The sequence below is a fragment of the Kribbella sp. NPDC048837 genome (genome assembly GCF_055586945.1).
Map to the genome: position 1 here is coordinate 1,418,688 of NZ_JBVJHF010000001.1, position 230,686 is coordinate 1,649,373.

At 66.8% G+C, this 230,686-nt stretch carries 197 protein-coding genes and 5 pseudogenes (2 of these 202 only partly in view); 97 read left to right on the forward strand and 105 right to left on the reverse strand.

Going from position 1 to position 230,686, the window contains the following annotated elements; all coding sequences use genetic code 11:
- Window positions 1-841 carry the 5' portion of a class II fructose-bisphosphate aldolase gene (locus ACZ6O0_RS06540; RefSeq protein ID WP_465763797.1) on the reverse strand. It extends 17 nt beyond the left edge of the window, so 841 of the gene's 858 nt are visible here — the first part of the coding sequence; it begins with the start codon at window positions 839-841; the stop codon falls past the left edge of the window.
- Window positions 842-950: 109 nt separating this feature from the next.
- Between ACZ6O0_RS06540 and ACZ6O0_RS06545 the strand changes: the two genes are divergently transcribed.
- The 3 genes from ACZ6O0_RS06545 to ACZ6O0_RS06555 are packed head-to-tail and all read left to right on the forward strand — an operon-like array spanning window position 951 to window position 2,845.
- A complete protein-coding gene (locus ACZ6O0_RS06545; protein WP_465763798.1) occupies window positions 951-1,658 on the forward strand; it encodes a GAF and ANTAR domain-containing protein in 708 nt (235 codons plus the stop codon).
- A gap of 10 nt (window positions 1,659-1,668) precedes the next feature.
- Window positions 1,669-2,055, forward strand: coding sequence for an AfsR/SARP family transcriptional regulator (locus tag ACZ6O0_RS06550; RefSeq protein WP_465763799.1), 387 nt, complete (start codon window positions 1,669-1,671; stop codon window positions 2,053-2,055).
- The gene (locus ACZ6O0_RS06555) at window positions 1,952-2,845 is read left to right on the forward strand and encodes a BTAD domain-containing putative transcriptional regulator (RefSeq protein WP_465763800.1); all 894 of its coding nucleotides are present in this window, start codon (window positions 1,952-1,954) and stop codon (window positions 2,843-2,845) included. Before ACZ6O0_RS06550 ends, ACZ6O0_RS06555 begins: the two co-directional genes overlap by 104 nt.
- Before the next feature lie 812 nt (window positions 2,846-3,657).
- On the opposite strand, the gene ACZ6O0_RS06560 is transcribed toward ACZ6O0_RS06555, so the two are convergent.
- The 6 genes from ACZ6O0_RS06560 to ACZ6O0_RS06585 all read right to left on the reverse strand — a co-directional run bounded on the left by ACZ6O0_RS06560 (window position 3,658) and on the right by ACZ6O0_RS06585 (window position 11,041).
- On the reverse strand, window positions 3,658-5,775 hold the full coding sequence (locus ACZ6O0_RS06560) for a GH92 family glycosyl hydrolase (protein WP_465763801.1): 2,118 nt from the start codon (window positions 5,773-5,775) through the stop codon (window positions 3,658-3,660).
- Window positions 5,776-5,952: 177 nt separating this feature from the next.
- The gene (locus ACZ6O0_RS06565; RefSeq protein WP_465763802.1) at window positions 5,953-7,143 is read right to left on the reverse strand and encodes an MDR family MFS transporter; all 1,191 of its coding nucleotides are present in this window, start codon (window positions 7,141-7,143) and stop codon (window positions 5,953-5,955) included.
- 49 nt (window positions 7,144-7,192) lie between these two features.
- The gene (locus tag ACZ6O0_RS06570; protein ID WP_465763803.1) at window positions 7,193-7,630 is read right to left on the reverse strand and encodes a hypothetical protein; all 438 of its coding nucleotides are present in this window, start codon (window positions 7,628-7,630) and stop codon (window positions 7,193-7,195) included.
- A gap of 12 nt (window positions 7,631-7,642) precedes the next feature.
- Window positions 7,643-8,956, reverse strand: a complete 1,314-nt coding sequence (locus ACZ6O0_RS06575) for an amidase (protein ID WP_465763804.1) — start codon at window positions 8,954-8,956, stop codon at window positions 7,643-7,645.
- Window positions 8,953-10,125 (reverse strand): hypothetical protein, encoded by a 1,173-nt coding sequence (locus ACZ6O0_RS06580; protein ID WP_465763805.1) that lies wholly within the window; start codon window positions 10,123-10,125, stop codon window positions 8,953-8,955. Before ACZ6O0_RS06580 ends, ACZ6O0_RS06575 begins: the two co-directional genes overlap by 4 nt.
- A 4-nt stretch (window positions 10,126-10,129) precedes the next feature.
- Window positions 10,130-11,041 carry a nitrilase family protein gene (locus ACZ6O0_RS06585; protein WP_465763806.1) on the reverse strand — a complete coding sequence of 304 codons (912 nt, stop codon included), beginning with the start codon at window positions 11,039-11,041 and terminating at the stop codon, window positions 10,130-10,132.
- Between the two features lie 190 nt (window positions 11,042-11,231).
- On the opposite strand from ACZ6O0_RS06585, the gene ACZ6O0_RS06590 reads away from it, so the two are divergent.
- Together ACZ6O0_RS06590 and ACZ6O0_RS06595 are read left to right on the forward strand one after the other, a co-directional pair.
- Window positions 11,232-11,645, forward strand: a complete 414-nt coding sequence (locus tag ACZ6O0_RS06590) for a winged helix-turn-helix transcriptional regulator (protein WP_465763807.1) — start codon at window positions 11,232-11,234, stop codon at window positions 11,643-11,645.
- A gap of 143 nt (window positions 11,646-11,788) precedes the next feature.
- A complete protein-coding gene (locus ACZ6O0_RS06595; RefSeq protein WP_465763808.1) occupies window positions 11,789-13,090 on the forward strand; it encodes an ABC transporter ATP-binding protein in 1,302 nt (433 codons plus the stop codon).
- Here ACZ6O0_RS06595 and ACZ6O0_RS06600 read toward each other — a convergent pair.
- The 3 genes from ACZ6O0_RS06600 to ACZ6O0_RS06610 are packed head-to-tail and all read right to left on the reverse strand — an operon-like array spanning window position 13,080 to window position 15,692.
- Window positions 13,080-13,943: a metal ABC transporter permease gene (locus ACZ6O0_RS06600; RefSeq protein ID WP_465763809.1), complete on the reverse strand. Its 864-nt coding sequence runs from the start codon at window positions 13,941-13,943 to the stop codon at window positions 13,080-13,082. The two genes, ACZ6O0_RS06595 and ACZ6O0_RS06600, sit on opposite strands and share 11 nt — an antisense overlap.
- A complete protein-coding gene (locus tag ACZ6O0_RS06605) occupies window positions 13,940-14,767 on the reverse strand; it encodes a metal ABC transporter ATP-binding protein (protein ID WP_465763810.1) in 828 nt (275 codons plus the stop codon). The genes ACZ6O0_RS06600 and ACZ6O0_RS06605 overlap by 4 nt, the downstream gene beginning before the upstream one ends.
- Window positions 14,768-14,771: 4 nt before the next feature.
- Window positions 14,772-15,692 carry a metal ABC transporter solute-binding protein, Zn/Mn family gene (locus ACZ6O0_RS06610; RefSeq protein WP_465763811.1) on the reverse strand — a complete coding sequence of 307 codons (921 nt, stop codon included), beginning with the start codon at window positions 15,690-15,692 and terminating at the stop codon, window positions 14,772-14,774.
- Window positions 15,693-15,788: 96 nt separating this feature from the next.
- Here ACZ6O0_RS06610 and ACZ6O0_RS06615 point away from each other — a divergent pair, with 96 nt between their 5' ends.
- The 6 genes from ACZ6O0_RS06615 (at window position 15,789) to ACZ6O0_RS06640 (ending at window position 22,619) form a co-directional block, all read left to right on the forward strand.
- Window positions 15,789-16,709 carry a zinc-binding dehydrogenase gene (locus tag ACZ6O0_RS06615; RefSeq protein ID WP_465763812.1) on the forward strand — a complete coding sequence of 307 codons (921 nt, stop codon included), beginning with the start codon at window positions 15,789-15,791 and terminating at the stop codon, window positions 16,707-16,709.
- A gap of 154 nt (window positions 16,710-16,863) precedes the next feature.
- Entirely contained in the window at window positions 16,864-17,847 is a 984-nt protein-coding gene (locus tag ACZ6O0_RS06620; protein WP_465764070.1) for a LacI family DNA-binding transcriptional regulator, read from the forward strand.
- Window positions 17,848-17,888: 41 nt separating this feature from the next.
- The gene (araB, locus tag ACZ6O0_RS06625; protein ID WP_465763813.1) at window positions 17,889-19,574 is read left to right on the forward strand and encodes a ribulokinase; all 1,686 of its coding nucleotides are present in this window, start codon (window positions 17,889-17,891) and stop codon (window positions 19,572-19,574) included.
- Window positions 19,571-20,233, forward strand: a complete 663-nt coding sequence (locus ACZ6O0_RS06630) for an L-ribulose-5-phosphate 4-epimerase (protein ID WP_465763814.1) — start codon at window positions 19,571-19,573, stop codon at window positions 20,231-20,233. The genes araB and ACZ6O0_RS06630 overlap by 4 nt, the downstream gene beginning before the upstream one ends.
- A gap of 14 nt (window positions 20,234-20,247) precedes the next feature.
- Window positions 20,248-21,756, forward strand: coding sequence for an L-arabinose isomerase (gene araA, locus ACZ6O0_RS06635; RefSeq protein WP_465763815.1), 1,509 nt, complete (start codon window positions 20,248-20,250; stop codon window positions 21,754-21,756).
- 80 nt (window positions 21,757-21,836) lie between these two features.
- Window positions 21,837-22,619: a FadR/GntR family transcriptional regulator gene (locus tag ACZ6O0_RS06640; RefSeq protein ID WP_465763816.1), complete on the forward strand. Its 783-nt coding sequence runs from the start codon at window positions 21,837-21,839 to the stop codon at window positions 22,617-22,619.
- On the opposite strand, the gene ACZ6O0_RS06645 is transcribed toward ACZ6O0_RS06640, so the two are convergent.
- From ACZ6O0_RS06645 to ACZ6O0_RS06680, 8 genes are all read right to left on the reverse strand, one after another.
- A complete protein-coding gene (locus ACZ6O0_RS06645) occupies window positions 22,604-23,440 on the reverse strand; it encodes an amidohydrolase family protein (protein WP_465763817.1) in 837 nt (278 codons plus the stop codon). The two genes, ACZ6O0_RS06640 and ACZ6O0_RS06645, sit on opposite strands and share 16 nt — an antisense overlap.
- On the reverse strand, window positions 23,437-23,775 hold the full coding sequence (locus ACZ6O0_RS06650) for an L-rhamnose mutarotase (protein ID WP_465763818.1): 339 nt from the start codon (window positions 23,773-23,775) through the stop codon (window positions 23,437-23,439). Before ACZ6O0_RS06650 ends, ACZ6O0_RS06645 begins: the two co-directional genes overlap by 4 nt.
- Window positions 23,772-24,953, reverse strand: a complete 1,182-nt coding sequence (locus ACZ6O0_RS06655) for a mandelate racemase/muconate lactonizing enzyme family protein (protein WP_465763819.1) — start codon at window positions 24,951-24,953, stop codon at window positions 23,772-23,774. The genes ACZ6O0_RS06650 and ACZ6O0_RS06655 overlap by 4 nt, the downstream gene beginning before the upstream one ends.
- Window positions 24,954-24,981: 28 nt before the next feature.
- A complete protein-coding gene (locus ACZ6O0_RS06660; protein ID WP_465763820.1) occupies window positions 24,982-25,884 on the reverse strand; it encodes a carbohydrate ABC transporter permease in 903 nt (300 codons plus the stop codon).
- Window positions 25,885-25,886: 2 nt separating this feature from the next.
- Window positions 25,887-26,828, reverse strand: coding sequence for a carbohydrate ABC transporter permease (locus ACZ6O0_RS06665; protein ID WP_465763821.1), 942 nt, complete (start codon window positions 26,826-26,828; stop codon window positions 25,887-25,889).
- Window position 26,829: 1 nt separating this feature from the next.
- Window positions 26,830-28,203 (reverse strand): ABC transporter substrate-binding protein, encoded by a 1,374-nt coding sequence (locus ACZ6O0_RS06670; RefSeq protein WP_465763822.1) that lies wholly within the window; start codon window positions 28,201-28,203, stop codon window positions 26,830-26,832.
- Window positions 28,204-28,319: 116 nt separating this feature from the next.
- A complete protein-coding gene (locus tag ACZ6O0_RS06675; protein WP_465763823.1) occupies window positions 28,320-29,081 on the reverse strand; it encodes an SDR family oxidoreductase in 762 nt (253 codons plus the stop codon).
- On the reverse strand, window positions 29,078-30,097 hold the full coding sequence (locus ACZ6O0_RS06680; RefSeq protein WP_465764071.1) for a zinc-dependent alcohol dehydrogenase: 1,020 nt from the start codon (window positions 30,095-30,097) through the stop codon (window positions 29,078-29,080). The genes ACZ6O0_RS06675 and ACZ6O0_RS06680 overlap by 4 nt, the downstream gene beginning before the upstream one ends.
- 118 nt (window positions 30,098-30,215) lie before the next feature.
- On the opposite strand from ACZ6O0_RS06680, the gene ACZ6O0_RS06685 reads away from it, so the two are divergent.
- The 10 genes from ACZ6O0_RS06685 to ACZ6O0_RS06730 all read left to right on the forward strand — a co-directional run bounded on the left by ACZ6O0_RS06685 (window position 30,216) and on the right by ACZ6O0_RS06730 (window position 43,521).
- Complete coding sequence (locus tag ACZ6O0_RS06685; RefSeq protein ID WP_465763824.1) at window positions 30,216-31,235, forward strand: aldo/keto reductase; 1,020 nt, start codon at window positions 30,216-30,218, stop codon at window positions 31,233-31,235.
- A 127-nt stretch (window positions 31,236-31,362) separates the two neighbouring features.
- Window positions 31,363-33,981, forward strand: coding sequence for a right-handed parallel beta-helix repeat-containing protein (locus ACZ6O0_RS06690; RefSeq protein WP_465763825.1), 2,619 nt, complete (start codon window positions 31,363-31,365; stop codon window positions 33,979-33,981).
- A gap of 178 nt (window positions 33,982-34,159) precedes the next feature.
- Window positions 34,160-35,086 carry a TauD/TfdA dioxygenase family protein gene (locus tag ACZ6O0_RS06695; RefSeq protein ID WP_465763826.1) on the forward strand — a complete coding sequence of 309 codons (927 nt, stop codon included), beginning with the start codon at window positions 34,160-34,162 and terminating at the stop codon, window positions 35,084-35,086.
- A gap of 23 nt (window positions 35,087-35,109) precedes the next feature.
- The gene (locus ACZ6O0_RS06700) at window positions 35,110-36,210 is read left to right on the forward strand and encodes a hypothetical protein (protein WP_465763827.1); all 1,101 of its coding nucleotides are present in this window, start codon (window positions 35,110-35,112) and stop codon (window positions 36,208-36,210) included.
- Window positions 36,207-37,490: a cytochrome P450 gene (locus ACZ6O0_RS06705; RefSeq protein ID WP_465763828.1), complete on the forward strand. Its 1,284-nt coding sequence runs from the start codon at window positions 36,207-36,209 to the stop codon at window positions 37,488-37,490. The genes ACZ6O0_RS06700 and ACZ6O0_RS06705 overlap by 4 nt, the downstream gene beginning before the upstream one ends.
- Before the next feature lie 51 nt (window positions 37,491-37,541).
- Complete coding sequence (locus ACZ6O0_RS06710) at window positions 37,542-38,921, forward strand: cytochrome P450 (RefSeq protein ID WP_465763829.1); 1,380 nt, start codon at window positions 37,542-37,544, stop codon at window positions 38,919-38,921.
- A 4-nt stretch (window positions 38,922-38,925) separates the two neighbouring features.
- Entirely contained in the window at window positions 38,926-40,002 is a 1,077-nt protein-coding gene (locus ACZ6O0_RS06715; protein WP_465763830.1) for a hypothetical protein, read from the forward strand.
- Window positions 39,999-41,366, forward strand: a complete 1,368-nt coding sequence (locus ACZ6O0_RS06720) for a cytochrome P450 (protein ID WP_465763831.1) — start codon at window positions 39,999-40,001, stop codon at window positions 41,364-41,366. Before ACZ6O0_RS06715 ends, ACZ6O0_RS06720 begins: the two co-directional genes overlap by 4 nt.
- Entirely contained in the window at window positions 41,363-42,439 is a 1,077-nt protein-coding gene (locus ACZ6O0_RS06725; protein WP_465763832.1) for a TIGR03857 family LLM class F420-dependent oxidoreductase, read from the forward strand. The genes ACZ6O0_RS06720 and ACZ6O0_RS06725 overlap by 4 nt, the downstream gene beginning before the upstream one ends.
- Window positions 42,439-43,521, forward strand: coding sequence for a polyprenyl synthetase family protein (locus tag ACZ6O0_RS06730; protein ID WP_465763833.1), 1,083 nt, complete (start codon window positions 42,439-42,441; stop codon window positions 43,519-43,521). Before ACZ6O0_RS06725 ends, ACZ6O0_RS06730 begins: the two co-directional genes overlap by 1 nt.
- 6 nt (window positions 43,522-43,527) lie before the next feature.
- Here the strand turns inward: ACZ6O0_RS06730 and ACZ6O0_RS06735 are convergent, their stop codons facing one another.
- The 6 genes from ACZ6O0_RS06735 to ACZ6O0_RS06760 form a co-directional block, all read right to left on the reverse strand.
- Window positions 43,528-44,475 carry a glycoside hydrolase family 43 protein gene (locus tag ACZ6O0_RS06735; RefSeq protein ID WP_465763834.1) on the reverse strand — a complete coding sequence of 316 codons (948 nt, stop codon included), beginning with the start codon at window positions 44,473-44,475 and terminating at the stop codon, window positions 43,528-43,530.
- A gap of 10 nt (window positions 44,476-44,485) precedes the next feature.
- A complete protein-coding gene (locus ACZ6O0_RS06740; protein WP_465763835.1) occupies window positions 44,486-45,913 on the reverse strand; it encodes an alpha-L-fucosidase in 1,428 nt (475 codons plus the stop codon).
- Window positions 45,914-45,980: 67 nt separating this feature from the next.
- Window positions 45,981-47,669, reverse strand: coding sequence for a type 2 periplasmic-binding domain-containing protein (locus ACZ6O0_RS06745; RefSeq protein ID WP_465763836.1), 1,689 nt, complete (start codon window positions 47,667-47,669; stop codon window positions 45,981-45,983).
- Between the two features lie 33 nt (window positions 47,670-47,702).
- Complete coding sequence (locus ACZ6O0_RS06750) at window positions 47,703-48,653, reverse strand: carbohydrate ABC transporter permease (RefSeq protein ID WP_465763837.1); 951 nt, start codon at window positions 48,651-48,653, stop codon at window positions 47,703-47,705.
- Window positions 48,650-49,636, reverse strand: coding sequence for an ABC transporter permease (locus tag ACZ6O0_RS06755; RefSeq protein ID WP_465763838.1), 987 nt, complete (start codon window positions 49,634-49,636; stop codon window positions 48,650-48,652). Before ACZ6O0_RS06755 ends, ACZ6O0_RS06750 begins: the two co-directional genes overlap by 4 nt.
- Before the next feature lie 25 nt (window positions 49,637-49,661).
- A complete protein-coding gene (locus tag ACZ6O0_RS06760; RefSeq protein WP_465763839.1) occupies window positions 49,662-52,037 on the reverse strand; it encodes a glycoside hydrolase family 95 protein in 2,376 nt (791 codons plus the stop codon).
- Between the two features lie 143 nt (window positions 52,038-52,180).
- Here ACZ6O0_RS06760 and ACZ6O0_RS06765 point away from each other — a divergent pair, with 143 nt between their 5' ends.
- Genes ACZ6O0_RS06765 through recD form a run of 6 tightly spaced genes read left to right on the forward strand, consistent with a single transcriptional unit; the run spans window position 52,181 to window position 64,743 of the window.
- Window positions 52,181-53,500 carry an L-fuconate dehydratase gene (locus ACZ6O0_RS06765; RefSeq protein ID WP_465763840.1) on the forward strand — a complete coding sequence of 440 codons (1,320 nt, stop codon included), beginning with the start codon at window positions 52,181-52,183 and terminating at the stop codon, window positions 53,498-53,500.
- Window positions 53,497-54,246 (forward strand): FadR/GntR family transcriptional regulator, encoded by a 750-nt coding sequence (locus ACZ6O0_RS06770; protein ID WP_465763841.1) that lies wholly within the window; start codon window positions 53,497-53,499, stop codon window positions 54,244-54,246. Before ACZ6O0_RS06765 ends, ACZ6O0_RS06770 begins: the two co-directional genes overlap by 4 nt.
- 9 nt (window positions 54,247-54,255) lie before the next feature.
- The gene (locus ACZ6O0_RS06775) at window positions 54,256-56,304 is read left to right on the forward strand and encodes a glycoside hydrolase family 36 protein (protein ID WP_465763842.1); all 2,049 of its coding nucleotides are present in this window, start codon (window positions 54,256-54,258) and stop codon (window positions 56,302-56,304) included.
- A gap of 59 nt (window positions 56,305-56,363) precedes the next feature.
- Window positions 56,364-59,678 carry an exodeoxyribonuclease V subunit gamma gene (gene recC / locus ACZ6O0_RS06780; RefSeq protein WP_465763843.1) on the forward strand — a complete coding sequence of 1,105 codons (3,315 nt, stop codon included), beginning with the start codon at window positions 56,364-56,366 and terminating at the stop codon, window positions 59,676-59,678.
- Complete coding sequence (locus ACZ6O0_RS06785) at window positions 59,678-62,965, forward strand: UvrD-helicase domain-containing protein (protein ID WP_465763844.1); 3,288 nt, start codon at window positions 59,678-59,680, stop codon at window positions 62,963-62,965. Before recC ends, ACZ6O0_RS06785 begins: the two co-directional genes overlap by 1 nt.
- The gene (gene recD / locus ACZ6O0_RS06790; RefSeq protein WP_465763845.1) at window positions 62,962-64,743 is read left to right on the forward strand and encodes an exodeoxyribonuclease V subunit alpha; all 1,782 of its coding nucleotides are present in this window, start codon (window positions 62,962-62,964) and stop codon (window positions 64,741-64,743) included. Before ACZ6O0_RS06785 ends, recD begins: the two co-directional genes overlap by 4 nt.
- A gap of 61 nt (window positions 64,744-64,804) precedes the next feature.
- Here recD and ACZ6O0_RS06795 read toward each other — a convergent pair whose 3' ends face one another.
- Window positions 64,805-65,479: a CBS domain-containing protein gene (locus ACZ6O0_RS06795; protein ID WP_465763846.1), complete on the reverse strand. Its 675-nt coding sequence runs from the start codon at window positions 65,477-65,479 to the stop codon at window positions 64,805-64,807.
- A gap of 76 nt (window positions 65,480-65,555) precedes the next feature.
- Between ACZ6O0_RS06795 and ACZ6O0_RS06800 the strand changes: the two genes are divergently transcribed.
- Entirely contained in the window at window positions 65,556-65,933 is a 378-nt protein-coding gene (locus tag ACZ6O0_RS06800) for an ArsR/SmtB family transcription factor (protein WP_465763847.1), read from the forward strand.
- Window positions 65,934-65,960: 27 nt separating this feature from the next.
- On the forward strand, window positions 65,961-66,236 hold the full coding sequence (locus ACZ6O0_RS06805; RefSeq protein ID WP_465763848.1) for a DUF167 domain-containing protein: 276 nt from the start codon (window positions 65,961-65,963) through the stop codon (window positions 66,234-66,236).
- A 123-nt stretch (window positions 66,237-66,359) separates the two neighbouring features.
- Here the strand turns inward: ACZ6O0_RS06805 and ACZ6O0_RS06810 are convergent, their stop codons facing one another.
- From ACZ6O0_RS06810 to ACZ6O0_RS06840, 7 genes are read right to left on the reverse strand one after another with little or no spacing between them, the layout of a single operon-like run.
- Window positions 66,360-67,868, reverse strand: coding sequence for a hydrogenase large subunit (locus ACZ6O0_RS06810; RefSeq protein ID WP_465763849.1), 1,509 nt, complete (start codon window positions 67,866-67,868; stop codon window positions 66,360-66,362).
- A complete protein-coding gene (locus tag ACZ6O0_RS06815) occupies window positions 67,865-69,358 on the reverse strand; it encodes a proton-conducting transporter transmembrane domain-containing protein (RefSeq protein WP_465763850.1) in 1,494 nt (497 codons plus the stop codon). The genes ACZ6O0_RS06810 and ACZ6O0_RS06815 overlap by 4 nt, the downstream gene beginning before the upstream one ends.
- A 31-nt stretch (window positions 69,359-69,389) precedes the next feature.
- Window positions 69,390-70,034 carry a hypothetical protein gene (locus ACZ6O0_RS06820; protein ID WP_465764072.1) on the reverse strand — a complete coding sequence of 215 codons (645 nt, stop codon included), beginning with the start codon at window positions 70,032-70,034 and terminating at the stop codon, window positions 69,390-69,392.
- A 5-nt stretch (window positions 70,035-70,039) separates the two neighbouring features.
- Entirely contained in the window at window positions 70,040-70,978 is a 939-nt protein-coding gene (locus ACZ6O0_RS06825; RefSeq protein WP_465763851.1) for a respiratory chain complex I subunit 1 family protein, read from the reverse strand.
- Window positions 70,975-72,990 (reverse strand): proton-conducting transporter transmembrane domain-containing protein, encoded by a 2,016-nt coding sequence (locus tag ACZ6O0_RS06830; RefSeq protein ID WP_465763852.1) that lies wholly within the window; start codon window positions 72,988-72,990, stop codon window positions 70,975-70,977. Before ACZ6O0_RS06830 ends, ACZ6O0_RS06825 begins: the two co-directional genes overlap by 4 nt.
- Window positions 72,987-73,460, reverse strand: a complete 474-nt coding sequence (locus ACZ6O0_RS06835) for an NADH-quinone oxidoreductase subunit B family protein (protein WP_465763853.1) — start codon at window positions 73,458-73,460, stop codon at window positions 72,987-72,989. Before ACZ6O0_RS06835 ends, ACZ6O0_RS06830 begins: the two co-directional genes overlap by 4 nt.
- Window positions 73,457-73,825, reverse strand: a complete 369-nt coding sequence (locus ACZ6O0_RS06840; protein WP_465763854.1) for an ArsR/SmtB family transcription factor — start codon at window positions 73,823-73,825, stop codon at window positions 73,457-73,459. Before ACZ6O0_RS06840 ends, ACZ6O0_RS06835 begins: the two co-directional genes overlap by 4 nt.
- 113 nt (window positions 73,826-73,938) lie before the next feature.
- Between ACZ6O0_RS06840 and ACZ6O0_RS06845 the strand changes: the two genes are divergently transcribed.
- The 3 genes from ACZ6O0_RS06845 (at window position 73,939) to ACZ6O0_RS06855 (ending at window position 74,905) form a co-directional block, all read left to right on the forward strand.
- The gene (locus ACZ6O0_RS06845) at window positions 73,939-74,124 is read left to right on the forward strand and encodes a hypothetical protein (protein WP_465763855.1); all 186 of its coding nucleotides are present in this window, start codon (window positions 73,939-73,941) and stop codon (window positions 74,122-74,124) included.
- A gap of 23 nt (window positions 74,125-74,147) precedes the next feature.
- Window positions 74,148-74,336, forward strand: coding sequence for a hypothetical protein (locus tag ACZ6O0_RS06850; RefSeq protein ID WP_465763856.1), 189 nt, complete (start codon window positions 74,148-74,150; stop codon window positions 74,334-74,336).
- A 200-nt stretch (window positions 74,337-74,536) separates the two neighbouring features.
- Window positions 74,537-74,905 carry an ArsR/SmtB family transcription factor gene (locus ACZ6O0_RS06855; protein WP_465763857.1) on the forward strand — a complete coding sequence of 123 codons (369 nt, stop codon included), beginning with the start codon at window positions 74,537-74,539 and terminating at the stop codon, window positions 74,903-74,905.
- A 63-nt stretch (window positions 74,906-74,968) separates the two neighbouring features.
- Here ACZ6O0_RS06855 and ACZ6O0_RS06860 read toward each other — a convergent pair whose 3' ends face one another.
- Both ACZ6O0_RS06860 and ACZ6O0_RS06865 read right to left on the reverse strand, forming a co-directional pair.
- A complete protein-coding gene (locus ACZ6O0_RS06860) occupies window positions 74,969-75,505 on the reverse strand; it encodes a hypothetical protein (protein ID WP_465763858.1) in 537 nt (178 codons plus the stop codon).
- A gap of 70 nt (window positions 75,506-75,575) precedes the next feature.
- Window positions 75,576-76,574: a hypothetical protein gene (locus ACZ6O0_RS06865; protein WP_465763859.1), complete on the reverse strand. Its 999-nt coding sequence runs from the start codon at window positions 76,572-76,574 to the stop codon at window positions 75,576-75,578.
- A 298-nt stretch (window positions 76,575-76,872) separates the two neighbouring features.
- Between ACZ6O0_RS06865 and ACZ6O0_RS06870 the strand changes: the two genes are divergently transcribed.
- Window positions 76,873-77,907: an FUSC family protein gene (locus tag ACZ6O0_RS06870; RefSeq protein ID WP_465763860.1), complete on the forward strand. Its 1,035-nt coding sequence runs from the start codon at window positions 76,873-76,875 to the stop codon at window positions 77,905-77,907.
- Between the two features lie 631 nt (window positions 77,908-78,538).
- On the opposite strand, the gene ACZ6O0_RS06875 is transcribed toward ACZ6O0_RS06870, so the two are convergent.
- The gene (locus ACZ6O0_RS06875; protein WP_465763861.1) at window positions 78,539-79,030 is read right to left on the reverse strand and encodes an Hsp20/alpha crystallin family protein; all 492 of its coding nucleotides are present in this window, start codon (window positions 79,028-79,030) and stop codon (window positions 78,539-78,541) included.
- A 959-nt stretch (window positions 79,031-79,989) separates the two neighbouring features.
- Window positions 79,990-80,385, reverse strand: coding sequence for a hypothetical protein (locus ACZ6O0_RS06880; RefSeq protein ID WP_465763862.1), 396 nt, complete (start codon window positions 80,383-80,385; stop codon window positions 79,990-79,992).
- Between the two features lie 296 nt (window positions 80,386-80,681).
- Here ACZ6O0_RS06880 and ACZ6O0_RS06885 point away from each other — a divergent pair, with 296 nt between their 5' ends.
- The 3 genes from ACZ6O0_RS06885 (at window position 80,682) to ACZ6O0_RS06895 (ending at window position 82,761) form a co-directional block, all read left to right on the forward strand.
- Entirely contained in the window at window positions 80,682-80,912 is a 231-nt protein-coding gene (locus tag ACZ6O0_RS06885) for a hypothetical protein (RefSeq protein WP_465763863.1), read from the forward strand.
- Between the two features lie 901 nt (window positions 80,913-81,813).
- Window positions 81,814-82,293, forward strand: coding sequence for a hypothetical protein (locus ACZ6O0_RS06890; protein ID WP_465763864.1), 480 nt, complete (start codon window positions 81,814-81,816; stop codon window positions 82,291-82,293).
- Window positions 82,294-82,341: 48 nt separating this feature from the next.
- Window positions 82,342-82,761 (forward strand): hypothetical protein, encoded by a 420-nt coding sequence (locus tag ACZ6O0_RS06895; RefSeq protein ID WP_465763865.1) that lies wholly within the window; start codon window positions 82,342-82,344, stop codon window positions 82,759-82,761.
- 2 nt (window positions 82,762-82,763) lie between these two features.
- On the opposite strand, the gene ACZ6O0_RS06900 is transcribed toward ACZ6O0_RS06895, so the two are convergent.
- Complete coding sequence (locus ACZ6O0_RS06900; protein ID WP_465763866.1) at window positions 82,764-83,165, reverse strand: hypothetical protein; 402 nt, start codon at window positions 83,163-83,165, stop codon at window positions 82,764-82,766.
- A gap of 627 nt (window positions 83,166-83,792) precedes the next feature.
- Window positions 83,793-86,102, reverse strand: coding sequence for a PQQ-dependent sugar dehydrogenase (locus ACZ6O0_RS06905; RefSeq protein ID WP_465763867.1), 2,310 nt, complete (start codon window positions 86,100-86,102; stop codon window positions 83,793-83,795).
- Between the two features lie 872 nt (window positions 86,103-86,974).
- Between ACZ6O0_RS06905 and ACZ6O0_RS06910 the strand changes: the two genes are divergently transcribed.
- Window positions 86,975-87,754: a class I SAM-dependent methyltransferase gene (locus ACZ6O0_RS06910; RefSeq protein ID WP_465763868.1), complete on the forward strand. Its 780-nt coding sequence runs from the start codon at window positions 86,975-86,977 to the stop codon at window positions 87,752-87,754.
- Between the two features lie 126 nt (window positions 87,755-87,880).
- Here the strand turns inward: ACZ6O0_RS06910 and ACZ6O0_RS06915 are convergent.
- The 3 genes and pseudogenes from ACZ6O0_RS06915 to ACZ6O0_RS06925 form a co-directional block, all read right to left on the reverse strand.
- Window positions 87,881-88,057 (reverse strand): annotated as a pseudogene (locus ACZ6O0_RS06915) (hypothetical protein); the annotation flags it as partial.
- 159 nt (window positions 88,058-88,216) lie between these two features.
- A complete protein-coding gene (locus ACZ6O0_RS06920; RefSeq protein ID WP_465763869.1) occupies window positions 88,217-88,477 on the reverse strand; it encodes a hypothetical protein in 261 nt (86 codons plus the stop codon).
- 76 nt (window positions 88,478-88,553) lie between these two features.
- A complete protein-coding gene (locus ACZ6O0_RS06925) occupies window positions 88,554-88,859 on the reverse strand; it encodes an ATP-dependent DNA ligase (protein WP_465763870.1) in 306 nt (101 codons plus the stop codon).
- Window positions 88,860-89,250: 391 nt separating this feature from the next.
- Between ACZ6O0_RS06925 and ACZ6O0_RS06930 the strand changes: the two genes are divergently transcribed.
- A complete protein-coding gene (locus ACZ6O0_RS06930; protein ID WP_465763871.1) occupies window positions 89,251-89,688 on the forward strand; it encodes a YybH family protein in 438 nt (145 codons plus the stop codon).
- Window positions 89,689-90,344: 656 nt separating this feature from the next.
- Here the strand turns inward: ACZ6O0_RS06930 and ACZ6O0_RS06935 are convergent.
- Window positions 90,345-90,785 (reverse strand): cupin domain-containing protein, encoded by a 441-nt coding sequence (locus ACZ6O0_RS06935; protein WP_465763872.1) that lies wholly within the window; start codon window positions 90,783-90,785, stop codon window positions 90,345-90,347.
- A gap of 128 nt (window positions 90,786-90,913) precedes the next feature.
- On the opposite strand from ACZ6O0_RS06935, the gene ACZ6O0_RS06940 reads away from it, so the two are divergent.
- Window positions 90,914-91,573: a winged helix-turn-helix transcriptional regulator gene (locus ACZ6O0_RS06940; protein WP_465763873.1), complete on the forward strand. Its 660-nt coding sequence runs from the start codon at window positions 90,914-90,916 to the stop codon at window positions 91,571-91,573.
- Between the two features lie 4 nt (window positions 91,574-91,577).
- Here ACZ6O0_RS06940 and ACZ6O0_RS06945 read toward each other — a convergent pair whose 3' ends face one another.
- Window positions 91,578-91,718, reverse strand: coding sequence for a hypothetical protein (locus tag ACZ6O0_RS06945; protein ID WP_465763874.1), 141 nt, complete (start codon window positions 91,716-91,718; stop codon window positions 91,578-91,580).
- A gap of 181 nt (window positions 91,719-91,899) precedes the next feature.
- Here ACZ6O0_RS06945 and ACZ6O0_RS06950 point away from each other — a divergent pair, with 181 nt between their 5' ends.
- The 4 genes from ACZ6O0_RS06950 to ACZ6O0_RS06965 all read left to right on the forward strand — a co-directional run bounded on the left by ACZ6O0_RS06950 (window position 91,900) and on the right by ACZ6O0_RS06965 (window position 95,103).
- Window positions 91,900-92,700, forward strand: coding sequence for a DUF427 domain-containing protein (locus tag ACZ6O0_RS06950; protein WP_465763875.1), 801 nt, complete (start codon window positions 91,900-91,902; stop codon window positions 92,698-92,700).
- A gap of 1,005 nt (window positions 92,701-93,705) precedes the next feature.
- Window positions 93,706-94,050, forward strand: coding sequence for a hypothetical protein (locus ACZ6O0_RS06955; RefSeq protein WP_465763876.1), 345 nt, complete (start codon window positions 93,706-93,708; stop codon window positions 94,048-94,050).
- Window positions 94,047-94,286, forward strand: coding sequence for a hypothetical protein (locus ACZ6O0_RS06960; protein WP_465763877.1), 240 nt, complete (start codon window positions 94,047-94,049; stop codon window positions 94,284-94,286). Before ACZ6O0_RS06955 ends, ACZ6O0_RS06960 begins: the two co-directional genes overlap by 4 nt.
- Before the next feature lie 244 nt (window positions 94,287-94,530).
- The gene (locus ACZ6O0_RS06965) at window positions 94,531-95,103 is read left to right on the forward strand and encodes a tyrosine-type recombinase/integrase (RefSeq protein ID WP_465763878.1); all 573 of its coding nucleotides are present in this window, start codon (window positions 94,531-94,533) and stop codon (window positions 95,101-95,103) included.
- Between the two features lie 618 nt (window positions 95,104-95,721).
- Here the strand turns inward: ACZ6O0_RS06965 and ACZ6O0_RS06970 are convergent.
- Window positions 95,722-97,161, reverse strand: a complete 1,440-nt coding sequence (locus ACZ6O0_RS06970) for a glycoside hydrolase (protein WP_465763879.1) — start codon at window positions 97,159-97,161, stop codon at window positions 95,722-95,724.
- Complete coding sequence (locus tag ACZ6O0_RS06975; RefSeq protein WP_465763880.1) at window positions 97,158-98,237, reverse strand: LacI family DNA-binding transcriptional regulator; 1,080 nt, start codon at window positions 98,235-98,237, stop codon at window positions 97,158-97,160. The genes ACZ6O0_RS06970 and ACZ6O0_RS06975 overlap by 4 nt, the downstream gene beginning before the upstream one ends.
- Before the next feature lie 164 nt (window positions 98,238-98,401).
- Between ACZ6O0_RS06975 and ACZ6O0_RS06980 the strand changes: the two genes are divergently transcribed.
- The 5 genes from ACZ6O0_RS06980 to ACZ6O0_RS07000 all read left to right on the forward strand — a co-directional run bounded on the left by ACZ6O0_RS06980 (window position 98,402) and on the right by ACZ6O0_RS07000 (window position 103,678).
- Window positions 98,402-99,808, forward strand: a complete 1,407-nt coding sequence (locus tag ACZ6O0_RS06980) for an ABC transporter substrate-binding protein (RefSeq protein WP_465763881.1) — start codon at window positions 98,402-98,404, stop codon at window positions 99,806-99,808.
- Window positions 99,808-100,740 (forward strand): carbohydrate ABC transporter permease, encoded by a 933-nt coding sequence (locus ACZ6O0_RS06985; protein ID WP_465763882.1) that lies wholly within the window; start codon window positions 99,808-99,810, stop codon window positions 100,738-100,740. The genes ACZ6O0_RS06980 and ACZ6O0_RS06985 overlap by 1 nt, the downstream gene beginning before the upstream one ends.
- On the forward strand, window positions 100,737-101,582 hold the full coding sequence (locus ACZ6O0_RS06990) for a carbohydrate ABC transporter permease (RefSeq protein ID WP_465763883.1): 846 nt from the start codon (window positions 100,737-100,739) through the stop codon (window positions 101,580-101,582). The genes ACZ6O0_RS06985 and ACZ6O0_RS06990 overlap by 4 nt, the downstream gene beginning before the upstream one ends.
- Window positions 101,579-102,922: a glycoside hydrolase family 32 protein gene (locus ACZ6O0_RS06995; RefSeq protein ID WP_465763884.1), complete on the forward strand. Its 1,344-nt coding sequence runs from the start codon at window positions 101,579-101,581 to the stop codon at window positions 102,920-102,922. Before ACZ6O0_RS06990 ends, ACZ6O0_RS06995 begins: the two co-directional genes overlap by 4 nt.
- 285 nt (window positions 102,923-103,207) lie before the next feature.
- The gene (locus ACZ6O0_RS07000) at window positions 103,208-103,678 is read left to right on the forward strand and encodes a hypothetical protein (protein WP_465763885.1); all 471 of its coding nucleotides are present in this window, start codon (window positions 103,208-103,210) and stop codon (window positions 103,676-103,678) included.
- A 376-nt stretch (window positions 103,679-104,054) separates the two neighbouring features.
- Here the strand turns inward: ACZ6O0_RS07000 and ACZ6O0_RS07005 are convergent, their stop codons facing one another.
- Window positions 104,055-104,309, reverse strand: coding sequence for a hypothetical protein (locus ACZ6O0_RS07005; protein ID WP_465764073.1), 255 nt, complete (start codon window positions 104,307-104,309; stop codon window positions 104,055-104,057).
- 541 nt (window positions 104,310-104,850) lie between these two features.
- On the opposite strand from ACZ6O0_RS07005, the gene ACZ6O0_RS07010 reads away from it, so the two are divergent.
- Both ACZ6O0_RS07010 and ACZ6O0_RS07015 read left to right on the forward strand, forming a co-directional pair.
- Window positions 104,851-105,243, forward strand: a complete 393-nt coding sequence (locus tag ACZ6O0_RS07010; protein ID WP_465763886.1) for a phage integrase central domain-containing protein — start codon at window positions 104,851-104,853, stop codon at window positions 105,241-105,243.
- 349 nt (window positions 105,244-105,592) lie between these two features.
- Complete coding sequence (locus tag ACZ6O0_RS07015; RefSeq protein WP_465764074.1) at window positions 105,593-105,985, forward strand: helix-turn-helix domain-containing protein; 393 nt, start codon at window positions 105,593-105,595, stop codon at window positions 105,983-105,985.
- A 944-nt stretch (window positions 105,986-106,929) separates the two neighbouring features.
- Here ACZ6O0_RS07015 and ACZ6O0_RS07020 read toward each other — a convergent pair.
- Genes ACZ6O0_RS07020 through ACZ6O0_RS07035 form a run of 4 tightly spaced genes read right to left on the reverse strand, consistent with a single transcriptional unit; the run spans window position 106,930 to window position 108,408 of the window.
- Window positions 106,930-107,196 carry a hypothetical protein gene (locus ACZ6O0_RS07020; RefSeq protein ID WP_465763887.1) on the reverse strand — a complete coding sequence of 89 codons (267 nt, stop codon included), beginning with the start codon at window positions 107,194-107,196 and terminating at the stop codon, window positions 106,930-106,932.
- Complete coding sequence (locus tag ACZ6O0_RS07025) at window positions 107,177-107,377, reverse strand: hypothetical protein (RefSeq protein WP_465763888.1); 201 nt, start codon at window positions 107,375-107,377, stop codon at window positions 107,177-107,179. Before ACZ6O0_RS07025 ends, ACZ6O0_RS07020 begins: the two co-directional genes overlap by 20 nt.
- Window positions 107,374-107,553 carry a hypothetical protein gene (locus ACZ6O0_RS07030; RefSeq protein ID WP_465763889.1) on the reverse strand — a complete coding sequence of 60 codons (180 nt, stop codon included), beginning with the start codon at window positions 107,551-107,553 and terminating at the stop codon, window positions 107,374-107,376. Before ACZ6O0_RS07030 ends, ACZ6O0_RS07025 begins: the two co-directional genes overlap by 4 nt.
- A gap of 18 nt (window positions 107,554-107,571) precedes the next feature.
- A complete protein-coding gene (locus ACZ6O0_RS07035) occupies window positions 107,572-108,408 on the reverse strand; it encodes a hypothetical protein (RefSeq protein WP_465763890.1) in 837 nt (278 codons plus the stop codon).
- Window positions 108,409-109,122: 714 nt separating this feature from the next.
- Between ACZ6O0_RS07035 and ACZ6O0_RS07040 the strand changes: the two genes are divergently transcribed.
- Window positions 109,123-109,479 (forward strand): hypothetical protein, encoded by a 357-nt coding sequence (locus tag ACZ6O0_RS07040; RefSeq protein WP_465763891.1) that lies wholly within the window; start codon window positions 109,123-109,125, stop codon window positions 109,477-109,479.
- Between the two features lie 772 nt (window positions 109,480-110,251).
- On the opposite strand, the gene ACZ6O0_RS07045 is transcribed toward ACZ6O0_RS07040, so the two are convergent.
- Window positions 110,252-110,563 carry a GlsB/YeaQ/YmgE family stress response membrane protein gene (locus tag ACZ6O0_RS07045; protein ID WP_465763892.1) on the reverse strand — a complete coding sequence of 104 codons (312 nt, stop codon included), beginning with the start codon at window positions 110,561-110,563 and terminating at the stop codon, window positions 110,252-110,254.
- Window positions 110,564-110,807: 244 nt separating this feature from the next.
- Window positions 110,808-111,572 carry a hypothetical protein gene (locus ACZ6O0_RS07050; protein WP_465764075.1) on the reverse strand — a complete coding sequence of 255 codons (765 nt, stop codon included), beginning with the start codon at window positions 111,570-111,572 and terminating at the stop codon, window positions 110,808-110,810.
- A 528-nt stretch (window positions 111,573-112,100) separates the two neighbouring features.
- Between ACZ6O0_RS07050 and ACZ6O0_RS07055 the strand changes: the two genes are divergently transcribed.
- Window positions 112,101-114,194, forward strand: a complete 2,094-nt coding sequence (locus tag ACZ6O0_RS07055; RefSeq protein WP_465763893.1) for a catalase — start codon at window positions 112,101-112,103, stop codon at window positions 114,192-114,194.
- Window positions 114,195-114,431: 237 nt separating this feature from the next.
- Here the strand turns inward: ACZ6O0_RS07055 and ACZ6O0_RS07060 are convergent, their stop codons facing one another.
- On the reverse strand, window positions 114,432-114,689 hold the full coding sequence (locus ACZ6O0_RS07060; RefSeq protein ID WP_465763894.1) for a hypothetical protein: 258 nt from the start codon (window positions 114,687-114,689) through the stop codon (window positions 114,432-114,434).
- A 257-nt stretch (window positions 114,690-114,946) separates the two neighbouring features.
- Between ACZ6O0_RS07060 and ACZ6O0_RS07065 the strand changes: the two genes are divergently transcribed.
- Entirely contained in the window at window positions 114,947-115,123 is a 177-nt protein-coding gene (locus tag ACZ6O0_RS07065) for a TPR end-of-group domain-containing protein (RefSeq protein ID WP_465763895.1), read from the forward strand.
- A 12-nt stretch (window positions 115,124-115,135) separates the two neighbouring features.
- Here ACZ6O0_RS07065 and ACZ6O0_RS07070 read toward each other — a convergent pair.
- The 5 genes and pseudogenes from ACZ6O0_RS07070 to ACZ6O0_RS07090 form a co-directional block, all read right to left on the reverse strand.
- A pseudogene (locus tag ACZ6O0_RS07070) lies at window positions 115,136-115,213 on the reverse strand (peptidase C56); the annotation flags it as partial.
- Window positions 115,194-115,355 carry a DJ-1/PfpI family protein gene (locus ACZ6O0_RS07075; RefSeq protein WP_465763896.1) on the reverse strand — a complete coding sequence of 54 codons (162 nt, stop codon included), beginning with the start codon at window positions 115,353-115,355 and terminating at the stop codon, window positions 115,194-115,196. The gene ACZ6O0_RS07075 and the pseudogene ACZ6O0_RS07070, both read right to left, overlap by 20 nt.
- On the reverse strand, window positions 115,328-115,813 hold the full coding sequence (locus ACZ6O0_RS07080) for an SDR family NAD(P)-dependent oxidoreductase (RefSeq protein WP_465763897.1): 486 nt from the start codon (window positions 115,811-115,813) through the stop codon (window positions 115,328-115,330). The genes ACZ6O0_RS07075 and ACZ6O0_RS07080 overlap by 28 nt, the downstream gene beginning before the upstream one ends.
- Window positions 115,783-116,295, reverse strand: coding sequence for an SDR family NAD(P)-dependent oxidoreductase (locus tag ACZ6O0_RS07085; RefSeq protein WP_465763898.1), 513 nt, complete (start codon window positions 116,293-116,295; stop codon window positions 115,783-115,785). Before ACZ6O0_RS07085 ends, ACZ6O0_RS07080 begins: the two co-directional genes overlap by 31 nt.
- Window positions 116,292-117,485, reverse strand: a complete 1,194-nt coding sequence (locus ACZ6O0_RS07090) for an alcohol dehydrogenase catalytic domain-containing protein (protein ID WP_465763899.1) — start codon at window positions 117,483-117,485, stop codon at window positions 116,292-116,294. The genes ACZ6O0_RS07085 and ACZ6O0_RS07090 overlap by 4 nt, the downstream gene beginning before the upstream one ends.
- A gap of 47 nt (window positions 117,486-117,532) precedes the next feature.
- On the opposite strand from ACZ6O0_RS07090, the gene ACZ6O0_RS07095 reads away from it, so the two are divergent.
- Window positions 117,533-117,979, forward strand: coding sequence for an SRPBCC family protein (locus tag ACZ6O0_RS07095; RefSeq protein ID WP_465763900.1), 447 nt, complete (start codon window positions 117,533-117,535; stop codon window positions 117,977-117,979).
- Window positions 117,980-118,003: 24 nt separating this feature from the next.
- On the opposite strand, the gene ACZ6O0_RS07100 is transcribed toward ACZ6O0_RS07095, so the two are convergent.
- On the reverse strand, window positions 118,004-118,294 hold the full coding sequence (locus ACZ6O0_RS07100) for a hypothetical protein (RefSeq protein ID WP_465764076.1): 291 nt from the start codon (window positions 118,292-118,294) through the stop codon (window positions 118,004-118,006).
- 13 nt (window positions 118,295-118,307) lie between these two features.
- Window positions 118,308-118,775: a hypothetical protein gene (locus ACZ6O0_RS07105; RefSeq protein ID WP_465763901.1), complete on the reverse strand. Its 468-nt coding sequence runs from the start codon at window positions 118,773-118,775 to the stop codon at window positions 118,308-118,310.
- Between the two features lie 940 nt (window positions 118,776-119,715).
- Between ACZ6O0_RS07105 and ACZ6O0_RS07110 the strand changes: the two genes are divergently transcribed.
- Complete coding sequence (locus ACZ6O0_RS07110; protein WP_465763902.1) at window positions 119,716-121,029, forward strand: tyrosine-type recombinase/integrase; 1,314 nt, start codon at window positions 119,716-119,718, stop codon at window positions 121,027-121,029.
- Window positions 121,030-121,068: 39 nt separating this feature from the next.
- Here the strand turns inward: ACZ6O0_RS07110 and ACZ6O0_RS07115 are convergent, their stop codons facing one another.
- Complete coding sequence (locus ACZ6O0_RS07115; protein WP_465763903.1) at window positions 121,069-122,277, reverse strand: acyl-CoA dehydrogenase family protein; 1,209 nt, start codon at window positions 122,275-122,277, stop codon at window positions 121,069-121,071.
- On the reverse strand, window positions 122,277-123,596 hold the full coding sequence (locus ACZ6O0_RS07120) for an acyl-CoA dehydrogenase family protein (RefSeq protein ID WP_465763904.1): 1,320 nt from the start codon (window positions 123,594-123,596) through the stop codon (window positions 122,277-122,279). The genes ACZ6O0_RS07115 and ACZ6O0_RS07120 overlap by 1 nt, the downstream gene beginning before the upstream one ends.
- A gap of 108 nt (window positions 123,597-123,704) precedes the next feature.
- On the opposite strand from ACZ6O0_RS07120, the gene ACZ6O0_RS07125 reads away from it, so the two are divergent.
- The 4 genes from ACZ6O0_RS07125 (at window position 123,705) to ACZ6O0_RS07140 (ending at window position 127,848) form a co-directional block, all read left to right on the forward strand.
- Window positions 123,705-124,700: a LacI family DNA-binding transcriptional regulator gene (locus ACZ6O0_RS07125; protein WP_465764077.1), complete on the forward strand. Its 996-nt coding sequence runs from the start codon at window positions 123,705-123,707 to the stop codon at window positions 124,698-124,700.
- A gap of 65 nt (window positions 124,701-124,765) precedes the next feature.
- The gene (locus ACZ6O0_RS07130; RefSeq protein WP_465763905.1) at window positions 124,766-125,773 is read left to right on the forward strand and encodes an alcohol dehydrogenase catalytic domain-containing protein; all 1,008 of its coding nucleotides are present in this window, start codon (window positions 124,766-124,768) and stop codon (window positions 125,771-125,773) included.
- Window positions 125,770-126,753, forward strand: coding sequence for a Gfo/Idh/MocA family protein (locus tag ACZ6O0_RS07135; protein WP_465763906.1), 984 nt, complete (start codon window positions 125,770-125,772; stop codon window positions 126,751-126,753). The genes ACZ6O0_RS07130 and ACZ6O0_RS07135 overlap by 4 nt, the downstream gene beginning before the upstream one ends.
- An 18-nt stretch (window positions 126,754-126,771) precedes the next feature.
- Window positions 126,772-127,848 (forward strand): class I SAM-dependent methyltransferase, encoded by a 1,077-nt coding sequence (locus ACZ6O0_RS07140; protein WP_465763907.1) that lies wholly within the window; start codon window positions 126,772-126,774, stop codon window positions 127,846-127,848.
- On the opposite strand, the gene ACZ6O0_RS07145 is transcribed toward ACZ6O0_RS07140, so the two are convergent.
- The 19 genes from ACZ6O0_RS07145 to ACZ6O0_RS07235 all read right to left on the reverse strand — a co-directional run bounded on the left by ACZ6O0_RS07145 (window position 127,830) and on the right by ACZ6O0_RS07235 (window position 146,891).
- On the reverse strand, window positions 127,830-129,080 hold the full coding sequence (locus ACZ6O0_RS07145) for an RNA polymerase sigma factor (RefSeq protein ID WP_465763908.1): 1,251 nt from the start codon (window positions 129,078-129,080) through the stop codon (window positions 127,830-127,832). The genes ACZ6O0_RS07140 and ACZ6O0_RS07145 overlap by 19 nt on opposite strands.
- 12 nt (window positions 129,081-129,092) lie before the next feature.
- Window positions 129,093-129,500: a TIGR03668 family PPOX class F420-dependent oxidoreductase gene (locus tag ACZ6O0_RS07150; protein WP_465763909.1), complete on the reverse strand. Its 408-nt coding sequence runs from the start codon at window positions 129,498-129,500 to the stop codon at window positions 129,093-129,095.
- Window positions 129,497-131,089, reverse strand: a complete 1,593-nt coding sequence (locus tag ACZ6O0_RS07155; protein WP_465763910.1) for a phytoene desaturase family protein — start codon at window positions 131,087-131,089, stop codon at window positions 129,497-129,499. Before ACZ6O0_RS07155 ends, ACZ6O0_RS07150 begins: the two co-directional genes overlap by 4 nt.
- A gap of 2 nt (window positions 131,090-131,091) precedes the next feature.
- Complete coding sequence (locus ACZ6O0_RS07160) at window positions 131,092-131,916, reverse strand: HpcH/HpaI aldolase/citrate lyase family protein (RefSeq protein ID WP_465763911.1); 825 nt, start codon at window positions 131,914-131,916, stop codon at window positions 131,092-131,094.
- 23 nt (window positions 131,917-131,939) lie between these two features.
- Complete coding sequence (locus ACZ6O0_RS07165) at window positions 131,940-133,127, reverse strand: CaiB/BaiF CoA transferase family protein (RefSeq protein WP_465763912.1); 1,188 nt, start codon at window positions 133,125-133,127, stop codon at window positions 131,940-131,942.
- Entirely contained in the window at window positions 133,124-135,112 is a 1,989-nt protein-coding gene (locus ACZ6O0_RS07170) for an SUMF1/EgtB/PvdO family nonheme iron enzyme (protein WP_465763913.1), read from the reverse strand. The genes ACZ6O0_RS07165 and ACZ6O0_RS07170 overlap by 4 nt, the downstream gene beginning before the upstream one ends.
- Window positions 135,109-135,999 (reverse strand): ribokinase, encoded by an 891-nt coding sequence (locus ACZ6O0_RS07175; RefSeq protein ID WP_465763914.1) that lies wholly within the window; start codon window positions 135,997-135,999, stop codon window positions 135,109-135,111. The genes ACZ6O0_RS07170 and ACZ6O0_RS07175 overlap by 4 nt, the downstream gene beginning before the upstream one ends.
- Complete coding sequence (locus tag ACZ6O0_RS07180; protein ID WP_465763915.1) at window positions 135,989-137,287, reverse strand: ADP-ribosylglycohydrolase family protein; 1,299 nt, start codon at window positions 137,285-137,287, stop codon at window positions 135,989-135,991. The genes ACZ6O0_RS07175 and ACZ6O0_RS07180 overlap by 11 nt, the downstream gene beginning before the upstream one ends.
- A 54-nt stretch (window positions 137,288-137,341) precedes the next feature.
- Entirely contained in the window at window positions 137,342-138,478 is a 1,137-nt protein-coding gene (locus ACZ6O0_RS07185; protein WP_465763916.1) for an ADP-ribosylglycohydrolase family protein, read from the reverse strand.
- Window positions 138,475-139,758 carry an ABC transporter substrate-binding protein gene (locus ACZ6O0_RS07190; protein WP_465763917.1) on the reverse strand — a complete coding sequence of 428 codons (1,284 nt, stop codon included), beginning with the start codon at window positions 139,756-139,758 and terminating at the stop codon, window positions 138,475-138,477. The genes ACZ6O0_RS07185 and ACZ6O0_RS07190 overlap by 4 nt, the downstream gene beginning before the upstream one ends.
- A gap of 9 nt (window positions 139,759-139,767) precedes the next feature.
- On the reverse strand, window positions 139,768-140,601 hold the full coding sequence (locus ACZ6O0_RS07195) for a carbohydrate ABC transporter permease (protein WP_465763918.1): 834 nt from the start codon (window positions 140,599-140,601) through the stop codon (window positions 139,768-139,770).
- On the reverse strand, window positions 140,598-141,521 hold the full coding sequence (locus tag ACZ6O0_RS07200; protein ID WP_465763919.1) for a carbohydrate ABC transporter permease: 924 nt from the start codon (window positions 141,519-141,521) through the stop codon (window positions 140,598-140,600). The genes ACZ6O0_RS07195 and ACZ6O0_RS07200 overlap by 4 nt, the downstream gene beginning before the upstream one ends.
- A complete protein-coding gene (locus ACZ6O0_RS07205; RefSeq protein ID WP_465763920.1) occupies window positions 141,518-142,507 on the reverse strand; it encodes a LacI family DNA-binding transcriptional regulator in 990 nt (329 codons plus the stop codon). The genes ACZ6O0_RS07200 and ACZ6O0_RS07205 overlap by 4 nt, the downstream gene beginning before the upstream one ends.
- A gap of 105 nt (window positions 142,508-142,612) precedes the next feature.
- Complete coding sequence (locus tag ACZ6O0_RS07210; protein WP_465763921.1) at window positions 142,613-143,521, reverse strand: zinc metalloprotease; 909 nt, start codon at window positions 143,519-143,521, stop codon at window positions 142,613-142,615.
- A 70-nt stretch (window positions 143,522-143,591) separates the two neighbouring features.
- On the reverse strand, window positions 143,592-144,542 hold the full coding sequence (locus ACZ6O0_RS07215; protein WP_465763922.1) for a potassium channel family protein: 951 nt from the start codon (window positions 144,540-144,542) through the stop codon (window positions 143,592-143,594).
- Window positions 144,514-145,629, reverse strand: coding sequence for a GNAT family N-acetyltransferase (locus ACZ6O0_RS07220; RefSeq protein ID WP_465763923.1), 1,116 nt, complete (start codon window positions 145,627-145,629; stop codon window positions 144,514-144,516). Before ACZ6O0_RS07220 ends, ACZ6O0_RS07215 begins: the two co-directional genes overlap by 29 nt.
- A gap of 89 nt (window positions 145,630-145,718) precedes the next feature.
- On the reverse strand, window positions 145,719-146,117 hold the full coding sequence (locus ACZ6O0_RS07225) for a hypothetical protein (protein WP_465763924.1): 399 nt from the start codon (window positions 146,115-146,117) through the stop codon (window positions 145,719-145,721).
- A gap of 241 nt (window positions 146,118-146,358) precedes the next feature.
- Window positions 146,359-146,514, reverse strand: a complete 156-nt coding sequence (locus ACZ6O0_RS07230; RefSeq protein ID WP_465763925.1) for a hypothetical protein — start codon at window positions 146,512-146,514, stop codon at window positions 146,359-146,361.
- Between the two features lie 80 nt (window positions 146,515-146,594).
- Window positions 146,595-146,891 carry a DinB family protein gene (locus tag ACZ6O0_RS07235; protein WP_465763926.1) on the reverse strand — a complete coding sequence of 99 codons (297 nt, stop codon included), beginning with the start codon at window positions 146,889-146,891 and terminating at the stop codon, window positions 146,595-146,597.
- A gap of 628 nt (window positions 146,892-147,519) precedes the next feature.
- Here ACZ6O0_RS07235 and ACZ6O0_RS07240 point away from each other — a divergent pair.
- The 5 genes from ACZ6O0_RS07240 to ACZ6O0_RS07260 all read left to right on the forward strand — a co-directional run bounded on the left by ACZ6O0_RS07240 (window position 147,520) and on the right by ACZ6O0_RS07260 (window position 152,670).
- Window positions 147,520-147,801, forward strand: a complete 282-nt coding sequence (locus tag ACZ6O0_RS07240) for an ATP-binding protein (RefSeq protein WP_465764078.1) — start codon at window positions 147,520-147,522, stop codon at window positions 147,799-147,801.
- A gap of 9 nt (window positions 147,802-147,810) precedes the next feature.
- Window positions 147,811-150,483 carry a helix-turn-helix transcriptional regulator gene (locus ACZ6O0_RS07245; protein ID WP_465763927.1) on the forward strand — a complete coding sequence of 891 codons (2,673 nt, stop codon included), beginning with the start codon at window positions 147,811-147,813 and terminating at the stop codon, window positions 150,481-150,483.
- Between the two features lie 296 nt (window positions 150,484-150,779).
- The gene (locus ACZ6O0_RS07250; protein ID WP_465763928.1) at window positions 150,780-151,829 is read left to right on the forward strand and encodes an LGFP repeat-containing protein; all 1,050 of its coding nucleotides are present in this window, start codon (window positions 150,780-150,782) and stop codon (window positions 151,827-151,829) included.
- Between the two features lie 17 nt (window positions 151,830-151,846).
- The gene (locus ACZ6O0_RS07255) at window positions 151,847-152,263 is read left to right on the forward strand and encodes a hypothetical protein (RefSeq protein WP_465763929.1); all 417 of its coding nucleotides are present in this window, start codon (window positions 151,847-151,849) and stop codon (window positions 152,261-152,263) included.
- A 23-nt stretch (window positions 152,264-152,286) separates the two neighbouring features.
- Window positions 152,287-152,670 (forward strand): hypothetical protein, encoded by a 384-nt coding sequence (locus ACZ6O0_RS07260; protein WP_465763930.1) that lies wholly within the window; start codon window positions 152,287-152,289, stop codon window positions 152,668-152,670.
- A 458-nt stretch (window positions 152,671-153,128) separates the two neighbouring features.
- On the opposite strand, the gene ACZ6O0_RS07265 is transcribed toward ACZ6O0_RS07260, so the two are convergent.
- The 3 genes from ACZ6O0_RS07265 to ACZ6O0_RS07275 form a co-directional block, all read right to left on the reverse strand.
- Window positions 153,129-153,287, reverse strand: coding sequence for a hypothetical protein (locus ACZ6O0_RS07265; RefSeq protein ID WP_465763931.1), 159 nt, complete (start codon window positions 153,285-153,287; stop codon window positions 153,129-153,131).
- Window positions 153,288-153,512: 225 nt separating this feature from the next.
- A complete protein-coding gene (locus ACZ6O0_RS07270) occupies window positions 153,513-155,291 on the reverse strand; it encodes a hypothetical protein (RefSeq protein WP_465763932.1) in 1,779 nt (592 codons plus the stop codon).
- 275 nt (window positions 155,292-155,566) lie between these two features.
- A complete protein-coding gene (locus ACZ6O0_RS07275) occupies window positions 155,567-156,448 on the reverse strand; it encodes a hypothetical protein (protein WP_465763933.1) in 882 nt (293 codons plus the stop codon).
- Window positions 156,449-156,812: 364 nt separating this feature from the next.
- Here ACZ6O0_RS07275 and ACZ6O0_RS07280 point away from each other — a divergent pair, with 364 nt between their 5' ends.
- Both ACZ6O0_RS07280 and ACZ6O0_RS07285 read left to right on the forward strand, forming a co-directional pair.
- The gene (locus ACZ6O0_RS07280) at window positions 156,813-157,319 is read left to right on the forward strand and encodes a hypothetical protein (RefSeq protein ID WP_465763934.1); all 507 of its coding nucleotides are present in this window, start codon (window positions 156,813-156,815) and stop codon (window positions 157,317-157,319) included.
- A gap of 2 nt (window positions 157,320-157,321) precedes the next feature.
- Entirely contained in the window at window positions 157,322-157,678 is a 357-nt protein-coding gene (locus ACZ6O0_RS07285) for a hypothetical protein (RefSeq protein ID WP_465763935.1), read from the forward strand.
- 251 nt (window positions 157,679-157,929) lie between these two features.
- Here the strand turns inward: ACZ6O0_RS07285 and ACZ6O0_RS07290 are convergent, their stop codons facing one another.
- Window positions 157,930-158,925, reverse strand: coding sequence for a hypothetical protein (locus ACZ6O0_RS07290; protein WP_465763936.1), 996 nt, complete (start codon window positions 158,923-158,925; stop codon window positions 157,930-157,932).
- Between the two features lie 823 nt (window positions 158,926-159,748).
- On the opposite strand from ACZ6O0_RS07290, the gene ACZ6O0_RS07295 reads away from it, so the two are divergent.
- Window positions 159,749-160,711: a hypothetical protein gene (locus tag ACZ6O0_RS07295; protein ID WP_465763937.1), complete on the forward strand. Its 963-nt coding sequence runs from the start codon at window positions 159,749-159,751 to the stop codon at window positions 160,709-160,711.
- A gap of 43 nt (window positions 160,712-160,754) precedes the next feature.
- Window positions 160,755-161,597 carry a hypothetical protein gene (locus tag ACZ6O0_RS07300; protein ID WP_465763938.1) on the forward strand — a complete coding sequence of 281 codons (843 nt, stop codon included), beginning with the start codon at window positions 160,755-160,757 and terminating at the stop codon, window positions 161,595-161,597.
- A gap of 129 nt (window positions 161,598-161,726) precedes the next feature.
- Here the strand turns inward: ACZ6O0_RS07300 and ACZ6O0_RS07305 are convergent.
- Together ACZ6O0_RS07305 and ACZ6O0_RS07310 are read right to left on the reverse strand one after the other, a co-directional pair.
- Window positions 161,727-161,843, reverse strand: a pseudogene (locus tag ACZ6O0_RS07305) (hypothetical protein); the annotation flags it as partial.
- A 205-nt stretch (window positions 161,844-162,048) separates the two neighbouring features.
- On the reverse strand, window positions 162,049-162,207 hold the full coding sequence (locus ACZ6O0_RS07310) for an AAA family ATPase (protein WP_465763939.1): 159 nt from the start codon (window positions 162,205-162,207) through the stop codon (window positions 162,049-162,051).
- A gap of 635 nt (window positions 162,208-162,842) precedes the next feature.
- Here ACZ6O0_RS07310 and ACZ6O0_RS07315 point away from each other — a divergent pair.
- The 6 genes from ACZ6O0_RS07315 to ACZ6O0_RS07340 all read left to right on the forward strand — a co-directional run bounded on the left by ACZ6O0_RS07315 (window position 162,843) and on the right by ACZ6O0_RS07340 (window position 174,030).
- Window positions 162,843-164,948, forward strand: a complete 2,106-nt coding sequence (locus ACZ6O0_RS07315) for a tellurite resistance TerB family protein (protein ID WP_465764079.1) — start codon at window positions 162,843-162,845, stop codon at window positions 164,946-164,948.
- Window positions 164,945-166,309, forward strand: a complete 1,365-nt coding sequence (locus tag ACZ6O0_RS07320; protein ID WP_465763940.1) for an ATP-binding protein — start codon at window positions 164,945-164,947, stop codon at window positions 166,307-166,309. The genes ACZ6O0_RS07315 and ACZ6O0_RS07320 overlap by 4 nt, the downstream gene beginning before the upstream one ends.
- On the forward strand, window positions 166,306-169,266 hold the full coding sequence (locus tag ACZ6O0_RS07325; RefSeq protein ID WP_465763941.1) for a DEAD/DEAH box helicase: 2,961 nt from the start codon (window positions 166,306-166,308) through the stop codon (window positions 169,264-169,266). Before ACZ6O0_RS07320 ends, ACZ6O0_RS07325 begins: the two co-directional genes overlap by 4 nt.
- Before the next feature lie 364 nt (window positions 169,267-169,630).
- Window positions 169,631-172,993, forward strand: coding sequence for a CHAT domain-containing protein (locus ACZ6O0_RS07330; protein WP_465763942.1), 3,363 nt, complete (start codon window positions 169,631-169,633; stop codon window positions 172,991-172,993).
- Between the two features lie 64 nt (window positions 172,994-173,057).
- Complete coding sequence (locus ACZ6O0_RS07335) at window positions 173,058-173,387, forward strand: hypothetical protein (RefSeq protein WP_465763943.1); 330 nt, start codon at window positions 173,058-173,060, stop codon at window positions 173,385-173,387.
- A 1-nt stretch (window position 173,388) separates the two neighbouring features.
- Entirely contained in the window at window positions 173,389-174,030 is a 642-nt protein-coding gene (locus tag ACZ6O0_RS07340; protein ID WP_465763944.1) for a hypothetical protein, read from the forward strand.
- 2 nt (window positions 174,031-174,032) lie between these two features.
- On the opposite strand, the gene ACZ6O0_RS07345 is transcribed toward ACZ6O0_RS07340, so the two are convergent.
- The 4 genes from ACZ6O0_RS07345 to ACZ6O0_RS07360 form a co-directional block, all read right to left on the reverse strand.
- Window positions 174,033-177,875 (reverse strand): CHAT domain-containing protein, encoded by a 3,843-nt coding sequence (locus tag ACZ6O0_RS07345; protein ID WP_465764080.1) that lies wholly within the window; start codon window positions 177,873-177,875, stop codon window positions 174,033-174,035.
- Window positions 177,876-179,239: 1,364 nt separating this feature from the next.
- Window positions 179,240-181,195: a hypothetical protein gene (locus ACZ6O0_RS07350; protein ID WP_465763945.1), complete on the reverse strand. Its 1,956-nt coding sequence runs from the start codon at window positions 181,193-181,195 to the stop codon at window positions 179,240-179,242.
- Between the two features lie 287 nt (window positions 181,196-181,482).
- A complete protein-coding gene (locus ACZ6O0_RS07355; RefSeq protein ID WP_465763946.1) occupies window positions 181,483-182,253 on the reverse strand; it encodes a winged helix-turn-helix transcriptional regulator in 771 nt (256 codons plus the stop codon).
- 245 nt (window positions 182,254-182,498) lie between these two features.
- Complete coding sequence (locus ACZ6O0_RS07360; RefSeq protein ID WP_465763947.1) at window positions 182,499-183,893, reverse strand: CBM96 family carbohydrate-binding protein; 1,395 nt, start codon at window positions 183,891-183,893, stop codon at window positions 182,499-182,501.
- Window positions 183,894-184,350: 457 nt separating this feature from the next.
- Between ACZ6O0_RS07360 and ACZ6O0_RS07365 the strand changes: the two are divergent.
- The 3 genes and pseudogenes from ACZ6O0_RS07365 to ACZ6O0_RS07375 form a co-directional block, all read left to right on the forward strand.
- A pseudogene (locus ACZ6O0_RS07365) lies at window positions 184,351-184,608 on the forward strand (MFS transporter); the annotation flags it as partial.
- 92 nt (window positions 184,609-184,700) lie between these two features.
- The gene (locus tag ACZ6O0_RS07370; RefSeq protein WP_465763948.1) at window positions 184,701-185,483 is read left to right on the forward strand and encodes an MFS transporter; all 783 of its coding nucleotides are present in this window, start codon (window positions 184,701-184,703) and stop codon (window positions 185,481-185,483) included.
- Window positions 185,480-186,472, forward strand: coding sequence for a TolB family protein (locus ACZ6O0_RS07375; RefSeq protein WP_465763949.1), 993 nt, complete (start codon window positions 185,480-185,482; stop codon window positions 186,470-186,472). Before ACZ6O0_RS07370 ends, ACZ6O0_RS07375 begins: the two co-directional genes overlap by 4 nt.
- Before the next feature lie 373 nt (window positions 186,473-186,845).
- On the opposite strand, the gene ACZ6O0_RS07380 is transcribed toward ACZ6O0_RS07375, so the two are convergent.
- From ACZ6O0_RS07380 to ACZ6O0_RS07390, 3 genes are all read right to left on the reverse strand, one after another.
- Complete coding sequence (locus tag ACZ6O0_RS07380) at window positions 186,846-187,700, reverse strand: hypothetical protein (protein WP_465764081.1); 855 nt, start codon at window positions 187,698-187,700, stop codon at window positions 186,846-186,848.
- Window positions 187,701-187,865: 165 nt separating this feature from the next.
- Complete coding sequence (locus ACZ6O0_RS07385; RefSeq protein ID WP_465763950.1) at window positions 187,866-188,336, reverse strand: PPC domain-containing DNA-binding protein; 471 nt, start codon at window positions 188,334-188,336, stop codon at window positions 187,866-187,868.
- A 10-nt stretch (window positions 188,337-188,346) separates the two neighbouring features.
- Complete coding sequence (locus ACZ6O0_RS07390) at window positions 188,347-189,762, reverse strand: hypothetical protein (protein WP_465763951.1); 1,416 nt, start codon at window positions 189,760-189,762, stop codon at window positions 188,347-188,349.
- Between the two features lie 144 nt (window positions 189,763-189,906).
- Here ACZ6O0_RS07390 and ACZ6O0_RS07395 point away from each other — a divergent pair, with 144 nt between their 5' ends.
- Both ACZ6O0_RS07395 and ACZ6O0_RS07400 read left to right on the forward strand, forming a co-directional pair.
- On the forward strand, window positions 189,907-190,650 hold the full coding sequence (locus ACZ6O0_RS07395; RefSeq protein ID WP_465763952.1) for a helix-turn-helix domain-containing protein: 744 nt from the start codon (window positions 189,907-189,909) through the stop codon (window positions 190,648-190,650).
- Window positions 190,650-191,126, forward strand: coding sequence for an NUDIX hydrolase (locus tag ACZ6O0_RS07400; protein ID WP_465763953.1), 477 nt, complete (start codon window positions 190,650-190,652; stop codon window positions 191,124-191,126). The genes ACZ6O0_RS07395 and ACZ6O0_RS07400 overlap by 1 nt, the downstream gene beginning before the upstream one ends.
- Here the strand turns inward: ACZ6O0_RS07400 and ACZ6O0_RS07405 are convergent.
- Window positions 191,123-191,665: an HD domain-containing protein gene (locus ACZ6O0_RS07405; protein WP_465763954.1), complete on the reverse strand. Its 543-nt coding sequence runs from the start codon at window positions 191,663-191,665 to the stop codon at window positions 191,123-191,125. The genes ACZ6O0_RS07400 and ACZ6O0_RS07405 overlap by 4 nt on opposite strands.
- An 86-nt stretch (window positions 191,666-191,751) precedes the next feature.
- On the reverse strand, window positions 191,752-192,486 hold the full coding sequence (locus ACZ6O0_RS07410; protein ID WP_465763955.1) for a helix-turn-helix domain-containing protein: 735 nt from the start codon (window positions 192,484-192,486) through the stop codon (window positions 191,752-191,754).
- Between the two features lie 166 nt (window positions 192,487-192,652).
- On the opposite strand from ACZ6O0_RS07410, the gene ACZ6O0_RS07415 reads away from it, so the two are divergent.
- Window positions 192,653-192,838 carry a hypothetical protein gene (locus ACZ6O0_RS07415; protein ID WP_465763956.1) on the forward strand — a complete coding sequence of 62 codons (186 nt, stop codon included), beginning with the start codon at window positions 192,653-192,655 and terminating at the stop codon, window positions 192,836-192,838.
- A 124-nt stretch (window positions 192,839-192,962) separates the two neighbouring features.
- Window positions 192,963-193,298: a hypothetical protein gene (locus ACZ6O0_RS07420; protein WP_465763957.1), complete on the forward strand. Its 336-nt coding sequence runs from the start codon at window positions 192,963-192,965 to the stop codon at window positions 193,296-193,298.
- A gap of 688 nt (window positions 193,299-193,986) precedes the next feature.
- Here ACZ6O0_RS07420 and ACZ6O0_RS07425 read toward each other — a convergent pair.
- A complete protein-coding gene (locus ACZ6O0_RS07425; RefSeq protein WP_465763958.1) occupies window positions 193,987-195,039 on the reverse strand; it encodes an aldo/keto reductase in 1,053 nt (350 codons plus the stop codon).
- A gap of 342 nt (window positions 195,040-195,381) precedes the next feature.
- On the opposite strand from ACZ6O0_RS07425, the gene ACZ6O0_RS07430 reads away from it, so the two are divergent.
- The 9 genes from ACZ6O0_RS07430 (at window position 195,382) to ACZ6O0_RS07470 (ending at window position 207,640) form a co-directional block, all read left to right on the forward strand.
- Complete coding sequence (locus ACZ6O0_RS07430) at window positions 195,382-197,436, forward strand: hydantoinase/oxoprolinase family protein (protein ID WP_465763959.1); 2,055 nt, start codon at window positions 195,382-195,384, stop codon at window positions 197,434-197,436.
- Entirely contained in the window at window positions 197,433-199,097 is a 1,665-nt protein-coding gene (locus ACZ6O0_RS07435; RefSeq protein WP_465763960.1) for a hydantoinase B/oxoprolinase family protein, read from the forward strand. Before ACZ6O0_RS07430 ends, ACZ6O0_RS07435 begins: the two co-directional genes overlap by 4 nt.
- Window positions 199,098-199,114: 17 nt before the next feature.
- Complete coding sequence (gene solA / locus ACZ6O0_RS07440; RefSeq protein WP_465763961.1) at window positions 199,115-200,239, forward strand: N-methyl-L-tryptophan oxidase; 1,125 nt, start codon at window positions 199,115-199,117, stop codon at window positions 200,237-200,239.
- Between the two features lie 103 nt (window positions 200,240-200,342).
- Window positions 200,343-201,935, forward strand: coding sequence for an ABC transporter substrate-binding protein (locus ACZ6O0_RS07445; RefSeq protein ID WP_465763962.1), 1,593 nt, complete (start codon window positions 200,343-200,345; stop codon window positions 201,933-201,935).
- 18 nt (window positions 201,936-201,953) lie between these two features.
- Window positions 201,954-202,907: an ABC transporter permease gene (locus ACZ6O0_RS07450; RefSeq protein ID WP_465763963.1), complete on the forward strand. Its 954-nt coding sequence runs from the start codon at window positions 201,954-201,956 to the stop codon at window positions 202,905-202,907.
- 3 nt (window positions 202,908-202,910) lie between these two features.
- Complete coding sequence (locus tag ACZ6O0_RS07455; protein ID WP_465763964.1) at window positions 202,911-203,762, forward strand: ABC transporter permease; 852 nt, start codon at window positions 202,911-202,913, stop codon at window positions 203,760-203,762.
- On the forward strand, window positions 203,755-205,488 hold the full coding sequence (locus ACZ6O0_RS07460; protein WP_465763965.1) for an ABC transporter ATP-binding protein: 1,734 nt from the start codon (window positions 203,755-203,757) through the stop codon (window positions 205,486-205,488). Before ACZ6O0_RS07455 ends, ACZ6O0_RS07460 begins: the two co-directional genes overlap by 8 nt.
- Window positions 205,489-205,497: 9 nt before the next feature.
- A complete protein-coding gene (locus ACZ6O0_RS07465; RefSeq protein ID WP_465763966.1) occupies window positions 205,498-206,388 on the forward strand; it encodes a LysR family transcriptional regulator in 891 nt (296 codons plus the stop codon).
- A gap of 511 nt (window positions 206,389-206,899) precedes the next feature.
- Window positions 206,900-207,640 (forward strand): SDR family NAD(P)-dependent oxidoreductase, encoded by a 741-nt coding sequence (locus ACZ6O0_RS07470; protein ID WP_465763967.1) that lies wholly within the window; start codon window positions 206,900-206,902, stop codon window positions 207,638-207,640.
- Between the two features lie 329 nt (window positions 207,641-207,969).
- Here ACZ6O0_RS07470 and ACZ6O0_RS07475 read toward each other — a convergent pair whose 3' ends face one another.
- The 5 genes from ACZ6O0_RS07475 to ACZ6O0_RS07495 all read right to left on the reverse strand — a co-directional run bounded on the left by ACZ6O0_RS07475 (window position 207,970) and on the right by ACZ6O0_RS07495 (window position 212,194).
- Window positions 207,970-208,338, reverse strand: a complete 369-nt coding sequence (locus ACZ6O0_RS07475) for a PH domain-containing protein (RefSeq protein WP_465763968.1) — start codon at window positions 208,336-208,338, stop codon at window positions 207,970-207,972.
- Window positions 208,339-208,956: 618 nt separating this feature from the next.
- A complete protein-coding gene (locus ACZ6O0_RS07480; RefSeq protein WP_465763969.1) occupies window positions 208,957-209,124 on the reverse strand; it encodes a helix-turn-helix transcriptional regulator in 168 nt (55 codons plus the stop codon).
- A gap of 425 nt (window positions 209,125-209,549) precedes the next feature.
- Window positions 209,550-210,482: a M78 family metallopeptidase domain-containing protein gene (locus ACZ6O0_RS07485; protein ID WP_465763970.1), complete on the reverse strand. Its 933-nt coding sequence runs from the start codon at window positions 210,480-210,482 to the stop codon at window positions 209,550-209,552.
- A gap of 31 nt (window positions 210,483-210,513) precedes the next feature.
- Window positions 210,514-211,773, reverse strand: coding sequence for a hypothetical protein (locus ACZ6O0_RS07490; RefSeq protein ID WP_465763971.1), 1,260 nt, complete (start codon window positions 211,771-211,773; stop codon window positions 210,514-210,516).
- A gap of 73 nt (window positions 211,774-211,846) precedes the next feature.
- On the reverse strand, window positions 211,847-212,194 hold the full coding sequence (locus ACZ6O0_RS07495) for a hypothetical protein (RefSeq protein ID WP_465763972.1): 348 nt from the start codon (window positions 212,192-212,194) through the stop codon (window positions 211,847-211,849).
- A 637-nt stretch (window positions 212,195-212,831) separates the two neighbouring features.
- Between ACZ6O0_RS07495 and ACZ6O0_RS07500 the strand changes: the two genes are divergently transcribed.
- Complete coding sequence (locus tag ACZ6O0_RS07500; protein ID WP_465764082.1) at window positions 212,832-213,056, forward strand: acyl-CoA-like ligand-binding transcription factor; 225 nt, start codon at window positions 212,832-212,834, stop codon at window positions 213,054-213,056.
- 459 nt (window positions 213,057-213,515) lie between these two features.
- Here the strand turns inward: ACZ6O0_RS07500 and ACZ6O0_RS07505 are convergent, their stop codons facing one another.
- The 3 genes from ACZ6O0_RS07505 to ACZ6O0_RS07515 form a co-directional block, all read right to left on the reverse strand.
- A complete protein-coding gene (locus tag ACZ6O0_RS07505; protein WP_465763973.1) occupies window positions 213,516-217,754 on the reverse strand; it encodes a DUF7779 domain-containing protein in 4,239 nt (1,412 codons plus the stop codon).
- Window positions 217,751-219,175: a hypothetical protein gene (locus ACZ6O0_RS07510; RefSeq protein ID WP_465763974.1), complete on the reverse strand. Its 1,425-nt coding sequence runs from the start codon at window positions 219,173-219,175 to the stop codon at window positions 217,751-217,753. Before ACZ6O0_RS07510 ends, ACZ6O0_RS07505 begins: the two co-directional genes overlap by 4 nt.
- 1,118 nt (window positions 219,176-220,293) lie before the next feature.
- Window positions 220,294-220,638 (reverse strand): hypothetical protein, encoded by a 345-nt coding sequence (locus ACZ6O0_RS07515; protein ID WP_465763975.1) that lies wholly within the window; start codon window positions 220,636-220,638, stop codon window positions 220,294-220,296.
- Window positions 220,639-220,947: 309 nt separating this feature from the next.
- On the opposite strand from ACZ6O0_RS07515, the pseudogene ACZ6O0_RS07520 reads away from it, so the two are divergent.
- The 6 genes and pseudogenes from ACZ6O0_RS07520 to ACZ6O0_RS07545 all read left to right on the forward strand — a co-directional run.
- A pseudogene (locus tag ACZ6O0_RS07520) lies at window positions 220,948-221,449 on the forward strand (hypothetical protein).
- A 713-nt stretch (window positions 221,450-222,162) separates the two neighbouring features.
- On the forward strand, window positions 222,163-222,390 hold the full coding sequence (locus ACZ6O0_RS07525) for a hypothetical protein (protein WP_465763976.1): 228 nt from the start codon (window positions 222,163-222,165) through the stop codon (window positions 222,388-222,390).
- Window positions 222,391-222,535: 145 nt separating this feature from the next.
- Window positions 222,536-223,654, forward strand: a complete 1,119-nt coding sequence (locus tag ACZ6O0_RS07530) for a DUF4238 domain-containing protein (protein WP_465763977.1) — start codon at window positions 222,536-222,538, stop codon at window positions 223,652-223,654.
- 303 nt (window positions 223,655-223,957) lie between these two features.
- On the forward strand, window positions 223,958-227,596 hold the full coding sequence (gene mobF / locus ACZ6O0_RS07535) for a MobF family relaxase (RefSeq protein ID WP_465763978.1): 3,639 nt from the start codon (window positions 223,958-223,960) through the stop codon (window positions 227,594-227,596).
- Between the two features lie 513 nt (window positions 227,597-228,109).
- Window positions 228,110-229,561, forward strand: coding sequence for an adenylate/guanylate cyclase domain-containing protein (locus ACZ6O0_RS07540; protein WP_465763979.1), 1,452 nt, complete (start codon window positions 228,110-228,112; stop codon window positions 229,559-229,561).
- On the forward strand, window positions 229,516-230,686 hold the 5' portion of the coding sequence (locus tag ACZ6O0_RS07545) for a hypothetical protein (protein ID WP_465763980.1). The gene runs 80 nt beyond the window's last position; the window shows 1,171 of its 1,251 coding nt (coding positions 1-1,171); the start codon lies at window positions 229,516-229,518; the stop codon falls past the right edge of the window. Before ACZ6O0_RS07540 ends, ACZ6O0_RS07545 begins: the two co-directional genes overlap by 46 nt.

Sequence of the window (230,686 nt, forward strand, 5' to 3'; positions counted from 1 at the left end):
TGCCGAAGATCTCGATGTGCTCGGCGGCCATCGTCTTCACGGCCGCGTGGATGTGCCGGAACAACGTCGGCGGATCCCACTTGTCGGTCGCCCGCGCCTGTTCGAGGTGCTCGAGCGACGACGTCATGTAGGCGACCTTGAGCGCGGTGGAGATGTTGACCTTCGCGCAGCCCCGGCCGATCAGGTCCTGGAACTGTTCACGGGTCAGCCCCGAGCCGCCGTGCAACGCCATCGGGATGCCGGTCGCCGTCACCAGGTCGGTGATCCGCTGTGAGTCCAGTTCGGGTGTCGAGTGGTAGATGCCGTGGGCGTTCCCGATCGCCGGCGCGAAGACATCCACACCGGTCGTCTCGACGAAGCGCGTCGCGACCTCGAGCGACTGCCGCTCCGCCTCGGTGTCCGAGCCCACCCCGTCCTCGACACCGGTGATGCCTTCGATCTCGCCCTCGACGTGAGCGCCGTACGTCCTGGCCTCGGCGACCACCTCGACGGTCTGGCGCTGGTTCTCCTCGACCGGCAGCGCGGAGGCGTCGAACAGCACCGAGTTCCAGCCCGCCTCGAGGCACGAGCTGATCACCGCGCGGTCGGGACAGTGGTCGAGGTGCAGGCTGACCGGCACCGGGACCGGGGCGACGGTCGCGTCGAACATCGCCTTGAGGACGTCGCGGCCGACCGACTTGACCGTCTTGACGGACGTCTGGACGATCAGCGGTGACCGCAGTTCCACGGCCGCGTCGACGACCGCCCGCAGGCTGAGCTCGTCGACCACGTTGATCGCGGGAACGGCGTACCCCTTGGCCAGCGCCTCGTCGACAAGCTCCTTCAACGGTGCGACAGGCATGATCTCCCCTCTCCGCGGCCACGTCACCGCTCCCCCCACCCTGCGCCCCGGAACGCTGCACGAATGCTGCATCACCTCCGCACGATCGTGGTGGGGGCATCATGGAGCTATGGACGACGGTGAGCAGGAGGGCTCGGGCGGCCGGATGGCCGAGACGTTCGCGCAGTTGGCGATGGACATGCACGAGGCCGACGGCGTGGAGGAGACCGTGGAGTCGGTCGTCCAGTTCGCCCTGCAGGCGTTGAACTGCACCTTCGCCGGAGTCGCCCTGCGTACCCGCGGCGGGCCGCCGGAGATCCCGGCCGTGACGGACCCCGTGGTCGCCGAGATCTACGAGTTCCAGCTCAGTGGCCAGGAGGGACCGCTGATCGCGACGATGCGTGACCGGGCCACGGTGCTGGTCCGCGACACCACGACCGACGGTCGCTGGCCGGGCTGGGCGGCGAAGGTCAGCGCCCTCGGAGTACGCAGCGTGCTCGACGTGCCGCTGGCGCTCGGCGAGTCGTCACCGACTGTCGGCGTACTCGGTCTGTACAGCCCCAAGCCGGACGCGTTCGACGCCGACGACGAGGCGATCGCCCACATCCTGGCCCGGCACGCCACGGTCGCGCTCGCGACCGCCCGGCACGAGCGGACGATGGCGGCCGCGGTCGACGCCCGCAAACTCGTCGGCCAGGCGATGGGCATCCTGATGGAGCGGTACGGCGTCGACGCCGACCGGGCCTTCAACATCCTGAAGCGGTACTCCCAGGACACCAACACCAAGCTCCGCGACGTCGCGCAGGAACTGATTGACACCCGCAAGCTCCCTGGCTGAAGGTCTCCTGATGGGGGAGATTCGGTTTCGGGTCCTCGGGCCGGTGCTGGTCGAGCGCGACGGCGTGCCGATCGCCCTGCCGGTCAAGCAGCGCGCGCTGCTCGCCGTACTGCTGCTCCGGGCCGGTGAACTGGTCAGCGTGCGCGAGCTCGGCGCCGGCATCTGGGCCCACGATCCCCCGGTCCATCTGCGGGCGGCCGTCCAGACCCTGGTGTCCCGGCTGCGGACCGCCCTCGGCGCCGACGGCCGGCGGCTGCGCAGCGTGCCGGGCGGCTATTCGATTGATCCGGGCGTTGCACCTCGGCGGTCGGCAGGCCGATGCGCTGACCGCGTTCCGCACTGTCGATCGGCTACTGGCGGACGAACTGGGGATCCGGCCGGGTGTCGAGCTGCGTGAGGTGCACCAGGCGATCCTGCTCGACGGTGGTGAGGTCGAGGAGGAGTGGATCGTTCACGACCAGCTGCCGCTGGAGTCCGAGTTCGCCGGGCGGTCCTCGGTTCTCGACGAGCTGGAGACGCGACTGTCCGGCCGGCGTGATCGGATGCCGTTCGTCGTGCTGTCCGGCGTACCTGGTGGCGGGACGACCGCGCTGGCGTTGCGGCTGGCACGGCGGGCGGAGGCGTCGTACCCGGACGGACGCTGGTTCGTGCGGTTGGGCGAAGCCACCCGGCCGCGCGATCCGGGTGAAGTGCTGGCGGAGATGCTGGTGGCGACGGGGCTGCGGGAGGCTCAGCTGCCGGCCGGTACGGATGCGCGGGCCGCGCTGCTGCGATCGCGGCTCTCGCGGCGCCAGGTCCTGGTGGTGCTCGATGACGCGGCCAGTGCGGAGCAGGTCCGCCCGCTGCTGCCCGGGACTCCATGCAATGCGGTGATCGTGACGAGCCGTCGCCAGCTCACCGGCTTGTCGGCACTCAACGGCGCCGAGGGCGTTGTAGTCGACGTACTCGGTACTGACGACGCGACGGAGCTGCTCCAGCGGCTGACGGCCCTCGATGGGGAACAGTGTGATCGGTTGGCGCGGCTGTGTGGCCGGTTGCCGCTGGCGCTGCGGATTGCGGCGGCCAACCTCGTCGTCCAGGCTGACTTCCTTGACCGGCTCGAACAGGGTGATCGCCTGAAGGGACTAGCGGTACCGGGCGATCCCGAGGCGATGGTGCTACATGCCTTCGAACGCTCGTACGACTGACTGGACGCGACGGCGGCGCGGGTGTTCGGGCTGGCCGGACACGTGCCGGGCGACTTCAGCGCGGAGGTTGTGGGGGATGCCGCTGGGCTGTCGGCGGACCAGGCGCGGTCGGCGGTGGGCCGGCTGGCCGAGGCGAGTCTGGTTCAGGAGCCGCATCCGGATCGGTATCTCCTGCATGACCTCCTCCGGTTGTACGCGGTCCGGACGTCAGAGGATGTGGAGGGTGGGCGGCTGGCGCTGTTTACGGCGTACTTCGATCGTCTGGACGCGGCGATCGGGGTGATCGCGCCGACCGCGACGCTGCTCCCCCGGTCTGCGGCGAGCGCTTGGTCGCCTGATCGCGCTGCTGCCGAGGCGTGGATCGATGCCGAATACCCAACGCTGGTGGCGATCGCGGCCGAGCACGGGTCGGCGGAGCTCGCGTGGTTGATCGCCGACCGGCTGACGCCGTACTTCCACAATCGCGACCATCTCGGTCACTGGCGTACCGCGGCGGAGGCCGGACTGGCCGCCGCTGAGTCGGCTGAGGAGCAGCGCGCGATCGGCGCCATGCAACGGTCTCTGGGCTCGCTCCCACCTCCGCCGAGGCGAGCTCACCACTGCCCTAACCTCAGCCCGAGCCGCCGTAGCTCGCACCGCACCCCTGGAACGCCCTATCCTCCGCGGCCGAGCCCTAGTCACCCTGGCCCTCACCTACCAAGCCAGTGGCCTCCCCGCCGAAGCCAAAGCAGCAGCGCAGGAAGCAGTAACCCTCCAATCCCACGCCAACGCCCAGCACTACCTCACCGAAGCCCAACAAACCCTGGCCCTACTCAACAAGCCGTCGCAGGCCGCACTTTCGAGCCCCACTCGGTCGGCTCGGGCGCCATCGTGAGGACCAGCTCGCCGCCCGCGATCACCTCGTCGTGCGTGATCCAGGCACGATCGATCGGCCGCCCGTTCAGTCTCGCGCCCTGCACGTAGATCCCGTCGCCCTCCCGCGCGATCGCGAAGGCGGTGCCACGCGAGGTCCGGAACGTCGTCCGGTCGAAGATGGGGCTGCCCAGGATGTACACCTTGTCCACCGGCGACACCGGGTAGAGGCCGGCCGCGGCGAACACGTACCAGGCCGACATCTGACCGCAGTCCTCGTTGCCGCCCAGCCCGGCGGGTCCCGTGCCGTACCCGTGGTCGCAGACATAGCGGGACCACTTCTGCGTCAGCCACGGCGCACCGGCGTACGTGAACATGAAGGCCATCTGGTGCACAGGCTCGTTGGAGTGGTTGTAGAAGTCGTTCCACCTCATCAGGTCGGCCGGCGGCGTGTTCTCGAACATCGCGTTCAGCCGCTCGACGAACGGCGCGTCACCACCGGCCAGCTCGATCAGCCCGGCCACGTCGTGCGGCACGAACCAGCCCTGCTGCTCCGGGTTGCTCTCGGTGCACCCTTCGTCCGGACCCATCCACGAACCGTCGGCGTTGCGGCCGCGGAACCAGCCGATCTCGTGGTTGAACAGGTTGCGGTAGTTCTGCGCGCTCGCGGTCAGTCGGCGTACGTCGTCATCGTGGCCGAGCACCTCGGCGAACCTGGCCAGTGCGTGGTCGCTGTACGAGTTCTCCAGAGTCGTCGAGAGGCTGATATCGACGCAGTACCCGAGCCTCAGCCAGTTCTCCAGGTCGTTGCGGTTCGACCGGTCGGCCGGCCCCAGCGCGACGTCACGGCAGAACCGGTACGCCGTCCCGACGTCGAATCCCCCGATCCCTTTCACGACCGCCTCGGCGATGATGTTGATCGCCGGATCACCGACCATCGTGTCGGTGTCGACGCCGAGCAGCTCCCAGCGGGCCAGGCCCTTCACCCGGCCCGAGGCGGTCAGGTCGAGCAGGGTGTTGATCTGATCGGCGACCACCTTCTCGTCGATGATCGTCAGCAACGGCATCTGCGCGCGGAAGACATCCCAGCCGCTGAAGACCGTCCTGCGCTCGTACGGCGCGTCGTCATCGGCGTCACCGGCCCGGCGCGGCTCGACCATCGTGTGGTACATCGCGGTCCGGAAGATCTGCCGCTGCTCAGCCGTCCCGCCTTCGATCTCGACCTTGTCCAGGACGCCGGCCCAGGCCGCGCTCGCGTCGGCGGCGACCTGGTCGAAGTCCCAGCCCGGTAGGTCGTGTGCGAGGTTGCGGCGCGCGCCGTCGACGCTGGTGTAGGAGATGCCCGCCTTCAGCTGGACCGGGCCGGTGACCTCGAACTCGAGCGCGAAGCCGGCGTCGGGGCCGGACGTCGTACGGGCTGGATCGTGCCGGATGTCGTCGCCTTCCCAGGTCGTGAAGGTCGCGATCGGCTGCTCGAGCTGGAGGGAGAAGAAGACCGTGTACTCCGGTCCGTTGCCGCAGATCCAGCCACCGCCAGTGCGGTCGCACCGCATCCAGCCCTCGACCGTGTGCTCGTCGACCAGAGTGACCGACTGCTCGACCGAATGCGATCCGTCGAAGCCGACCCGGCGGGCCAGGTCGACCTTGATCCGCGCGGAGCCCGGTTCGGCGTACGTGAACCTGATCAGGCCGGCCCGGGTGGTGGCGGTCAACTCCGTGCGTACGTCGTACCGCTCGAGGTCGACGGAGTAGTAGCCGGCCTTGACGACCTGGTTGCGGTACCGGCTGTTCGCCGCGACCCGGCCGGTGACGAGCGGCCCGGTCTGCGGCATCACCTGGAGGTTGCCCAGGTCGCCGTAACACCCGATCCCACCGAGGTGCGTGAAGCTGAACCCCTCGATGGTGTCCATGTCCGCGGAATACCCACTGCCGTGGTCACCCCCGCTGATCGTGTCCGGACTGAGCTGCACCAACCCGAACGGCAGCACCGGCCCCGGAAACGTCTTGCCACACGCGGTATCCGGACTGGTGGTCAGCGCACCGATCAAGGGATCGACGTCGTCGACGGCTCGGCCCATCAAGGTCTACCTCCGTCAGTTCCGAGATTCTTTTCGCCGTGAAGTATATCCGGCCCGCGCAGTCTCGGGCGGTCCGACGGCCGTGACCAGCGGCGCCACCAACGAGGACATCACCCTCGCTGGGACGGCTTCTGGTACCCCGACCACGACGGCGTGAACTTCACCATCCAGGAAAGTTCATCGACCACCTGTAGGGCGGCGGGGTAGGCAGAGGTGCGCGGCCAGCAGGCCGGCTGCTCCGATCAGGGGCCAGAGAACCCAGGGGCCGATCGCGTACGCGGCGCCGCCGATGAGCGGGCCGGCGCCCGTACCGATCGTGTACGCCGCGCCGTACAGCCCCTGGTAGCGGCCGGCCATCCGCGGAGGGGTGAGACTTCCGAGGTAGGCCATGGCGACGGAGCTGGACATCATCTCGCCGAGCGTCCAGATCAGCACCGTCGCCGACAACAACACCATGCCGTTCATGAATCCGGTCAGCGCGAGGCCGGCACCGATGAGTAGGTTGCCGATAGCAAGTACGTACTCCGGACGGTAGCGCGAGACCACGCCAGTGGTCGGCAACTCCAGCACCAGCACCACCAGACCGTTGAGCCCGATGAGGAAACCGAAGTCGCGCGCGCTCAGCCCCACATCGCTGACGTGCAAGGGCAGGCCGACGGTGGACTGGATGTACACGAACTCGCCGACCACGGTCATCACCAGGAATCGCACCAGGGCGCGGTCGGCGAGCGCCTGCCGGTACCCCACCGCGCGGTCCGCCTGCCCGTCCGCATCGTCGTGGTCGGACCGCACCCGGGGCGCGTCCCGCAGCAACACCGCCACGACCACGCCGAACAGCAGGCACGCGGCGGCGTTGCCCAGGAACAGCTCCACGTAGGAGGTGCTGGCCAGCACACCACCGATGACACCGCCCAGGGCAGCGCCGATGTTCATCGCGAACCGGAACACCGCGAACGCGGCCAGCCGCTCCTGGTTGGTCGCCACGGAGTCGAGCAGCACCGCGGCCGCCGCCGGCCGGTAGATCTGCGACGTCACGCCGATCAGTCCGACCACGGCGACGATGACCGGGAGCGATCCGACGAACGGCACGATCGCCGTCAGCCCGGCGGTGGGTACGGAGGACAGCACGATCGTCCACCGCCGGCCGATCTTGTCGGCGAGATAGCCACCGACGGCGTTGCCGAGCACGTTCCCCAGACCGGACACACCCAGCACGAACCCCGCGGCCCCCGCGGAATACCCGCGCTCAGTCAGGTACAGAACGATGAACACAGGCAGGAAGTTTCCCACCCGGTTGACCAGAATGCCGAGGCTGACAACCCACACCCGGCCGGGCAGGCTCCGCAGAGCGTCACGAAATCGCGGCACGTGGACGAACCTGCACCTCTGAGGTACGCCCGGACATCGGAAGTCTTCCCTATCCCTCCTCAGCAGGAGGTCCTAGGGAACTCCGGCGCCGGCCTGGTCTCTCGTCGCCTTGCCAGTCTGCGTTGAAGCCGTTGAGGTGGGGGTGGTACATCTCGTTGCCGGTGTGCTGGGTGAACTCGACCTTCATCCAGAGTTCGTCCAGGTCGAGCATCTCGACGCAGAGGTCGATCAGGCTCTGGGCGAGTCGGGCTCGGGTCTCGTCGGGGCGGCCCTGGCGGATGTCGCACATGATGAGGGCCGACGGCGTGGGCGGTCCGGATTCGTGGCACCGCCAGACGCCGCCTTCGCCGAGGTCGTGCACGGACACCGTGAGCAGGTCCATGGCCACCTGCATCGTTGCTCCGTAGATGGCGCCGACGCGGTGGGCCAGGGTCTGTTTGGTGGCTGGGTCGATGGTGATCGGCAGGTCGATCTGGATGGACGGCACGGGCTCTCCGCTTCAGTGTGACGTTGGATTCTGCAGTGCTCGAGCAGCTGCGAACATCGTGTGCTCGTTGCCCGGGGCCACCACCAGCTGGATCGCCACCGGCAGGCCTTCGACGTGTCCGGCGGGCAAGCTGATCGCCGGCATCCCGGTCAGGTTCCACGGGCTGGTGAGAGACAGCAGGGCCGAACGCACCTCGAGCTCGTTGCCGGCGACATGGATGCTGCGGGCCCCTATCTGTGGAGCAACGATCGGCACCGCCGGAAGCGCGAGTACGTCGAACTCCTTCAGCAGCCCGTCGACGATGGCCCGCAGGGTGTCGCGGGCCTGTTCGGCCTGGGCGTAGAGCCCGGGGGTGACCCGAGCTCCGGCTTGGAGTCGTGCGAGGACCTCGGCGTCGATGAGCTCGCGGTCCTGGTCCAAGTGATGCTCGTGCACCCGGAAGGCCTCGCGGCTCTGCAGTGTCGTGAACGCTTCGAACCAGGTCTGGTCGCCGTGACCTCGCGGGAAGCGCGGCACGTCCTCGACGGCGAGCTCGGAGCGGTCGAGGAGATCCCGGACCACCTCTTCGACACGTGGGTCCGTCACCGCGATGTCACCCGGCGAGATCCAGCCGACCGCAAACCCGCCGGCGCCGTACGCCGACTGTCCGCCGAGCGCCTCGTATCCGAGCCGCACGTCCTCGACCGTTGTCCCGAACAGACCGACATGGTCGAGGCTCGGCGCCAGCGGATACACGCCCTTCGTCGAGATCACGTCGTACGCCGGCTTGAGACCGACAACCCCGCACAACGCCGCCGGTACCCGGACCGAGCCGGCGGTGTCCGTGCCGACCGCCAGCGGCACCATTCCCGCGGCGACGGCCACGGCGCTCCCACCGCTGCTGCCCCCGGACATCCTGCTGGTATCCGTCGGGTTGCGTGAGGCACCGTGGACGGAGCGGTCGCCGGTCGCGCCGTACGCGAACTCATGCAGCGTGGTCTTCCCGACGATGACGGCACCGCAGTCCCGCAACTGCTTGACGACGTCGGCATCCTCGGTCGCCGTGGCGCCGAAGGATGTCGCGGATCCACAGCTCGTCGGCAGACCTTCCATGTCGACGAGGTCCTTGACCGCGACGGGGACGCCGTGGAGCGGGCCGCGATCGACACCGGCCGCACGCTCTTCGTCCGCGAGGCGCGCCGACCGGTAGGCGCCTTCCGCATCGATCAGCGCGAAGGCGTTCACCGTCGGGTTGAGCTCGTGGATCCGGCGTAGCGCTTCGGAGACCAGGTCCGTGGCCGAGGTCTCGCCGCTGCGCAGTTCTCGCGCCAGCTGAGTGATGGTCATGAGGCGACTCCGGGGACGAGGCCGAGCGCAGGCACGATGACCGCCGTACAGACGCTCATCGAGGCCACGTTGCCGATGAAGGGATGGAACGACGCCGGGAGGCGGCGCGAGATCGCGGCTGCTGTGGGCGGCGCGATGAGCGCGCCGACCAACGCTCCGGCAAGCACGGCCTGGACTGTCCCGCCGAAGGCCAGCACGGTGGCCGGGGCCACCGAGACGACCGGCACGAAGGTGGGATAGAAGCCATGGGCGTGCCAACACCTGCGCCAGATGAGTACGCCGGCCAACGCGGTCGCGGCCTGGGACGCAAGGACAGCCAGGAACAGGCCCGTGCCGTAGACCAGTGTCGAAGGACTGATCGCATAGGCGACCAAGGCCCCGAGGATCATCGCGGCACTCGCCCATTCGTTGCCGAAGAACTGCGCCTCGGTGAAGTCGGCCAGCGCACGGCGTGGGACCCACAGCCAGGAGCCGGCGCCTGGCTCGGAGTCACCTGCCTTCGCCGTCCGCCAGGCGCCCGGCGCGGGCATCCACGGCAGGAACCGGACGATGGAGAACGCCAGGAGGGCGCCGACCCACATCCCGGTCGTTGCGCCGACGACCAGCGGAAGGTCCAACGGCTTGCAGACGTACGCCACCGCGGCGATCGAGACCGGCGGCGCCAGCAGCGCGCCGGTGATGGCAGCCGTCAGGGCGACCCTCCGTCCGGGACCGTAGAGCACGACCATGGCCGGCGCCACCGAGACTAGCGGCACGAACAGGGGCTGCCAGACGCCGGGCTCGAGCGTCCATCCCCACACGATCGCGCTCAGGAGCAGGCTCAGGAGAGCGCTCCCCGCCGCCCACGGCCAGAGGCCCGAGCCGCAGGCCTGCACGAAACCGCGGACCTTCCAGGACTGGCGATCCGCCAGATGGGCGAACGCGCCACCCAGGAGCAGGCACGCGCCGGCGGAGGCGACGGCGTAGTACTGCGGTTCGCTGATGGAGCTGATCAACCAGAGCGCCAGGCCCCGAGGGTCGGCGTAGTCGCCGTCCCACTGCGATTCGTTGCCTGTAGCAAACGCCCCGGCCACGAGTACCACTAGGAGCGTGCCGCCCAGACCACTGGCGACGTACCCGATCCGGAACCGCCGGCGCGTGCCGCCCAGGCGGCCGACCGTCGTCGTCATCACGTCACCGCGGCAGCGGCGCGGCGCCGCGGTAGCCGAGCATCTGGTCGTACAGATCGGTCCGGCGATCGCGGTGCAGGTCGTTGAGCTGGTTCCAGATCGGGGCGGTCCTGGCGGCGACGAGGTCGAGGTCCGCGTAGATGATCGTGTCCTCGTCCGGTCCGGCGATCCGGTCCACCGGCCAGCCGTTCGTCCCGGCGATCAGCGAGTTGCCCATGAAGCCCGCGCCACGTTCCTGACCGATCCGGTCCGCGGTGGCGATGAAGACGTTGTTCGCGTGAGCGGCCGTGATGGTGAGATGCGCGGCCATGCACACACCGCTGGCGTCGTACAGGGGTGGTGGTGTCCACACCCAGCCGGTGGGGATGCAGATGATGTCCGCACCCAGCTGAGTGACGATCCGGGCGGTCTCGGGGAACCAGATGTCCCAGCAGACCAGCAGACCGATCCGGCCGATCCGCGTGTCGAACACCTGGAAGCCTTCGTCGCCCGGGGTGAACCAGAGCTTCTCGGTGTTCCACAGGTGCGTCTTGCGGTACCGGCCGATGTAGCCGTCCGGGCCGACGAGTACGGCGGTGTCGTAGAGCTTCCCGTTCGCCTGCTCGACGACGTTCCCGACGATGTACACGTTCCGCTCGGCGGCGATCCGCGTGAACATGTCCAGGCTGCGGCCTCCGGGGACAGGCTCGGAGTGCGCGTACGCCTCCTCGCGCGTCTCGAAGACGTAGCCCGTGGTCGCGAGCTCGGGCAGGACGATCAGGCCCGCGCCGTGGTCCGCGGCGGCGGTCAACCGCTCCTCCACGGCGGTGGCGTTGGCCTTCAGGTTCTCCACGCCGACGTGCGGCTCGAACTGCACCACCGCCACCCGGACCGGGCTCACCCTGGTGTCCACACCGGCCTCCGACTGCTCCGTCATGGTCTCTCCTCCGCTCAGCCAGTGGTTTCAATTTGAAACCGATGCCGGGAAGGTAGCAGTGGCTGGTTTATACTTGCAACCAGTTGCGAAGAAAAACTTCTCGGCCGGGTCGATCGACGGGCTCGGCCGGGTCGATCGACGAGGGAGCGAGATGGCGCGACGCGTGAGCCATGAGGGAGCCGAGTGTCCGGTGGCCAGGGCGGTCGACGTCGTCGGCGACCGCTGGTCACTCCTGCTCGTGCGCGACGCCTTCGACGGGATTACCCGGTTCAGCGACTTCCAGCGCAGCCTGGGCCTGGCCAGGAACATCCTCGCCTCGCGGCTGAAGGATCTCGTCGGCGCCGGCATCCTGGAGGTCGTGCCCGCCGCCGACGGCAGCGCCTACCACGAATACGCGCTCACCGAGAAGGGTCGCGAACTCTTCGGCCTCATCGTCGCCCTCCGGCAATGGGGCGAGGACCACCTGTTCGAGGCCGGCGAGCCACACTCCGTCCTCCTCGACACCGCCCACGAGCGCCCACTCCGACGACTCCAGGTCATCGACGCCGACGGCCGCGCACTGACATCGTCGGACACCTTCGTGCGCAAGGTCTCCACTCCCTAGACCGGGCGCCCACACCTGCAGGAGTGAATCTCCCTCACCGTTTGCCTGAGGCAACCGCTGTCCGACCTCGATCCCGGCCGTACCTCTGGACAACCACATCCCGGCGCTGTGTACTCACCCCTGTCTGCCTGAGGGAGGTGGTCATGACAGGCATCAGGCTGGACGCTGTGTCCAAGGTGTACGACGGCCAGTACCTTGCGGTCGACGACGTTTCGCTCGAGGTCGCCGCCGGCGAATTCATGGTGCTGCTCGGACCATCGGGTTGCGGAAAGACCACCCTGCTCAGGATGATCGCCGGTCTGGAACAGCTCACCGCGGGAGAATTGTGGTTCGGGCGGACCAGGACCACAGGTCTTGCGCCCCGGGACCGCGGTGTCGCGCTCGTCTTCCAGAACGGCGCGCTGTATCCGAACCGCACGGCCCGCGAGAACATCAGGTTCCCGCTGGAGGTCGCCGGCGAGGACGCCACCGAGGCGAACGCGAAGGTCCGCGGGCTGGCGAAGATCCTCGGCATCGACGCGACGCTCGACCGGTTACCGAGAACGCTCTCCGGCGGTCAGCGGCAACGGGTCGCGATCGGCCGCGCGCTGGTCCGGCAGCCCCGGATCTTCTTGATGGACGAACCGTTGTCCAACCTCGACGCGACCATGCGGACCGAGTTGCGGCAGGAGATCGGGGCGATGGCCCGGGATCTCAACGTCACCACGGTGTACGTCACCCACGATCAGGTCGAGGCGCTCACGCTGGCGGACCGGATCGCCATCATGCGCGACGGCCGGATCGAGGATGTCGGCACGCCCGCCCAGGTCTACAACGATCCCGCCACCGCCTTCGTCGCCGGTTTCCTGGGCAGCCCGCGCATCAACCTGATGTCGGCGACCGTCCGGGTCACCGACCACCATCGGGTGTGCCTCGACTTCGGCACCCAAAGCATCTCCCTGCCGCCGATCGACCGCCGGTCGTTGATCCTGAGCCGCCACGACGGCCTCCGGGTGATCGTCGGCGCCCGCTCGGACGCGTTCACCCCGGCCGCCGGCGGCGACGCCAACCAGCTGTCGGGAACGGTGCGAGCGCTCGAGTTCCATGGCCACCAGTGGATCGCGTTCGTCCACTGCGACCTCGAACTGATCAATCCGGACGTGGTCGGCGCCGTCCCCGCACCGACGGCTTCCGGCACCACACCTACTCGGCATGCGGCACCCCACTCCCCCACGCTCGCGACGTCAGCCCTGGCAACGATCGCGAGGGCCGTCTTCCGTCGCCGGTCCTCGCAACCCCCGGTCGAGGAAGTCTCCGCGCCCGCACATCGCCGATCCGACCTGGTCATCGAGGTCGCCGCCGAGGACGGGCTGCACGCCGGAACGCCCGTACGCCTCTCCGTCGATACCTCTCGCCTCCACATCTTCGACGAAACCGGCCGCCGCATCGACCGCATCACCCGCTGACGAACCTCCAAAGACGACCCGCACTGGATGCTTGGGTGATCCGGCAGATCAGGTAGATGGCGAACGAGATGCTGGTGATGTACGGGCTGATCGGGACCGAACTCCCGGCTGCGAGCAGGACGCCGCCGACCGACGCGGTGAGCGCGAAGACCATGCTCAGCAGCGGCACCTTGACCGGCGACGCGGAGACTCGGAGCGCCGCCGCGGCAGGTGTGACCAGGAGCGACAGCACGAGGAGCGCACCGACGATCTGCACCGACACCGCGACCGCGAGACCGAGCAGAACCATGAAGACGACCGAGAGCAGGCCTACTGGGACACCGCGAGCAGCGGCCACGTCCGCATCTGTGCTGGCGAACAGCAGTGGTCTCCAGATGACCACGAGACCGATGCCGACCAGCGCGGAGATGATGATCAGCGACTTGATCTGCGGATCGTCGATCGCCACGATCTGACCTGTCAGCAGCCCGAACTTGTTGGCCGCCCGACCGTGGTACAGGGCAAGGCACAGGATCCCGAGGCCGAGACCGAACGGCATCACCACCGCGGTCACCGAGTTGCGGTCCCGGGCTCTGGACCCGAGCGCCCCGATCAGCAAGGCAGCGGTCAAGGAGCCAATCAGCGAGCCGGTGACCACATTGGCGCCGAGCAGCAGGCTGGCCGCGGCTCCGGCGAAGGACAGTTCGCTGACGCCGTGCACCGCGAAGGCCATGTCCCGCGCCATCACGAACACGCCGATCAGTCCGCCCATGATCCCGAGCACCACGCAGGCGATCACCGAGTTCTTCAACAGTGGTAGGAGTTCCGCGTAGTCGGAGAAGTTGAAGATCTCCGACCAGAGTGGCCCGGTCATCGCAACACCTGCTCCCCGGGGACGATCGTGGCCGCATCTCCGGGGTGGTGGTACGGGTCGTGATCAGGTACGCCGGCCACCAGGATCCGCCCGTTGTGCCGGATCACCTCGACGGGTGCGTCGTACAGGTCACTCAGCACCTGGCTGGTCAGCACCTCGTCCGGCGTTCCGATCCGGAAGCGGTTGTTCGCGATGTAGAGCACCCGACCGACCTTGTCCAGGATCGGATTGATGTCGTGAGTGACGAAAAGTACGCCGAGGTCGAGGCGCCGGCGGGCCTGGTCGACCAGGTCGCTGACCAGGCGCTGGTGCGGAAGGTCCAGCGAGAGCAGTGGTTCGTCGCAGAGCAGCAGCCGTGGCTCGGCCGCCAGCGCCTGCGCGATCCGCAGCCGCTGCTGTTCCCCACCGGACAGCGAGGACAGCGCGGCACCGGCGTACGCTTCTGCTCCTACCGACGACAACAACTCGTCGACCCGCCGACGACGCCGGTACGACGGCAGCGGGATTCCCCACCGGTGTCCGTCGACGCCCAGCGCCACCAGATCGCGGCCGCGCAAGGGCAGCCCGTCCTCGGCCAGGCGCTGCTGAGGGATGTAGCCGATCCGCCGGTCGCCACGACGCACCGGTGCGCCGAGAAACTCCGCTGTCCCGGATCGCAGCCGCAACTGGCCAAGCACGACCTTCAGCAGGCTCGACTTGCCGGACCCGTTGGCGCCCAGGACGGCGATCAGCTCACCGCTCCGGACCTCGAGATCGAGGTCCTGCCACAGTGTGCGGGATCCGAAGCCGAGAGCAGCCCGGTCCAGGGTCAGCAAAGAACTCATCGGGCTACTGGCCCAAGGCTGCGCCGAGCGCGTCGAGGTTGCCCGACATCCAACCGACGTAGTCCTTGCCGGCCGGGAGTGTCTCGGTCACGGGCACCACCGCGATGCCGTTCTGCTGAGCAGCTCTCAGCACCTGCTCGGTCTCCGGACCCGTGGTCTGCTCGTTGTACGCGAGCAGCTTGACCTCTCGCTTGCTGTACAGCTGCAGGGTCTCGCTCAGGACCTTGGCCGGTACGTCGCTGTCTTCCTCGATGGCCTCGCTGAACTCACCCGGTGTCTTGTTCTGCAGGCCGATCGCGTCGAGCAGGTAGAGCGGCACGGGCTCGGTGATCGCCACCGGCCGGCCGTCATACTTCTGCTTGAGCGTGGCTTCCCGCTGCTCGAGTCCGTCGACCTTCTGTTTGAGGGCGTCGGCATTCTGCTGGAAGGTCGGCGCATCGTTCGGGTCGGTCTTCGCGTAGGCCTGCTGGATCTGATCGATGACCTTCTCGACGGTCGGGAAGTCGTACCAGACGTGTTCGTTGAGCTCCGCGCCCGCTTCGGCCTTCTTGCCGGAGATGGTGACCGCGTTGAGCACGGTGGCCGAGGGGTTCTTGGCGCTCTTCAGCATCCGGTCGATGAAGTCGTCGTACCCGCCGCCGTTCTCGATGACGACGGTGGCCTCGGCGAGTGACAGCTGGTTGCGGGTGCTCGCCTCGTACTGGTGCGGGTCGGCGTCCGGGCTGCTGATGATCGAGGTCACCTGCGCCTTGTCGCCACCGACGCTGGTCGCCAGGTCGCCCCAGACGTTGGTCGAGGCAACGACTTTGATGCGGGCTCCCGCGGCCGACGGCGAGGTTGTCGAGGCGGCACCCGACGAGCATGCCGCCAGTCCCACGGTGACGGCGGCGACGGCAGCGGGCAGGGCGAAGAGTGTGCGGTTCACGAGCTGACCAATCTGACGGTGCGAGCGGAGCAGGAAACGATAACCGTTATCATTATCATACGCTCGAGATCCGGCCCCGGCGGTTAGAGTCGAGAGGTGCTTGCCTTGACCACCACCGCGGCTTCTCCGCACGTCGCGCTGACCACCGTGGCGGACCCGATCCCGTCGAGTGACGAGGCGCTGGTCCGTGTCCGGGCGTTCTCGCTCAATCGCGGGGAAGTTCTGGATCTTCCGGGACTGCCTGAAGGGTCGGTCCCGGGTTGGGATGTCGCGGGGATCGTCGAGCGGCCGGCCGCGAAGGGGGACGGCCCGCCTCAGGGGACACGCGTGGTCGGTCTGGTGAGGGCCGGGGCGTGGGCGCAGTTGGTGTGTGTCCCGACCAGCATGCTGTCGCAGGTGCCCGACAATGTCAGTGACGTACAGGCCGCAACACTGCCCACGGCCGGCGTGACGGCATTGCGGAGCTTGGAGCTCGGCGGGCTGGTGCTCGCGAAGCGGGTTCTCATCACCGGCGCGACAGGCGGTGTGGGGCGGATCGCCGTACAGCTGGCTCGCGCGGCCGGCGCACAGGTGACTGCTCTGGTGCGCAACGCAACGACTTCTGCTCCCCTACTTCAAGAACTGGGCGCTCGTGAGGTCGTCGAGCGGCTGGAGGGAGACTTCGACCTGGTCATCGACTGCGTCGGCGGCGCTGTTTTCGGACAGGCCGCGGAGCACCTCGCACCGCGCGGCATTCTGGTCAATCTCGCCACCGAGAGCGCGGAGCAGAAGGTGTCCTTCCGCGCAGGCCGCTTCGACCGGTCCCCCGGCGCGAGGATCTACACGTTGAACCAGTGGGACGAAACCGCCGCCCAGGGCGGCGCCGCCAGGGACCTCGCTCGCCTCTGCACCCTGGTCGCCGACGGCCACCTCGACGGCCAACCCGAATACGAAAGCTCCTGGCGCACTCCCGAGACCGCCATCGACGCCCTCCTGAACCGAAAGCTCGGCGGCAAGGCAGTCCTACACGTCGACTGAGCCCGTCGGGGCGGGATTGTGAACGCTAACATCCTCTTGTGTCAAGGGATTCCGGGATCTGGAGGGCTGACTTGATCCTGGGATTGTTAGCGTTCACAGTGGAGGGGTCCGAAGGGAGGGTTTGGTGAGCACGAGCACGTCGAGGCCGCCGGTCATGTCTGATGTGGCCCGGGTGGCAGGTGTTTCGCACCAGACCGTCTCGCGTGTGCTGAACGACCTTCCGAACGTGCGTGCCAGCACGAAGGAGCGAGTGCTCCAAGCCATCGAGGAGCTCGGTTACCGTCGCAACCTGGCTGCGCGCGCACTCGTGACCCGGCACACCCGCGTCCTGGGTGTGGTCAGCTTCGACACGACGCTCTACGGGCCGGCGAGCACGGTGCACGGCATCGAGCACGCGGCCCGCGACGCCGGCTATTTCATGAGCATCGTCAGCTTGAAGGAGATCACCCGGGACTCTGTCCGCGAGGCGATCGACTACCTTGCCACGCAGGGCGTCGACGGGATCGTGGTCGTGGCTCCGCAGCGGCAGGCGGCCCAGGCCCTGGCCAACGTCCCCGAGGACCTGCCCGCGGTGGCGGTGGAGGGTGGCCGGGCGCGACGGATGCCGATCGTCTGCGTCGATCAGGTCGGCGGCGCTCGCCTGGCCGTCCAGCACCTGCTCGATCTCGGCCACGAGACGGTGTGGCATATCGCCGGCCCGTCCGACTGGCTCGAGGCCGAGGGCCGGATCAAAGGCTGGCAGCAGGCGCTCGACCGCGCTGGGCGGGACGTGCCTGACGTTCTGGCCGGTGACTGGAGTCCTCGATCCGGCTACGAGGCGGGGCTCCGGTTGCCGACCGGCGTCACCGCGGTCTTCGTCGCCAACGACCAGATGGCGCTCGGGCTGTTGCGGGCGCTGACCGAGCGCGGCCTGAGCGTGCCGGGCGATGTCAGCGTGGTCGGGTTCGACGACATACCGGAAGCCGAGTTCTTCAGTCCACCTCTGACCACCGTGCGGCAGGACTTCATCCAGGTCGGCCGGCACAGTATCGAACTACTCCTCGACCAACTCGACAGTGAGCCACCGGCCCGCCAGCCACGCGTGGTGATCCCGGCCGAGCTGATCGCCCGGGCGAGCACGACCGCACCACGCCCCTGACCCCGTCCCATCGACCGCGAGACCGCCGTACGGAGAAGATTGTGAGCGCTAACATTTCTGACCGACTCGACCAGCAGTACGTCGTCGGCGTCGACTTCGGCACGTTGTCGGGACGCGCCGTGGTGGTCCGTGTCTCCGATGGAAAGGAGCTCGGCAGTGCGGTGCACGACTACGCCCACGGCGTGATCGAGACACACCTGCCCGGCGGCGACGTCGCCCTCAGTCCCAGCTGGGCGCTGCAGTCACCCGAGGATTGGCGCGAAGTCCTTCGGCGCGCTGTTCCGGCCGCGATCGAGGAGTCCGGAGTCGATCCGGCCGAGGTGGTGGGCATCGGCACCGACTTCACCGCCTGCACGGTCCTGCCCACCAGCGCCGACGGTACGCCGTTGTGCGAGCTCAGCGACCTCGCCGAGCGGCCACACAGCTGGCCGAAGCTGTGGAAACACCATGCGGCCCAACCGCAGGCGGACCGCATCAACGAGGTCGCACGCCGGCGCGGCGAATCCTGGCTCGGCCGGTACGGCGGCAAGATCTCGTCGGAATGGGAGTTCGCGAAGGCCCTCCAGATGCTGGACGAGGACCCCGAGGTCTACGCCCGTACCGAGCGCTGGATCGAAGCCGCGGACTGGATCATCTGGCAACTGACCGGTACGGAGACCCGCAACGTCTGCACCGCCGGATACAAGGGCATCCACACCGATGACGGATATCCGTCCCCCGACTACCTGGCGGCGCTCGACCCGGCCTTCGTCGACTTCACCGACAAGCTGGCCAAGGACCTGCTCCCACTGGGTGCGCTCGCCGGCCGGCTGACGCCGGAGGCCGCCGAGTGGACCGGGCTGCCGGCCGGCATTGCCGTTGCCGCAGGCAACGTGGACGCGCATGTCACCGCGGCCGCCGCCGATGCCACCCGGCCGGGGCAGCTGGTGGCGATCATGGGAACGTCGACGTGCCACATCATGTCCTCGGACGGGCTCGCCGAGGTCCCCGGCATGTGCGGCGTCGTGAACGGCGGCATCATCGACGGCCTGTGGGGCTACGAGGCCGGCCAGTCCGCGGTCGGCGACATCTTCGGCTGGTTCGTCGACACGTGCGTACCACCGAGCTACATCGCGGAGGCGGAACGCCGGCGGCTGTCCGTCCACGCCTACCTCGAGGACCTCGCCGCGGCCCAGCCGGTCGGCGCCCACGGGCTCGTCGCGCTCGACTGGCACAACGGCAACCGCTCGATCCTGGTCGACCACGACCTGTCCGCGGTCGTGATCGGCCAGACCCTGGCGACGCGGCCGGAGGAGACGTACCGCGCCCTCATCGAAGCCACCGCCTTCGGCACCCGCCGGATCGTCGAGGCGTTCGTGGACGCCGGGGTCGCGGTCGAGGAGTTCATCGTCGCGGGCGGACTGCTGAAGAACCGCCTGCTGATGCAGATCTACGCCGACGTGCTTCGCCGGCCGATCTCCGTCGTCGACTCCGACCAGGGTCCGGCCCTCGGCTCCGCGATCCACGCCGCGGTCGCGGCCGGCGCCTATCCCGACGTACCCGCGGCCGCCGCCGAGATGGGGCGCCGTACCAGCTCCGCCTACCGGCCCGACTCCGGCCGGGCCGATGTCTACGACCGGCTGTACGCCGAGTACCGCGAACTCCACGACCACTTCGCCGGCGAGGCGTACGGCGGTACCGGCGTACTGCATCGCCTGCACGCACTCAGGAACGAGATGATCCGATGAACCGACAAGCTGTCGACGACCTGCGCCGCGAGGTGGCCGACCTTCATGCCGAGCTCGTCACCTACGGCCTGGTCGCCTGGACCGCGGGCAACATCTCCGGCCGGGTCCCTGGTGAGGACCTCTTCGTCATCAAGCCGAGCGGCATCTCGTACGACGACCTGACCGCGGAGTCGATCGTGGTGTGCGACCTCGACGGCAACCTCGTCGAGGGAGAGCTGTCGCCGTCCAGCGACACCGCCGCCCACGCCTACGTCTACCGCGCGATGCCGGAGATCGGTGGCGTCGTCCACACGCACTCGCCGTACGCCACCGCGTGGGCCGCCCGGGGCGAGCCGATCCCCTGCGTGCTGACCGCGATGGCGGACGAGTTCGGCGGTGAGATCCCGATCGGGCCGTTCGCCCTGATCGGGGACGACTCGATCGGCAAGGGAATCGTCAGCACGCTGGCCGAGCACCGCTCCCCCGCGGTGCTGATGCGCAACCACGGCGTCTTCACCATCGGCAAGGACGCACGAGCCGCCGTCAAGGCCGCTGTCATGTGTGAGGACGTCGCACGCACCGTGCACCTCGCCCGGAGCGGTGGACAGCTCGAGCACATCGCGCCCGGCGACATCGACCACCTCTACAACCGCTACCAGACCGTCTACGGCCAGCGCTGACTCCGGGAGAAACCATGCAGACAACTCGTCGTCCCGAGATCTGGTTCCTCACCGGAAGCCAGGGGCTCTACGGACTCCAGACCCTCAACCAGGTCGCCACCCAGTCCCAGCACATCGTCGCCGCCCTCGACGGTGCCGCCGACATCTCCCCCGAGGTGGTCTGGTACCCGGTCGTGACCGACGCCGATGCCATCAAGTTCCTGTGCCAGAAGGCGAACGCCGCCGACCACTGCGTCGGCATCATCGCCTGGATGCACACCTTCTCCCCCGCCAAGATGTGGATCGCCGGCCTGGACGCACTGCAGAAGCCACTCCTGCACTTCCACACCCAGGCCAACGCGGCGCTGCCCTGGTCCGACATCGACATGGACTTCATGAACCTGAACCAGGCCGCCCACGGCGACCGCGAGTTCGGGTACATCCAGACCAGGCTCGGCGTCCCGCGCACCACGGTCGCCGGTCATGTCAGCGATCCGTCGGTGACAGCCAGGATCGGCACCTGGGCACGCACCGCGACCGGCCTCGCGGCGCTGCGCTCGATGAAGCTCGCCCGCTTCGGCGACAACATGCGCGACGTGGCCGTGACCGAAGGCGACAAGGTCGAAGCACAACGCCGTTTCGGGGTCTCGGTCAACACCTACGCGGTCAACGACCTCGTCACCGCCGTCGACGCCGTACCGGATGCGGACATCGACAGCCTCGTGAAGGAGTACGACGACACGTACCGCCTCGCGTCCGAGCTGCGCACCGGCGGCGACCGCCACGAGTCGCTGCGCTACGCGGCCCGTCAGGAGGCCGGCCTGCGATCCTTCCTGGAGGCAGGAGGTTTTACCGCCTTCACCACCAACTTCGAGGATCTCGGTGGCCTTCGGCAACTTCCCGGTCTCGCGGTCCAGCGCCTGATGGCCGACGGCTACGGCTTCGGCGGTGAAGGGGACTGGAAGACGTCCGTCCTGCTACGCACCCTGAAGGTGATCGCCGGCGACCGGGCGGGCGGCACCTCCTTCATGGAGGACTACACCTACCATCTCGTCCCCGGTGAAGAACGCATCCTCGGGGCGCACATGCTCGAGGTCTGTCCCTCCATCGCCGCCGCCACGCCCGCTGTCGAGATCCATCCGCTCGGCATCGGCGATCGCGAGGACCCGGTCCGGATGGTCTTCGACGCCGCCCCCGGCCCAGCGGTCGTGGTCGGCCTGGCCGACCTCGGCGACCGGTTCCGGCTCGTCGCCAACGAGGTCGACGTCGTACCGCCGGATCACCCGCTCCCCAACCTGCCGGTCGCCCGCGCGGTCTGGAAGCCCCGCCCCAGCCTCCGCACCTCCGCGGAAGCCTGGCTCACCGCCGGCGCTCCCCACCACACCGTGCTCTCCGCGGCCGTGACCACGGAGGAACTCGACGACCTCGCCACTATGCTCCGGACCGAGCTCCTCACCATCGACAACACGACCGAGATCCGCCAGTTCCGCAAGGAGATCCGCTGGAACCAGGCCTACCACCGCCTGGCCCTCGGCCTCGCCTGAAGCGGGCAGCGCGCCCGGCCCGCCGACAGGATCGGTTCGGCGTGCCGGGGCGCGGGCCGGGTGTCGGTAAGATCATACGTATGGCGAAAGACTCGATTCGCGCGGTGCAGTTGATCCCGCGACGTCTGCCCGCGGGTCGGCTCGGGGTCTCGGTCGTTGCCGAGCTCGTCGATCTCATCGTGACGGGCCGGTTGCAGGAGGGCGATCTGCTGCCTCCGGAAGGGCCGCTGAGCGAGCACTTCGGCGTGAGCCGGACGGTGTTGCGTGAGTCGGTCAAGCGACTCGAGGAGAAGGGCCTGGTGACCGTCTCGCAGGGCCGGGGTACTCAGGTGCGGGCGCCGGGGTACTGGAACATGCTCGACCCGGTGGTGCTGTCGGCCCTGATCGACAACGACGAGAGTCTCGGCGTCCTCGACGAGCTGACGATCGTGCGCGCGAGCCTGGAGTCGGCGATGGCGGGGGCCGTGGCCGGATCTCACAGCACGGAGGAGCTCCGACGGCTGGAGAACGCGTTGACGGCCATGCGGGAGAGCGAATCGGAGACGGACTCGTTCCGGCAGGCGGATGTGATCTTCCATTACGCGGTCATGGAGATCTCCGGCAACCGACTGGCGGAGAACATCGCCAAGCAGGTCTACAAGCGAGCCGTGGACTCCAGCCGCTATCAGGGCATCAACCCGCCCGACGCGGTGGCGCTCACCCTCAAGGAGCACGAGGCGATCGTCAAGGCCATCGCGCGGAACGACGTCGCCGCCGCCGAGAAGTCGATGCATGATCACATCTGCGGGTCGTGGGAGCGTCGCCGGCTGGCCGACCACGCTCCCCGACCGCGCAGCCGGAGGCGGGGTCAGAAGAGGCCGTAGATCTCGGCGGCGTTGCCACCGAGCATCCGCCGGCGTTCTGCCTCGGACAACTCCGTCAAAAGGCTGTCCACAGCGGACTTCCAGGCCGCCGCTCCACCGCCGAGTTCGGCCAGCGGCCAGTCGGAACCGTACAGGAGGCGATCGGGCCCGAACGCCTCGAGTGCGATCGTCACACGGTCGGCGAGATCCTCCGCCCGCCAGGATCCCGGAGCCAGGCCGGAAACGAGGCCCGAGACCTTCGCGACGACATTCGGACGGCGAGCCAGTTCTCGCAGCCCCGCTGCCCATTCCCTCGTGTCCGCTCCGGGGACCGGCGGACCGCCCAGGTGGTCGAGCAGGAACCGCAGCCCTTCGTGACGACCGCTCACGAGTGCCGCCTGAGGGAGCTGCCACTCGCGGACGACGAGGTCGAAGCAAAGACCCTCACGATCGAGTGCGGCGAGGCCGGGGGCAACGTCCTCCCGCAGCATCCACTCGGGATCCGGATCGATGTGCACCAGATGCCGCACCCCCACGAGGCGAACGGTCGCGTTCCGGCGGATCCGGTCCAGCTGCGGACCGACCTCCGCGGTGAGGTCGACCCACCCGACCAGGCCCGCGACCACGGACCGATCCAGTTGAGCAAGCCGGACGCTCTCCTCCACGCTGTTGCTCGACTGGACGACGACCGCACGCTCGAGTCCGGTCGAGGTGAGCATGGCACTCAGGTCGTCCGGGCCGAAGTCGCGGGCGATCGGCGCCATGGTCTGCGGATCGATCCAGTCCTGCGGGTCCAGCGCTCGATCCCACAGGTGCACATGAGCGTCGATGCCGGCGGTCATCCGAGGTGCCACACTTCGTCGATGGGTTGCCACAACGCGCCGGGAGTGCGTTCCTCGGCGATCCTCAGCTGGCACGGATCGGTGTGCGTCCACCACTCCTGCGAAATCGGGTCGTCCGCGATCCGTCGCATGTCGGCGTCGTGATCGTCGCCGACGTACTCGTAGTACGCGAACAGGATCTCGCCGAAGACGAAGATGCTGTAGTTGCGAACGTTGCACTCGACAAGCTTCTGCTCGACGCCCGGCCAGACCACGCGATGCAGCGACAGGTACTCCTCGCGCTTCTCGGGACGCACACCGACGACGAAAGCCCGGCGCTCCGGCTCGCGCGTCACGAGACCGGCCTCAACGGTACGGCGGGAACGTCGATCACGTCCGGCTCGGCCACCAGCCGCAGCGCCGCGCGCTCAGGCCGGATGTGCGGTCCCGTGGATGCGGGAGCGGCCGCCGCGGAGCTGCCCCGTGACAGCTGCGACTCGTCCACCAGGATGCCGATGCCCGGGCGGTCGCCCAGGATGATCCCGCCGTCGTCGAACTCCTGGTCGACATCCAGACCGACGGGGAAATGCAGATCCTGGACCTCGTAGGTCAGGAGGTTCGGTACGGCGGCAGCCGCGTGCGCGATCGGGTTCGCGTTGTACGCGACCGGGCTCACCGGCAGGTCGTGTCCATGCGCCAGCATCGCCACCCGGAGGAAGTGGGTGATCCCCCACACGTTGCCCACCTGGACGACGTCGAGGGCCCTGGCGTCGAGCAGCGGGCGATACTGCTCGAGCCCGGTCAGGTTCTCGCCGCTGGCGATGGCCGCCCGAACCTTCCCGCGCAACGCGGCCATTCCGGCCGCATCCCACCTGCGCAACGGCTCCTCCACCCAGGTGAGGTCCAGGCGCTCCTCGATAGCCGCCACGTACCGGGCGGCCTGGGCGAGGTTCCACGACTCGTTGGCGTCGAACATGAGCGCGGGCCGGCGGGAATTGCGGCTGAGCACGTCACGGACGATCTCCAGCCGGGGTAGGTCGCGGTCCAGGTCGCGGCCGCCCTTGAGCTTGCCGGCCTTGAACCCGCGGTCCGCGAACCGGCCGTAGAGTCCGGCGAGCTCCTCATCGGTCAGGCCGTACTCGAGGCCGGACGCGTAGCCGGGGACGAAGCGTTCGCGCGCCCCGAGAGTCCGCCAGAGCGGCTCCTCGGCCGCCTTGGCCTTGATGTCCCACAGGGCCATGTCGACGGCCCCGATCGTCCCGAACAGGGGACCGGAATGACCGGCCTTGAACACCCAGTCGAGCATCCGGTCGTACAAGGCCACCACCGAGCGCGGGTCCTCACCGTCGATCGCGGGGAAGACGCGCCCGATGTCGGCATGGGCGCCGAGGCCGACTCCTTCCAGGCCACTGTCCGTCTCGATGATGAGAACGGGGACCGGTGTGGTGTCGCCGCTCTGTACGCCGTTGACGTCACCGGTGACTCTCCCCCAGTCGTGAACGGTGCTCAGACTGCGGTATCCAGTGATCTTCATAGATAGTTCTCCTCGAGAGCGGGGGCGGTCATTCCTTGGTTCCTCCCGCGGTCATACCCGCGACGAGGAACCGCTGGGAGAAGAGGAAGACGATCAGCACCGGCAGGATCGACACGATCGTCGCCAACGCCAGCGTGGGCAGCTGGACGGAGTTGGATCCTGCTGAGCTGGGGTTGAACGCGGGGGTCGCGGCCAGGAGTGAGGTGAGGCCGACCTGGATGGGGTAGCCGTCGCTGGAGGGCAGCATCACGAACGGGAGGAAGAAGTTGTTCCAGTTCTGCACGAAGCTGAAGAACGCGACCAGCGCGACGATCGGCGCACCCAGCGGAAGGGCGATCCGGGTGAAGACCTGGACCTCGGTGCAGCCGTCGATGCGGGCGGCCGAGAGCAGGTCACGCGGGATGCTCGTCGAGAAGTAGATGTAGGTGAGGTAGACGCCGAAGGGAAAGAACGACATCGGCAGGATCACCGACAACGGGGTCCCGATCAAGCCGACGCTGTTCAGCTCCAGGAAGATCGGCAGCACCAGTGCCGTGCTGGGGATGAGCATGACGACCAGGGTCAGCACCAGCAGTGCTCGGCGCAGCTTGAACTCGCTGAGCGCGAGTGCATACCCCGCGGGGATGCTCACGAGCAGGGTGATCACCAGGGCGCCGACCGCATAGACGGCGGAGTTGGCGATCCAGGACGTGACCGCGCCGTCCTGGAAGTCGAACAGCTGACTCCAGTTGGCGGCGAAGTCGTGCCATGACCCCACGGAGAACGGGTTCGAGACGGTCAGCGCCTTGGCGGACTTGGTGACCGAGAGCAGCAGCCAGACGATCGGAATCGCGAAGAACAGGACGAACAGGGTCACCACGACACCCGCGATGGTTCGTCCGCTCCATCCTCGGAGATTCACGCGGCGGCGTTCGACGGAGAGTGCCGGCATACTCATTCCTTCTCGAAGAGGCCGCCGCGGGTCACGAACACCCAGGACAGCAGGAGCGCGACGACCAGCAGGATGAGGGAGATGGCGGCCGCGCCGTTGAAGTCGTTCTGCTGGAACGCGTACTGGTAGGCGAGCTGATTCAGCGAATAGTCGTTCGGGACCACCGCGTTGCTGGCCTGGCTGAGCAGTTGCGGTTCGACGAACAGCTGGGTGCCGGCCGCGAGGGACATCACTCCCATGTAGGCGATCCACTTGCGCAGCAGCGGAAGCTGGATCCGGAGCGCGATCTGTACGGCGCTCGCGCCGTCGACCTGGGCCGCCTCGATGATCTCGGTGCTGATGTTGTTCAGGGCGCCGTACATGATCACGATCCACCCGCCGGCTCCGGTCCAGAACGCGATGATCGCGAAGATGGCCGGCAGGTTCCCGGGCTGGATGACCGCAACGAAACTGTCGAACCCGAGCGCTCGGAGCAGACCACTGACCGGGCTCGCGGTGGGATCGAGGACGAACAGCCAGAGCAGGACACTGGATGCGCCGGCGAGAGCGCCGGGGAGGTAGTAGACGAACCGCAGCGCCGTGCTCGCCCAGCGAACACGGACGGCGTGGACGAGCAACGCCAGACTCACGACGAACACGACGAGCCCGATGAGCCAGATGACGAGATAGAGGGTCACATGGAGCACGGCCGGCCAGAACCGGAAGTCGCCGACGACCTTCGTGAAGTTGCCGAGGCCGGCGAACCCGCCGTCGGCGTTCGTGAACGCCAGCACGACGGCGTACAGCGAGGGAACGACCCCGAAGGCCAGCGCGAGCAGCGCGTAGAGCGAGACGAAGGCATAGCCGATCCGCGTGCGACCGGGTGCCCGGCCGTCGGGGCGGGCCGGCCGCCGGCGCTCGGAGGCGCCGGCGGTCAGCTGCTCGCTCGGTGGAGCGATGGTCATGTCAGTTCACCGAGTATCCGTTGACCTTGGCCTGGTTCTCGATCGCCTGCTGCCAGGTCGGCAGCAGTTCGACGATCGACTTGCCACCGGTGATGGCCGTGGTCATCGTCTTCGCCCAGATCGCTTCCTGGCTGAAGATGCCGTAACCCCAGCCGTCCCACACCTGCGAGGCGGCGGTGACCACCGGCTGCATCGAGGTCGCGAAGTACTTGCTGGACTCCTGCTTCGCGACCCACTTCTCGGCGGCCGGCGCGTAAGCGGGGTACCCCGGCGCGACATTCACCTGGTAGTCGTCGGCGGTGGTGACGAACTGGACGAACTTCTCGGCGGCCGCGAGGTTCTTGGAATGGCTGGAGATGAACCAGGTCCCGCCGCCGACGTTGCCGGTGACAGCCTTGTCGTCGCCCTTCCACGGCAGCGGCGCGGCGATGCCGAGCTGGCCGGCGGGCACGTTCAGGGACTGGGGGTTGTTGAAGATCGCCCCGGCGTACCAGGCCGGCCCGGGCATCATCAGCACCTTGCCCGAGTACTTCTTCACGAACTCCGGGGTGAAGACGCTCACGACGGGGACGGTTCCGTTCCCGCGGAGCGTGTCGAGCATCGACGCCGCTCGCTTGCACTCGGCCGTGTCGGTGTTCACCGTGACGGCCTTGGGACCCGTGACGTCATTGGCCTGGCACTTGCTGGCCCAGAGGAAGACCTCCGGCGTCCACGCGTCACCAGCGGTACCGATGATGTAGCCGGGATGCTGCTTCGCCACCTTCTCCCCGAGGGCCTGGTACTCCTCCCAGGTGGTCGGGACGGCGTAGCCGAACTGATCCATCAGCGTCTTGTTGTACCAGAGCACAGCCTGCGCGAGGTCGTTGCGCAGGCAGTACACCTGGCCGTCCACCGTGCAGGGGTTGAGCGATCCTTCGGTGAACTTCGCGAGCGTGTCACCAGGAACCAGACCTTTGTCCAGCACGGCCGCGAATGCCTGCTTGCCACCGCTCTTCTGACTGGCCCACGCCGCGTCGTTGTTCTGGCTGGAGAACACGACGTCGGGCCAGCCGCTGCCGGCCCGGTCGAAGAGCTGCATCTTCGTGCGGAACGAGTTGGATCCGTTCGCCGAGCCGTCATAGGAGACGACCTGGATCTTGGTGTCCGGATTCGCCTTCTGGAACGCCTTCGCGGCGGCCTGACGGTCGGCGTCCACCCAGACCGTGATCGTCGAGGAGGTTTCCTGCTTGGCTTGGGGAAAGCCGTACGACCCGCTCGCCGAGCTGGTACCGCTGCTGCATCCGGCGAGGGCCAGGAGTGCGGTGGCGGCGCAGACCCCGGCGACGGTCAACGCCGACCTGCGGCGCGAACGAACCGCCGTGTGGATTCCGACCATGAGATGTCCTTGTCTTGTGACTCCGGTGACGACTCGGAGTGGATCGTGGCCCGACTATAGGGCATACGTATGACGTTTTACCATTGCTGCCGACGGGAGAACAGAGGTGCGATGCGTCAGCGGCCGAGCCACCCGCCGTCGACCGGAAGGATCGTCCCGGAGACGTAGCGGGCGGCATCCGATGCCAGGAAGACGGCGGCGCCCGCGATGTCGGCCGCCGTACCCCAGCGCCCCGCCGGTATCCGCTCGAGGATGGCGCGGGAGCGATCGGGATCTTCCTGCAGCGCTCGGGTGTTGTCGGTCGCGATGTAGCCGGGAGCGATGCCGTTCACCGTGACGCCGCGTCCCGCCCATTCGTTGGACAGCGCGCGGACCAGCCCGGCCGCACCGGACTTGGCGGCCGCGTAGCCCGGCACGTTGATACCGCCCTGGAACGACAGCAGAGAGGCCGTGAAGACGATGCGGCCATGCTCTGCCTGCAGCATCCGCCGCCCGAGAATCTGACTGAGCACGAAGGCGCTGGTGAGATCGACCTCCAGCACCTCGTCGAACCAGTCGAGGGGGTGTTCGGCAGCGGGAGCACGGCGGATGGTTCCGGCGTTGTTGACCAGGATGTCCACCTGCCGATCGCCCGCGGCGAGCCCTTCGGCGAACTCGATCACCTCGGTGCGGTCGGCGAAGTCCACGCGGTGCCCGGAGAAGTCGCGGCCGAGTTGGCGTACGCAGTCTCCGATCGCCGACGATGCGGGGTCGAGAGTGGCCGACACCCCGACGATGTCGGCGCCGGCGGCAGCCAGGGCCTCGGCGACAGCGAAACCGATCCCACGCTTCGCACCCGTCACCACCGCGAGGCGCCCGGTCAGATCGAACGGATTCATGACGCGTTCAGCTCGACGAGCAGCTTCATCGCCTGTCCTGCTTCGAGGACGCCGAACGCCGACTGAACCTCGGTCAGCGGGACGATCCCGGTCACGAGCTCCGCCACCGGTATGGTGCCTTCGGCAACGAGTTCGGCCGCGCGCTCGAAGTCCTGTCGCTGATAGACCCGCGCACCGAGGATCCTCAGCTCCCGCCAGAACACCCGATGAAGGTCCACCGGGCGCGGTTGTGGATGGATGGCCACCACGACGAGCGTCCCGCGGACCTTGACCAGATCAGTGGCGCCCTGGACCGCGGCGGCAGCGCCCGAGACCTCGAACACGACGTCCGCGCCCGCGCCACCTGTCCACTCCTCCACCCAGGCGGTCTGATCGACGGACGAGGGATCCAGCGTCGCGAGTCCGAGCCCGGCGGCGGTCGCCCTGCGGGCAGGGTCGATCTCCGCGATCACGACCTCAGCGCCGAAGGCAGCCGCGACGGTCGCGATCAACACACCGATGGGTCCCGCGCCGATGACGACAGCCTTGTCGCCCTCCCCGAGCTCCGACCGGCGTACGTCGTGAACTGCGACCGCTACCGGTTCCACGAGCGCGGCGTCGCGCAGCGACACCCCGGACGGCAGTCTCACCAGAGTCGACGCCGGGACGTTCCAGTACTGCTGGAGAGCCCCGGGGCTGTCGATGCCGATGAAGTCCAGGTGCTGGCAGATGTGCTCGTTCCCGGCACGGCAAGCGGGACACGTGCCGTCCCACACGAGCGGCATGACCGTCACCGCGTCACCGACCGACCAGCCCTCGACACCGGGGCCCAGGTCGACGATCGTGCCCGACATCTCGTGCCCGATGGTCGCCGGCTTGCTGACGCGGCCGTCCATGTCACCGTGGAACACGTGGAGGTCGGTGCCACAGATACCCACATAGGCCACGGCGATGCGGACCTCGCCCGGGCGGAGATCGGCCGGTTCGCGCTCCTCGACCGCCATCGTCCGGTCGCCCACATAGTTCACCGCCAACATCGCTCTCACTTCCTTCTCGTTCGGCACCGCGGCCGAGACGGCCGGCGGGCTTGCGCAGCCTAACGCAGAACGCGCTCAAACGTAATACGTATGTTCAAAAGCGATACACTCCGCGACCATGCACAACGACCACTTTCCCGGCGCGTTCGCGCAGCCGCTGCCGACCCGGCGCCTGCGCACCGGCCACCACCTCACCGAGCTGGGCCTGGGCGCTTCCCAGTTCGGCAACCTGTTCACGGAAACGACCGACGAGCGATCGACGCGGGCTGTCGAGTCCGCGCTCGAGGAGGGGATCCGCTACTTCGACACCGCACCGCACTACGGCCTGGGTCTGTCCGAGCTCCGGCTCGGACAAGCCCTGGCCGGCACCGCCACTGACGTCCTCGTCTCCTCGAAGGTGGGGCGCCTCCTGGTGGAGAGCCCGGAGACGGCCGATCGGCTCGACGACGACGGGTTCGTCGTCCCCGCGACGAAGCGGCGGGTCTGGGACTTCAGTCGTGACGGGATCCTCCGTTCCGTGGAACAGTCGCTCGCGCGACTCGGTACGGACCGGCTCGACATCGCCTACCTGCACGATCCGGACGACCACTGGGAGCCGGCTTCGTCCAGCGGAATCGCTGCCCTGGTGGAGTTGCGGGATCAGGGCGTTGTCGGCGCGATCGGCGCCGGTATGAACCAGTCGGCGATGCTGGCCGAGTTCGTCCGGCGGACGGACGTCGATGTCGTCATGATCGCCGGGCGGCTCACGCTCGTGGATCAGTCAGCTCTTGGCGACCTGTTGCCCCTTGCCCGTGAGCGCGGCGTCGGCGTGGTTGCGGCAGCGGTCTACAACTCCGGTCTGCTGAGTACAGCGACGGTGGACAGCTCCGCGCACTACGACTACGGGCAGGCGCCGCGAGCCGTCGTCGAGCTGGCCACCCGGGTCGCCCAGGTCTGCGAACGGCACGGCGTGAGCCTTCCCGCGGCCGCCGTCCAGTACCCCTTGCGTCATCCCGCGGTCGTGTCGGTGGTCACCGGAATGCGGACCGAGCAGCACGTGCGGAGTACGGCGAACCGGTACCGGGAGGACATCCCGGAGGCGCTGTGGGAGGAGCTGCACTCGAGCGGTCTCGCACCAGATCCCGCCCGGACGAGCTAGGCACATCCACGGCGAACGACCTCTTGTCGCAAACATCATACGTATGCTAACTCTGTTCCGGGGTATCGACGCCCCCAAGAACAGGAAGCGATCGAACATGACATTGAGGTCTGAATCGCGACGCTCGATGACCACACCCGGACGCCGCCGAACGGCCGTCCTCGCACTGCTCGGCGCCGGCGCCGTCATCGCAGCGGCGCTCAGCCCGGTGAGTGCGCAGGCCGCGCCCGCGACGGTGTATTACGCAGCGCCGGACGGCAAGGACTCGGCCCACTGCAGCCAGGCGAAGCCGTGCTCGCTGGAGCGGGCGCAGAAGGTGATCCGCCCGGCGGTGAAGTACGGCGACGTGACCATTCAACTTGCCGATGGCAACTATCGCCTCGACGCGCCGCTCCGGTTCGGAGCCGAGGACGGCGGCGGCGACCACACCATCCACTGGACTGCCGCGCCCGGCGCCCACCCCGTCATCACGGGAGCGTCGCAGGTCACCGGCTGGACCAAGTCCGACGCCGGCCCCGGGATCTGGGTGGCGGACACCCCGAGCGGCCTCGACACCCGTCAGCTGTACGTGAACGGCGTGATCGCTCCGCGCGCGTCCATCCGGCTCGCCAACGCCGACGTCACCCCCACGGCGACGGGTCTCACCATCAAGAACCCCGCCCTGAGCTACCTCGCCACGCTTCCCGACCAGGGCCGGATCGAGTTCGAGTCACTGGGCGACTTCACCAACCGGTACTCGCCGGTGCAGAGCATCAGCCCGACCGAGATCACGATGGCGCAGCCGGCCTGGGACAACAACACCTGGGGCTGGGACACGGTCCAGAGGTCGTTCCTGGCCGGGCCGTCGTGGTACCTCGACAACTCGCTGAGCTTCCTCACCCAGGTCGGTCAGTGGTACATCGACCCGGCGGGCGGAAAGCTCTACTACAAGCCGGCCGACGGCGTGGACCCGAACCAGCTGGACGTCGAACTGCCTCGCCTGCAGTCTCTGATCAGCATCGGCGGGACCTACGACCAGCCGGTCACCGGACTCGCCTTCGAGGGCATCCAGTTCTCCGGTACGTCGTGGCTCGGCCCGTCCGTCGACGGGTACGCCGACCAGCAGAACGGCCTGTTCATCAAGGGCGCCTACGACTACCGCCCGGCCGATGCGTTCACGAGTTGCTCGCGCGGCTGTGAGATGTTCGAGCGGGCGCGCACCTCGTGGTACCAGGAGCCGGCCGCGGTGCAGGTGTCGGCCGCCGGCCGTGTCTCCTTCACCGGGAACACGTTCACCAACCTCGGCCAGTCGGCCCTGGGGATCGGGAACGACGCCAACGCGACCGTGACCGGAGTCGGGCTCGGAGCGAGCGACATCGATGTCGTCGGCAACCAGTTCACCGAGAACAGCGGCCACGGCGTCGCGGTCGGCGGCGTACTGCCGGACGCACACCACCCCAGCGACCCGCGGATGACCAACCAGGACATCCTGATCGAGAACAACACGATCAACCGGGTCGGCGTGGACTACAAGGACAACAGCGGCATCCTCAGCACCTACGTCACCAGGGCCCAGATCCTCCACAACGAGGTCTCCAACGTCCCCTACGACGGCATCGACACCGGCTACGGCTGGGGCATCAACGACGCCGGAGGGTCGAACGACTACGTCGACCGCGGCTACTACAACTGGAACACGCTGTACTCGACACCGACCACGCTCAAGGACAACCGCGTCGAGGGCAACCTCGTGCACAACACGAAGGCACGCTTCGCCGACGGCGGATCGGTCTACAACCTGTCGGCGAGCCCCGGCACGGTGGTCAGCGACAACTACCTGTTCAACATCTCGGGCGTCGGCCTGTACCTCGACGAGGGCTCGCGGTCGATGACCTACGAGAACAACGTGGTCCAGGGCGGTTCGTTCGTCTTCACCAACGCCTCCAGCCTCCGGAACAACACCAGCGACAACGTCATCCAGAACAACTGGTACAACTCCGGTGGTGCCTCCACACCCAACGCCGCCGCACACAACAACAAGCTGATCAACAACGTGAAGATCAGCGGTGCCAACTGGCCCGCGGGCGCGCGTGACGTGATCTGCGCCGCGGGCGTCGCTCCGGAGTACCGGACGTCGCTCAACGCGAACCAGTTCGGCTTCACCGGCTGCTCGAGCGACGCGCCCGTCGCACCTGGGTCGGCCACCGCCGGGACGTCCGCTGTCAGCTCGTACTTCGGCCAGAGCGGCGGAGCCTTCGGGATCGCAGCGGCCGGCGCGGACGTCTGGGGCGCCGGCGGTCAGCACGACGACCAGTTCGGTTCGATCTACCGGGCCGGCTCGCTGGCGTCGCAGTCGAGCGTTTCCGCCCGGGTCGTCTCGGTCAACGACGCCAACGTCTGGGCGAAGTCAGGAGTCATGGTCCGCAACGACATGACGAAGGCGGGAGCCTCCGCCGGCTATGCCGTCGTCGCGGTCACCGCTCGCAACGGTGTCGTGTTCGAGTGGGACTCCAACGGCGACGGCTACCTGGACACCGACGCCCGCGCGAGCACCGACAACTACCGTCCGGTGTGGGTGAAGCTCGCCCGATCCGGTACGTCGTTCAGCGCGTCGTACTCCTACGACGGTCAGAACTGGGTCCCGATCGGCGTGCCGGTGACCCTGGCCTCGGCCACGGCACAGCAGGACGCGGGAATCTTCTCCACCTCGCACGACGTCACCCAGTCGGCCATCAACCAGTTCGACTCCGTGCGGTTCGCCGGCTAGCCCACGCGACCCGCAACCCACTGGCGGCCGCAGGCCTTCCACCTCCGGGTGGGAGGCCTGCGGCCGCGTTCTGCTTCCTGCCATGCCGGATTCCGACAGCCGTTGAGGCTTCAGCTCCCGGTCCGGCCTGGCGCAGGGTGATGTCTCGACGACGAATCGCCGGACGAGGGAGGCGCGCATGCCGATCACCACCACACCACTGTCGCCGCACATCGGCCTGGAAGTTCACGGCCTGGACCTGGACCGGGATGTCGACGAGGGAGCCCGGCAGGCGCTGCTCGACGCCTGGACTCGCGGCGGCGTCCTGCTGTTCCGCGGCTGCCGCTCAGCCGAGGCACACCTGCGGCTGAGCCGCGCCTTCGGCACGCTTGAATCCTCGGCGACGCCCGACCTCAACATCGACAACAGTCCCTACCTGATGGAACTGAAGTACGACCCCGAGAACCGCACCGGGCCTGCCACCATGCTGCGCGTCAACGGTGCCGAGCGCGCCGGCTGGCTGGGCTGGCACTGGGACCAGTCCTTCGTGCCGGCGATCGTGCGCGGCGCGGTGCTCCGCATGATCGAGCCGGCGGCGGTGGCCGGCGAAACCGGCTTCATCGACGGCATCGCCGCCTGGGAACGCCTGCCGGCGCAGTTGCGGGAGCGCATCGCCGACCTCGAAGTGGTTTACCGGTTCACGCCGGAGATGGAGAAGAACCCCTTCGGCTTCCCGTCCGACCTGGTGAACCTGAAGACCGATCCGGAGAGCATGGCCGCTCTCCGCAAGTACAACTTCCCGCCGGTGGTGCACCCGCTGGTCATCACGCACCCGGAGACCGGCCGCAAGGTGCTCAAGCTGTCGCCGCTGCACGCCAAGAGCGTGCTCGGCATGGACGCGGCGCAAAGCGATGCCCTGCTGCACCAGTTGGCGGACCACCTCGTGGACGAGCGCTACGCCTACTTCCACAAGTGGAGCGAGGACGACGTCCTCGTCTGGGACAACTGGCGCGTGATCCACAGCGCCGCCGGCGTGCCCTTGGACGTGCGCCGCCGCGCGCAGCGCACCACCCTGGTCGGCGATTACGGCCACGGCCGCTACCTCGACCCCGCGCTGAACCACTGACCGCGCCGTACTGAAGGAGAACCATGAAGAGATCTTTCGCCCGGCCCCGGTACAGGGTCGCCGTCTGGGGCCCGGGGCGCCTGGGCACCGAAGTGATCCGGGCGCTGGCCGGACTGGAGTCCGTCGATCTGGTGTCGGTGCTTGCCCACAGCAAGGACAAGGCCGGTCGCGACGCCGGCGAACTGGCCGGCATCGGGGCTCTGGGCGTCCCGGTCACCACGGACCGCGCGGAGATGCTTGCGGCCCGGCCCGATCTGGTGGTGCACGCCAACATGGATCTGGGTGGCTGGCAGGCCGACGACGATCTTCTGCAGCTGCTCGACGCCGGGGTCAACGTGATCACGGCGCACGCCTATGGCGGACTTCATCTGCGTGCGGGCGATGCGTTCGAACGCTTCCAGAAGGCCGCGACAGCAAGCGGTGCCACGTTCTACTGCACCGGCGTCAATCCCGCTTTCGAGCTCGAACAGCTCGTACAGACACTCAGCGGTGGCTGCTCGCACCTCGAGAGCATCCTCGTGCGCAGTGTCATGGCGATCGACGAAGCAGGCGCCCTGGCCCTGGAGATGATGGGCTACGGGAAGCCGTTGGACACGAAGCTGAGTGAGCACTTGCGTCTGTGGGTCGGGCAATACCTCGAGCCGTCGATGCGGGTCACCGCGGAACTGCTCGGCCGTCCGCTCGACCGGATCGAGTTCAGCAGTGACAACGGCCCCGCCGCACGCACCGTGGAACTGGCGGCGATGACCGTCGAAGAGGGGACCTGCGCCAAGATCGCGCTGCGGTACGACGGCTACAGCGGGGACGAGGTGTTCATCTCCTTCGAGGGGCTCTACTACGTGGGGCCCGAACAGCGCCCTTCCGACGCGGTCGCCGCCGAATACGTGGTCGTGGAGATCGAAGGGCGGCCCTCGATGCGGGTCACGATGGAGTGGAAGGCGTCGCTGCGGGAAGGGCTGGAGCGTTATCCAGGCAGTCCGGAGACCCCGATCGTCTATACCGCGGCGGCAGCGCCGATCGTGCAGGCCATTCCCTTGGTGATGGCCGCTCCCGCCGGAGTCATGAGGACTCCTCAGTCCCCCACTCACTACGACGCGGGCTTCCTTCGACGGAGCGGCACATGACAAGCCGGGACTGGCGGACCGTACTGGACTCCTCGAGCGTGTTCGCGACGCTGTCCGACCCGGAGGTGCTGGCCGATCCGCTGCCGCTGACCACCTGGCTGCGGGAGAGCGCCCCTGTGTACCGGAGCAAGGACGGCGGGTACCTGGTCAGCCGCTATGCGGACGTCTCCCTGCTCTTCCGGGCGCCGCCGGCGGACATCCGCGTGCAGGCGCTCGGCATCAGCTCCGGGGCTCTGGAGGAGCACGCCAGCGTCCGCCGGCTCGCGGACACCATCGGCCTGCGGAACCCGCCTGAGCACACCCGCCTGCACCGGATCTACCTGCGGTACTTCACCCCCGCGCGGGTGGCCGCGCTGCGGGAGCGGACCCGGGGAATCGTCGCGGGCAACGTCCTGGACCTCGAGGAGCGACTCGCCGGCGAGGAGCAGGCGGACCTTCAGGAGCACCTGGCGAAGGCCCTACCGACGCACATGATGAGCCTGCTGCTGGATCTGTCCCTGGCGGACGTCTCCTGGCTGAACTCCTGTGTCTGGCGCATCGAGCAGGCCTTCGACCCGACGGTCACCAAGGAGCTCCTCGGCGAGGCGGACCGCAGCAGCGAGGAGCTGGACTCCTTCGTGGTGGACCTGGTGGCCCGGCGGCGCGGCGGCGGAGGCAGCGACCTGATCACGGCGCTGGCCGACGTGAGCGACGACGACGGCCCGCTCTCGCAGAACGACCTGATCGCGATGGTCTTCACCCTCCTCGCGGGAGGCGTGACCACGATGGCTTCCGTCATCGCCCTGGCGTTGTGGCGCACGCTGGTGCGCCGCGAGCACCTCGACCGGCTCGCCGGGTCCCCGGGCGCCGTCGCGGCGTACGTCGAGGAGGTGCTGCGGTTCGAGTCGCCCGCCATGTACAGCCCGATCCCGCGGATCGCCGTACGCGACGTCGAGATGGCAGGCGAGATCATCCCCGCGGGTGCACGGATCCACGGCCTGATCATCGGCGCCAACCACGACCCCCGGGCGTTCGAGAACCCCGGCGAGTTCGACCCGTCACGCTTCGATCCGGCGTCCCGCGGGCGTGCCGCCCCCGCGCTGGCCTACGGCTCGGGCATCCACCGCTGCGTCGGGGCACACCTGGCCTCGATGGAGATCGAGGTGGTGCTCAGCGAGCTCCACGAGCGGCTGCCGGACCTGCGGGTGGCCGGACCGGTCACCTGGGGACGCACGTCGTTCATCCGCAGTGTCAAAGGACTGCCCGTCCGACGGGGAGTCCCGGCTCGAGCGGGCGCGTAGCGGCAGCAGTTGGTCCACCCCCGTTCCTGGCCCCCGAAGGGAGACAACCTCGTGTCCACGACAGTCCCGCGGCGCATCCCGAGAACCATGCGCTCGCGCGTTCCGCTGATCGGCAGTGCCGTCAACATCCGCCGGGATCCGCTGGGATTCGTGCAGCGGATCCGCAGGTACGGCGAGGTGGCGACGTTCCGGTTGGGACCGCGCGATGTGTACGTGGTCAACCACCCCGAGCTGATCCGGCAGATGCTGGTGACCGACGCCGGCAAGTTCCACAAGGGAGTGATGTTCGAGAAGGCCCGGGTGCTGGCCCGCAACGGACTGTTCACCTCCGAGGGCGAGTTCCACGCCCGGCAGCGCCGGCTCATCCAACCGGCCGTCCGCGCCTCCGAGATCGCCGGCTACACGCGGACCATGCGGGACCAGGTCGAGACGCTGGTGACCTCGTGGGCCGACGGAGACGTGGTCCGGCTGGACCAGGTCACCTTCCCGATGGCGCTCAACATCGTCGCCCGGGTCCTGTTCTCGACCGATCTGGACGCTCGGACCGCTGCCGAGGTCCAGGAGACCCTGCCCGTGCTGCTGCGGGGACTGGGTCAGCGCGCCCTTGCACCGTTCGACTTTCTGGACCGGCTGCCCACGCCGACGAACCGGGCGTTCGGCCGGGCGTTGCCGCGGTTCCAGTCGGTGGTCTACCGGATGATCCGCCGGCACCGCGACACCCTCGGTCAGCGCCCCGACCTGTTGACCTCGCTGCTGCAGGCTGTCGACGCCGACACCGGTGCGGCCATGACGGACGAGCAGGTGTACGACGAGGTGACGAGCATGATCATCGCCGGCAGCGAGACGACGGCCGCCGCGATGTGCTGGGCCGCCTACCTGCTGGCCACCCATCCGGAGGTGCAGAACGCCGTGCAGGAGGAGGTCGACGAGGTCCTCCAAGGCCGCCCGGTGGAGTACGAGGATCTGGGCAAGCTCGACTGCACGCGCCGCGTCATCAACGAGACGCTGCGCCTGTACCCGACCACGTGGATGCTGATGCGCCGTCCCCTGGAGGACGTCGACCTCGGCGGTTACCGGATCCCGGCCGGCGCGATGGTGCTGTTCTCCATCTTCGCCCTGCACCGCGACCCGGCTCTCTTCCCGGATCCGGAGCGATTCGACCCGGACCGCTGGCTGCCCGGCCGGGTCAAGTCGATCCCCGCCCACTCCTACATGCCGTTCGGCGCCGGCCCCCGCGGGTGCATCGGGGGCCCGTTCTCGCACACCGAGGCGGCCGTCTTCCTCGCCTCCCTCGCCCAGCGACACACGCTGGCACCGGTGTCGGCGGAGCCGCCCCGGATCGTCACCACGCTCATCCCGATGCCGGGGCCTATCCCACTGACCGTGCGGGCTCGCACCCAGGCACCGGTCCTGACCCCGCCGAAGGGATGACGCCATGACGACGCTCGCCATCACCGCTGCCGTCGAACGGGCGCTGGAGTACCTGGCGGGACAGCACGATCTGTCCTACCCCGACGCGGCTCACGTCATGGGCTCCTACTCGACGGCGCAGTTCACCAAGCTCCACCAGCAGCACCGGACCCAGCCGAGGGCGGGCGGGGACGCAGCGAAGTTCGCCGGGTTCCGCTGCGTGGGATCCATCTATCACGTGGCGACCATCACCGAGGCGCTGCTGGACGCGACCGAGGCCGGCTACCCGGAATGCCGGGCGCTCGCCGAGGAGAACGCCGCCTGGCTGCTCTCCCAGCGCGACGGCATCTCCTGGCGGTACTTCCCCGGCTTCGAGCCCCTGCCGCACGACGCCGACAGCCTGGCCCAGGTCCTGCGCGTCCTCATCCGCACGGGCCACGCCGACAACGACGCCGTACGCGACGCCGCGGCCTTCGCCGCGCGCAACGCCTGGGACGACGGCGTCGTCAACACCTGGCTGCTCGACGCGCCGGCCGCCGAACGTGACGCGGCCAACCGGGTGTGGGGCCGGGGCAAGGACGACACCGGCCGCGACGCCGAGGTGGTGGCGAACCTCGCCCACGCCACTGTCTTGTACGGTCGGGAGATCGGGCCGCTGCCGCTGAGCCCGCTCGTCGGCCCGGCGACGCGCTGGCTGGCCGGACGGCAGCAGCCGATGGGCTTCTGGCGGGCCTCCTGGTACGTCGGCACCTGCTACAGCACCTACGTCGTGGTACGGCACCTCGCCGCGGTCGGCGGCCACGAGGAGGAGATCGCCCGGGCCGCGCGCTTTCTGGCCCAGGCACCGGCACCTGACCCCCTGAACCGGGCCTTGGCCGTCCTCGCCCTCATCTCCGCCGGCACCACTGTGGCCGCGGATGACGGCCGCCTGCTGATCGACAGCCAGTTCCCCGACGGTTCCTGGGAAGCGGTGCCCTGGCTCGACAACCACGCCCGGGTGTGGGGCAGTCGCGCGGTCACCACCGCGCTGTGCTTGAAGGCCTTGCTCGCCCTGCAGCACCGTGGCTCCGTCGCGGCGGGTACCGAGGATCTCCTGCGATGAGCCACGCCATCCAGAAGCAACTGTCCAGCCCGGGAGCGCTGCCGCTCATCGGTCATGCCCTGCCGCTCCTGCGCGACCCGTTCACGTTCCTCACCACGCTGCCCGCGTACGGCGACCTGGTGCAGATCCGCCTCGGCCCCTTCTCCGCGGTCGTGGTCTGCGATCCGGACCTGACCAGGCAGGTCACGCTGGACGACCGGACCTTCGACAAGGGCGGTCCGCTGGTCGATCGCGCCCGGGAGATGGTCGGCGACGGCCTGATCGTGTGCCCGCGCGACCAGCACCGCCGGCTCCGGCGCCTGACCCAACCGGCCTTCCACCGCTCCAAGATTCCCGGTTTCGCCGACACCACCGCCGCCCACGTGGCAACGGCTGCTGAGCGCTGGCGCGACGGCGAAGTCCTCGACGTCCCGGCGCAGGTCCTCGCGATCCTGCTGGACTCGGTCGTGGAGATGCTGTTCTCCGACACGCTGCCCCGGGCGATCGTGCGCGAGCTCATCGAGGACTTCAAGGTCATGGTGCGCGGCATGTTCCGGCGTACGGTCCTGCCTCCGGGGCTCACCCGCCTGCCCACCGCGGGCAACCGGCGCTACGAACGGCACATCGCCAGGCTGCACCGGACGGTGCTCGGCATCATCGCGCAACGCAGAGCCGGAGCCGACCACAACGACCTGCTGTCGGTCATCCTGAGCACCCGCGACGTCGAGCCACCGGGTCGGGGATCCTGCACCGGGCTGACCGACCGCGAGGCGCTGGACCAGGTCGTCTCCTTCCTCTTCGCCGGCTCGGAGACGACCGCGGCCACCCTGACCTGGGCGCTCCACCTGATCGCCGAACACCCCGAGGTCGAGCGGCAGATCCACGCGGAGGTCGACGCCGTACTCGCCGGTGGTCCCGCAGACTTCTCTCACCTGCCGGACCTGCGACTGACCCGCAGGGCCGTCGACGAGACCGTCCGCCTCTACCCGTCCGCCTGGTTCATGACCCGCCACGCGACCACCGACACGACGCTGGGCGGCCATCCGATCCCGGCCGGGACGACCGTCGCGATCAGCCCGTACCTCATCCACCACCGCGCCGACCTCTACCCCGACCCCGACGCCTTCGACCCCGACCGGTGGCTCGACGCCGATCCGACCGACCGCAAGAGCACGGCGTACATCCCGTTCTCGGCGGGTCCCCGCATGTGCATCGGCGACGCCCTCGGTCCTGCGCAGGTCACGCTGGCCGTCGCCACCATCGCTGCCCGCTGGCGCTTGAGTTCTCTTCCCGGACTGCGGGTACGTCCCGATGTCGCTGCCACGCTCCGGCCCCGCAAACTCCTCATGACCGCCACCCGGCGCAAGCCTCCGAGGACGGGGTGAACGCCACGGAGGCGTCGTCCCCGCCCGCGAACCTGCCGCTGGGGGCGTACGTCCTGTCGGGCAACGTGCCCGACGCGCGGGCGGGCATCTCCCAGGCGCAGGCCGGCGAGGCACTCGGGCTCGGCAGTCTGTGGATCTCCGAGAAGTTCGGCACGAAGGATCTCGGCGCTCTCGCGGGCGCCCTGGCCGCCTCCACCACGCGGCCCCGGATCGCCTCCGGGGCCATCCCCTTCCAGACCCGGCACCCCGTGCAGATCGCCTCTCTCGCGGCAACGGTGCAGTCGCTGACCGCGGGCCGCTTCGTGCTCGGGCTCGGCCGCGGCGGCAGTTGGCTGTCAGGGCTCGGCGTACCGCCCACCGCCACGGAGGCGATGGTCGTCGACACGGTGACCATCCTGCGCCGGCTGTGGGACGGCGAAGAGGTCAGCTACCACGGTCCCGCCGGGAACTTCCCGAGCCTCCAGCTCCGGGAACTGCCCGCCACTCCTCCCCCGCCCGTCGTCCTGGCCGGATTCGGTGAGCAGTCCCTGCGGCTCGCCGGCCAGCACTTGGACGGCGTGCTCCTGCCCGCGTTCATCACCCCGCGGGCGGTCGAACGGGCTGTCGCCACCGTCCGCCGGGCCGCGACGGACCACGGCCGCGCCCCGGACGCCGTACGCGTCCACGCCACCGTCCTCACCGCCGCCGACCCGCCGGCCGCGGCCAGGGACGTCATCGCGGGCCGGATGGCCACCTACCTGCAGGCTCCCGTCGGCGGCGAACGGATCGTCCGCATCAACGGCTGGAGCCTGGACGCGGTTCGACGGCTGCGCGACCACCCGCACATCGCCCGGCTCGGCGACGCCTACGCCGACGCCGTCGTGGACCCCGTCGACCTCGCCGAGGCCGCCAGGCTGATCCCGGAATCCTGGCTCGACGAGTCCACCGCGATCGGGAGCCCCGGTGCCTGCGCCGCCCGGCTGCGGGACTACCTCGACGCCGGCGCCGACGAGCTGGTCCTGCACGGCACCACACCCGACCGGCTCGCCCCCGTCATCCATGCCTTCGCCGGTCATGCCCGAGGAGCCTGCTGATGTTCAACACGTTTCCCGACACCGGCACACCCGACGCATCCACCATCCGGCTGAACGTGGACGCGGTGCTCGCCGGATTCCTCGACGCCAAACAGAAGGACGCGCCAGGCCCCGAACTGGCAGGCCTGATCGCGACCTTGCGTCGCTTCCTGGTGGGTGGCAAGCGGTTGCGTCCGCTGCTGTGCGTGGCCGGGTGGTACGCCGGCGGCGGCCGGGGCGACGCGACAGGAGTGATCCGCGCCGCCGCCGGCCTGGAGCTGTTCCAGGCGTTCGCCCTCGTTCACGACGACGTGATGGACGCGAGCGACCTGCGCCGAGGACGGCCGTCCGCCCACCGCGAGCTCGCCGCCACGTACGCGGTCGGCGGTGGTGTGCGCGCCCGGGCCGAGGCGCATGGTGTGGGGGCGGCCATCCTGCTCGGCGACCTCGCCCTGGTGTGGTCCGACGAGCTCCTGCACACCGCCGACAACCGAGTGGACCGCGTGATGCGGGTCCTGGAGCTCGTGGACGCCATGCGGAGTGAGGTGGTCTACGGACAGTACCTGGACCTGCTGTCGGCGGGTCGGCTGTCCGGTGACATCGAGGCCGCGTTGCGGGTCGTGCGGTACAAGACCGCGAAGTACACCGTGGAACGGCCGCTGCACATCGGCGCGGCACTCGCCGAAGCCGGGCCAGCGGTCCTGGAGGCATGTACCGCGTTCGCCCTGCCCCTGGGAGAGGCGTTTCAGCTGCGCGATGACCTGCTCGGCGTCTACGGGGACTGCGCCGAGACGGGCAAGCCGGTCACAGACGACATCCGTGAGGGCAAGACCACCGTGCTGATGGCGCTCGCCGTACGCCGGGCCTGCGAAGCCGACCTGAAGCTGCTGAGGACCACGATGGGCAACGCCGATGTGACGGCGGAGGACGTCCGCCGCCTCCGGCTGGTCCTGGACGCGACAGGTGCCCGGCGAAGCGTGGAGGAGATGATCCGGCACCGACGGGAGCAGGCTCTCGTCGTCCTGGACAACGCCCCGTTCCCTCCCGGCGCCGTCCGGACGCTGCGCGAACTCGCCCACAAGGCCACGGTGAGACGCGCCTGACCCGTCTCAGGACCAAGTGGTGCGGAGGCGCTCGTATTCTTCGGTGGCCAGTGGCAGCACGACGCCGTGGCAAGGGTCTTTCGGCAGACGGAAGTCCAGTGCGGGCACCCACCAGCCGCCGGCGAGGTCGGTCGTCTCGAAGGGGACGTACCGGCGTTCCGTAGTGAACTCGTCGATCCACAGGTACCACTTGTTCTCGGTGTTCGACTTGTACACCAGCGGTCCCTCGCCCTGGGTGATCGCGCCCAGGCCGATGCCTTCGGCCAGCGGCGTCCACTCCGTGCCCGTCAGCGAGGTCGATGTCTCGGAGAACACCGTCTTGCCGTACGGCGCCTCGCCACCGCGGCTGCGTTCGTCTTTCAGGAAGCGGTAGTAGACGCCCTCGTGATCGATCACGGTGGCATCGATCGTCTGCCATCCCCGGTCGATCCATACCCGCGGCTCGGAGAACTCGCGGAAGTCGCGGGTGGTGGCGTACATGATCCGGTTGTAGCTCTCGCCCTCGTGCTCGGCGTTGTCGTAGAGCGTCGAGGACCAGTGGACGACGTAGGCCTCCTGCTCGGGGTCCCAGACCGCCTCCGGAGCCCAGGTGTTGCCGGCCTCGGGCGGTGCGACCTCGACGAGGCGGCCCTCTCCCCAGTTCACCAGATCGGCCGACTCCCAGACCATGATCGAGCGGCTGCCCCGGCGCTGGTGACGATCCCAATCGAGACTCACGTAGAGGCGCAGATCGGTTGCGACCAGGTAGAACCGGGCGCCATCGGGGGACCGGACGATGTGCGGGTCTCGTACGCCGCCTTCGCCCTGAGTGGAGTACAGGACTGGCTTGCCGCCGTTGAGGTCGTCGAAGTGCAGCGGGTCGTTGCCGTCGCTCAAGGCGAAGTAGATCTGCTCACCGTCGACCGATTCACGCTTGAAATGCACGTAGAGGTAGCCCGCGTAGGTGCGCGTCATCTCCACTCTCTCAGCCTGCTTGGACGTCGACGGCGAGGCAGTTCGCGACATCGAGCGGAGCCGTCTCGGGCAGCCGGACGACGAGGATGCCGTGGGCGTGCTCGAAGGGCACGGGGCCGTGGCCGAGCAGACGTACGCCGGTCACCGATTCGCCGGCCAGGCTGCGAATCACCGCGCGCCCGTCGTCCGGCCAGGCCAGCTGGAAGGCGTACACGGTGTTCTCCCGACGGGTGAACCGGTAGTCGGAACTCGTCCAGCTCACGCGGTCCTCGGTGAAACCGTCGATGATCACGCTCGAAGGCCCCTCACCGAACACCGTGAAGGGCCGGGTGCCGTAGATGCCCTCGCCGCAGACCTTCATCCACGCGCCGAGCTCGTCGAGCAGCTGCGTACATTCGTGGTCCAGGGTGCCGTCCGGCAGTTGGGGCACGTTGAGGAGGAGGTTCCCGTTCTTCGACACGATGTCGACGAGCAGCTCCACCACGTGGCCGGCGGTCTTGTAGACGTCGCGAACGTTGTAGAACCAGTCGCCGACGGAGGTATCCGTCTGCCAGGCCCGCGGTTGGATCCCGGGCGTCTGACTGCGTTCGATGTCCATCACGCCGACCGCGCTGATCGACGGCCGGCGGTCCTTCTGCTGGTAGACCGCCCGGTTCGTGCCATGGATCCGCGCGCTGGTGTTGTACAGGTGGGACACCGCACGGAGACCAGGCGTGTAGTCGGCCTCTCCGAAGGGCAGCGGCCCGTCGGAGTACAGGACGTCCGGCTGGAACCGATCGATCATCTCGGTCACGGCCTCGAGCCAGTGACGGTGCCACTCGGGATCGTCGCGGTACCACGGGTCCGGCACCTCGACGTCCTGCTGGTAGTGGCTGTTGTCGAGATAGAGGTCCCGGTTGGCCGGATCGGTTCCGTCGTACGGCACACCGGCGAACGGTCCGCGGCGGTCACTGCCCTTGTTGACCGCCATCCACCCGAGCGCGGCACCGAGGTGCTCGGTGATGCCGAACGGAAGCCCATGGTCGTCCGCGGCAGCCTTCCAGAGCGCGAGGATGTCTTTGCCCGGCCCCACCTTCATCGAGTTCCAGCGGTGGATGGCCGACTCGTAGTTGAAGAAGTTGTCATGGTGCACGGCCTGCGCCACGAAGTACCGGGCACCGGCCGCCGCGAAACGCTCCATCAGCGCGTCGGGGTCGAACTTCTCGGCCTTCCACAGCTGCACGAGATCCTTGTAGCCGAACTCCGACGGGTGCCCGTACGTCCTCAGGTGGTAGCGGTACTGATCGCTGCCCTCGCGATACATGTTGCGTGCGTACCAGTCGCCGTACCGCGGCACCGACTGCGCTCCCCAGTGCGACCAGATCCCGAGTTTCGCGTCCCGGAACCAGTCAGGGCATTCGAACGTGGTCAGGGACTCGAAGGTTGCGTCGAACGGCACCGGTCGCTCCTCGTCGGTGATGGGACGGACCGGCCGGGGTGAACACCCGGCCGGTCCAGGGGCAGATCTACTTGTTGGGCATCTTGTCGTAGGCGGTTTGCTGGATCTCGAGGTAGCGCTTGAGTCCGAGGCCGTCGAGACCCTTCAGGTAGGCGTCCCAGTCGGTGTCGATGTTCTTCGAACCGGTGACGAACTGGAGCGCGTTCTGCTGCACGTAGCTGTCGATGTTGGTCTGCAGCGTCGCGACCTCGTTGGCCTGGGCCGGGTCGATCCACACCTTCCAGTACGGGTAGATCTTGGACTTGTCCTCGTGGCCGGCGTACAGCTTGGTCGCCTCGAAGAGCCGTCGCTCGTAGCCCGCCTGGGAGTAGAGGTCGGTGCTGATCGCCTCGGAGTTGCGGAACCTGGCCGTGTTGTTGTACTGCGCGAGCGCGCCCCAGCCCGAGTTCGGCGGCTTGCTCCCGACCTTCTGCGGGATCTGCTTGAAGATCGGCGTCAGCGACTTGTCCAGCGCGACATCGCCGCTGGCCGGCTTGGTCCAGGTCTTGCCCTCGGTGCCGAACTGGCCGTTGATCTGGCCCTCGTCGGTGAAGATGTAGTCGAGCAGCTTGATCGCCTGGATCTGCTCCTCCTGCGTCGCCTTGCTGGTCAGGACGAACGTCGCGCCGGGCGCGCTCGGGAAGTTGTAGCCGGTGAAGTTCGCGCCGTCCGGCCCGGTCAGCGGCGGTACGGCGTCGTACTGCTTGTCCCGTCCGTCCGGCGAACCGGTCGTGACGAAGATGCCCGGGTGCAGCACGGTCGCGGCGCCGAGGACGACCGATCCGGCGTGGTTGCCCTGCTGCTGCAGGGCGTCCGGGTTCTGGGTGAAGGCGCCCTTGTCGATCAGGCCTTCCTTGTAGAGCGAGTTCAGGTACTTCAGGCCGGCCTTCCAGCCGTCCTTGTTCGCCTGCATGTCGACCTTGCCGTCGTTCAGGACCAGCGTCGAGTTGTTGTTCCCGCTGGTGCCCTGCGGGTCGTAGATGAAGGCGTTCATGAAGTACGGAATCAGCACGTCCCGCACGTCCGCACTGAGCGGGATCTCATCGGCCTTGCCGTTGCCGTTCGGGTCCTGGGTCTTGAACGCCTCCAGGACCTTGCGCATGTCCTCGGTGGTCTTCGGCTGCTCCAGGCCGAGCTTCTTCAGCCAGGCCGAGTTCATCCACAGCTTGTCCTGGTACGTGCAGTGGAAGCAGTCGACCCACTGGGGGATCCCGTAGATCTTGCCGTCCGGCGCGGTCGCCATCGCCTTCCACTCCGGCGTCGCGTCCAGCGCCTTCTTGATGTTCGGCGCGTACTGGTCGATCAACTGGTTCAGCGGGACGACGACGCCCTGGTTCGAGAGCTTCAGCAGGTCGGTCTGGGTGAACTGGTCGACCCACGGGATCAGCAGGTACAGGTCCGGATAGTCACCACTGGCCAGCGAGATCTGCCGCTTCTCCTTGGCCGGGCCGCCGTCGAAGGTGGTGTTCTGCCACTTGATGGTGAGGTTGAACTTGTCCTTCACCACCTTGGTGAAGTCGTTCGAGGCCAGGTTCCAGTCGGCCGACTGCGGCGCGAACACATCGAGGGTGACCGCGGGATTCCCGGTGATCGTGGGCAACGGCTTGCCCTGCTGATCGTCCGATCCGCCGCCGCTGGAACAGGCGGCGAGCGCAAGTGCGAGGAGACTCAGGCCGGCGATCGCGGCACGCCTCCGCTTGGTGAACTGTACAGACATAGGTCCCTCACAGGGTCGAGGTGATGCGGAGGATCAGCCCTTGACGGCGCCGATCATGATTCCCTTGGTGAAGTAGCGCGCGACGAACGGATAGATGAGCAGTACCGGGACGCTCGCGACCACGATCAGCGAGTACTTGAGCAGATCGGCCAGCTGCTGGCGCTGGATGACCACGGATGCGTCGACCGCCCCACCGCCGGTCGTGTTCAGAATGAGGATGTTGCGCAGGACCAGCTGGAGCGGGAACAGGTCCGGGTTCTTCAGGTAGATCAGCGCGTCGAAGTACGAGTTCCACTGCATGATCGCGTACATCAGCGCGACCACCGCGATCATCGGCTTGGCCAGCGGGATCACCACCGACCACAGGAACCGCAGGTCACCGCAGCCGTCCAGCTGCGCGGCCTCGACCAGTTCCTCGGGGATCGCGGTCCGGAAGTAGGTCCGGGCGATGATGACCTGCCAGACCCCGATCGCCTGCGGGATGATCAGCGCCCACCGGGTGTCCAGCAGGCCGGCCGACTGCACCACCAGGTACGTCGGGATCAGCCCGCCGGTGAACAGCATCGTGAACAGGATCAACGTCATCACGACGTTCCGGCCGACCAAGGTCCGCCGCGACATCGGGTAGGCGATCGCGATCGTCATGGTGACGCTGACGACCGTGCCGACGACCGTGTAGAACAACGAGTTCAGATACCCCTGGACGATCTGCGGGTTCTGGAACACCGCCTCGTACCCGCGCAGCGTGAACTCCACCGGCCAGAACAGCACCCGGCCGGACGACACCGCCTCGGCACTGCTGAACGAGCTGGCCACGATGTACAGCAGCGGCAGCAGCACGACGAGCAGGAAGACCGCCAGCAGCAGGTAGACACAGATCAAGAAGATCCGGTCGGTACGCGGTTCGTGGATCCGGCGGGCCCGGGCGGCCCGTCGCTCGATCCGCTTGCTCGGCGCCGGCTTCACTTCGGTCTGGACGCTCATGACCACAATCCGTTCCCGGTGATCCGCTTGGCGATCGTGTTGACCATCAGCAGCAGCACGAGGTTGATGACCGAGTTGAACAGGCCGATCGCGGTCGCCCCGCTGAAGTCGGCGTTCAGCAGACCGGTCTTGTAGACGTAGGTGGCGATGATCTCGGACTCACTCAGGTTGAGCGGGTTCTGGAACAGGAACGCCTTCTCGAACCCGATCGCCATGATGTTGCCGACCGCAAGCACCAGGATGATCACGGCCGTCGGCATGATGCCGGGCAGGTCCACGTGCCGGATCCGCTGCAGCCGGCTGGCCCCGTCGATCCGGGCCGACTCGTGCAACGCCGGGTCGATCCCGGACAATGCGGCCAGGTAGATCACCGCGGAGTACCCGGTGGTCTGCCAGACATCGGACCAGACGTAGATGTGCCGGAAGTAGTCCGGGTTCCCGAGGAAGTCCACCGCCGGTACGCCGAAGAAGCCCAGCCCCTCGTTCACGATGCCGAGCCGCGGCGACAGCACCAGGATCGTCATCGAGACGACGACCACGGTGGAGATGAAGTACGGCGCGTACGTGATCAGCTGGACGCTTCGCTTGAACAGCCCGTTGCGGATCTCGTTGAGCGCCAGCGCGAGAATGATCGCGATCGGGAAGCTGGCCGCGACCGTGTAGACCGAGAGGATGAAGGTGTTCTTCACCAGGGTCCAGAACACCGGGTTGTGGAAGAACAGCTCGAAGTTCTGCCAGCCGACCCACGGGCTTCCCCAGATGCCCTTGGTCACGTTGAAACTCTTGAACGCCAGCACCGCGTTCGACATCGGGATGTACTTGAACACCGCGAACCAGATCAGCGGCACGACCATCAGCAAGTACAGCGTCCAGTGCCGTCGCAGGCTGCGGCGCAGTCCCTTGATCCCGGGTCGCTCCCGCTGCCCTCGCCTGGGCCGGGTCGTCTCACCGGCCGGTGGCCGGATGGTTGTCAGGGTTGCCATGAAGCCTCCTCGTCCGGGCCGGCGATCAGATCGAGCTCACGCGGAGACCGATTCCGGCGGTCAACCTGACCGGTACTCGGTCGTCGCCGTGGCGCACGACCCGCTCCTGATCCCGATCGGCGGTCAGGACTGATTCGACGCCGGCTGGCGTCCAGGCGATGTCGACGGTGACCCCGCCACGGGCCCTCAGGCCCGTCACCCGGCCGCTCGGCCATTCGGCCGGCAGGGCGGGCAGCAATTCGATCTCGCCGGTGTGACTGTGTAGCAACATCTCCGCGATTCCCGCCGTCGCGCCGAAGTTGCCGTCGATCTGGAAGGGAGGATGTGCACAGAACAGGTTCGGGTAGACGCCCGCGCCGCTGCCAGGTCGTCCCTTCGCGGTGTCGTCCGCGGGCTTCAGGAACGCTTGGACCAGACGGTGCGCCGCCACCGCGTCACGAAGACGTGCGCGCAGGTTGATCTTCCACGCCAGCGACCAGCCCGTGGCCTCGTCGCCCCGCAGGTCCAGCGTCCGTGCCGCCGCGGCCGCGAGGACCGGGGTGCCGTCCGGCGTGATCGCATCGCCCGGGTGCAGACCGACCAGGTGCGACATGTGCCGGTGGTGAGGGTCTTCCTCGACCAGGTCCGCCGCCCACTCCTGCAGCTGTCCGCGCGCACCGACCGGTGGCTCGGGCAGTCGCTTGCGGGCAGTGGACAGCTCACCGACCAAGGGGTCGACGACATCGAGGAGCTCGGCGGCCTGTTCGACCCGCTGGAAGAGATCCGAGACAAGGGCGAGGTCCATGGTCGCCGACCAGGTCACCGATGCGGGCTGTCCGTCGTCGGCGATGTAGTCGTTCTCCGGTGACGTCGACGGCGCCGTACCAAGGGTGCCGTCCGGCAGCTCCACCAGCCAGTCCAGGCAGAACTCCGCTGCCCCGCGCACTACGGGCCATGACTCGCCGAGGAACTCCAGATCGCCGGTGAACTCGTAGTGGTCCCACAGATGGCGGGCCAGCCAGGCACCTGCCATCGGCCAGTTCGACCACCGCGGATCACCCTCGACCGGGAACGACCAGCACCACGCGTCGGCGTTGTGGTGCGCGGTCCATCCACCACAGCCGTACCGGTCCCTGGCCGTCGTACGCCCGGCCTGGGCGAGCTGACCGATGTAGCGAAGCAGCGGTTCGTGACACTCGGACAGGTTGGTCGTCTCCGCGGGCCAGTAGTTCATCTCGGTGTTGATGTTCACCGTGTAGTTGCTGCTCCACGGCGGCCGCAGGATGTCGTTCCAGATCCCCTGCAGGTTGGTCGGCAGGCCACCCGATCGCGAACCCGCGATCATCAGGTAGCGGCCGTAGTTGAACAGCAGCGCCGCCAGCGCGGGATCCTCGGCATCGCCGGCTCGCGCGACCCGCAGGTCGGTCGGCAGGTCGGCCTGCCCCGCCGGACCGGCGAGCTCGAGCGACGAGCGACGGAACAGCCGCTGGTGATCGTCGCGATGATCGGCCACAAGCCGGCCGTACTCGCGATCGCGCGCCGCGAGCACCGTCGCATCCGCGGCCGCCCAGCACTCCGCTGCCGATCGCGTCGGCGAGGTCGACGGCCCGTCGTACCCGGTGCCGGTGGAGAGGATCAGCGTGACTTCGGTGGCGTCCTCGACCGTGAGCTCGGTTTCCCCGGCCCGGATCTCCCCGTCGCTCGCGGCACGGAGCGCAATGGCCGCTTCCATGCCGCGATCCGCGCCATCGGAGTACCGGACCGGCTCGGGCACGTCACGATGCGGAGGAGCGACATCGGCCGGGGCCTGCAGCAACAATCCGAGCCCGTCCTCGACCGCGTGCGCTCGCGAGTGCAGCTGCGATGTCAACCGGCAGGTCAGCGCCAGTACGGGCTCGGATGCGGTCATCCGTACGACCAGAACGTTGTCCGGCGCACTGACGAAAGCCTCCTGCCGCACCACAACTCCGCCGATCTCGAACTCCGCCGTTGCCGTCGCGGCGTCGAGATCGAGCTCCCGCCGGTACTGCGCGACATCGCCGGCGGCAGGCGTCGTGCCATCGACACGAACCTCCAGGAGGAGGTCACCCAATGGCAGGTAGGCCTGGCAGTAGCCGGAGTGAAAACCGCCGGCCAACTCGTGCGCCCGGCGGATGTCGCCCGTCCTGAGCGCGTCGCGCACAGCCTGCACCGCCCCGGCGCCGGTCGCACCGAGCGGAGTCGACAACAGGCGCGCGGTCTCCGGACCGCCCGACCACAGCGTCTCGTCGTTCAGTCCGATCCGGTCCCTGCCGACACCCCCGAAACACATCGCGCCGATCCGGCCGTTGCCGAGCGGCAACGCCTCCAGCCACGCGCCGGCGGGCCGGTCGTAGTACAAGCGCTGCACACCGGACCGGTCCGAGCTCACCAGGTTGCCCATACTGCAGTCCTCCGTCGCTAAGACGAGGTATTAATCCTATGAATTGTCGGGATCGTAGCGCCGGTGCGCCGATTGGTCCATACTGAACGCCATCGAACTCGAAGAAAGATCCCATCTCTCTGGAACGGATGTGAGGGGCCGCCATGCCACGCATCACCTCGGTAGAGGTTGTCGACGTCCGCTTCCCGACCTCGCTGACCCTCGACGGTTCGGACGCGATGAACAAGGACGGCGACTACTCAGCGGCATACGTCGTCCTGCACACCGATGCTCCGGACTTGTCCGGACACGGCTTCACCTTCACCATCGGACGGGGTAACGACCTGTGCGTGGCGGCGGCCGGTCAACGCGCGCAGCCGCTGGTCGGTCGTGACGTCGACGAACTCTGCGGCGATCTCGGCGGCATCTACCGGGAGCTGCAGTCGGACAGCCAGTTGCGCTGGCTCGGCCCGGACAAGGGAGTCATCCATCTCGCGCTGGCCGCGGTGATGAACGCCGTCTGGGACCTGGCCGCGCGGCGGGCCGGCGTACCACTGTGGCGGCTGCTGGCCGAGATGTCGCCCGAACAACTCGTCGACGCCGCCGACCTGCGCTACCTGAGCGACGTCCTGACCGCCGATCAGGCCATCACTCTGCTGGCCGGGCAGGAAGCGGGCCGGAAGCAACGAATCGAGGAGCTTGAGGCATCCGGCTACCCCTGCTACACCACGTCCGCCGGATGGCTCGGATACTCCGACGCCAAACTGCGCCGGCTCTGCGAGGAAGCCGTTGCCTCAGGCTACAAACACGTCAAGCTCAAGGTCGGCGCCGATCTGGACGACGACATCCGGCGCTGCGGCATCGCCCGCGACGTGCTGGGTCCGGACGGCAACCTGATGATCGACGCGAACCAGGTGTGGGACGTCCCGGAAGCGATCGAGTGGGTCAAGGCGCTGGCCGAGTTCGACCCGCTGTGGATCGAGGAACCCACCAGTCCCGACGACATCCTCGGCCACGCCGCGATCCGCAAGGCGGTGGCACCCATCGGCGTGGCCACCGGCGAGCACGGCATGAACCGGGTGCTGTTCAAGCAGATGTTCCAGGCCGGCGCCATCGACTACTGCCAGCTCGACGCCGCCCGCCTCGGCAGCGTCAACGAGGTCCTCGCGGTCTACCTCCTCGCCGCCTGGTTCGACGTACCGGTCTGCCCGCACGCGGGTGGTGTCGGTCTGTGCGAACTGGTCCAGCACCTCGCGATCTTCGACTACATCGCCGTGTCGGGCAGTCTCGAGCGACGTGTCACCGAGTACGTCGACCACCTGCACGAACACTTCGTCGACCCCTGCGTGGTCCGGAACGGCGCGTACGTGCTTCCGGCCGCCCCTGGCTACAGTGCCGAGATGCACAGGGAATCGCTCGAGACCTTCCGGTTCCCCGATGGCAGGTACTGGGCGTCGCGTGCGACCGGGGAGCAGATTCCATGAGTCCGGACACGGCTGCGGCCCGGACGCGCGCCGGTGGCGGATCGCAGACCGACATCGTGGTGGAGAGTATCCGGCAGATGATCGTCGACGGCCACCTCCGGCCGGGCGATCGCCTCCCGATCGAGAAGGATCTCGCCGCGGCGTTCGGTGTCTCCCGGAACCCTCTGCGCGAGGCCGTTCGAGCGCTCTCGATGATGGGGGTTCTCGAGACGCGGCAGGGCGACGGCACGTACGTCACCGCACTCGACTCCTCCATGCTGCTGGCTCCGATGGGGTTCGTGGTGGATTTGCACCACGGCAGCGGAGCGCATCACTTGCATGTGGTGCGGCGAGTTCTGGAGGCCGAGGCCGCCGCGTTGGCGGCCGAGCAGATCGCCGCGGATGCCCTGGCCTCGGCTGCTGAACTGCTGCGCCACAACGAGACCGAACTGACACTCGAACAGCCCAATCACGAGACCGTGATCGAGAACGACATCGCCTTCCACCGCATCGTCGCCGAGGCGGCCGGCAACCCGGTGCTCGCCGCACTGATCGATGCTCTCGGCGGACGCACGATGCGCGACCGGCTGCGTCGATCCATCTCGCAGCCCGGCGCCGACGAGACCGCCCACCGGGAGCACCTCTCGATCCTCGCCGCACTCACCGCCCACGATCCGGATCGCGCCCGGACCCGCATGGCCGCCCACTTGTTCACTGTCGAGGACTACCTCCTCGGACGAAGCACGGTGAGCTCGACCACGAAATGAGAGCTGTGGATGAACCTCCTGCGCTGGAGTACGCCTGACCTCACGCTGACGTTCGCCCTGGACGACGGCCCCGTGCGACTGATCGCCGTCCGGGCGGAGTCGCAACCCCAGGGCGACCTGCCGGATCCGAGCCAGCCTCTGGTCGAGGTCACCGCTGTCGGGCACGGGCTTTCGCCGAGCACGAGCCGGCATGTCGACACGATGCTCGGGCAACGGCTGCGCTACGTCCGGCACGACGAGACCGAGGCGACGCTACGGATCGTTCAGGAGGACCCGGACACCGGTCTCCGCGTCACCAGCGTGTTCGAAGCGCGAGCCGGCGTCCGTGCCTGGTCCGAGGCATCGGTCGTCGGCCCGGCCGCGCTCGAGCTCACGTTCTTGTCGTCGCTGGTCGTCGGGCTCGGCTCCGTCGATGCCGAACTGACGTCCGCCACCACCAGCTGGATGGCGGAAAGTCGATGGTCGACCCAACCACTTCGTCGTGGAGCGCTGGCAGACATCGTCCGCGCACCACACGGTCACGTCGCCAGAAACCGGCATGCGGTGACCAGCAGCGGTTCATGGTCCACCGGTGAGCGCCTGCCGGTCGGCGTCCTGGTCGACCGGCAGGCGCCGTACGCCCTGGGATGGCAGATCGAGCACAACGGCCCCTGGCACTACGAGATCGGTGAGACCCGGCGCGGCGGATACCTGCTCCTGAGCGGCCCGACCGACCAGGAGCACCAATGGACCGTCGAACTCACCGCCGACGAGCCGTTCACGACCGTACCGGTCTCACTGGTCGCCGGGACGGACCGGGACGATGTGTTCGCCGCACTCACCCGGCAACGGCGCGCCATCCGGCACCGGCGCCCGATCGACGACCGGATGCCGGTGATCTTCAACGATTACATGAACACCCTGATGGGCGACCCCACCGCCGAGAAGCTGCTGCCGCTGATCGACGCGGCCGCCGCTGTCGGGGCTGACTACTTCTGCATCGACGCCGGCTGGTACGCCGAAGGCGACTGGTGGAACACCGTCGGAGCCTGGCAGCCGTCGACCACCCGCTTCCCGAACGGGCTCGCCGAGGTGATCGACCGGATCCACTCCCACGGCATGGTGCCCGGGCTCTGGCTCGAGCCCGAGGTGATCGGCGTACGCTCACCAGTCGCCCACGAACTACCCGACGACGCGTTCCTCACCCGGCACGGGGTCCGGGTCGCCGAGTCCGGCCGCTATCTGCTCGACCTGCGCAGCGCCGCCGCCCGGGCGCACCTCGACCAGACCGTCGACCGGCTGGTTCACGAGTTCGGCATCGGGTTCTTCAAGTTCGACAACAACACGATGACGGGTCCCGGCACGGACAAGGACGGTACGTCGCTCGGCCACGGGCTGCTCCAACACCAGCGAGCGCTGCTCAGCTGGCTCGACGACCTTCAGACGCGCCACCCCGACCTCCTGATCGAGAACTGTGCCTCGGGCGCGATGCGGATGGACTACGCGATGCTGTCCCGGCTGCACCTGCAATCGACGTCGGACCAGGAACATCCGTTGCTCTACGCACCGATCACGGCAGCAGCCCCCGCGTCGGTACTGCCCGAACAGGCCGGTCACTGGGCCTACCCGATCAGCGGCAGCACGCGCGAGGAATTCCTCTTCGCCCTCGTCAACGGCGTTCCCGGCCGCCTCTATCTGTCGGGCCATCTGAACCACATGACGCCGGCCGAGTGCGACCTGATCCGGTCCGCTTTGGCCGCGCATCGCGCCATTCTCGACGATCTCGACACCCTCGTCCCCGCCTGGCCGCTGGGTCTCCCGGCCTGGACCGACGACTGGATCGCCCTGTCACTCAACGGCGCCGACGTCTCCTACCTGACCCTCTGGCACCGCGCCCCCGGCCCAGCCACCGTCACCCTCTCCCTCCCCCGGTCGAGGATCGATCCCCACTTCCCCACCGAGGACACCGACTGGACCTACGCCTGGAACGACGACACCCTCACCATCACCGCGAACACCCCCGAACCCTCCGCCCGCGTACTGCGCCTGACGCCCCAACCGCCGGTCAGACACGAGTAAAGGCGGGTTTCCGACTGCCGCGTCCTCCGAGGCAGAGGCCCGCATGGCATGCTGCGTCGGTGGCCCTGTATCTGCACCGTGCCGAGCGCACAGACGTGCTCGCCGACGGACTGGGTGACTTGCTCGCCGTGCCTCTGGCCGATCCGTTCGCCGAGGAGCTGGTGGTGGTGCCCGCCAAGGGTGTCGAGCGATGGCTCTCCCAGCGACTCGCGCACCGTTTGGGCGCCGCCACGGGGCGAGGCGACGGAGTGTGTGCCGGGGTCCGGTTCACGACGCCGCGCTCGCTGGTGTCCGCGGTGCTGGGCCTGACGGACGACGACCCCTGGGCCGCGGACGCGATGGCCTGGCCGCTGCTGGCAGTGCTCGACGATTCTCTCGACGAGGCCTGGTGCGAGCCCGTCGCGCGACACCTCGGCCATTTCGACACCGGCGCCGAGGCCGAGTTGCGCCAGGGACGCCGGTACGCCGTCGCGGCGCGGTTGGCTCGGCTCTTCGCTGCGTACGCCGTACAGCGCCCGGCCCTCCTCGCGGACTGGACCGAAGGCCGCGACACCGACGGCCGCGGCGAGGCGATCGACGACGATCTGACCTGGCAGCCCGAACTCTGGCGTCGGCTGGTCGACCGGATCGACGCACCGCCCCCGAATGCACGCCACGCCGGCACCCTCGCCCAGCTTCGCGATCAGCCGGATTCTCTCGACCTGCCGGCCCGTCTGTCCCTGTTCGGGCACACTCGATTGCCACTCACGGAGATCGAACTCCTGTCCGCCCTGGCTGAGCACCGCGACGTGCACCTGTGGCTCCCCCACCCCAGCGGTGCGCTCTGGGAACGCCTGAACGCGGTTCGTGCGACCGCCCGCGACCGGGCCGTCGACACGAGCCACCACGAGGCCGATCACCCGCTGCTGGCCACTCTCGGGCGGGACAGTCGCGAGCTGCAGCTGGCCCTCGCCGCAGCACCGATCGTCGACCGTCACCTTCCGGCGCCAACGACGCCTGACACGCTGCTCGGCTGGTTGCAGCACGACGTGCGCAGCAACACCGTCGATTCCGCGGGACGCCGGTTCGCCGCCGGCGATCACAGCGTGCGGGTCCATGCCTGCCACGGCGCCGCCCGGCAGGTCGACGTACTGCGCGAGGTTCTGCTCGGGATGCTCCAGGCCGACCCGACCCTGGAACCCCGCGACATTCTCGTCATGTGCCCCGACATCGAGACCTACGCACCGCTGATCAGCGCCCGCTTCGGCCTCGGCGACCTCGACAGCGGGGGCCACCCGGCGCATCGGCTCCGGGTGCAGCTGGCCGACCGGTCCCTGACCCAGACGAATCCGCTGCTCGGGGTCGCCTCCCAGTTGCTCGAGCTCGCCGGTAGCAGAGCCACCGCCAGTCAGGTGCTCGACCTCGCGCAGACCCAGCCGGTACGCCGCCGCTTCCGGTTCACCGACGACGACCTCGACACCGTCACCGGGTGGGTTCGCGAGTCGGGAATCCGGTGGGCGTTCGACCGGAAGCATCGTGACCCGTTCGGCCTGGCCGACTATCCGCAGAACACCTGGAGCTTCGGCCTCGATCGGGTGCTCGCCGGCGTGACGATGTCCGCGGACGCGCACGCCTGGATCGACCGGACGCTGCCGCTCGACGACGTGGGCAGCACCCGCATCGAGCTGGCCGGCCGGTTCGCCGAGTACGTCGATCGGTTGCGGGCGGCGACCGACCGGCTCGACGGCGCACAGCCGCTCGAGGACTGGCTGGACGCGCTTCGGGCCGGGATCGACCAGCTGACCCGCGTCGGTCGCGACGACAGCTGGCAGGTCGGCGAGGTCCATCACGAGCTCGCCGATGTCGCTGCCGCCGCCGGCCACCTCACCGCGACGCCACTGAGATTGCCCGACGTCGGAGCACTGTTGTCGGCGCATCTGGCGGGGCGGCCGACCCGCGCGAACTTCCGGACCGGCACGTTGACCGTCTGCACGATGGTCCCGATGCGCTCCGTGCCGCACCGGGTGGTCTGTCTGCTGGGGCTCGACGACGGCGTGTTCCCGCGGTTCGGTCTCGCCGACGGGGACGACGTACTGGCGAGGTCTCCGGTGACCGGCGAGCGGGACGTTCGGAGCGAGGATCGGCAACTGATGCTCGATGCGATCCTCGCCGCGACCGAGTCGCTGGTGATCACCTACACCGGCGCCAACGAGTACTCCGGTCAGCCGCGACCACCCGCGGTACCGCTGGGCGAGCTCCTCGACGCCCTGGACCGCACCACCGAGTCGGAGGTTCGGCAGGTTGTCGTGGTCAAGCACCCGCTCCAGCCCTTCGATCGCAAGAACCTCGAGGCTGGTCGTCTTGGCACACCGGGACCCTTCACCTTCGACCCGACCGCACTCGCCGCGGCACGGGCCGCGGGCGGATCGAGGCCGTCGCGCCCGGAGTTCCTGGCCGGACCGCTGACGCTGCCCCGAGGCGACGACGTCGCGCTGGCGGACCTGCTCGCGTTCTTCCGCGACCCGGTGAAGGGCTTCTTCCGGGCGCTCGACCTGACCCTGCCGTGGGAGGTCGACGGCATCTCGGACGCGATGCCCGTGGAGATCGACAACCTCGAGAAGTGGTCGGTCGGCGACCGGATGCTCCGCGACATGCTGGCAGGCATCCACCCCGACGTAGCCCTCCAAGCAGAGTGGCGGCGGGGCGTTCTCCCACCGGGACGACTGGGCTGGCGGACCGCGACCGAGATCCGTGACATCGCGCGGAGTCTCGCGATCAGTGCGCATCCTCATCGACAGGCAGGTCCGCAGGCGTTCGATGTGGACGTCGACCTCGGCGGTGGCCGGCGTCTCACCGGGACGGTTCCGGGCGTGTACGCCTACCGACTGGTCTCGGTGAGCTATTCGCGGCTTGATGCCAAACAGTTGTTGACCTCGTGGATTCAGCTGTTGGCGCTGTCGGCCGACGACGAGGACCACAACTGGACGGGTCTGGCCATCGGCCGCCCGAGGAGCGGCAGCACTCCCGCGACCCGGCTGTTCGGGCCGGTCGGGCCCGATGCCCGCGGGCTGCTCGCCGATCTGGTCGCGGTCTACGACGCCGGTCGTCGCGAACCATTGCCACTGCCGCTCAAGACCTCCTTCGCCTGGTGCCAGGCGCGCCGAACCGACGACGACCCGATGCTCGCTGCCCGGCGCCGCTGGCGCCCCGCGAACTACGACGGCGAGAACTCCGACCCCGCCCACGTCCGCGTCTGGGGAGCCAACACCCAGCTCGAGGTTCTCCTCGAGCCGACGCGCCCCGGTGAGGAACAGCCGGGCGAACCAACCCGGCTCGGCGCCTACGCGCACCGGGTCTGGGAACCGATGCTGCGCTTCGAACAAGGGGCGCCGTGATGGAACCCTTCGACCTGCTAGGTCCACTGCCGACGGGCACCACCGTGCTGGAGGCGAGCGCCGGCACCGGCAAGACCTATGCCCTCGCCGGGCTGGTTGCCCGCTTCGTCGCCGAGGGCGCCGCCCGGCTCGACGAGATGCTGCTGATCACCTTCGGCCGCGCGGCCAGCCAGGAACTCCGGGAACGGGTGCGCTCACAACTGCTGGAGGCCGAGCAGGCCTTGGCCGATCCGGACCGTTGGCGCGGCGAGCCGGGTCTGCTCGGTCACCTCGTCACCGCCGACGTCGAAGGACGACACGCCCGCCTCCGTGACGCGCTGGCCAACTTCGATGCCGCCACTATCGCGACGACTCACCAGTTCTGCCAGCTCGTACTGCGTTCCCTCGGCGTCGCCGGAGACACCGACGCCGGCGTCACCTTGGTCGATGACCTGGGAGAGCTCGTCGCCGAGGTCGTGGACGACCTGTACCTCAACCTCTTCGGAGCATCCGCGGAGCAACCGCCGATCACCCGCTCCACAGCGCTGGAGCTCGCTCTCAAGGTCGTCGCCAACCCGCACACCCGACTCGTACCGGAGATGTACGCCGAGTCCTCCCCGGAGGGCGTCCGCGTCGAGTTCGCCAAAGCGGTGCTCGTGGAGATGGAGCGCCGCAAACGCCGCCTCGGCATTCTCGGGTACGACGACCTGCTGACTCGGCTGGCGACCGCGCTGGAGGATCCCCACGCCCCGGCCCGGCGGCGGATGCAGCGCCGCTGGTCCGTGGTGATGGTCGACGAGTTCCAGGACACCGATCCGGTGCAGTGGAAGGTGATCGACGCCGCCTTCAACGGCCACAGCACCTTGGTGCTGATCGGCGATCCCAAGCAGGCCATCTACGCCTTCCGCGGTGGCGACATCGCGACGTACCTCACCGCGGCGGCGACCGCCGGTCAGCGGCGCACCCTCGGCATCAACCGGCGCAGCGACCAACCGCTCGTCGACTGCCTCCAGGTGGTGCTCGGCGGCGCACGCCTCGGCCACGAGGACATCGTCGTCCACGAGGTCGAAGCCCATCACCGCGGCAGCCGGCTCGCCGGAGCACCATCCGATGCGCCTTTCCGGCTCCGGGTCGCGCACCGCGAGCAGTTCGGCTCGGCCAGGCGCAAGAGCATCGCGATGGACGACTTGCGCGACCACATAGCTCGCGACCTCGCGGCCGATATCGGTCAGCTCCTCGCCGCCGGCGCGACATACGACGACCGGCCGCTCCGCGCGGGCGACGTCGCGGTGATCGTCGAGGCACACAAGGACGCGCGAGCCTGCCGCGAAGCACTGGCCGAGGCCGGGATCCCCGCGGTCTACTCCGGAGACCTCGACATCTTCTCGTCCCGGGCCGCCCAGGACTGGCTCTGCCTGCTCGAGGCCTTCGAGCAACCGCACCGATCCGGCCTGGTCCGGGCCGCGGCGACCACGATGTTCTTCGGGGAGACCGCGGCGAGTCTGCACGCCGGCGGCGAGGACCTCACCGACCGGATCGGGCAGACCCTGCGAGCGTGGGCCGACCGCCTGCGCACCCGTGGCGTGGCTGCCGTCTTCGAGGCCGCCCAGGTCAGGGGGATGGCAGAACAGGTCCTTGCCTGGCGCGGCGGCGAACGTGACATGACCGACCTCGCGCACCTGGCTGAACTGCTGCACGAGACCGCGCACCGCGAGGGATTCGGGCTGCCCGCACTGCTCGACTGGCTGCGCGAGGAGTGCACCGGCAAGGGACGCACGACCGAGCGAACCCGCCGGCTCGACAGCGATGCCGCCGCGGTACAGATCATGACGGTGTGGGTGAGCAAGGGCTTGCAGTACCCCGTCGTCTACCTCCCGTTCGGGTTCAACCGGCACATCTTCGACGAGGACGAACTGCTCCTCTTCCATGAGAACGGCGTACGCAGCCTCGACATCGGCGGCAGGAACCGCGCCGGCTACCAGGCCAACGAGAAGCTCTGGCGGACCGAGGTCGCCGGTGACGACATCCGGCTCACCTACGTCGCGCTGACTCGTGCCCAGTCCCAGGTCGTGGCCTGGTGGGCGCCGTCGTGGGACGAGGTCAACGGAGGAATCTCCCGGCTGCTGCGGGGACGCAAGCAGGGCCAGCCAGTCGTGCCCGACAGCCTCGACAGGGCATCGTCGGACGACGACGTACTGATCTGGCTGCGACGCTGGCAGCAGGCCGGCGGCCCGGTCGTCGAGGAGTCGGTGATCGCCGGGCACAGCGAACCGTTCCCCGACGAGTTGCCCCTCGGACTGACGGTCGGACACTTCTCCCGCGAGGTCGACCTCGCCTGGCGTCGTACGTCGTACTCCGGGCTGATCCGTGCGGCCGACGAGCACGACGGCGGCGTGGTCAGCGAACCCGAGGAGAGCCAACTGGAGGACGAGTCTGTGGATCCAGCGCCGGCACCCGCCGCCGTGGCGTCCGATGCGTTGCCCTCACCGATGGACGGGCTCCCCGCCGGCGCCACGTTCGGCTCGCTGGTACATGCCGTGCTCGAGGAAGCGGACCCACACGCCCCTGATCTGCACGCTGAGCTGGCCGGACAGGTCCGCAACCAGCTGCGGTTCTGGCGGGCCGACGTGACGCCGGATGCCCTGGCAACGGCGATGCTGCCGCTGCACGCCACTCCGCTCGGCCCACTCGTTCCCGGCCTGACCCTCGGCGACCTCGGCCGCGCCGACCGGCTCCGCGAGCTCGACTTCGAGATCCCGTTGGCCGGCGGCGATGACGCCGTCGAGACCGACGTTCGGCTGGCCGAGGTGGCTCCGCTGCTGCGTACTCACCTGCCGGCTGACGATCCACTCCGCGCGTACGCCGACCGGCTCGAACAACCTCTGCTCGGCCGGCAGAGCTTGCGCGGCTACCTCTCTGGATCGATCGACGTCGTACTGCGGGTCCCCCACGGCGACGACCACCGGTTCGTCGTGGTCGACTACAAGACCAACCGGCTCGGGGACCCGGAGCAGCCTGCTACCTCCGCCGACTACGGCCGGGATCAGCTGGGTGCCGCGATGCTGCACTCCGACTATCCGTTGCAGGCACTGCTCTACTCGGTCGTGCTGCACCGGTACCTCCGCTGGCGGCTGCCGGCGTACGACCCGGAAGTACATCTGGGTGGAGTGATCTACCTCTATCTGCGCGGCATGTGCGGACCGGAGACACCCGCGGTGAACGGGCACCCGGCAGGCGTGTTCAGCTGGCCGTTGCCGGCGGCGCTCGTACTGGCCTTGTCCGATCTGCTCGATGGGAGGACGCCGTGACCACGACCGTCGACGAGTTCGATTCGGCACTGGCGCTCGCCGCGACCGGGATCCTGCGCGACTTCAACCGGGCCGGCGTGATCCTGGCCGCCGACGTACATGTCGCGTCCCGGCTCACGACCATGCTGAACGAAACCAGCGAACCCGTGGCACTCGCCTGTGCACTGGTTGCGCGCGCCGTGCGGGCGGGATCGATCTGCCTCGACCTCACCGAGGTCCGCAACGAAGTCGGCGACGACGGCGCCGAGCTGGCCTGGCCGGACCTGGACGAGTGGCTCGCGGCGATCGCGGCCAGCCCACTTCTCGCCGCCCCGCACCCACTGCACCTCAAGGGCGCACGCCTGTACTTCGATCGCTACTGGCGAGAAGAGGAGCAGGTCGAGCAGGACCTTCGCCGCCGCGCCGCTCGGCCGGCGCCGGAGATCGCCGACGAAGCTGCCTTGCTGGCAGGGATCGACCGCTTGTTTCCAGGTAGTTCGTACGACGAACAGCGGACCGCGGCACAGACCGCGGCCCGGCAATGGACAACGGTTCTCACCGGAGGCCCGGGTACCGGCAAAACGACTACCGTGGCCGGCCTGCTCGCTCTGCTCGCGGAGCAGGCAGAGATCGCTGGGGACCGGCGTCCGTGGATCGCGCTGACCGCACCGACGGGCAAGGCCGCGGCCCGCCTCGAGGAGGCGGTACGGCGCGAGATGTCCGACCGCCTCTCAGCAGCGGACACCGGACGGCTGGGCGACTTCCACGCCCGAACCCTCCACATGCTGCTCGGCCGGCGCCCCGACTCGTCCAGCCGGTTCCGCCACAACCGCGAGAACCGGCTGCCCCACGACATCATCGTCGTCGACGAGACCTCGATGGTTTCGCTGACGATGATGGCCAGGCTCCTGGAGGCAGTGCGACCCGAGGCCCGACTCGTACTGGTCGGCGATCCCGACCAATTGGCCTCCATCGAGGCCGGCGCGGTCCTCGCCGACCTCGTCGACGGACTGGTCGCCGGCGGGCATATCGAAGCAGCCGAGCTCCGCACCTCCCACCGCTTCGGCACCGAGATCGGCGACCTGGCACTGGCCGTGCGCGACGACCGCCCCGACGACGTCCTCGCCGTGCTGCGCAGCGGCGGCGACCGGGTCCGCTTCGTCGAGGACGACGACCCACGCGAAGCCCTGCGATCCACGGTGCTTCCCGACGTACTCGCCATCCGGACCGCCGCCGAAGCCGGCGACCCCGACGCCGCACTGGCCGCACTCGACCGGCACCGCCTGCTCTGCGCACACCGAGAAGGTCCGTGGGGCGTCGACCACTGGAACCGAACCATCGAGCGATGGATCACCGAAGAAACCGAAGACCCACTCTGGAGCACCTGGTACGTCGGCCGGCCGGTCCTGGTGACCGCCAACGACTACGCACTGGGCATCTACAACGGAGATGTCGGGGTGACGATCCGGCGCCCCGACGGCTCCCTGCGGGTCTGCATCGACAGCTCCCGCGGCCGACTCGATTTCGCACCGACCAGACTCGGCAACATCGAAACCCTGCACGCGATGACCATCCACAAAGCCCAGGGCAGCCAGGCCGCCGAAGTCACCGTGCTCCTGCCCGGCGAAGAGTCCCGACTGCTCACCCGCGAACTCTTCTACACAGCCATCACCCGCGCCCAAGATCGCGTAAGGGTCGTCGGCGCCGAGCCCGCCGTACGCGCGGCCCTGAGCCGCCGCGCGCTACGCGCAACCGGCCTCCGACAGCGACTGACGAGCGCCCGCCGGCCAGCAACCTGACAACGGCCTGACCTGCTCTCTGAAGGTGCTGTCCACTGAGGACACCCGGCGGCCCCGAGGCTCAGAAGCCGGTCACCAGCATGTCGTCGATGTCGTAGGTCAGGTTGCTGTGGACAACTATGACGCCGGCGACTCGCGAGGCCGCGAAGACGGCGTGCTCGACCTGGCTTCGGTACGTCAGCGCTCCCTCGAGCGTGACGGCCCCGGCCTCGACATGAACAACCACGTCAGCAGGCGGACGTGCGGGGCGGGCCCGATCGCTCTCTACTGCCGCCTGGATCTCGGCAGTGAGCTCGTTGTCGGCCCGCCGGTAGACCGCCACGAGGTCGCGCCTGGCCAGCAGGCCGGCGAGGCGTCCGTCCTCCTCGATCACGCACAGCGCCGGAAAGCCGGGGACGACGAGCCGGCGGACTGCCTCGCTCAGACCCGCTGAGCAGGCAATCGTCGGCGCCGGCGAACTCATCAGCTCGGCGGCTGTCGCGGCATGGGCCTTTCGGCGCCGCCGGCGAGTCGCGGTGGCAAGAGTCAGCGGGGCCGGATCGAGGCCACCGTGAAACTCGAGGTTCACCAGTACGTCGTACTCGGTGATCACGCCGAGCGGCACGCCGCCGTGGACCACAGGTACGACGCCCGCGTCGGAGGCGAGCAAGGCACACGCGACCTGCTTGAACGAGAGCTCCTGGGTCACGACAACCGGAGACCGGCTCATGACCGTGGCGACGATGGGCTCCGGCATCACTCCCACCTCGTTTCGGACTTGCTAAGATTAGCAAGTCTGCAACCTCGAGGGAATCAGCGAGAGGAGCCGCCCCGTGCGTAGGCCTCTCTACGAAGTCAAAGCGGAGTTCTTCAGGACGCTCGGTCACCCGGCGCGGATCCGCGTCCTGGAGCTGCTGAGTCAGCGCGACCATTCGGTCGCCGAGATGCTGCCTGACATCGGCATCGAAGCGGCCAATCTCTCTCAGCACCTCGCGGTCCTCCGCCGCGCCGGTCTGGTCACGTCGCGCAAGGACGGTGCGGCCGTCATCTACTCGACGACCACCCCTTACGTGGCAGAGCTGCTCGGCGTCGCGCGACGGATACTGACCGAGCTCATCACCGATCAGATCGAACTGCTCGAAGACCTACGTGAACCCGCGGGGTCAGTCGCAGGAAGCGGGCGCCGGTCGACCTCGCTGCCGTCCCAGTAGGTCCCGGGCACAGGCGAGAATACGGCCATGAGGATTCTGCTGCGGGTCAGACCGGGCGCCTCCCGAACGGCCGTCGGTGGCCGGTACGACGGTGTCGCCGGCCCGGCCCTGGTGGTCGCGGTGACAGCCCGCGCAGTGGACGGCCAGGCGACGAAGGCTGTCCTGGAGGCGGTCGCAGCTGCGTTCGACGTCCGACGTTCGGCAGTGACGCTGATACGCGGCGCAACCAGCCGGGACAAACTGGTCGACATCCAGGGAGCGGAGAGCACCATCCGCCCGAAGCTCGAAGGACTGCTCGACTGAAGCACGTGGCTGCCGCCGCGAGGCAGCACTTGACTGACTCCAGTGGTCAGAAGTAGATCAGGACGACGGAGGCGACCCAGCGCTGGACCGTTTCGATCTTCATCGGCTTCGGCTCTCGTCGTCTCACAGGTCGTTCCCGGCGTAGGAGAGATTGAAGCTCTTGTTGGTGAGGGGAAAGTCGGGAACGATCGTGTCGGCGAGTGCGACCGGGAGAGCCGGCCAGTTGAAGAACGACGGATCGACGATCTTGAGCCGGGACACGGTGTTGTCGGGGCCGAACTCGATCCGGTGAGCGACGGTGCCACGCCAGCCTTCGACCAGACCGACCCCGGAGGTCCGGCCGGCGGTGAGCCAGGTGGGTTTGGCCGTCTCGGTACCGAGAGGTGGCCGGGTGGCCAGCAGTTGGGTGATCAAGGCAACCGAAGTGTGGATCTCGTCGACTCGGGTGAGGAGCCTGGCCAAGACATCACCGGCAGAGTGGGCAGCCGCGGCAACTCCGGCTGTCAGCGGTGTGAACGGATGATCGCGACGGGCGTCCTGGTCGCTACCACTGGCGCGGGCGACGTACCCGAGCGTGCCGATGTCACGGGCCTGGTCATGTGTCAGCACCGCTGTGCCGGTCATCCGGTCCAGTACGACGCTGTTGGCGAGGGCGATGTCGACGACCTGCTGGATGTCGGCGGCAATCGCGCTGAGCACTCCTGGTTCGGGCAGCGCACGGACATGGGTCGCGCCCGGCGTGATCGCGCCGCGGAGAAGGCGGTGACCGCTGACGTGCTTGTTCAGGCGGAGCAGTTGTTCACGGATCCGCTGGGCCTGGGCGTTGGCGATGCCGTAGCCGACGTCGTTGCACAAGGCACCGATATCGGTGACGTGGTTGTAGAGTCGCTCGAGCTCCAGCAGGATCGCGCGCAGTACCTGCGCCTGCGGTGGAACGGGCCAGTCCCGGGCCTCTTCGACCGCGAGGCAGAAGGCCAGGGTGTGCCCGACCGTCGTGTCTCCGGACACTCGCTCGGCCAGCGGCAGAGCGGCTGCGATGACCTTGCCTTCGGCAAGTTTCTCGATGCCCTTGTGGACGAACCACAGTCTGGCCTTGAGTTTCAGGATGGTCTCGCCGACGACCGAGAAGCGGAAGTGTCCGGGCTCGATCAGTCCCGCATGGATCGGTCCGACCGGAATCTCGTACACCCCGGTCCCGCCGACGGTGAGGAACGGGTACGGCTCATCGGTGTCCGCGAAGGTCGGCGGCGGCCCGGCGTCGCGGCGCATCGGGTACCAGTCGTCCGGCCAATGCTGGTGCAGGACCAGCCGCCGCGGTAGCGGATGCCCCGTCACCTCGATGCCGAAGAGGTCGTGCAACTCGCGTTCGAACCTTCCGGCCGGGAAGGACAACGCGGCCAGGCTGGGGATGCAGGGTGCGGATCGGCTCGTGGTCAGGACCAGCTCGACGCGGCGGTCCGGTGCCCCGGCGGCGAAGAGGTAGACCACGCGGAAGGCATCCGGATCGTCGTGCGCGGCAATGAGCGCGAGTCGATAGCCGTCGTCGAGCAGCGCCGCCGCGCGAGCTGCCAGAGTCGCTGCGGTGACGGCCACCTGGCGGCGGTTCGGGTAGGTTCTCGGGTCCGGGCTCATCGGGTCCCCACGATCAGGGCGGCAGTGTCCAGTAGCGGGCCGAGTGGCCAGTCGGCAAGCCCCAGTACGCCGAGTATCACGAGCCCGGCGACCAACGGTGCGGCGGTGGACGGTCGGAGAGCAGCGCTCGGTGTTCCGGTGGATTCGGCGCCGAACAGCATGCCCGCTGCCTTGGCGGTGACGGCTACGAAGACGCCGAGCAGAAGCACCAGTACGGCGGCCGCCACCCAACTCAGGCCCACGCCGATACCAGCTCGGATCAGGCCCACCTCGCTGACGAACAGGCTGAACGGCGGAAACCCGAGCAACGCCGCCAGTCCGACCGCGAACACGCCGGCCAGCACCGGCGTACGGAGGAACAGCCCGCGGACCCGGTCGATCCGGGTGGTGCCCTCGCGGGCGAGGATCTCCCCCGCGCCGCAGAACAACACCGCCTTGCCGAGACCGTGCCCGACGATGTGGAGCAGCGTGGCGGCGATCGCCAACGGCGTACCGATCGCAACGCCGATCGCAGCCAGCGCCATGTGCTCGATACTCGAGTACGCGAGCAGCCGCTTGTAGTCCCGCTGGGCCAGGAGCAGCCCGGTTGCCAGCAGCAGCGAGCCGAGTGCGACGGCCAGCAGGAGGCCGCGGACGAAGCCAGGATCGACGCTCTCGACGGCGATGACCCGATACCGGGCCAAGGCGTAGATCGCGACCGGGAGCAGCACCCCGGACATCAACGCGGAGACCGGGGCGGGTGCCTGGCTGTGTGCGTCGGGCAGCCAGCTGTGCAAGGGGACCAGACCCGCCTTGGTGCCGAAACCCAGCACCAGCAGAGCGAACGCGAGCCGCATGACGCCCGGGTCCAGTTCGCCGGCATGCGCCGTCAGCTCGGTCCAATCGAGAGTCCCATGGCCGGTGATCCCGGCCTGCTTGGCGGCGTAGTTGACCAGCACCGTCCCCAAGTAGGCCAGCGCGATGCCGACCGAGCAGATGATCACGTACTTCCACGTCGCCTCGACCGACTTCCTGGATCGACGATGACCGACCAGGAAGGCGGTGACGATCGTGGTGGCCTCGACCGCGGCCCACAGCAGCCCCAGGTTGTTCGCCAGTACCGCAAGCACCATCGCCGCGAGGAACAAGGGCACGAGTACGCCGTACCGTCGAGCGCCGGTCGCATCGGTGTGCCCCGCACGGAGCTCGTCGTCGACATATCCAAGACCCGACCAGGTTGCGATGACGCCGACGGCGCCGATGACGATCAGCATCAGGCCGGACAGCGCGTCGATCCGCAGCCAATTGCCGGCAGCAACGACGCCGGCGTCGGCGGTCCAGGCCGCCGTACCAGCGCCCACGAGGAGAATCACCGCGGCCGCCGAGATCGTCGCGACGGCGACCGAACGCCGCCATCCCATCAGGACCGCTGCACCGGCCGCGGCCACCGGCGCGACGATCGGCGCGGCAACCAGTAGTGCGGCCGCACCGCCGGTCAGATCGGCGGTCATCGGCTCTCCCGTTCCACGCGTCGTACAGCCATCAGTCGTGCAACTCCCGGAGCTCATCGATGTCGGTCCCACCGAAGGTCAGCCGCAGCCGGGCGGTCAGGACCTGCAGCACCAGTACGACGAGCAGCACGTCGAGCGAGACCGCGAGTTCGACGATGCCGGGTACACCGCCGGTGATCAGGAACGCCGTGGTCGCGATGCCGTTGTCGAGCAGCAGGAATCCGACGATCTGCGACAGCGCGCGCCGTCGGGTGACCAGGACGAAGAACCCGAGGAGCACCATCGCCAGGCCCACCGGCACCGCCTGGGTCTCCGCCGAAGGCGCGAGCCGCACGATCGGGCGAGCGGCGGCATACGCCAGCAGGATCAGTAACGCGGCCGCCACGATCGAGGCGGTGACGTTGATCAACGGCTCGGTCTCGCGCGCCTCGCCGCTGTCCCGCAGCACCCGACGGAGGATCCCCGGCACCACGACCGCCTTCAGGGCCAGGACTCCGAGCCCCACCGCCACCAGTTCGACGCTGTGCAGCCGGACGGCGAGGATCCCTGCCAGTACGCCGAGCAGAATCCCCTGCACGACCAGAAGCCGCACGATCGCCGACAGCTCACGCCGCCACAGCATCAGCACCGACGACAAGAGCAGGCCGCCACAGATCAGATAGAGCCATTGAGTCATCGCGATCACGCCAGGAAGAAGGAGGACGAGACGGCCAGGACACCGAAGAGGAACGAACCTGCCAGCAACTCAGGGACCCGGAACAGCCGCAACTTGGCCATGAACACCTCGCCGGCCGCCAGAGCCACCCCCAGCACCGCGACCTTCACGGCGAAAGCGGCGACACCGATCAGCAACGCCACCGGCGAGTCCGTCGTGGCAACGCCCCACGGCAGGAACACGTTCGCCCACAGGCCCAGCAGCACCGTCAGCCGGAGGGCCGAGGCGAACTCGACCATGGCGAGGTCACGGCCGGAGTACTCGAGCACCATCGCCTCGTGAATCATCGTCAGCTCCAGGTGCGTCGACGGATTGTCGACCGGCAGCCGGCCGGCCTCCGCCACGACGACGACCGCGAATGCGACGGCGGCGAGCAAGGAGGCCGGGGACAGCACGCTCGCCGGGGCCTGCTGTCCGCGTTCCACGATGACGGACAGATTGGTCGATCCGACCCGAGCGGACAACGCGAACCCGGCGAGCAGGATCGTCGGTTCGGCAAGTGCTGCCACCGTGATCTCACGGCTGGCGCCCATCCCACCGAACGCCGTCCCGGTGTCGAGTCCGGCGAGGGCCAGCGCGACCGTACCGAGCAGCAGCAACGCGACCACGGCGAAGAGATCCCCGACGCCGTCCAACGGAGAGACCGTGGTGACGAACGGCGCCACCGTCGCGATCACCAGGGTCGTCGCCACCAGCACCGCCGGCGCGGCGGTGAACACCCAACTCGATCCTGCCGGCGAGATCGGCTCCTTGCGGAACAGCTTGCGCAGATCACGCCACGGCTGCCCGGCACCAGCACCCGCACGACCCTCGAGCCGCGCCCGCACCTGCCGCATCAGGCCGACCAGATATGGCGCCGCGACGATCAGCAGCGCGAGTTGGACGAGCACCCCGACGGTGCTCATGTCGTCAGCCCGACGATCACGAGGACCGCGATCAAGCCGACCAGCCCGAGAGCGAGGTACCTGTGCACGCTCCCGTTCTGCAGCCGGCTCAGGACACCACCCGCCTTGATCCCTCCGGCCACGATCGGTGGGTACAGCGACGCTTCCAGTCGATCGTCGACTCGTTGCCGGTACCGCACGCTTTCGATCAGGTACTGCGACTCGGCATGGTGCGTGACGTCCACGTCGTACTCCGGTCGCAGTACGTCGTCGAAGACCCGGGTCAACGGCTCGGCGAACGACGTCGCCGTGTACTCCATCCGTGGGTCGAGCCGGGTACCACCACAGCCCCACACCAGCGACCGGCGCCGCGGCAGCCCGCGCCGGATCAGCACGGCAACCAGCACTCCCCCGAGCAAGAGGCCGACCAGGATCAGCAGCGGTGACATCGCGCCCTCGACGCCTGTCAGGCGCAGCGTCACGCCGCCTGCCACCGGGTCACCGTCGTGGACCGAAGGCAGCGTCCCGAGAACCTTGGTCAAGGCCGGCCCGATCGACGCCGGGGCGATCGCCAGCGCGGCGCAGGCGACCGCGGCGAGAACCATCGCCGCACGCATGATCGCCGGCGACTCCTGCGCGGCCGCCGCCGGCTCCGACCGTGGCCGAGCCAGGAAACCCACCCCGAACGCCTTCACGAAGGTCGCAACTCCGAGTCCAGCAGTCAGTGCGACCACCCCGACCGCCAGCGGCATCGCGACCGCTACGACGGTGTCGGCACCAGGCAGGCCGTGGATCAACCCCTGCAGCAGCAACCACTCTGAGACGAACCCATTGCCCGGCGGGAGCGCGGCCGCCGCGAGCGCACCGATACCGAACAGTGCGGTCGTTGCCGGCATCCGCGTCACGAGCCCACCAAGTCCGTCCAGGTCTCGTACGCCGGTCGACCGCACGACCGATCCCGCGCCGAGGAAGAGTAGCGTCTTGAACCCGGCATGGTTCAGCGCATGCAGCAGCGCAGCCGCGATCAGCAAGCTGGCCAGCGTGCGATTGCCGTCGGCCGCGAACATCCCGCCCGCGCCGACGCCGATCAGGATCAGGCCCATGTTCTCGGTCGTCGAGTACCCCAGGAGCCGCTTCAGATCCACCGCGACGCTGGCCTGCAGTACGCCGTACACCGCCGACAAGCCACCCAGAGTCAGCACCAGCAGCCACCACCAGCGGGGACCACCGCCGAGGAGGTCGAGACCCACCCGCAGGATGCCGTAGATGCCGAGCGTCACCATCGCCGCCGACATCAACGCCGACACCTGACTCGGCGCCTCCGGATGGGCTCGTGGCAACCAAACGTGCAACGGCACCATGCCGGCCTTCGAGCCGAATCCCACCAGGACCAGCACGAAGATCACCGAGCGGGTCGTCGCCGGCACCTGAGCCGATCGGAGCGCTTCGAACGACTCGCCTCCAGCCTCGACGGCGAAGAGCACGAGGCCAAGCAGGATCCCGACCAGGCCGGCGTGCGTCATCGCGCCGTACCAGACACCTGCGTCACGCACCGCCGGTCGCAACCGATGCTCGGCGAACACCAGCGCCAGCGAGGTGAACGCCATCAGTTCCCACAGCACCAGGAACGTCGTCACGTTCCCAGCCGCGGGCACCAGGATCATCGCCGCCACGAACAGCGGCAACAGGGCCTGAGCCGTCCGCGAGCCGGCACCGGTCTCCCCCGCGTGACCCGTGTAGCCGACGCTGTACAGCCCGGCAATCACAGCGACACCACCGATCAGCGCACAGAACATGCCGGAGAGCGCGTCTACGGAGATCATCACCTCGCTCAGCGGAAGCAACTGCGGCACCGTCGCGGTGTACGTCGTACCGCTGATCGCAAGCACTCCGGTCACAAGACCGAGAGCGCCGGTCGCGGCCGTGGACAGACCCGATATGACGGCCCGCGGACGCGGACCAGCCGCACCGGCGCTCAGCGCTCCCAGCCCGGCGACCATCAGTACGCCGAGCAGCGCCCAACCAATCGTCATCGTCCGGTCAGGTCCCGGAGCGCCTCGATGATCTGCGGCGGCTCCGGTGGGCATCCCCGCACCACGACGTCGACGGGAATCACGTCAGCAACCGCGCCCTCGACCCCGTAGCCACCGGCGAACGCACCGCAGTTGTGAGCACAATCGCCGACCGCGACAACTCGCTTGGGTGCTGGCGTCGCGTCGTACGCCTTCCGCAGTGGCTCGGCCATGTTCCGCGTCACCGGACCGGTGACCACCAGCACGTCCGCGTGCCGCGGCGACGCGACCAACCGGGCGCCGTACCGCTCGGCGTCGTACACCGGACCGAACGCCGAACCGATCTCCACCTCACACCCGTTGCACGACCCGGCATCCACATGCCGCACCTGCACGGATCCACGCAGTACGGCGTCTCCGGCGCCCGGCCGCTCCGGCGCCGGTTCCGCCACCCGGCCGGTCTCGCGGATCTTCCGCAGCAGCGCTCTCACCGCGCACCCCGCCGTACGCGCGATCGACCCGACGCCAGCGCGTCAGCGCGGAGACCGTCCAGCAACTCCGCCTGTTCCGCGAGCACCGAGGTCAGGATCACCCGTGCGACAGCAAGCAGTTCGGCCACGTGCGGGCTGGTCAGTGAGTAGTAGACCTGCACGCCGTCCTTGCGCGTCGTGACGAGACCGGCCCGGCGAAGAACCGCCAGCTGCTGCGACAGGTTGGAGGCCTCGAGGCGGAGCTCGGGCAACAGTTCACCGACCGCCATCTCCCGCTCGCTCAGCAACTCCAGCACCCGGATCCGGGCGGGATGACCGAGCGTCTTGAAGAACTCCGCCTTCAACTGGTGCAGCGGTGTGGTCATGCCTCCGCCCTTCCCGTCGCTACACATCATGCGCAATGCATGCGATCATGAATTGAAGAATTCTGCAACTCTTGTGTACGGTGAGGGCACAGCTCACGGCCGGACGGGAGACCATGGACGCGTTCACCGAAGAACTGCGAGAGCGGATCGTCGCCGCCCGGAAGGAGCTTCGCATCGCCCGGGACACCGGGGATCTCGACGCCGAGCGCGTCTATTCCGGCGAACTGGACAGCCTCCTGCGGCTGGCCCTGGAAAACGGAGTGACCGTCCCAGCCGACCAGTCCGGCGAAGACGCCTGAACGAGTCGACCCCGACCGAGCGGATGACGAAGAGAGCGACCGCCTTGCTCTACGAAGTGACCTATACCTCGCGCGAGCCCGAGGCGCTCACGCGCACCGTGACGGATGCCGCGGGAGTCAGCGAACTCGTCCGGCAAGCCGCGGCGACCGGCTCCCGGGTTCACGTCCGCCCACTGACCGACGATGAGTCCGGTCCGGCAACCTCACCATGATCCGGCCAGCCACCTCGACTTCCTCTCCGGCCTGAGCCGGACCGGCTCTGCTACGACCTGCCCGAACCCTCTACCCACCACCGGGCCGCTGGCTCACAGCTTGTACAGGTGATCAACTGTGCGTGAGTGATAGGTTTTCAGCTGTGGAACGTCGGCGGCGGAGAGTTGACGCCCCTGCGGCCGAGCCGGAGGTGCGCCGGGTGAGCAGACCTCTGTATCAGGTGAAGGCCGAGTTCTTCAAAACCCTCGGGCACCCTGCGCGCATCCGTGTGCTGGAACTGCTGAGCGAACGGGACCACTCGGTGGCGGAGATCTTGTCCGATGTCGGCATCGAGGCGACGAGTCTGTCCCAGCAGTTGGCCGTGCTACGCCGATCTGGTCTGGTCGCGACCCGCAAGCAGGGTTCGACAGTGATCTACTCGCTGACGAGCCCTGACATCACAGAGCTGCTCAGGGTCGCTCGCACGATCCTCACCGGGATGCTGTCCGGTCAGGTCGAACTGCTGGAGGATCTCCAGGAGCCACTGGCCGCACCCCGTGCCGTCAGGTCTCGTCGCACTGCCGACTGAACCCCGCGGCATGGCGAAGCGCGATCAGAGTCGATCTGATCGCGCTCGAGCCGGACGAGTTGATCAGGGAATCACGTTACCTGTCGCCAGGATCGCCACCGGAGCGAAGAACGTGTAGGCAGAGGTGAGGAGAAGGACACTGCCGAGTGTCCGGCCCTTGACCTTCCCGTACGTCGTCCCCGCGACGGCGAGGAAGGCGACCAGCCAGACGAGCAGGATCGAGCGGAACATCCACCCGCCCTCGAAGAACTTCCACCAGAACAGCGGCACGATCGCGACGGCGATGGCGAGGTTGCCGATGGGGCGCAGGTCGTATCCACGGATCTCACTGATGCCCAGGGCAAGGAAGAACATCCCGTAGAACGCGACCAGACCGGCGAGGACGACGGACGCGTCACCGAGCGGCGCTGGACGCGCCGCGAGGATGTAGGACGCCATCAGCAGGTCGATGACGCCGGCCGCCGCCGAGACCCAGCCGACCCCGACGAGCGGGTCGGGCCGGCTGTCGTCGGTGCGCCCGGCACCCAGCCCGAGGAAGTACAACGCGTTCATCCAGACGGCGAGACCGGTCGCGATGAAGACCACTGTGATCGGCGGCATGGGACACCATTCCTTCGCGTTGACGATACGACACGATTGCCTCGTAACGTAGAGGCTCCCTAGCCTTCCGTCAACGACCGAGCCCGGCCCGGAAACACCCCATAGGGGTGAGCGCCGGGGTGAGACTAGGTTCACCCCTCACACAGAAATCCCTTACAGACAAAGCTACTTCAGCTCGGCAGAGGTCTTCCCCAGCGGCCGACGCGCGACGATCAGCTGCTGCGTGCCTTCGAAGGTGTCCAGGATCTTCCCGGTACAGGCGAGGGCAGATCGGCCCCCCACCGCCGATCTGCCCTCTGACCTGCGGTTTTGTGATCACTAGTTCCCGCTGCTGATCGTCGCTTGTCGACCACCCACGGAGCAGTGACGGAGCAGGGTGGATATCGCTAGGCGCCTGCGAGCAAGGCGACGTGCGACGGGTAAGACGGTCAGACCGGCGGTAACGGCGCGAACGTCCCTTGCAGTCGCCAGACTGTGTCACGTTCAGGAGCGCGCTCGCCTCGTCGGGAGTGAAGCCGAGCTCTTCGGGACGCAGCTCGAGCAGCGCCCCGTGCGCGCGCATGGCGGCGATCGGAAGCGCGGGCTCGCTCCGGCACGCAAGCACGAGCTGGAACGACGCCGGGGCGCTGTCGGCGAACGCGGCGATGCTCCCCCGCGCGGGGCCGGCCGAGAGCCGTTGGAAGTCGTCGAGCACGAGCGCGGCGTCGCCCGCGGCCGCGAGCTCGTTGATCAGCTCGGGCAGGACCACCTTGAGGATCCGTGACGCCCCGACCTGCTCGGGCACGGCGTCGATGTGCAGGGCCGGGAGCGCCCGCTCGAGTGCGGCGAGGATGTACGACCACAGCACGACCGGGTCGTTGTCGCCCGGGTCGAGCGTGAGCCACGCCACCGGTCGCGTCGGCTCTTCTAGCTCCCGCCAGCTCCCGAGAAGTGTCGTCTTTCCGGAGCCTGCAGGGGCGGCCACAATCGTCAGTTTCGTGCCTGGTTCGGCGTGAAGCCGCTGCACGAGCCGAGCCCGCTCGATCGTCTGCTCGCGCCGCTGCGGCGGATGCAGCTTCGTCAGCAACATCCACGAGGACATAGCTTGCTGCAGCCCTTCCGCCTCCGTCGCGGGACTCACCCCCCTACCGCCCAGGATTCGTCTGCACCGCACAGCCTATCGGGTCATCGGTGTCAGCATCGGACGGATGCACCCCCACATGCTTCGTCCCCCCGACCCACCACGTCTAACCTTCTCGACAGGAGTCAGGCCGTCCCTGTTCGTACGCCAGTGCGTCAGCCGGGCGTGCACTCGCCGGGCGGTGGGATGGCCGGTTCGGCGTAGAGTCGCCTGCGGGGGCCAGAGAGGTTTCGGTGGAGGGTGTGCGGTGACGGACGCCGGAGATGCCGACCGCAGCGACGACGAGACGACGGATGTTTCCAAGCCGGACGTCCAGCCGCCGTCGGGTACTCAGCGGCTGCTGCATATTCTGGGTGCATTGCTCGTCGGCGCTGTACTTCCTGCGGTGTTGGTCGGTGCCGTCGTGGGTCAGTTGGGTGTCTCGGCGTTAGTCGTCGGGGTGGTGTGGGGTGCTCTCGGTGCCAAGCTCGGCGGCACACGCCGGATGGCGTACCTGGCGCCCGGGATCGGGGTCGTTGCCGGACTCGGAGCGTTCACCGCGTATGACTGGTGGTGGGCGGCCCTGTTGGCAGTCGTCGGCGTTGTGGCCGGTGCCGGGTTCAGGTTCGGCTGGTTCGCCTCGCTGCTGATGGCTTCCTATGCGGCCACGTTCGTGACGCCGGTCGCGACGGGCACGTCCGCCGTCACGTTCGGGGCCATTGTGGCGATAGGGACCGGATACGGCATCGTCATCGCCCGCCGTTTCGGCGCGCCGCCGGTGATCGACGGCGACCGATACTCCGGTCCGGTTACCGCCGTCATCGCGCTCGCCTTCGGTGCCGTACTGGGTGCGGCCGGCTCGGTCGGGGTGGCTCTGGGGTGGACGGAGCCGTATTGGGTCCCCGAGCCGATTCTCATCTTGGTCATCTATGTCATGTTGGGCAATCGTGAGCGGATCAAGGAAAAGGCGGTCGCCACCGCCCTCGGCGCTGCTGCGGCGGTGGTCGTGGCGATCATCGCGCCGCCCCCGTGGGTTCTCACGATGCTCGCCGTTGTTGCGTTAGTGCTCGGGATCATGCAGCGGGCGACCTATTGGCGGATGTACGCCCTGTACACCTTCGCGCTCGTGGTCTACTTGGCCGCCCCCGGCGACGTGGCCTTCGAAGCTGAAGAACGCGGATTCCAGATTCTGGCAGGCATCGCCCTACTGATTATCGGTCTGGCCATCCTTCACCCCGTCGGGACCAGGCTGGCCCGGCGATACCCACAACCAGAAATGGCGAGCCACGCAGCAAGTGGCTGAACAGCCCTCATCCGCCTCGTTCGTGCGACCGCACATCGACAGATCCGCGCTTTTACTCTCGGGTTAGAGCGAACGTTCTTCCGCAGCCTCTGAACCACGCAAGAAACGGCCCCTCAGTGGCGAACGATGCGCGCGTACTGCCCGCACACGTCCACTGAAGGGCCGCTCCCTCAAGCCTACTCCGCAGTCGCCGGAGGTCTGTGACTTCGGGTCCGCCCTCCCCGACCACCGAGACCTCCCCTAACCCGATGTCTTCGGCATCCCGCACAAGCCCTTGCCCGTTGGAGTCGGTCGGTGCTCATACCCCGTCTGTGCTGTTTGGTTCACGTGGTGGGGAGGGAGGCGTAGCTGCAGAATGGTCCTGTGCCCCGCGGTGCCCCCGATCCGCTCGGTGTTCCAGTCAGGTATGCGATGCGGCATGGTGCTGATGACGGTTCTGGCTTCCATGCGGACAAGGGCGGCAGCGAGGCAGAAGTGCACCCCGCGGCCGAAGGCGACATGGTGGTCCGTCCCAGCGACGAAGCGACCCCCCAGTGAGCGATCGGTACGACGGTCCGCAAACGGTTCGGGCTGGACCTCGATCGAACCCGGACGGTGATCGTGCGGATGACGTCGAGGGGGCGCCGCGCCTTCAGCCAGCGTCGCCCGTGCTACCGGCGGACGCGTCACCCTGTTCGACGGTGCTCGAGATGGTGCGGCTACCGCCGGTCGCATGGGTGATCTCGACCCGGCGTGGCTGACTCCGCGGCGACACCGGGATGGTCACGTGCAGGACACCGTCGGCGTAGTTGGCGGTGAGGTTCTGCGAGTCCACGCCCTCGCCGAGGGATAGTTGCCGGGCGAACGACCCCTGGGATCGCTCGGCGACAATGACCTGCTGGCTATCGCGGTAGGGCGGGGTGCGCTCGGCCTGGATCGTCAAGGCGCCAGAGTCGACGGTCACCTCGATGCTGTCAGGGTCGACGCCGGGCAGGTCGGCCTCGACGTGGTAGCTGCCGTCCTCGCCGCGGTAGACATCCAGCGGCATCCCGAGGGGGCCGCGCGTCCCGCTTACGGCCATCGACATGAGCCGGTCGAGCTCCCGGGCAGGGTCACGGAACGGCTCAAACCTGAACACGGACATCGCAGGTCCCTTCTCGTTAGGTGTCGGCTCGGGGACCACCTACCGCCTCGGGCGACGCTGTCTCTCTCCGGACATAGTAATCCTCCTGGGACTCCGCATTCAGGTCGCTCGGCCTCGGATGTCAGGAACGGTGAGGCTCTCTGCAGCACCTCGACAACCCAAGAGCAGGCGGAGTCCCCCCTCAAGCACCACCCCCGGCGCCGGTCGGCATCTCCTTGGACAGAACCGACGTATCGTTGGCGGACCGGACCGCCTCCAGTTGCTCGCCGTCCCTACACACGTCTGTGCTTCTACCGGATCTCGGCGGCTCCGTGCGTTGTCGGCGGGTTCAGGTGCTCGGCACACCAGCCTGTCGCGCATCAGTTAGCCGACAAGAGTTGCGGGATTAGTTTGCGGATCACAGCCGGCGGTGTCCGGCCGCACCGAGGCGAGAAGATTGAAGCCGGCGAACGTCCGCGCCGGGTGCTGCCTCGGCGCCACGCGCTTCCAGTTGTGCCACGTGTCGACGTCGGACTGACGATCTTCTCATTACGAGGAAGACCTACACCGTCGCATCCGCTCTCTACCAGCGTTTTCAGCAACACGGCCGCCCCCAACGAGCGCGAGATTCCCCATGCGTATCCCTCATTTGGTGCCACGACTCATGCCATGCATCTCGACCACCCCAGGACACTGCTCACGCCTGGTCGGGCCCGACCAGGCGCCGCCGGCGCCGGCACCTTCTGATCTCTGATCCGTAGGAGCCTGCAGCGGCTAGCCAGGCTCGCGTGCGAAGACGGTCTGGTACGACCTAACTCAGCCCTTGCCTTGCAAAAGCGGTTGTGACGCTCCCGCTGATCTGAGCGGTAGCTCGCTGAGCGTGGTCTCGGTCGGCGGCACCCCGTGAGTGACCGGTCGAGCCCCTTGGCATCAACTCATCAGGGCACGCGGAGGGCACGCACTGGGGCTCGCTCCTCGATTCACACGGAAAGAACCGCGAGGCCCGCAATACCGACGAGCAACGCAATCTGACCGGCTCTCGCCCGCCGGTACTCGCCGTTGCTAAGTACCTGGTAACCGTGCTCCCGCTCAACCAGGTCCGTTGCGAGCAGTAGTGGCCGACCTAGCGTTCCGATGATCGCAATCAGATACACACCCGCCCCGGCCCATGCAGACATCGCCAGCGGGTCTTCGACGATCGCGCTCCTCAGCAGACCCAGTGGAGCGAACGCGCACCAAGCGCCCGCGATCGCCCCGGCCAATCCCTTGTGTGACCGGGCGATGGGGTCGACGGCGGTCAGCAGGCAGACCAACGCGAGCATCACACCCATAGCGGTGAGGCCAAGCACATTGCTGGCAAGTGCACTGTTGATCACGACGTTCGATGGTCCGATGTTCGCAGGTCACTGCGCCTCTGGCTCGGTTCGTGCCCGGAGGCATCTGCGATCAGCACCACGCCGCCATTCTCGCCCCGTCCCCCTGATCGCTGCCAACCCCGGGCCAGCGCGGCGCACGTCAAGAGTCGGCTTGCCAATCCCGTAGGGACGCGAAGCGCTCTCGATGTGGGCGTGGTGGCCGTACGATCGAGCGGCCAGGGGGACGGGGCTAACCGGCCGCTAGACGCCAGGGACTCGGCTCGTGGCAGTTGGGATCGCGTGGACGAGGAAGCGTCTTGCTGCTGGGCACCGGCGAGGACGGCGCCCAGGCGCCGCCCGCAGTTCGGGGTCTGGTGGTGAAGCTGCCGGCGGCGCGTGTCGATGAGTTGGTGGGGACGGGAGACGGTGTTCGCTTCGATGCGAACAAGGGGGTTCCGGTGAAAGAGTGGCTGAGCCTCGATCCTGAGTCGCCACTGTCGTGGCATGAGCTTGCCCGTGAGGCATTGGCGTTCGTCGCTGCGAGATAGGGCGCGCGGAGAGGGCCGCGCAGACGCATGCGGTCAGGGCCTGCCGACTGAGGTGAGGTCAGCTCAGCTGTTGCGAGGGCAAGGGGTGAGTAGAAGAAGGTGACCTACGGATATGAAGAAGCCCAGGGCACTCGCGTGACCTGGGCGCTTGTGCGCCGCCAGGCACTCGAACCCCGAACCCGCTGATAATCGGGCTGATCTCCTCGATCATGCTCGTTGTCGCTCGAAACCCCTTTATTTCTTGGGTGCTCGGCGCTCTGTTGGCGTTCGTCGCCCTGCTTGTCGCGGGACGTTGCTCGTTGAATCCCGACCCGTAAGTCGCACCAACTGCCAACGGTGGCACGGACTCCACTACTCAGGACGGTCCGTGCCTTCCACGACCGCTTCGCAGATACAAACGCCACAGCACCGTGATCGGCACTGCCAGGGCGACTACGATGCCGGCTCCCGCAATCCGTCGAATCGGCAGGGCTACTGCACTGTCACCGGCGACGGCGATCAGAGCTCCAGCCACGACCGCGACCGCGCCCACAACCAGGTACCAAGGTCCGTCACGCCAATCCCCCGACCTGAACATGTGTGCATGGTCCCACCACCCACGGAGCTGGTCGCTGCAGAGGCGAGGTTTAAGTTCGACCAGCCTCTGTCAAGCGAGGTTCGTCACGGTCCGCACCGCGCTCGTCACCTGACTGTTGTATCCCTGGGAACGTGCGCGAATCGGGGTGAACTGCAACTACCGGTGCAACTACGACCACGCGCTGATTACTTCAATCCACGGGCGGCGGTCTCGTCATGGGGTCGCTGGCGCCGCCCGGGATCAGCCCTGGTTCCCTCAGCCTGGCGCGAGTAACGTCACAACCGCCCGGCGCACAGAGCTCCATCTCGCAAGAGGGGGCATGGAATGCTTCGTCGCCTGCTACTGATGGTCGGCCTGCTGATCGCGGGCCTGTTGTTCACCGGAGCGCCCGCGTTCGGCGCGCCACCGGTCACCGAGACCACCACCCAGAAGAACCTCGTCGAGACCTTCGTCGATGTGATTCCCGATCCCGTCTGCTCGGACGAAGGACCGCTCTACACGATCACCACCACCACCAACCTGATAGAGCACACGACCACCTTCGATGACGGCCGCGTGCACGAAACCTTCACCCAGACCGGCACCTTCGTCGCGGTGCCGCTCGAGGACCCGACTCTGCCGAGCTACACCGGCAAGGTCACGATCTGGGGAGGCTTCAACGCCAACGGGGCGACCGTGAACGGCACGTTCACGTTCAACCTCCACGCCACCGGCTCGGACGGGTCAACGCTCCGCACCAACCAAGTCGATCACTTCAACGTCCGGCCCGACGGCACGGTCAACGAGTTCTTCCACTGTCACTAAGTCTTCCTGGGGAACTCACCCCGCCAGCTCCCGCGCCGGGTGCTGGCGGTGGGCACGACGAAAATGAAACGACAGTTCTGGGAAGGAGGCAGTGTCATGCGCAAGATGCTGATCGCGGGCGTCGTGTCGACGATCGCCCTGATTGGGACAGCAGTGCCGGCGGCTGCGCAACCGCAGCAAAGGTCCCCCGAGGAGTGGGTCTGCGATGGCGCGGACACGCTGATCGTCACCGCGGGCCGCAACGGCTGGATCGATGACACCAAATACCACGCCGTGACGTTCACCGTCGAGGGCACCTTCACGCCGAACGGCGGAACACCCGAACCGTTCAGCGAGTCCAAGACCTGGGCCGGGGGCAAGGACGCCAACAGCCCTGACCTCATCACGTGCACCTCAGACGTCTCCGAAACCGACGAGACTGGGACCTTCGAAGCACACTTCGAGGTCACGGCAGTTCCGGTCGACTGAGCTTAGAGGTCGCGCGGAACGCTTGAGACCGAGTCGGCGGATGAAGGCGTTGACGCGTAAGTGTCAAAGTGCGGCCGTTCGCCGGTGAGGGTCCCGACCAAGTCGCCGGTGAGGGTCCCGCCCGGGATGTCGATGGTCACCCGCCGACTCGTCACGATCGCTGCTGCGGGTCCAGATCCGTCGGGAGAGGGCCGGCCGGCCGGGTGCTCCACTAGTGCGACTACCCGGGAGGTGATGAAGCGGGCGGTCCGGACCGGCGTACCAGAGCGGGTGACCTCGACGACCTCGGTCAGGTTCCGGGTCGTGTTGATCTCCACCCGGCGGCCGGCCTTCGTCGCGGTGATCTCGTACGTCGACACGCCGCTGCCCGTGTCGACGACGATCTCAACCCGGTCACCTTTCACACCCCTCACCTCCAATGCCCCACACGCGGCGAGCGACCGCGACACATCCACTTTGCGCTTGTCGTCGCGCATTCAGATTTTCGGGGTGCGGCGCGATGCCGAGCAACCAGGCACGGAACAGGTAGAGCGCCACCGCCCCGGCTGCTGCCGCAACCACCGCTGCGGTCGCTCGCACAACCAGTGGCCCATTTTCGGTGTCCGCGCCCGGTCGCGTTCGCGGCGGCGGCGCGGGATCGCCACTGTCCTCTTCCGTCTCGCTCGGGCACAGTGAAGCTGCACCCCCGAATCCAGCGTGCCCATGCGGACAATGACTGTCTACTACCGGCGACTTCGGTCTCGGCCCGACCGCCGTGCAGGTCGGGGCAGTTCCGCAAACGACCGTTTCTAGAACGCCAAACAACCGAACACGTCACGAGGCCGCACGGAACGGGCCGCAGGCAACGAGATGTACTTGCGGCACAACACCGATGCGTAGAAGTTCTAAGTTGCATCCGGTGCGGGTCGTGTGGAGACCGCACCGGTGCCGCCGCCCGGGAGACCCGAGCCGGCTGAACGGAGGTCCCGAGTGTTACCGCATCGCCTGGCCCGGTGCCTCCTGCTGATCCGATTCGCGCCCTAGCCGTGGCCTCAACGCTTTCGGTAGGTAGCGGTGTACGTCGTGTTCGCCGACGGTGCCGTGATCGTGTGGCTCTGCGGGCCGCCGTCGGACCAGGAGACGAAGTTGTACGTCGACTTGTTGAAGACCTGTGGTGACGGAGCGCTGACCGAGTTCGCCGAACCCACCACGACCGTGACGGAGAACGGGGTCGCGCGAGGCGCCTCGTTGACGACCATGTTCGTCAGGTTCAGGCCACCGGGGTTGGTCCTGAAGGTGAGTACGACGGTCCTCGGGTCCAACCGCACGCTGGTCGTCGAGGCCAGTCCGCCGGAGTCGGTCGCGGTCAGGACCAACTCGAGCCAGCACGGGTAGGGGTGGTCAGGAGCGGTGACCGAGCCGCTGGCGACACCGTTGAACGTCTGCAGCGTGTGCGTATGGCAGTCGGTCGGCGTGAAGCAGTGGTGCAGGTTCAGCGTCCACTGCAGCGCCGACGCGGGCAACGTGCCGTCCTGTACGTCGGTCGCCCGGCCGGAGAACGCGATCGTGTCGCCGACTCTCCAGGTGAGCGACGACGCGGGCGTGTCGATGATCGCGGTCGGTGCGGTGTTGCCGGCCGTGATGGTCGCGGACGTCGTGTCGCTCGCGCCCTGGTCGTCGGTCACACGCAGGCTCGGGTGGTATGTCCCCGAGGTGGTGTAGGTGTACGACGCGGTGGCGCCGGTCGCATCGCCGTACGTGCCGTCGCCGTTGAGGTCCCACGAGTAGGTGAGTGGCTTACCCTCGGGGTCGGACGAGGTGGTCCCGTTGAAGCTGACTGTCAGTGGGACCGGCCCGCTCGACGGACTCGCGGTGAACGCCGCGGTGGGCGGCTGGTTGGCAGCCGTGTAGGTGATGCGGTGGATCGAGCCGCCCTCCATGTCGACGTAGAACAGATCCCCGCCGGGTCCGATCTTCAGATCGACGGGATGCCCCGCGGCCCCGCCGGTCGAGTCGACGCCGACGAACGACTGCAGTCGCCCTGGATCCGGCAATCCGTTCGTTCCCGGCAGCATCGCCCAGATCTCGTTGCGGGTGTGGTCGGCGAAGAACAGCGCGCCGTTGTACTGCGACGGGTACGAACCGTTCTGGTAGAAAGCGATCCCGGTGATCGACGAGCCGCCAGTACGGCAGCCGCTGTAGCTCACCACGCAGGCGTTGTGGTTGTAGGCGTAGTACGGCGAAACCACGGAGCCAGGGGTCGAGTACAGCGATGAGCACTGGCTGAGGCCGGCGCCCTGGTATCCACCCTGGGGCGACGATCCTTCGTAGCACGGCCAGCCGAGGTTCGTCGCCGTCGTCGGTGAAACCACGCGGTTGATCTCTTCCCAGGTGTTCCACCCGACGTCGCCGACCCAGAGTTCGTCGGTGCCCGGCCGTTGGGTGATCCGGAACGGGTTGCGCAAGCCGTACGCCACGATCCGCCGCGCGTTTGGGTCGGGCGAGGAGAAGAACGGGTTGCCCGCCACACCGGCGCCGGTGGTGGGGTCGATGCGCAGGACCGCGCCGTCGAGGGTCGCCGGTCCGTCGGTTCGGCGTACGCTCTGGCTGCGCAGCGCGCCACCCTCCGCGCCAGGCGGGGTGAGGGCGATCCCGGCCGCGCCGGGCGGATCGCCACACGGGTTGGCCTCGTCGCCGGCGTACGTCGCGCCGTACTGGCCGTAGTCGACGTTGTTGAAGCTGGCGCCGTCACCGCCGCTGGCGTAGAGGTACCCGTCGCGGCCGAAGAGCAGTGTGCCGACTGAGTGGCTGGGGTACTGCTGGCACCAGTCGTTGATCAGCACCTGTTCGCTGCCGGTCATGACGTTGCCGCTGATCTGCAGCCGGGAGAGGCGAGCCGACACCAGGCAGCCGTCAGTGGTCGGGCCGGGCGGTGTCGGGCAGGCGTCGTTCCAGGTCGGTGCGGTGCCGCCGATCGGCGCGTCGTACGCGTAGAGCACGTAGAGGTACGGATTGGTCGGGAAGTTGGGCGGGACAGCGAGGCCGAGCAGACCGCGGTCCCAGTAGTCGTCGACCTGCGTCGACAGGTTGGCGACGGTGATCGGACTCGTGTCCGTGAGGCTCTGGAAGACCTTGATCACGCCGTTCTTCTGGCCGACGAAGATCCGCCCGTCCGGCGCGAACTGCAGCACCGTCGGGTTGGTCAACCCGCTCAGTACGACGGTGTCGCGAAATCCGGTGGGCAATGTCGCCGCCCCGGCGGACCCTGGTCCGACCTGTGACAGCACTGCGGCGATCAGCAGCATCGCCGCGGCCAAGCTGATCCGGCCGCGTCCGCGCGCGGCGTTCCCGAGACGGAACATGTCGTCCCCCTCTTCCCCGGGCGCTCAGACCCCTCCGCGCGCCTGCTCCCCTCCACAATGCGCCGAATCCGCGCACGCGTCGAGAGGTTGCTCTGAGCATCCAACCGGTCGCGATGGGATGACAAATAATGCCGCTCGCAGGTACAACAGCAACGGCGGCCCGTGCATGGTGAACAAGCCACCCGGACCAGGTGGCGATCTTCCCCGGTCTGAACCGGTACATCAGCTGGAGTGAGGTCGCTTCGCTGACGGACAAGCCACAGTGGATGCCGGTAATGGCCGGCCTGCAGCACCGCGTCCGCGGCGACCTCGACGACCACATTGGACTGGACCTTGATGATCGGGGTCTCGCTGTCCCGGCCCCAATGGGTGCTGATCTCGTCCGGCCACGGATGCCGCGAACGGGCCGCCTTCAGCAGCAGCGCAGCGACCCGGTCACGGCGCCGACGATCGCCTCGACTGTGTCTCTGGTCTTCCACTTTTAGAGGGCAGACTTATGTGTCGTGCATTGTCGCACTGAGGTGTTCTTTTGGACAGGTGCACGACACCCTGCTCTGCAACGAGACGCGGACGCCTGCCCGGGCTCTACGTTGGCGCTCGTGTCGGACCTCGGATGGGTGCTGGAGGCCGGGTGCGAGCGTTTGTGGTTTGTCTGCCGTCGGGTGTGTCCGGTACTGGACGGTCCTGGACCCGGATCGTCGGACGCATCGTGTCGCGGACGACGTCCTGCGGCAGTTCCGCTTCGGCCGCGGTTGCGCGGAGAGCACGACGAGGGCGTACGCCACGTCGGTCTCGCCGTGCTTGTTGTGGTGCGGGCAGGTGCACAGGGACTGGTCCGGCGGCGATCGTCGCCGGGGCGCTACCGTATGCCCGTGAGCGTTGATCCGGTAGCGCACAACCGCGCGGCGTGGGACCTTGAGGTCGAGAGCGGCAACGAGTGGTCGCGCCCGGTCACTCCCGAGACCGTCGCGCGGGCACGCGCCGGTGACTGGTCCGTCGTGCTCATCGGGTACCGGCCGGTCGACCGGGCGTGGTTCCCCGCCGACCTGTCCGATGTAGACATTCTCTGCCTGGCCTCGGGCGGTGGGCAGCAAGGCCCGACGCTCGCCGCGGCCGGCGCGCGGGTCACGGTCTTCGACAACTCGCCGCGTCAGCTCGCCCAGGATCAGATGGTCGCGGAGCGCGAGGGTCTGGAGCTGCGCACGGTACTGGGCGACATGCGCGACCTGTCGGAGCTCGGCGACTCCTCGTTCGACCTCGTCCTCAACCCGGTCTCGAACCTGTTCGTGCCCGAGCTCGCACCCGTGTGGCGCGAGTGCTTCCGCGTGCTGCGGCCGGGCGGCGCGCTGCTGTGCGGCTTCCTCAACCCTGACGTGTACCTGTTCGACCACGAGGCCATGGACACCCGCGGCGAGTTGGTCGTCCGCCACCGCCTGCCGTACAGCGACCTGACGCACGTCCCGGCCGAGGAGCGCGAGCGGCTGTGGGGAGCCAACGCGCCGCTGGAGTACAGCCACACGATGGCCGAGCAGATCGGCGGGCAACTCGCCGCCGGCTTCGTGATCACCGGGTTCGACGAGGCCCCGCACCATTCCGCCGCCACCGCAGGCTGGCTGCCCGGCTACTACGCCACCCGCGCCCTCAGACCCTGAGAGATATGGGCTACCGCGACGTCCGCCGCGCGACGGGCGTCGCGGCAGCTCGAATCCAGGATTTTGTCTAGAGCGAGCGGGCCAGTCGGTCCGCGGGCAGGCGCGTGAAGCGGGCGGGTCGGCGAGCTCGCCGCCCTCGGCGAGCAGCGCCATGCCGTAGAGCATCTCGGCGGCCTCGGCCAGCGCCGGGTCGTCGGCGTTGGCCTCGTTCGCCGTGCGCAGCCCGGTGACGAGCGCGTGCTCCGGGTTGAGTTCCAGGATCCGCTTCGTGCGCGGCAACTCCTGCCCCATCGCCCGGTACATCTTCTCGAGCGTGGGGGTGATGTCGAGCCCACAGTCGCCAGGCCCCGGGCGGGTCAACGGCCCACGAGGGGATGCCGAGCCGCCTTGTGTTACGCCACGACACGCTCAACTGCGGGGAGCCCGAAATCCCACCCTCCGGCATCGCGCGTGAGCGTCGCGTCAGGCGTCCACGGCGGGATCAGGCAGTGTCGCAACGTCTTCTGGCCGCATCTCTGCGCGAATCCGAACCATCCGCAACGGATGGCGCCACTGCCCAGCCTGCAGGGCCGCATCGGCACTGACCTCGACCACCGCCACCACCACCGGGTCGACCGCGCCCAGCGCAGCCGACTGCTCAGGCGACGACGGAACCGTCCGGCCGACCTTGACCAACTCTGAACCGCGATACCTTCCAGCGACCAGGACCTCCGGCTGCTTCAACGGTCCGATCACGCCACCAGCGATCACCTCGACGGTCTCCCTGGTCTTGTCCCAGCCGCGGCCAGCCACAGAGCGGCTAGAGGCGCTTCACCACCAGGCCTATCCACTCGCGCGCCTCAGCGATGTCGGCCATCACCGGCGAAAGCTGCAGCGGCGGGCGCCAGTTCTCTGCGAGCGACTCCAACCGGCGACGCCGGATCGACGACCGCATATTGCGGATATCGACGCCGTCGACCGCCAGCACATCGAACGCCACGAACGAAGCCGGCTCTTCCACGACCAGGCGCCGACGCACCGTCGCCGACGTCTTCACGATCCGGCGCTGGAGCGCATCGAAATCCAGCCGCTCACCAGTCCACACCACCAACTCCCCGTCCAGCACAATCCACCCGCAAACTGGGCCTCAAGAGCGCCAACGACGTCGGGGAACTTGTCGGTGAAATCCTTGCCGTCCCGAGACCACAATCGAACCTTGCGGTCCCTCACCACCGCGCCCGCGCGGCTAGTTGACTGAACTCTTCAGCGCGCCGGTTGGCGCCTCGGTCGGAATGCGGAGAGGTGTGCCGGTGGCAGTTGCGGACCCGGGCAGGTTGCCGAGTTCGAGTCCGGGTTGCGGTGGCGGCTGCTGTTCCGGACGCCGAATGATGCAGATGTTCTTGCGCTAGGAACCGGGTCAGGCCTCGGCCGGCGACGGCCATCGTTGGAGCCAGGCTCCAGTCGCGCGGGCTGCCAGACTCGAAGGAACAGGAGACCTACCCGGCCAGGAGGTTGACATGAGCGAACTGGACGAGTTCCTCAACACGACCCTCGCCCGCCAACTTGAGGCAGAGCAAGCGATGATCAACGGCGACCCGGGCCCGCGCCTGGCGATGACGTCCCACCAGGATCCTGTGACCGTGTTTGGGGCGAAGGTGCCACTCAAGCGCGGATGGGAAGAGGTCAGCCAGACCCTTGGCTGGCTCGCGTCGCGGTGGTCCAACTCCACCGACTACCGCTTCGACCTCGTCGCCGCCGACGTCAGCGGGGACATGGCATACCTGATCGGCTTCGAACACATCGCGAACTCTGTCCTCGGCACCCCCGTCGAGCCATACACCCTGCGCGTCACGCACATCTTCCGCCGCGAGCAGGGCGAGTGGAAGATCGCCCACCGCCACGCCGACTACGTCCCGATCGATCAGACCCGTCCAAGTGAAGCAGCGTCGCGGTGACGGGAGGCTGACGGCGGTGTGGGCACGGCAACACCGGAAGACAGTGATCCAATGGGACAATTCGAGGACTTCCATCACGACTTCCTGCCCGCTTCATCGCCGCGCAGATCGCCTTTCATGAAGGGGACGCAGCCCCAAACAACGCTCGCTGGACGGACACTGATCCGGTCACGCTCTTCGCCACCAGGCGATTGTGCGAAAGAGGGATGGACCGCGTGACCCAGGCGTTTGACCGGGTTGCATCCGAGTTCTCCGCAGTACGTGATCATGCGTGGGAACTCTTCGCCTCCGGGGTCAGCGCCGACATGGCGCACACAGTCGCCATCGAGAGCTAGGTGGCGTCGCTGCGCGGAGAGCCGCCGGCCAGCAGGAGCTTCGCGTGACCCATGTCTACCGTCGAGAGCACGGGCAATGGCGCGCGACCACCTCCACGCCGACCGGATGCAGCCCGACACGCCGCGCACCGGGTGATCCAGGGGTGGACGCGAACTGGCCCATGAAGGCACCCAGTCGCACCCGCGATTCTGCAGATCCGGTAGTCAGAGCGACGTGCGTCAGCGCACCCGAGTCGCGGTCTATCGCGGCGATCCCGTCGGCAGTTCCGTCATGACGATCGTTCCAGGAGAGAGGCCTAGCGATTGAGAGCTGAAGCAGGGTCAGACCGGGATCGAGTCGTAGCGCGCCGAAACCGCCTTGCGGGCAACCGGGTCCGTGATCGCGTTGGGGGGAAGCTCACCGAGTTCCATGAACATCTCCTCGAGACCGCCGGGCACCATCAGGGTCAGGAACCGGCCGCCACCGGGCCCCGCGCTGATCGTGTGCGCGGTATCCCTCGGGACCAGGACGTAGGTCCCCGGCCCCGCGACGACGGGCTCGCCGCCAACGGTGAAGGTGAACTCGCCGTCCAGCACGAAGAACGACTCCTCGAAACCGCGATGCAGATGCGGCACCGTCCAGGCGCCCTCGGCCGTGCCGGCGAACTCCGTCAACGAGAACGCGCCACTGACCGTGCTGTCGGCCAGCACCCGCATCCGCGCCACTCCCAGGTCGACCGAACGCCCCTGTGTCGGTCCGACCACATGTGCACGACTTGTCATCGTCCCCACCACCTTCGCCGGACCGGTAGGACACCGGCCCGCTCCTCTCACACTCGGCACATCGGGGCGCACTCGCAATATCAGATTCTGAAGTTGCCATCGGCCCTGGCGAGGACGACGCTGAAGGAGTGCGCGCGTACGGCCAGTTCTGCCCGATCGCCAGGAGTTCCGAACTACTGGCCGAGCGCTGGACGCCGATCATCGTGCGCAACCTCCTGAACGGCTGCCGGACGTTCAACGAGATCCGACAGGGCGCGCCTGGTATCTCCACCGCCTTGCTGGCCCAGCGCCTCGATGTGCTGGAGCGGCACGGCGTACTTCGTCGTACGGTCAAAGGGCGTGGGGTGACGTATGAGCTGACCGAGATGGGTCAAGCCCTCCGCACGGTGCTCGACGCGATGGGTCAGTGGGGCGCCCACTGGCTAGAGATCGAGCCTCACCACCTGGACCCCGCGTACGTGCTTTGGGCCACCATGAAGCTGGTCGATCTGGACCAGATCCCAGAAGGTATGACAGTGATCCGGTTCGAGCTGCGCGACCGGCCATCGGACACCCATTGGATGATCCTGCGTCGGCCGCAGCCCGAGCTCTGCACCCGGCCGAGTGGGTACGACGAGGATCTGGTTTGCCGGAGTGATTCGGCGACTCTCGTCGACCTGCATCTGAAGCGGCTGGACTACCCGGCCGCGATCCGGACCGGCCGGGTCGAACTGATCGGGCCGCCCTGCCTCACCCGGCAGTTCCGGACATGGTTCCGCACTAGCCCGTTCGCCGACTTCGTCACGTAGCTCCCTAGCTGGGCAGGACATCTCGCAGTACGGCGGCGTGGTCCTCGGGGCGCTTCAGGCCCATCCTCATCGTGTTGACGGCGAGATGCCGGCGGCGCGCAATCTCGCCCGCCGGGTTCGGCGCCGCCCGACGTGGCACCGTCACTGACTGGTGAATCGAACTCGGCGCCGATAGCGGTTCAGTCGCGAGCGGCGCCGAGGCGCTGGCGTTGTTGCGCGCGCAGCTCCCCACTGGATCGGTTCATCGTCATACGAGCGCTCTCATCGACGCCTGTCAGCCGTTCGTGACGACACGGTTCGAAGCACGGCCGGAGTAGGCTGACCGAGTGGAGAACGTGTCGCAGGTCGTGACATTCCCAGCTCCGACCGTGGAGGCGACCCCACGCAGGATCCGGGTCCGGCTCGGCGATGAGATCGTTGCGGACAGCGATCGCGCGCAGCTGCTCATACAGTACGGTCCCGCAGGCCTTCCGACGTACTACGTTCCCCAGGAGGATGTCGTGGCCGGCGCGCTCGTCGACGAGGTCGCCCAGCCAGACGGACGGCGAAGCTGGACCGTACGCTCAGGGCGCAAACGCGCCGAAGCCGCGGCGTGGACGCATCCGGACCCGACGGGCGACATGGCCGCACTCGACGGCCATGTCACCTTCTCTTGGCGACAGCTGGAGTGGTACGAGGAAGACGAACGCGTCGTGATGCATGCTCGCGACCCGCACAAGCGAGTCGACACGCTGCGCAGCTCGCGGCGCGTCGAGGTCTACGCACATGGGGAACGGGTCGCGCACAGCGTCCGGCCGCTGCTGCTTTTCGAGACCTGGCTCCCGACGCGGTACTACCTTCCCTTCGAGGACGTGCGTACCGAGTTCTTGGAGGCGAGTGACTTAGTGACTGTGTGTCCGTACAAGGGGCGGGCGCGCTATTGGTCGGTTCGCGTCGGTGAGTCATTCGTGCGCGATGCTGCGTGGAGCTACCCGGAGCCAATCCCGGAGAACCCGAAGATCCGTGACCTGATCTGCTTCTTCAACGAACGCGTCGACCTCATCGTCGACGGCAAGCGGCTGACGCGACCCACGTCCCCATGGTCGGACACGAGCGCGGCGCAGATCGACGACGGTCAGTTGAGCTGACTCGATCTCGCGGTGAGTCCTGCCCTCGGTCGAGCTGCCGTTCCCAATGACCGTTGACTTTGAGACACACTCGTGACACGTCCAGCGGCCGCAACCGTGGCCAGAAAATGGTTGCCGAGCGCATCGATCTGATCACCGTGAGGTGCCATCGCCGCCCGCGCATCGGCCTTGCGCCACAAGTCGCTGGAACCAGTTCATCGGTCCCGCGACGCTTGCCTTGGTCTACCCGGTTCGGTGGTCTGTTCGCCCCCGGCGGTGAGCGTACGAACGACGTCTGGGGAGACGGCAGGCGACCGTGTAAGTGCGTGGGGCCCATGCGCAGGTTCTTCACCCATGCTCGTCGCGGCACTCGCGGCGATGCTGTTCTTCGCACCACAAGCAGTCGCGGGTAGCCCACACTTCGTGGGCACGCCGACCGTGACCGGCCTGGTCTGCCCGGGAGACCGGCCTACCGCCGCCTCTTGAGCACGCGCTGTGCGACGTCGCACGCAGGAGGTGATCACGGATTGTCACGATTGGGGGTGACCACTCTCCCCCCGTCCTGGTCCTCTGCGTAACTGATCTGGGGAAGGTCTGAAGCAGGGGAACCATGTTTCGGAGGCTACTGGCGTTGGCTGCCGCCGTCTCGGTGGTGGCGGCCACGTTGCCCGCTGCCGCGGCCGGCGCGAACGTGACCATCACGCCGTCAACAGCGTCGAACGGTACGACGACACTCACATACCGGGCCACCGTCACCACGGCCGGGATCGTGCGCGACCTCGTGGTGTCGATCCCGCCCGGGTCCACCGGCCGGATCACCTCGGTGAACGGGACGGTTTCGACCGTGTCGCCCGGCATGCTGCGGTGGCGGCCGAGCTCCACCGTGAAGGTCGCCGTCGGCGCGCGCTTCGTCCTCCCCTTCGACGGCCTGCGGCTGCCCACCGGTGGACCCTCAGCTTCCGGGCGACCGGCACCACTGGCGCGACCCTGTCGTACGGCACCGGCACGCTGGCTCCTCTCAAGCCCGTGCTCGCCGACGTGCGCGTCACGGCGAGCAACCCGATCCCCGCCCAGACGACGAATCTGTCCTACGCCGGTACGGTCACCCGGGCGGGTGTCCTGTCCTCGATCCGCCTCCAGTTGCCCACCGGAGCCGGCGGCATCATGACCAGTGTGAACGGAACCCTGACCACCGCGAGCGGCTACGCGACCTGGACACCCAAGAGTCCGCTGAGCGTGGTCATCGGCGCTCGGCTGAGCATTCCGGTGTACGGCGTCACCTTGTCGAAGTACGGCGGTGTCATGAGCCTCGGGATGTCCGCCCGTACCTCGACCGGCACGATCCTGATGTCCGGTTCCCGACCTCGATGAACGGTCCGCTGGCCGCCTATCTCACCGCGGTCTCGGCGACCTGTGGAGACACCGTCGACCTCAAGGTGACGTCCGGTAATCCGGTCAGCGTCGTCGCCTATCGGATGGGCTACTACCAAGGCCTTGGTGCGCGCGAGATCTGGCGCCAGGACGGCGTACCGACCATCGTGCAGGCCGCCCCGACAACGGGAGCGCCTCGCCGCGTGGAACGGTCCGCGCTCCGCGCAGGGACATGACAGTCCAGGCCCGACGCACCTACCTGTCGAGGGTGCGGATGTACCTGTCGTGGCTGGGCGCCGCAGCCGTCGACGGCGATCCGCTCACCGACCTCGCCGCGGCGGTGTGGGCGGCGCGGGAGTACAAGGCCAATCTGTACGGGACATTGAGGAGGGCCAGCAACGGTCAATGGAGCCCTGGCGGCGGTATCGGATCTCGCTATCAGGCGCGGTCTGGGAAGGCTCGACGGCGACCAAGTAGCCCGTGTCGACCTGCCGGCGCCCCGGGCACCGAGGGCCCTGGCGGGCCGCGACGATCTGCGCTGGCAGCGGGCCGCTCAAGCCGCACCGGTCCGCGACAACGGTGCTGCGGCTTGCCGGTGCCCGGATCACCGAGGCGGTCGGCCTGGACCTGGACGATGTACCCACCGCGCAGCGGCGCCGCCGGCTCCGGATCCGCGGCCAGGGCCGCAAACAGCGCAGCGTTCCGATCCACACCGAACTCGGCAACGCAATCGATGCTTGGCTCGCCGAGCGGCGCAGCTGGCCCGGCAGCGATACCAACCCGGCGGTGTTCCTCAACCGGTCCGGTGGCCGACTGTCCGCGCGCACGGCCGACGGGATCATCGCAGGCATCGCGCGCCGCTGGTCTGACCGACCAGGTCACCCCCACGTGCTACGACACTCTTTCGGCACCGACCTGGTCCGCGCCGGCGCCGATCTGGTCACCGTCGCCGAACTCCTCGGCCACGCCTCACTGGATTCGACCCGGGTCTACACCCTGCCCACCGAGGACGACCTCGACGCGGCGGTCGATCGACTCACCGTCGACCGCTGACCAGCCCCACCCCCAAGCAGCCCTCGGCCGGTTGACCCCCATCGAATACGAAACAATCATGACCAGACCGGCGAGTCAGGCCGCGTGACCGAAGCTGTCACCTACTCGTGCAGCAGACCCCTCCGGAGAGCGAACGACTGAAGTTGCCCGCACGGAAGGACGAGGGCAACAAGAAGCGTGTGGGGAAGAAGAAGCCGAAAGGAAGGAGCGCTCACCCTTCTCGCGTCAGCGCGTCCACCAAGGACGACAGTAATCCCAGCTGACCTTGTAGATCTTGTCAGCGGAGAGGCAGCACCACCGGTCGACGCCAACGAGGCGCAACAGGGCTGCAGGACAGCCCATTTGGGGGTACACGTGGTGTAGCCCATGACGATAGTCGTCAGAGGGTAGAGGCGCCGTAGTCGACGGCAACTGCGTCGCAACGACTCGCATCAACGATCCCTCATACATCGGAACGCTGCTCGCGCCATCTCACCGCACCAGACTCAACCACAAGCAACTAGGCAGAGTGCCTCGGCAGATTCCCGGGGCACTCTTCGATTGCCGCCTGCGACGCTGATCGGCGTGAGGACCGGGATCCACTGAGACTTCGTGTCGAGCTGAGGCTTCTCGGTGCGGTTAGCGTTCTGCGACGGTGAGATCGACCATGTTGACGGTGCCGTCGGTGACGAACAGGCCTAGGCGACCGGCGCGGTGGTCGTACGAGCGGAAGCTCAAAGAGACCCGGTGATCGACGACGACCTGGCCGCTGGTCGCGTCGAGCAGGATCTGGACGGTGTGGCGGCCGGGCGGAAGCGAGCAGGGACGTTCGAGTTCGAGCGCATGCGGGACGTCGCCTTCGACCTGCCACTGGGCCTGGCCGGTCCGCCCTCGCGGCCAGCGGTCGAACACGATCCGGTCTCGTTGTGGCTCAACCCGGACGATCGCGCCTTCCTCGCCGTCGGCACTGGAGTGCAGCAGTAGGCCGAACGCATGGGTGCCCTGGGCAACGTCAACCGTGAGCTCGATCATGCATCGATCTGGCAGCGAGTCGCCGATCCAGGCGGCGTACCGATCGACCGCCCCTTGACCAGGCTCGGATGCGGCACCGTCGAAAGGCGTCAAGGTGACCGGGCGTGGCTCGGTGTGTGCTGCAAGGATCTCCGCGGGGAATCCGAACGTGAGACTGCCGTCATCCTCCTGGTACGCCTCCAGCACCGCCAGCGAGCCGGCCCACTCCCACTCCCCCGCATCGGATTCCCCTCGTTTTGTGGGGATCCAGCCGATGAAGAACCGCCGTGCTTGATGGTCGACCGACTTCGCCGCGTAGAACGCGCGCCCGTCAACTGTGTCGCGGCTGGGACACAGCCACGGACCGTCCGGCCGGCGGGCGACCCGGTAGCGCGTCTGGAACGCGTCGGTGAACTCGGAGTACACGAGGTACCACCAGTCGCCCCATTGGAAGACATCGGGACATTCCTGGGTGATGAACCGGTGCGGCTGCCACAGCGGCTCCGCGATCGTCCAACGCACCAAATCAGGCGACGTGAGTCGGGCGACGACGCCGCACCGCCGATCCGGTCCATCGGAGTCGCGTGCCGCCAGCACCATTTGCCACGGCTGATCCGGAGTTACCCGGAACACGAACGGGTCACGCCAGTCCTCGGGCAGGTAGCCCGCCGGGGCGCCGAAGGTGTGTTCTGGATGTTTGGTCCACCGCGTCGGATCACCATCGCTGGTCGCGTGGCACACCACCTGCACCGAGCCCCTGGATGTGCGGTTGCGCGGATTGTGACCCGTGTAGAACAGATGCAGCCGATCGCCGTCCGCGATCACGCTCCCCGTGTAGCAGTCGAAGTCGACGTCGTCCTTGTCTCCTCCGGGCAGCACGACCCCGTGGTCGGTGTAGTCGACGAAATCCGTGGTCGACACCAGCGCCCAAGGCATTCCGCTCGCCCCCGCGGCCGGATCGTCCGGCCGCTCGTCCAGCAGGTAGAACAGCCAGATCCGGCCCGCGTAGCTGAACGGGATGACATCACCGACCCAACCGCGGTCAGGACGCCAGTGGATGCCGCTCACGTACGGCGCCTCGCCGCCGAAGCGGAGCGTGGTCGCGGGCGCCGCCGTGGCGGGTCGCCGACCGACTCCCGCTCGATCAGCTCACACTCGACGATGACCCGCTCGGGCGCGCCGTCCGGCTCGCCCAGCACCAGTTCACCGGCCCGGCGACCCAACATCAGGTGCGGCAACGCCGCAGTGGTCAGCCCTGGCCGGACCTGGTCCGCGACATCCGGCTGATCGTCGAAGCCGACGATGCTGACGTCCCCCGGACACTCCAGGCCCATGGCGTGCAGAGCCAGCATCGCCCCGATCGCCATCCGGTCGTTCCCGCAGACCAGCGCGGTCGGCGCGTGCTCGGTCACCACCTCGGTCGCCAGGTCGTAACCCGATCCGATCTGGTAGTTGCCGTACCGATGCACGAGATCAGCCGGACGCAGACCCGCCGACCGGGCGGCGTCGGCGAAACCGCGCCGGCGTTCCTTGCAGGCATAGTCGCTCCGCGGACCGCCCAGGAACGCCACCTCGCGATGCCCGCGGTCGAACACCGACGCAGCGGCGGCACGACCACCGGCGTACTCGTCGGCCAGCAGGACGGTGTCGGCTCGGCCCTCCTCCGGCCAGCAGTTGACGAAGATCGTCCGGATCCCGTCGAGCCGCGGGCTGCGATGCAGCGGCTTGGGCTCGAGCGACGCGTACACGATCGCCGCGACCCCCTGCCCCACCAGGCTCGCCACGGCGGCGTCGCCTTGCTCCGGGTCGCCCGTCGTGTCGACGACCATGCACACGTAGCCGGCGGGTTGGACGACCTGCTGGAGACCGAGCACGATCAGGCCGGCGTACGGCTGGGAGACGATCCCGCTGGTCACGACACCAACCGTGAACGACCGGTTCGACCGCAGCGACTGGGCCGCCCGGTTGGGCACGAAGTCGAGCTCGGCCGCGGCCTCGAGCACTCGCCGCCTGGTGTCCTCGGCCACCGCGACGTCGCGGCGGTCGTTCAGGACGAACGAGACCGTGGGTTGGGACACGCCAGCGCGGCGCGCGACATCGGTCATCGTGACGCGCTTCGGCCGGTCGGCCGGTTGCTTCGCCATGGTCCCCCTTCACGGTGAGCGGCGTCGTCGCCGCGGTCGCACCAATTCAATACCACAGCGCGGGCCAATACGTATTGCGTACCACCGTACACCGCTGCTACCGTCGCCGGTCAATACGTATTGGGTGGCACGCCGGGCCGCCCAGCGGTCAAGGGAGGCAGACCATGACAGGCATCCATTCACCTGGCGGCGGGATCGCTCGCCGGACCCTGCTGAAGGCCGGGGCAGGCGGGCTCGGGCTGGCAGCGCTGGCCGATCTGGCCGCGTGCGGCAACAGTGGCGGCGGCTCGTCGTCGAAGACGCTCAAGATGCTGTACTTCGGCGAGCAGGCCCAGGCGACCCAGCTGCAGAACCGGCTGCAGCCGCAGATCAGCAAGCTGGACTCCACCATCACGTTCGAGATCTCCGCGATCAACGGCACCGACTGGAACGACTTCCTCGCCAAGGTGCTCACCCAGATCGCGGCCGGTACCCCACCGGACATCATCAGCGTCGCCACCGAGGGCCTGCAGTTGATGGCGTCGAAGGAACTGGCGATCCCGCTCGACGACTACGTCACCAAGGACCTCGGCGCGCTGAAGAGCTACTTCGCCGACATCCACCCGGCGCTGATCGAGTCGATGATGTACCAGGGGCACCTGTGGGAGCTGCCGGACAGCTTCAACGCCGGGAACATGTTCTACAGCACGGGCCTGTTCCAGCGGGCCGGGGTCGCGCCGCCGAGCGAGGACTGGACGCTCGAGGACTTCGAGTCGGCCGCGACGAAGATCGCCAAGTTCAAGGGCATCAACGCCTTCGGCTGGGTCGTCCGGCTGTGGGGAAGCTGGACATCGTTCATGTACGCCAACAACGCCAATCTCCTGGAGGAGGGCAAGTACGACGGCGGCGACTGGCTGTGGAACAAGGCGTACGCCGGCAACCCCGCCGCGGTGGGCCGTAAGGGTGGCTGGAAGTGGGGTGCACCTACCGCCAACTCCGAGGGCACCGTCGAGGCGCTCGACTATATGATCCAGCTGACCAAGAAGGGATTGTCGCCGTCGCCCGACGTCGGTGGGGGCGGCACGCTCCAGGGTCTGTTCGCCTCGAACCGGATCGGCATGTCGATCGGTGGCGGGTTCTGGGCCGGCGGCCTGACCAACGCGGGGATGAAGAACGGCAGCTTCGACGTCACGATGTTCCCGAAGTGGAAGAGCCAACGGCACCTGTTCGGTGCGGGCGGCTACGCCATCTTCAAGTCCTCGAAGAAGAAGGATCTCGCCTGGGAGGTCCTGAAACTGCTGGTAGAGCCGGAGTCGTTCGATCTGGTCTTCCCCGGAAACGTGACCACCCCTGGCCGCAAGTCCCTGGTGACGGCCGAGCGGTACGCGAAGACCGGCCCGAAGCACTGGTCGGTGTTCTACGACACGCTGACCAAGCACCCCGAGACGGCGCCGATCCCGGCGCCGCCGTACTACAACGCCCTCGCAACGGCGCTCAACCAGCGGACCACCGAGGCGATCTCCTCCGGCAACGCCAAGGCCGCCCTGGACGGACTGCAGGCCGACCTCGAGAAGGCCGCGGAGACGAGCTGATGTCCGCCGCCACCGCAGAGGTACAGGCCGCCATCACGAAGCGGCACGGGCATCCCTCCGCGCATCGGGAGGCCCCGTTCGGCTTCGCGATGATCGGACTGTCGGTGCTGTTCGTCGCAGTGTTCACAGCCATCCCCATCGTCGCCTCGCTGGGGTTGTCGTTCTTCTCCTGGGACGTCATCTCGCAACCGCAGTTCGTCGGACTGAAGAACTACCAGCGCCTGTTCTCCGACGGACCGGTGCTCAAGTCCTTCGGCGTGACGCTCGGGATGTCGCTCGCCATCGTCGTACTCCAGCTGACCATCGGCCTCGGGCTGGCGGTCCTGGTCAACCAACGCGAACTGGTGTGGGTGCGAACCCTCTTCCGGACCGCGTTCTACCTGCCCCTGCTGGCGTCGACAGCCGCCGTGTCGATCTTCATGGGTTACCTGTTCGACTACAAGTTCGGGGTCGTCAACTACTACCTCGGGCTGCTCGGGATCTCGAACGTGCCCTGGCTGACCAGCGGGCTCGGCGCGGCCACCACCATCGTGCTGATCACCGTCTGGCAGCAGGCCGGGTTCACGTTCGTCCTCTTCGTCGCCGCCTTGATGTCGGTGCCCACGGATGTCCTCGAGGCCGCGCAGATCGACGGCGCCGGGGCCGTGCGTACCCTGTTCCGGATCAAGGTCCCGCTCATCAGTCCGACCATCCTGTTCGCCGCGGTGGTTGCCCTGATCAACGCGATGCAACTGTTCGACCAGCCGTACATCATGACCAAGGGCGGCCCGGGCTCGGCGACCACGACGGTGACGATCGCCATGTACCAGAAGGGGTTCCAGAACCTGCAGTTCGGGTACGGCTCGGCGATCGCCATCATCCTGCTGGCGGCGATCCTGGCCATCACGGGGTTGCAGTTCCTCGCGGCACGGAAGTTGGTGTTCTATCAATGAGCACAATGCACCAGACCGGGATGATCGCCCGGACCGGAAGGATCGCGGGCATCGCGGTACTGATCGTCGCGGCGATGATTGCCCTCGGCCCGCTCCTCTGGACGGTGACCACGTCGTTGCGTACGCCGGCCGAGGCGTTCAGCAACCCACCGCAGTGGATCCCGCTGCACCCGGACTTCTCCAACTACAGCGCGGTGTTCGACCGGATCCCGATCGGCCGGTTCTTCGTCAACAGTGTGCTGGTCACCGGGCTGATCGTGATCGGCCAGACCATCACCTGCACGCTGTCCGGCTACGCCTTCGCGATGATCAGCTTCCCCGGCCGCTCAGTGATCTTCGCGATCTTCCTCGCAACCATGATGGTCCCGCTGCAGACGATCATCATCCCGGTGTTCGTGATCATCCGGTACCTCGGACTCTCGGACAGTCCGATGTCCTTGGTGGTGTCGGCGCTGGGCAGCGCGTTCGGCACGTTCCTGATGCGGCAGTACTTCCTCCAGATGCCCAAGGAACTGGGCGAAGCGGCCCGCATCGACGGCGCGAGCCACTTCCAGACCTTCCTGCTGATCTACGCCAAGATGGCAGGCCCGGCGATCGCCACCCTCGCGATCCTGAACTTCTCCGGCTTCTGGGCGGAGTTCTACCGCCCGCTGATCTTCCTACAGACCCAGGACAACTTCACGTTGCCACTCGGGCTGGTCGGCCTGCAGGGGAACCTGGGCACCGGATCGATCTCGGTGGTGCTGGCCGGCGTGATCCTCGCCATCCTGCCGAGCGTCGTGCTGTTCATCGTCGCGCAGAGGTACTTCATCGCAGGCATCACGGCAGGAGCATCACGGTGACCCGAACCCAGTCCGCGCCCCGGATCGCCCGTACGGCGGCACACCACCGCCCCGGCTACCACCTCCGGCCGCCCCGCGGATATGTCAACGACCCGAACGGTCCGATCGAGACAGGTCAGCTGGCTCACCTGTACTTCCAGTCACGCCCGACGCTCGATCTGGACGTGCCCGTCGAATGGGGGCACGCGACCTCCACCGACTACGTGCGCTGGACCCTGCACCGGCCCGCGATGGCCCCGGTGCCCGACGGGCCGGACCGCGACGGCTGCTGGTCCGGCAACACCGTCCGGGACGGTGACCGGATCCATGCCTTCTACTCAGGCCTGATCAAGGGCCGGCCCTACCAGTCCGTGATCACCGCAGTCTCCGACGACGGCGGCAGCACGTTCGGTCGTCCCCACCAGGTGATCCCCGACCCGTTGCCTTCCGAGCAGGCGATCATGTTCCGCGACCCGTTCGTCTGGCATGAGGACCAGGCGTGGTGGATGGCCGTCGGCGTCGGGTACGCCGATCGCGGAGCGAGCATCCGGCTGTACCGATCGGCCGACCTGCGAGACTGGACAGACCAGGGTGCACTCGCAGAACTTCCTCGAAGCCACGCGGGTGGCGAAGACACCGGAGCTGCCTGGGAATGTCCTCAGGTACTCACCCTCGACGGTCGCCGGATCGCCGTCGTGTCGTCCTGGTCACCCGAAGGTGGTCCGAACAAGGTGTTGTCGTTCGACGTCGAGACGCCGACGAGTCTGCAGCGTGTCGACTGCGGGACCAACTTCTATGCGGCGTCGGCATTGCGCGACAGCCGATTCGGGTCGCTGCTGTTCGGATGGCTGACCGAAGGACGTGACCAGCCGGAGTGGACCGACGGGTGGGCCGGCGTCATCTCACTCCCCCGAGTCGTCTGGCTCGGCGAGGACAGCTCACTCCGCAGCGCACCGGTCCCGACCGTCGACACCCTGCGCACCGGCTCCGGATCAGCCGCCGACGGCGTCTCGACAGGCCCGCAGTGCGAGATCGTGGTACCGGAAGGATCGGGCCGGGTCGTCGTTCACTTCGACGACCACGAACGTCTCGAGATCGAACTGGACGCGGCGGCCGGCACCCTCACGATCGACCGCAGCGAGGCCGGCGTCGACCCAGAGACCCACGAAGGACGAATGCAGGCAACCACCGCCTTCGATCAGGCCTCGGCCCGCCCGGCAGCCCGGATCTTCATCGACGGCTCGGTGGTCGAGGTCTTCACCAGCGCCGGCCGCGTACTCAGCACCCGAATCTATCCGACCCGACCTCACTGGAGGATCGAAGCCCCGCTCAACGCCCGTTACTGGCCACTCGCCCCTTGACCCCACCCCATGCCGCGCCGATCCCCGGGCCGGCCACGGCCTTCGCGACCTGCTGCCGTGAGCATCGCCGCCACCGTTGGGTGCGGTGAAGTAGATCGTCATCAGCTCACGATGCTGTGTGTCGCGAGCTGATCCCACTGACGAGATCGACAGTCGTCACACACGACAAAACTGGTCGTGGAGCGCCATCCCGTCCATGTCGCGGCAGCCCAGATACGTACTGTGGCAAGTGACAGCGTGGCTGTGGGACGGTTGGGGGAGTGTCGCCAAGGGGAAGGACCGTCGATGAGCGAGCCGGCTGCGATGGATGAAGTCGCCAAACAGCGAGTCCATGGCGCGCTGATTGCTCAGGCCGAGGCCGAGCTCCGGTCGTCGCGCGCGAGCGTCGCAGGACAGGAGTCCGCTGCAGACCTTGACCCAGACTCGTCGTACTCAGTTGACGACCAGTCCCAGTCCGACGAAGCAAGTGAGCTGGGGAGGCTGTTCGAGGGGGTCGAGGAGCGGCAAAGAGACACCCTGACCCGGATCGAGGATCTCGACTTCGGAGTCAAGACCGCCGTAGCTCCAGGAGCGCTCGTCGGCTTCGGTGGCTCTCGTTATGTTGTCGGTGTCGTGGCCGCGGCGTTCGAGTGCGACGGTGTCACCTACGAAGGGATCTCGCCCGATTCACCGCTATACGCGTCGCTCGAGGGTCTGCGAGTCGGTGACACGTTCACCTTCGACGGTCACGAACACCGCGTCGACTTTCTCGCCTGACACGCTGTTCGAACGCTGAAGACGCTCAGAGCAGCAGGGCCTTGACTTCCTGATCGAGCAGGTCTGGTTCGTGCTGGCGACGCTGATGGTGGTTGAGCTGACGCGCAGCACCAGCGCTCCCCCACGGCTGCCGTCTCACCACGGGCACGACCCGGCCATGGTTAGAGCGCCCCTCACGGTGCCATGCCTCCAGCTCACGCTTAGAGAGCCAGCTATCGCTACCCCGCCTCGCTGAATTCCTGCTCGAGCAGGTCTGCGTCTCCCGCCGGCAAATCGGTCTCCAACCTTCCATTCCCTGTGCGCCCACCAAGCTTAGGAGCCGGTCGAGGTGGCGTGCTCCCGTCGGCGGCCCTGCAGAGCGCCGACCTCCAAGCGGTCATCTGGACGATGATCGTGAGGAGTTCGCAATCATTCTCGAGACGCTCTCCAGGCAGCCATACCATTGCCTCGTTGGAGAACACCGGGCGGAGACGCCGTCCTCGATTGCGATGGCGCGACCACAGTCCTCCGCCTCCTCGAACTCAGTCCGGCTCCCGCGATGGCACCCGACGAGCAAGCAGCTGACGATGACCGACCGGACCGTTGCCCCGCTAAGGTGAAGCACGTCGTGATACCGGAAGTCGTCATCGATTCGGGATCAGCGGGTTCGGGGTTCGAGTCCCTGGCGGCGCACAACAGCCCAGGTCACGATAGTGCCCTGGGCTTCTTCGTGTCTGCTGCGTCCCTTTACGTCCCTCTTTGGCCCGAGCAGCGTCGACTGCCGCGTCGCGGCCTCTCGTTAAGCGGTCGAACCATCTTCATCTGATCGTGACTGTGCGTCACATCACATCGTTTCGCACCATTCTCACCTTCGCGGAGTCTCCACCGGACCAGGCGTTGAGCAGCCGACCATCACAAAGGTTGGAGGCCTGACAGGTCGAGGCCACCACCGCCCGTCGGAACCTGGGGAAGCATCTCCCGCGTCGAGAGGACCGACGCGAAGGGCAGGCCGATCCGCTACTTGTCGAAGCCAACTTCCGCGACCACGACGGCTACGTCCGCGACGTGACCGCGTTCGGCAAGAACAAATCAGCCGCGGAGCACGCCCTACTCAAGAAACTCCAGGACCGCGCCAAGACCAACCAGTCCGGCGAACTCACCGCGACGCACAAAATCAACCACCTCCTCGACCTGTGGGAGAAAGATTCGAGGGCCTGGTCGTCGACGGCAAACGGTCCCGGACATCGCTGGACACCTACCGACGATCCCTTAAGAACCATGTCCGCCCCGCGCTCGGCGAACTCCGCATTGGCGAAGGCAGCACGCCACGCATCGACACCGTCCTCACCAAGATCAAAACCACCGCCGGCGCCGCCACCGCCAGGACCTGCCGCGCCATCATCTCCGGCGCCATGAAACTCGCCGTCCGCTACGGCGCCCTCACCGTCAACCCCGTCCGCGAAGTCGACGCCATCGAAGCCGCACCCAAGAACCCACCCCGCGCCCTCACCGGCGAAGAGGTCACCCTCCTCCGCAAAAGCCTCGCCGCCGACGAACGGGCGTCCAAGCCGACCTTCCCGACCTGACCACCTTCATGCTCGGCACCGGCGTCCGCATCGGCGAAGCCCTCGCCGTCCTCTGGTCCCAAGTCGACCCCGAAGCAGGCACAGTCGAAATCACCCACACCATCGCCCGCATCAAGGCCGAACGTCTCATCCGCAAAAGTACCAAGACTAAGGCCGGCGAACGCGTCCTCCACCTACCCAACTGGGCCATCGCGATGCTCCGCAGCCGTCACGCCGCCGGCATCCGCCTCGACGACCCGTCTTCGCCGACACCCTCGGCGGCTACCGCGCCCCCTCCAACACCCGCCGCGCCCTCCGCACCGCCCTCTCCCCCGTCGGAAGCACCGCCCGCCGGGACCCAGGCCTCAGCCTGCGAGCCCTCCGCCGCGAAGCCGGCATGACCCGCAAACAGGTCGCCGACGGCCTGCAGTGGCCCCAGACCAGGATCGAACTCATCGAGACCGGCCGCATCAAGGTCGACCACGAGCTGGTCGCCACACTCGTGGCGGTGTACGGCGTCAGACTCGACCATCTGCAGAGCTTGCTCGCCCAAGTCCACGACGCCACCCAACCCGCCGAATCCGACAAGCTCACCTGGATCCGCTCCCACGCCCTCCGCAAAACCACCGCCACCGCCCTGGTCCAGGCCGGCCACACCGCCCGCCAAATGGCCGACCAACTAGGCCAAGCCAAGGTCTCCATCACCCAAGACATCTACCTAGCCCGCCAATCCGCCAACCCAGCCGCCGCCCAGGCCCTCTAGCAAGCTTTCGAGAACCCCGGCCTGCTCTGAATTGCGGCTGGAGTCCGAGGCCAGCGCCTCTGCCGCTACGCCGCCAGCTCGGGACTTCCGGTCGTCTCCTCCATCTCGATCGACGACCACCGCCCCAAGATCCACCGGGGCGGCCGCTCGGGCTCGGCCCGCGTGCTGACGGTGGACCAGGTCGCGCGATGCTCGCCCCGTCCGCGACGTCCCGCGACGTCCGGTATTTGAGCTGCTTTCACCGACGCCGCTATGCGTGTCCGGTGTCTGCAGCGCGAACGACGCCGACCGCCACTACGTCGGGGGCCGGACCTGGCCGCCGGCACTCTGAAGGGCGGGAAGGCCGAGCTCATGCCGCTCCACCCCGGGGTCAACGAACTCGTCGAGCGTCTACCTCCCGACCCGGCCTGTCTGGACCGGACCAGGGCCAGCTTCACTGACTATCGATGACACCGGCACCGGCTCGACCCCCACGACTGTTGACCAGTCAGCCCGTCGTTCGACTCCACGGTGTTCACCTCCAGCTCACCGAATGCCACGATCACCATCCCCGCATGAGCCCATGCAACACGCGCCCGGCGCGGCAGATCATGCTGTTCGCCGAGCATAGGGCGGATCCTCTCAGGCCAGCCGCGCGAACACTCGCACGTGCCGCGGACAGCGAAGCGCGACTACGCCGATGTCGACGCCGGCTCGCCAGGCCCAGGTTGATATAACGAGGCAAGTATGGTCATCCGGGCCTGCTGCACGAGTAGGTGACAGTTTCGGTCACGCAGCCCATCCGGCAGGTGGGATCATGATTGCTTCGTACTCGATGGGGGTCAGGCCGAGGGCGGCTTGGCGTCTGCGGGACCGGGCCCATCGATCCCGCGAGGCGGGTGGCGAGCGAAAGCACACCCGAACTTCCTGGACGAAAAGGTCGTCGCCAGCTCCGGGTCGCTCATTCAGTGGTCCAGTGACCGCAGATCGTCGATGCTTTCCTCGAGCAACTGGGCCGACGTGCCCAGCCGTGCCCCTATCCCGGTGTTGAGGGACTGGGTATCCATGTGGGCTGTAGTGCGAGCGGTGTCCACCGGCAGGGCGCCGAACGAAACCGGCAACAGCACAACCGTCCCTTGCACGGTCAGGAGCCGCAGTCCGAATAGGCGGGCGACCAGCGAGGTGCGGACGACGGCGCCGCCGGCGAGCGTGCTAGTTCCGGCTGTTCTCATCCAGATAGCTGTCGAGTCCGTTGCTGCCCGCTCGGGAAGGCTTGCCGCGTTCACGGCGAGCCTCGTCGAGCCGCTGCGACGCGGTCTGGAGCGCTTCGACAATCTGAACATAGCGTTCCCGTCCCGCCTTGGCCCCGAGCACGTACCCCACGCCGAACACTGCCAGACTGCGCAGCTTCATTTCTTGGCCTTCTCCCGCCGCGAGGAGACCACAGCGCTCGCCGCGCTCACACCCAGCGCCGCCGCAGCCGCGGCGAGGCTGTTGCGCACAGCACCACGGCGCATCGCGTTCGTCGTGCCGCTCGCAATCTGCTCGACGATCCGCTCGGTCCGGCTCTTCCTGTGCAACAGTCCCATGATCGTCTCCAGTCCTCGTTATCGCCGCTTCGATCCGGTTGAGCGTTTGAGGGCGGTCACCAGTTCGGTCTTGCTCATCGCTGACCTGCCCTTGACGTCCTCGGCCATGGCAAGGTTCAGCAGGTCCGTCTTGGTCATCTCGGTGAGATCGGCCGCGCTCTGATTCCGCCCGTTGCGATTCGGTCCGTTGTGCTTGCGTTGCGCGGCAGCGCGGGACCGGACCTGTTCCGCCTCGCGGACGCGTTCGTCGGCGCTCTTGGCCTCGCGATCGGCGTTCGCGGCAAGCTGCGCAGCCTGTCGGTGGGCTTCCTCAGCAGCGGCCTTCGTCGCCTCGGTGGCCTCATCGGCCAGCCGCCTGGCCTCTGCCAGGCTGGCGGTCGCGTCGGCCATCGACTGCTTCGCCTTCGACTGCGCCTCCTCGGCCTCCTCACGGGCCTTCGCGACCCGGTCGTCCGCCTCCGCCTTCGCCCGTTGCACCATCTTGTCGGCGTCGGCCTGCGCCGAGGCTCGGGCCCGCTCGACGCGCGCATCGGCCTCGCGACGCGCCTCGGCGACCTTGTCGCCGACCTCCTCGGCCTGCTCCCGCTCGACGTCACGGATGTACGCCCGGCACCGTTCGGCGACGTGACGCGCCTCGTCGCTGCGCGCCTTCGCCTCGTCGGCCGCGCGTACTGCCTCTTCCTCCGCCTGCTGGGCCTCGTCGGCCGCAGCCCTGGCTCGCTGAAGCCTGAGTTCGATCGAGTCGCCCACGGGCAACACATCCATGACAGATGCCCCCGCGTGGCGAGCGATGTCCATGAGGCCGCTGCCCGCGGTCTGAGTCGCGCTACCGGCGGCGTCCTTCGTCGCTTCCAACGGCGTCAACGCCTTTGACAGCAGCCAAGTCGTGTTCCGGGGTAGCTCCTTGACCCCCGTACCCCAGGCCTTCACCAACTTGCCCGCAGCGCTTGTTTTGGCCATGTCGCTGCCTCCCTGATCTGATCGTCGCGACCACATACCAGGCCCCCAGCCGCTCCGCCGGTACCCGGCGACCCGACGCACAAACTGGCACAGCGACAAATCGACCCACCGTGGTCGGAAGACAACGCATCCGGTGTCTCGTCCAGATCGATTGCCCTGCCAGGGCCCCGGAGCCGTTCCCGAACAGGCAGCGGACATCACTCTCGGTGACGCCGTCCCTCCTGGTGAGCTCCCAGCCGGGAAACGGTACGTCAGCTGTCTCCGTCGCAGCCTTAGCTGCGTGGGTTCTTCGGGAGGAACAGATACCGGCTCACCGAAACGCGTCGACCTCAGTCTGTGGTGGTCGTGTTGGCGACGATCGTCACACCCGAGAACGCGCCCGGCCGGTCTGTGGTCCGCAGGCCAGTTCGTCGACCAGGCGCGAGCTGAGCCAGGTCCACACTTAGGCGAGGTTGGGCGACACCCTCATGTGGACTGGTGCGGACGGGTCTGCGGCAACTCTGAATCTCTCGCCTGTACATACCCGTGACGCCGGCACGGATTGGCACGCGCACCTCCCGGGGCCATCAAGACTAGAACATGTGTTCGAGGAAGCGGTAATCTGAAAACATGCTTGGCCGGTCTACTGTGCGCCCGTCCGACGACGGATCGAACAGGTTCGGCGTCTGGGACGGAGCGGTCAACGGGTGGCGTGCGATCGGTATCGACGACGAAACGGAGGCCCATCGGGTAGCCGGCGATCTCGATGTCCAGTACGACGCTCACGGTCCGCGACCGGCCGACGCCGTCCGCAAGATCGACCCGGCCCAGCCGGTCCAGCGGGCCGAGTGGACCACCGGCGAGCTCGACGTCTGGATCCGCGACAACGGCGAATGGCTCGGCCGCTTCTGCGACAAGGACGGCCGCGTCGCCTGGATCCCCCGGCACCGATCTCAGGCCCCCTACCAAGTAGGAATGTCGAACTAGCACTCGAGCCACCGCACCGATCGATAACTTGCGCATTCCAGCTGTCCTCAGCAGAGCAGTGTGGCGGCTTTCAATCCGGCCGTCGCTACGACGCGGGCTCGCCGACGCTCCTTACCACCAGAACCGCAAGCCTGCGGACCCTCCGCCCAGTTGAGTGAACCGGACCGTGACCGCCAGGCGCTCCGAGTACTGTCCGGATGCCTTCACTCCGCAGCCCCGGCAGAGCATCCTCCGGCCGGTCCTCAGGTCGGCCCCGGATGTGGGCATGCCGCAGCGAACGACTGTGGGGTCGCTTTGGCAGGCGATGAGCGGCCGGTCACCGAGCGCTGATGTCCTCGATTGGCCGCCGGACCTTTCGCGCTGACCTCGTTGGTGCTGCGGCGGTCAGGGGCCTATCGTCTCCCGCTATCGCCGCCGCCTGGGCGCCAGTGGCCGCCCGGATCAGGAAGCTCGTGGTCGACCACGGTCGAGGAGGCTGGCCGTGCGTGCGGTGGCGTCGTCGATGCCCCCGGGGAGCCATGTCCGCCGCTGCTTGTCAGCATGATGGAGGTCGTCGTGCTCGGAGCGACAGCCGCTCGACGAAACTTTCCGCCGGCCGGGCACGCTGGTGCGGGCCACCATCACCTACGACGAGCAGAGATAGCAGGAACGGCCCCGGAAGGGCCGTTCCTGTCTGAACTGCGATTGCAGAGCGGTCAGCGCGTCGCTGCATCGTGACACCATCGGTCCAAGGCAGTCCCGTGCAAGTGCCTAGCTCGGGTCTGTCGTGTGTTCAGTGGTGCGCCGAGGTGTTCCGGCCGGTCATCGTGGATGCGATGACGACCAGGATGGCCGAGATCGCGATCGCGACGAGCCAGCGCACCCAGTCGATGCCCGGGCTGCCGTTGCCGCCGAACGCGGTGTAGACGAACCATCCGATGATCACTCCGCCGATTCCGCACAGGATGGTGAGCCAGATCGGGATGTTGTCCTTGTCGCCCGGCGCGACGAACTTTCCGAGCACGCCGATGATGATGCCGGCGACGATGACTCCGATGATCTCCATGGTTCCGTTCCCCTTGTAGCTCCGAATCGCCGAGGTCATCTGACCGCAGCTATCAGCCGGTGCCCAAGCCACAAACCCGGCGTCGCAGGTCTTGGTCGGGTAGGGGTGGTTCGGTCGAGACCCGCACGAGCAGACGCCGGCGCCACCGACGGTCCGTGCCGAGCCTGGGCCTCACGGCCAATCCGACGGGACTGCTTACAGCGCAGGACCGTGGTCGAGCGGCTCCACATCGGCGGCCAGTAAGGCGTTGGGCCGGCGTTGTCGTCTTCGGCGGCTGCTGTAGTCAGCCAAAGGTCGTGTGAGCAGGAGATCGTCGTGCAAGCGCTGTCGGCCATCCTTGGACCTCGACAATGTGCTCGGCGAGCAGCAGTTCGACCGCCCACACGCGTGGGAAGACGCGCGACAGGTCGTCCAGGAATCCGATCGCAGCTCGTTGTCCATCCGCACGGTCTGTCAGTACGACGATTGCCGAGTCGGTGGCGACATACCGGCTGAGGATCCGTGCCTGCTCGGCGGACAGCAGAGAGCCGCACAAGGGAATCCCAGCCCATCTACCCATTGTGAGTCGACTGAGCCTCTCGATCGCGACCGCGTCCAACGGGTCGTTCACCAGCACTGGCACTGCGCCCTCCAACAGGAGGTCCAACTGTTCGGCAACACCGACAAGACTGTTCGACCGGCGGTGCACCTGCGTAGCAGGCGAGGTCGCATAGTACGGCGACGTCGAGGCGCGGACACCGACGAACCCGACAGTCTGCAACTCGTCGTTCCGTGCCGTGAAGATCACCTGATCACGAAACCGATCAACGGTTAGTCCCTCTGGGTTCAGAAGTCCCAGTCCGGCGTTCCGCACGCTTTCGAGGTTGAAACCTCGCGCTCTCAGATGATCCACTAGCCGCGACCCGGCGTCCGGGGCATATCCAACTGACCATGCCGAACTTGGGTCCAGAAGCTCGCCCGCGCCCGCACGCATCAGGTGGTCGCGCGCCCAGCCCTTCTTTGCCTGAAGCAACTCTCGGCGGAAGAACCTCGCCGCGGCCCGATTCACCTCGAGCAACCGGCGGCGCTCGGCAATCGTCGGAACGGAATTCCGATCAGGCGGTCGCCGGTTCTCGTGTCATCTTCATGACCTCGACAGTCGCCTCACCACCCAGAGATCAGAACCCGGGTCCGAAGATCCAGGACTCCGACCGACTTAGCGCCGAGGATCACCAAAGGCAAGCAAGGGAACGTCGTACAGGTTCGGCTGGCGTGGTCGCGAGAAGGCCGGTGCGGTCACCTCGACCAGATACATCTCGGTGAGGAACTAGATCCTCGCACCGAGGAGGTGACTGGTGTGGGCAGTCGCCGAATGGGCCTTGAGACCGACCGAGACATGGATGTGGGGCAGGACAGTGCCTGCCTCCTCGTCGTATGCGAGGGTGCCGCCGCCCACCGCCTCCACGTTCTCGAGGTGGACGGTGCTCCAGACCGGTGCGTCAGGTTGATCGAGGCCGCAAGGAGTGGGCCCCATCCAGGAGCGCTGAGGTGTAGTCGCGGGTACTGGAACCTAACTGCACCATCTCTGAGGAGTGTCATGCCCCCGAAACCCAAAGCTTCCCGTGCGCCTCGTCGGTCGAGTGCAGCGCCGGCCGCACCCGCCCAGCAGCCCGAGGGGCGCCCGGTTGACGCGGCCGAGGGCCGGCTGCAGACCAGCTCCCTGCTGACCACCGCGCAAGGCGTCCGGCTCCCGGACACCGATCACTCCCTGAAGGCCGGCCCGCGGGGGCCGAGTCTGATGGACGACTTCCATCTGCGCGAGAAGATCACCCACTTCGACCACGAGCGGATTCCGGAGCGGGTGGTGCACGCACGCGGCGCGGCCGCACACGGCACGTTCGTTGCGTATGGCAACGCCGACTCGGCGACCAAGGCCGGTTTCCTCCAGCGTGGCCGTGAGACGCCCGTCTTCGTTCGGTTCTCCACCGTCCTCGGTTCGCGCGGCTCGGCGGACACGGTTCGCGACGTCCGTGGGTTCGCCGTGAAGTTCTACACCGACGAAGGCAACTTCGATCTGGTCGGCAACAACATGCCGGTCTTCTTCATCCAGGACGGGATCAAGTTCCCTGACATCATCCACGCGGGCAAGCCACAGCCGGACCGCGAGATCCCGCAGGCACAGACCGCGCACGACACGTTCTGGGACTTCGTCTCGCTGCACACCGAGGCAACGCACCACGTGATGTGGGCGATGTCGGATCGGGGCATTCCTCGCTCGTTCCGCACAATGGAGGGCTTCGGCGTCCACACCTTCCGACTCGTGAACGCCGACGACGAGACCTGTCTGGTCAAGTTCCACTGGAAGCCGGTGGCTGGCATTCACTCGCTGGTCTGGGAGGAAGCCCAGATCGCGGCCGGGGCCGATCCCGACTTCCACCGGCGCGACCTCGCCGACGGCATCGACGCCGGCGCACCGCTTGAGTTCGAGCTCGGCCTGCAGATCATGCCCGACTCCGACGACCAGACCTTCGAGGGCATCGATCTGCTCGACCCGACGAAGATCGTGCCCGAGGAGCTCTGCGAGGTACAGCCGGTCGGCAAGCTCACCCTCGACCGGAACCCGACGAACTACTTTGCCGAGACCGAGCAGGTCGCGTTCCACACCGGGAACCTGGTGCCCGGGATCGAGGTGACCGACGACCCGCTGATGCAGGCCCGTCTGTTCTCCTACCTCGATACCCAGTTGACCCGCCTCGGTGGACCCAACTTCACCCAGTTGCCGATCAACTGTCCGCACGCCGCGGTGAACGACAACGTCCGCGACGGGATGCACCAGACCGCAGTTCACCGCGGCGTCGCGCCGTACCTGCCGAACAGCCTCGGGCAGGAGGGCGAGCCAGTGCCGGCCGAGGTGGATGAGGGCGCGTTCGTCCACGTTCCGCGGGAGGTCAGCGGACCCAAGGTGCGGGCGAATCCGGCGTCGTTCGCCGACCACTTCTCCCAGGCCACGCTGTTCTGGGCGAGCATGACCGCGATCGAGCGCGTCCACATCATCGAGGCTTTCACCTTCGAGCTCAGCAAGTGCTACGAGCAACCGATCCGAGAGCGGATGCTCGGCGTCCTCGCGAACGTTGACGCCGACCTGTGTACGGCGGTCGCGGCCGGGCTCGGTCTGCCCACACCGAAGGGCACCCCGGCCACCGATCCGGTACCCTCCCCCGCGCTGTCTCAGATCGTCACCACCCCCGGTCCGATCGCCGGCCGCGTGATCGGAGTGGTCGCGGCCGACGGAGCCGACCTCGCCGGCATCACCAAGCTCCGCCGTGCCGTCGAGGCCCAACGCGCCGTACTGCGCCTGCTCGCACCATCCGGCGGCACGATCAAACGCGGCCGCTCGACCCAGACCGTCGATCGCACCTTCCTCACCACCCGCTCGATCGAATACGACGCCGTTGTCGTTGCCGCAGGCAACCCTTCGCTGCAGGACATCAAGCTCGCCGTCCTGCTCGGCGAACTCTTCCGCCACTCCAAGGTCATCGGCGCCTGGGGCGACGGTACCAAGGTCCTCACCGCAGCGGGCATCGACACCACCGCCCCCGGCATCGTCCTCGCCGACGCGGTCGCCAAGCCCTACACCACCGAACTCTTCGCCGCCGTCGGCCTCCACCGAGCCTGGGACCGCACAAGATAGCCCACCAGCCTCGACGGTAGTGCCAAAGACCGCTGAGACCCCGAGCCGGCGGCGACATACGCGGCCTTCGCTGCCTTCACCGCTTGGCGCACGTTCTTCCGCGCAGCCGACTTCTGCTTCTCGGTGGCCATGCCCGCCCGGTTGCCGCCACCCCGTCAGCCAACCGAGGCGAACTGCGACGGCCCGGTCGTGGCGATCTTCGGTGGTCAACCGGACGTAGAGCGTCCGGAACCGCTCCTACGATGAAGGCGAACTTCCGGTGCTGACGAGAAGGACGGAGGGACCGTGGCCGGTTACGTGGTTGCGCATCTGGACGCGATCGAGGAATTCGACGACGCGGGCTGTCACTATCGGCCGATCCGGCACCACCTGGGCATCACGGCGTTCGGTGTGGCTGATTGGACGGCGCACGCCGCGGGCGACCTCGTCATCAATGAACATGACGAGGACGAGCCCACCGCCGACCAGGAGCTCTTTCTCGTCCTGCGCGGCCACGCCGTGTTCGAGATTGACGGTGACCGGGTCGACGCCCCGGCCGGAACTCTCGTCTCCGCCCCTCCACGCACCAAGCGATCCGCCTCCGCCAAGCAGGCAGGGACAACTGTCATCGCACTCGAAGGCACGCCAGGGCGGCCGTACGACGCACGCGGGTGGGAGTTGTGGGCTCCGCTTGCCCCGCTCTATCAAGCCGGCAGGTACGCCGAGGTCGCCCACCGCCTCGGCGATCTTGTCGCAGCCAGTCCGCAGTACCCATGTTGTTCTTCAACCTCGCCTGCTGCGAGAGCCGCTGCGGCAGGACCAGTAACGCGCTCGATCACCTCCGGCACGCGATCAATATGTCAGCGGAGTTCCGCGCATCCGCACGGACCGACTCCGACCTGGACCCGATCCGCAACGAACCCGCATTCCCGCAACTGATCAACGGATAACCCTCAGCGCACTCAGCTGAGGGCGTTGAGAAGCGCTTGCGAGAAGGCGGGCAGGTCGTCTGGATTCCGGCTAGTGATCAAGTTCTCGTCGGTGGCGACCTCCTGATCGACCCACGTCGCCCCGGGGTTCCGCAGTTCGGTCTGCAGGCTCGCTCGGCCATGAGGTCAACCTGCGTCCACGCACCACGTCAGCCTCGACCAACGTCAACGGGGCGTGACAGGTCGCCGCCACCGGTTTGCCGGAGACGACGAAATCCTTCGCTGTCGCCTGCCGGAAGGCTCCATCACGTTCCCGGGATGCGGGCCGATCTCGTCGCGAGACAGGCCACCAGTCTTCATCAGCGGAGTGAGCAGGGCGTCGAAGACCGCGGGTAGACGGCGAAACCCGAACAAGGTAAGGCGATTGGCCACCCCAACGGAGGTCGAGCGCGAGGGCCGGTCAGCCAGGCTCACGATGCGCTGTGCGACCTTTTCCGGTGGGTCGATCGGCGGCGGTGGCCGGCCGACATGGCCGGCGTAGTTCGCGGCCTGCGCGTAGGCGGGAGTGTTGACCGAGCCTGGCCAGACGAGTGCGACCTCGATTCCCGGCTCCGAGCGGACCTCGATCTGCCAGCAGCGCGTCAGGCCGTGAATCGCCCACTTGCTGGTCACGTAAGAGCTCAGGTACGGCGTCGCGATCTTCCCGAGCAAGGAGCCGCCCAGCCCTGCAAGTGCCGGTGCAATGGAAGTCCTGCTGCGCTACGGCAGCCCGGAGCAGAAGAAGCGACGCCGATCAACGTGCCGCCGCCATGGCTCCGGAATCCACGCAGTGCCGAGCGTCCGACGTTCGCAGTGCCATGGACATTGATGGCGAGGACATGGTCGAAGATGACACCGGGAACGTCTTCGAACCGTCCGTAAGCCAGCACCGCGGCAGCGTGCACGACGACGTTAACACGCCCGAATCGCCGCTCGGCTGCCTCCAGCAACCCGTCGACTTGATCGGCGTGAGCGACGTCGGTCGGAACCGCCAGCACCTCGCCGTCATCGACCGTGCAGAGACCTTCGGCGACGGCGAGGCTGTCCGCCGAGCGTGCCGCCAGCACCAACTGGGCTCCCTGTCTGGCGAACGCGCGTGCCGTCGCGAGCCCAATGCCACTCGACGCCCCGGTCACCACGACGACGCGGGTCACGGCGTCAGCAGCACCTTCACGGCCCCGTCCTGCTTCTTCTGGAACATCTCGTACGCCGCGGGGCCATCCGACAACGGGAGCCGGTGGGTGGCGAAGTCATCGACGCCGAGAGGATCCTCGTCGATCAGCAGTGGCAGGATGTCGTTCACCCAGCGACGCACATTGCCCTGCCCCATCCGCAACTGGATCTGCTTGTCGAACATCGTCATCATCGGCAGCGGATCAGCCGCCCCGCCGTACACACCACTCAACGAGATCGTGCCGCCACGACGAACCATGTCGATCGCCAGATAGAACGCCGCCAGCCGGTCGACACCCACCGTCTCCATCATCTTCTCGGCCAACCCATTCGGCAGCAGCCCGACGAGCGTGTGCGCCGCGTGAGCCTTCGGAGATCCATGCGCCTCCATGCCGACCGCATCGATCACAGAGTCCGGACCGCGGCCATCGGTCAGGTCACGCACCTGGTCAGCGACCTGATCGGAGTACCCGGAAATCTCGACGCCGCGCGACTGGGCCCGGCTCAGCCGCTCGGGGACCAGATCGATACCGATCACTCGGTGGCCGCGATGCAAGCCGATCCTCGTAGCCATGTCGCCGATCGGACCCAGACCGATGACGGCCAACGTCCCGCCGTCGGGCACAGCGGCGTACTCGACCGCTTGCCAGGCCGTCGGCAGCACGTCCGACAGGAAGACAAAGCGATCATCGGCCGTCCCCGCAGGTACAACGATCGGGCCGTACTGCGCCTGCGGCACGCGGAGATACTCCGCCTGTCCGCCGGGAACCTGCCCATAGAGCCGCGTGTAGCCGAAGAGGGCAGCTCCCATTCCCTCCTCGCGCACCTGGGTCGTCTCGCACTGCGACTGCAAACCGCGGTCGCACATGAAGCACTGACCGCAAGCGATCCCGAAGGGAATGACCACCCGGTCCCCCGCCTTCAGGTTCGTCACCTTCGTGCCGGCCTCGACCACGATGCCCATCGGCTCATGCCCCAGCACGTCACCGGCTTCCAGATAGGGCCCCATCACCTCGTACAGGTGCAAGTCCGATCCGCAGATCCCGGTGGAGGTGACCTCGATGATCGCGTCCGTCGGTTCCTTGATCACCGGGTCCGGCACGTCGGAGTACTCGATCTTGCGTTTCCCCTGCCAGGTCAATGCCTTCATACCGGCCGCCGGTACCCGCATCACCGGTCACCAACCGGCCGCGGGTTGGTGATGGGTACAGGTTGGGCATGAGTGAGAACGAGCGCCTGATCCACGCCTCCGTCGAGGATGTATTCGCTGTACTCACCGACGGCTGGAGCTACGCCTCCTGGGTGGTCGGCGCCTCCCGGATCCGCGACGTGGAACCCGGCTGGCCCCAACCCGGCCGCAGCATCCACCACTCCGTCGGCGTCTGGCCGTTACTCCTCAACGACACCACAACAGTCGCGCAGTACGAGCACCTGCGATTCCTCCAGTTGAAGGTCCGCGCGTGGCCAACTGGCGAGGGAATCGTCGAGTTCGTGGCTACCGAGCAAGGTGGCCAGTGCCACCTCACCATGCGCGAACACATGTCGAAGGGGCCAGCCACCCTGATTCCGGAGCCTGTGGCCAACACCGTCCTACATCGGCGCAACGCAGAGACACTCGACCGCCTCGCCTTATTGGCCGAGGGCCGAAGGATCGAAGCTGCCTGATTGTCGACCTGAGAAGCCGCTAGGTCAGGAGAGGACTGCGCGGGCCTGGACTGCCATTGCCAGGTCTTCCCGGGCCTCGACCACGCAAGCGGCGACACCACTGTCCGGTGCGCTGATCACCGCCGCGGACGATTCGTTGGCTTCGGCATCGATGACTACACCGAGCCATTCGAGCCGACGTATGACCGCTGCCCGCAACGGGGCAGAGTGCTCGCCCACACCACCGGTGAAAGCGATTGCGTCGACGCCGCCCAGCGCGGCCACCATTCGGGCGATGTCGCCGACCAGCCTGTGCAGATAGACCTCGTAGGCCAGCCTGCAATCAGGATCACCCGTTCTCCACTCCGATCAGGATCTCTCGCAGATCTCCCGACCGTTCGCTCAACCCGAGCAGCCCGGAGCGGTGTTCGAGCGACTCGCCGATCTCCTTGGCGCTGAGCCCACCCGAGGTCTGCAGCCACAGCAACAACCCCGGGTCAACTGAACCGGAACGGGTCGCCATCACCAGTCCATCCAGTGGCGTGAAGCCCATCGTCGTGTCCACCGATCGGCCGTCTGCGATAGCACACAACGATGCGCCCGCTCCCAGGTGCACACTCACGAGTCGCGGCACCGCCCGCCCGAGGATCCGCGGCACCTGGCCGGCGACGTACGCATGGGACAAGCCATGAAAACCGATCTTCCGCAGTCCGAACCGCTTCCGCCAACCGGCCGGCAATGCATAGGTGGCCGAAGCGACAGGAATCGAGCTGTTCGTTCGTATACGGGGCTCGCGAGCTGTGCGGTCGTGGCACACTCGCTTGCAGGCTGTCGAGTGCCGTGACGGGCTTCGCCGTGCGAGGTTCCTCGTCCAACTGTTTGAGACGGACCCAAGTTGCTTCCAGACCCATCACCAGGTCCTCGCGCACCGGCATAGAGGAATCAAGGGGAGGTATCCGCAGCACCTGTACGCTGTCGATTGCCTGCCTGCACACAGCCAGCGAGACAGATCCCGGGGCCTCGTAAACGTTGAGGTATCGAACGGCGAGGACGCCGGCTTCGCGGATCCGCGATTGAGTGAGCTTGGCTGCGTCGGCATGGTTCTCGTCGCGGTAGTTGGGCTCGAGCGTGACGTCCGGGTTGAGGGCAACCCGGTACAGGAAGAACTGGCTGGCCGCATCGCCTTCATTGCGCATCCGGCGGAGCATGCACTCGATCGCCGATTCGTAGGTTTCGATGTGCAACGCCTCGTCGGCATGCCGCTCACGCTCCTGCCTTCTGGCCTCCGCCGACAGCACGTGAGCGAACCGGCCGAAGTCCAGCGGCGGTCGCTGCGAGAGGGGCCAGCCGTCCACGGTGCTGGTGTGGTACCAAGCCAGCCGGACCGCGGTGTGGTCATCCAGCGAGGGATCTTCCGGATCGGTGAGTGCTGCTGCAGCCCGTCCGTAGTGAATGTCGCTGCCGCAGTTGGAGCAGTCGATGTGCGAATCGCTGATCTCCAGGTACTTCTGCGCGCTGACGACTGTGGTCTCAGCACAGCTTGAGCATCGCATGGAGTAGTCGTAGTCGAACGAGACCGGCCGCTCAGTCAGCTCGAACGCCATCACGGCCTCTCCTGTCGGTCTCTCGTCGACTTCACGATGCCACTCACGCGCCGGTGCCAGCGGTATGGCTCGCTGTCGCCCGTAGGAATCCGCTCAAAGTCTCCCCTCCCCAAACGTTGAGCTGCGTCCGTGTTCGGCGGCTGGGGAGGTTGGGTGGCGTTTGCGAAGGATCAGTGGACCAAGGCGGTCAAGCAGGCTGATGGGAGTGTTAAGCGGGAGCGGGATGAGATGCGGTGGGGGCGGGGGAAGCGGTGGTTGGGGGTTTGGATTGATCCGCAGGGGAAGGAGAGGTCGAAGGCCTTCGAGACGAAGGCCAGGGCGGTGCAGTACGCCACGGGGATGGAGACGGACCGGGATCGTGGGGATTATCTCGATCCGAATGCCGGGAAGGTGCGGCTGGATGAGATCTGGCCGCGGTGGATGAAGTCCCGGACGATTGATCCAGCCAGTGAGATCCAGTACGAGTCCAAGTGGCGGCTCCACGTGCAACCGACGTTCGGGCGGCGGATGGTCAAGAGTCTGCTGCCGTCCGAGATCGCGGTGTGGCTGACCGATCTGATGGGTACGTACGGGCCGTCGACGGCTCGGGGTGCGTTCCTGGTTCTGAACGGATGTCTCGAGCTCGCTGCGGCCGACGAGCTGATCAAGCGCAATCCTGCGCAGGCCCGGATCGTCAAGAAGCCGGCCAGGAAGTTCTCGGAGGTCGTTGCGTGGTCGGACGAGACGATCGAACGCATCATCGAAACCCACCCCGAGCAATACCGGCTCATTCCAACCGTCGGATCGACCGCCGGCCTTCGCCAGGGCGAACTCTTCGGGCTCGCGATCGAAGACTTCGATTTCGACGAACAGGTGATCAGAGTCCGGCGCCAGGTCAAGCGACTCGGCCAGCAGTGGGTCTTCGCGCTGCCGAAGAACGACAAGGAACGGATCGTGCCGATGTCTGCGCACCTGGCGAAGCTAGTCAGCGAGCACATCGAGAGCTTCGGTACGACGACCATCGCGATGCCGTGGGAGCGGATCGAAGGCGACCTGCGGAACCATGCGCTACTTTTCACCTGGCCGGACGGCAAGGCCCTCCGAGCGGATCTCTATAACCTGATGATCTGGAAACCCGCCATCGTCGCGGCCGGCGTCATTCCGGCGCCTGTCAAAGACCGCCGGGGTCGACTCCGCTATCAAGCGGACTACACAGCCGGAATGCATGCCCTACGCCACTACTTCGCCAGCATCACGCTGGCGGACGGGGTCAACATCAAGGAACTTTCCGAGTACCTCGGTCACCATGACCCAGGCTTTACTCTGCAGATATACACGCATATGTTGCCGTCGTCGCACGACCGCGCTCGTCAAGCCGTGGATCGCCGGCTCGGCCGACTTGCTCTGCGGCTGACGGAGCAGCGACGGAGCAGGGACGATCACGGCCTCGACGATGGGCCACTCGATGGTGGCCCCAGCCTCCTCTGACGGGACACCAGAGTAGGACGAGATCCCTTACAGATAAGGCTATTTCAGCTCGGCAGATGTCTTCCTGAGCAACCTCCGAGCGACGATCAGCTGCTGGATCTGCTGCGTGCCCTCGAAGATGTCGAGGATCTTGGAGTCTCGGGACCACTTTTCGAGGAGGTGGTGTTCTGAGTAGCCGAGGGTGCTGGTGAGTTCTGTGCAGCGGAGGGTGATGTCGTTGGCGGTGCGGCCGGCTTTGGCTTTGGCGATGGAGGCTTGGAGGGAGTTGGGTTGTTGGTTGTCGGCCATCCAGGCGGCTTGCAGGGTGAGCAGGTAGGCGGCTTCCCAGTCGGCTTCCATGGAGAGGTACGACGCTGCCGCGGCGGGCTGGAGGTGGACGGGGCGGTCGTAGTCGACCTCGACGCCGGCGTCACGCAGCAGGTCGCGGGTCAGTTCGAGGGAGGCCCGGGCCACGCCGACGGCCATGGCTGCGACCAGGGGGCGGGTGTTGTCGAAGGTCTGCATGACGCCCGCGAAGCCTTTGTCGGTGTCGATGTCGGGCGAGCCGAGCAGGTTCTCGCGCGGGACGCGGCAGTCCTCGAAGCGGATCGTCGCGGTGTCGGACGCGCGGATCCCGAGCTTGTGCTCGAGCCGCTCCACCGTCATGCCGGGCGTGTCCTTCGGTACGACGAACGACTTGATCGCGGCCCGCCCGAGCGACTTGTCCAGCGTCGCCCACACCACCACGGCGTCGCAGCGCCCACCGGCGGTGACGAAGATCTTCTCGCCGTTCAGCACGTAGTCGTCGCCGTCGAGCCGAGCCGTCGTCTGGATGTTCGCCGAGTCTGATCCACAGCCGGGCTCGGTGATCGCCATCGCCGCCCACACGCCATCGAAGCGACGGAGCTGCTCCTCGGACGCGACCGACGCGATCGCCGAGTTGCCGAGGCCCTGGCGTGGCATCGACAGCAGGAGCCCGACGTCGCCCCAGCACATCTCCATGATCGACAGCACCGACGACAGGTTCGACCCGTTCACGACCCCGTCGACGACGTCGTCAGTACGCCGTACGCCGGAAGCGCCCGCGCCCGAACCGGTGCCTGAGGCACCTAATCCGTCGACCATCGCCGCGAGCATGTCGAGCTCGACCGGGTACTCGTGTTCGGCCAGGTCGTAACGGCGTGAGTTCGGCCGCAGCATCTCGGCCGCGACCTGGTGCGCCTGGTTGACGAAGGCCCGGAACTTGCGGGGCGTCTCGAGGTTGATCATCAGACCAGCACCGCACCTTCCATCACGCCGATGGCGCGCAGGTCGCGGTACCACCGTTCCACCGGATGCTCCTTGACGAACCCGTGCCCGCCGAGCAGTTGTACGCCGTCCGTCCCGATCTGCATGCCCTTGTCGGTGCACAGCCGCCGCGCCAGCGCGACCTCGCGAGCGAACGGGAGCGCCCTCTCAGCGCGCGATCCGGCCCGGTACGTCACCAGTCGCATGCCCTCCAGCTCGATCCCGATGTTCGCCACCATGAACGCGACCGACTGCCGGTGGCTGATCGGCTCACCGAAGGCCGTCCGCTCGTTCACGTACGGCGTGACGTAGTCCAGCACCGCCTGCGCCGTACCGAGCGAAAGCGCGCACCACCCGAGGCGAGACAACCGCACGCACTCGGCATAGTCCTCGGGCGTCCCCAGTTGCACGGCCGGGACGTCCGCGAGGATCACCCGGCTGAGCGACGCCGCCCGCAGGCCCATCGACGGCTCGGCCTCGACGGTCACGCCCGGGTGGTCGGACTCGACCAGGAACAACGCGGGCCCGGACGACTCCACGTCCGCGGCGATCACGAACAGTTCGGCCTCGGCCCCGCGGGGCACCAAGGACTTCACGCCGTTCAGCAGGTGGCCGGTTCGTTGCCGCGTCGCCCTGGTTCGCAGCGTGAACGGATCGAACAGCGGCCGCGGTTCCAGGATCGCCAAGGCCGCCGCGGGTACGGACGACCCCGTGAACGCCGGCAGGTATGTCGCCTGCTGGGTCTCGTCGCCCCACAACGAGATCGCCGTACTCACGGCGGCCGGTGCCAGGCAGGCGACGGCTTGTCCCATGTCGCCGTGGGCCATCGCCTCGGCGACGAGTACGCCGGTCATCGCGGACCGCTCGGTCACGATGCCGCCGAGTTCCTCGGGGACCTCGATCAGGCTGAGTCCGAGGTCGGCGGACGACGAGAGGACCTTCTCGTCGGTCGCGCATGCGGTGTCCGCCCTGGCGGCAGCGGGGCGCAGTACCTCCGCGGCGAACTCCCGGACGACCTCGACGACCAACTGCTGGTCCTCGGTCGGGGTCAGGTCGAACTTCCCGGTGCCGCGGGCGGCCGGCAGGCGTGACGGTTTGCTGAGCTTCGAGGCCGCGGAGAAACTCCGGGAAAGTGCTCCCGCCGTGCGGAAACCGGTCTTGGTCGCCTCGAACACCGCGCGCTCGGTCTGCTTGCGCAACCCGAACCGGTCGATCGTGCGCGACTTCGCCAGCCGGTTCAGCAGGGCGACCCCGACTCCGATCACGTCCCGCCGCCCGCGTGTCCGCTCCTGAAGGCTCATGGCAGCCACTGTAAACCGAAGTTACAATTCAAGTCACGCTCGGCCCCGGATCCGCGCTGGTAATCTGGCGGCTCGTTCGAGCGACTGGAGCAGGCTGTGGCGGTGAGCATGTCCGACGTGGCTCGCCACGCGGGGGTCTCGCAGAGAACGGTCTCCAACGTGGTCAACAACTACGTCCACGTCTCCCCCGCCACCCGCGCCCGGGTCCAGGCGAGCCTCGACGCGCTCGGGTACCGCCCGAACACCGCCGCCCGCCGGCTCCGCACGGGCCGCACCGGCACCGTGACGCTGGCTGTTCCGACGTTCAGGGAGCGCTACTTCGCCGACCTCGCCGAGGCCGTCATCGCGGCCGCCCGGCAACGCGGTACGACGATCCTCGTCGAGACGACCGGCGGCCACCACGAGGCCGAGGTCGAGCTACTCCGCGGTGGCGGCGAGATCCTCACTGACGGCCTGATCATGAGCGCGGTCGCGCTGGGCCGGGCGGACGAGGAGCAGGCGCGGGACCGGAAGCATCCGGTGGTGCTCGTCGGGGACCGCGAGCCCGGCAGCGAGATCGACCATGTCGGGATCAAGAACCGGGAGGCGGCGCAGGCGGCGGTCGCCCATCTGCTCGACACCGGGCGGCGCCGGATCCTGCTGCTCGGGGCGAACAACGGGCCCAGGCGATCCTTCCAGCTCCGCCGCCAGGGATACCAGGCCGCGCTGAAGAAGCACGGACTCGAGGTCGATCCGAGCCTGCTGATCGACTGTGGCTGGACGACCGCGGAGGCCGCCGAGACAGTCTCCGAACTGCTCCGGAACCACAGACCGCTGCCCGATGGCATCTTTGCGATGAACGACTCGGCTGCGCTCGGGGCTATCCGTGCGCTGGTTCGGGCTGGGATCGACGTGCCGGGGCAGGTCTCGGTCATCGGGTTCGATGACATCGGCGAGTCGAGCCTGTCGACGCCGTCGCTCAGCACGGTGGCACCGCTGCTCGACGACATCGCCGGCATGGCGCTGGACCTGCTCGAGGAACAGTTCGGCGCCGAGGAGCCCCGCGTCCCACAGCACCGGATGGCCGGCTACGAGCTGCGCCTCCGCGAGAGCACCACCCGCTGACTCGTCGGACCGACGCTCCACAACCTCTTGTTCTCGGTGTTTGCTACGTAGTAAATTGCGCGACCATGACGCGTACAGCCCCCGCCCCCGTGTTCAGTGGAGATGGCCGGATCGAGTTCGCCGACCACTCCTACCCCGACCCCGGTCCCGGTCAGCTCCTGCTCGGTGTCCAAGCGAACGCCCTCTGCGGAACGGACCGGGATCAGTACTTCGGTGGGTCCAGCGTCGTACCCGGGCACGAGGCCGCGGGCACCGTGATCGCGGCCGGCGAAGGGACCAGCGTCCCAGTTGGCAGCCGTGGAGCTGTGTTCCTGATGGACTTCTGTGGTGAGTGCCGGAGCTGCCGGCTCGGGGCCACCAATCAGTGCCTGGCCAAGCGGGCGGACATGGGATTCACCCATGACGGCGGGTACGGACCGTACGAACTGGTGCACGAGACGAACTTCTTCCCGGTCACCGACGACATCGAGATCGGCAACGCGACCATGTTGCTCGACGTGATGGGGACCAGCAGTCACGCGCACGGCCGGGCCGCGCTGGTTCGGCAGGACGTCGAGAGCATCTACATCGCCGGCGCCGGTCCGATCGGGCTCGGCCTGGCGGTGATGAGCAGACTGAAGTACGGCGCCGACGTCCCGGTGTTCGTCTCCGACATCTCGCGGTGGCGGCTCGACTTCGCCGAGAGCTTCGGCGCGATCCCGGTCCTCGCCGACGACCTGAAAGCCGTCGGGAATCCGGACATCGCCTTCGACTCCTCCGGCAAGGAGGTCGCCCGCCGGGCCGCCCTGGACATCCTCGGCAAGCGCGGCACGCTGATCTGCGTCGGCCACGGCGAGACCGTCACGATCGACGTGTCCAGCGACCTGATCGCGCCCGAGCACGCCATCCTCGGCAGCGAGTACTTCCGGTACGACGAAATGGCCGCCAACCTCGCACTCCTCCGGGCCAACCAGGAGCTGATCGGCCGGGTGGTCAGCCACCGCTTCCCCGTCGCCGACATCCGCGAGGCGTTCAAGCTCTTCCTCGCCGGCGAAACCGGCAAGGTCGTCGTCACCCAGGAGCTCGCCTCATGACCGAACGACTCCGGGTCGCCGTGGTCGGAGCCGGCGGCTGGGGCGAGCAGCACGCCCGCATCTTCTCCCGTCGTGAGGACACCGAGCTCTGCGCGGTCGTGGGCCGCACACCGGAGAAGACGCAGAAGAGGGCCGAGCGGTACGGCGCGACGCCGTACACCGATCTCGATCTCATGCTGGAGCGCGAGCAGCCGGACCTGATCACGGTCTGCCTGCCGAACGAGGACCACTTCGACGTCACGTTGCGCTTGGTGCGGACCGGCGTACCGCTGCTGGTCGAGAAGCCGCTGGTGTTCGATCTGACCGAGGCGGACACGCTGCTCGCCGCGGCCGGTGAGCGGTTCTTCGCGATCAACTTCAACCACCGGTACGCCGAACCCGTCCAGCGCGCCAAGGCCCTGATCGACGCCGGCGAGATCGGTGAGCCGGTCTTCGCGACCTGGCGGTTCGGCGGCGAGGCCAACCACGGCACCTCGCCGCACGCGAACCTGATCGAGACCCAGTGCCACGGCTTCGACATGCTCGAGCACCTCGTCGGCCCGATCGCCAACCTCTCCGCGCATATGACGGACAAGACGTACGGCGACTTCAGCACGCTCGCGCTGGCGCTGGACTTCGAGAACCGGGCCGTCGGCACGATGCTCGGCAGCTACGACTCGTCGTACGCCTACCCCGACTCACAACGCGTGGAGATCAACGGGACCGAGGGTCGCCTGGTCATCCACGACACCGTTCGCGCGCTGACGTTCTCCCGCGTCGGCGACGATGTCGAACACCGCTGGCACTCCGGCTACTTCGACGACGAGGCGCGCTACTTCGCCGGCACCTTCGACCGCCACGTCGACGCCATCCTCGCCGCCCTCCGCGTCGGAGCCGAGCCGCCCGTGCACGCCGAAGCCGGCCGCCGAGCCCTCCAACTGGCCCACGCCGCCATCCAATCCCACGAGACGGGCCGCCGCATCACCGTCCCACCCGCGTGACCGCCGTACGATCCGTGCATGGGTGCGACGGAGAACCGGACCAGTGAGCTTGTCGATCGGCTGTTCCGGGATGCGGGTGGGGCGCTCGAGTTGTACGCCGTCTACCTCGGTGAGCGGCTGGGGTTGTATCGGTCGCTGGCGGAGCACGGCGCCTCCACGTCGGGTGAGCTGGCCGAACGGACCGGGACTGCCGAGCGGTACGTTCGCGAGTGGCTCGAGCATCACGCTGCTAGCGGGCTGATCGCTGTGGATGATGTCGCGGCGGCGCCGGGCGTGCGGCGGTATGAGCTTCCGGCTGAGCACATCGCGGTGCTGGCCGATCCGGATCACGTCGACTATCAGGCGTACAAAGGGGTGGAGCTTGCCCGGGCGGCGCGGCAGCTTCCGCATCTTGTCGAGGCGTTCCGGAGTGGTGGTGCGCCGCCGCATCAGGCGTGGGAGCCGGAGGGGCGGGCGGAGTTCAATCGGTCGATCTATCTGAATCGATTGGGGAAGGAGTGGTTGCCGGCGATCCCGGAGATCGATCGCCGGCTTCGGGACGAACCGCCGGCCCGGGTGGCCGACTTCGCGTGCGGCACCGGGTGGTCGTCGATCGCGATGGCGCAGGCGTACCCGCGGATCAGCGTGCACGGGTTCGACCTCGACGAGGACGCGATCGCCGCGGCCACCCGGCACGCCGAGGAGACAGGCCTGGCCGATCGCGTCACCTTCTCGGTCGCAGACGCGGCGGACCCCGCTCAGGCCGGAACATTCGACCTGGTGACGATTCTCGAGGCGTTGCATGACATGCCTCGGCCGGTTGAGGCGTTGCGGAGTGCGCGGGAGATGCTGGCGCCCGGTGGAACGGTGCTGATCGCGGACGAGTTGGTCGAGGACGAGTTCACCGCGCCCGCGTCGGAGCTCGAGCGGTACCACTACGGCTGGAGCCTGATGTCCTGCTTGCCGGATGCGATGGGCGACCCGGAGTCGGCGGCCACCGGAGCGGTGATGCGCCCGGAGACCCTGAGCCGCTACGCAACCGGAGCCGGCTTCCGGGACGTCGAGGTTCTGCCTTTCCGCACAGAGCTCTGGCGCTTCTACCGACTGGTCCCCTGACCGGAGATCGCGTCGGCCTTCGCGGTCAGGTAGCGCTGCTCGGGCAGGCTCGTCGTACGGCGGGCCGCGGCAAGGTAGAGCTCGTGGGCCTGAGCCAGATCCCCCGCCCGCTCGTACAAGTGCGCCCGTACGGCGTCCAGGCGGTGGGTCTCGGTGATGTTCTTGTCGTCGTCCAGCGTGGCGAGGAGTTCGAGGCCGGCCGCCGGACCCTCGACCTGGGCGAGCGCGATCGCGCGGTTGAGCGTGACCATCGGGTTCGGCGCGAGCTTCTCCAGCAGCAGGTACAGCGACAGGATCTGCGGCCAGTCGGTCGCGTCGGCGCTCGGCGCCTCGGCATGGATCGCCGCGATCGCCGCCTGGATCTGATACGGACCGACGGCACCGCGGGCGAGCGTGCTGAGGATCAGCTCGGCGCCCTCGGCGATCTGCGCGCGGTCCCACAGCGTGCGGTCCTGCTCGTCGATCGGGACCAGGCCGCCGTCCGCGGTGGTCCGCGCCGCACGCCGGGAGTCCGTCAACAGCATCAACGCCAGCAGCCCCGCCACCTCACCGTCGTCCGGCAACGCCGAACGCAGCATCCGGCCGAGCCGGATCGCCTCGGCGGTCAGCTCGACCCGCTGCAGCTCCTCCCCCGAGCTCGCGGTGTAGCCCTCGTTGAAGATCAGATAGAGCACCTGCAGTACGACGCGCAGCCGGTCGGCCCGCTCGTTCTCCGGCGGCATCACGAACCGGCTGCCGGCCGCCTTGATGCTCTTCTTCGCCCGGCTGATCCGCGGCGCCATCGTTGCCTCGGGCACCATGAACGCGCGGGCGATCTCGGCCGTCGTCAGACCGCCGACCGCGCGCAGCGTCAACGCGACCTGCGACGCCGGCGTGACGGCCGGATGACAGCACAGGAAGAGCAGCGTCAACGTGTCGTCGGACTCCGGCGGCCCGTCGACATCGGCGCCCGGGGCAACCAACTCCTCCGGCCCGGCCATCGCGGCCACCGAGTCCTCCCGGCGCCGCCGCGCACTCTCACTGCGGAACTGATCCGTCAGCCGCCGGGTCGCGACCGTGATCAGCCAGCCCCGCGGGTTCCCCGGTACGCCATCGACCGGCCACTGCGTCGCCGCCGCCAGCAGCGCCTCCTGTACGGCGTCCTCACACAGATCGAACTGCCCGTGCCGACGCGCGAGGAAACCCAGCACCTGCGGCGCGAGCTCCCGCAGCAGCCCCTCCACCTCACTCACCCGCGGACCCCCTCACGCATACGACCAGCCCGACCATCTGTCCGCGCGAAGAACGATCACCGGCCCAGCCGGCGGGTCAGCCTCGTACTGCGGATACTTCGCCACCAGCAACTCCACCACCGCCGGCGCTTCCGTCAGCACCCGCGCCACCCCGTCGACCCGGACCCACCACAGATGTGTCCAGTCCTCGTCGTACTCGTCGACGAGCACCGCCACCCGCGGATTCGCCGCGATGTTCCGCAACCGCTTCAAGTCCGTCGTCGTCTTCGGCTTCTGATCCACTCCGATGAACAACTCGTCCCCATGCACCGCATACGTCACCGGTACGACGTGAGGCCGCAAGTCGGCCCCGACCGTCGCCAGCCGTGCGACCCGCGCCGCCGCGACCCGGGCTCGACAAGTGGCTTCGTCGAGTTTCAACGCTGCAGGTGCCGGAGGGCCGCGGTCGGGAGAGTGCGGGTCAACGGACCGATGACGGACGCGTCGCGAAGCGCAGTGCGCGCGGCCAGATGACCGCAGGCGCCGTGGACACCGCCACCGGGGTGAATCGCCGAACTCCCGAGGTAGAGACCGGTGACGAAGGTCCGCGCGCTGCCGAGGCCGATGGTCGGACGGAAGATCAGCTGCTGCTGGAGCTGCATGGTGCCGCCACCGAGCGCCCCGAGTCCGAGCGCGGCGTTGGCCGACTCCAGGGCCGACGGGCGTTGCAGATCGCGGGAGATGATCAGGTCGGTGAAGCCGGGGGCGAATCGCTCGATCGCGCGGTCCATCCGGCCGGCCAGCTTCTCGGCGGACTCGTCGTCGGCGATCCCGCGCGGGAGATGCGCGTAGGCCCACACCGCCTCGGTGCCCTCGGGTGAGCGGGTCGGGTCGGACTTCGTGGTCTGCCCGATCAGCAGGAACGGCTGCGCGGGCAACCGGCCGGTGTCCAGATCCGCCGAGAGGTGCAGCAGTTCGTCGGCCGTCCCGCCCAGGTGCACGACCCCGGCGGACCGGGCTTCGGGAGCCTTCCACGGGATCGGCCCGCTCAGCCGGAAGTTCAGCTTGACCGTCGGGTAGTCCCACTCGTAGTGCTCGTCCAGATCCCGCCGCAGCCCGGCCGGGATGATTGCGTCAGGCAACAACTCGCCGTACAGCACCGGCGCGGAGGTGTCCGCGACGACGGCCCGCGTAACCGCGACGGTCTCCCCCGACGCCGTGCGTACGCCGGTCACCCGGCCGGCGGACACGTCGATCCCGGCCACCGGCGTACCGGGGAACAACAGGGCGCCCGCGCGTTCGGCCCGGCTGACCAGGGCACCGGAGAAGGCCGCGGAACCGCCGGCGGCGACCGGGAAGCCGACGTCCTGCGCGAGCATCGCCAGCAGCCAGCCCATCGTTCCGCTGACGCTGCCCGACAGCGGCGCGTCGGCGTGCAGCGCGTTGCCGGCGATCACCGCCGGACCGTGCCGGCCCTCGAACAGTTCCCGGCCCATCCGGTGCATCGGCAGCGCCATGAAGCGCGCGAACCGCAGCAACTCCCCCGCCGAACCGAGCTTGCGCGCCAGCTTGATCCCCGGCGCGACCGGCGGCCAGGTGGTGAGCAGCGACGTGAGCAGCGGCTCACGGATCGTCACGTACTGCTGGTAGAGCCGCAGCCAGGCGTCACCGTCGCCGGGATGCTCGGCACCGAGCGACTTGGCGGTGTCTTCGGGATCGGGATGGATCGCGGCCGCGGCACCCTCGTCGTCCAGCAGGTGCACGAGCGGCAGCGGCGCGTTCGCCCACTTCAGGCCGAACTTCTCCAGCTCCAGCGCCCGGATCACCGGGGACGCCACCCCGAGCGGGTAGTTCGAACTGAAACGATCACTGATCCAGCCGTCGTCGGTCACGGACCGGACCGCACCGCCGAAGGTGTCGGCCGCCTCGAGCACCAGCACATCCCAGCCCGCGTCGGCGAGGGCGATCGCGCTGACGAGGCCGTTCGGCCCCGAGCCGATCACCACGGCGTCAACCTTGCGCGGCAACATGCCTACGACCTTAACTCGATCTCCCGCATCAGGCTGCTGACCTCGCGGGCGCGCCCCACCATCGCGGGATCGACCATCCGGCCGTCCGGGAGCACGATCACACCGCCCGCGGACACGCCGGCCTTCTCGACGGCAGCCAGCAACGCTTCGGCTTCGGCCACCTGCACGGCGCTCGGCGTGAAGCACTCGACGATCGTGGCCAGCTGCCGCGGATGGATCGCCGTACGCCCGACGAAGCCGAGCTCACGCCCCTCCAGCGACGTACGCCGCAACCCGTCGACATCGTTCACGTGCGGGAACACCGACATCATCGGAGCACCCAGCCCGGCCGCCCGCGACGCCGACACCAGCCGCCCACGAGCCCACGCCAACCCGGCGGACCCGTCCACGCCCAAAGCGCTGGACAGATCCGACTCACCCAGCGCGATCGCGACCACGCGTGGATCCGCCGCGGCGATCTCGAACGCCCGCTCCAGCCCGAGCGGCGACTCGATCAGCGCGGTGATCCTTGCCGACGGCACCTGTTCGAGAACCGTCTGCACATCGGCCGCGCTCTCCACCTTCGGCAACCGGATCCGCACCGCCGGTACGGCGGACACCGCGGCCAGATCGTCCTCGATCCACGGCGTGCCGAGCCCGTTCACCCGGACCTCTACCGGCCCGTGCGCGTTCGCGGCGATCCAGGCGACCGCCCAGCCGCGGGCGTCCGCCTTGTCGTCGACCGGCACGGCGTCCTCCAGGTCGAACACCACCACATCGGGGCGCGCGGCCACCGCCTTCGCGAACCGGTCCGGCCGGTTGGCCGGAACATACAGTGCCGTCAGCACCCAACGCCCCCTCGAACGACAGTTCACACCACGCCCGCGGCCCGCAACGCTGCGAGCTGCTCGGGCGTGACTCCGATCTCCGCGAGCACCTCGTCGGTGTTCGCACCGTGCGGCCGGCCCGCCCACCGGATCGACCCCGGCGACTCGGACAGCCGGAACAGCACATTCTGCATCTGCACCGGGCCACCGAGCTCCTCGTCGTCCACGGCCACGATCGTGCCGAGCGCGGCGTACTGCGGATCGGCCATGATCCCGCGGATGTCGTGGACCGGGCCGACCGCGGCCTCGGCCTTCTCGAACTCGGCCATCACCTCGTCCAGGGAGCGCTCCCCGATCCAGGACCCGACCGCCTCGTCCAGCTCGTCGGCGTGCTGCGCTCGCTCCCGCCCCGTCGCGAACCACGGCTGCGCGACCAGATCCGCCCGGCCGACGAGTGTGACGACCCGCTCGGCGATGCTCTGCGAGCTGGTCGACACCGCGACCCACCGGCCGTCGGCGGTCCGGTAGACGTTGCGCGGAGCGTTGTTCGACGAGCGGTTCCCCAGTCGCGGCTGGACGTACCCAGTCTGCTGGTACGCCGTGATCCCGCCACCGAGCATCATCAGGATCGGCTCGATGATCGCCAGGTCGATCACCTGACCGGCCCCGGACCGATCGCGTTCGCGCAGCGCGACCAGCACGGCGTACGCCGTCGCCAGCGCGGTGATCCCGTCCGCGAGCCCGAACGGCGGCAGCGTCGGCGGCCCGTCCGGCTCACCGGTGACCGCCGCGAACCCGCTCATCGCCTCCGCGAGCGACCCGAACCCGGGCCGGCCGGACCACGGCCCGACCTGGCCGAACGCCGTCACACGGGCGATCACCAAGCGCGGATTGGCCTCCAGTAGAACCTCGGGACCCAGGCCCCAGCGCTCCAGCGTGCCCGGCCGGAAGTTCTCGACGAGGACATCGTGAGAACGGACCAGGTCGAGGAAGACGTCGCGACCGCGGGACAGGTCGAGCGTGGCCAGCCGCTTGTTCCGGCCGAGCGTCTTGAACCACAGCCCGACACCGTCCTTGGACGCACCGTGCGTCCGCGCGGCATCGGGCCGGGACGGATGCTCGATCTTCGTGACGTCGGCCCCGAAGTCACCCAGGAACGTCGCCGCCAGCGGTCCCGCGAACAGCGTCGCCGCCTCGAGCACCTTCACCCCTTCCAGGGGAGCAGGTCTCATCCCGCACACCTGAAGCCGATGGTCTCGGAACGGTCGAGGCCACCACCGGTCAGCACCAGCTTGAAGCTCACGTCCGGCTCCTGCGGCCCGCCGTCGGCGTACCAGTCGGAGCCCTCGGCAACATAGTGCGAACCGCCCTTGAGGATGCAGAACCGGCTGCGCCCGTCCCGGTGCTCGCTCTCGGTCAGGTTCCACACGAACGGTTCAGCGCGCCGGAAGTCCTCGGAAGCGGCGGCGACCTGCCACTCGTCCTCGGTCGGCAACCGCCCACCCCGCCAGATCGCGTACGCGCGCGCGTCCGGGAGGTCGACGTACGTCACCGGGTGGTCCTCGGTCCCGGCGGCCGGTGCGCCCTCGACCCAGTGCGCGAGGAACCGGTTCGCGACGAGCGGCCGATAGCCGGTCGCGGCCAGGAACTCGGCGTACTGCGCGTTGGTCACCTCGCTGGTCGCGACCGAGATCCCCGGCAGCGACACCTCCCGCTTGACCGTCTGCATGTCGTGCAGCCTGGGCGGCAGCGGCTTCCACTCCTCCACGTACGGCGCCTGGTCGTACAACCCGGTCTCGCGCCGCCGGTGCCGGACGGTCAGCGTCCGCTCCCCCGCCGGTACGACGACGACCGGGCCGATCGACGCCTCACCCGAGACAGCGGGGACCGGGACCAGCTCGGCCGGCGCCATCGGGAACGCGGAGTCCTTGACGTGCGGCCGCGGCATCGTGCCGAGCCGGCGTGCGGTCGCCCGGCACGACGAACCGGCGGTCGCGCCGACCCGGATGACCCCGGCGACACCGCGCCCCGGCACGAACAGGTGGACGCCGTCGTCGTCCGCGGTGATCGGCACGCCGGAGGTCACGTCGTACCAGTCGCCGACCTGATCCTCCGAGCGCAGCACAATGCCGTCGAAGTCCTCCTCGTCGCGGTTGATCAGCGTCCAGAGGGTGATGTCGGCCAGGTCGAAGCGCGAGCCGTAGACGCCGTGGTCGCGCGCCTTGTCCGGGATCTCCGGGGTCAGCTGGATCCAGTCGCCGTTGATCAGCACCGGCGCGAACGCGCGCTGGGCGGCGACCATCCGGCGCAGCGTCGAACGGTCGCGGGCGTTCCAGCCGACCCAGGCCGAGAACACCGACTCCCAGACCAGCATGCCGACACCGTTCACCCAGGCCGACTGCAGCTCGTCGCTGTGATCGCGGTTCCACCGGCGGGTGTGATGCATCATGTGCCGGCGCTCGAACAGGTGCGCGCGCAGCACACCCGGTGCGTGGGTGTCGGCGAACCACTGCGCCCAGGACAGCGCGTGGTCCCCGATCCTTGCCATCGGCAACCGGGACTCACCCTCGAACGCGATCGCCGGGTTCGCCGCGCGCAGCGCGCGGGTGAACGCCGGATCGCCTTCCTTCAACGTGTCCAGGAACACGCCGTCGACGTCGTAGTCGGTCACCAGCGCGGCGAATTCGTCCGCGTCGGAGCGCGCGGCCCGGCGGGTGCCGACGTCCCACGGGTTGTAGTCGAAGAACACCTTCAGGCCGAGCCGGTGCAGGTCGTCGACCAGCGCCCGCAGCCGTGGCACGTCGCGGTAGAAGTCGAACTGGTTGCGCGAGTCGATCCCGATCACCGGGTAGGCGTGCCAGAGCACGATCGCGTCGTACCCGCCGAAGTCGTCGATCCCGTGCTGGACGAACTTCTCCGGGGTGAACCTTCCGGTCTCCACGTCGTACAGCTGGTCGTCCCAGAGCCACACGAGCGCCACCGAGTACGCCGTCTGGGTCCACTCGCGACCGGGCTCGTCGTAGTGCGAGCCGTCGTACGGGGTCCGTTCGAAGGCCCCGAACCGCCACTCGGCGACCTTGGCTCGCCAGCGCGGCAGGTCGGCCGGGTCCTCCGGGGCGCCGAGGATCTTGGCGTCGTCGAGGAACGACAGGTCGGCCCGGAGCCCCAGCTCCACCCGGGCGGGCAGGTCGATGGGCCGCGGTTCGAGCGGATTCACAGGTACACCTCCGCATAACGCGCGTCGATCGCATCCCCGTGAGGCACGGAGGAAATGGCCCCCGCGGCCTGAACACTCAATGAAGCAGCAACGTTAGCGCGTCGGACCGCATTCGTCAGGTCGCTGGCCGTGATCGCTGACGCGGCAGCCAATGTCGCCGCGAGCACGCCACAGAACGTGTCCCCCGCGGCGGTGGTGTCGACCACCTCGACCGGTACGCCGGGCACCGCGATCTCGTCGTCACCGCGGGTCAGGATCACCGCGCCGGCGCCACCGAGGGTGACGACCGCGGCCGGCACCTTCTTCAGCAGCGCCGACCGGTCCGAGCCGGCGATCGCCTCGGCCTCGGTCTCGTTCACCACGAGCAGGTCGACCTCGGCCAGTAGTTCGTCCGGCAGCTCGGCGGCCGGGGCCGCGTTGAGGATGAAGTACGCGCTCGCCGCGGCCGCCCGCTGGACGGTCGCGAACGGGATCTCCAATTGGGAAAGAACGACTTTCGCCGCACCGACGGCCGCGATCGCCTGGTCCGACAACGACAGCTCGCCGTTCGCGCCGGGGGCCACCACGATCGAGTTCTCGCCGCTCTCCTCGACCGTGATGATCGCCGTACCGGTCGGGGCGTCGCTCGACGTGACGAGCGTGAGGTCGACTCCGGAGCTGCCGAGGGCGTCACGGAGCAGCGCGCCTCCGTCGTCGGCACCGAGCGCGGCCACCATCGCCGTCCGTGCACCGGCCCGCGCGGACGCGACCGCCTGGTTGGCGCCCTTGCCGCCCGGTCCACGGGTCATGACTCCCGCGAGGACGGTCTCGCCGGGGCGCGGAATCCGCTGGACCGGGAGGACCAGGTCCACGTTCGCGCTGCCCACGACGACGACTTCAGGCTTCACGCCGGGCCACCTCCACAGTCCTCCGCGCCAGCTCGGTGATCGCGATCTGGTCCATCCCGGGCAGGCTCGTGGCCATCCGGTTGTCTAGTGGTGCAGACCACTCTGCCGGAACCCCGTGCACTGCGCCAAACACCGCACCGACGGTGGCGCCGACCGAGTCCGTGTCCCAGCCTCCCATCACCGCACGACCGACCGCGGTGGCGAAGTCCGGAGCGGTCAGCGCGTACGCCGTGAGTGCGCTGTTGTTCACGGCGTGCACCCAGTGCAGGTCGCCGTACTCCGCGTGCACAGCGTCGAGCGCGTCGTCCAGCTCGAGGTCCTGCAGCGCCAGCCCGAACCGGACGGCACGCGCGATCGCGCCGTCGGCGGATATCACGTCCAGTCCGGCGCGAACCACCTCGCTCGGCGAGTCCAGCACCAGCGCGGCGGCCGACATCGCGGCCACCCACAGCGCACCGTCGACGCCGGCGCCGGTATGGCTCAGCCGGGCGTCGATCAGCGCGAGCCGCGCGGCGGCGGTGCGGTCGCCGGGGTGCGCCCAGCCGTACGCGTCGGTGCGGATCTGCGCGCCGATCCACTCCCGGAACGGGTTGCCGACCAAGGCCGCCCGGGCCGGCTCGACGCCGTCGAGAAGGTTGCGGTAGGCAACACGTTCGGCGGTGAACACGCGACCGGCCGGCAGGTCGTTCAGCCAGGCCAGCGCCACGTCCTCGGTGGTCAGCTCCGACCCGTGCCGCTCCAGCAGCTGCAGCGCCAGGATGGCGAAGTTGAGGTCGTCGTCCTCCGGCATGCCGTCGATGACCTCGCGCAGGCTGGTCGGCTTCGACCGCTTGTTCCACGGCCACCGCTCTTGTACCTCGCTGGGGACACCGATGGCGGTGATGTACTGCGTCAGCGGCCACTGGCCGGACGTCTCCAGGATCTCCCGGATGCCCTCGCGCGGGATCTTCTCCACCGGCTTGCCGAGCAGGTTCCCGGCCGCGCGCCCGAGCCATGCGTTCAGCGTCCGCTGCTCCAGGTCCGCCGGCCGGCCGAGCAGCGGCAGGGCTGGGATCTCCGGCTCACGCCAGGGGGCGGTCCGCGCGTCGAGCTCGTCGAGCAGCTCGTGGGCGAGTGCCCGCAGCTCGGGTGACGCCGGCTGGTCGGTGGCGCCCGACGCCGGGGCGTCCGTCGTACCGCCGGCGGTGAGCCAGCGCGCCTGGACGTCGGTGACGTCGACCCCCTCGGACCGTGACTGGACCAGCTGGTGCGGCAGCAGGTCCTCCGGCTGCACCCAGGTCATTCTCATCGGGCTTGTTCCTTCCCTTGTCGCGCCAGGCGAAACGCACATCTGGTACCGACATCAGATCAGGGCATCCACCGCGGCCGTGCGGGTCGCCCAGCGCTTCGCGTCGGCCGCCCGGATGTCCAGAGCCACCGAGGCCATCATGCGACCCGGCCGCTCGAGATCGGTCTTGCTCGCCTCGGCGACATCGGTCGCCCACTCCGCCGGTACGCCGCTCAGCCCGCTGAGCGCACCCGTGATCGCGCCGGCCATCGACGCGATCGAGTCCGCGTCGCGACCGTAGTTGGTGCCGCCCAGGACTGCCCGGCGTACGTCGCCCTCCGAGACCAGCACGAAGCCGAGGGCCACCGGGAGTTCCTCGATCGCCTTGGTCCGGCTCGGCCGCCGGGCGTCCAGCGACTGGTCGCGGTAGTCCGGGCCGACCGTGTCGTAGGGCTCGATCGCCGTGCGGAGCAGGGGAATCGCCTGCTCCCAGTCCGTCACCCCGTCCGCCGCCGCGACGACCGCCTCGACGGCCCTCCGAGTGCCGTCCTTGGCCAGTCCCAGCGCCGCGCCGACCGCCGAGGCGGCGGTCGCCCCCGGCGCCAGCGCGGCGGCGACGGCGGCCGCGAACACGCCGGCCGCCTCCCGCCCGTAACTCGACTGATGCGCGCCGGCCAGGTCGATCGCCTCCGCGTACGCCCCCTCGGGGTCGCCCGCGTTGGCGATCCCGACCGGCGCCACGTACATCGCCGCACCGCAGTTGACGATGTTGCCGACGCCGGCCTCGCGCGGATCGACGTGCCCGTAGTGCAACCGGGCGACCAGCCACTTCTCGGCCAGGAACACCCGCTGCAGCAGCAGCGCGTCGGTCTCCAGCTCGGGCACCCACCGGCGCCCGTTCACCATCTTCGGCACCAGCACCTCGGCGATCGCGTAGGCGTCCAGGTGCGCCCGGCGCTCGTCGTACACCTCGACCAGCGCGTGCGTCATCAGGGTGTCGTCGGTGATGTGCCCGTCGCCCTTGTGGTACGGCGCGATCGGCCGGGCCGTGCGCCAGTCGTCGTACCACGGACCGACGATGCCGGTCACCCAGCCGCCGTGCCGCTCCCGGATCGCCTCCGGGGTCCAGCCCTCGACGGCCCCACCGATCGCGTCACCGACCGCGGAGCCGACGAGGGCACCCGTTGCTTTCTGCTCCAGCAGGGATGTCACTGGTTGACCTGACCCCATCCGTCGCTCAGCTTCTTGCCCAGGGCCGCGAGGTCGGTCTTGTTCGCCAGGTACTCCTGCAGCGCCGGCGTCGCGATCTGGTCCTTCCACTTCGGGTAGTTCTCCACGCTCTGGAACGGCGCCTTGGTCAGGTCGCTGCCGCTGGCCAGCGTCTGCTCCCAGCCGTTCTTGCCGCCGGTCGCCTTCAGGATCGCGTCGCGAGCCCCCTGCGTGGTCGGGATCAGCCAGTCGCCCTGACCGACCGCGGCCAGGTTCTCGGCCTTCATGTAGTAGTCGATGAACTGCGCGGCCTGCTTGATGTGCTTGCCCTCGGCCGGCACCGACAGGGTCTGCGGGTTCGCCGCCTGCTGGGTGCCGGTGCCCTTCAGCGGCGGCAGCACCTCCCACTGGAAGCCCTTCGGCGCCTCCTCCAGGATCTGCTGCGCGGCGAAGTTGCCGCCGACAACCATCGCGTACTTGCCGGCGTAGAACCCGGGCAGCACGTCGGAGCTGCTCTGGGTCAGCGAGGTCGGGTCGATCGACTTGTCGTCGTACGCCATCGCGTGGATGCGCTTCGGCACCTCGAGCTCGGGGTCGCCGATGGTCGCGGTCGCGTCGCGGCCGGAGCCGTCGAAGAACTTCGCGTCGAAGTTCATGCCCAGGTTCAGCACGGTCGCGGTCGGGCTCTTCAGGCCCCAGCCGAGGCCGTACTTGCCGCCCGCGGTCAGCTTCTTCGCGTTCGCGGCCAGATCGTCCCAGCTGAGCGAGTCACCGGTCGCCGTGATCCCGGCCTGCTCGAGCAGCGCGGAGTTCGCGAACACGACGTACGACTGCAGCAGGGTCGGCGCGGCGTACACCTTGCCGTCGCTCGACACGGTGTCCCAGACGCCCTGCGAGACGGCGTCCTTGGTCTCCTGGCTCAGGTACGGCGAGAGGTCCGCGAGGTAACCCTGGTTGACGAAGCCGGTGATGTCGGCGGACTCGTCGTGGATGATGTCCGGCGCGGTCCCGCCCTGAAACTGGGTGACCAGCTGGTCGTGCACCGAGTCCCAGCTGCCCTGGACGTACTCGACCTGGATGTTCGGGTTGGCGGCGTTCCAGTCCGCGACGATCTTCTTGGTCGCGGCGACGGTCGTCTTCTGGAACGCGAGGCTCTGGAACTTCAGCGTCACCTTCTCGTTCGACGACCCCGAGTCACCGGAACTGTTGTCACTGTTGCTCCCGCACGCCGCGAGCGCCACCAGTGCGCCCGCCGCGAGCAACGCGGTCATGACCTTCTTCATTGCTTCTCCTTAACCCTTGACTGCGCCGCTCAGCAGGCCGGAGGTCAACCGGCGCTGCAGGAAGGCGAAGAACACGAGACTGGGTACGGTCGCCAGCACCGAGGCGGCGGCGAGCGGACCGAACTGGACCTGGCCCTCGGCCCCGACGAAGCGGGCGAGCACCAGCGGAAGTGTTTTGAGCTCCGGGTCCTGGAGCAGGACCAGAGCGAAGAAGAACTCGTTCCAGGCCGAGATGAACGTGAACATCGCGGTCGCGATCAGCCCCGGCCGCAGCAGCGGCATCACGATCGACACGATCGTGCGGACCCGGCTCGCGCCGTCCACGGACGCCGCCTCTTCGAGCTCGCGCGGTACGGCGGCGACGTACCCCTGCAGCATCCACAGCGCGAACGGCAGCGACCAGACCATGTACACGATCACCACGCCGGGGATCGTGTTGGTCAGGTGCAGCGGCCGCAGGATCATGAACAGCGGGATCACGATCAGGATCACCGGGAACACCTGGCTGACCAGGATCCAGCCGTTCGTGACCGGCCGCAGCCGGCTGCGGAACCGGGCCAGCGCGTAGGACACCGGCAGCGCCACGATCAGCACCAGGATCGTGCTGGCGATCGAGATCTGCAGGCTGTTCATCAGCCCGCGGACCAGGCCCTGCTCGTTCAGCGCGTCGGAGTAGTTCGAGAGGTCGACGTTCTTGGGCAGGATCGACGGCGTGATGCCGGCGAACTCCTGCGGCGACTTCAGCGAGCTGGAGATCAGCCAGAGCAAGGGGAAGCCGAGGAAGACCAGGTAGCAGACGACGGCGACGTACTGCAGGAAGCGGGCGGCCGGTCGCGTTCTCATGCTTCGCTCCTCAGCCGGTTCCGCAGGTAGAAGAACAGGAACAGGATGATGATCACGACCATCACGTCACCCATCGCGGCGGCCATCCCGAAGTTCCCGTACCGGAACGCCTCGTTGTAGGCGAACAGCATCGGCAGCATCGTCTTGCCGCCCGGGCCACCGGCGGTCAGCACGTAGACCAGGCCGAACGAGTTGAAGTTCCAGATCAGGTCCAGACTGGTGATCGCGACGATCACGGTCCTCAGCTGCGGCAGTGTGATGTTCCAGAACTGGCTCCACGCGCTCGCGCCGTCGACCGCGGCCGCCTCGTACAGCGAGCGGTCGATACCTTGCAGGCCGGCCAGCAGGGTCACCGTGGTCATCGGCATGCCGACCCAGATCCCGACCACGATCACGGCCGGCAGCGCCGTACTGAAGTCGCCGAGGAAGTTGATCGGGTGGTCGGTGAGGTGCAGCTTCTGCAGGATCTCGTTGACCGGGCCGTTGGTCGGGTGCAGCAGCAGCCGCCACATGATCGCGACGACCACCGGCGGCATCGCCCACGGGATCAGCGCGAGCGTACGGGCGACGCCGCGGAAGCGGATGGTCGTGTTCAGCAGCAGGGCGAGGCCGAGCGCCGCGACGAACTGCAGGATCGTGACCGACAGGGTCCAGATCACGCCGATCCGGAACGAGTCCCAGAACAGGCCGTTGTGCAGCAGCTTGGAGAAGTTCTCGAAGCCGATGAAGTTGGTCTCGACGTTGAGCCCGGCGCGCGCGTCGGTGAAGCCGAGCGCGATCCCGCGGATCAGCGGGTAGACGCTGAGGAGCAGGACCGGCAGCAGCGCGGGCAGGAACAGGAAGATCGCTTCCCGGTTCTGCTTCGGCCTGGTGGTCTTCTTCACCGGGGTGGGCGCCGGCGCCGTCACAGTAGCGGTCATGGGGTGGACTTCCGGACACTCAACGTCGGCTGGACGACGATCCGCCGGGGGGTGCGGGTGGAGTCCTCGATCCTTGCCAGCAGCAACTCGGCGGCCCGGCGGCCACGTTCGGCCGAGCCGAGGTTCACACTCGTCAACGGCGGGAAGCTCTGCTCGGCCAGCTCGCTGTCGTCCATCCCGATCACCGCGACGTCCTTCGGGACCTCGAGTCCGTAGGCGGCGAGCTCGTGCATGACGCCGACCGCGAGCAGGTCGTTCGCGCAGATCACCGCGCTGGGACGGTTCTTCTTGAACAGCTTCTTCCCCGCCTCCCGCCCGGCGGCGAAGGTGAAGTCTGCGGCCTCGATCTCCCCGGCCGACTCCAGCCCGAACTCCTTCATCGCCTCGGCGAAGCCCTTCGCCCGGGCCGTGCCGGGCACGGTGTCCGCGGGGCCGTTGACGAAGGCGATCCGGTCGCGTCCCCTGGCGGTGAGGTGCTCGGCCGCGAGCAGGATGCCCTTCGGCGAGTTGGCACGGATCGTGTCGACGCCGGCCTTCGCGGGGACGTTACCGGCGACGACCACGGGGACCTCGCACTCGCGGATCGACTTGATCAGGTCGTCGTCGACCCGGATCGGGCTGATCACCAGGCCGTCGGCGTACCCGCGCGCCATCCCCCGGACCAGCGCGACCTCGTCCACCACGTCCGGCCCGGTCGTCGTCACCACCAGGCGGTAGCCGGCCGCGGACACGACCTCCTCGACCGCCCGCATCATCGTCACGTAGACGGGGTTACCGACATCGGCGACCGCGAGCGTCAGCTGGAACGTCCGCCCGACCTTCAGCGACCGCGCCCGCGAATCCGGCACGTAGCCGAGCTCCTCGACCGCCCGCTGCACCCGCTCGACCATCTCCTCGGTCGCCGGCAGCCCGTTCAGCACCCGTGACACCGACGCCACCGAGACCCCGGCTGCCCGAGCCACCCCCGCGATCGTCGGACGACTCACGCCCGCCTCCTGTAATCGTTCTTGTAATCGTTTACAGGCCAGACAATAGGGCGCCCGGGCCGCGCGGTCAACCTCACGGCCCGGAGCGATAAGGACGGGACGGTGCTAGCCGGCCCGGTAGAACAGCCAGGCGTCGGCCATCCGCTGGGCCTGGCCGGGAGTGAACTCGGTGTAGCAGGAGTCGAAGGAGTAATCCATGTAGTTGTGGATCGGGTCGAGACCCGGCGCCGTACACGTGTCCTTGCCGGCCGGACAGCCGCTGGTCGGCGTCTTCTCCGCGGGGGTGTCGTCGACGAAGTCGCCCTTCGCGCTGCACCCGCCGAAGAACGTGTGCTCGAGGTTCAGCCAGTGGCCGACCTCGTGCGTCGCGGTCTCGCCCTGGTCGAACGCGCCGGCGTACCTGGTGGACGTGCCCAGCATCGACTCCCAGTCGATCACGACGCCGTCGAGATAGGCCTGCCCGGGCTTGGTCACGATGTCCGGCAGGTAGGCCCAGCCGAGCAGGCCCTCCCCCGCCGTCGTCGAGTACAGGTTCAGGTCACCGGGTCCGCCGGTGTGCAGCGCCTGCTTCATGCTGTGCTCGGGCTTGCCGCCCGCGCCGGCATAGAACCAGGTCGCGTTGTCGGTCCGGGTCACCGCCGCCAGCGTGAAGCGGAACCCGGTCCTGGCCCCACCCTCGCCGCCCGCGTACGTGGTGTTCAGTACGGCGATCTGCGCCTGGATCTGCTGCGTCGTCAGCGACCCGGTCGAACCGTCCGTGACCACATGGAAGTAGACCGGAACCGTTGCCCTGAACCCCGGCTTCGCCTTGCCCTTCGCGGCGGCCGGGAGGTCCTGCGGCACTTGCCCGAGATCAGGTTCGCGGCCACCCCGCGCCTGGATGACGGCGTCCTCCGAGACACACGAGTCGCCCCGGTCGTGACTCGGCGGAGCCGCCTGACTCTGTGCCCCGGTCAGTCCCGCGCTCACCATCACCGCAACGCCGGCGATGCCGGCGACCCTGCTCCATCTCATGACTGCCCCCTGCCGATCGGCGCCCCAGGCAGTTCGACTCTAAGCAGGGCCGACGGGGTGGCGGAAGGGGCTACTCGTCGCCGTCGTCGGCGCCGGGGCGTTCGGCCCAGGGGGTTTCCTTGGCCGGGCGGACGACGATGAGTTTGTCGCCGGCGGCCAGGACCGAGACGTTGGAGTCGTAGTAGCGGTGCACCTTGCCGTCCCGGACGACGGAGACGACGCGGTCGGGCACCGCGGACGGCGGCTTGCCGACCTCGCGGCCCAGCACCGGGCGTTCGGCCACCTCGAGGCCCTCGCCGTACGTGAGCAGGTCCTCCATCACCTCGCCGAGGTTCGGGCTGACCGAGGTCAGGCCGAGCAGCCGGCCGACCGCCTCGGACGACGTGACGACCGCGTCGGCGCCGCTCTGCCGCAGCAGCGGGACGTTGTCCTCCTCGCGGACCGCGACCACGACATGCGCGTCCGGGTTCAGTTGCCGCACCGCCAGCGTGACGAGCACCGCCGAGTCGTCCCGGTCCGTCGTCACGATCACCTCGCGGGCCGTCATCACCTCGGCCCGGCGCAGCACGGTCCGGTTCGTCGCGTCGCCGTGGAAGGCGGCCATCTGGTCGTTGCCCGCGTCACCGATCGCCTGCGCCCGCGGGTCGATCACCACGATGCTGTCGCGCTTGACCCCGTTGCTGATCAGCGTCTGGACGGCGGAGCGGCCCTTGGTGCCGTACCCGACGACGACGGTGTGGTCCTTCATGCGCTTCCTCCATCGTGTGTCCCGCATGATCCGGCGACCCTCGTTGGCCAGTACTTCCAGTGTCGTACCGACCAAGACCACCAGGAACGCGATCCGCAGCGGGGTGACGATGAAGGCGTTCACCAGCCGGGCGGCGGGCGTCACCGGAGTGATGTCGCCGTACCCGGTCGTGGTGAGCGTGACAGTGGCGTAGTAGATGCTGTCGATCAGATCGACGTGACCGTCGTAGCTGTCCTTGTAGCCGTCACGGTCGACCACCACGATGAGCACCATCACGGTCAGCAGCCCCAAGGCCACCAGGAAGCGGCTGAAGAGCTGAAAGAGCGGCGAGCGCGTGCTCGCGGGCAGGTTGACCAGCAGACCGTGTGGATTGCGACCGGTGGGAAGGGGTGGCACGCCCCTGACGATATTGCACTGGCGGCCCATCCACCGCATGCGACAGGCTCTGGTCGGACAGGGCGACGGTCACCATCAGGCTGTCACCGTCCCGGATCACCCTCGAGCGCATCCGCAGCCGCTCGAGGGTCCGCAGCATCGCGTGGTTCTCCGGCTGCACCATGCACACCACCCGGTCGGCGCCGAGCTCCCGCGCTTCGACCACCACCTGGCGGAGCAGGCGTAGCCCGAGGCCCTGTCCCTGCCAGCCGTCCTCGACGAGGACGGCGACCTCCATCGTCGTAGTGCCGAGCTCCTCCCACGGCGCGGCCGTCGCCATCCCGATCACGGCGTCACCGACGGCCGCGACGATCGAGACACCACCGGCCGGTGCCGACAGGTGCCGCGCGGTCCGGGTGGTCAGCTTCGGCATCGGCACGTGGTACCGCCGGGTGCGGCTCTCGTACGAGCACCGCTCGTGCATCGCGACCACGGCCTCGGCGTCCTCGACGCTCGCCGTCCGCAACTCGGGTACGCCGCTGCCCGGGCGCGGGCCCTCGACCACGGACCCGTCGAACCGCTCGGCGAGCCGGCCGGCGATCTCCACGAGCACGTCGGCCCGGGCCCACTCGGCAGGCGTGTACTCCTCGAACCCCTGCAGGTTGCCCAGCTCCTCGTCGACGGACAGCGGGTCGTCGATCAACCGCAGTACGGCACGCAGGTAGCGGGTGGGCGCATCACTGAGTACGTCGGCCTGGCACGGGCGGACCGTCGTACCGACGCAGCCGGCTTCGGCGGCCAGTGCCGCCAGGTCGTCCGCGGTCCAGCCGACCCCGGTGGAGACCACCAGTTCGTCGACGGCACCGGACTCGGCGGTGAAGACCTCCAGGCTGAGGATGTTGATGTCGTCCGCACCGCACCGTGCAGCGAGTTCGGCCAGGGCGCCGGGCCGGTCGGCGAGTTCGGTCCTGATCTTCCAGAGCATGCGGACGCCCTCCCTCGTGGAAACGTCCTTCCACTCTGCGTTCCGCCTGTTGCCCCGCCGGGTCCGGAATGTTACGCGCGCGTCAACCTTCAGCGCCGGCGGCGGACCTTGGGCAGATGAGGCGCGATCTTCGGCTTGCGCGCGGCCAGCACGACGGCCGGTTCACGCTTGTCGAGGTCGGCGTGCCGGAGCAGCTCCGGGTAGGTGCTCTGCGGCACCGCCGGGTAGGTGGTGACGATGGCGTCACCGGAGAACACGAAGAAGATCGCCTGCCCCTCCTTGATCACCTTGAGCAACGATCCCTCGCGGACGGTCAGCACATGCTCCACCGCCTTCTTCCGCGCCGCCCGCTTGGCCAGCGCGGCCTGCATCGCCTGCTGAGCCGGCTCCCGCCCATGCTTGAACGCCTCAACCGCAAGCGGCCCGTACCGCACCCCGTACTTGACCAGGTTCTTCGCCAACTGGCTCTGCCCCTTGCCACCTGCCATAACCCGAGCCTACTGAGCCCACCGCCCAGGCGGGTGCAGCCAACCTCTGATGCAGGCCGCGCCGGCTTGCAGAAAAGCCGATCGAGCGGAGCCATCAACTCAGGCAAATGTAGCCCTGACCAGCAGTTTCAGTGTTCATCACTACTCCTTGATGCTCGGCGTGTGTCAGTCGCCCACGGAACAGCGACGGAGCAGGATGCGCAAGAGATCAGCAGCGCCGACACCACCAAGCGGAGGTGGATTAGATGAGTTGGGAGTTGCGGTTGGAGCCGATGATCAGCTCGCGCGGGAGTTCGGCGGTGACCGCGTTGACGACTCTGAATTCGAGGTCGTCGACGCGGTCGATGCGGATCGTTGTCCGCGCCCGGCCAGAGGGCAGGCCCTCGATACACCGCAACCGATCGCAGTGGCACTGGGCACACATCTAGAGCAACACGCCACCGCACCGTGAAGTACGAACTTGCACGGCCAAACGGCCTACAGCCACGGTGGAATGGGTGGGGCTGGGTCACCTCGGATAGTGACGACGTCGGCGTAGGGCCGGCCGGCCAGATAGCCCGCAATCTCCGGCAGCGCGCCGTTCACTTCTGGGGTGTCGCCGCGTTTGGTGCGTATGTCCGTGCTCAGCGTCTCGAGGAAGTCGGCGGGTAGGTCGGCGAAGGGGAGGCCGGTGCAGAGGTCGACGGCGTGGATCATGACCTCGCGGCTGCGAAGCCAGAGGATTTCGGGGGCGGGGACCTGGCGGCCCTGGGCGGTGCGGACGACGGTCTGCAAGCCAGCCGACGCGAACCCTAGGCACCCGATGTCGCGGATGCACCCAACGGCGCACTCGATCATCGCCGGCGGGACTGCAATCCTCGCAGCCTACGCACACGCACACGGAGTGTTGTGAGTCCCGCCCCATACGGCCAGCTAACGGCCGAGCGATTGACCATCGCGAGCACATTCGGGTGACTGCACCTACATCTCACTGAGCTGCGGTAGGGATACCTGATGATTCCGCCGACGGGTGTCGTTCCAGTTCGGATCGAAGAGTGGCGTTCCGCTGTCGGCTGTCGCGTTGACGATGCAGCGCGTGGCGGGTGACCGCCGTCGGCGGGCCGTGGGAAGCAACGGTTTGAACTAGGGCGAAGCCTCCAATGCCCTCGTGAACGTGCTCTTCGGCATGTGCAGGGCGAGTACGTGAGCGTAAAATGAGATGCGGCGTTTGGGGGTGCGCGAGGCGATGTTGGGCGCCTGCTGTGGACATGGGACGGGCTGTGGTGATCGGCGCCGGTCAGGCTGATCGTCGCCTGCCGTTGCACGCCAGTCACGGATGGTTGAGTGGACCACCACCGCGCAGCCGTAACATGGAGCACCTGAACCATCGTCTCGCCGACCCGGATCGGGTGGGGTGAGCACCATGACCGTTGGGCCACTTGGGCGCGAGCTGTCTGGCATTCGAGCCGAGAATCCGTCGGCCTGGCGTGCACCGATCGGCCGCGAGCGTGAACTCGGCCGGCTATCGGATGCTCTGGACCAGGCAATCGCAGGCCATGGGAGCCTTGTCGTCATCCGCGGCGTGGCCGGCATCGGAAAGAGCCGGCTCGTCTCCGAGTTGGCGGATCGGGCGGGCGTCGCCGATGCCTCGGTGCTCTGGGGCCAGTCATGTGAGGAAGGCGGTGCACCTGCCTATTGGCCTTGAATAGAGGCGGTGCGGGCCAGTCTGGCCGACCACCCGGCCCTGTCGGACACGATGGCAGACGAGGACCTGCTGGTGCTGAGCCAACTCGTTCCACACATCGGCGGCGGGCGGAGTGCCGATCGGCAGTTGCGGGAGGTTCCTGCCGATCAAGCCCGGTTCCGGCTCTTCGACACGCTGACCAGGTACTTGCTGCGGCTGGCCGACGAGCGCCCACGCGTTCTGATTCTCGAAGACCTTGCCGCCGGAGACACATCAACGGTCCAGCTGCTGCGCTTCGTTGCTCGCCGCGTGCAGCGCTCCCAATTGCTCATCGTCGGGACCAGCCGGTTGCACGTGGACGACATACGCACCGGGCAAGCGATCGAAGATCTCCTCGGCGAGTCGACGAATGTCGAACTCCGGTTGTCCGGGCTGGACAAGGCGGCCGTCGGGGAGCTGGTACGGCGGGAACTCGGCCGGGAACCTCCGGCAGGGACTATCGAACTGATTCACGAGCGGACCCAGGGCAACCCGCTGTACGTCAAGGAAGCGGCACGCCTTGCAGGCGCTGGCGATCCTGAACAAACGCTTGGCCAATGGGTTCCCGCCAGTCTCAAGGCCACCGTCGCCGATCGGTTGGATGGCCTTGACGAGGGGCAGCGCACGATCCTCGAGATCGCCGCGGTGGTCGGGTCGGTGTTCCAGCCGTCCATCCTGGCAGCGGTCGCCGAAATGGAACACTCCAGCGCGTTGGATCTTCTTGAGCAGCTCGCCACCGACGGCCTGGTGACAAGTGGAGGAGCTCGACTCGGGCAGATGCGCTTCGCCCATGCTCTCATCCGGGACGCGGTCTACGGTCAGATTCAGCCGGTCCGCAAAGCGCGTCTGCACTTGCGGATCGGGGAGTACCTGAACAGAGTCAGGCCGATCGGCGCCGGCGGGGCAGGTGTTGTAGCACGGCACTTCTTGTCGAGTGGTATCGCCGTCGCAGACCCTAGCCAGGTGTGGCGGCACGTGATTGACGCAGCCAAGTCCGCGATGGAGGTGCTGGCATTCGAAGAAGCCGTCCGGCTGTACCAACTCGCGATGGAGCAGGCGGCGGAAGACTATGAGCTGCTCCAGACGTTGCTCGGACTGGGATCCGCGGAGACGCGTGTCGGCAACGCGGCGGAAGGCCGGCGTCATCACAAAGAAGCGGCCGATCTCGCGTCCCGGCTGGGCCACCCGGTCGCACTTGCCCAGGCAGCGTTGGGATATGGCGAAACACAGGACTATGGCGTGGTGAACCCCGTCCTGGTAGGCCTGCTCGAATCGGCCTTGTCGATACTGCCGCCGGGCGAAGACCAGCTCCGTGCTCTGCTTTCAGCACGTCTGTCATCCGAGATGTACTGGGCAGACCCGTACAACCCCGAGGGAAGCCCTAACCGTCGCCGGCAGCTGGCCGACGAGGCTGTCGCTCTCGCTGAAGAGAGCGCCGATCCTTCGGTCCTGTGTGTCGCGCTGGCAAGTCGCTATATGGCAGCGTGGAGCCCTGACAACCTCGAGGAGCGCGAGTCGATCGTCTCCAGGATGATCACGGCGGCGAGCGACCTGCGACACCCCGAGATGCGGCTGCAGGCTCTGATGTGGCGGATCATCGACGGCCTGGAGCTCGGCGACCTGAACCGCGTCACAGCCGATCTCGACGAGTACGCCAGGCTCGCGGATGAGACGCGACAGCCGAGCCTGCGTTTCTGGACGAGCCTATGGCGAGGTATGCGCGCCCTGATGCAGGGTGACTACCCGGAGTCCGAGAGATTGCGGCTCGAGGCATGGAAGCTCGGCGATGGCAGCCTCGACCAGACCATGCTGAGCAATGCGTGCTCGTCGCAGTTGGTGATCCTCTGTCTGGAAACAGGCCGACTCGAGGAGTGCGACGAAATCATCCGCCTGCACGCGGGCTTGTATCCACAGATCTTCGCCTGGCGCGTCGGCTCGGCATTGATGAACGCAGTGTTCGGACACACCGACGCTGCGACCCGGGCTCTTGACGAGCTGGCTTCAGCCGATTTCACCGATGTGCGCCGTGACTCCAACTTCCTGGGAACGATGAGTGTCCTAGCGCAACTCTGTACCGCGCTCCGCGACGAAAGGCGGGCTCAGCTCGTCTTCGACAGCCTGGCGACCTTCCACGATCGCTGCGTCGTGTACGGTCTGGCGCCGCTGTGCACAGGATCCGTGAGTCGCTACCTCGGTGAGCTGGCTGAACTGCTGTCGAGGTTCGACGAGGCGCTTCGCTTCTACGAGCACGCCCTCGCCAAGAACACCGAGCTCGGAGCCGAACCGGCGCTTGCCTACACCGAGTTCGGTCTAGGCCGTCTGCTGATCCTCGGTGGAACCGATGTCGCCAGAGGGCGACGGCTGGTCGCATTGTGCAAGGAGCGCTCGGAGCGGCTCGGCATGGGCTACTTGATCGAAATGATCCGAGAGCTGGAGCGTGCTGCCTCCAGTCCCGACATCGCCCAGGCGCCGGCCGGTTTGTCAGCTCGTGAGGTGGAAGTACTCCGTCTCGTTGCGGCTGGACACACCAACCGGGAGATAGCACAGCTGTTGTTCATCAGCGAGAAGACCGTTGCCCGTCATATGTCGAGCATCTTCGGGAAGCTGGACGTCTCCTCGCGTACCGGGGCGGCTGCCTACGCCTTCAACGTCGGGCTCGTCTGAACCTGCGGTGGGTACTTCTACCCACTGCACCGCCGAGGACGTAATTGGGCATTTCGGTCGATGCAGCCTCCAGCTGTGCTTGGCGAGGATCGCCGTAGGAGGTTGCCATGTCCCAAGTACCACCCCCGTGGTTGCAGAAGAAGAACCGCGAGTTGGCGAGGCGTAGCACAGCGTACTGGTGGCTCTGCATCTTGTTGAGCGGCGCAGTCGTCATCGGCTTTTTCATTGCCCAGGCTGCAGGCGTGTTCGAGTAGCCGGTCCGAAACTTCTGAACCCTCGATACAGGAGTGCAAACAATGAAGGGTCAAGCACAGGTCTTGGTATACGGCGACGGCGGCGAACTGCTCACGGTTCTGAACGGTCCGACCATCGATGCTTCCTTCGACATCGTCGACTTCGTCGAAACCATCGGCAAGACGATCTACGACATCTTCGCGAGCCAGACGTCTTTGGCCGATGACGCGGTCGCGGCGCTCGGCCGCCTCGGCGGAGACGTGAAGGCCCAGGGCCGGCAGGCAATGAGCTTCGCGCACGGGGGCGGACTCTACAATGGCGACCGGCGCCCGGCCAGCTACGCGTTGATCTTCTTCCACGGGTGGACCGGTGACGACATCAAGCCGTCGTTCGGCGGATGCGAGCCGAAGGTCCCGGACATCGCTGATCTCGGTGAGGTCCGTTACACCCGCGGAGACTTCCAATACGAGCACCGATTTATCATGCTGTTCAGCACCGTGCCGGCGGGAAAGTACGCCTTTGCGTTCGCTACCGGCGACAGCGGAACAATCCAGGACGCAACGCTGGCCTACACGGTGGAAATCGGCGTTGACCCGTCACCCGAGCCGGTCACGAGTATCCAGGACAAGTACGAAGCGCTGCGCCGCAACGGGTTCGACTTCGGCGCTCCCCGGTCCGACGAGACCGACCTCGGATCCGGCCGTGTGCGGCACTGGGCGAACGGGTCACTGTTCTTCTCACCAGGCCGTGGCGCGCATCTGGTGTACGGCGACATCCGCAGAAAGTACGAGTCGCTCGGCTGGACGGCCCGTTTCGGGTATCCGCTCACCGACGAAACCGGATGCCCCGACGGCCACGGACGCTTCAACCACTTCCAGGGTTGCTCGATCTACTGGACACCCGACCTGGGCGCGCACGAGGTCAACGGTGCGATCAGGGAGAAGTGGGCGTCCCTCGGCTGGGAGCGGAGCTATCTCGGCTACCCGGTCAGCGACGAGACGAACGATCCGAACACGCCTGGCGGTCGCTACAACAACTTCCAGGGTGGCTGCATCCGTTGGTCGCCCAAGACCGGGCCGCTCGACTATCACCAGAAGTGCCCCGGCACATGAGCTGAAGAGACACCGAAATGGAACGCGAATCCAGATTTGACGTAGAGAGCCAGCGTGGAGAATCGATCAGTAATGTCGGCCGTGATCAGTACATCCAGCAAACCTTGCAGGCTCGCGAAAGCTTTGCGCGGGCGGTAGCCGCCACCAGAACGAGGGCCCGCTTCCTCATCGTGCTCGGCTTCTTGATGATGGTGGTCGGTATGTCTGCCGGCGTACTCGAATTCTGGCGGTTCTGGCTGCATGAGAACAAGAACTTCTCGAGCATCCCTGACAGCCTCTCCCACTGGGAGACGGTCACTGTGAGCGTCGCGATTGGTGGTTGGTTGGTCGCGGCGCTTGGTGGACTGCTCTTCCTGGCCGGCATTGTTCTCCATATCGTCGCAGCGTCTCGGCGGCGCAACCTCGCGCTCTACCCACCTCCCCCGCGGTACTGAAGATCTCCTGATCGGACAGTCCAGTGACCTTCAACATCAAGCGCCAAACGGGAAACACGATCAACAACGTCGCCGGCAATCAAGTCTGGACCAGCGGGCAGGGCAACCAGGTCTTCCTCGTCGACGACCTGCGCAACGACCTCTCCCTTGTACGAGAGCAGGTCTGCCACCTCGGACTCCCTTCCCACACGCTGGCAGCGGTCTTGCAGGACCTGGACAAGGCGGACGAGGAAATGACCGACCAACCGCCCAACAAGCCCGCCATCGCCGAGCGTCTCAAGCGCGTCGTTGGCCTGCTCAAGAAGGCCGGTGCCATAGCGGCTGCTGGGCAAGCCCTCACTGGTCCATTGACCCATCTGGCGCACTGGCTCGGAGCCCTCGGGGTATCGATACTGACTGCACTCTGACCCCGGCTGGGTCGGCGGGACTGGGAGTCCCGGCCTCGGCGGGGTGAGTGAGGTTGAGGGCCGGTGGCCCGCGTGCGGTAGAGGACAGGTCCACGCCATCCAGATCGTCCCGGTGAAAGAAGAACGCCTGCCGGAAGTACTCCGCGGCTCGCAGCAAGACGCTGCGAGCACTGATCCGGTGTCCCGCGGCGACGGCTGTCTTACCCTGATCGGCAAGGCGGGCGGCCCACTCATGGCAAGTCGAGCTCCACTGGTACTTCCTCGAGAGGCGCTTCGCATATAGGCGTCCGTGGCCCGAGGGCGCGGCCCAGCGTCCGACGAGGCCTCTTCCTTGCGGCTGCATCACTCGGCGCTTCATCCCAAAGCCCTGCCGACCGCGTCGCGCCGTCATATCCCCGACATGCAGAAGGGTCGGCAACCGACCTGATGAGGCTGCGTCCTGGAACACGTGATCCGGGTTAGCCCGACCGTGCCTCGTACCAGCTATCGCGATCACCCGGCGTGATCTGCTCAGCGATCACGAGGCACTCGCCCACGTTAGCCATGCCTGAATCGGCCTTACCAGCGCTTCGCTGGAGCTGGCCGTCGAAAGCCTCGTCGTCAAAGTGCAGCTTCACAGCGCGTCTCCTCCCAATGAACACGGGTCTCCACATCGATCAAGGGAGCTCCTTCGTTGGCAGTCTCGGGGCTAGACGACATCGCCCGCATCGCCTAGAGCGGCTGACGCAGACCGCGTTGGCGCGCTGCGGCCACGCGATCCGTACACGGTTACGGCTTGCACGTCTGACCGTCGAGAACTGCTGGAGCTGCTCGACCGCGGCCACAATGTTCCTCTTCTACGATCAACTCGAGGCGAAGTATGCCTTTGTGACCGCCATGATCTTCGGCGGTGGCATGGACTTCGCGGAGTCGTCCAGATCGCCGACCCATACCTTCCAGGTCGTGGTGCTCTTGTCCAGGTACTTGAAGTCGTGGTTGCTGTCGGCAAGGACAACGAAGTCGACGCCGTCACAGTAGTAGGCGCTGTTCCACCCATCAGGCCGCCCCGACCACGCACCGCCGTTGCGCAGCCGGCAGCGGGTTCCATCGGCGAGTTCGAGTCCCCAGGGATAGGGAGCAGCATCCGGCTTCACAGCAGGAAGGGCGGGTTCGGTGACTGTCCACCGGTAGAGCCGTTTGTCCCATGGTTCGCCGCCACACAGCGCCGTACGTCCGGCGGTGACCCAGCAGACATCCGCCCCGTCTGATACGTAGCCACAGGAGTAGATGCCTGAGCTCACTGCGGCCGGCGAGGGGTACGCATCACCGGAGGGTGCACACGCCAAACCCTTTCCGGTGTTCTCGACCCTCCAACCTGACTTGACCTGACCGGACTGGGTCAGCGGGTTGATGTTGACGACCTCGGTCGGAATGGCCTTGGGAACGAACGAGATGCCATAGATCGGATTGCTCCTGCCCCCGAAGCTGGCCACCGAGTCGACGATCTCACGCGCACTGATGATGAGCAGATTCACCGCGGTCAGGATCGTCGATACGACGACGTCGATCACGCCGAACACCAGCCCGCCCAGGAACACCGGAACATCGGCCATCGAGGCACGCGCCATCGCAGCGGTACATCTCGCCGCGAACTTCATCGTCTGCTTGACAGTTTTGGTGACGTCGGCCACCTCGAGGAAGTTGTTCGTGTACTCGTCGGTGAAGCTCTTCAAACAGCTCCTGGCCGCGTCTGTCCACCCCTTCGACGGATCGCCGCTCGTGACAGTCTTGGCCAGCCGCTCCATCCACCCGTCGGTCGCGACGGCTTGACCTGCCACCTTCGACACCGCGCCCTCGACCGAACCAGCCAGCTCGAGAATCTGCAGGACGTACGCAACCTGACTGATCTCCGCCCACACCTTCGCCTCCGGGACATCCGGAAGCCGCAAGGTGACGCTCTCGCCACGCGGGATCAGAATGACGGACTTGCCACGTGGTGTCAGAAGCTTCTCCCCACCAGTCGCAAGCCACTGAGTCAACGCATCCACACTGAGCCCGTACCGATTGCCGGCGATGACCTTCCAGGTTTTCGGATACGTCATCTGTGTGTAGGCCAGTCGGTTGTTGGCGATCCGCAGTACGGCGTGACCGGACTCGACACCTGCGCACCACTTCACCGAGTCGCCGCCGTCCGACGCCACCTCGACCTTCGTCCGCAGCGCCGACTCGCCACCACATCTCGGCTGGGCCACTCCAGCACGACCGGTAAGCCAATTCCCCAACCGCCCGAGCGAATCCTTGGCAAACGCCTGGATATCAAATCCACCCAGAAACCCTGACGAGAAATGATCGGTCTGTGCCGTCACCATCGACTGGCCCTGTTTCCATGGCGATGTCGGCAACCATCGCCAACCACCATGCCCGTCCTGCCATGCGACGACGGGCACCAGATTCGGATCCCATCCAGCCGGCACCTTGAAGGCTACCGTCGCCCGGCCCTTCAGTTGGGTCCCCGACAACTCGACGCGCACGCCGTCCCCGAACCGCCGCAAACCAGCCGCGCATGCCGGAACACTCCCATCACCCTCGACACGCAACCGTCCATCACCAACCACGGACGACGCAGGCAACAACACCTGCACGTCACCATGGTTCGCCTGCGCAGCCGTACCCGCGTGTACGACGACACCGCTCGGCGACTCCGATGCCGCTGGAGCCGCCTTTCCATCCTTCGAACACGCGGCGGCACCGAGCACCAAGCACATGCCGTAGCCACGACAACCAGCGGCCGCATCGCCCCCATGAATCCCCCCACGACCGCCAGTGCCCCCACCGCGATCAACCGTCCTATCGCCAATGCCCCACCGAACGTTACTGACGGCTGACCGACAACCCCACGCGGTCAACTCCGCCGCGGTCAGCGGCAACCGGTCGGCCCAGCAGAACTGTCGAACCGACTCAGTGTCTTTGCGCCCACGCTTCCCTCGGAATAGACAGGAACGGGCTTGGTCGGCTTACCGACGACACGGAACGGTGCATCCTCCGTGCCGACAACCTTCTTGTACGTCTTGCCGCCAGTGGCGTAGGTGATCTGGATGCCCCACTCGTGGTATCCAGAACAACTGTCCGCCCTCACCGTGACAACTGCCGGATCCTCGTGGGTGACATGGAACTTCGGCCCGAAGGGAACCGACTTGACGCCGGAGCTTGACGAGTCCGCACCGTCGCCCTCGCCACCTTCGACACCGGCGTCCCGAGATGTCCGCTTGTCCAGATCGACCTCAAGGATTCGCACAAAGCTGTCGCCGCAGCCGCCCATCGGGTCGTAGACCCACTTGGGATCAATCTTCTCATCTGCATAGAAGACCGGTTTGATCCCGAGTATCTGGATTGTTGTCCCCGCCTTTGCTCCGATGTTGAGCGTCACGAAGCCGTGGCCGTAGGCAGCTCCCCGCTGATCAGCAAGCGTGGATCGAATGTCCATGGCTGGCGTCAGCTTGATCATCGACGCGTCTGCATTCCACGGCATTCCGGCGACGGCTGTCGCGCCATCACAGTCCGGGAGCGCCGGCCAGGCCGGGTCACTGACCTCTATGGAGTCTTCGGTCTCGACGACTGGCGCCGGAGCGCCGTTGCAGGTATTGCCAGATCCGTTGATGTTGCAGTTGTTGTTGCCGTCTCCCCCGACCTTCGGCGCATCGTCGCCCTTCGCCATTTCGAACAACATCAACGGTATGACAACGACAGCAGCGAGAGCGCCGATACCCGCCCACCATTTCTTGCTGAGCTTCTTTTTCATCGGCTCCGCCCTGCATTCTTCCGATTCAGGGCATGCCGAGATACATCGATGTGCACTATCCCCCCTGACGACTTCGACCAGAACCTGTGCCCCGCCGATCGACGTTGCCCTCCCCGCAGGTGAGCATACGCACAGTATCGCGTTACCGCGAGGCCCGATAAGTCGCAAATTGGTCAACAGCGGTTCGACGTGATGAAGCCCTCGGAGGATCTCGCGGTCCACCGCGCGATGTCTTCCGCGAACTGGCGACAGTCTTGGTTGCGGCGTGGTTCAATCAGCCCTATTCGCTGGGGTTTGGGGGATCGTCATGAATACCGGCAAGGAGGACCAGTCCGCTCCCGGACGGCAGACCACACTCGGTGAGATGGGACTCGCCGACGTGCACATCGCCGCCGATGCCGAAGGCCTCGCGTCGCCCGGCGGCGTGCGGTGGACGGTCACAGTCGGCCAGGACGGCAAACCGTCGAGCCTGCGGCACATGCTTCCAGACAGAAGCTCACGAACCGTGGAGAGTTTCCTGCTCGCGCACGAGAGCCTCACGATGTTCCAACTGGTCCGCAGTGGGGCCTTCCAGTTCCTGCATCGTTCGTTGCTGCGTGACGGAGCCGTCCTGGTCGGCGGCGACGACGGATTCGTGGGCGTACTGGCGGACAGAGATCTTCGAGAGACTGCTCATTCGGCATCGGTGCGCGGGAGGGGTGACGGGCTTTATCCCATTCCGTCGGCCTTCGTTCCGCTCATCGTGCGGCTCTGCCAGCACGTCGAAGGCGACCGAACCTGCGGCCGGGCCGAACAGTTCGAGGAGTGGACGAAAGCGATGCCCGAATGCCCCGGTAGCAACCTCATCCCCGCACACACCTTCAGGTGGTAGCGATGAACGTGCTGGGTTCACAACCATGGCTGTCGCCGCGGGACGCGCTGGTCGTGATCTTTCCCGCAACTCTGACCGTGGCGTACACCTTCTGGCTCGTCGCACATACCGCACCCGGTGCGGACCGGCTTGACGCGTTATTCACCGACGCAAGCGTGGAGAGCCAGACCCTCGTGGGGATCGCAGCAATCGCGTCGTTCGGCCTGATGTGCTTGCTGCTGGCCCAGTTCGCGGACGTCGGCCTTCAAATCCTCGCCACTACGTGGTTCCGAAGGCCGTTCAAGAGCCGGAGCGGACCGCCGCAGCTCAGCCGACTCGGCACCATCTTGCGCGGCCCCGACCAGTATGGACAACACTAGAACCGTTATGGTGCTGCACCGTCGGTGATCTCCGGCTCCAAATCGGCCACACACCGGTCGTGAGCGTTCTGTGCCCACACGGTCGCAGGTCGATCGAGGCCTACTATTGGCAGGAGCCTGCGTCCTCGTCGTCCAAGGCGATACGCCACCAAAGCCACCAGCATCTTGCCAAGTCGCCTGGCAACTTCAGGCAGTAAGGAGATCCTGTCCCGAGGAGTCAGTGTGTGCGATTCGCTGCACATGTCGTTGCCTCACTGCGGGTCTACCGCGCTTGTGTCGGATCCGCGCCCTGGTAGTTGCTCAACTGTCTGCACCGACCAGAGGATCACGAACAGCCCGGCGACCAGTATCTCGAGCAGGAACAGGCTGATCGCTTCCACCGCCACCAGCACGGAGCCGCCGACAGCGACAACCAGCATGACCCACGCGATCCACCCGTAACGATTGAGCCCCCGCGGGTTCTTCACGAGCACAGCCTTGGCTGCATTCAGACCCTCTGGCGTCATCGTCACTGGCTTCTTCTCGCGCCGGAGTGCGTTGGCCACGGCAACGAGCAGGATGCAGACGCACAAGCAAATCGCAGCGATCTTGTGGGCATGATCGACGAACCAATCTGTGTTCCCCAGGAAGGTGGCTGCCGCAGCGACGAAGATCAGAACGGCTGTCACGAATGCCCATGGTGAGGCGTGCAAGGTCTTGGTTCCGGACTGTGTCTGGCGGAGTCTGCGAGTCAGCAGGACGCTCGCGACGATGCCTAGCAGTCCGACGATGAGCAACACGGTCATGTTGTTCTCGACGTTGTCTCGCGTGGCCTTCCTCAACACTTCGACGGTCGGACAATCGAGCCCTGACACTGCCTTCTCCGTGAGTAGCGAGCTGTTCCCCTGTTCGCACGCAGCCACCGCGGCGCTGAAGTCCTTGCCACGCGACGTAGGCACGACCGCCACCACCACCGCAAACATCCCGGCCAGGTTCAGGAACACGTCCTCGGGAACCGTCGTACCTCTGAGCGCTATGGTGCACGCACCCAGACCGATGAGAGCACCGACGAAGATCCCCTGCGCCGGCGTGTAGTAGTACGCACTGACCGACGGAAGAAACTCCAACTTCTTGTCCACTGCCTCATACACGACCGCAGCCCCCAGCGCGATCAGCAAACAAACGATAGTTGTCCGCACGTAGGTGTACGTCCACTTCTCGACCGTTCCACCGCCTTGCTCCGCTGCACGAGCCTGTGATGTCGCCATAATCCCTCCCTTGAATCCATCTCCTAACTAGACAGATGCACGCGAAATTGGTGGAGATACTTGACGACCGCCCCGCCCCGGTGGGTTCCTGGCTCGCACAGCCATCCCGCAGTTATCCGCCCACAGCAGGGATCTGAAAGCAACGTTCGATTGGGATTTCCCACATTCGATTGAGGTCTGCGACATCTGCCCGGAGCCCGGATTGTCGTGCACTCTCCGTGGCACATGGGGGTCTGGACGGTGGGGGGAGACCACTACGTCGCCTGTCCGGGGTGTTGCTGTGCTGCGCGCACTTTCGGCTGCGCCGGACGCCATCTCCTCGGAGCCCTCCCGGGACTGAGGCGCAACTCGTCGTACGACAGGCCGGTCGGGCTGTTGTCCTGCTCGGCAAGTAGGGCGTCGACGATCACCCAGTCTGCGGGGCATGATCGGCCGTCAGGTACGTCGGCGACGTCTCTCGGCCCGGCAGTTCTGTCAGGACGATGCGGCCGCCTCGCTGTCGACTTCCCCACTCTCATCGAGCGTGCGCCGATCCTATGACCACTCACCGTCACAGATCAGAGTTCGGGCAGGGGCCGTTTTCGACGGAGCGCAACTCGGTGTAACGCCGTGGGCCAGTCACCGATGGATCTCGCAGCGGGCGGACGACTCGCTCCCGTCCGATCGGCAGGGGGAACACGTGGCGAAGCGGGACTGGATCATTGCGGCGGCGGCCGCGACAGCCGGCGCGGCCGCCGCCGCGGCATGGAAGGCACGGAACTCCCCTCAGCAAGTCGAGTCCAACGGGATCCGACCTGTTGGCGGATCGGATGATGTCCCAGTCGTGGAAGCCGCAGCGAGCAGCGTGCCGCCGAAGGCTCGCTCCAATGGCCACTGCTCGTTGTGTCACAACGCCGTCGACCCGGTGTCGGTCGGGACAACCGGTCCGGATGACAGCACCGGCTCGCCCACGGCGGTTCTCCAAGCCGAGCTCAAGGCTGTCAAGTCGCGCCTAAGAAGCCTCAACGACTACGTCTCGAGGCTCACCGTGCATCTACAGGTGCTGATCGAGGAGAGCCTCACTGCGGACGAGGCCGCCGACGCAGCGGCACGTGCCGTCGACGCGATCGTCTCGACTCCGGCCCCGTGGCTCGCGCTGCGCAACAGCCTGAACGAGCGAATCACTCAGGCCAGGCTCACCCAGCAGTCCGCTCAGTCCGGCGTCACCGCCTGGCACCGGGTCACAGAGGCCGATGCCGGCTTCGCGGAGCTGGATCGCCAAGCCAAAGAAATCAATGCGCTTCGCCGGGAAAAACGCCAGCGCCCGGACCGGGTCGAACTGATCAGCACCCTGTCGTCCCGGTTCGCCCAGATCCTCGGCGAGATCGGCTACCCGAAGCTGCACGGTCCGTTCATCGGCGACGATCTGGTCCCTCACGTGCGTGGGCTCCCCTACACGGCGGCCAGCAGTGGCGGCATGGTCGTCATCGCATTGGCCTGGAACCTTGCATTGTGGGAGATCGCCCACGAGCGGAACGCCGACGCACCCGGCCTGCTGGTCATCGACAGCCCGCAGAAGAACCTGGGACACAACTCCAAGCCGCGCGACAACGACTTCGCCGACGCCCAGCTCGTAGAAAACTTCTACGCCCACGCGAGCAACTGGCTGGCCACCGACGGAGCCGGCGCCCAACTCGTCGTCGTCGACAACTCCCCACCGGAGAGCGTCGACCAGCACGTCGTCGTCCGCTACACCAGAAACCCCCAAATCCCCCCGTACGGCTTGATCCCGGAAGCAACCCACTGACACCCCGTCCCCGGATTCGCCGGCCATCGGTGACGATGGTGACATGACGGACGAGCGCATCATCGGCGGCAACGTGGTCGTCGTACGTCCGGCAGCCCTCGAAGCGGCCGTAGATGTGCTGTGCTCGGCGCTGAGCCCCAGCCAGCTGTCCAGTTTAAAGATCCGGTCCGGAGAGCATCTCGCCGCGATCCTGGCAACGACACTCCTTCGCCGCGCACCGGTCTCCCTCGACCACGCCGGAGGCGCCGACCTCGTATTCGACCTCGCCGAAGATACCGCTTCCGGTTCACCACCACCCGAAGTCGGCATGCAGCGGTACGCCGGCTTCGAGGTCAAGACCTTGCGTGGTCGGTTCCGCAAGTTCGATGCCGATATCGACAACGCACGGGGCGCAGATCGGCCCACCCCCTCCAAGCACGTTGGGACCGCTCGATCAGCCGACGAGATCCTCCGCACCGACGGCGAGGAGATGGTCCGGAAGGCAGCGGCTCAGCTGGACCGCAAAGCCCCGCCAGACCATTCCAGAAACGTCTTCCTGATCGCCCACATCCTCGAGCACCCCTTCATCGAGATGCGCTCACCGCTGCTGGCTCACGTCCTGACTCCACCGTCCGCGGCCGATGGGATCGACAGCATCTGGGTTCTCTGGGCGCCCACTGGTCCGTTCGTCGTCTGGACGGCCGCGTCTCAGACCTGGACCGATGTCATCTACGACGCCGCCCCCGAAGATGCGATCGATGACGAGGACGAGCAGGAGGCCCTGCAGCGGATCGAGCAGATGTTCTTCGCCCGTATCGGCTACCGAGGCCCCTCGCCTTGGTCGTACGTTCTCACCGCGAACCGCGGGGAGAGCGGTACGCCGACGACAGCTGTGCGAGAGGGTTAGCTGTTGCGCACGTCTGACACCGGTTACCCTTCTTCGTCGTCGATCATGCCGGCCGCGAGCGTCGACCCCGTCGTGGCCGTCGATGAGCAGGAACGATCCAGTGATGGTGTTGCTGGAGTACGGGTCGGCGGCGAGCGGTGCGGCGATCTTGAGCTGCACCCTGCCGATGTCGTTCAGGCCGAGCTCGGTGGCCTCGATGACTCCGAGCGTGTCGAGGTCCAGCGCGCCGGTGATCTTGGTGACGATCGCCGCGCGGTGGTCGTGGTGTGCTTGATCAGCACCCGGGCCACGAAGCCACGAAGCGGACGCCGGTCGTCGTCAGGGCCTCCACCCGCGTCGCTTCCCGCGTGAAGTTGTGACGAAATGTTCTCATCGGAGAAGGCGGACGCCTCGATGGCCGCGGCGGTGATCGACCACTCACGCCGTCCTCTGCCCAACCTCGCCGTGTCCGTTAGGGTTTGATCTGTCTTGCTCGCGGGAGCATCGCCGCCAGCAGTCTCAACGCCCCCAGAGCCGTAGACTTGCCGGCGTTGTTCGCCCCCACGAGCCCATTGGTGCTCCTGAGGCTGATCGTGTGGTGCTCAGATCCTTTGTAGTTCACGAGAGTCAAAGACTTGAGCCTCGGAATGCCGGCCGCTACTACTCTCTACCCCCAATCGGCCGTCGGACCGACAAAGAATCCGAGCCACATCGCCCGCTGGATCCGCTGCTGAGGCGAGGGGCCAACTCGCGGTTCCGGTCGCCGGACCCGTGAATCCGGACCGCGTACCGGCGCCTGGCGGGCTTGAGAGTCCGCGGGATCGGCACCTTGCCTCTCGACACCATCTACTTGGGGGTCGTGCATCCAACGCGACTACCAACGACTCGCGGCACTGCTCCTGACGCACCCGCTGGCCGATGACGAGCAGGACCAACGAGCCGCCGAGGCTGAGCACGCACCTGTGCGAATGTCGACGGAGCGTAACGATCTGGCGGGTCCGGCCGATGTAGCGGGCGGGGTTGCGCTGGGCGCTGCGATAGGCACCCCGGATCCGAGGGGGACATAGGGTGGGTTTACTCGACCGTTTGCGAAGGGCCAAGCAAGCGACAGACAGGCCTCCGCAGGTTGTAGGTGGGCAGGTATGGCGGCCGTCGGCGCCGATTCAGCCACCGCCACCACCGCCCGCATCGACCAGACCCGCGCCGCCTCCACCGGCGCGACCGAGCACGCCAGCCGTGCATCAGCTGACCCGGCATGCCCACTGGGTGGGACCGGGATCGAGCGCGATGGTCGCCGGTGTGTCGATTCAAGGTGGGATGTTGTACGTCGGTCAGGGTCTGGGTGCCCCGGCTGGGGGACTTGAGCCTGCACTGATCGATCCGAGTCTGAAGGTGAACCATCGGCGTCCCGACTTCGGAGGCGACGCGATGGGATATTGGCCTTCGTACGACGACATCACTCCTGAGGCTCGTGCGGCGTACCTGGGATGGCTGGCGGGCGGGCGATCCGCTCCGGACGCATGCATCGGCTACGTGTTCTTGTTCTTCTACGGACTCGAACGGCGCGCACTCGTCGAGATTGCGGCGAACCCGGCGTTGTCCTGGGAGCTGCCGTTGCTTCGCGCTGAGGTCCAACGTCTGCTAGCGATCTACGGCGGCAACGGTTCGTTTCGCGGTTATGCCACCGCCTTCCTGGGCGTGCTTGACTTGTTGCTGGCCGAGCATGCAACCGCCGACGCCGCGTTGCCTCCGCTGACGCGTGAGAACACGTGGCGACCGCCGCCCTCCCTCTTGGTTCAACTCGGAGTGTTCGCCAGGGCCGGGAGGACATTGCCGGCCGACTGGGCGGTCGCATGGACTTGGTGTCACCCCGATATCACCATGAGAGGGCCAGCTACACGCTGCCTCGAGGAGTTCGTCGCCTTGTTCAAGGCACGTTATGCGGCCGCGCACGGAGGCGGCCTCGGCCTCCAGCCCGGTAAGGCGACGGTCAATATCGAGTACTACGCAGCAAGTGCCGGAATCCATTCCACGTCCTTGAAGACCGACCTGCCGAACGTGTTCGAGCAGGCCGGCCCAACCCGGAAGCTCGCAGGGATCGCGGACGGTGTCATAAATGACCTCGACGCGTACAGCCGCTATCTGGGCCGGAACCCCGACGGGCGCGGCACGGTCGCAGCCGCTGCCCTACTCCCGCCCGAACTCCTTGGTGAACCTACCGGACAGGTGGCGCAGTTGCGCGACTGGGCCACGCAACTAGCGGTGGGCCGCCAGGCAACCACTGGCTCTGATCTGTTGAGTCGCTGGCCGACGAAGTCACCAGAGCGAATGGCCAAACCAGAGGCCGTTGCACTGGCTCAACTGCTTGGCCGATTCGACCTGGCCGTCGAACCCGACGTTCGGCTCGGCGGCCCTGCGATCACACCGGCGACTCCCGTCGTACTGTTCCGAAGTACCAACAAGCCGCCGCAAGCAGCCACAGCTGCCTACGCGGCCGCGACCACACTGCTGCATCTGGCCACGGCGGTGTCCGCAGCGGACGGGGACATCAGCGACCAGGAGCAGAGTCACCTCGTCTCGCACCTGAAGTCCGCCCTGCAGTTGTCGCTGGGAGAACAGGACCGCCTCGAGGCCCACATGCGCTGGCTCGCGGCCAGCGAGGTCAAGCTGACCGGCCTCAAACGGCGCATCGAGGCACTGTCCAGGCCGCAACGTGAGGCAGTCGCGGACCTGCTGGTGAGCGTCGCCGCAGCCGACGGAGTGATCTCCCCCGACGAGATCACCAGCCTGACCAAGATCTTCCGGCTGCTGGAGCTGGATCCTGGACAGGTCCACACCCGCCTCCACAGCCATCTGACCGATGCGACAACCCGTCCCGCCCCTGCCACCGGACCAGTCACTGTTCGGCCGGCCGGCGTCCCTGACCCCGGTTACGCCATCCACGAGCCGCGTACGACGGCGTCCTGTACAAACACACCGCCTGAGCGCGGTGTCGTCCTGGACTTGGCATCGATCGAGGCCAAATTCGCCGAGACCGCCGAGGTCTCCGCACTGCTGACTGACATCTTCAGCGACGACTACCCAACAGCAGACTCGCTGCCGGATGCCAAGCACCTCAAAGAACCCAGCCAAGCAGCTATCGCAGGGCTCGACGACGTCCATTCAGCGCTGCTGCGGACCCTCGCCGAACGCGACCAGTGGACCCGAGCCGAATTCGAGGAACTGGCCACCGGCTACAGGGTGATGCCCGACGGCGCACTCGACACTCTGAACGAAGCCGCTCTCGAGGCAACCGAGGAACCGTTCCTCGAGGACGACGGCAACGACACTCTCAGCATCAACCATTACGCCCGGCAGGAGCTCTTCGCATGACCACCCAGGCTGCCTCGACCACCGAGCGAATCCGTCCGCGCGACCGCGACGCGATCTTGAACTCGCTGCGCGCTGGGGTCGTTCCCCGTGCTGGGCAGCAGCACATCCAGGTCGGTCGCGCGGGCGAGCTGACCGCACTCATCACCGACATCGATCGGATCGCGGACGCGGGATCTGCCGCGCGCTTCGTCATCGGCGAATACGGCTCAGGGAAGACGTTCTTCTTGTACCTCGTCCGCTCGGTCGCCCTCCAGAAGAAGCTCGTCACCGTGCACGCCGACCTCTCACCGGACCGGCGGCTGCACGCCACTGGCGGCCAGGCTCGCAGCATGTACAGCGAACTAATGCGCAACATGTCGACCCGCGCCAAGCCCGATGGCGGAGCGATGGGCAGCGTCGTCGAGCGCTTCGTCACCAACGCGCTGAGCCAAGCGCGCACCACCGGTCGCTCACCCGAAGCTGTCCTAAGGTCCAATCTCGATCAGCTGACCGAACTGACCGGCGGATACGACTTCGCCGACGTCATCGCGAAGTACTGGCAGGCTCACGACACCGGCAACGAGCAACTGAAGTCCGACGCCGTCCGCTGGTTGCGCGGTGAGTTCGCCACCCGGACCGATGCACGCAACGCGCTCGGCGTTCGCACCATCATCGACGACGCGAACTTCTACGACCAACTCAAACTGCTGGCACGCTTCGTCCGGCTGGCCGGCTTCGACGGCCTGCTCGTCTGCCTCGACGAGATGGTGAACCTCTACAAGCTCGCGAACAGCCAAGCCCGCAACTCCAACTACGAGCAGATCCTGCGCATCCTCAACGATGCGCTACAAGGCTCGGCCGCCGGCATCGGCTTCGTGTTCGGCGGCACACCTGACTTCCTTACCGACAGCCGTCGTGGTCTGTACTCGTACGCGGCGCTGCAATCCCGGCTCAGCGAGAACGCCTTCGCCACCGGCGGACGCGTCGACCTGAGTGGACCGGTGATCCGGTTGGCGTCACTCACTCCAGAAGATCTGTACGTCCTCCTCAGCAAGTTGGTCCATGTCCACGCGGCCGGCGACGCCAATGCCTACCTACTCCCGCCGGAGGCGCTACAGGCATTCATGAACCACTGCTCGTCGAGGATCGGTGAAGCCTACTTCCGCACCCCGCGCAACACGATCCGCAGCTTCCTGGATCTGCTCGCGATCCTCGACCAGAACCCGGACCACCGATGGGACCAGATCATCGACAAGATGACCGTGGAACCCGACTCCAACCCCGACCTGGAACCCCTCAACGACGAGGCGACCAGCAACACCACAGCGCCACCCGCGGATCTGCCTGGCGAGGACGACGACCTGACCACATTCAGACTGTGACCACGCAGTCCACCGACCCGGCCGCTGCGTACGATCGGCTGCACCCGACCATCCAGCGATGGGTCTGGAGCCAGGGCTGGGACAGACTCCGGACGGCGCAAACGCACGCCGTCGGCCCGATCCTTGCCGGCCAGGACGTGATCGTGGCCGCCGCCACCGCGAGCGGCAAGACCGAGGCCGCATGGCTGCCCATCTGCTCGAAACTCGCGACAACGGAAGTGGCCGCGCGGGCAGGCGTGAAGGCGCTCTACCTCTGCCCACTGAAGGCACTGATCAACGATCAGCATCTGCGACTCGAATCCATGGGCGCGGCAGCCAAGACGCCCGTACATCGCTGGCACGGTGATGTCGCAAGCAGTCTCAAGCGCAACCTCGTGAAGAACCCTGACCGAATCCTGCTCATCACGCCTGAGTCCCTCGAGGCCCTGTTCGTCCGCGAGGGACACCGGATCTCGACGGTCTTCGCCGGCCTGCAGTACGTCGTGGTCGACGAACTTCACGACTTCATCGGCACCGAACGTGGTGCACAACTGCAATCCCTCATGCATCGCCTCGAACTCGCTCTCCGCCGACAAGTCCCCCGAGTCGGGCTGTCGGCGACCCTCTCCAACCTCCGTGTCGCTGCCGACTTCCTGCGCCCCGGCGGAGCCGACACGACACACATCATCGACAACCCAGGCGGCGACACAGCCGAGATCCAGCTGCAGCTGCGCGGCTACGTCAAGACCGACACCAAGACAGCAACACCCGACGGCGGCGACCCGGAAGACGGACCTGTCCACGCCAACGACGCGACAGCCATCGCCGAGCACCTCTACCTGACCCTGCGCGGCAAGGACAACCTGGTCTTCGCCAACAGCCGTTCCGCAGTCGAGGCGTACGTCGACCTCCTCCGGAACATGTCCGAGCAACACGCCGTGCCGAACGAGTTCTTCCCGCATCACGGCAACCTCTCGAAGGAGTACCGCGAGGACGTCGAGAACCGGCTACGCGCCACCGACACTCCAGCGACCGCAGTGTGCACCTCCACCCTGGAGATGGGCATCGACATCGGCAGCACCGACGCCGTCTCTCAGCTCGGCGCACCTCATAGCGTCGCCGCGCTACGCCAGCGACTCGGTCGATCCGGCCGCCGCGGCAGACCCGCCGTACTGCGCATGTACGTCTCCGAACGCGAGCTCACCGAGCGGACTCCACCAGCCGATCAGCTTCGCGCACAGCTCATTCAAACCATCGCCATGATCGACCTGATGCTCAACGACCGATGGTTCGAGCCACCGAACACCAGCACACAACACCTCTCCACCCTCACCCAACAGATCCTGTCGGTCATCGCCCAGCATGGCGGAGCCACGGCCCAGCAGCTGTACACCGCCCTGTGCGGCAGCGGGCCGTTCTCACACGTCGATAAGGCAACCTTTATCCCTCTCCTCACCGACCTCGGCCGGGCCGAACTCCTCACCCAGTCCAGCGACGGCCTGCTGCTCCACGGCGAGCGTGGCGACCAGATCGTCAACCACTACAGCTTCTACACCGCCTTCCAGACCGGCGACGAGTACCGACTAGTCGTTCGCGGACGCACGCTCGGCTCGATCCCGGTCGACTTCCCCGTGCTCGTCGGAAGCCTCCTGATCTTCGCCGGCCACCGATGGAAGGTCATCGACGTCGACACCCGATTCCGGGTGATCGAACTGACCCGTTCCGGCGGCGGGCGGCCGCCAGCCTTCGCCGGCGGAGGCGGCGAAGTCGCTGACCTCGTACGCCAACGCATGCGGACCTGGTACGAAAGTCCTGAGGTCCCCAGCTACCTCAACCACCCCGCGCAGAACCTGCTCGACGAGGGACGAGCCTCCTACCGGCGTCTCGAGCTGCACGAGCGGCCTATCGTCGCCTGGGGCAACGACACGTTGATCTTCTGCTGGCGGGGTGACCGCGTCCTCAACACCCTCGCAATCGCACTCGCCGAGGCCGGTCTTCGGGTAAGCCTCGACGGAGTCGCGGTACACATCAACGACAGCCCCGCCGACCAGGTCCACGCAATCATCCGCGACCTCGCCAACCGGCCTCAGCCCGATCCGGTCGCACTGGCAGCGACCGTGCAAAACAAACAGCAAGACAAGTACGACGAGTACCTCTCCGACAACCTGCTCGCAAGGGCATACGCCGCGCAGAGCCTCGACGTCGACGGCGCCTGGGACACGCTCCGCATCCTCGCCACCCACGCTGCCGACACCAGCTGCGCCCTTGCGCAACCGGCCGACCGACCAACGCAACCGGCAGCTCCCCGCTACCCGCGCCTCGGCGAGACGCCATTCGCCGTCATCGACGTCGAAACCACCGGGTTCTCCGGCCTCACCGACGACCGGGTGATCGAACTCGCCGTGGTCCACACCGATCCACAAGGCAACATCACCAGCCGTTGGACCACACTCGTCAACCCACGCCGCGACCCTGGCCCCACGTGGCTCCACGGCATCCATCCCGATGACCTCGCCGACGCGCCTCACTTCGCCGACCTCACCGACTGGCTGACCGGCCTCCTGGCCGGCCGCGTTGTCGTCGCCCACAACGCGCCGTACGACGTCTCCTTCCTGAACACCGAATACGAACGCGCCGACGTCGAACCGCCGGACTGGGCCACGTTGTGCACCATGGAGCTCGCACGCCACCTGGGTAGCTCAGACTCGCTCTCGCTGGACGCCCGCTGCGCAGCCGCCGGCATCCCGCTCGCCGCCGCTCACACCGCCCTCGGAGACGCCGAGGCCACCGCGAAGCTACTCCGCGCGTACCTGTCCCAAGCATCTGGCAAAGGACTCAGCGACTTCGTATCCCTCGGCTGCGACAAACCCCTCGCCCCGCGGCACGCCGCGACCACTCCGGCCACCCCTCCCCTGCAACCACGCCGCTCCAACCGGCCTCAGGCGAATGGAACGAGGGGCCAGCTGCACACACCATAAGTTGGCCTGCGCAGCCTGTCCCGACGGCGTCCGACAGCACTACACCGAACCTTGCCGGTTCACGACAAAGGTCTATGACGCCAGGAACCGCGGTGAGTACAGGCGTAACGCAGGTACGCCGGACGGCGATAGGAGAAGCATTCAACGGCACACGCGGGGGGAAGACTTGCGCAGCGGGCGTACGCACAGCAGTTCAACGAGCCGCACCGGATGGGCAATTCGCGTCAGGCATTGGCTGGACGCCGCGGCGCGTGCAGGCAAACCACGGAAGAAGGGGGATCTCCGTGATGGGTTGCGCGCCGAGCCGACGCGTCACCGTAAAGGTCCCGCATCGCGCGACGAGGCTGGCGGGGAGGAAGTACCGATGGAGCCGCTGAGCGGGTTCGTAGTCCCTGAGGTTCGCTGCACTGCTTGTGGGCAGAGCAGCGAACAGGTCAGGTGGCGCACTCTGGACGCGGTCGAGCATCCTGACCTGGTCGCGCAGATCGACAGCACCCTCAGGACCGTTTGCCGGCATTGTGATCATTCCGAACCGCTGACAACACCCGTCTTCCTGCTGCGATGGGCGAGCACGGCGCCCTTCCTTCTGGTTGTCCCGGATGGCGCCAACGGGGTTCCGGACGAGTTCCAGGCCGAGGTTGGGCACTCGATCCCGCAGCTCCTGACCGCAGCCGCCGAAGTTGGTGTCGTTCTCCCGAGACGCCCGGTACTGGTTGTGCCCTCGGTTCTGTCCGATCTGTCTCCCGCCGCGCTGGACAATCTGGTCGAGCGTCGGCTCCAGGACGGCAGTCTGCCGGATGACCATGGACGGCGCACCTTCGTGCTTTTGATCGAGGACGGTCAACACGATCAGCTGGCCTGGGAGACGCTCGGCCAACTGATCGAGTCCCGGTCTCTGGACGAGTTGCGGGCCGCACGGTCAGGCGAAGTCTGGGATTCCCCCGAGCTGATCGCTCGAATCGTGGAGCAGACCGACGATCTCGGGCTGCCGCCCGCCGCCAGCGCATCGGTCGTAGCGCTGGTCGAGGCGCCCGACGACGACTTACCCGGCGCCTTGCAGAACTACCAGGCGGCCCTAGGCGCACTGATCTCTCCGGAGCGGTCCGCCGAGTTGTTCCGAACGGCAACCGATCAGCTGGTCGACGTCGAGACGCGTAAGGCCGCAGCAGACGAGGGAACACGCATCGCGGCTGCGGGAGACGACCCAGCAAGCGAGGCCATGTTCATCGGGATCTTCGTCGCCCTGTGCCGTTCCGACGCGACGGGCGAACCAGCACTGCAGCGCCGACTGCTCGAGCTGCAACGTCGCGCGGCCGGATTGTCCGAAGGCAGCGGCGAGGTCCACCTCCAGGTGAGGCTCAAGAGCGACCTGGCCAGCATGCTGGCCGAGGCGACACTCCCAGATACAGTCGATCGACTGACCGAGGCGCGGCGGCTCATGCTTGAGCTGATTGACACAGCCGAGTCGGCCGGGGACGAGACGTTGAGCGCGTTTCATCGCAGCAACCGCGCACTAGCGGGCCTCCGGCTCTGGAGAGCCGCTCCGGACGGCGACCACTCCCTCGAAGAAGCACTGACCGACGCCGACCGTGCGGTAGCAGCACGAATCCGCTTAGGCGTCCCCTTGGACCTCGCCTACAGCTACTCCCACCGCGGTGTGATCCGGCTGGAGATGGCGATCGAGGCACAGGACGTCGACTGGGCGAAAGGCGCAGTCGAGGACTTCACCGAAGCGCTTGCTCTCTGCAACCTCGGCAACGATCCTGCGCTGTATACGACCTGCAGCTCTGACCTCGCGATAGCACAGATCCAGCTGGGCTCGCTGAGCGCCGCAGGGCCGTCTGATCCGCTGTGGAGTTCGGCCTACCAGCACGCCGCGGTGGTCGCTGACAACGAGTCGCTCGGTGATGCGCTCAGGGGGCGCGCGAGCGCATCGATGGCGGAAGCGTTGGCATCCTCCAGTCCTGACAGCCCTGAGATCGTCGCTCATCTGCAGCAAGCCTCTTCTCTGCTAACGCTCGCCAACGATCCACAACGTTTGCAATGGGTCGCAGGCGCGTTGGGCGATCGGTACGCCAAGGCGGGCAGATGGCATGAGGCGGCCTCGAGCTTTGAACAGGCCCTGGAAGCGGAGAACTTCCGTGCTGACTTCGGTGGCGAGGGTGACGCAGCAGGGCCACTGCCCTTGGCACTCGACCGCACCCACGGACCGGTCGGCCGATGGGCGGCGTACGCGCTGGCCAAGAGCGGTGATCTCCGCCGAGCGGTAGAGGTCCTCGAAGCCAGCTTGTGCAGAAACATCGGCCAAGGCCGCCGCGCGCAGCAGGCCGATCTCTCAATCGTCCAACAGACCTCGCCCGATCTGGCCGCGGAGTTCATCGCGCGCAGCGCAGCACTCAGAGAGTGTCTGGACGACGCTCAGCGCCCTGACCTTCGGCGAGAGCTGATGGCCGTGACCACACGGATCCGGTCGCAGGTCCTGCCGTCGTTCCTTCGCCGACAGCCACTGCCGACGATCGCGCAGGCACTCGACCGTCGGCATCCACTCGTCTATCTGCTGACGGCGCCGGAGGAATCGGTCGCTCTCGTCATCTCCGGCGCAGACGAGACCGACGTAACGGCTGTTTGGGCGGACGGCATAGGCAGTCGCTACCTTGCGGAGCAAACCTTCGGCGGCGATCAGTCCCTGATCTTTGCCCAGTCACGGGATCAGTGCATCGCGGCACTCGACAGCATGCTGCCGGTTCTCGGCACCGAGTTGATGGGTCCATTGGCTGCCCAACTGACCGCCGCAGAGGCGGAGACAGTCGCGCTGATCCCTACCGGCAGCCTCAGCCGGTGGCCCCTGCACGCCGCAACCTTTGCGCTCGAGAACCCAGAGGCGTCCGACAACCAGACTGAACCCGTTTGTCTCTGGGACCTGATGCCCGTCAGGTACCTGCCGGCGGGCGTCTACAACATGGACCCGGCTGCCGTCAGGTCGAGGCTGCGTGCCGTGCGCACGCTCGTCGGCCTTGCAGATCCCGTCGGCGACTGGAATGACCTACCCGGTTCACGATTCGAGCTCGAGGGCATCTTCGAGGTCTATCAAGGCGAGGCACAGGTCGCCTTCGGTGCCGGTGCGACCAAGCAGTTCCTGCTCGACCATCTCGCCGGCGGCGTGGACATCCATCTCAGCTGCCATGCGACCGGCAATCAAGCCGAGCACGGGGGCGCGGTACTCCATCTCAGTGACGGCGACCTGAAGTTCGCGGACATCGACCGAGGCGGCGAGTGGGATCTCGGTGTGGTTGCAGCGGCAGCCTGCTCCAGCGGTGCGAGTGACTTGGCGATTGCTCCGGACGAGGCAATGAATCTGGCATCGGCCTTCCTGAACGCCGGAGCGGTCGGTGTGCTCACATCCTTGTGGCAGATCGCCGATCGGTCGACCGCGCTGCTCCTACGGCAGTTCTATGTGAACACGCAGACCGCACTCATGGATCCTGCCGATGCGTTGCGCGGCGCCGCACTCTGGCTGCGCTCGTGCGACGCCGCAGAGGCGAGCCACCTTGCCAGTCAGATCTCAGCCGATCGATCGCTGATCCTGAAACCCGCGGCATCGACCGGCCAAGGCACCGGCCCGCGGCTGCCGTACGCGCACCCGTACTACTGGGCCTGCCTCATGTACACCGGCAGCTCGATGCAGTCGCTCGCATCACCCGAGCGCGAGGACGTCGCGGGTGATTGACGCCCTTGAACATGCCTGTCAGTGTTCCCGGCACGGTGGTGCCCAGAGCGAGGGGAAATAACACATGAGCGACGAGGAGTCCGCCGCGGCCGACGAGACTGCTGAGCCTGCAGGACTGCCCTACCAGGAGGTGACCGATCCGACGTTCGCCGAGGCCGGCGCACAGTTCGACGTCGCAGAGATCACCGGCGGATTCACATTGCGCGGGGCCTGCCCTCGATGCAACGACGTGATGGAGTACTCGTGGGTTCACGAGGTGGTCAGGAACGCCAACGATGCCGCGAACCAGCAAGAGGTCATCACCGTGATCTGCACCTGCGTGGCCAAACATCCTGGAAGTACGGCGGACACCAGGGGCTGCGGCGCCTACTGGAACCTTCAGGTCGAGGACTGATATGCGGCTGAAACCCGGTCCACCCGCCCAACCGGAGAACCGAGCCGAGGCACTCCAGCAGCAGCGTGCGCTAGACGGCGAACTGCCGAGAGCCCGCGCGCTCGCGGACAGTTGGCGCAAGGGCGTCGCCGGCCTCCTGGTCGGCATCGTCGGCTTCGGCCTGATTCGGGGCCGGACCGAGATCGACAAGCTCGCGGACAACTACGCGGAGGCTGTCGGCTGGGTGCTTGCACTGTCCCTGGTGACCGGAGCCATCGCGGCGGTCCTGATCCTGCGGGCAGCTCATGGTCTGCCGATCGCCGTACCGACCCTTGCGGGCCGCCGCCGGGACGGCCAGTTCGCCAAGCTGGTGACTGAGCACGACGAGGCGATGCTCACCTTGCGCGCGCTCAGGCACGGGCTGTACATCGCCGCCTCTGCCACCGTCGCTCTTCTGGTCGCGGTTGGCCTGACCTGGTACGGGCCCGACAAGGCGAAACCGCAAGTCTCGATCATCGAGCAGTCAGGCGCCACTTGGTGTGGAGTGACCGAGCAGGTTGGTGAGGGCAGTCTGAGGCTGAAGACGTCCTCCGGCCCGGTCACGATCGATCTGACAAAAGTGGTCGCGATCATGCCACTCGACTCGTGCCCACGTGCTGGCTGAGTTCACGTTCCTACGTAGGTGAAGGTCGCCCAGTACCGCACGTCCGCGCACGGACAGCCGTCGAAGGGAGTCCGGTCGAGCCACTCCTGCAGCGCCTGACGGGCCTCCGGCGTGATCGCGCAGCGCTGCGCAAGCTCTCCGACGAACGCCTCGAACTGGCGACGGGTCGTCCGACGCAACCATTGACGGGTGTTCCGCAGCGTGTCCGCGGGCGAGATCTCTGGGGACAGATCGGTGAGATACCGAGACATGCAGAGGAAAGCGACCTGATCCGCGGCAGGCCACAGCGTCGCGACAACCCCTCGGAAGCCAGACTCCAGGAGGGGTCTCGGGAGCCCGTTGGCCTCGTCTGGAAGCACCGAGGAGATCTGGGCCGACCAGCAAGCCGAGAGAACCGCCAGCTCGCGCCGGCGCAGCGGTAGCCGCTCGAGATCCGAGACACCAATGTCACCGTCGGCGAAGGTCAGAGCAGCTCCCCGATCTAGATCGCGCTCGCCGTGCCCTGCGAAGTAGACGAACCCTGCCTCTACCAACGCGCCGAGAGTTGTGTTGCGTGAGGACGCAACGGTCGGTTCTCCTCGAGTCGTCCTCGGTCGTAGGCAGGACTCAGCAATCGCGACATCGGCGGCAATGAGCGGCAGGTCGTCAGTCCAGGCGGCAGCGACCAGGTCCGGGCCAGATGCTGGTCGACCTGTCGGCCGGTCGAGCGTCGATAGCGATGGGATGACCTGCACCGTGGCTTCGTCATCGAGCCACCCGCTTGCCGGACCGCCGGCGGCGTGGAACGGCAGGAAGGAAGCTAGCCCGGTCGGTACGACGAACCACCGGTGAGCAGACGGGAACTTGTGGTGCACTCTCGTCGAAATCACCTCGCCGAGCCAGCTGGCGATAGTTGGCACGTGCACCGTTGAGGCCAGCAGACGCTCGACTCGATCGACAACAGCTTCTTCACTGAACTCCGGAATCGCCAGCGCGCTCGGCCTCCCTTCCGCGGGCAAAACGAAGACCTGTCCCTCGATGCCAGCGACACCCGGAATGACATGTAACGCGATCTCCCCCGGGCGAAGGAAACCCTGCCACTGCTGTAGATACTGCTCATCACTGTCAGCTGTCCACTGTGCCGCGGCGCCGGACTCATCCAGGAGTGCGGTCAGAGCGCTCCCTGCCAAATGTGCGTCTCTGGCATCACCCACGCCCTCGGCGAGGAGCCGCTGGGCCTGGTCATAACGAAATGCGGCGGCATCGTAGGCGCGCGCGTCGTCGCCCGCCAGGCCGCTCGGACGCGGGGGCGCCGTCCGGGCACGCGCCACGGCGCCGCGGACCCGGTCGGCTGCGGCGACGGCCGGAACGACTCCCTGGCCCGCGTTGATGATCAGCGCAGCGGTCGCCACGATCGTGTCCCCGAGCCGCGTCGCACGAATTCGTTCGCCGGTGCTGAAGACGATCCGTCTTGTCCAGTCCACGTAGGCGGCTACGAGCTCTCGCATCTGTTCGGCCGCAGCGCCGTACGAGATCACCTTTGCTTCCAGGGCGTGGAGGAGGAGGACACTCAGGTTGACGACTGCGTCGTAGTAGGCAGGCGTGGATCGCGACGGTGACGCAGTGGCCTCGCGGAGCAGATCCAACGACTCACCCAGCACCGAAGGCGGCAAGCGTTCGAGACGCACTGAGCGGCCGATCGAGATCGCAAGGGTCGTGAGATTGGCCGTTCGGTACGGATGACCGGGCGGTGTGAGTCTCAGTGCCTCTCGAGCTGACGTGATGGAGGCGTCGATCTCGTCGTGTTCTACAGCACCGGCGTCGATGGCGTCGAGGAGGACGGATGCATGGTTGGCGAGATACATCTGTCCGTCAGGATCACCTGGTTGCGCGGATCTGATCGCCTCTTCCGACCAGTGAACCGCCTCGGCCAAGTCAAGCGGGGTGCCATTCCGTGCCAGGCGGGTGGCCAGGTTACTGGCGCGCCCAGGCCGATGGGGATGGCCGGGTGGGACGAGCTCCAGCGACTTACGCGACAGTTCGGTCGCTTCGACAGAAAATGCCCCTTCGTCAGCAGCACTGACAACTCCGAGATCAGTGGCCTCCTCGAGCAGACTGGCCAGGTTGGAGAATAGGCCGGCGCTGCCAGGCAGACTGTCTGTGGTCTGTTCCACGGCCGGTCGCAGCAGATCGATGGCATCCAAGAGTGCTGCTGGCTCGAGTTCCCCAACCTGAACGCCTTGGGATAGGCGGACCGCGAGGTTGCTCGTCCGCGCCGCCCAGTACGGGTGATCAGTTGGAGTTAATGCGAGTGCGCCCCGATGGATCGTGATTGCCGTGACGATCTGCTGCACTGGGAGGACGGCGGTTCGTACGGCGTCGCCGATCATGACGCCGAGCGTGTCGAGAACCTGCGCCCGCTGGGGGCCGGATGACGCATGACGGACTGCGTCATGAGCGAGCCGAAGTGCCTCCTCGCGAACAGCTTCCTCAACCAATCCCGCGTCAGCGGCATCAGACAGGGCAATCGCCAGGTTGAGTTGGAGCATCGGACGATCCGGATCCTCTGGCGGGCAGCCAGCCAGCGCCGCACGTTGCAGCTTCACGCAGTCATCGAACCGATCCGCGGCGAGTTCACCGGCAAAGACCGCCTCGCTGATACGCGAAGCAAGGTTGGTTTGACGGAGCCTACGCACATCCGTGTCTGGTTCTGCGAACTCGAGGGCCTGTTCGTGGAGTTCCACCGCCCGGCGGAGAGAATCAGTTGGGAGCGCGCCAGAGTCCACAGCCAGGCCGATCCGATAACCCAGATTGTTCGCTCGACGCCCGATGTCCACTGGCTCGGACGCACTGTCCAGCGCCTCCTCTGCCCATCGAACCGCCTCGCTCATTGCCCCCTTCCACCGATCTCCAGGCGAATGGACCAATGCGTCGCTGACGGCAATGCTCGCGATTTCAAGCCAGTTCGGTCGGTGCAGATGGTCTTCGGGAATGACCGGGACAACTGCCAGCGCGAGCCGAGCCCCTTCGTCGGTCAACCAGCGATTGGGATGCGCCTGTGTCATTTCGATGAGCTGCTCGAGTAACTCCATCGCCGCAGCCTGGCCGGCAACACCGGGTGCACTCATCTCGGCGTCACACAGGGCGCGGCACTCTGTCAACAGACGGACCTCGTCGCCTGCCCGAGCAGCTCCCACTTCGGCAGACCGTTCGAAGAAGATCGCGTACGCGTCGGCTGGCCATGCGCGCTCAATGAGGTAACGGTCGTCATGCGAGTTGACCGCCCACGCGGCCGCCGCCAGTCGCGATCCACCCTCGCTCTCGACGAGCACAGTTCCTAGTGCGTCTTCGAGTTCGAACGGAGGTCGTCTCATCAACTCCAGGACACGGATGACATCTTGGTCCTCGGCGCCATTTGAACGCGCCGCCAGCTGAAGGTAAGCACCCTGGACATCCGGGTTCCCTCTGCCCGCGACGTCGAGCAGTTCGATCGCCTCCTCGACGAGCCACTCGGCGTGTGGTCCGTCGACGAGCAGGCCCCGCACAAGACTTGCGACCGAGGAGTCCGCTGATGAGCTGACGGCCTTTTCGAATCGGCGGAACCAAGTCACTTCTGCCTTAGCCTGCGTGACGCCCGCAACCGCAGCCCGGTGCAGCGCCATCGACAGCAGCGCGTCGCGATCCCGGCACAGCCCCGCAACCGCAGGGTGTGCGAGCTGGGGCTGATCCTTCAAGATCTTCCATCGGCGGCCCCAGGATCCCTCGAGAAGGTACTCAACGTGGTCCTTCACCGTCAGCGGCACCTTCGGCGGAACATCCTCCCGGACACGACCGCCTACCAGTCGCGGCGACCCGGCGTCGTTCATCACCCCACCAGCATCTCCCAACGAACCCGTGCTGCTAAGTCACAACGGCCTTGCACGATGGAGTTCGCACCGCCGACCGGGCCTGCACAGCGCCGACGGAGCAGGTCTTGGATCGGACCCCTCCGCGCGGCAGTCTGTGCACGCCACCGGCCAGATTCTGGGACTTGCGGTCACCAAACGTGATCGGCTCCAGTCCGAGTGGCGGACTCATGTTCCACGCGTTGCGCGGACAGACGGCGCAACGCGCAGGCGAACGTCGACGGCTCGCTCGACCGCGAGATCGGCACGGTCACCTGACCAACCAGAGTCGGGGCAGGCGCCCGTACCAGGTCAACCACCTCGCCGTCGACAACCGCGAGAAACTCGCCACGGTCACCCACGCCCGCTCGCGCATCCTCGATCAGGCTGCAGTGGGCGCGACCGGGCAGTCTGGCGGCCATGTCACATGGATCCCCGGCGATGATCTCAGACCCCTATAACGCGCATCTGGCCGGCGAAGATGACCTTGAGCTGATGCCGTCGCTCCCCCCTCCGATGTCCAGACATTGCCTCACCGACGCTGTTCGCCCACCTCTGTTGATCGCGGCGACGCTGCCAAGGATGCTGACCATCCTCGTGGATGCGTCGACCTGGCTGGACCTGGCCAAGCGACGGGACGGACAAAGACTGAATCGTGTCGCTCGGGCGCGTTCAGCCAGCAGAACAGGGTGAACCTCCTGGTCCCGTCAGTTGTGATCGACGAGTTCCAGCGGAAGCGACCGCGAATTGAGCAGTCGATGGCCGCCGGCATCGAGGACGTTATGTAGGTGCTCGACCGAGCTGACACACCAAACCCCGTTGATCGGCGCGATGACCACTCGAAACTTCGACGGGATCGCCGAACTATTCACCGGCGGTGATTCGATCAAGCCGACGGACGTCGAGCGCAGCCTCGTCGTTCAGCGCGGACTCGACAAAGGTCGCCCTGTTTCATCGATCCCGCAACCGCGCGGCCGACGCGCTGCTGATCGAGCTGTACGCGTCCGCCTGCGGTCGAATCGATCTCTCGACAGATCCGCACGGCTTCGTGACGTCGAACTCCGATGACTTCTCGAGTCCGCACGGAGACAAGCGACACCCGCACCCGACCTGGCCAACATCTTCGGAGCAGGATCCAGCGACGGACTAGGCATTGACGGCCTGAAACAGGACCTCGCCGAGAAGCTCGGCAATGGCCGTTGCCGGCCCGCCGATGCAGAGAGTCGAAGCTCGCTATGGAGGCTCCGCCGCGCTCGGGCCGTACGACGACTTCGAATGGGGATGCTCAACGGAAAGCCGACGGCCCTCAGGTGGGTCCTAGGCTCGGACTGTGACTTCCTGGATCCCTAGACGGGGACCGCGGCGCGGATCTGTCGCGACGCCAGATGAACGTACTCGTCGCGTTTGGCGAGAGCGTTCAGTCGGCTCTCCCGGAGTGACGCGCGATCCCGCTCGTCTACTGTCGTGTCACCACTCGCGTGGAACCGACCTCTGACAGCGTTCTGGATCTCTTCTGACCGATGCTCCAGCGCCGCTGCGGCGGCGCGTGCCGAGTCGACGGTTTGCCCTTCGCCCAGGAGTGCCACCAAGCGCTCGATGACGTCCTCGAGCGCGGAGATCTTGGGCGCGATTCGGAGCGTCACGTCGTAGTACTTGCTGGAGCCCGTCGGATCAGCCTCGTCGCGATCGGTAGGGCTCCTCGTGTCTTTGTATAGCCAGGCGTATGGGTCGCCTGGGTCGGTACGCCGGTCGCTTGCTCGGCTCTGGGCCGGTTCGGCCTCGTCGAGAAGGGTCAAGACTTCGTCGATGCTGCGACTCAGCTCCGATGCCACCTCGACCATAGGGCGCCCTCGCCGCGCGCGTGTGCGCGCCGTACGCCTCACGGCCATGCGGAAGACCAGTCCTAGCGGCACGAGCAGCAGGACGATGAGAAGTAGCCGCATGAGCAGCAGGAGCGCCCCGGTCCATCTGTCGACGAATTCGACTTCGGTCGACCAGTTCAGCGTCTGGGGCACGTCAAGCGCCGGGACGGTGTCCGCGAGGGACCACGCGTACCACTCTAGGGCGGAGCTCACCTCTGAAGACGCAGCCACTGGAGCGCTGGTCTCAGCGATCCCAACGTGCAGCATGGTGATCGTGACCGCGCCGACGGCAAGGTTGGCGAGCAGCAGCCACCAGGTCAGCAGGACTGCTCCGGCGACCGCGTGCAAGAACGAGCGAAAGAAGTCCTCGAGAGAGGCCAGGCCTTCGCCGATCAGGCCCCAGGCTATTGCCACGAGGAGGAACGCCCCTAGGCCGTCGAAGATGAGGGCCAGCCAATATGACAGACCGTGATCGCCCATCCAGCGATCCAGCACGTCGCCCGGCAAACGTTCCAGCAGGTCACCCGCCCAGCGATCTATCCGTTCGCCCACCCATCGATTCAGCGGGCCGCCCACCCAGCGATCCAGAAGGGACTCCCTACGCACGACGAGGGCGAGGACGCCGTACATGAACAGCGGCAACGCGATCAACAACATGAGCACCCGTGCACCGAAAGAGGCGACCTCGAGGTGCTGCCTGAAAGGCCGCGGGAAGGACCGGCCAGGCTGCGCGGCATTGCGCTCGAGGGCCTGTTGCCGATGCTTTTCCGCCATACGCTCGTGATGCTTGAGCCAGCTGGAAATCACCCACCGGGCGCCGGACAAGAGGACTCGAAGCAGTGGGATGAGCAGCAGGATCTTGAAGGCGAGCAGAAGCGCGCCGCTCCACGGGTCGGAGAAGGCGAGAGGCCCGGCCCAATGCAGGGCATGAGATATGTCGAGCAGCGGCATGACGTCCACGAGTTGCCACAAGTAGTAGACCTCGACGCGGGCGAGCCCGGGCGTTGTCACCGTTGGGTCCGGCGTGAGAACTCCCCAGAGGCACAGCATCGTGGTCAGGCCAGCGAATGCGACGGTGCACACTCCCACCGTTGCCAGCGACGACCACACCGCGAGGACATAAGCTCTCCGGTCCTCAGCATCGACCTGGATCCGCCAGTAGATCCACGCCAGGACGGCGAGTCCGAGACCGGCGAGCACCAGCCCCAGTCCGGCCCCGAGGACATTCGCGATATGGCTACCGCTCCTAAGTGCGGACCATTCGACCCAGTGCAGGCCACCAACCAGCAACAGACTGAACGCGCACGACTTGCCGACGACGGAGCCCCATCGATCTTCGGCTTCGGCCCGGGTCACCATAGCTTCGGCGTTCGAGCGCAGGACTGTCCAGTACCGGCGCCATGCACGCCGGCCCTCCTGGATCATCGATGTGCCGTTCATCGGAAGCTACGCCTGATCTGGTCCACTCCTTACTAATCGGAGGGGCAGAAGGGCGGTTTTGATACCTGCTTCCTGAGGCAACCGGCGAGTCGGGGGCCACTCCATTGGCGACGCCGACACGCCACGCGCGCAATCCTCTAGCCGAAACCTCGGCGGATTGGTCACCACGAAGTGTGGCCATCCTGCGATCGCGACGACTTGAACTAGTCTTCGGCGTCCCCCCTCGGCGACATCGGAGCTTCGACACCTGGGTCCGGCAGCACCTGAAGCCGGCCGGCTGAACTGGGTCACGCGTCGAAGGGTGCGGTGGTTCTCGACCGACTCGCGGGCGGCCTCGGCCCGCTTGGTGAGTTCGGTGAGGGTGGGAGGAAGGACCGGCCCGGTGAGTAAGGTCGTACTCGGCGGGGTGACACCTCGGCGTATGCGGTGCGGCTGATCCAGCGGTCGCGTTCGAGCGAGCGGAGCGTCTGGGTGAGCATCCGGTGGGAGATGCCGGGCAGGTCCATCATCAACTCGGTGAAGCCAGGGCGCGTCGTCGCGGTTGTGGGCTCGCGGCGTACTACGGGGCTCAGCATGCTGGTGTCCGCAGCCGCGTTCGCGCTGCTGTCACAGGCGCCTGCTGAGAACGGGTGCGCGTCACATCTGCTGCCGGCCGGAGATGGCAGGCTCATGATCACGGCCAGGACATCTAATCGTTGCTCGTCCTCGTCCTCGTCCTCGTCTCGCCGCGATGCGCTGGTCGTATCCGGGCACCGTGCGGTTGCGCCCGATGCTCGAGTTCGCCGGGCTGCAAGCTGACGCCCGGCTGAGTAGTCCGGCAGGCCTATGATGTCGACGGTGAAGGCTTGGCCGAGATCGCCCTGGAGATCGCCCCCCTCCCGAGATCCTGCAGAGAAGCCGCCGACTGTCACGTGTGCCCTTGCGGTCCCGAGTGCCGGGGGCTCGGCGCTCCGTGAGGAGGCGGTTGCCGAAGGCCCGCGACCTGGCTGGAGAAGGCAGACAGTCGTAAACACAACGAGCGTCAGAACGGCCAGTCCGCAGCCGAGAACTCTGAGCATCAGTTGGTGCTACAGAAGGTGTCGGGAGAGATGTGGTGTGCCAACCGTGAGCCGGGTCGCGTGGTGGAGTTCGAGTCGGGTCTGCGATGGAGGGTGCTGGTCCCCGAGCACTCGGCATGCCGGCCCCAGCTCGAGACGCCGCGGCAACGCTCGCCTGCGAGGGCAGATCGGCTTGGTGCGCCGATCTGCCCTCTGACCTGTCCGGGTTTGATGCAGACAGGGCTCTCGTTGGTGCGAGGCGTTGCTCAGTGGCAGGTGGTTGTGCCGCTGTCGGTGTAGGTCTTGCCGGCCTCGGGGACGAACTGCCAGTCGTAGCTGTTGGCGTGCAGGGTCAGCTTGAGCACGCCGTTCGTGTCGCTGTTGCGTGCCTGACTGTTGGGCTGGATGGTGCCGAAGCTGTAGTGGCCGGCGCCGCCCATGCCGGCAACGAACTCCCGGATACCGCGTACGTTGTCGAGTCCGCCGGTCGGGTTCTGCGGTGCGAACCGCTCGTACTGGTGGTTGTGACCGGTCACGACGACTTCGGCGTTGAAGTCGTACAGCGCCTGGTAGAGCGGCCTGGTCGCGGTCGTCGGCGCGTGGTTGGCGCCTGAGGTAAAGAGAGGCTTGTGCCAGTAGGCAACGGTGCACGGCTTGGTGCTTGCCGCGAGATCAGCTCGCAGCCACTGCTCCTGCGCCGAGCCGACGGACATGCTGACTTCGGAGTTCAGCGAGACGACGTGCCAGTTGCCGAGCTCGTAGGAGTAGTAGCCTCGGCCGGACGGGCCCGCGGCCGCGCCGAAGTAGCTGTAGTAGCCGGTGGCCCCGGACGTGTTGTATTCGTGGTTACCTGGTGCCGGCTTGGTCCGCGCTTTGTGCCGGCCCCAGGTCGGCTCGTAGTAGGTGTTGTACTCCGACAGCGTGCCGCTGTCGTAGGCGTTGTCGCCCGCCGTGAACACGGTGCCCGGGATGTTGTCGAGCAGCGCCGCGGTGGCGGCGTCGCCGGAGCCGGAGTTCGCGATGTCACCCGCTCCCACGAATACAGGATCGCCCGAGGGCGGAGGCGTGGTCGTGGGGGGTGTCGTTGCAGTGGAGGTGTTGATCAGGAGCTGAGGCGCATTCGCGCCGCTCTCCCGGGAGTCGTAGTAGGCGCCGTCGCTGCTGGGCGACGTGGCGCCGAAGCTGAAGGTGCCGTTGCCGGTCACGGCCGATGTCACGTCGATCTCGTACCACGTGCTCTTGGTTATGGAGCCGATGCTGCCGAGCGTGGCGCCGTCGAGGGCCGGCTTGTTGTTCCAGGTCGTGCCGGTCTCCGACCACATGGTGTTGGTCATCGACTTGACCGTGCCGCCGTTGTTGCTGCCGCCGTTGCCGCTGATCGTATGGATCCGCAGCTTGGCGCTGGTCACTGGCGAGGAGAGGCCGCTGACCGTGAACCTCAGGAACGACTGGCGGACCGGCGAGTTGTCGGCCACGAACTGCGCCAAGGTGCCGTAGTTGGTGGACGGAGTGCTGTCTTGTACGTAGGTGTCGGCGACCGCGGTGAACGTGGTCGTAGCTGCGCTGGCCGTGGGGACGTTGGTCAGCAAGATTGCGATGGCCGCGGTCGTCAGTGCGACCGCTCCTCCTGCTATCGCTGGTGTCCGGAGGCGGATGCCCATCAGGTACTCCTTACGAGGCGAGGGCTTGGGGACGACACGAAAATAGGGACTCGTTCGGAGCTACCGGCACCGCGATTGGGTGAACGTTGTGAGTGCTGTGAGTGAGATCTGTTCGAGCCGGCACACCTTGTCCTGACGAACCCTGAGTAGGCCATCGGCCGTTCATCGAACGCATGTCTACCCGCCGACTGCAGTGCTCAGTCCTTGCTGCGCAGGGCCCGGAGGATTTGTCGTCGTCATGGACTGCCGCCACACGTGAACGCTTGTGTTCGTGGTCGCCGTACCACTCGTCCGGCGTTAGCCGCAGGAGGTGCGCAACCGCATGTATTTGTCCACGATCGGCCGGCCGAAAGCCGTCGACCGCACAGGCGAGCCCGCCGGACGCCGACTGCGCGCGGTCAGCGCCAACGTCTTTGCTCTCGGAGCAGTAAGCCTGGTCACCGACATCTCCGCGGAGATGGTGACTGCGGTCCTTCCTCTCTACCTGGTCCTCGGCCTTCAGTTGAGTCCGACGGCGTACGGCGTGATCGATGGGACGTATACCGCCGCCACCGCGTTGCTCAGAATCGTCGGTGGGTATGTCGCCGATCGGGTGCGCGGCCGGAAGGGGGTGGCCGGTGTCGGCTATGCGCTCTCGGCCGTGGCCAAGCTCGGTCTGCTCGCGGCAGGCCGGTCGGCGGCCGCAGTCGGGTTGGTGATCGCGATGGATCGGACCGGCAAGGGGCTGCGTACGGCGCCGCGAGACGCGATGATTACCCTGTCGACGCCACCGGAAGCGTTGGTCGGGCCTTCGGCGTACACCGAGCGATGGACAGCTTCGGCGCCTTCCTTGGTCCCCTGGTGGCCCTCGCGGTGCTCACGGCCGCCGGCCAGTCCTTCGACGCAGTCTTCGTCACCAGCTTCTGCATCGCCGTCCTCGGTGTCTTGCTGCTCATCCTCTTCGTCCGCGACCGCCACGCCCGGCAGCCTGCTGCGGAACCCGTGTCGCCTCGCGGCGCCGTGTCGCTGCTTCGGGCCGCGCCGGTTCGCCACCTCGCCCTCGCCGCCTGTTTGCTCGGGCTGGCCACCGTTGGAGATGGCTTCGTTTACCTGCTGCTGCAGCGCCGTGTAGAGCTGAGCGCTGGCTCGTTTCCGCTGCTCGCGGTCGGCACCAGTCTCAGTTACCTACTGCTCGCCGCTCCATTAGGCGCACTCGCGGACCGCGTCGGGAGGCTGCCGGTGATGCTCGCCGGATACATCGGGCTGATCGCGGTGTACCTGTTGCTGTTCGGGCCACTCGGCGGATGGCCGCTGATCGCCCTGACGGTCGGCCTGTACGGCGCCTTCTACGCCGCCACCGATGGAGTACTCATGGCGCTGGCAGGCCCACTGCTACCAGAGCAACTGCGCACTACCGGCATCGCTGTCATCCAGACCGCCCAGGCGTTGGCCTACCTCGTCTCCTCAATCCTGTTCGGGATGGCATGGCAGGCATGGGGTCCGGTCATCGCCAGCCGAGTAGCCGCCGGGGGCGTCGTACTAGCGATCATCTCGACCGCGGCGCTGCTTGCCCACCGCCCTAGTGCCCTCACCCAGGAGGCAGCCAGTTGAGCGCCCTCACCCGGACGTCCCGGATCGCCATCGCCGTGGCCGCCATGCTCGTGCTCGCGGTCGTTGCCATCGGCTACATCAAGTTGGCCGCCGACCGCGCCGCCGCCACCGCCGACGCCACGGATCCGGACACCGCCGACCGCGCGACTCTCGTTCCCGGGCCACGACTGCTGGTGGTCAGCAACCGCCATCTCGCAACCGTCACCCGCGACGACCCGAGCGGCCCGCGGACGGTCGCCCCGCTGGAGTGCGTCCGTGTCTACGCCGCCTCAGGCACCGGTGTCTGCATCCGTCCAGACTCCGCATGGTCCTACCACCTGGTCGTCCTCGACCAGGAACTCCACGAGAAGCGCGCGATCCCGGTCCCCGGCCTGCCCAACCGGGCCCGCGTCTCAGCCAGCGGCCGCATGGTCGCCTGGACCAGCTTCGTCGGCGGCGACTCCTACAACCACGGCGGATTCTCCACCCGCACCGGCATCCTCGACACCCACACCGGCGCACTCGCCAGCACCCTTGAAAAGTTCACCGTGACACTGCAAGGTCGGCCCTACCAGGCGGCCGACGCCAACTTCTGGGGTGTCACTTTCACCGCCGACGACAACCGGTTCTACGCAACCATGTCGACGGCCGGCCGCCGGTACCTCGTAGGGGGCGACTTCGCCGCCAGAACCGTCCGAACGCTCAAGGAGAACGTCGAGTGCCCGTCGTTGTCACCCGACGGCACCCGCATCGCATTCAAGCAAGCCATCGGCGGCGACCCCACCCGCGGCTGGCAGCTATCTCTGCTCGACCTTGCCTCCATGCGGGTAACACCGCTGGCCGAGCGCCGCAGCATCGACGACCAGGCGGCCTGGCTCGACAACACAACGCTCGCCTACACGGTGCGAGACAGCAGCGGTGACCCCGATGTCTGGTCGGTGCCGGCCAATGGATCCGGCACACCTCACCTGCTGATACCAGACGCCGACTCCGCCGCCGCGCTGGGCTAAGCAACCTTCAGACGCACCACGCGGCGTGCCAAATTGGCCAGGGACGCGCAACTGCAGTCTCACCGATGCCCACAGAGCTTCGACCGCCCCTGGGCGTGCAGACGCCACGCCCGATCTCGACCGCCTCCAGCGGGCAGTGCTCAGCGAGCTGAACGTCTTCGACGAACTCGTGCGGGCCAGCCGCGTCTGCTCCCCGCCCGGCCCCACGACATGCTCCTATCCGCAGCGACTACCAGATTGGCCAGACCGTCGGCGGGAATCGCTGCGCGGGTTGTCAGCGGATCGACACCCCGTGGGGAGCACGCCGAAACCGAGCGCGGGGCCGGCCAACAGCAAGATCGTGACGCCGTTGTGCCGTAGAGGCTGCCGGCGTTCACAGCGCAGGACCATGATCGGGCAACTCCAGCTCAGCGATCGCCCTCGAGCTGCGCTGGGCCTTTCGTCTTTGAGGGCGGCGGTAGTCGGCCAAGGGTCGTGTGAGTAGGAGAGCATCGTGCAAGCGCTGCCGACCATCCTTGGACCTGGATAGGGCGCCAGGCGAGATCGGCAGCTCGACAGCCGACACGCGGGTGAAGTAGCGCGACAGGTCGTCGAGGAATCCGACGGCTGCTCGCTGCCCGGCCTCGTCGTCTGTGAGTACGACGATCGCCGAGTCGGTGGCGGCGTAGCGGCCGAGGATCCGTGCCTGCTCGTCCGACAGCAGAGAATCGTACAAGGGGATCCCAGCCCATCTACCCACTGTGAGCCGGCTGATCCGCTCGATCACAACTGCGTCCAGCGGGTCGTTCACCAAGACCGGCATTGCGCCCTCCGAGAGGAGGTCCAACTGCTCGGCGACACCCACAATGCAACCTGAGCGACGATGCACCTGCGTGGCGGGCGAGGTCGCGTAGTGCCGCGAGGGTGCCGCGCGGACTCCGATGAACCCGACTGTCTCCAACTGATCGTTCCGTGCCGGGAAGATCAGTTGATCACGAAAGCGATCGACGGTTCGCCGCTCCGGGTTCAAGAGTCCCAAACCGGCGTTCCGCATACTTTCGAGGTCGAAGCCTCGCGCCCTGAGATGATCTGCAAGCCGCGAGCGCGCGTCCGGCGCGTATCCGACAGACCATCCTGAGCTGGGGTCCAGCAGTTCGCCGGCACCTTCGCGGCCCAGGTATTCGCGCGCCCAGCTCTTCTTTGCCTGGAGCAACTCTCGACGGAAGAATCTCGCCGCAGCTCGATTCACCTCGAGCAAGCGGCGCCGCTCCGCGATGGTAGGAACAGATCTCGGGTCAGGCTGTCGCCGGTTCACGGTGCCTCCGGCAACTTCGAATCATTCTCATGCCCTCGACAGTCGCCTCTGCACCGCTTGCCCGGAACCTGGCATTGAACTTCCAGGACTCCTGGCCGACTAGCTCGGAGGTTGGCCAAACGTGAGCAGCGGAACGCCGTACAAGTCTGGCTGGCGCGGACGTGAGAATGCGGGCGCCGCCACTTCGACCAAGTACATCTCGGTGAGGAACTGGACCTTCGCGCCTAAGAGGTGGCTCGTGTAGGCAGTTGCTGAGTGGGTTTTGAGACCGACCGAGACATGGATGTGAGGCAGAACGGCGCCCGACTCCTCGTCGTACGCGAGGGTGCCGCCGCCGAGGGCCTCCACGTTCTCGAGGTGGACTGCGCTCCAGACCGGGGCGTCGGGGTTCTCGAGCTTCTCGCAGGTGCCGACGAGTTGGACGTCTCGCATGCCGGCGACGAACATCGGGATGAACCCCTGGCGTACGTCGTACTCGGCGCAGAACTCGGCCAACGCAGTGTAGAAGTCGTCGCCATGGTCGAAGTGGACGGCAAAGGTTCGGCCCATGGTTAGTTCAGCGGCGCGCAAGATCAGCTCCCTACAGGTTGTCGAGGTAGGCAACGTAGCGAACCGCGGTGTTCAGTCCGCGAGTGGACAGGAGGCGGCTCCGTGGTTGGGCGATATCGTCGATGCCGCCTGCTGCAAGCTCCTCACACCGCCTGTAGAACCACTGCCAAGGCACGTTCAGGTAGCTGGCCATCGCACCGAGCCGCCGCGCGGACGTCGGCTGAGCGATCAGCGACTCCTCCGCGAGCAGGCCCTCGATATCCCGGTACTCCAATCTGCGAGACGGTGGCGCACTCGCATCGACATACCAAAGCCCGGAACCGCCGAGCCAGTTGGCAACGATCGCCTCGTTCGCAAGGACAAACCCCTCCACCTCGGCATGCTCAGGCTCAGGGCTCAGCTCCACCGTGATTCCGAACGCCTCCATCAAGGCCATAGCGAGCAACAGCATCACTCGCTCATATCGCGGTGATGCTTCCACCTCCGATTCGGGGACACAGAACCCGCGACGCATGCCCTTGAACCATCTCGACGTACGCCGGAGGTAGTCGAACTTGTGCGACCAGAGAAGCCATGACGCGGCCTCCTCACCGCGCTGCTCCCGCGTCCAGAAGAACGGTTTGCCCCAGAGGCGATCGAGGTTGCGGGAGATGTGTCGTGAACAGAAGCGCGAGCCGAGCCACTGGCTCGAGACCGCATTGAGCATTGGCACCTCGCCCAGAGTCACGTCCGACGTCGCCCGCTCCTCGTAGTGAGCCAGCCGCAACTGAGTCTTGGCGAGCGAAGCATCGTCAGCCAGCAACGCGGTGTCGGCATTGGTTGTGGCCCAGATGATGCCTACAGTCAGATCGTCGATCACCGTCGCCGACGAGACAGGTTGTGGACCAGTACGGCGTCCTCCGCGATCAACAAACCGTCGACCGTCCGAGATGTAGAGCTGCCGGTCGCGATCACTCGCGACAACCATCGACCGACGATCGGGCCGGTTCAACATCCCGGCCAGATCCTTGCCCGCGTCAACCATCACCCAATCCCGGCCGACCTCGTCCACTTCGCAGTAGTGCGCAGCGATCTCAGCACCGGCGTACGAGCGTCCCGCGGGCAGACTCAAGGTGCCGAACTCACCTAGCGGTCGCTGGTCACTCATGAGGTCCAGAAGCGAGAGTGCCCCCGAGGCCGGGGCGGGACGGATGGTTCGTCGCTTGTAGAAGCCGAGATTGGCTGGGCTCGCGACCTTCAGCACTCGACACAGTGCGTGCCGCACATCGGCCGATGGCCACGAGTACCAACCACGCTCCCAATCCGAGATGGACTTAGAGGTGATCGCAGAGACCTTGCCAGTAGCGCGATAGATCTCAGCGCTGACCAGGTCCGCTAGCGTCGCCTGCGACAAGGCACCGCGTGCGCTGCGAAGCAACTCGTTCGGCTGCCGCTCGCGCTCAACCACCCTCAGTCCCGCCTCTCCTGGCCCTCTCGGGGTCCTGACAGCAGGATGTCTCTTACGCCTGCGACAGCGTCACGGCATGGGAAGACATCTCCGGGATGTCTTGCCTCACCTCAAAATGCCCCAAAATGTCTTAGGTTAGGTCTCGTGCCTAACGAACGACTGCGAGCGGCGATGGTGGAGCAGGGGCTGACCCATCATGCCCTCGCCGACGAGCTCGGTGTCAATGTCAAGACGATCGAGCGGTGGGTCGTCGGCGACTATCTTCCGTTCCCGCGGAACCGTCACAAGTTGGCGATCCGGCTGGGCCGTGACGAATCCTACCTATGGCCCGACGCGCTGACTCGTGATCGAGCTGGCCAGGTTTCCGAGAGCGAGATCGTCAAGGTCTATCCCCGACGCTCCGACGTACCGATGGAAGAGTGGCGCCGACTGTTCGCATCGGGCAGCGAGGAGATCGGTGTGCTCGTCTATGCCGGTCTCTTCATGGCTGAAGACGCCGCCCTCCAGCGGATTCTGCGGAAGCAGGCGAAGGCCGGTGCGCGAGTCCGGATCCTCCTCGGGGATCCGGACGACTCGCACGTCGCCGAGCGCGGCAAGGAAGAGGGCATCGGCGATGCCGTGGCTGCCAAGGTCCGCAACGCGATTACCCTCTTCGGCAACCTTCCCGACCTGCAGAACGTCGAGGTCAGGATGCATCGCACGGTCCTGTACAACTCGATCTACCGCGCCGACGATCTTCTGTTCGTGAACACTCACGTGTACGGCCTGCCGGCCGCACAAGCGCCGTTGTGGCACCTGCGCAGGATTCCCGGTGGTGAGCTGGCCGCTCACTACCTGGAGAGCTTCGAGCGAGTCTGGAACGACGCGATACCGATGAAGGAGGACTGATGCCCGGAAGAATCGACTACTACGACGATCCGACCGCGCCGGCACCAAACAGCATGGTCCCTTCCGTCAACGTCATCATCGAGAACGACGCCGGCGAGATCCTCCTGATCGAGCGCTCCGACAACGGGAACTGGGCATTGCCTGGAGGCGCCATCGACCTGGGCGAGTCGATGTCGCAAGCCGGCGTACGCGAGACGAAGGAGGAGACCGGTATCGATTGCGAGATCCTGGACGTGATCGGTATCTACACCGACCCGAAGCACATCATCCTCTACACCAGCAATGGCGAAGCCAGGCAAGAGTTCTCGATCCTCCTTCGCGGCCGGGCCACCGGTGGGCGACCTACCACCAGCGGAGAGAGCACCCAGGTGCACTGGGTCCCGCAGGCGGACCTGAGCAGCTTGCAGATGGATCAATCGATGCAACGCCGGATCGCCCACTACCTCGAGCCGAGCGCGACCCCGTACTTCGACTAGCCCCTGAGCCGACGCTGGACGTTCAGTGCAGCCTTTCTGAGCGACGGCGCCGATCGAACGACCGATCGGTGAACCACGTGCTCGCTCGAGTACCTCATCAAGATCTCACTCAGACGCTCCTCGACACCGACCGGACACCCGTCCGGAGCCGTCGTCACATCGCAGTACGTCAACGCGTCGAGAAGCTCCCTGTCAGGCATCGCGAACTCCTTAACCAAGTCTGGTATCCCGCGCTCGTCGGCCTCGACAAACGCCCCGGAATGATGGGCGACCAGCCGACATAGCGTGTCCCCAGCCTCCGGCAAATCTCTGAGGTATCGGGCACCATCCAGCGGATGAAACCCTGTCGATCGGATGAGCGGCGAGTATCCGATGTCATGCAGCCATGCTGCCGCCTCGACCAATTGCGCCTGCGGCCCAAGCATCGGCGCCAGACTCCGAGCACGAGCGGCGACGCCTTGCGTGTGTGCCCACCGCCGCGGCAACTCGTCCCGGAGCAGCCGCTCAGCCACCGACTTTGCTTCCTCGACATCAGTCACGTCATCGACGGTACGTCGGGCCCGACCGACGGCGTCACTACATCGTCGGACATCTCACAGACATGAGAGATGTCGCCGGCGAGACATTAGGCATGCCGTGCCGTCTCCTCAGCCTTCGACCAGATCGCCTCGAAGCTGTCCAGATAACCGTCGAACAAGTCGCTGCCCTCGGACCGGCGGTAGTGGAAGACGGGTGATTCGGCGGCAGGGATGCCTTGCGCATGCTGGTTGACCAGCAGTTGGTCGTCGGAGCGGTACATCGAGTTGTAGAGGACGGCGTCGTGCAATCTCAGCTCCACCCTTTCGTGCGACAGAAGCGTCTGCAGAAGCATCAACGAGAGTCGGATCCGCTCCACAAGGGCCTCCCCCGCCACCTCCTCCACTCCCCACCGTTGGACCTTGGGACTGTACGGGGCTGCCAACGCCACCTTGATTCGGACATTGCTGCCCTTGCCCTCAAGCAGCTCGAGGATGCGCGGATCCTCCGTCAGAAACAGCGCGCTATAGGTGAGGATGTCGATTTCGGACCGAGCACCTTCGAACAGCGACAACCAGTCCTTCTGCCTGATCGCCGTACGGCGCGTGTAGACACCTGCGAGTTCGGCGGGCCTGCGGTCTGCCCCGGCTGCGGCCCTGAGTTCAGGCCAAGCCAGATCCTCGTCGACACACAGCAGCCGGCTGAGCGAGACACGCGTGCGCGGGTGCGGCACCTGACCGCGCATCCAGTTCCGCACGGTCTTGGGATCGACGGACAGCTCCACCGATAGGTCCAGCTCTGTGAGGCCTGCGTCGTACAGCGCGCGCCGAAGCACCTCGTTCACTAGGATCGCCCTTATCTCGGCTAGATGTCGGTAAATGTCTGTTCCGACGGTAACACGAAATGTCCGTAAATGTCCGTAGATAGGGTTCTGCTGTCCGGGCTTTCGCGACGAGTCTTGGAGCACGCTCGACGAACGCGTCGGGCTGCTCTGATGAAGGGTTCGAGCGATGGACAAGGCAGCTACGACGCCGTCGGTTCGCGTGCGGGTGTGGTTCGCCCAACTATCCATTGTCGACGTCACGACGGAACGCGAAGCCGGTACAGCGTTGGCGCAGGCCATCGGCCGGCGATTCTTCGGCTTGCCGGTCACGCTCGATCCAGTCAGTGAGCCCGCATCGAGACAGGACGCCTGATCGGCAGGCGAGGCCTGTTCCTACAAGCCGGTGGGCGAGCGTTCGGACCTGTCCAGCGCTCGTCCGCCGTACCACTTCCGGGTACGACGACGCCCCGGAGCAACAGACGAACGGGGAACCAACCGTGGCCGCCAGCAACAACCCGACACAGGCGGATCGCCTCCTGTACGGCTACTACCGCGAGCATCTCTTCATGGATGCGCGAGAGAAGGCCGACATCCGCGCACGGATGCAGACCACCGCCGAGCGCCACGGATACTGCCTTGCTAAGGTGTTCGAAGAGAAGATCGAATCGGCGCCAGCAGCTTTGGGCGCTCTGGTCAACGCCGCCGTGACGGATGGTGCCGCCGTCGTGCTACCCGGCCTCGAGCACCTCGCCATCCACGGTAACCCCATCGAGCTCCGCCAGTACCTCGCCGCCGCCATCGCCCGCGACGTACTCATCGCCGAGAACTACTGACCGCGCATCGCAACGCATGCCCAACCCCAACAACCTGCACCGCGAGGAACGCGGAGCTGTGCGGCCCAGGCCGCTCTTATCGCGAGGGCCTACGCGCGGTACTAGGCGTATCCACCGATCGAGAGCTCGGAGTGCGCCCATGAGCACTCCGACCTTCAGCGACGATCACGGCCCGCGGGTCCTTGCATACCGGCTACTCGACGACCTGGTCCAGGTCAGGACGGCTGTGGTTCGGTTGGCTCGGCGATTGGTTCGTTGGTGATGCGCAGGCTGGGAAATCGGCGGGCCATGGCGGCCGCGTAGCGCTGGGCCAAACCTGGTTCGGCGCGGTAGTCGGCGATGGGGTGGTCGCCGAACCAGACACGGACGCGGTGTCGCGATGCTGGCGTCGCTGGGTTAGCGGCGGTCGCCATCACACGCTCCGGACCCCGGCAGTGATCTTGCCGAAGATCGTGGCGTGCGTGAGGGCCCCAGGAATGATCAAGCCGCGTTGACCGGCCATGTCGGCAGTCATACCGGTGCTCCAATCGATGACCCCTGCGGTTGTTGAGAACGGCGGCCGGGCCGCCGCGGTCGATGCCAAAGGGATGAGGTGTGCGTGATTACAGAATCCCGGCCAGGCTGATCAAGTCTGCGGCTGATCGTTATGGGAAGCAGGTCGGGCAACCGCAACTGCCAGGGTTGAGGATCAGCGGGTCGGACGTTTCGGTGCGTGAAGTGCAAGGTCGGCTGGGCTCCAGCGGTCGCCGACCGCCTTGGCCTGGTGCCAGTGTGGATAGATCAGGTCCGGTGCGCTGATCTCGTCCAGGGCATCCACTTCGTCGGCGCTCAGCTTGATATCGACCGAGGCGAGGTTGTCGATGAGTTGCTCTTCGCGGCGGGCGCCGATCACCAGCGTGGTGACGCCGGTCTTGTTGAGCAGGTAGGCCAGTGCCACTTGCGCCGGCGACGCTTGGTGTCCGTCGGCGATTTTGATCAGCAGGTCGATGGTGTCCCAGAGCTTCTCCGGTCTGCGGACCGGTGGCTCGTTCCAGTTCGCGAGCCGTCGTCCTTCGGCTGGTTGCTGGTCGCGCCGGTATTTGCCGGTCAGCAGTCCGCCGGCCAGTGGCGCCCAGGCCATGATGCCAAGCCCTTGGTCGATCGAGAGCGGAATCAGTTCGTACTCGGCGTCGCGGGCTTCGAGTGAGTAGTAGGCCTGGTTGGCTACGAACCGCTGCCAGTGGTGCGTGTCGGAGACCGAGAGCGCCTTCATCAGCTGCCAGCCGGCGAAGTTCGAGACACCGAGGTAGCGGACCTTGCCTGACTTGACCAGCGTGTCCAGGGTCTCGAGGTACTCCTCCATCGGTGTCTGCCCGTCCCATTCGTGGACGTGGTAGATGTCGATGTGATCGGTGCTGAGCCGGGTCAGACTGGCCTCGACCTGTTCCAGGATGTGGTGCCGGGACAGGCCGGCGTCGTTGACGCCCTTCGACATCGGAAACCGTACCTTGGTCGATAGCAGTACCTGGTCGCGGCGACCCTTGATGGCCTTGCCGACCAGCGTTTCGGAGGCTCCCGCGCTGTACAGGTTGGCGGTGTCGATCAGGTTGACGCCGGCATCGAGTGCGATGTCGACCTGGCGGCGCGCGCCGGCCTCGTCCACGGCACCGATTGCATGACCCTGGGTCTGGCCGAAGGTCATCGTCCCCAGCGTGAGTGTCGAGACCCGGAGTCCCGATCTGCCGAGCTGGCGGTATTCCATCACTGTTCTCCGATCGTCCGTGGTGTTTTCAACCCTCGCCGCCGGGGTCCTTAGCCCCAACGCGGCTCCGGCTCAGCCGAGCCCATGAGTTGTTTTTGAGAGGGGGTCAACGGCCTCGTCACGAAGACGGTGGCTCGCGGTGGAGGGACGCATATCGACCCTAGGAGCGACTGCGATCGGCGTCCAATATCAATCGAGAGGTGGGCGATTAGCTCTTGCTTATCGTCGATGAGCCGCAGTGGCGATAAGCATTCTCTAATCCGCACGTTCGTGATTGATATTGGACGCTGATCGTCGGCGGATTCTAGGTTCAGACGAACCCGAGATGAATGGAGAGCCGACGTGAGCTGGCGAGTTGGTGTGGATACCGGTGGCACGTTCACCGATGTCTGTATCTACGATGAGACGACGCGCGAGCTGATCGTCGGAAAGGTGTCGAGCACGCCGCGCGACCCCGGCGCGGCCGTGCGGACGGGCGTCGCCGGCGTTCTAGCTGATCGGGCCGGAGCCGCAGTAGATGAGGTCAGCTATTTCGCACACGGGTCCACGGTGGCGACCAACGCGCTGCTTCAGGAGCGCGGCGTAGCGACCGCGCTGATCACCACCCGCGGCTTCCGCGACCTGCTCGAGCTTGAGCGCCAGCGCAGGCCACGTCTCTATGATTTGGCGGCCCGCAAGAGCACGCCGCTCGCATCGCGTGACTTGAGGTTCGAGGTCGATGAGCGGCTCGACTACCGCGGCGATGTCCTGACCCCGCTCGATGAAGATCAGGTCCGGAGCCACGCGGCGACCATTCGAGAGTCGGGGGTTGCCGCGGTCTCGATCTGCCTCCTGTACTCCTTTCTGAACCCGGCCCACGAGATTCGCATCCGCGACATCCTCCAGGAGGAGCTCGACGGCGTGTTTCTCTCGGTCTCACATGAGGTGCTTCCGGAGTTCCGCGAGTTCGAACGCCTCTCGACCGTCGTGATCAACTCCTACCTCGGCCCGGTCATGGCGGGGTACCTGAGCCGCCTGCGTACCGGGCTTGTCGAGGACGGCCTCACAGTCGACGCAAAGATGACCCAGTCCAACGGCGGGACGATGTCGTTCGAGACTGCGGAGCGTTATCCCGTGCGCACGGTCCTGTCCGGTCCGAGCACCGGTGTCGTTGGCGCTGCCCGACTGTCCTCGGCATCGGGCGTCGACGACATCATCACTTTCGACATGGGTGGAACGTCCTCCGATGTGGCCCTGGTGCGCGATGCGCGCCCGGCACAGGCCAACGGCATGGAGCTCGACGGACGACCGGTGAAGGCGCCCATGCTCGACATCAACACTGTCGGCGCGGGTGGCGGATCGATCGCTTGGGTCGACGAGGGCGGCCACCTCAAGGTCGGGCCGCAAAGCGCGGGCGCGGACCCGGGGCCGGCCTGCTACGGCAAGGGGACCACCCAGCCGACGGTCACCGACGCCAACGTCGTGCTCGGCATCCTCAACCAGACTCACCTGCTCGCCGGCTCGATGCCAATTGACGCCTCGCTTTCGTTTCGTGCGGTCGAAGCGCTCGCCTCGCAGCTCGGCCTGTCCGTTGTCGAGGCAGCGCAGGGGATCATCAGCGTCGTTACCGCGAACATGGCGCGGGCCATTCGTGTGGTCTCGGTGCAAAAGGGGTACAACCCGGCGGACTACGCGCTGGTTTCCTTCGGTGGTGCGGGACCGCTGCACTCTGGGCGTCTCGCGGCCGAGCTCGGCATGCGGCGCACGATCATCCCACAGCGTCCCGGTGCGCTGTCCGCGTTGGGCATGCTGATGACGGATCTGCGCGCCGACTTCACGAAGTCGACGGTCTCAGCCTTCGACGCCGAGCAGCTGTCCGCCGTCCAGTCGCGGCTGCGCGAGCTGCGCGAGCGCGCGGACGGCTGGTTCACCTCTGAGGGCATCGCTGAACCTGACCGCTCGCTTGAGCTCGTGCTCGACTTGCGGTACGCCGGGCAGAACTACGAGCTCCGCGTTGAGGTGCCTGCAGACCTCGCTGATCCCGGCTGGCTGGCCGAGGTGTCGCGACGATTCCATGAAGCGCATCACCAGCGATACGGCTACGCGAATCGTTCCGCGGCCATTGAAGTGGCGACTTACCGGGTCGGCGCGATCGGCGCCGTTCCTGCCGCATCGTTCCCTGCGGAGCCGATCCAAGGACCGGACGCGAGCGCGGCCCTCGTCGGATCGCGGGAGATCTATCTGCCTGAGTACCGGGAGCGGCGCAGCTGCCCGCTCTACGACCGCGACCTGCTGCAGCCCGGAAACGTAGTCGACGGCCCTGCAGTCATCGAACAGTACGACACAACGTCCTTCATCCTTCCGGGCGAGACCGCGCAGGTGGACCAATACCGCCTCATCCTCACGGAGCATTCATGACCACCATCGACCCCACCTTGACCGACGCGCCTACCTCGGTGCAGATCGAAGTCATCGGAAACGCGCTGGAATCGATCTGCGACGAGATGGGTGAGGCCCTCGTCCGTACCTCCTACTCCCCGAACATCAAGGAGCGACGCGACTGCACCACCGGGTTGTTCGACGCCGACGGGGTGTTTCTGGCGCAGGCCGAGCACGTGCCAATGCATCTGGGGTCGCTCATGGGCATCGTGAAGGCAGTTCGGGACCGTTACCCAGTCGAGGACATCCGCGACGGCGACAGTTTCCTTGGCAACGATCCGCACACCGGCGGCGGCACGCACCTTCCCGACATCGTGCTCGTCACCCCGATCTTCGTCGACGGCGTGGTCGCGGCCTGGGCGACCAACTGCGCGCATCACGCGGACTACGCGGAGCGCGGTCACGAGCACATCTTCCAGGAGGGCATCCGGATCCCGGCCACCCGGCTGTTCCGTGACTGGACCTACGAGCGTGACGTGCTTGACGTGGTCCTCATCAACATGCAGGTCCCCGAGGAGCGACTCGCGGACTTCGACGCGCAACTTGCAGCCAATCGCCTCGGCGTCAACCGGTACCGGGAGATCTGTGAGCGCTACGGCCGCGCCGCGGTCGACGCGGCGGGCCGAGAGCTGCTCGATTACACCGAACGCAAGGTACGCGCCGGCATACGGGCAGTTCCGAACGGCAAGTACGCGTTCCGTGACGTGTTCGACACCAATGAGATCGAGGGCACGTTCGAGATCTCGTTGCGCATGACGGTCGAGGACGAACGCATCTTGTTTGCATTCGACGCCCCGCCGCAGGTGCGCGCAAGCTTCAACATGGTTCGCACTGCGCTGCTGTCGACCGTCTACTACGCGGTGAAGGCAGTGGTCGGCCCGGAGATCCCGTCGAACGGCGGATTGGGGAGGGCGCTGGAGGTCGAAGCGCCGCTTGGCTCCATTCTCAATTGCGTCAGCCCTGCCGCAGTCAATGGTCGAATCGATCTGTGTCAGCGGGTGGTCGACCTTGTACTAGGCGCGTTCGCACAGGTCGTCCCGGAACGAGTGATCGCAGCATCCAACGGCGCCGTCACCGGGACGCAGTTCTCGGGGATCGACCCGCGCACCGGTCGCTACTACATCTACCTGGAGACGATCGGCGGCGGTAACGGCGCGGGCGCGTGCTTCGACGGGCTCGACGGCGTGCAGGCGCACATGACCAACACGTCCAATCTTCCGGTCGAAGCGCTCGAGGGCGAGTACCCGCTCCGAGTGCGTGAATACGCACTGGTCGACGGCTCGGCTGGCAACGGAGCACAGCGCGGCGGAATGGGCATCCGCCGCGTCGTCTCGATCGACCACGACGACTGCACCGTCGAAGTCGGCACGAGCCGCCTCACGACCCGCCCCTGGGGTCTGGAAGGCGGAGGACCTGGCCGCTACGCCGAGGTGCGGGCCGACGGGATCCTGGTCGGTGACCGCCGGGTCCTGCGTTTCGGCCGCGGCGGTGAGTTGTCGGTGGAAACCGCGGGAGGCGGTGGGTTCGGCGATCCGGCCAACCGCAATCTCGAAGGGTTCGAGCGCGACCTCCTCGAGGGTCGGATCGATCAGGAAACTGGCCTTGTCGTGTACGGCCGGAAGCAAAGGGACCAGAAATGACCCCGAAGGACGCTGATGTGGCGATCGTCGGTGCCGGTGCCTGGGGTGCGTCCGCGCTCTGGCGGCTCGCCGAACGCGGTGTGAGCGCCGTCGCGTTTGACGCGCAGACCGTCCCGAACGTCTACGGATCGACCCACGGCCACACCCGTCTGTTCCGCGTTGCCTGCCACGAGCACGTTGACCTGACGCCGGTAGCCCGGCGTGCCTGTGACCTGTGGCGCGAGCTGGAGACCAAGCAGCACGCCGACCTGCTCCGCCAGTCGGGCCTGCTGTCAATCGGACCGGAGGGCGGTCGCGCCATCCGCAACGGTACCGCGGCCACCGAGCTCGCCGGGGTCGAGGTCACGCGTCTCACCATCGACGAACTGCGCGAGCGCTACCCCCAGCACGCCAATCTCGGCGACAACTACATCGGTCTGCTCGACCACGAGGCGGGCTATGTGCGCGCCGAACATGCGATGACCGCGACTGCGGCCCAGGCCCGTGCCCTAGGCGGGACCTTGTTCGAGGGCACCAGAGTGCTCGACGTTGTCGAGGACGGAGACGGGATGCTGGTGCGTACGGCCGACCGAGATTTCCGGGTCGGCCAGGTCATCCTTGCCGGCGGCGCGTGGATGTCGAAGATGCAGGAGGTCGTCGACCTCAAGCCGGTGCGTGCGCCGCTGCTCTGGTGGGAGCCGCGCGAGAACCCTGAGGAGTTCACTGTCGAGAACTTCCCGGCCTTCATCCGTCACTACGACGACGAGAACACGCTGTGGGGCCACGGCTCCACAGCCGAGGCACCCGTGAAGCTCGGTGCCTCGCAAGACCGTCTGGCTCGCATGTATGTAGATCCCGACACCGTGCTGCGGGGGATGCGTCCACGCGTGGACTGGATGACGCTCGCCGATGTGCTGCCCACTGCGGTGCCAGGCCTTGAGTCCACCCCAGTGATCGCGCAACCGTGCATGCTCACCGAGAGTCCCGACGGACAATTCGTCGTGGGCCGCCACCCCGACCGGCCGCGCGTCGTCATCGCGGGTGGAGACCACGGACACGGGTTCAAGCATGCCCCTGCCATTGGGGAGCTGCTCGCCCAGATCGTCCTCGGGGAGACCGTATTCACCGACGTCGGCTTCATGCGACCCGACCGATTCCGCTGATCAAATCCGGGCGCGCACGGTGGGGAGTGAAGCGCCATGAGATCCGGAACGCCCGTTCCGGCCTCGTCTCGGCGAGGACATCCCATCCATTGGAGGTCATGTCATGCACCGCTTCGCCACACCGCGTCCGCGGCGATGTCGGCACCGGACGCGTCTGCTCGCGCCGATCGTCACCGTCAGCGTCGTCAGTGCCCTTCTCTCGGCCTGCTCCTCGGGTCCCGGCTCGTCCGATCAGTCGGCAGCCGCCGCGCCCTCGGCGAAGCAGATCCTCAAAGTCGGTCTGTCGGGCGAACCGCAGCCCGTTGTAGCCGGCGCCGACATCGCCGCGGTTGGGGCCTCGCTCGAAGCGCTCATCGCGCGAGGTCTGATGCAGTGGGACAAGGACGGCAAGGTCGTCCCGGCCCTCGCCAAGACGGCCAAGGCCCTCAACACGAAGACATATCAGTTCACACTGCGTAGCGATCTGAAGTTCAACGACGGCTCGCCGCTCACCGCTGGCAATGTGAAGAACACGCTGCTGTACCTCGGCCAGTCCAAGAACGCGGCGCGCACTCGCAAGGGCATGTCGAACATCGACACCATCGACGCGGCGGGGGATCAGGTCACCGTCCACCTCAAGACCGGCGACCCGGACTTCCTGCAGTACCTCGCCGACCCCTCCGCCTTCATCGCCCCGGACTCCTCGCTGGCCGGCGGCGTGACCGCCTACGTCGGCGACGGGCCGTTCACGGTGAAGGACAACCAGAAGGGCGTCAAGATGACGCTCGTCAAGAACCCGAATTTCTACGACGCCTCGTCGGTGAAGCTCCAGGAGATCGAGCTGATCTACTACCCGGACGGCCAGGCGCGTACGAATGCCATCGCCTCCGGCGATGTCGATCTCATCGACTTCGTACCGTGGAACAGCTTCGCGACCATCAAGCGCACCCCGGGCATCTCACTCGATGCCGTCCCCGGACCGATGATGGATCTCGAATTCAACGTGACGCACGGTCCGTTCGCGAACCCGCTCGTGCGGCAGGCGGTGGCCTACGCCGTCAACCGGGACAACGTGGTCAAGGCCGCCTTCTTCGGCAACGCGAAGCCGACCTCCGGCATCCCCCTCGACTCGACGAGCCCGTACTACACGGAGGCCAATCAGCACCTGTGGTCGTACGATCCGGAGAAGGCCAAGCAGTTGCTGACCCAGGCCGGCTACCCGAACGGGTTCTCGACGACTCTGCTGACCACGAGCCAGTACACCTTCCACCAAGACACGGCACTGAGCGTCCAGGCTGACCTCAAGAAGATCGGTATCGACGTGACGCTGAAGAGTCCGGACTGGGCGACCCGCCAGAAGGATTCGACCAGCGGTGCCTACGAGATCAAGGTCAACGGATGGGGCGGCATCGTCACGAGTCCGGCGTACATCGAGGCAATGCTCGGCGGGCCCAACGTGGCCAAGAGCTTCGATTACCAGAACGTCGATCTCAACGCCGCGCTCGGCCAGGGCCGCACCGGCGTGACCGAGGCTGATCGCAAGGCCGGATACGCGAAGGCGTTTGACCTCATCCAGACCGATGTCCCGTTCGTCCCCCTCGTACAGCGCAACCAGGGCTTCGCGTTCCACAACAACGTGAAGGGCTTCAACACCATCCCTGGTTTCGCGAGCTTCTACTCCTTTTACACCGTCGCCTCGACCTTCATCGCAGGCTGACCCTTCCCAGGACCTCACATGGCTTCGTTCATCCTGAAACGCCTCGCCATCGGGCTCGGTCTCGTCTACCTCGTGCTGACGCTGATCTTCCTGGTGCTGCGCACCGTTCCCGGCGACCCGGCCCAGCTCCTCGCCTCTGGCGGACAGTTGGGCCAGGCGACCCCCGAGGCGGTCGCGCAAATGCGCGAGCAGCTCGGGCTAAACCGGCCGGTGATTGTCCAGTACGGCGCCTATCTCCTCGGAGTGGTGACCGGCAACCTCGGCGATTCGTTCCAGTATCACCAGCCTGTTCTGGGCGTGATACTGGAACGACTCCCAAACACCCTCGAGCTGGTGGGATTCGCTTCGCTGATCGGGATCGCGTTCGGCATCGTTCTCGGGTCGCTCGCGGCGCGGCGGGGCGGCTTCCTCGACACCGCCATCGCCGCGGTGACGAGTCTCGCGGTCTCGATTCCCGTGTATGTGTTCGCGGTGATCTTCATCTACGTGTTCTCGCTGCGATTGCGGTGGTTCTCTGCCGGCGGGTTCGTCTCGTGGGCGGATCCCGCCGATCACCTGAAAGGTCTCGTACTTCCGGGGGTGTGCCTCGCCATCCCATTCGCCGCGATCATCGCCCGCATGACCAGATCCAGTGTGCTCGAGACCCAGCAGCAGGACTGGGTGCGCACGGCCCGCTCGTGGGGACTGGCGCCGAAGACGGTCTTCAGAAGCCACATCCTGCGCAACGCGCTGACCCCGGTGACGACGGCAATCGGTCTCGAGATCGGCATCATGCTCGGCTCCACCGTGCTGGTGGAGAGCATCTTCGCCTACCCCGGCATGAGCGCTTTGCTTGTGCAGGCCATCAACTCCCGGGACTATCCGATTGTGCAGGGCGTTGTCATCACGCTCGCGACACTGTTCATCCTGCTGAACATCGGCGTCGACTCGCTGTATGGCGTGCTCGACCCGCGTTCACGGAAGAGGGGCTGAGCAATGCGTGTCTCCCTCGTGGCTCTGCGCCAAGCCTTCACTCCGCTCCGCTACGCAGCAGGCGCATATCTGCTCGTTCTCGTTGTTCTGGCGATCGCCGCGCCCGCGCTCGGGCGCGATCCGATCGCACAGGACATCTCGGCCTCGATGGGCGCGATCGGCGCCAACGGGCACCTGCTGGGCACCGACCAGCTCGGCCGGGACACCCTCGCGCGCATCCTGTTCGGTGCGCGCACCGAGCTCGTCATCGCGATCGGCGCGACCACGGTCGGCGCCGTGCTCGGTATCGCGCTGGGCCTGCTCGGCGGGTACTTCCGCCGCTACTCCGAGCTGATCACGATGCGGATTGTGGCCGACGTGCTTCTGGCATTCCCGCCGGTCGTGCTCGCGCTGCTCATCGTGTCGATCTACGGCCCGGGTCCAGTGACGCTCATCGTGGTCATGGGGGTGCTGTTCTCACCGACCTTCGCTCGCCTCACCTACGGGCAGACGCTCACGGTCAAGAACGCCGAATACATCGACGCGGCGCGGGCCTACGGGGCGTCGCAGCCCACGATCGTGTTCGCCGTCATCCTGCCGAACATCCTCGCGCCCCTCATCGTGCAGTTCTCGCTCGTGATGGCGCTGTCGATCCTCCTGGAGTCGGGACTCAGCTACCTCGGGCTCGGGGTCGTGCCGCCCGCCCCATCGTGGGGATCGATGGTGGCCGACGGCCAGCGCTACATGGAGACCGATCTCAATGTGATCCTCATCCCGAGCATCGTGATCGTGCTCACGATCCTCTCCTTCAGCCTTCTCGGCGACATGCTGCGGGACTGGCTGGACCCTCGAGGAAGGCGACAGACCAATGACTGATGCTCCGCTTTTGCGCGTTCGGGATCTGTCGGTGTCGTTTCGCACCGGCAAGACTTGGCGTGACGTAACCGACCGGGTCTCCTTCGACGTCGCTGCTGGCGAGACGCTCGCGGTCGTCGGCGAGTCAGGTTCCGGCAAATCGGTGACGGCCATGTCGATCATGGACCTGCTTCCATCGAACGCTCGACGCACGGGCATGATCGAGCTCAACGGGGAGGATCTCCTGCGTGCGGCTCCGGCGCGCATGCGGCAGCTGCGCGGCACCGCGGTCGCGATGGTCTTCCAGGAGCCGATGACAGCGCTCAACCCAGTGCACACCATCGGCACGCTGCTCGGCCAAGCGATCACCAGTCACCAGCCGGCGAATGGCGAAAAGCGCCGCCGGCGCAGCCTTGAGCTGCTCAATCTGGTGCGCCTCCCCGACCCGGAGCGGCGGATGCGGCAGTACCCGCATCAACTTTCCGGCGGCCAGCGACAGCGCGCAATGATTGCCATGGCCCTCGCTGGCGATCCGCAACTGCTCATCGCCGACGAGCCGACCACAGCACTTGACGTCACGGCGCAAGCCGGCATCCTCGACCTACTGCTCGATCTACAAGCCCGCCTCGGCACCTCGATCCTCATGATTACGCACGACATGGGCGTGGTCGCTGACATCGCAGATCGCGTCGTCGTGATGGACGGCGGAGCTGTCGTCGAGCAGGCGAACGCAGTCGACCTGTTCGAGCGCCCCCAGGCCGACTACACCCAGCGGCTGCTTGCGGCGGTTCCGCACCTCGGTCGCGGCGAGATCATGCAGTCGCCGCCGACCGCGGGCGTTGCGACCATCGAGCACTGCCCGGCGCTAGAGCCGACATCGTCTGTCCTGACAGCCGAGGACCCGGCCCTCGACCCGGCATCATCGGTCCTGACAGTCGACGGCCTCACGATCGACTACCCCGGCCTCTTCGGCGCGCGAGCGTTCCGCGCCGTCGATGACGTGACCTTCGCCGTGGGAGCCGGCCAGTCGCTCGGACTTGTGGGCGAGTCGGGGTCGGGGAAGACGACGATCGGTCGTGCCGTTCTCGGCCTCGTGCCCGTCACGCATGGCTCGATCAAGATCGCGGGCGTCGACGTGACTAGAATGCGGCGTGCGCAGGAGCATGAGCTTCGAAGGAGCGCGGCGATCATCTTTCAGGACCCCGCGTCGTCGCTCAACCCGCGCGCCACTGTCGCTGACAGCGTCAGCGCGCCGTTGCGCTGGAATCACGTCGAGCGCGATCGGCGCGCGCGCCTATCGCGTGTGCTCGAGCTCCTCGACCAGGTACGGCTGCCAGGATCGTTCGCTGACCGGCTACCTCACGAGCTGTCAGGCGGCCAGCGCCAGCGTGTCGGAATCGCGCGCGCCCTCGCGTTACGCCCGAAGCTCCTGATCGCCGACGAGCCAACCTCCGCACTGGACGTCTCGGTGCAGGCTTCCGTGCTCGAGCTCCTGCTAGAGCTCCGCGCGGAACTCGGCTTCGCCTGTCTCTTCATCAGCCACGACCTGTCGGTGGTGGAGCAGCTCGCGCACCATGTGCTAGTCCTCAAAGACGGACACGTGGTCGAACATGCTGACACCCGCCGAATCCTGCATGACCCGCAGGAGGAGTACACGCAACGGCTGGTCGCGGCGATCCCGGTCCCTGACCCCTCCGAGCAACGCGCACGTCGGGTCACCCGTCAGACGCTCACTCTCGCAGATTAGCCTCGGCTTATGGAGACACGACGTCTTGAGTACTTCGTCGTCCTCACGTCTGAGCGGCATTTCGGTAAGGCGGCGGCACGGCTGCACATTTCGCAGTCGGCGCTGTCGCAGCAGATCATGCGGCTTGAGCGTGATCTCGGTATACAGCTGATCGACCGCTCCGCCGCCGGGTTCGAGCTCACCCCGGAAGGCGAACGGGTTCTTCGCCAGTGCCGGGCGGTGCTCGAGCGGATGAACGAGCTGGCCGGGCTGTCATCCGACGCGAGCGCTGGACGGATCGGCCGACTCCGGATCGCAATCCCGCATTCGATGCTTTACAGCCAAGTGCCGAGCGCGATTCGGCGGTATCGCCGGGAGCAGCCGGATGTGGAGGTTGAACTCCGGATCACACCAGTGCCCGAGGTCCACGAGATGCTCCGGCTCGCGCAGATCGAGGTCGGGTTTTCGTACACCCCTCCACACAGAGACGAGATAGCGTTCCGGGAGGTCTACCGTGATCCGTATCTGGTCGTGCTGCCCGCTGATCACCCGCTCGCGGACGCAGCGCACATCGAACTCGCCCAGATCAAGGACGAGACTCTCCTGCTTTCGCCTCGGCGCAACTCTCCGGAGGCGTACGACGCGATCATCGGCGCGTGCGTGGACAACGGCTTCTCGGCGCACGACACCGCCCTCGAGAATTCCTCGCTCATCGATCAGGTCGGCCTGGTCGCCGCCGGCATGGGGGTCGCGCTCCTCCCACAGCGTCTCGGACGGGTCAAGATCCCCGACGTCCGCCTAGTACCCCTCGTCGGTTCCGACCTGGAGTCTCGCTTCTTCTTGTGCTGGAATCACGCCGTCGCGAGTCCGGCCAGAGACGCATTCAGAAGCCTTGCGGCTCGTGTGCTAGCCGCAGGCTGACGCACTCAGATGGCGCCGATTCGCCCGCCGTTGATCGGGAGCGTGCCCAGGCCCGGACTGTTCGGCTCCACGGCGGCGGTCGGGTAGCTCATCGAGCACATTTGGGCTGCTCGAGAGCGGAGATCGCACGCTCGAAGCGCCTGCCTTCCCGTCGAGACGATACGCCGCTTCGGCCGAGACAATTAAGAGAAATCGGAGCGTAATTGACGCTAGGGAAGTCGGCCACATTCCGTGCGACTTATATGCGCAATGCGACGGTAAATTATCTTCCACCGTCTTGTTCTGCGGTATAAGCAAGTTTCCGATCGAACGATTACTGATTCTTATTGGACGCAGAAGACAGTAAATCCGTATGCTCGTCGAGAACCGGCAAGCAATGACCCGACGGAGGGCATGACGTGAGGTACAACAGTCTCGGCCGCAGTGGCCTGCTCGTCTCTGAGGTCGATGCCGAGCACAGCCTGATCGAGCAGGACCTATGACAGTCCGAACACCGCACCTAACGAACCCGTTGGATGCGACCGGCCGCACCGCCCTGATCGTAGGCGGGACGGCCGGCATAGGTCTCGCCGCGGCGAAGCTTCTGGTTGAGCTCGGCGCAACCGTGTTCGTCGCAGGCCGGAGCGAAGAACAGGGCCTCAAGGCGGCGTGCGAGATCGGCGCCACATATGTCAGAGCAGATGTCGTCGACACCGAGTCGGTCGACTCCGCGGTGGCGACCGTGGTTGAGCGTGCGGGCCGGCTCGACTGGTCAGTTCATTCGGCCGCGGTTGGGCTGAACCGCCCGACCGAGGAGATGTCGGACGCTGAGTTCGCGCATGTCTTGGATGTCAATGTAGTCGGCGTATTCCGCTGCTGCCGAGCCGTCGGGCGTGTAATGCTCGCGCAGGGAAGTGGGTCGATCGTCAACATCGCCTCGATGTCCGCATACATCGTGAACCACCCCCAGCGTCTGTCGGCCTACACCACCTCGAAGGCGGCGGTCCTGCACTACACCCGCTCTCTCGCTGTCGAGTGGGGCGATCGTGGCGTCCGCGTCAACTCGGTCTCGCCCGGCTACACCGAAACCGCGATGAACGAGCTCAGCCGGAACACACCGGGTCGCCTCGAATCCTGGTACTCCTCGACACCCCTCGGCAGGATCGCGCAACCGAGCGACATCGCCGGAGCCATTGCGTATCTGCTCTCCGACGCGAGCTCGTTTGCGACTGGGACCGACATCGTTGTGGACGGAGGTTACCGGCTCTGGTAGTTCGGTCCTGTCGAGTTCGCGAAACCGATCCCAGGCCGCGCGATATCAGCCGATTGCACTACGCCTGACCGAATGCCGTGTCGGTCAGTTCTCGCCGGTCATGCCCCTAGCTACCCGGCAGGTGGATCGCAGACTGGTGACCTTCCCACGATTGTGCATGGGAACAACAGAACACTGCGCCGGCGAGTATCTCTGCGCCTTCGCCCATCTATCGTGTACAGCGTTCTCGCAGCTGGCGTCCTACCGCTCGTCGGCAATCAGCTCCAGGCAGAGCGTGGTGCCGGTGCGGGGAAGCCCGGCGACCGGGCGGCGCCGTGGCGCTGCCTGGGTCACTGCATGATGTTCCACAGAATCACGTTGTGGACATGAGAGGCCTTGTCCTGACCACGCAGCTGTACCTCGTGGGTCGTCCCACCGGCCTGCAGCGCGATCGTGCTCGACGAGGCGAACTTGCCGAGCATCGATTTGTCGGACACGTAGGAGACTGACTGCACCTTCGCGTACGGGATGCTCGTCAGCGCCGTCTTCTTGCCGACGAACGAGTTGTCCTGAATGATCACCCACTTGTTCGTCAGTCCGATAAACCCGGTGCCGGCGCCGATCGCGTCGTACACGGCCACGACGACCTCACCCTGCAGAAGCCCCGCCACGATCTTGTCGAACTGCTCCTGCTTGTCATACACAGGCTGCTGGTTCACGACTCCCCCTGAGTTCCTGCGTCACCGATACCAGGTCGGCCCCCGGCCTGCTGTGCCCAGGCTATCGACCGACTCCCTCCTGCACAGTGGCGGAACGGTCGATCGGTGGGTACGCGGCGCGCAAGTACCCGGTTAGTCGATCACGTGCCCAGATCTGGCCCGCTCGCGACCCGGCACGCCGCCGTCAAGTCGCGGCAGCTGGTCGTCGCCGCACCGGCGTCGTACGTTCCTTCGATTTGCTCGCCAGGAGCGTGCGAGGCGAGTACGGGTGGCGGGACGCACCCGCGGATCTGTCAATGAAATCCAGTCATATTCGGGCAGGTCTGATAGCGCAGACAGTCCGGCTGACAGGCATTCAGCCTGGAGACACGCCAGCGTGCGGCGAGCCTCACGATTGTAGAGCGGTGGTCAGGGCTGCCAGGGGTCGCTAGCAGCAGCGAGGCGCCCAATCGAGGCAGCCGCGCCCGGGGGCCCTGAAGTGCGGTTGCTACCTCGATGGAGTTGGAGTGGGATCAATGGCTGGCGTTGGATGATCGTCGGGGCGGCACCGCCGATGCGGGTGTCAGTCTCAGCCTCATCGTTCCGCGTGGGTGTGCAGGACTCCGATTTGATCTGCGATCAGTTCGACCTGTCGTCGAGGAGGTGGTCGTCGAGGCTGGCGAACCAACCGATGACATCGCTCGAGCGGTAACGGAGGTGCCTGCCGATGCGTTTGCCGGGCGGACCGTATCCCAGGGTCCGCCAGCGGTACAGGGTCCGCTTGGGCACATTCAGGTACGTCGCCACCCTGTCGACGTCCCACAGAGGATCTGAATCAGGCGCCGCGGACATCTGGCACCTCCGCCGGCGGGGTTGTCCGACCATCGCCATCTCGAGTGGGCGCGGCAGCCCGCGCTCGGCGATCGCGGTTCGTCTTGATCACTCGACGGAGTTCGGAGACCGACCAACCGAGGATCTCGGCTGCTGCACCGGCAGATCCGCACACTCTGGCCAGTTCGGCCGCCTCCGCGTAGGACATCGCCTCAGCGCTGGCGACACGTTCGTCGTACCGCGCTATCGCGTTGGCCTTGGCCTCGATGGCCCGGTCCAGCGAGGCTTGGGCTCTGATCGTGCGGGCAGTCGCCGCCTCGATCCTTGCTTGTCTTCGCCGGGCTCGTTGTAGTGCGGCGACCCTCTCGCTGGCTCCCATCGCTTGCTCACCTCCTCACGAGTCACAGCGTCGGGCCATCCATGAAGGGAGCTAGGAAGGCCGAGTCGAGCGGCCGCGCGGCGACCGGCGATAGAGGCGTCGGGTTGGCCTTCAGGTACTTGCCTGTGGAATCGATGAGGTGCCTCGCGGTGTTCACCACGCGCGCGCCGGTCGCCTTGATCACACTCGCAGGATCATCCGGGGTGACCAACGCCGCCCAACCTGCGACGTAGTCGAACGACGACGTCTCGATAGTGAGGCCATGATGCGCAAGCACGATGTATGCCACCGACTCGGCCTCCACCTCACGCACTCCCCTGCACATCAGACTCCCTGCACCTCGCACGTCTGCTGCCGAGTGCAAGCGCATGTGTCCGATCTCGTGCGCCAGTCGCGCGACAGCCGCGAAGTCGTCCAGGTGATCGGCGACCACGATCTGTTTGGCGTCGTAGTCGGTGAATCCTTCGGATGGATTCTCGGTGGGACGCACGTCGATCGTGAAACCGTCCGCAGACACCTCTCGTACCAACGCATCCCACAGGCCGCTCGGAACCCTGCGACTTCCAGGAGCGGGTGTGCGAGGCAAATGGATCGGCGGTCCGACCGTGTCTGTGACGTCGTAGACGTTCGCCACTCGGAACCCGATCACGTCATTCTGAACCGCGCCGTCTCCCGCCGAGCTGCGGTCCGCCGTCTTGGAGCGCCTCGGCTCCAGAATCCTGATCGCACGCTGCTTCATTACCCGCCGGCCCAGCGACTCCCAGGCGTGAGCACGCGCGACCCAGTTGGCGTGCGGCATCTGCAAGTTGATGAGAACGACGTTCCCGAATCCAAATCTTGGGAACAACGCCGCCGCGTCCAGCCATCTGGCCCAGTCCGATCCCGCCCTCAGCTTGCGGACCTCGGCCTCGAGTACTTGATGAAGGGCCTCAGCGCTCACCCGTTCATTGCCCATAGCAACCTCCCGAAGATCGACCGGCAACAGCTCAACGGTCGAGCCCCGTAGGTTCCTGTCCTGGATCTGTGATCCAGGTGTTGTCCGTGCCGGTTCGAGGCAATCTGCTCGACTCGATGTACGGCGGAGGGATCCGGATGGGCTCCTCGCCGGCAGGGCGCGACTGCCCTGACGTCCCGGCCAGGCGGCGAGCGATGTCGGATACCTCGGTCAGCTGGTCGACGCTCCAGGCCAACGCCGCCGTCAAATCGTCGAAGCAGGTCGCGAAGTTCGTGCGGACCCATCGGGCCTGCAACGGTCTCGAGCCTCCGCCAGGACGGCGTAGATAGAGCAGATCGAGTTTCGCGACGTCACGTCGCGGAACGAAGATGCGGCCGTGCAGGATCAGCCCAGCCACTGCGTATTGCTGACTTCTGGCCACTTGCTCAGCAGCGGACACGAGTTCGTCCAGAGCGTCCAGCAGCCCCGCAGCGGCGCGCTGACTGCTTATCAGCTCCCGCGGCTGCAGTAGACGTCCGTCAAGCCGAACCACACCATCCAGCTCAGCCCGAAGATCGAGGAACGCAATCTCGCCTGGTGTATTGCTCTGTCCACTCATGTCGGAAACCCGGCGCCGCCAGCTCTCGCCGATTCTGACTGCGCCAGCGTCGAACTCGCGCAGGCCAGCCTTGAGCATCCTGAGATCGACCTGCTGCGTTGCGTCGAGACCGGCTGCCGGAGCGGCCAGGAGATGGTCGGCGAGATGCCACGCGTACCCACCGACAGTGCGCAGTTGCGCCGTAGTTGAGCGGAGATCCCGGGTCAGCAGAGTGAGCGGCGGTGTGGTGCTGTGCGAACGTCCCCACCTCACAGCGTTGGTCGCAATCCACGACAGCCCGTCGACCGGGGCCGGAGGTCCGCCTGTCGTGAGACCGCCGAGGCCTCCGAGTCCAGAGCGGCGTACGTCGGACAGGGCAATCGACTCGAGCTCCTCCATCACTGTCAGCAGGTGGAGGTATCCCGATGTCTTGGTGCGGCTCTCACGCAGTACTGCTCTCGCACCGATCAGCGCGATCCCAGCGAGTTCCGCCCTGGCCGCAAGCAGGTCGTCCTGATCGTCGAACGCAGCCGCCGTCCTCGGATCCTGAGCCGCGAGGAGATCGCCGCCTGCCCCGATTGCCCGAGCCAGGCGGCCCAACGAGCTGTCGGACAGTTCGGCACCCCCGATTGGTTGCCTCACGGTCTTCAGCCGGCCTCGCAACCAACGAAGGTGGCTGACCGTAGTAGCCAGCACGTTCTGCCAGTCAGCCATCAGCTCTGCTCGATCTCGATACGTACTGCGATGCACGTTCACTGCCATCCGCCGGGCAGTGCGGAGCAGGTCCTCATACGTCGCGCGCATCTCGAACCATCCGGATGTCCGCGGCAGCAGTCCGCAACGCGTCTCCTAGTGCGAGCCGCCAGCTGAGCTCCTCGATCGGCACATCGAGCCTGTCGGCTGCCAGGGCGGCCTCGTCGAGCAGCTCCGCCGGCTCGGCGCCGAGGTCGCCGTCGTACAACCCGTACGGTGTGATGTCGAGCAACTCGCACAGCCGATACCTGCTGAACGCCGTCATGGCCCATCGGCCGTCGACCGCCTTGGACTCCAATACCTCGACAATTGCCTCAGCCCTCGTGACCAGGTCGACCACCTGACGGCGCACGTCGTCGTTGGTGGGCAGGTTGTTGTTCACGCTGATTCCTTCCGTCGCAGCTAGAACCACCACATGGCCCGGAAGAACGCAGTCGCGGAACCTACTGATGCGACGCACGCCTTGATTGCCGGAGGCATCTGGACCACGGCCTACTCAACGGATGCCGTGGACAACTTTTCGACCAGTGGACCACGCAATCTGAGGGCCACCACGACGCGACCGCGTCAGACGACGGACACCTCGGACCGTCGCGTATCGACCGAGCAACCGACAACTCTCACTGCATCCAGATCGGCAGGTGGACGGAAGCCGCCGATCAGCACACAACGGAGCTTGCGGACCGGCCGCGTGGGAGGGTACCTGAAACCGCGTTCCGTGGAAGGCTCGGCGGTGAAACGGCGCTGGCCTCTGAGGGGTCCCAGAGAAGACGGTGTAGATCTCTGTCGTGCTCGGCCAGCTGGCCGGCTGAATCTGTCGATCTCGTGCCTGACCTGCGATTTTGTTGTTCATCGGCACGCGGTGTTGATCGACGCTCGAAGTACTCATGGCTCGGCCCTTGCACGAGGCACCTTGGGCCTCCCTTCGCAGGACACTCGATCCCCTGATCGAGCGCTACAGCCCCGGGGACGAACGCACCCGGCGCCTCATCCGTCTCGTCCTGACGACGCCTGCGTAGATCGCACGACACCGAGAGAAGAACGCCCGCTGGCAGGAGCTTCTGCGCCGCGAACTCGCACGCCGCCTTGGATCTGACCCCGTCGACGCGTCCGACCCGCGCGCGAGTGCGCTGGTTGCCGCCGCGATGGCCTGCGTTGAGGCGACGCTGATCGCCTGGGCGTCGAGCGATCAATCGCAGCCACTCTCCGAGACACTCGACCGCGCCATGGGCGCAGTCGGCTGACGGAACGCATTGATCCGCACGCTGACAAGCGAGTTGCTCCACACTCATCAGGCGCATGGCGCTCAGTAGATGCCGACGAGCGAGCCATGGATCAGAGGAAGAGGTACGACCAACTGCAGCGTATCCAACAGAATCCGAAGCGGGTATCCCGAGGTCGCCGGCGGGAACAACAGCGCGACCGCCAACACTACGAGACGACCCCACCTTGCGTGATCGCTGGTGTCAGCTCTCAGCCAGGCGAAGCCTCGGGCTTCTGGTCATTGCCAGCGTGACAACCGCGACTAAGAGGTAGCGTCTCCCGGGGCGCTGGCAGCCCTTCTGCCGCGGCGATTCGCGCCTTTGCCCAGCCTCGACTTGATCCGACGCCGAGGACGGCGAGTCGACCTGCTCAGACATGGGCAGCCGATGTCGGAATGGCGGCTGTCCGAGGGGAGAGCGATCTGGCAGCTCTGACATCCCTCATTCGGTGACTTGAGAGCGATCGTAGGCAAGTCGCAACCGCCTCAGCCTGTCAGACGCGAACCGGCCGACAAGAATCGTGCTGCACCCATCCACGACGGCCCGAGTTAGGATCTTGTCGCTGTCAATGCAATCAAGGTCCCGAATGACCGCAGCTATTCCAACGCCGACATCTGGACCATGCGTCACGATGAACTGGATCAATTCGCGACCACGTGGCAGTCGAAGGACGTCGTCGGCGTCGTCGATCCCAAACACGATCCCAGGTCGCTCCGCGGTGGGATTCGGTGCGCTCTCCGACGCCTCCCGGGCCACGATTATCCTCACGGCCGCCTCAAGGTTTCTAATCGCGTCCGCGACGTTGGTTGCGATCCACGCTCTAGACACCACAGCATCTTCCCACAACCGATCGAATCCGTGCTCATTACGAGGATCGCACGGGAATGCACAGAACACCCCAGAATTCATAGACTCCCAAAGTACGACACGCAGGAAGTTGGACTTCCCACTGCCGCTGTCGCCCACGATCCAGACATGATCTACAGTGCCGGCTACCGGATCGTGCAGCCGGATCCGCCAATTGCTGCCGGTAATGGCTCGGCCGACCCGTATCGTGCCGGATGCCACGTCGTACGAGTTCCCACCGGGATGCCGGATGGTACTGTCGAAGGCGGTCGCCACGGTGCGGGCCCGGACAATTGTCTCGGTGACGGAGATACCGGTCAGACCTGCGAGCTCCACCGCCAGTACTAACTCGACGCCGACGAGGTCAGCGAGTATGCGCGCTGTTCCTTCGTGATCCAGTTGTGCCAGGATCTGATTCAGTTCCGGGTGCCAACCGTTGCTCAGGCAGTGAAGGACACCGCGCGTCAGCACCGTATCGACGCCGTCGTCATGATGGGTGCGTATCAAGGCATCGTTGTACCTGTTCCGTATGACTTCGATCGTTTCGCCTGTCAACTCACAGAGTTGGTAGGACACCGTGTCGATCATCCGCCAGGCACCGAGTAGGTGGTCGAGGAAGTCCTGCGGTTTGCTGGCCGGTTCGCGCAGCGCCTCTTCGACATCCCGCGGGGGCGGCACGCGGTTGAGAACCAACTCTTCAAGGAAGGCAGCATGTGTGGTCGTAGCGCGCACCCAATCCATGACAAAGTGCGCGCCGTCTTCACTCGCCGCGACGTCGTGCAGTTCTGCATCCGGCAGAACCTGCTGCGTCGAGGGCAGATCGAAGTGCCGACACCGCTCTGGCCTTCGCCGAGGTCTGGCCGGCGCGGACAACGAGCTCGACAGGCTTTCATCTGGTTTCAGTCCGCGCCTGCGGATGCTCTGCAACTCCGCAAGCGGTGCGGCGTCTCGAATGTTTCTAGCCATGGCCTCGACGTTTCCCGGCAGCTTCCTCCGATGCCTGCGGACGAGGCGCTTCGCCTCAGAGGCAAACCTGTGGTACTCGGCGACGTGACCGTTCTGCGCCGCGTGGACTGCCTTCAGCGTGCTGACGCGGATGCTAATCCGATCGCGGTCTGTTTGTGCCCAATCGACGTCGGCGACCTGAGCGTCTATGTCTCGCAAAAGCCTCACAACAAGCCCGTTGATATCACGATAAGGAAATCCCGTCACTTCATCGATACACTCGGCGGTCATACCTAAGGCGAGTTCAATGGTCTCATCTACCTCGTATGCCGGGTCGATTCCTGGAATATCAGACACAATCTGCTTGAACTCTTGGAAGTGCCGCCATGCCGCGTCGATCGCGCCATCCCGCCCGTGTGCTTCAGCCAAAGCCATGTGCGCAGTGGCGGCAACGTCCGGTTCACGATGATTGCTGTCTGTCAGAGCAAGCAGCCGTTCGGCGCATTCCTGAAACTCTGACCTAGTGCCATTTTCCGAACTCATTGTGCGCGCTATCACGACAAGGCAGGTGGCACGCACCAACGCAGCTCTGCGCGTCGGCTCGGGCAGAGATCTTGCCTTTTCGAACTGGGCACGAACATCGTCCTGACCGGGAGCCAAATGGGCGTCCACCCGGCATTGGAGCGCCAAACACTCCACTAACGCTTCGAAATGCTCTGGGAGCATCCGGTGAATTTCATGGACGCGACGTGCCCTCGCCAGACTCGACCGAGCAGCCTGGGCGTCAGCGTCAGTCAGTTGAACATGAGCCAGATTGGTCAGCGTGCGTCCACGTCGAATTGCGATGTGCGGGTCGTAGTCACCTGGAGGTATGAGCTCGAGCGCCCGCGTGACAAGTCGCCGGGCGTCAGTGAGATCGCCTTGCATGTTCGCGATCGATGCCGCATTGGACAGCATCGCCGTAGTCGTCTGCCAACTCTCCCCTCCCCGATCCCGAAGGCGTTCCGCTAGCGTGATCGCGTGCAGGCGCAGCGCCGAACCGGTCACCACGTCCAGAGCTGCAATGCAGCCGACCATCAGGTCAGTGACGGCTAACTCCACGGCGAGCAAGGTAGCTCTGAGCTGATCTGGCCGCGTGCCGAGCTCGGCACGAACGACGTCCTGCACCACACGGTGCACGCGGACCCAGTCCCGCTCCGCATTGTCCTGCCAGCGGTCGATGAGCGAGAACTCTGTTAATGCCGCCACTGCGGCATTGAACGTGTTGCGGTTCGAATCGAGGATCCCCACCGGGATCCGGTCGGGGTGCACGACGCTGGCGCGCCCGAGCACGGCAAGCGCGTCACCCGGAGAACTGCCGTCTCGCGAACGCAGTCGCTGGAGCGCAAGATTTACTGCCGCCACAGCGGTACGTGGATAGTCATCCAGCCGCAATAGCGGGAAGCTCAGCGCGTCAAGTCTACGGACCTCGTCATCCAGACTCGTGAGAAAGTCGCGGATCGACTCCTGTGAACTACGCAGGTAGCTCGTCGCCGTAACAAGACTTAGCGCGAAGCCATCCAATGCACCACACAACGCGTCGGCATCTGAGTCAGCGAGGCTCTCGTCTGCAAGTCTTCGCTGGATGAGCACACGTCCCTGTCTTGCCGTGAGCGCGCCAACTGTGACGACAGACTGCGTGCTGTGCCAGCCACTGTTCCGCGACGTGATCAGCACGACCCCATAGCCGGAGGCTGGCAGCAGCGACGCAATCGCATCGGCCGCTGTCGCGTTGTCAATGATGAGCAGCCACGATTGTGAGCATCCGGCCAAGGCCTCCGCCACCGCGGCTGCCGCATCCGCCAACGACCTGTGCGGACCGCGCCGGATCGCAAAGCCCTTGCTCTGAAGCCAAGCCGTGAATCGCTGCAACTCCTCAAGAAGCACATCCCCGGTCGTTGTCGTCTCGCCGTCTCCGTCAGCAGTGAGTTGGTAAATCCAGTCGAACTCGGCCGCGTTGTCCAGTGCATACTGCTGCGCCAAAGTGGTCTTGCCGATACCAGCGGGACCGGTCAGCACACAGGTGCGGACCCGTCCGTCCCCCGTGTGACTCCCACTCTCCACCGAGAGATGGCTCGCCAATTCCTCGAGCAGTCCGTCCCGCCGAACCGCGCGATCGCGATCGATGAGCCCGATCGGTACTCCCCACCGACTTGCGAGCCCCGCCTCCAGATCTGCCTGCGATGCACCGACGGCGTCCAGGAACTCCTGTCTGTGCAGCGTACGGCCCGCGACGTTGCCGGCTTCCGACTTGTCCATGGCAAGCCCAAGCAGGTAGGCACGCAGCAGTTCTGCCGGCTGCGTGCCTACTCCAGAACCCGCGACCAACCGACTCTCACGGAGCCGATTCCGCACCACGTCGCGAAGCTCGGACGCACCGTAAGGGCGGACTCTTACCGTCGACCGCCGGAGCGCGTCCAGGATCCCTGCGTCCGGCTTCCGTGTGGCCGTCAACTCTTCTACGGTTTGCGCCAGATTCTCGTCGGTAAGGCTGCCAGCCTGATCGAGCAAGTCGATGAACTGTTGCGCCCTGGAGCTGAACCTCCCATTCGCAACCAGTTCCAGCCGCGCAGATCCGCGAGATTGCGGCTCCATCGACGTGAGAAGCACGAGGAGTTCGGACGGCGACCACGCTCTCGGTCCCCAACGACTCTTGACCTGGACAAGGACCCTGTCATCGACACCGATCCGGCCGTTCAACTCGAAGTCGACTTTCTCGGCATCTGGGTGCCCCTCGACCACGATGCTCTCGACGCCTTGGTCATCCGAACCGCACCACAGCTCCAGCGCGGTCAAGATGATGACGTGATACTGAAAGCGGTAGCCGGCCAGGCCGAACTCACCGCTCATGACGTGCGCCTCGTGGTCTGATCGCCAGCGCTACGCCGGCGCCATGGCCAGCTCGAGCGCCGCCGATTCTCGTTCCATGGGATCTCGGCCACGGCGACCATGCCAGCTCGCCGGGCACTCATGAGCTCGGACTCACGGTCGATATCAGCGTAAGTCCTCTGCCTATCCGGAGTTCGCACTCCGACGAAGATCCCATAGAGCACTCGGACCACTCGACTGGTTCTCGCGGCGGCAAGCCATTCGTCGTCGACCGATAGCTCAGCGCGGGCCCAGATGCCACCCTCGTCCCACAGCTCAAGGCCGTCCGACGTACGCCTCACGGACCAGGATGGCAGCCGTGGAACGTCGGTGAAGTCCGGTAAGAATCGTCCGAAGCCGACACTGATGATTCCTTCTGCCTGAGCTTCGAACGTCATCGGCCCGCGGGTCTGAACGCCGACTCCGGACCGTGGTTCGAAGAGGACAACCGGGAGATCTCCGCCGCCTGTCGCCGGCGTCGCGCACGGCAATACCCTCGCATCGGTGGCGACATCCGAGAGCGTCCTCTTGATCCTTGCAAGGTCCAACGATTGCAATGGCTCAGCAGCGTCCGAATGGTTTGATGCCGCTGCGTCCGTGTTTTCCAACTGAACCTCGTCCAGTCGCACATCGCGTTCGGCATCGTCGTCGCCAAGCGCGAAGTAGAAGTCTCCGTTGCGCTCGACTACAAACTCGGCGCTACCGACCTTGTCCAGGAGCATGTGCAGACGTGGATACGGCACCCTACGCACTCGCTGCGCGGTACGCCCAACACGCAGCAGAGTCAGCGCGTGACTTGCCAGGTTTACTCCGGCTCGCCGATACCGCTCGTTATCCGCCGCGGCAAGTGACGAGGGCACGAGGTCCCGGTACTCAGAATCAGTCAGCGTATACAGCAGGAGGTGATCGTCCCTCGCCACAGGCAGCACGGTGCCCGCTTTAAGGGGACCATGGTCAGTAGCCCACGCCGTCATGCTTGCCGCTGCCAGCCGTCCCACTACCGGCGTGCACGTGTAACCCGCTGCCAAGAACTGGCCGACAGCCGCGTCCACGATCCGGCCAGACTGCGACAGCCACAAGAAGCAGTGCCCGTCAAGAACTCCGTCATCCCAGCGCGGGTCTGCACGCCCATGCTCTCTCAACTGATCCTCTGCAGGACTCTTGACTGACAATGTCGCAGTATAAACGTCAGATTCAATACCGAATTGCTGATAAGCATGATGAAGCGCCATCGATCCTTCAACTGAAGAATTCATCGGCAGTCTCACGAGTTGGTCGAGCCACAATAGTGGGAGCAACATCTCGATCAACAAACCCGGATCGATCTCCTCGTTGCACAGCAACTCTGGCACCTGCAAGTCGGCCGATGACGCCGCCGACGGCTTCGCACGCCGCTCGCGCATCGCACCGCGGCTCTCGCGGGACCGAGCCACCCCATCCCGACGCCGTTTGGATCCGTTCCTCCCTGAGTTCGACATAGACCGCAGGCTACGCGGCGTCACCGACAATTCACGCTCATATGCCGAACCCCAGTGCTGCTTGCTCGCGTCAGAACTCCCGCGAGTCTTGAAGGGCGGCGTCTGAGGTGGATCTGGCCGGCAGCACGATGTCATTGAATAACACAGCAGAGTCTCGGGTTCGCGCGGTACCTCGCTGCCCCGGGGTCGAGGAGACTAATGTGGAGATCCGCGCGAAGGACGAGCGGTGCCAGCGCTCACGCGACGAATCCCTTCAGCGCGAAGATCGGGGCAGCGCGGAGCCCGAGACCGAAACCTGTGTTGGGTGTGACCTGCGGAAACGCCGGCGAACTTCTGCTTGGCATCGGGGGTCGTTTGCAGGGTCCAGAGCCTCTTAGGGGTGGCAGGCGGGGATGTTGCCGTTCTGACCGACGGGGCGACGTAACCGCTGTAAACCCACCCCTGGGGCGGATCCTCCGGCCGCGAGTTCGCCCACTGAGCACCTGTCGTGTTCGGCCAGTGAACCTTCAGCCAGACATCGTCACCGGTGGACGACGGGTCGGCGTTAAGCCGGACCGCATCTGGCAATCGACCCATAGAACCGAGCGATTTCCCGCCGATCCGAACTGCTGGTCCGTGGCGAGCGGGCCGGTGCGCACCTTGAGCCCTAGTGACCCGGTGTCGACGACCACGTACATGTAGGGCCCCTGTGCCGACGGCCAAGCCGTCGACAACTCCGCGAGCTTCTGCCGAAACTCCGTGTCGGACAGCGTTTCGTCGGCTATCAGCGAACTGAGGGCCGTTGTGCACGCGCTGCTCCCGCAGGCCACGCCCGAGTTCTGGTTTCCGGTCCCATTCTGGGATCCGTCCTTCTCTGGCGCAACGTACGGATCGAAGATGGCGAGAAGGACCCCTATGAGTGCGATGCACATCAAAGCCATGCCCGCGCCGAAGTATTGCCTCCGGGCCTTGGACCGTCACCGATCCGCTGTCGTGCGTACCGGTGGAGCTTCTTGGCCGACGCGTCGTATACAAGATCAAACTGCGCCTCAACTCGCTCCCGCTCATCTGTCATCGGCACCAGCCGGTCGCACCGGGACCCGTGGCGGGCCAGGGATGATGATCATGACCTCTCTGGGCGCCGGGAGGGAGTCCACTGGCCGGCTGCCTTCACCAACCCAGATGCGCACCGACGGGCCGCCTCGACCTTTCTCCTGCACGATCACCGAGCCGCCCGGGGCGTGGTCAAGGATCGTGGCTAGGGTGACCCGCCGCGCCCGCTCGGCACGAAGTGCCCAGACCGCGCGTAGCACCATGAGCGTCGCCGCCAGCGCCAGGGCAGCTGGAGACCACTGGTGCTGGGAGACGAGTTGGAAGAAGTAACCAAACAGGTCGTTCTGACTGCTCATGCCTCTACATCGCTTGGCCGGGGAAAGCGTCTACTCCGAATTTGCAGTCGGCGCACAGCTGCTGCATCCCCCGACTGTCGAGGCCACTGAGCGGCGGCGCAAGGAGCTGTCCGCCTTGAGCACGCTGGCGTTCACCGACGTCGAGGTCGAGAGCCGAGCCTGGGCTGCCTCCCCGTAGGTTGTGCGGCCAGCCATGGCTCTTTCGCAGCCGGTGACGGCCGCCGTCACCACCCTCGACGGTCCCGTCTTAGCTGTGCTGGCCCGTACCTCGCAGCCGTCGGGGTGTTCCAGGTCGAGTCCCGGACCCAGATGGCTACCCTTCCCCGGCTGCAGCAGCGGCGGTTCTACGACCTGGTCTGCGAGATCGCGCTGATCCGGCCCGGCCCGATCCAAGGTCGCGCGGTGCAGGCGTTCGTGGATGACCGGCCAAGAATCCGTCACCTACCCACAGCCGTTGCTGGAGTCGGTCCTGGAACGGACCAAGGGGACCCCGCTGTTCCAGGAGCAGCTGATGCAAATGGTTACGGCGGTCGGCGGGATAGACGGCGACGACGCCGACCTGGTGCGCCGCAATGGGCTCGAAGCGAGGCGTGGAGAAGATCTTCTCGCTGAAGACAAAGCTGTACGACGGGATGCCGCCAACGGGATCACCGGCGATGTCGCGGACGGCATCTACGCGCGGATCGAGGCCTTCGCCAACTTCGGGTTCGCCGAGTCGCACTCGATCAGCTTCGCCCTGTTCGTCTACGCGTCGACCTGGTTCCGGCTGCATTTCCCGGCCGCGTTCCTCGCCGCGCTACTACGGGCCTAGCCGGTAGGTTTCTACTCCCACCAGTCGCTGGTCGTCGACGCGAAACGGCACGGCGTCGACCTACGCCGGCCCGACCTGCAGCTGTCCGGCGTGAACGCCGAGCTCGAGGACCTGGTCGACGGCGAGCCCACCGCAACGACTGGCTTCCTGCCTGGCCGACCCTCAGCCGCCGATAGGGCCTTCGAGCCCGACGCCCCGGACACCTTGTGCCGATCATCGCCGTGACGGCGCCTTCGCCGTCCGGCTCGGGCTGGCCGGCGCGAAGACGATCGGCACGCGGACGCTGAGAAGATCGTCGAGCAGCGCAACCTCCACGGCCTGTACGTCGACATGGCCGACCGCGTACCGGGCTCACCAAGCCCCGGGGCGAGTCCCTCGCGACTGCCGGCGTCTGCTTCGGCCACTCGCGTCGCCCAGCGCTATGGGAGGCCGGTCGCGCCGCTGAAGGGCGCCCTGACCGGTTCGCCGGCGTCACCGTGCTCGCCCCACCACCGACTCTGCCCGGCATGAGCATCACCGAGCTCACGATGGCCGACCTCGCGGCGACCGGCATCTCCACCGGCCAGTACCCGATCGAACATCTCCGGGCCTAACTGACCAGCTACGGGATCCTGTCCGCTGCGCAACTGCAGACCGCAGCGCCCAACAGCCGGGTCTATGCCGCCGGCATCGTCACCCACCACCAACGGCCCGCGACCGCCTCCGGCGTCACCTTGATCAACCTCGAGGACGAGACCGGCTTCATCAACGTGATCGTCGCGTCGGGCTGCTGGGCCTGCTACCGGACCGCCGCCCAGGACTCGGCTGCCCTGGTCGTCCGGGGCCGACTCGAGCCGGCCAGCGGCGTCACCAACCTCGTGGCGGACCGGCTGGAGCGGCTGCCGCTCGCCGCGCCAACCGTGTCTCGCAACTTCCGGTATACCAACTCCACCGCTCCATGAGGCGGTAGCGGATCCGCGTCCGGGCCCTCGGCGTCTTCTTCTGGTGATTCCACCCAGGCATGCTCTCACCGGCAACTCCGGCCCTGCGAGGCGCTCGGTTGTTCCCTATCCACTACCTTCGCCGGAACAGCTAAACAGCCGGTATATGAAGACGGGCGTCGAAAAGTCGCTGGTGCGCGTGGCTGTCCGGTTCTACCGTCGACCGGTGACCTCGAACGTCCGACGCAGGCACCACACCGTGCCGCGCTTTCACCTCAGGAACTTCGCCTCAACAGAGGGTCAGCTGACTCAGCTGGACGTAACAACGGGCCGACGGAGCACGGTGAGCGTCGACGACGCTACCGTCATGAAGTACTTCTACACAGTCGAACTACCGGACGGCTCGCGCTCGGACGCTTGGGAGCAGCGGTTGGGCGAGGTCGAGGCACTCGTCGCTCCAATCGTGCGGCGCCTCATCGCGGCCGATTCCTGGCGGATCAGCGAAGAAGACAGGGAGGTGCTGTCCGTCTGGCTGGCACTGCAACTTCTCCGGGGCCCGGACAACCGCCAGCGCATGGCCGAGACCGCCGGGCAGATGATCCGGATGCAGGTGGGTATGGGCGGCATCGCCTACCTGCGCCATGCCATGTCCGAAGGTCTACGCCGCGAGGTGTCCGTGGCCGAGGTCGAGCGGGTGTGGCAGGACATCACCGCGCAGGAGGGTCCGACCATTGCCGTGTCCGGCGGTGAACACGTCGAATCCATGACCCGGACCGTTCACCAGGCCGCGACTCTCATCCGCCAGCGGCACTGGGGACGCTTGCGGTTCCAGCGCCACCACCTCGCCATCTCCGACACTCCGGTCGCCCTCGTGCGCGGCAACACTCCCGACTTTCTCGGTGTCGGCCTCAGTAACGCTCTCGCGATCACCGTTCCGCTCGACCGCTGCACGCTGCTCTGGCTCGAGCTGCCCGTCGGCGATCGCCGGCTCTTCGACCTCGACCTACCGCCGACGAAGGTACTCGCGGTCTCGCACAACAGCTACGCCGTGAGCGGGGCCAGGCGATTCGTCTATTTCCACCCGGACGACGATCCGATCCCACCCACCTGTCCGGTTCCACGTGTTAGCGAACCACCAGGAATTCAGGTCACCTCCCCAGAAGTCGTCAACCGCGACCGGCCACTGGAAGACGTCCTCGCCCAGATCTCCGAGTACGAGCCGACCAGAGGCAGCCTGATTGCCAACTACACCTGGCCGATTCCTGGCTACACGTCTCCACCGTAGACGTGCCAGGGCCCGACTTCTGTTAGTCATCAGGCCCGGCGGCGGGCAGGTCGGACCCGCGTGATCGACGAGTGCCCTGGCCTGGCACATCTAAAGATGAACGATCAATGATCATCCTGTCTCCCGAACCCACCAACCCGCCGGCAGGCCCGCCAACGAGACCAGGAGAACCGTCACACTTCTTGCATTCAAGGAGGGGGCGCTTCGAGGCGTCTCGGGATCAGGCTGTTGGTTCGACGACCGTTGATCGGTCATGAGGCATCCATCCGCTCAGTCAGGAGCCGCTCCGCAACGTGGGCAGTTGTGCTGAGCATCCATCGGCTCACCGCCGGAGATGGCTACAAGTACCTACTGCGGCACATCGCGTCCGGCGATGTCGACCGCCGGATGGCCACCTCGCTCACGGCGTACTACGCCGCGTCCGGATACCCGCCGGGCCGGTGGATTGGCAGCGGCCTGGGTGGGCTGGGCGACGGTCAGTTGTCGCTGGGAAGTGAGGTCTTTGAGGCGCAAATGGCCGCAGTTTTCGGTCGGGCTGAGGACCCGTTGACCGGCCGGAATCTGGGACGTCCGCATCGGGTGTTCAAGAGTCCCTCAGAGCGAATCCAAGACCAGATTCGCGCGCTCGATCCCACGCTGAGTGAGGCCGATCGGGCAGCCGCGATCGAACAGATCCGCGCGACCGAGATGCGGCACAAGACGAGGCAGGCTGTCGCCGGCTTCGACCTCACCTTCTCCCCCGCCAAGTCTGTTTCGGCGCTGTGGGCAACTGCTGATGTCGGTGTGCAGGAACAGATCGTCGCGGCACATCATGAAGCCGTCAACGACGTGCTCAGCTTGATTGAACAGCATGCTGCGTTCAGCAGAACCGGCATTGACGGCATCGCACAGATCGACACCCAGGGCCTGATCGCTGCCGCCTTCGACCACTGGGACACCCGCAGCGGGGATCCCCAGCTCCACACTCACATGGTCGTTGCTAACCGCGTACAGGGCACAGACGGCGCCTGGCGGACGCTCGACGGTCGCGTCCTCTACCGCTCGATCGTGGCCATGTCGGAGATACACAACGTGTTCCTGGCCGACAACCTCACCGAACGACTCGGCGTGAACTGGGAACTTCGAGAACGTGGATCTCGGCGAAACCCGGCGTTCGAGATTGACGCCGTACCCGACGAACTGATCCGTGAGTTCTCGGCTAGAACTGAGCAGATCGAGGCCAACCTCGCGATACTTCTCGACGACCGCGGAGACGCGATCCATCCACCGAGTCGCCGCGAAATGTACGTTCTCCGTCAGCAAGCAACCCTGCTGAACAGACCGCCCAAACACCTTGCCCTTCCCCTCGCGACGCTCATGGCTCAGTGGACAACCCGCGCAGATCGCGCGATAGGCCCCGATGCTGTTGTCGCCATCCAGCGCTCACTAGATCAGGCCTGCGATCGGCCGCTCTGTGCTGCTGACCTCAGTCCGAAGACGATCGAGGCGTACGGCGTTGCGACTGTTCTCGCGCTGCAGAACAAGCGAGCGACCTGGACGCGATGGAACCTCCTGGCCGAGGCCGCGCGCCAGACCCGCCTACTCCGACTCGTCTCCTCCAGCGAACGATTCGCCGTACTGCAGACCATCGTCGAGAGCGCCGAACAGCAATCGATCAGCCTCACCGCACCGGAACTCGTCACGATGCCAGTCACGAGGAGCAGCGGCGAGAGCGTCTTCACGATCCACAACGGCGAGATCTTCACATCGCCGGTGATTCTCGGCGCAGAGTCAGTACTCCTCGACCTCGCGCGCGACTCGACCGGACCGACCATCGACGTGCGGGCGTTGCGACACACCGACATCAGCGCCGACAAGGTCCGGGCTCTGCGGCGAATAGCCACCTCGGGACAGAAGGTCGAGGCGCTCATAGGACCCGCCGGCACCGGCAAAACCAGCCTCTTGTCCGTCCTCACTGCAGGCTGGCAAGCAGTCCACGGTGAAGGTTCGATCCTCGCCCTTGCCCCCTCCTCCGCCGCCTCAACCGTCCTGTCCGACGCCATCGGCACACCCACCGAGAACATCGCCAAATGGATCTACGAATCTGTCGGGCTAGGAGCCGAAGATCGCCGAGAACGCACCCAACAAGCTGGGTACGCCGCACACCTCGCCCACAAGGCGGGCCGCCGACGCCGCCACCAGCGGCTGACCGCTGTCCTGGCCGCACTGCGCACCGACCAGGACCGCTGGAGCTTCCGGACGGATCAATTGGTCATCGTCGACGAAGCCTCCATGGCCAGCACCATGGAACTCGCCACCCTCGCCCGGGCCGCCAACACCGCCGGCGCCAAACTCCTCCTCGTCGGCGACGACGCCCAACTCGGCGCGGCGGACACCGGCGGCGCATTCCGTCTCATCGCCCGCGACACCGACGCAGCAGAACTCAGCGACGTCTGGCGCTTCACCAACACCTGGGAACGCGAAGCAAGCCTCACCCTCCGCCGCGGCGACCTCACCGCCATCGATCTATACGACGACCAAGACCGGCTCACCGCTGGCTCCAGCGACGAGATGGAAAACGCCGCCTACAAGGACTGGCTCGCAGACACAAACAGCGGAAAGACCAGCCTCCTCATCGCCGCCGACAACACCACCGTCGCCCGCCTCAACGCCCGTGCCCGACTCGACCGCATCACCACCGGCGAAGTCGAACCCGACGGCATCGACCTCCACAACGGCAACCATGTCGGCCTCGGCGACCACATCGTCACCCGCCTCAACAACCGCCGCCTCCGCTACGGCGAGAGCAGCTTCGTCCAAAACGGCGACCACTGGACCGTCATCCACCGCTGGCCCGACGGCTCCCTCACCGTCCAAAACCGCGCCGGCGACGCCGTCACCCTCCCCAGCACCTACGTCCAGCACTCAGTCGAACTCGCCTACGCCACAACAGCCCACCGAGCCCAAGGCGCCACCGTCGACACCGCCCATCTACTCGTCACCGACCACCTCACCCGAGCCCTCCTCTACGTAGGCATGACCCGCGGCCGCCACACCAACCGCGCCTACATAGCCACCCACCAAACAACCACGAACCTCCACGAACCCCACCCCGAACAAACCATGCAAGACGTCCTCGAAGCAGTGCTCAACGACCCCGGCACAGAACAATCCGCCCACGAAGTCCTACGCCGAGAACTAGACAACGCCACCCGCCTGGACCGCCTGGTCCCCCTCCACGACCACCTCTGCCAACTAGACGCCCGCACCCGCTACCGCGAGGCCATCACAACCAGCGGCCTCGACCCCATCGACCAAGCCGCCCTCCAGGCCTCCCCCGCCTTCGGCGCCCTGATCGCCGAACTCCGCCGAGCTGAACGAGTACACCTGAGCGTTCCCGGCGTCCTGCGTCAGGCAGTCAAGGAATCGCCTCTGATCGACGCCAACGATCTTGCCGCAGTCCTCCACACGCGAGTTGAGCACCTGCTGACCAGACACCTGCGCCGCATCGACTCCCACCCGACGATGATCGCCGGCCTTGTCGCTCCCGCAACGCGGGTGGGCGATCCGACACTCGTTGCGCCGCTACGCGAAATCGAATCTCAGATCGCCCGTCGCGCAGATTGGCTTGTAGATAAGGCCGAACGTGACGAGCCACTGTGGTACCAAGAACTGCTCCGGCTCCTCGCCGACCGTTCTGGGTCTGAGAAGGCCGCTTGTGCCCGCCAGGTTGCCGCCTACCGGGAGCGATTCAACATCCGGAACAGCCATCCGTCCGGCGACCTGCCTCACGGAAGTGCAATCGCTCAGCGCGCACAATATTTGCGATTGCTGCGTCTCATCGCGCCTTCAAGGACATCAGTTGACCAACTGTCAGCGCGGCACGAACCTGGCCGAGCCAAGCTCCCAGCTCCAGAAGAGCCCCACCGACGACCGCCGGCCGGACCGACGCCTACCTCGTGAGGACCTGTGATACCCACGGTCCAGCCGAAGACGCCCTGACCGTGCCCCGAGAGCGCACAACCACCGATCGCTCGGTGCCCCACCGGCAGCGCCTCAGCCCAGCAGCGCCCAGCCAACCGGCTCGGCTCAGCCGACGCCAGGCGTGGCCGGGTCGGACACGCCTGCCAGTTCAGCGTGGGAACAGCGTGGGAACAAAGACGCGTCGATCCGAAGTAACTGGAGTCAAGATCGGCCGAACTGGTGTTGGCTGGTTGCGCCTGCAGAGGTGCATGTCGGCGGGGTGGCTCGGTTTCCTAAACAGTGCGTCATCGGCCTGACTTGATGCTCCGGCGCCTGGGGATTGGAGCCCGCGCACCGTCAACCTTGACCACCTTCTGCTGTCGCGGTTGTGGTTGACCGTGCCTAAGGCATCCGCGGCCGTGCCACATCTGCCGAAATTGCCGTGCGAGCGATCTCCTGCCAGCCGCGGCGCGAGGAGTGTTGCGCCTGCTCTCGCGGCGTGATGATGGGTGTGTGGCCGAGCTTCCGTCTGGGACGGTTTCGATGTTGTTTTCCGACGTCGAGCAGTCGACGCGACTGTTGACGCGGCTGGGCCGGGCGTATGAGCAGGCTCTTGACAGCTACCGACTGGCCCAGCGGGCGGCATGGGCGGGGTTCGGCGGCGTGGAGATGGGTACCGAGGGCGACAGCTTCTTCGTGGTGTTCTCGACCGCGGAGGACGCAGTTGCTGCGGCAGTGCAGGCGCAGGTCGCTCTTGGCGGGCTCGACTGGCCAAACGATGAGCAGGTTCGGGTGCGCATGGGCATCCACACCGGCACCCCGCAGGTCCACGGTGGGGATTACGTGGGGCTCGATGTTCACCGGGCCGCGCGGATCGCGGCGGCCGCGCATGGCGGTCAGGTGGTGGTCTCCGATGCGACCGCGAAGCTGGTCGCTGGCCGGCTGCCGATGGGGGTTTCGCTGCGGGACCTCGGCATGCACCGATTGAAGGATCTCGACGCGCCTGAGCACGTGTACCAGCTCGTGATCCCCGGTTGTTCGGTCGACTTCCCGCCGCTGAAATCACTCGGCACCAGCGCCAGCCTCCCGATCACTACCACTCCTCTGCTGGGTCGCCGTACCGAGGTGAACGATCTGGTGAGGTTGTTGGTGGACCCACAGGTTCGCCTGGTCACGCTCACCGGACCGGGTGGGTCGGGAAAGACCCGGCTGTCGATCGCGGCCGCACGTCAGGTCGCCGAGCAGTTCCCTGCCGGAGTGTGCTTTGCATCGTTGGCCGCCTTCACGAGCCCCGGCCTCATCTGGAGCAGCATCGGGGAGGTCCTCGGCCTGCCCGCCGACCGGCGCGCCCCTCCGGCCTTCTTCGAATCCGTGGCGCCTTTGTCGGCACTGTTTGTACTGGACAACCTCGAGCAGATGGACGGTGCAGCAGCTGCCTTGAACAAGCTGCTGCACGCAACCACCGAGATCGTTGTCCTCGCGACCTCGCGACGACCCCTCAACCTGGCCAGTGAACATCAGTACGGCGTGTTGCCGCTCGCACTCCCGACCGAGAACACGCCGGAGGCGGCGGAAGCATCAGCGGCGGTGCAGCTGTTCGTCGACCGGGCCCGAGCCGTGCGCCCGTCGTTTGCCCTGACACCCTCCAACACCACGGACGTGTCGGAGATCTGTCGACACCTCGACGGCCTGCCGCTGGCCATTGAGCTCGCCGCCGCCCGCTCCAACGTGCTCGGGCCTCGGGCTCTCCTGCGCCGCCTCGAACAGGCACTCGATCTGCGCGGTTCCGGTGTGGACCGACCGGCCCGGCACACCTCGCTCCGGGCCACCATCGACTGGTCTTACGGCCTGCTCACCGCGGAACAGCGTCTGCTGTTCCGGCACCTCGGCGTGTTCGCTGGCGCGCGGACCTCGAGGCTTTGGCGGCGGTCCATGCGGACGACGCCGAGAGCGGCACCCACCTGATCGACCTGGTCGCGGACCTGGTCGACGCCAACCTGGTGACAGTCACCGCGGATGAAGACGGCGAGCCCAGGTTCGCGATGCTGGAGACCGTCCGGTCATTCGCCGTCGAGGAGCTCGCCCAAGCCGGTGAGCGTGCTGACGTGCGTCGCAGGCACGCCGCACACTACGTGAAGGTTGCCGAGCGGCTGGAGGCGCGCCGGGTCCTAACAACCCCTGCGCAGGTACGGCGCGGGGCCAGTCTGTTCAATCTGGAGCGGAACAACTTCCGGGAGGCATTGACCTGGGCTAGCGCCGCGGCCGGAGAGGCCGAGACAGGCGCCCGGCCGCGTCGAAGCCTCGGGCTGGCCCTGCTGTCCAGCGTGGCGTGGATGTGGAAGCACCGGGACCTCACCGAAGTTCGAGACTGGTTGGAGGCCTACCTCCAGAACCCGCACGGAAGGGAGACCGCAGAATTTGGCCGGTGCCTTGCCGACTACGCCGAGATCCTGGAGCTTCAGGGGGAGCTGCTCGATGGGCGTGAGGCAGCCCGCCGAAGCGTGGAGATCCTGCGGAGGCTGGGTGACTCGGAACTGCCCAACGCCCTGGCAGTCCTGGGCGACCTGGAGGTTGCACTCGGGGACCGAATCGCGGGCCGACGCGCCTTGGAGGATTCCGTGCTGCGTGCACGAGAATTCGACGACGGTTTCTTCCTTGGAGACGTGCTGGCGCGTATGGCTCTCCTGGACATGGACGAGGAGAACTGGGAGCGCGCGCTGGAACTGCTTCACGAGGCGGTCGATGTGGCCTGCACTGCTGGTAGCGACTACATGGCAACCCAAGCCAACCACAACATCGCATTCGCCCTGCGTAAAACGGACCGCGCCAATGAAGCGCACGAGCTGATGTCCGCGCAGCTGCAACACTCGCTACGCCTGGACAGCACCCTCAACCTCGCTCTCCTCGCCGAGGACTACAGTGCCGTACTCGCTGAGGCAGGATTCCCAAGGTGGGCGCCGATTCTGCTGGGGGCTGCCGACGCCGAACGCGAAGGCAGAGGAGTCGCCCGCGATCGCCGGCAAGAAGCCCAGATCGCAGACGCCCACGCAGCCGCGCGACCGACCATGACGCCCGCGGAATGGACCGACG

Bases quoted from the DNA above. Each gene is read 5' to 3' on its own strand.
- ACZ6O0_RS06845 (WP_465763855.1), top strand. From the start codon at position 73,939: ATGGACGCGTTCACCGAAGAACTGCGAGAGCGGATCGTCGCCGCCCGG.
- ACZ6O0_RS06760 (WP_465763839.1), bottom strand. From the start codon at position 52,037: ATGGGCAACCTGGTGAGCTCGGACCGGTCCGGTGTGCAGCGCTTGTAC.
- ACZ6O0_RS06935 (WP_465763872.1), bottom strand. From the start codon at position 90,785: ATGACAAGTCGTGCACATGTGGTCGGACCGACACAGGGGCGTTCGGTC.
- ACZ6O0_RS07225 (WP_465763924.1), bottom strand. From the start codon at position 146,117: ATGGCAGGTGGCAAGGGGCAGAGCCAGTTGGCGAAGAACCTGGTCAAG.
- ACZ6O0_RS06865 (WP_465763859.1), bottom strand. From the start codon at position 76,574: ATGTTGCTGACGAAGCTGCATCCGCCGCAGCGGCGCGAGCAGACGATC.
- ACZ6O0_RS06580 (WP_465763805.1), bottom strand. From the start codon at position 10,125: ATGACGACGACGGTCGGCCGCCTGGGCGGCACGCGCCGGCGGTTCCGG.
- ACZ6O0_RS07125 (WP_465764077.1), top strand. From the start codon at position 123,705: ATGTCCGACGTGGCTCGCCACGCGGGGGTCTCGCAGAGAACGGTCTCC.
- ACZ6O0_RS06750 (WP_465763837.1), bottom strand. From the start codon at position 48,653: ATGAGCGTCCAGACCGAAGTGAAGCCGGCGCCGAGCAAGCGGATCGAG.
- ACZ6O0_RS06715 (WP_465763830.1), top strand. From the start codon at position 38,926: ATGACGACGCTCGCCATCACCGCTGCCGTCGAACGGGCGCTGGAGTAC.
- ACZ6O0_RS06680 (WP_465764071.1), bottom strand. From the start codon at position 30,097: ATGTTGGCGGTGAACTATGTGGGCGACCGGACGATGGCGGTCGAGGAG.
- ACZ6O0_RS07220 (WP_465763923.1), bottom strand. From the start codon at position 145,629: ATGCTCTGGAAGATCAGGACCGAACTCGCCGACCGGCCCGGCGCCCTG.
- ACZ6O0_RS06890 (WP_465763864.1), top strand. From the start codon at position 81,814: ATGCTTCGTCGCCTGCTACTGATGGTCGGCCTGCTGATCGCGGGCCTG.
- ACZ6O0_RS07335 (WP_465763943.1), top strand. From the start codon at position 173,058: ATGAGCGACGAGGAGTCCGCCGCGGCCGACGAGACTGCTGAGCCTGCA.
- ACZ6O0_RS07140 (WP_465763907.1), top strand. From the start codon at position 126,772: ATGGGTGCGACGGAGAACCGGACCAGTGAGCTTGTCGATCGGCTGTTC.
- ACZ6O0_RS06670 (WP_465763822.1), bottom strand. From the start codon at position 28,203: ATGGTCGGAATCCACACGGCGGTTCGTTCGCGCCGCAGGTCGGCGTTG.
- ACZ6O0_RS07055 (WP_465763893.1), top strand. From the start codon at position 112,101: ATGCCCCCGAAACCCAAAGCTTCCCGTGCGCCTCGTCGGTCGAGTGCA.
- ACZ6O0_RS07065 (WP_465763895.1), top strand. From the start codon at position 114,947: ATGTTGTTCTTCAACCTCGCCTGCTGCGAGAGCCGCTGCGGCAGGACC.
- ACZ6O0_RS06775 (WP_465763842.1), top strand. From the start codon at position 54,256: ATGAACCTCCTGCGCTGGAGTACGCCTGACCTCACGCTGACGTTCGCC.
- ACZ6O0_RS07330 (WP_465763942.1), top strand. From the start codon at position 169,631: ATGGAGCCGCTGAGCGGGTTCGTAGTCCCTGAGGTTCGCTGCACTGCT.
- ACZ6O0_RS07255 (WP_465763929.1), top strand. From the start codon at position 151,847: ATGGAACGCGAATCCAGATTTGACGTAGAGAGCCAGCGTGGAGAATCG.
- ACZ6O0_RS06820 (WP_465764072.1), bottom strand. From the start codon at position 70,034: ATGACTCAATGGCTCTATCTGATCTGTGGCGGCCTGCTCTTGTCGTCG.
- ACZ6O0_RS06805 (WP_465763848.1), top strand. From the start codon at position 65,961: ATGAGGATTCTGCTGCGGGTCAGACCGGGCGCCTCCCGAACGGCCGTC.
- ACZ6O0_RS07400 (WP_465763953.1), top strand. From the start codon at position 190,650: ATGCCCGGAAGAATCGACTACTACGACGATCCGACCGCGCCGGCACCA.
- ACZ6O0_RS06980 (WP_465763881.1), top strand. From the start codon at position 98,402: ATGACAGGCATCCATTCACCTGGCGGCGGGATCGCTCGCCGGACCCTG.
- ACZ6O0_RS07370 (WP_465763948.1), top strand. From the start codon at position 184,701: ATGGACAGCTTCGGCGCCTTCCTTGGTCCCCTGGTGGCCCTCGCGGTG.
- ACZ6O0_RS06745 (WP_465763836.1), bottom strand. From the start codon at position 47,669: ATGTCTGTACAGTTCACCAAGCGGAGGCGTGCCGCGATCGCCGGCCTG.
- ACZ6O0_RS06770 (WP_465763841.1), top strand. From the start codon at position 53,497: ATGAGTCCGGACACGGCTGCGGCCCGGACGCGCGCCGGTGGCGGATCG.
- ACZ6O0_RS06560 (WP_465763801.1), bottom strand. From the start codon at position 5,775: ATGGGCCGAGCCGTCGACGACGTCGATCCCTTGATCGGTGCGCTGACC.
- ACZ6O0_RS06960 (WP_465763877.1), top strand. From the start codon at position 94,047: ATGAACGGTCCGCTGGCCGCCTATCTCACCGCGGTCTCGGCGACCTGT.
- ACZ6O0_RS07460 (WP_465763965.1), top strand. From the start codon at position 203,755: ATGACTGATGCTCCGCTTTTGCGCGTTCGGGATCTGTCGGTGTCGTTT.
- ACZ6O0_RS06605 (WP_465763810.1), bottom strand. From the start codon at position 14,767: ATGAGTTCTTTGCTGACCCTGGACCGGGCTGCTCTCGGCTTCGGATCC.
- ACZ6O0_RS06840 (WP_465763854.1), bottom strand. From the start codon at position 73,825: ATGACCACACCGCTGCACCAGTTGAAGGCGGAGTTCTTCAAGACGCTC.
- ACZ6O0_RS07455 (WP_465763964.1), top strand. From the start codon at position 202,911: ATGCGTGTCTCCCTCGTGGCTCTGCGCCAAGCCTTCACTCCGCTCCGC.
- ACZ6O0_RS07155 (WP_465763910.1), bottom strand. From the start codon at position 131,089: ATGTTGCCGCGCAAGGTTGACGCCGTGGTGATCGGCTCGGGGCCGAAC.
- ACZ6O0_RS07515 (WP_465763975.1), bottom strand. From the start codon at position 220,638: ATGAGCAGTCAGAACGACCTGTTTGGTTACTTCTTCCAACTCGTCTCC.
- ACZ6O0_RS07180 (WP_465763915.1), bottom strand. From the start codon at position 137,287: ATGAGAATGACCTGGGTGCAGCCGGAGGACCTGCTGCCGCACCAGCTG.
- ACZ6O0_RS07530 (WP_465763977.1), top strand. From the start codon at position 222,536: ATGAAGACGGGCGTCGAAAAGTCGCTGGTGCGCGTGGCTGTCCGGTTC.
- ACZ6O0_RS07045 (WP_465763892.1), bottom strand. From the start codon at position 110,563: ATGACCTCGGCGATTCGGAGCTACAAGGGGAACGGAACCATGGAGATC.
- ACZ6O0_RS07450 (WP_465763963.1), top strand. From the start codon at position 201,954: ATGGCTTCGTTCATCCTGAAACGCCTCGCCATCGGGCTCGGTCTCGTC.
- ACZ6O0_RS07115 (WP_465763903.1), bottom strand. From the start codon at position 122,277: ATGATCAACCTCGAGACGCCCCGCAAGTTCCGGGCCTTCGTCAACCAG.
- ACZ6O0_RS06700 (WP_465763827.1), top strand. From the start codon at position 35,110: ATGAAGAGATCTTTCGCCCGGCCCCGGTACAGGGTCGCCGTCTGGGGC.
- ACZ6O0_RS07020 (WP_465763887.1), bottom strand. From the start codon at position 107,196: ATGAGAACAGCCGGAACTAGCACGCTCGCCGGCGGCGCCGTCGTCCGC.
- ACZ6O0_RS06735 (WP_465763834.1), bottom strand. From the start codon at position 44,475: ATGACGCGCACCTACGCGGGCTACCTCTACGTGCATTTCAAGCGTGAA.
- ACZ6O0_RS07210 (WP_465763921.1), bottom strand. From the start codon at position 143,521: ATGAGATGGAGCAGGGTCGCCGGCATCGCCGGCGTTGCGGTGATGGTG.
- ACZ6O0_RS07090 (WP_465763899.1), bottom strand. From the start codon at position 117,485: ATGCGGGTACCGGCGGCCGGTATGAAGGCATTGACCTGGCAGGGGAAA.
- ACZ6O0_RS07285 (WP_465763935.1), top strand. From the start codon at position 157,322: ATGAACGTGCTGGGTTCACAACCATGGCTGTCGCCGCGGGACGCGCTG.
- ACZ6O0_RS07340 (WP_465763944.1), top strand. From the start codon at position 173,389: ATGCGGCTGAAACCCGGTCCACCCGCCCAACCGGAGAACCGAGCCGAG.
- ACZ6O0_RS06690 (WP_465763825.1), top strand. From the start codon at position 31,363: ATGACCACACCCGGACGCCGCCGAACGGCCGTCCTCGCACTGCTCGGC.
- ACZ6O0_RS07510 (WP_465763974.1), bottom strand. From the start codon at position 219,175: ATGCGCGAGCGGCGTGCGAAGCCGTCGGCGGCGTCATCGGCCGACTTG.
- ACZ6O0_RS07040 (WP_465763891.1), top strand. From the start codon at position 109,123: ATGCTTGGCCGGTCTACTGTGCGCCCGTCCGACGACGGATCGAACAGG.
- ACZ6O0_RS07435 (WP_465763960.1), top strand. From the start codon at position 197,433: ATGACCACCATCGACCCCACCTTGACCGACGCGCCTACCTCGGTGCAG.
- ACZ6O0_RS07240 (WP_465764078.1), top strand. From the start codon at position 147,520: ATGACCGTTGGGCCACTTGGGCGCGAGCTGTCTGGCATTCGAGCCGAG.
- ACZ6O0_RS07275 (WP_465763933.1), bottom strand. From the start codon at position 156,448: ATGAAAAAGAAGCTCAGCAAGAAATGGTGGGCGGGTATCGGCGCTCTC.
- ACZ6O0_RS07465 (WP_465763966.1), top strand. From the start codon at position 205,498: ATGGAGACACGACGTCTTGAGTACTTCGTCGTCCTCACGTCTGAGCGG.
- ACZ6O0_RS07505 (WP_465763973.1), bottom strand. From the start codon at position 217,754: ATGAGCGGTGAGTTCGGCCTGGCCGGCTACCGCTTTCAGTATCACGTC.
- ACZ6O0_RS06875 (WP_465763861.1), bottom strand. From the start codon at position 79,030: ATGTCCGTGTTCAGGTTTGAGCCGTTCCGTGACCCTGCCCGGGAGCTC.
- ACZ6O0_RS06785 (WP_465763844.1), top strand. From the start codon at position 59,678: ATGGAACCCTTCGACCTGCTAGGTCCACTGCCGACGGGCACCACCGTG.
- ACZ6O0_RS06825 (WP_465763851.1), bottom strand. From the start codon at position 70,978: ATGAGCACCGTCGGGGTGCTCGTCCAACTCGCGCTGCTGATCGTCGCG.
- ACZ6O0_RS07290 (WP_465763936.1), bottom strand. From the start codon at position 158,925: ATGGCGACATCACAGGCTCGTGCAGCGGAGCAAGGCGGTGGAACGGTC.
- ACZ6O0_RS06720 (WP_465763831.1), top strand. From the start codon at position 39,999: ATGAGCCACGCCATCCAGAAGCAACTGTCCAGCCCGGGAGCGCTGCCG.
- ACZ6O0_RS06655 (WP_465763819.1), bottom strand. From the start codon at position 24,953: ATGAAGATCACTGGATACCGCAGTCTGAGCACCGTTCACGACTGGGGG.
- ACZ6O0_RS07425 (WP_465763958.1), bottom strand. From the start codon at position 195,039: ATGGAATACCGCCAGCTCGGCAGATCGGGACTCCGGGTCTCGACACTC.
- ACZ6O0_RS07130 (WP_465763905.1), top strand. From the start codon at position 124,766: ATGACGCGTACAGCCCCCGCCCCCGTGTTCAGTGGAGATGGCCGGATC.
- ACZ6O0_RS07320 (WP_465763940.1), top strand. From the start codon at position 164,945: ATGACCACCCAGGCTGCCTCGACCACCGAGCGAATCCGTCCGCGCGAC.
- ACZ6O0_RS06815 (WP_465763850.1), bottom strand. From the start codon at position 69,358: ATGACCGCCGATCTGACCGGCGGTGCGGCCGCACTACTGGTTGCCGCG.
- ACZ6O0_RS07445 (WP_465763962.1), top strand. From the start codon at position 200,343: ATGCACCGCTTCGCCACACCGCGTCCGCGGCGATGTCGGCACCGGACG.
- ACZ6O0_RS06550 (WP_465763799.1), top strand. From the start codon at position 1,669: ATGGGGGAGATTCGGTTTCGGGTCCTCGGGCCGGTGCTGGTCGAGCGC.
- ACZ6O0_RS07490 (WP_465763971.1), bottom strand. From the start codon at position 211,773: ATGGCTGACTGGCAGAACGTGCTGGCTACTACGGTCAGCCACCTTCGT.
- ACZ6O0_RS06575 (WP_465763804.1), bottom strand. From the start codon at position 8,956: ATGACCATCACTCAGCTGGCGCGAGAACTGCGCAGCGGCGAGACCTCG.
- ACZ6O0_RS07135 (WP_465763906.1), top strand. From the start codon at position 125,770: ATGACCGAACGACTCCGGGTCGCCGTGGTCGGAGCCGGCGGCTGGGGC.
- ACZ6O0_RS06810 (WP_465763849.1), bottom strand. From the start codon at position 67,868: ATGAGCCCGGACCCGAGAACCTACCCGAACCGCCGCCAGGTGGCCGTC.
- ACZ6O0_RS07250 (WP_465763928.1), top strand. From the start codon at position 150,780: ATGAAGGGTCAAGCACAGGTCTTGGTATACGGCGACGGCGGCGAACTG.
- ACZ6O0_RS06640 (WP_465763816.1), top strand. From the start codon at position 21,837: ATGGCGAAAGACTCGATTCGCGCGGTGCAGTTGATCCCGCGACGTCTG.
- ACZ6O0_RS06620 (WP_465764070.1), top strand. From the start codon at position 16,864: ATGTCTGATGTGGCCCGGGTGGCAGGTGTTTCGCACCAGACCGTCTCG.
- ACZ6O0_RS07165 (WP_465763912.1), bottom strand. From the start codon at position 133,127: ATGAGACCTGCTCCCCTGGAAGGGGTGAAGGTGCTCGAGGCGGCGACG.
- ACZ6O0_RS07360 (WP_465763947.1), bottom strand. From the start codon at position 183,893: ATGGGCATCCGCCTCCGGACACCAGCGATAGCAGGAGGAGCGGTCGCA.
- ACZ6O0_RS07355 (WP_465763946.1), bottom strand. From the start codon at position 182,253: ATGCTCAGAGTTCTCGGCTGCGGACTGGCCGTTCTGACGCTCGTTGTG.
- ACZ6O0_RS07120 (WP_465763904.1), bottom strand. From the start codon at position 123,596: ATGAGCCTTCAGGAGCGGACACGCGGGCGGCGGGACGTGATCGGAGTC.
- ACZ6O0_RS06795 (WP_465763846.1), bottom strand. From the start codon at position 65,479: ATGCCGGAGCCCATCGTCGCCACGGTCATGAGCCGGTCTCCGGTTGTC.
- ACZ6O0_RS06930 (WP_465763871.1), top strand. From the start codon at position 89,251: ATGAGCGAACTGGACGAGTTCCTCAACACGACCCTCGCCCGCCAACTT.
- ACZ6O0_RS06705 (WP_465763828.1), top strand. From the start codon at position 36,207: ATGACAAGCCGGGACTGGCGGACCGTACTGGACTCCTCGAGCGTGTTC.
- ACZ6O0_RS06545 (WP_465763798.1), top strand. From the start codon at position 951: ATGGACGACGGTGAGCAGGAGGGCTCGGGCGGCCGGATGGCCGAGACG.
- ACZ6O0_RS06665 (WP_465763821.1), bottom strand. From the start codon at position 26,828: ATGACCATCGCTCCACCGAGCGAGCAGCTGACCGCCGGCGCCTCCGAG.
- ACZ6O0_RS06755 (WP_465763838.1), bottom strand. From the start codon at position 49,636: ATGGCAACCCTGACAACCATCCGGCCACCGGCCGGTGAGACGACCCGG.
- ACZ6O0_RS07025 (WP_465763888.1), bottom strand. From the start codon at position 107,377: ATGAAGCTGCGCAGTCTGGCAGTGTTCGGCGTGGGGTACGTGCTCGGG.
- ACZ6O0_RS06905 (WP_465763867.1), bottom strand. From the start codon at position 86,102: ATGTTCCGTCTCGGGAACGCCGCGCGCGGACGCGGCCGGATCAGCTTG.
- ACZ6O0_RS06645 (WP_465763817.1), bottom strand. From the start codon at position 23,440: ATGACCGCCGGCATCGACGCTCATGTGCACCTGTGGGATCGAGCGCTG.
- ACZ6O0_RS07200 (WP_465763919.1), bottom strand. From the start codon at position 141,521: ATGACCGCTACTGTGACGGCGCCGGCGCCCACCCCGGTGAAGAAGACC.
- ACZ6O0_RS06600 (WP_465763809.1), bottom strand. From the start codon at position 13,943: ATGACCGGGCCACTCTGGTCGGAGATCTTCAACTTCTCCGACTACGCG.
- ACZ6O0_RS06675 (WP_465763823.1), bottom strand. From the start codon at position 29,081: ATGAATCCGTTCGATCTGACCGGGCGCCTCGCGGTGGTGACGGGTGCG.
- araA (WP_465763815.1), top strand. From the start codon at position 20,248: ATGCAGACAACTCGTCGTCCCGAGATCTGGTTCCTCACCGGAAGCCAG.
- ACZ6O0_RS06985 (WP_465763882.1), top strand. From the start codon at position 99,808: ATGTCCGCCGCCACCGCAGAGGTACAGGCCGCCATCACGAAGCGGCAC.
- ACZ6O0_RS07195 (WP_465763918.1), bottom strand. From the start codon at position 140,601: ATGAGAACGCGACCGGCCGCCCGCTTCCTGCAGTACGTCGCCGTCGTC.
- ACZ6O0_RS06730 (WP_465763833.1), top strand. From the start codon at position 42,439: ATGTTCAACACGTTTCCCGACACCGGCACACCCGACGCATCCACCATC.
- ACZ6O0_RS07485 (WP_465763970.1), bottom strand. From the start codon at position 210,482: ATGGGCAATGAACGGGTGAGCGCTGAGGCCCTTCATCAAGTACTCGAG.
- ACZ6O0_RS06850 (WP_465763856.1), top strand. From the start codon at position 74,148: ATGACGAAGAGAGCGACCGCCTTGCTCTACGAAGTGACCTATACCTCG.
- ACZ6O0_RS06585 (WP_465763806.1), bottom strand. From the start codon at position 11,041: ATGACGGAGCAGTCGGAGGCCGGTGTGGACACCAGGGTGAGCCCGGTC.
- ACZ6O0_RS07190 (WP_465763917.1), bottom strand. From the start codon at position 139,758: ATGAAGAAGGTCATGACCGCGTTGCTCGCGGCGGGCGCACTGGTGGCG.
- ACZ6O0_RS07000 (WP_465763885.1), top strand. From the start codon at position 103,208: ATGAGCGAGCCGGCTGCGATGGATGAAGTCGCCAAACAGCGAGTCCAT.
- ACZ6O0_RS06860 (WP_465763858.1), bottom strand. From the start codon at position 75,505: ATGCCGCCGATCACAGTGGTCTTCATCGCGACCGGTCTCGCCGTCTGG.
- ACZ6O0_RS06630 (WP_465763814.1), top strand. From the start codon at position 19,571: ATGAACCGACAAGCTGTCGACGACCTGCGCCGCGAGGTGGCCGACCTT.
- ACZ6O0_RS06830 (WP_465763852.1), bottom strand. From the start codon at position 72,990: ATGACGATTGGTTGGGCGCTGCTCGGCGTACTGATGGTCGCCGGGCTG.
- ACZ6O0_RS06685 (WP_465763824.1), top strand. From the start codon at position 30,216: ATGCACAACGACCACTTTCCCGGCGCGTTCGCGCAGCCGCTGCCGACC.
- ACZ6O0_RS07215 (WP_465763922.1), bottom strand. From the start codon at position 144,542: ATGGTGCTCATCGTGGTGGTCGACCGTGACGGCTACAAGGACAGCTAC.
- ACZ6O0_RS06660 (WP_465763820.1), bottom strand. From the start codon at position 25,884: ATGCCGGCACTCTCCGTCGAACGCCGCCGCGTGAATCTCCGAGGATGG.
- ACZ6O0_RS07345 (WP_465764080.1), bottom strand. From the start codon at position 177,875: ATGAACGACGCCGGGTCGCCGCGACTGGTAGGCGGTCGTGTCCGGGAG.
- ACZ6O0_RS07030 (WP_465763889.1), bottom strand. From the start codon at position 107,553: ATGGGACTGTTGCACAGGAAGAGCCGGACCGAGCGGATCGTCGAGCAG.
- ACZ6O0_RS06695 (WP_465763826.1), top strand. From the start codon at position 34,160: ATGCCGATCACCACCACACCACTGTCGCCGCACATCGGCCTGGAAGTT.
- ACZ6O0_RS07415 (WP_465763956.1), top strand. From the start codon at position 192,653: ATGGACAAGGCAGCTACGACGCCGTCGGTTCGCGTGCGGGTGTGGTTC.
- ACZ6O0_RS06975 (WP_465763880.1), bottom strand. From the start codon at position 98,237: ATGGCGAAGCAACCGGCCGACCGGCCGAAGCGCGTCACGATGACCGAT.
- ACZ6O0_RS07280 (WP_465763934.1), top strand. From the start codon at position 156,813: ATGGGACTCGCCGACGTGCACATCGCCGCCGATGCCGAAGGCCTCGCG.
- ACZ6O0_RS07350 (WP_465763945.1), bottom strand. From the start codon at position 181,195: ATGAACGGCACATCGATGATCCAGGAGGGCCGGCGTGCATGGCGCCGG.
- ACZ6O0_RS07095 (WP_465763900.1), top strand. From the start codon at position 117,533: ATGAGTGAGAACGAGCGCCTGATCCACGCCTCCGTCGAGGATGTATTC.
- ACZ6O0_RS06765 (WP_465763840.1), top strand. From the start codon at position 52,181: ATGCCACGCATCACCTCGGTAGAGGTTGTCGACGTCCGCTTCCCGACC.
- ACZ6O0_RS06990 (WP_465763883.1), top strand. From the start codon at position 100,737: ATGAGCACAATGCACCAGACCGGGATGATCGCCCGGACCGGAAGGATC.
- ACZ6O0_RS06595 (WP_465763808.1), top strand. From the start codon at position 11,789: ATGACAGGCATCAGGCTGGACGCTGTGTCCAAGGTGTACGACGGCCAG.
- ACZ6O0_RS07300 (WP_465763938.1), top strand. From the start codon at position 160,755: ATGACGGACGAGCGCATCATCGGCGGCAACGTGGTCGTCGTACGTCCG.